The organism is Pseudomonas sp. LBUM1652, assembly GCF_059716105.1.
This window is the reverse complement of sequence record NZ_CP166804.1, coordinates 1,050,243-1,280,928: the sequence shown is the minus strand read 5'-3', so window position 1 is coordinate 1,280,928 and position 230,686 is coordinate 1,050,243. Positions and strand designations below refer to the sequence as shown.

201 protein-coding genes and 2 pseudogenes (2 of these 203 only partly in view) are annotated in these 230,686 nt (G+C 59.1%); 97 read left to right on the top strand and 106 right to left on the bottom strand.

The features are described from left to right. From map to ACA069_RS05645, 4 genes are all read left to right on the top strand, one after another. A protein-coding gene (map, locus tag ACA069_RS05660) for a type I methionyl aminopeptidase (protein WP_187679158.1) crosses the window boundary here: on the top strand, positions 1-185 show its 3' end. The gene continues 598 nt to the left of window position 1, outside the view; the window shows 185 of its 783 coding nt (coding positions 599-783); its start codon lies beyond the left edge, outside the window; the stop codon is at positions 183-185. A gap of 40 nt (positions 186-225) precedes the next feature. Further along, the gene (locus ACA069_RS05655) at positions 226-2,928 is read left to right on the top strand and encodes a [protein-PII] uridylyltransferase (RefSeq protein WP_489880863.1); all 2,703 of its coding nucleotides are present in this window, start codon (positions 226-228) and stop codon (positions 2,926-2,928) included. Positions 2,929-2,972: 44 nt separating this feature from the next. After that, a complete protein-coding gene (gene dapC, locus ACA069_RS05650; protein WP_489880862.1) occupies positions 2,973-4,169 on the top strand; it encodes a succinyldiaminopimelate transaminase in 1,197 nt (398 codons plus the stop codon). Between the two features lie 224 nt (positions 4,170-4,393). Beyond that, complete coding sequence (locus ACA069_RS05645; protein ID WP_401270662.1) at positions 4,394-5,149, top strand: M12 family metallopeptidase; 756 nt, start codon at positions 4,394-4,396, stop codon at positions 5,147-5,149. Between the two features lie 28 nt (positions 5,150-5,177). Here the strand turns inward: ACA069_RS05645 and ACA069_RS05640 are convergent, their stop codons facing one another. Further along, on the bottom strand, positions 5,178-6,809 hold the full coding sequence (locus ACA069_RS05640) for a Na+/H+ antiporter (protein WP_401270660.1): 1,632 nt from the start codon (positions 6,807-6,809) through the stop codon (positions 5,178-5,180). Positions 6,810-6,994: 185 nt separating this feature from the next. On the opposite strand from ACA069_RS05640, the gene ACA069_RS05635 reads away from it, so the two are divergent. The 4 genes from ACA069_RS05635 to ACA069_RS05620 all read left to right on the top strand — a co-directional run bounded on the left by ACA069_RS05635 (position 6,995) and on the right by ACA069_RS05620 (position 10,116). Continuing rightward, entirely contained in the window at positions 6,995-7,357 is a 363-nt protein-coding gene (locus ACA069_RS05635) for an ArsC family reductase (protein WP_401270657.1), read from the top strand. A 32-nt stretch (positions 7,358-7,389) separates the two neighbouring features. Beyond that, positions 7,390-8,424: a 2,3,4,5-tetrahydropyridine-2,6-dicarboxylate N-succinyltransferase gene (gene dapD, locus ACA069_RS05630; RefSeq protein WP_187680854.1), complete on the top strand. Its 1,035-nt coding sequence runs from the start codon at positions 7,390-7,392 to the stop codon at positions 8,422-8,424. An 85-nt stretch (positions 8,425-8,509) separates the two neighbouring features. Then, positions 8,510-9,715, top strand: coding sequence for an aminotransferase class V-fold PLP-dependent enzyme (locus ACA069_RS05625; RefSeq protein ID WP_401270655.1), 1,206 nt, complete (start codon positions 8,510-8,512; stop codon positions 9,713-9,715). Beyond that, positions 9,712-10,116, top strand: a complete 405-nt coding sequence (locus ACA069_RS05620) for a SufE family protein (RefSeq protein WP_187680856.1) — start codon at positions 9,712-9,714, stop codon at positions 10,114-10,116. The genes ACA069_RS05625 and ACA069_RS05620 overlap by 4 nt, the downstream gene beginning before the upstream one ends. 115 nt (positions 10,117-10,231) lie before the next feature. On the opposite strand, the gene tcdA is transcribed toward ACA069_RS05620, so the two are convergent. Next, the gene (tcdA, locus tag ACA069_RS05615) at positions 10,232-11,050 is read right to left on the bottom strand and encodes a tRNA cyclic N6-threonylcarbamoyladenosine(37) synthase TcdA (protein ID WP_187680857.1); all 819 of its coding nucleotides are present in this window, start codon (positions 11,048-11,050) and stop codon (positions 10,232-10,234) included. 214 nt (positions 11,051-11,264) lie between these two features. Between tcdA and ACA069_RS05610 the strand changes: the two genes are divergently transcribed. The 4 genes from ACA069_RS05610 (at position 11,265) to ACA069_RS05595 (ending at position 16,367) form a co-directional block, all read left to right on the top strand. Further along, a complete protein-coding gene (locus ACA069_RS05610; RefSeq protein ID WP_497616657.1) occupies positions 11,265-13,856 on the top strand; it encodes a glycosyltransferase in 2,592 nt (863 codons plus the stop codon). A gap of 97 nt (positions 13,857-13,953) precedes the next feature. Beyond that, entirely contained in the window at positions 13,954-15,105 is a 1,152-nt protein-coding gene (dapE, locus tag ACA069_RS05605) for a succinyl-diaminopimelate desuccinylase (protein WP_187680859.1), read from the top strand. Beyond that, positions 15,105-15,914, top strand: a complete 810-nt coding sequence (locus ACA069_RS05600; RefSeq protein ID WP_497616656.1) for a putative RNA methyltransferase — start codon at positions 15,105-15,107, stop codon at positions 15,912-15,914. Before dapE ends, ACA069_RS05600 begins: the two co-directional genes overlap by 1 nt. A gap of 75 nt (positions 15,915-15,989) precedes the next feature. After that, positions 15,990-16,367: a hypothetical protein gene (locus ACA069_RS05595; RefSeq protein WP_497616654.1), complete on the top strand. Its 378-nt coding sequence runs from the start codon at positions 15,990-15,992 to the stop codon at positions 16,365-16,367. Positions 16,368-16,582: 215 nt separating this feature from the next. Here ACA069_RS05595 and ACA069_RS05590 read toward each other — a convergent pair whose 3' ends face one another. From ACA069_RS05590 to ACA069_RS05580, 3 genes are all read right to left on the bottom strand, one after another. Further along, a complete protein-coding gene (locus ACA069_RS05590) occupies positions 16,583-17,554 on the bottom strand; it encodes an IS110 family RNA-guided transposase (protein WP_497615510.1) in 972 nt (323 codons plus the stop codon). A 310-nt stretch (positions 17,555-17,864) separates the two neighbouring features. Further along, positions 17,865-19,679, bottom strand: coding sequence for a hypothetical protein (locus ACA069_RS05585; RefSeq protein ID WP_497616653.1), 1,815 nt, complete (start codon positions 19,677-19,679; stop codon positions 17,865-17,867). Positions 19,680-20,013: 334 nt separating this feature from the next. Further along, entirely contained in the window at positions 20,014-20,223 is a 210-nt protein-coding gene (locus ACA069_RS05580) for a cold-shock protein (RefSeq protein ID WP_095189383.1), read from the bottom strand. A gap of 238 nt (positions 20,224-20,461) precedes the next feature. Between ACA069_RS05580 and plsB the strand changes: the two genes are divergently transcribed. From plsB to ACA069_RS05565, 3 genes are read left to right on the top strand one after another with little or no spacing between them, the layout of a single operon-like run. Then, on the top strand, positions 20,462-22,963 hold the full coding sequence (gene plsB / locus ACA069_RS05575; RefSeq protein ID WP_401270641.1) for a glycerol-3-phosphate 1-O-acyltransferase PlsB: 2,502 nt from the start codon (positions 20,462-20,464) through the stop codon (positions 22,961-22,963). Between the two features lie 54 nt (positions 22,964-23,017). Beyond that, positions 23,018-23,416: a YbaY family lipoprotein gene (locus tag ACA069_RS05570; RefSeq protein ID WP_497616650.1), complete on the top strand. Its 399-nt coding sequence runs from the start codon at positions 23,018-23,020 to the stop codon at positions 23,414-23,416. A gap of 27 nt (positions 23,417-23,443) precedes the next feature. Next, complete coding sequence (locus tag ACA069_RS05565; RefSeq protein WP_497616649.1) at positions 23,444-24,133, top strand: DUF4197 domain-containing protein; 690 nt, start codon at positions 23,444-23,446, stop codon at positions 24,131-24,133. A 60-nt stretch (positions 24,134-24,193) separates the two neighbouring features. On the opposite strand, the gene ACA069_RS05560 is transcribed toward ACA069_RS05565, so the two are convergent. From ACA069_RS05560 to ACA069_RS05550, 3 genes are all read right to left on the bottom strand, one after another. Continuing rightward, positions 24,194-24,451: a DUF6124 family protein gene (locus tag ACA069_RS05560; protein WP_401270633.1), complete on the bottom strand. Its 258-nt coding sequence runs from the start codon at positions 24,449-24,451 to the stop codon at positions 24,194-24,196. Between the two features lie 847 nt (positions 24,452-25,298). Continuing rightward, a complete protein-coding gene (locus ACA069_RS05555) occupies positions 25,299-28,367 on the bottom strand; it encodes an efflux RND transporter permease subunit (RefSeq protein ID WP_497616647.1) in 3,069 nt (1,022 codons plus the stop codon). Positions 28,368-28,373: 6 nt separating this feature from the next. After that, positions 28,374-29,486 carry an efflux RND transporter periplasmic adaptor subunit gene (locus ACA069_RS05550; protein ID WP_401270628.1) on the bottom strand — a complete coding sequence of 371 codons (1,113 nt, stop codon included), beginning with the start codon at positions 29,484-29,486 and terminating at the stop codon, positions 28,374-28,376. 94 nt (positions 29,487-29,580) lie between these two features. On the opposite strand from ACA069_RS05550, the gene ACA069_RS05545 reads away from it, so the two are divergent. Further along, complete coding sequence (locus ACA069_RS05545; RefSeq protein WP_497616646.1) at positions 29,581-30,216, top strand: TetR/AcrR family transcriptional regulator; 636 nt, start codon at positions 29,581-29,583, stop codon at positions 30,214-30,216. A 46-nt stretch (positions 30,217-30,262) separates the two neighbouring features. Here ACA069_RS05545 and ACA069_RS05540 read toward each other — a convergent pair whose 3' ends face one another. Then, positions 30,263-31,045 carry a class I SAM-dependent methyltransferase gene (locus ACA069_RS05540; protein ID WP_222944280.1) on the bottom strand — a complete coding sequence of 261 codons (783 nt, stop codon included), beginning with the start codon at positions 31,043-31,045 and terminating at the stop codon, positions 30,263-30,265. Positions 31,046-31,138: 93 nt separating this feature from the next. Between ACA069_RS05540 and ACA069_RS05535 the strand changes: the two genes are divergently transcribed. Beyond that, positions 31,139-31,759: an energy transducer TonB gene (locus ACA069_RS05535; protein WP_305443882.1), complete on the top strand. Its 621-nt coding sequence runs from the start codon at positions 31,139-31,141 to the stop codon at positions 31,757-31,759. Between the two features lie 3 nt (positions 31,760-31,762). On the opposite strand, the gene ACA069_RS05530 is transcribed toward ACA069_RS05535, so the two are convergent. From ACA069_RS05530 to ppc, 7 genes are all read right to left on the bottom strand, one after another. Further along, positions 31,763-32,455, bottom strand: coding sequence for an extensin-like domain-containing protein (locus ACA069_RS05530; RefSeq protein ID WP_497616644.1), 693 nt, complete (start codon positions 32,453-32,455; stop codon positions 31,763-31,765). A 2-nt stretch (positions 32,456-32,457) separates the two neighbouring features. After that, on the bottom strand, positions 32,458-33,294 hold the full coding sequence (locus ACA069_RS05525; RefSeq protein ID WP_497616642.1) for an isocitrate lyase/PEP mutase family protein: 837 nt from the start codon (positions 33,292-33,294) through the stop codon (positions 32,458-32,460). Between the two features lie 33 nt (positions 33,295-33,327). Then, a complete protein-coding gene (locus ACA069_RS05520) occupies positions 33,328-34,188 on the bottom strand; it encodes a DUF72 domain-containing protein (RefSeq protein WP_187680872.1) in 861 nt (286 codons plus the stop codon). Next, positions 34,188-34,496, bottom strand: a complete 309-nt coding sequence (locus ACA069_RS05515; RefSeq protein ID WP_007908889.1) for a hypothetical protein — start codon at positions 34,494-34,496, stop codon at positions 34,188-34,190. The genes ACA069_RS05520 and ACA069_RS05515 overlap by 1 nt, the downstream gene beginning before the upstream one ends. A gap of 307 nt (positions 34,497-34,803) precedes the next feature. Continuing rightward, positions 34,804-35,478: a tRNA (adenosine(37)-N6)-threonylcarbamoyltransferase complex dimerization subunit type 1 TsaB gene (gene tsaB, locus ACA069_RS05510; RefSeq protein WP_305441618.1), complete on the bottom strand. Its 675-nt coding sequence runs from the start codon at positions 35,476-35,478 to the stop codon at positions 34,804-34,806. 93 nt (positions 35,479-35,571) lie between these two features. Then, a complete protein-coding gene (adk, locus tag ACA069_RS05505) occupies positions 35,572-36,219 on the bottom strand; it encodes an adenylate kinase (RefSeq protein ID WP_187680874.1) in 648 nt (215 codons plus the stop codon). 301 nt (positions 36,220-36,520) lie between these two features. Beyond that, on the bottom strand, positions 36,521-39,151 hold the full coding sequence (ppc, locus tag ACA069_RS05500) for a phosphoenolpyruvate carboxylase (protein ID WP_401270612.1): 2,631 nt from the start codon (positions 39,149-39,151) through the stop codon (positions 36,521-36,523). A 213-nt stretch (positions 39,152-39,364) separates the two neighbouring features. Between ppc and ACA069_RS05495 the strand changes: the two genes are divergently transcribed. The 3 genes from ACA069_RS05495 to lptF (ACA069_RS05485) all read left to right on the top strand — a co-directional run bounded on the left by ACA069_RS05495 (position 39,365) and on the right by lptF (ACA069_RS05485) (position 41,322). After that, positions 39,365-39,709 (top strand): pilin assembly protein, encoded by a 345-nt coding sequence (locus tag ACA069_RS05495; RefSeq protein WP_187680876.1) that lies wholly within the window; start codon positions 39,365-39,367, stop codon positions 39,707-39,709. 364 nt (positions 39,710-40,073) lie between these two features. Further along, a complete protein-coding gene (locus ACA069_RS05490) occupies positions 40,074-40,478 on the top strand; it encodes a DUF4398 domain-containing protein (protein ID WP_187680877.1) in 405 nt (134 codons plus the stop codon). A gap of 55 nt (positions 40,479-40,533) precedes the next feature. Next, on the top strand, positions 40,534-41,322 hold the full coding sequence (lptF, locus tag ACA069_RS05485) for a lipotoxin F family OmpA-related lipoprotein LptF (RefSeq protein ID WP_497616641.1): 789 nt from the start codon (positions 40,534-40,536) through the stop codon (positions 41,320-41,322). Between the two features lie 138 nt (positions 41,323-41,460). Here the strand turns inward: lptF (ACA069_RS05485) and ACA069_RS05480 are convergent, their stop codons facing one another. From ACA069_RS05480 to ACA069_RS05415, 14 genes are all read right to left on the bottom strand, one after another. After that, on the bottom strand, positions 41,461-41,790 hold the full coding sequence (locus ACA069_RS05480) for a PA3694 family proteiin (RefSeq protein ID WP_401270606.1): 330 nt from the start codon (positions 41,788-41,790) through the stop codon (positions 41,461-41,463). Further along, the gene (locus ACA069_RS05475; protein WP_489880852.1) at positions 41,787-42,692 is read right to left on the bottom strand and encodes an alpha/beta hydrolase; all 906 of its coding nucleotides are present in this window, start codon (positions 42,690-42,692) and stop codon (positions 41,787-41,789) included. Before ACA069_RS05475 ends, ACA069_RS05480 begins: the two co-directional genes overlap by 4 nt. Before the next feature lie 66 nt (positions 42,693-42,758). After that, positions 42,759-44,036: a flavohemoglobin expression-modulating QEGLA motif protein gene (locus ACA069_RS05470; RefSeq protein ID WP_187680881.1), complete on the bottom strand. Its 1,278-nt coding sequence runs from the start codon at positions 44,034-44,036 to the stop codon at positions 42,759-42,761. A 33-nt stretch (positions 44,037-44,069) separates the two neighbouring features. Further along, the gene (locus tag ACA069_RS05465; protein ID WP_489880850.1) at positions 44,070-44,624 is read right to left on the bottom strand and encodes a hypothetical protein; all 555 of its coding nucleotides are present in this window, start codon (positions 44,622-44,624) and stop codon (positions 44,070-44,072) included. 82 nt (positions 44,625-44,706) lie between these two features. Beyond that, a complete protein-coding gene (locus tag ACA069_RS05460) occupies positions 44,707-45,420 on the bottom strand; it encodes a TetR/AcrR family transcriptional regulator (protein ID WP_187680886.1) in 714 nt (237 codons plus the stop codon). Positions 45,421-45,525: 105 nt separating this feature from the next. Further along, positions 45,526-47,028 (bottom strand): lysine--tRNA ligase, encoded by a 1,503-nt coding sequence (gene lysS, locus ACA069_RS05455; protein ID WP_489880849.1) that lies wholly within the window; start codon positions 47,026-47,028, stop codon positions 45,526-45,528. A gap of 71 nt (positions 47,029-47,099) precedes the next feature. Next, positions 47,100-48,195, bottom strand: a protein-coding gene (prfB, locus tag ACA069_RS05450) for a peptide chain release factor 2 (protein WP_099758102.1) whose coding sequence is annotated in 2 segments (ribosomal slippage) — positions 47,100-48,122 and positions 48,124-48,195 — 1,095 coding nt in all. Because the reading frame shifts where the segments join, the coding sequence is not laid out codon by codon here. Between the two features lie 140 nt (positions 48,196-48,335). Beyond that, positions 48,336-49,337, bottom strand: coding sequence for a diguanylate cyclase domain-containing protein (locus ACA069_RS05445; protein ID WP_401272108.1), 1,002 nt, complete (start codon positions 49,335-49,337; stop codon positions 48,336-48,338). A 48-nt stretch (positions 49,338-49,385) separates the two neighbouring features. Further along, positions 49,386-50,396, bottom strand: coding sequence for a chemotaxis response regulator protein-glutamate methylesterase (locus ACA069_RS05440; protein WP_497616638.1), 1,011 nt, complete (start codon positions 50,394-50,396; stop codon positions 49,386-49,388). Then, positions 50,393-52,669: a hybrid sensor histidine kinase/response regulator gene (locus ACA069_RS05435; RefSeq protein WP_497616636.1), complete on the bottom strand. Its 2,277-nt coding sequence runs from the start codon at positions 52,667-52,669 to the stop codon at positions 50,393-50,395. Before ACA069_RS05435 ends, ACA069_RS05440 begins: the two co-directional genes overlap by 4 nt. After that, positions 52,666-53,349: a chemotaxis protein CheW gene (locus tag ACA069_RS05430; protein WP_305441605.1), complete on the bottom strand. Its 684-nt coding sequence runs from the start codon at positions 53,347-53,349 to the stop codon at positions 52,666-52,668. The genes ACA069_RS05435 and ACA069_RS05430 overlap by 4 nt, the downstream gene beginning before the upstream one ends. Further along, positions 53,346-54,617: a CheR family methyltransferase gene (locus ACA069_RS05425; protein WP_497616635.1), complete on the bottom strand. Its 1,272-nt coding sequence runs from the start codon at positions 54,615-54,617 to the stop codon at positions 53,346-53,348. The genes ACA069_RS05430 and ACA069_RS05425 overlap by 4 nt, the downstream gene beginning before the upstream one ends. Continuing rightward, the gene (locus tag ACA069_RS05420) at positions 54,614-55,150 is read right to left on the bottom strand and encodes a chemotaxis protein CheW (protein WP_401272103.1); all 537 of its coding nucleotides are present in this window, start codon (positions 55,148-55,150) and stop codon (positions 54,614-54,616) included. The genes ACA069_RS05425 and ACA069_RS05420 overlap by 4 nt, the downstream gene beginning before the upstream one ends. Continuing rightward, positions 55,150-56,772, bottom strand: a complete 1,623-nt coding sequence (locus ACA069_RS05415; protein ID WP_497616634.1) for a methyl-accepting chemotaxis protein — start codon at positions 56,770-56,772, stop codon at positions 55,150-55,152. Before ACA069_RS05415 ends, ACA069_RS05420 begins: the two co-directional genes overlap by 1 nt. Positions 56,773-57,298: 526 nt before the next feature. Between ACA069_RS05415 and ACA069_RS05410 the strand changes: the two genes are divergently transcribed. The 8 genes and pseudogenes from ACA069_RS05410 (at position 57,299) to ACA069_RS05375 (ending at position 68,591) form a co-directional block, all read left to right on the top strand. Continuing rightward, positions 57,299-57,814: an Hcp family type VI secretion system effector gene (locus tag ACA069_RS05410; protein WP_007919523.1), complete on the top strand. Its 516-nt coding sequence runs from the start codon at positions 57,299-57,301 to the stop codon at positions 57,812-57,814. A 132-nt stretch (positions 57,815-57,946) separates the two neighbouring features. Continuing rightward, positions 57,947-59,989, top strand: coding sequence for a type VI secretion system Vgr family protein (locus ACA069_RS05405; RefSeq protein WP_497616633.1), 2,043 nt, complete (start codon positions 57,947-57,949; stop codon positions 59,987-59,989). Next, positions 59,979-60,722, top strand: coding sequence for a DUF4123 domain-containing protein (locus ACA069_RS05400; protein ID WP_497616631.1), 744 nt, complete (start codon positions 59,979-59,981; stop codon positions 60,720-60,722). The genes ACA069_RS05405 and ACA069_RS05400 overlap by 11 nt, the downstream gene beginning before the upstream one ends. After that, a complete protein-coding gene (locus tag ACA069_RS05395) occupies positions 60,719-65,500 on the top strand; it encodes an RHS repeat-associated core domain-containing protein (RefSeq protein WP_497616630.1) in 4,782 nt (1,593 codons plus the stop codon). The genes ACA069_RS05400 and ACA069_RS05395 overlap by 4 nt, the downstream gene beginning before the upstream one ends. A 2-nt stretch (positions 65,501-65,502) precedes the next feature. Next, positions 65,503-66,144, top strand: coding sequence for a hypothetical protein (locus tag ACA069_RS05390; protein ID WP_401270729.1), 642 nt, complete (start codon positions 65,503-65,505; stop codon positions 66,142-66,144). Positions 66,145-66,155: 11 nt separating this feature from the next. Continuing rightward, a pseudogene (locus ACA069_RS05385) lies at positions 66,156-67,540 on the top strand (RHS repeat-associated core domain-containing protein); the annotation flags it as partial. Continuing rightward, positions 67,537-67,956 carry a hypothetical protein gene (locus ACA069_RS05380; protein ID WP_489879140.1) on the top strand — a complete coding sequence of 140 codons (420 nt, stop codon included), beginning with the start codon at positions 67,537-67,539 and terminating at the stop codon, positions 67,954-67,956. The pseudogene ACA069_RS05385 and the gene ACA069_RS05380, both read left to right, overlap by 4 nt. A 305-nt stretch (positions 67,957-68,261) precedes the next feature. After that, positions 68,262-68,591, top strand: a complete 330-nt coding sequence (locus ACA069_RS05375; RefSeq protein WP_489879141.1) for an Imm50 family immunity protein — start codon at positions 68,262-68,264, stop codon at positions 68,589-68,591. A gap of 183 nt (positions 68,592-68,774) precedes the next feature. Here the strand turns inward: ACA069_RS05375 and ACA069_RS05370 are convergent, their stop codons facing one another. After that, positions 68,775-69,497 carry a tellurite resistance TerB family protein gene (locus ACA069_RS05370; RefSeq protein WP_489879142.1) on the bottom strand — a complete coding sequence of 241 codons (723 nt, stop codon included), beginning with the start codon at positions 69,495-69,497 and terminating at the stop codon, positions 68,775-68,777. A 176-nt stretch (positions 69,498-69,673) separates the two neighbouring features. On the opposite strand from ACA069_RS05370, the gene ACA069_RS05365 reads away from it, so the two are divergent. The 8 genes from ACA069_RS05365 to ACA069_RS05330 all read left to right on the top strand — a co-directional run bounded on the left by ACA069_RS05365 (position 69,674) and on the right by ACA069_RS05330 (position 79,585). After that, positions 69,674-70,588 (top strand): LysR family transcriptional regulator, encoded by a 915-nt coding sequence (locus tag ACA069_RS05365; protein ID WP_497616627.1) that lies wholly within the window; start codon positions 69,674-69,676, stop codon positions 70,586-70,588. 132 nt (positions 70,589-70,720) lie between these two features. Continuing rightward, positions 70,721-72,178, top strand: a complete 1,458-nt coding sequence (locus ACA069_RS05360; protein WP_497618197.1) for a gamma-aminobutyraldehyde dehydrogenase — start codon at positions 70,721-70,723, stop codon at positions 72,176-72,178. Positions 72,179-72,261: 83 nt separating this feature from the next. Beyond that, on the top strand, positions 72,262-73,413 hold the full coding sequence (gene ydcS / locus ACA069_RS05355) for a putative ABC transporter substrate-binding protein YdcS (protein WP_497616625.1): 1,152 nt from the start codon (positions 72,262-72,264) through the stop codon (positions 73,411-73,413). A gap of 168 nt (positions 73,414-73,581) precedes the next feature. After that, positions 73,582-74,619, top strand: coding sequence for an ABC transporter ATP-binding protein (locus tag ACA069_RS05350; protein WP_497616624.1), 1,038 nt, complete (start codon positions 73,582-73,584; stop codon positions 74,617-74,619). A gap of 1 nt (position 74,620) precedes the next feature. After that, positions 74,621-75,556, top strand: coding sequence for an ABC transporter permease (locus tag ACA069_RS05345; protein WP_489879144.1), 936 nt, complete (start codon positions 74,621-74,623; stop codon positions 75,554-75,556). Beyond that, positions 75,546-76,370: an ABC transporter permease gene (locus tag ACA069_RS05340; RefSeq protein ID WP_497616621.1), complete on the top strand. Its 825-nt coding sequence runs from the start codon at positions 75,546-75,548 to the stop codon at positions 76,368-76,370. Before ACA069_RS05345 ends, ACA069_RS05340 begins: the two co-directional genes overlap by 11 nt. 147 nt (positions 76,371-76,517) lie before the next feature. Further along, positions 76,518-77,942, top strand: a complete 1,425-nt coding sequence (locus ACA069_RS05335; protein WP_497616619.1) for a gamma-aminobutyraldehyde dehydrogenase — start codon at positions 76,518-76,520, stop codon at positions 77,940-77,942. Positions 77,943-78,100: 158 nt separating this feature from the next. Then, complete coding sequence (locus ACA069_RS05330) at positions 78,101-79,585, top strand: APC family permease (protein ID WP_497616618.1); 1,485 nt, start codon at positions 78,101-78,103, stop codon at positions 79,583-79,585. Between the two features lie 57 nt (positions 79,586-79,642). Here ACA069_RS05330 and ACA069_RS05325 read toward each other — a convergent pair whose 3' ends face one another. From ACA069_RS05325 to ACA069_RS05310, 4 genes are all read right to left on the bottom strand, one after another. Then, on the bottom strand, positions 79,643-80,200 hold the full coding sequence (locus ACA069_RS05325; protein WP_497616616.1) for a hypothetical protein: 558 nt from the start codon (positions 80,198-80,200) through the stop codon (positions 79,643-79,645). Positions 80,201-80,205: 5 nt separating this feature from the next. Further along, positions 80,206-80,421 carry a hypothetical protein gene (locus ACA069_RS05320; protein ID WP_497616615.1) on the bottom strand — a complete coding sequence of 72 codons (216 nt, stop codon included), beginning with the start codon at positions 80,419-80,421 and terminating at the stop codon, positions 80,206-80,208. 224 nt (positions 80,422-80,645) lie between these two features. After that, positions 80,646-81,284 (bottom strand): RloB family protein, encoded by a 639-nt coding sequence (locus ACA069_RS05315; protein ID WP_497616613.1) that lies wholly within the window; start codon positions 81,282-81,284, stop codon positions 80,646-80,648. Then, positions 81,281-82,534 (bottom strand): AAA family ATPase, encoded by a 1,254-nt coding sequence (locus ACA069_RS05310; RefSeq protein ID WP_497616611.1) that lies wholly within the window; start codon positions 82,532-82,534, stop codon positions 81,281-81,283. Before ACA069_RS05310 ends, ACA069_RS05315 begins: the two co-directional genes overlap by 4 nt. Before the next feature lie 300 nt (positions 82,535-82,834). On the opposite strand from ACA069_RS05310, the gene ACA069_RS05305 reads away from it, so the two are divergent. From ACA069_RS05305 to ACA069_RS05295, 3 genes are all read left to right on the top strand, one after another. Continuing rightward, positions 82,835-83,347 (top strand): BRO-N domain-containing protein, encoded by a 513-nt coding sequence (locus ACA069_RS05305; RefSeq protein WP_497616609.1) that lies wholly within the window; start codon positions 82,835-82,837, stop codon positions 83,345-83,347. 200 nt (positions 83,348-83,547) lie between these two features. Next, positions 83,548-83,796: a CopG family ribbon-helix-helix protein gene (locus ACA069_RS05300; RefSeq protein ID WP_454565083.1), complete on the top strand. Its 249-nt coding sequence runs from the start codon at positions 83,548-83,550 to the stop codon at positions 83,794-83,796. After that, positions 83,774-84,064, top strand: a complete 291-nt coding sequence (locus tag ACA069_RS05295; RefSeq protein ID WP_489879150.1) for a type II toxin-antitoxin system RelE/ParE family toxin — start codon at positions 83,774-83,776, stop codon at positions 84,062-84,064. The genes ACA069_RS05300 and ACA069_RS05295 overlap by 23 nt, the downstream gene beginning before the upstream one ends. Positions 84,065-84,103: 39 nt before the next feature. On the opposite strand, the gene ACA069_RS05290 is transcribed toward ACA069_RS05295, so the two are convergent. After that, positions 84,104-84,289, bottom strand: a complete 186-nt coding sequence (locus tag ACA069_RS05290; protein WP_102357616.1) for a hypothetical protein — start codon at positions 84,287-84,289, stop codon at positions 84,104-84,106. A 403-nt stretch (positions 84,290-84,692) separates the two neighbouring features. Here ACA069_RS05290 and ACA069_RS05285 point away from each other — a divergent pair, with 403 nt between their 5' ends. Further along, the gene (locus ACA069_RS05285; protein WP_401270694.1) at positions 84,693-86,321 is read left to right on the top strand and encodes a glucan biosynthesis protein D; all 1,629 of its coding nucleotides are present in this window, start codon (positions 84,693-84,695) and stop codon (positions 86,319-86,321) included. Between the two features lie 208 nt (positions 86,322-86,529). Here the strand turns inward: ACA069_RS05285 and ACA069_RS05280 are convergent, their stop codons facing one another. From ACA069_RS05280 to ACA069_RS05270, 3 genes are all read right to left on the bottom strand, one after another. After that, positions 86,530-87,636: an NADH:flavin oxidoreductase/NADH oxidase gene (locus ACA069_RS05280; RefSeq protein WP_489879151.1), complete on the bottom strand. Its 1,107-nt coding sequence runs from the start codon at positions 87,634-87,636 to the stop codon at positions 86,530-86,532. 269 nt (positions 87,637-87,905) lie between these two features. Further along, entirely contained in the window at positions 87,906-89,615 is a 1,710-nt protein-coding gene (recJ, locus tag ACA069_RS05275; RefSeq protein ID WP_489879152.1) for a single-stranded-DNA-specific exonuclease RecJ, read from the bottom strand. A 55-nt stretch (positions 89,616-89,670) separates the two neighbouring features. Further along, positions 89,671-90,213 (bottom strand): YaeQ family protein, encoded by a 543-nt coding sequence (locus ACA069_RS05270; RefSeq protein ID WP_007908961.1) that lies wholly within the window; start codon positions 90,211-90,213, stop codon positions 89,671-89,673. Positions 90,214-90,359: 146 nt separating this feature from the next. Here ACA069_RS05270 and ACA069_RS05265 point away from each other — a divergent pair, with 146 nt between their 5' ends. After that, positions 90,360-91,559: a CaiB/BaiF CoA transferase family protein gene (locus ACA069_RS05265; protein WP_497616605.1), complete on the top strand. Its 1,200-nt coding sequence runs from the start codon at positions 90,360-90,362 to the stop codon at positions 91,557-91,559. Further along, complete coding sequence (locus tag ACA069_RS05260; RefSeq protein ID WP_497616603.1) at positions 91,507-92,466, top strand: TIGR02285 family protein; 960 nt, start codon at positions 91,507-91,509, stop codon at positions 92,464-92,466. The genes ACA069_RS05265 and ACA069_RS05260 overlap by 53 nt, the downstream gene beginning before the upstream one ends. A 178-nt stretch (positions 92,467-92,644) precedes the next feature. On the opposite strand, the gene ACA069_RS05255 is transcribed toward ACA069_RS05260, so the two are convergent. The 13 genes from ACA069_RS05255 to ffh all read right to left on the bottom strand — a co-directional run bounded on the left by ACA069_RS05255 (position 92,645) and on the right by ffh (position 104,013). Continuing rightward, a complete protein-coding gene (locus tag ACA069_RS05255; RefSeq protein WP_401270681.1) occupies positions 92,645-92,926 on the bottom strand; it encodes a DUF3509 domain-containing protein in 282 nt (93 codons plus the stop codon). Positions 92,927-93,090: 164 nt separating this feature from the next. Beyond that, positions 93,091-93,498, bottom strand: coding sequence for a response regulator (locus ACA069_RS05250; protein WP_187680000.1), 408 nt, complete (start codon positions 93,496-93,498; stop codon positions 93,091-93,093). 117 nt (positions 93,499-93,615) lie between these two features. Next, entirely contained in the window at positions 93,616-94,989 is a 1,374-nt protein-coding gene (locus tag ACA069_RS05245; RefSeq protein WP_497616600.1) for a transporter substrate-binding domain-containing protein, read from the bottom strand. A 120-nt stretch (positions 94,990-95,109) separates the two neighbouring features. Further along, positions 95,110-96,519, bottom strand: coding sequence for a threonine synthase (gene thrC, locus ACA069_RS05240; RefSeq protein ID WP_187680002.1), 1,410 nt, complete (start codon positions 96,517-96,519; stop codon positions 95,110-95,112). 66 nt (positions 96,520-96,585) lie between these two features. Next, positions 96,586-97,890, bottom strand: coding sequence for a homoserine dehydrogenase (locus tag ACA069_RS05235; protein ID WP_489879156.1), 1,305 nt, complete (start codon positions 97,888-97,890; stop codon positions 96,586-96,588). Positions 97,891-98,021: 131 nt separating this feature from the next. Then, positions 98,022-98,753, bottom strand: coding sequence for a bifunctional protein-disulfide isomerase/oxidoreductase DsbC (gene dsbC / locus ACA069_RS05230; protein ID WP_489879157.1), 732 nt, complete (start codon positions 98,751-98,753; stop codon positions 98,022-98,024). A 163-nt stretch (positions 98,754-98,916) separates the two neighbouring features. After that, entirely contained in the window at positions 98,917-99,813 is an 897-nt protein-coding gene (gene xerD / locus ACA069_RS05225; protein ID WP_187680005.1) for a site-specific tyrosine recombinase XerD, read from the bottom strand. A 67-nt stretch (positions 99,814-99,880) separates the two neighbouring features. Next, positions 99,881-100,294, bottom strand: a complete 414-nt coding sequence (locus ACA069_RS05220) for an acyl-CoA thioesterase (RefSeq protein WP_187680006.1) — start codon at positions 100,292-100,294, stop codon at positions 99,881-99,883. Between the two features lie 148 nt (positions 100,295-100,442). Then, complete coding sequence (gene rplS, locus ACA069_RS05215; RefSeq protein WP_003175895.1) at positions 100,443-100,793, bottom strand: 50S ribosomal protein L19; 351 nt, start codon at positions 100,791-100,793, stop codon at positions 100,443-100,445. A 45-nt stretch (positions 100,794-100,838) separates the two neighbouring features. After that, the gene (gene trmD / locus ACA069_RS05210; protein ID WP_187680007.1) at positions 100,839-101,591 is read right to left on the bottom strand and encodes a tRNA (guanosine(37)-N1)-methyltransferase TrmD; all 753 of its coding nucleotides are present in this window, start codon (positions 101,589-101,591) and stop codon (positions 100,839-100,841) included. A gap of 2 nt (positions 101,592-101,593) precedes the next feature. Further along, entirely contained in the window at positions 101,594-102,130 is a 537-nt protein-coding gene (rimM, locus tag ACA069_RS05205) for a ribosome maturation factor RimM (protein WP_401272261.1), read from the bottom strand. A 5-nt stretch (positions 102,131-102,135) separates the two neighbouring features. Next, positions 102,136-102,387: a 30S ribosomal protein S16 gene (gene rpsP / locus ACA069_RS05200; protein WP_016986371.1), complete on the bottom strand. Its 252-nt coding sequence runs from the start codon at positions 102,385-102,387 to the stop codon at positions 102,136-102,138. A 249-nt stretch (positions 102,388-102,636) separates the two neighbouring features. Continuing rightward, a complete protein-coding gene (ffh, locus tag ACA069_RS05195) occupies positions 102,637-104,013 on the bottom strand; it encodes a signal recognition particle protein (RefSeq protein WP_008081630.1) in 1,377 nt (458 codons plus the stop codon). A gap of 195 nt (positions 104,014-104,208) precedes the next feature. Here ffh and ACA069_RS05190 point away from each other — a divergent pair, with 195 nt between their 5' ends. From ACA069_RS05190 to ACA069_RS05180, 3 genes are all read left to right on the top strand, one after another. Beyond that, the gene (locus ACA069_RS05190) at positions 104,209-105,021 is read left to right on the top strand and encodes a cytochrome C assembly family protein (protein ID WP_187680008.1); all 813 of its coding nucleotides are present in this window, start codon (positions 104,209-104,211) and stop codon (positions 105,019-105,021) included. Positions 105,022-105,034: 13 nt separating this feature from the next. Beyond that, on the top strand, positions 105,035-106,276 hold the full coding sequence (locus ACA069_RS05185; protein ID WP_489879158.1) for a transporter associated domain-containing protein: 1,242 nt from the start codon (positions 105,035-105,037) through the stop codon (positions 106,274-106,276). A gap of 310 nt (positions 106,277-106,586) precedes the next feature. Continuing rightward, a complete protein-coding gene (locus tag ACA069_RS05180; protein WP_401271914.1) occupies positions 106,587-107,903 on the top strand; it encodes an MFS transporter in 1,317 nt (438 codons plus the stop codon). A gap of 94 nt (positions 107,904-107,997) precedes the next feature. Here ACA069_RS05180 and purT read toward each other — a convergent pair whose 3' ends face one another. The 5 genes from purT to ACA069_RS05155 all read right to left on the bottom strand — a co-directional run bounded on the left by purT (position 107,998) and on the right by ACA069_RS05155 (position 111,354). Beyond that, positions 107,998-109,179, bottom strand: coding sequence for a formate-dependent phosphoribosylglycinamide formyltransferase (purT, locus tag ACA069_RS05175; RefSeq protein ID WP_187680011.1), 1,182 nt, complete (start codon positions 109,177-109,179; stop codon positions 107,998-108,000). Positions 109,180-109,279: 100 nt separating this feature from the next. After that, entirely contained in the window at positions 109,280-109,747 is a 468-nt protein-coding gene (locus tag ACA069_RS05170; protein ID WP_187680012.1) for a preQ0 transporter, read from the bottom strand. Positions 109,748-109,975: 228 nt separating this feature from the next. Next, a complete protein-coding gene (locus tag ACA069_RS05165; RefSeq protein WP_401271912.1) occupies positions 109,976-110,185 on the bottom strand; it encodes a DUF1289 domain-containing protein in 210 nt (69 codons plus the stop codon). Beyond that, positions 110,182-110,706, bottom strand: coding sequence for a gamma carbonic anhydrase family protein (locus ACA069_RS05160; RefSeq protein ID WP_497616593.1), 525 nt, complete (start codon positions 110,704-110,706; stop codon positions 110,182-110,184). The genes ACA069_RS05165 and ACA069_RS05160 overlap by 4 nt, the downstream gene beginning before the upstream one ends. 48 nt (positions 110,707-110,754) lie before the next feature. Further along, positions 110,755-111,354, bottom strand: coding sequence for a CoA pyrophosphatase (locus ACA069_RS05155; protein ID WP_187680014.1), 600 nt, complete (start codon positions 111,352-111,354; stop codon positions 110,755-110,757). Between the two features lie 147 nt (positions 111,355-111,501). Here ACA069_RS05155 and ACA069_RS05150 point away from each other — a divergent pair, with 147 nt between their 5' ends. From ACA069_RS05150 to nagE, 7 genes are all read left to right on the top strand, one after another. Further along, positions 111,502-112,053: an NUDIX hydrolase gene (locus tag ACA069_RS05150; RefSeq protein WP_187680015.1), complete on the top strand. Its 552-nt coding sequence runs from the start codon at positions 111,502-111,504 to the stop codon at positions 112,051-112,053. Between the two features lie 49 nt (positions 112,054-112,102). Further along, positions 112,103-112,618 carry a L,D-transpeptidase family protein gene (locus ACA069_RS05145; RefSeq protein WP_489879161.1) on the top strand — a complete coding sequence of 172 codons (516 nt, stop codon included), beginning with the start codon at positions 112,103-112,105 and terminating at the stop codon, positions 112,616-112,618. Positions 112,619-112,901: 283 nt separating this feature from the next. Further along, positions 112,902-113,633, top strand: a complete 732-nt coding sequence (locus tag ACA069_RS05140; protein ID WP_370872606.1) for a GntR family transcriptional regulator — start codon at positions 112,902-112,904, stop codon at positions 113,631-113,633. Between the two features lie 32 nt (positions 113,634-113,665). Further along, positions 113,666-114,772, top strand: coding sequence for an N-acetylglucosamine-6-phosphate deacetylase (gene nagA, locus ACA069_RS05135; RefSeq protein ID WP_497616590.1), 1,107 nt, complete (start codon positions 113,666-113,668; stop codon positions 114,770-114,772). Next, positions 114,753-115,775: an SIS domain-containing protein gene (locus ACA069_RS05130; protein ID WP_187680019.1), complete on the top strand. Its 1,023-nt coding sequence runs from the start codon at positions 114,753-114,755 to the stop codon at positions 115,773-115,775. The genes nagA and ACA069_RS05130 overlap by 20 nt, the downstream gene beginning before the upstream one ends. A 34-nt stretch (positions 115,776-115,809) precedes the next feature. After that, a complete protein-coding gene (ptsP, locus tag ACA069_RS05125; protein ID WP_497616588.1) occupies positions 115,810-118,323 on the top strand; it encodes a phosphoenolpyruvate--protein phosphotransferase in 2,514 nt (837 codons plus the stop codon). Positions 118,324-118,346: 23 nt separating this feature from the next. Next, positions 118,347-120,062 carry an N-acetylglucosamine-specific PTS transporter subunit IIBC gene (gene nagE, locus ACA069_RS05120; protein ID WP_497616586.1) on the top strand — a complete coding sequence of 572 codons (1,716 nt, stop codon included), beginning with the start codon at positions 118,347-118,349 and terminating at the stop codon, positions 120,060-120,062. 106 nt (positions 120,063-120,168) lie between these two features. Here the strand turns inward: nagE and ACA069_RS05115 are convergent, their stop codons facing one another. Further along, the gene (locus ACA069_RS05115; RefSeq protein WP_497616584.1) at positions 120,169-120,528 is read right to left on the bottom strand and encodes a DUF6124 family protein; all 360 of its coding nucleotides are present in this window, start codon (positions 120,526-120,528) and stop codon (positions 120,169-120,171) included. 610 nt (positions 120,529-121,138) lie between these two features. On the opposite strand from ACA069_RS05115, the gene ACA069_RS05110 reads away from it, so the two are divergent. Then, positions 121,139-121,357, top strand: coding sequence for an EF-hand domain-containing protein (locus tag ACA069_RS05110; RefSeq protein WP_489879167.1), 219 nt, complete (start codon positions 121,139-121,141; stop codon positions 121,355-121,357). A 462-nt stretch (positions 121,358-121,819) separates the two neighbouring features. Here ACA069_RS05110 and ACA069_RS05105 read toward each other — a convergent pair whose 3' ends face one another. Then, positions 121,820-122,131, bottom strand: coding sequence for a YqfO family protein (locus ACA069_RS05105; protein ID WP_102356444.1), 312 nt, complete (start codon positions 122,129-122,131; stop codon positions 121,820-121,822). A 5-nt stretch (positions 122,132-122,136) separates the two neighbouring features. Beyond that, positions 122,137-126,033 (bottom strand): phosphoribosylformylglycinamidine synthase, encoded by a 3,897-nt coding sequence (purL, locus tag ACA069_RS05100; protein ID WP_497616582.1) that lies wholly within the window; start codon positions 126,031-126,033, stop codon positions 122,137-122,139. A gap of 285 nt (positions 126,034-126,318) precedes the next feature. Here purL and mltF point away from each other — a divergent pair, with 285 nt between their 5' ends. Then, complete coding sequence (gene mltF, locus ACA069_RS05095; protein ID WP_489879169.1) at positions 126,319-127,779, top strand: membrane-bound lytic murein transglycosylase MltF; 1,461 nt, start codon at positions 126,319-126,321, stop codon at positions 127,777-127,779. Between the two features lie 114 nt (positions 127,780-127,893). Here the strand turns inward: mltF and pdxJ are convergent, their stop codons facing one another. From pdxJ to lptF (ACA069_RS05055), 8 genes are all read right to left on the bottom strand, one after another. Next, positions 127,894-128,640, bottom strand: coding sequence for a pyridoxine 5'-phosphate synthase (gene pdxJ, locus ACA069_RS05090; RefSeq protein WP_497616580.1), 747 nt, complete (start codon positions 128,638-128,640; stop codon positions 127,894-127,896). Positions 128,641-128,687: 47 nt separating this feature from the next. Next, positions 128,688-129,377 (bottom strand): DNA repair protein RecO, encoded by a 690-nt coding sequence (gene recO, locus ACA069_RS05085; protein ID WP_187680030.1) that lies wholly within the window; start codon positions 129,375-129,377, stop codon positions 128,688-128,690. Positions 129,378-129,496: 119 nt separating this feature from the next. Beyond that, positions 129,497-130,399 carry a GTPase Era gene (era, locus tag ACA069_RS05080; RefSeq protein ID WP_489879172.1) on the bottom strand — a complete coding sequence of 301 codons (903 nt, stop codon included), beginning with the start codon at positions 130,397-130,399 and terminating at the stop codon, positions 129,497-129,499. After that, positions 130,392-131,081: a ribonuclease III gene (rnc, locus tag ACA069_RS05075; RefSeq protein ID WP_187680031.1), complete on the bottom strand. Its 690-nt coding sequence runs from the start codon at positions 131,079-131,081 to the stop codon at positions 130,392-130,394. Before rnc ends, era begins: the two co-directional genes overlap by 8 nt. A gap of 181 nt (positions 131,082-131,262) precedes the next feature. Further along, positions 131,263-132,117, bottom strand: a complete 855-nt coding sequence (gene lepB, locus ACA069_RS05070; RefSeq protein ID WP_497616578.1) for a signal peptidase I — start codon at positions 132,115-132,117, stop codon at positions 131,263-131,265. A 5-nt stretch (positions 132,118-132,122) separates the two neighbouring features. Then, on the bottom strand, positions 132,123-133,922 hold the full coding sequence (gene lepA / locus ACA069_RS05065; RefSeq protein ID WP_187680033.1) for a translation elongation factor 4: 1,800 nt from the start codon (positions 133,920-133,922) through the stop codon (positions 132,123-132,125). Positions 133,923-134,094: 172 nt separating this feature from the next. After that, the gene (gene lptG / locus ACA069_RS05060; protein ID WP_187680034.1) at positions 134,095-135,156 is read right to left on the bottom strand and encodes an LPS export ABC transporter permease LptG; all 1,062 of its coding nucleotides are present in this window, start codon (positions 135,154-135,156) and stop codon (positions 134,095-134,097) included. Next, positions 135,149-136,270 carry an LPS export ABC transporter permease LptF gene (gene lptF / locus ACA069_RS05055; RefSeq protein ID WP_401271857.1) on the bottom strand — a complete coding sequence of 374 codons (1,122 nt, stop codon included), beginning with the start codon at positions 136,268-136,270 and terminating at the stop codon, positions 135,149-135,151. The genes lptG and lptF (ACA069_RS05055) overlap by 8 nt, the downstream gene beginning before the upstream one ends. A gap of 577 nt (positions 136,271-136,847) precedes the next feature. Here lptF (ACA069_RS05055) and ACA069_RS05050 point away from each other — a divergent pair. The 5 genes from ACA069_RS05050 (at position 136,848) to rlmF (ending at position 143,432) form a co-directional block, all read left to right on the top strand. Then, entirely contained in the window at positions 136,848-138,338 is a 1,491-nt protein-coding gene (locus ACA069_RS05050; protein WP_187680036.1) for a leucyl aminopeptidase, read from the top strand. Positions 138,339-138,398: 60 nt separating this feature from the next. Further along, positions 138,399-138,827 (top strand): DNA polymerase III subunit chi, encoded by a 429-nt coding sequence (locus ACA069_RS05045; RefSeq protein WP_187680037.1) that lies wholly within the window; start codon positions 138,399-138,401, stop codon positions 138,825-138,827. Positions 138,828-138,835: 8 nt separating this feature from the next. Continuing rightward, positions 138,836-139,231 (top strand): DNA polymerase III subunit chi, encoded by a 396-nt coding sequence (locus ACA069_RS05040; RefSeq protein ID WP_187680038.1) that lies wholly within the window; start codon positions 138,836-138,838, stop codon positions 139,229-139,231. 202 nt (positions 139,232-139,433) lie between these two features. Beyond that, the gene (locus ACA069_RS05035; protein WP_497616574.1) at positions 139,434-142,280 is read left to right on the top strand and encodes a valine--tRNA ligase; all 2,847 of its coding nucleotides are present in this window, start codon (positions 139,434-139,436) and stop codon (positions 142,278-142,280) included. A gap of 132 nt (positions 142,281-142,412) precedes the next feature. Further along, on the top strand, positions 142,413-143,432 hold the full coding sequence (gene rlmF / locus ACA069_RS05030) for a 23S rRNA (adenine(1618)-N(6))-methyltransferase RlmF (protein WP_489879176.1): 1,020 nt from the start codon (positions 142,413-142,415) through the stop codon (positions 143,430-143,432). 129 nt (positions 143,433-143,561) lie between these two features. Here the strand turns inward: rlmF and ACA069_RS05025 are convergent, their stop codons facing one another. Beyond that, a complete protein-coding gene (locus tag ACA069_RS05025) occupies positions 143,562-143,843 on the bottom strand; it encodes an HU family DNA-binding protein (RefSeq protein WP_003221909.1) in 282 nt (93 codons plus the stop codon). A 396-nt stretch (positions 143,844-144,239) separates the two neighbouring features. Between ACA069_RS05025 and yejK the strand changes: the two genes are divergently transcribed. Both yejK and ACA069_RS05015 read left to right on the top strand, forming a co-directional pair. Next, positions 144,240-145,244, top strand: coding sequence for a nucleoid-associated protein YejK (gene yejK / locus ACA069_RS05020; RefSeq protein ID WP_497616572.1), 1,005 nt, complete (start codon positions 144,240-144,242; stop codon positions 145,242-145,244). Next, positions 145,244-145,594, top strand: coding sequence for a glutaredoxin family protein (locus tag ACA069_RS05015; RefSeq protein ID WP_401271394.1), 351 nt, complete (start codon positions 145,244-145,246; stop codon positions 145,592-145,594). The genes yejK and ACA069_RS05015 overlap by 1 nt, the downstream gene beginning before the upstream one ends. Before the next feature lie 51 nt (positions 145,595-145,645). Here the strand turns inward: ACA069_RS05015 and ACA069_RS05010 are convergent, their stop codons facing one another. From ACA069_RS05010 to ACA069_RS04990, 5 genes are all read right to left on the bottom strand, one after another. Next, positions 145,646-146,581: a glutathione S-transferase family protein gene (locus tag ACA069_RS05010; protein ID WP_497616569.1), complete on the bottom strand. Its 936-nt coding sequence runs from the start codon at positions 146,579-146,581 to the stop codon at positions 145,646-145,648. Between the two features lie 84 nt (positions 146,582-146,665). Continuing rightward, positions 146,666-146,968 carry a GIY-YIG nuclease family protein gene (locus ACA069_RS05005; protein ID WP_008083651.1) on the bottom strand — a complete coding sequence of 101 codons (303 nt, stop codon included), beginning with the start codon at positions 146,966-146,968 and terminating at the stop codon, positions 146,666-146,668. A gap of 39 nt (positions 146,969-147,007) precedes the next feature. Beyond that, positions 147,008-147,478, bottom strand: coding sequence for a nuclear transport factor 2 family protein (locus ACA069_RS05000; RefSeq protein ID WP_187680046.1), 471 nt, complete (start codon positions 147,476-147,478; stop codon positions 147,008-147,010). 207 nt (positions 147,479-147,685) lie between these two features. Beyond that, a complete protein-coding gene (locus ACA069_RS04995; protein ID WP_497616566.1) occupies positions 147,686-148,990 on the bottom strand; it encodes a CynX/NimT family MFS transporter in 1,305 nt (434 codons plus the stop codon). Next, a complete protein-coding gene (locus ACA069_RS04990) occupies positions 148,980-149,639 on the bottom strand; it encodes a FadR/GntR family transcriptional regulator (protein WP_401271385.1) in 660 nt (219 codons plus the stop codon). Before ACA069_RS04990 ends, ACA069_RS04995 begins: the two co-directional genes overlap by 11 nt. 166 nt (positions 149,640-149,805) lie before the next feature. Between ACA069_RS04990 and ACA069_RS04985 the strand changes: the two genes are divergently transcribed. Next, a complete protein-coding gene (locus ACA069_RS04985) occupies positions 149,806-150,117 on the top strand; it encodes a type II toxin-antitoxin system MqsR family toxin (protein ID WP_489879179.1) in 312 nt (103 codons plus the stop codon). Next, a complete protein-coding gene (locus ACA069_RS04980) occupies positions 150,114-150,596 on the top strand; it encodes a type II toxin-antitoxin system MqsA family antitoxin (RefSeq protein WP_401271382.1) in 483 nt (160 codons plus the stop codon). Before ACA069_RS04985 ends, ACA069_RS04980 begins: the two co-directional genes overlap by 4 nt. 54 nt (positions 150,597-150,650) lie before the next feature. Here the strand turns inward: ACA069_RS04980 and ACA069_RS04975 are convergent, their stop codons facing one another. From ACA069_RS04975 to ACA069_RS04960, 4 genes are all read right to left on the bottom strand, one after another. Next, on the bottom strand, positions 150,651-151,415 hold the full coding sequence (locus tag ACA069_RS04975) for an amino acid ABC transporter ATP-binding protein (RefSeq protein WP_003221897.1): 765 nt from the start codon (positions 151,413-151,415) through the stop codon (positions 150,651-150,653). A gap of 13 nt (positions 151,416-151,428) precedes the next feature. After that, complete coding sequence (locus tag ACA069_RS04970; protein ID WP_497616564.1) at positions 151,429-152,526, bottom strand: amino acid ABC transporter permease; 1,098 nt, start codon at positions 152,524-152,526, stop codon at positions 151,429-151,431. A gap of 10 nt (positions 152,527-152,536) precedes the next feature. Continuing rightward, positions 152,537-153,718, bottom strand: coding sequence for an amino acid ABC transporter permease (locus ACA069_RS04965; protein WP_187680049.1), 1,182 nt, complete (start codon positions 153,716-153,718; stop codon positions 152,537-152,539). Between the two features lie 66 nt (positions 153,719-153,784). After that, positions 153,785-154,816 (bottom strand): amino acid ABC transporter substrate-binding protein, encoded by a 1,032-nt coding sequence (locus tag ACA069_RS04960; RefSeq protein ID WP_497616561.1) that lies wholly within the window; start codon positions 154,814-154,816, stop codon positions 153,785-153,787. Between the two features lie 468 nt (positions 154,817-155,284). Here ACA069_RS04960 and ACA069_RS04955 point away from each other — a divergent pair, with 468 nt between their 5' ends. The 5 genes from ACA069_RS04955 (at position 155,285) to ACA069_RS04935 (ending at position 160,519) form a co-directional block, all read left to right on the top strand. Beyond that, positions 155,285-155,941 (top strand): alpha/beta hydrolase, encoded by a 657-nt coding sequence (locus ACA069_RS04955; protein WP_187680051.1) that lies wholly within the window; start codon positions 155,285-155,287, stop codon positions 155,939-155,941. Positions 155,942-156,050: 109 nt separating this feature from the next. Then, the gene (gene rhlB / locus ACA069_RS04950) at positions 156,051-157,541 is read left to right on the top strand and encodes an ATP-dependent RNA helicase RhlB (RefSeq protein ID WP_497616559.1); all 1,491 of its coding nucleotides are present in this window, start codon (positions 156,051-156,053) and stop codon (positions 157,539-157,541) included. A 138-nt stretch (positions 157,542-157,679) separates the two neighbouring features. Then, positions 157,680-158,624 carry an ornithine cyclodeaminase family protein gene (locus tag ACA069_RS04945; protein WP_497616557.1) on the top strand — a complete coding sequence of 315 codons (945 nt, stop codon included), beginning with the start codon at positions 157,680-157,682 and terminating at the stop codon, positions 158,622-158,624. Between the two features lie 47 nt (positions 158,625-158,671). Beyond that, the gene (locus ACA069_RS04940; protein WP_497616555.1) at positions 158,672-159,799 is read left to right on the top strand and encodes an NAD(P)/FAD-dependent oxidoreductase; all 1,128 of its coding nucleotides are present in this window, start codon (positions 158,672-158,674) and stop codon (positions 159,797-159,799) included. A 93-nt stretch (positions 159,800-159,892) separates the two neighbouring features. Continuing rightward, entirely contained in the window at positions 159,893-160,519 is a 627-nt protein-coding gene (locus ACA069_RS04935; protein ID WP_401271366.1) for a helix-turn-helix transcriptional regulator, read from the top strand. 123 nt (positions 160,520-160,642) lie between these two features. Here ACA069_RS04935 and ACA069_RS04930 read toward each other — a convergent pair whose 3' ends face one another. The 6 genes from ACA069_RS04930 to ACA069_RS04905 all read right to left on the bottom strand — a co-directional run bounded on the left by ACA069_RS04930 (position 160,643) and on the right by ACA069_RS04905 (position 165,902). After that, complete coding sequence (locus tag ACA069_RS04930; RefSeq protein ID WP_401271364.1) at positions 160,643-161,419, bottom strand: ABC transporter substrate-binding protein; 777 nt, start codon at positions 161,417-161,419, stop codon at positions 160,643-160,645. Between the two features lie 216 nt (positions 161,420-161,635). Further along, entirely contained in the window at positions 161,636-162,088 is a 453-nt protein-coding gene (moaE, locus tag ACA069_RS04925; protein WP_187676873.1) for a molybdopterin synthase catalytic subunit MoaE, read from the bottom strand. A gap of 3 nt (positions 162,089-162,091) precedes the next feature. Beyond that, positions 162,092-162,334 (bottom strand): molybdopterin converting factor subunit 1, encoded by a 243-nt coding sequence (moaD, locus tag ACA069_RS04920; protein ID WP_401271358.1) that lies wholly within the window; start codon positions 162,332-162,334, stop codon positions 162,092-162,094. After that, complete coding sequence (gene moaC, locus ACA069_RS04915) at positions 162,331-162,804, bottom strand: cyclic pyranopterin monophosphate synthase MoaC (protein WP_187676871.1); 474 nt, start codon at positions 162,802-162,804, stop codon at positions 162,331-162,333. The genes moaD and moaC overlap by 4 nt, the downstream gene beginning before the upstream one ends. Before the next feature lie 241 nt (positions 162,805-163,045). Further along, positions 163,046-164,440, bottom strand: a complete 1,395-nt coding sequence (locus tag ACA069_RS04910; protein WP_187676870.1) for a PhoH family protein — start codon at positions 164,438-164,440, stop codon at positions 163,046-163,048. A 337-nt stretch (positions 164,441-164,777) separates the two neighbouring features. Further along, positions 164,778-165,902: a polysaccharide deacetylase family protein gene (locus ACA069_RS04905; RefSeq protein WP_187676869.1), complete on the bottom strand. Its 1,125-nt coding sequence runs from the start codon at positions 165,900-165,902 to the stop codon at positions 164,778-164,780. A gap of 265 nt (positions 165,903-166,167) precedes the next feature. Between ACA069_RS04905 and yaaA the strand changes: the two genes are divergently transcribed. The 13 genes from yaaA (at position 166,168) to ACA069_RS04840 (ending at position 184,316) form a co-directional block, all read left to right on the top strand. Next, on the top strand, positions 166,168-166,947 hold the full coding sequence (gene yaaA / locus ACA069_RS04900) for a peroxide stress protein YaaA (RefSeq protein ID WP_042557757.1): 780 nt from the start codon (positions 166,168-166,170) through the stop codon (positions 166,945-166,947). Between the two features lie 811 nt (positions 166,948-167,758). Further along, positions 167,759-169,075 carry a nucleotide sugar dehydrogenase gene (locus tag ACA069_RS04895; protein ID WP_497616553.1) on the top strand — a complete coding sequence of 439 codons (1,317 nt, stop codon included), beginning with the start codon at positions 167,759-167,761 and terminating at the stop codon, positions 169,073-169,075. A gap of 98 nt (positions 169,076-169,173) precedes the next feature. Continuing rightward, positions 169,174-170,655 (top strand): mannuronan synthase, encoded by a 1,482-nt coding sequence (gene alg8 / locus ACA069_RS04890; protein WP_187676866.1) that lies wholly within the window; start codon positions 169,174-169,176, stop codon positions 170,653-170,655. A 35-nt stretch (positions 170,656-170,690) separates the two neighbouring features. Continuing rightward, positions 170,691-171,860, top strand: coding sequence for a PilZ domain-containing protein (locus ACA069_RS04885; protein ID WP_497616551.1), 1,170 nt, complete (start codon positions 170,691-170,693; stop codon positions 171,858-171,860). Between the two features lie 9 nt (positions 171,861-171,869). Then, positions 171,870-173,276, top strand: coding sequence for an alginate biosynthesis TPR repeat lipoprotein AlgK (gene algK / locus ACA069_RS04880; protein WP_401271345.1), 1,407 nt, complete (start codon positions 171,870-171,872; stop codon positions 173,274-173,276). Continuing rightward, the gene (locus ACA069_RS04875; RefSeq protein WP_497616549.1) at positions 173,273-174,760 is read left to right on the top strand and encodes an alginate export family protein; all 1,488 of its coding nucleotides are present in this window, start codon (positions 173,273-173,275) and stop codon (positions 174,758-174,760) included. The genes algK and ACA069_RS04875 overlap by 4 nt, the downstream gene beginning before the upstream one ends. 26 nt (positions 174,761-174,786) lie before the next feature. After that, the gene (gene algG, locus ACA069_RS04870; RefSeq protein WP_497616547.1) at positions 174,787-176,358 is read left to right on the top strand and encodes a mannuronan 5-epimerase AlgG; all 1,572 of its coding nucleotides are present in this window, start codon (positions 174,787-174,789) and stop codon (positions 176,356-176,358) included. Positions 176,359-176,368: 10 nt separating this feature from the next. After that, a complete protein-coding gene (locus tag ACA069_RS04865; protein WP_497616545.1) occupies positions 176,369-177,829 on the top strand; it encodes an alginate O-acetyltransferase in 1,461 nt (486 codons plus the stop codon). A gap of 8 nt (positions 177,830-177,837) precedes the next feature. Further along, positions 177,838-178,962 carry a mannuronate-specific alginate lyase gene (locus ACA069_RS04860; RefSeq protein WP_489879187.1) on the top strand — a complete coding sequence of 375 codons (1,125 nt, stop codon included), beginning with the start codon at positions 177,838-177,840 and terminating at the stop codon, positions 178,960-178,962. A gap of 284 nt (positions 178,963-179,246) precedes the next feature. Beyond that, positions 179,247-180,812 carry an MBOAT family O-acyltransferase gene (locus ACA069_RS04855; protein ID WP_497616543.1) on the top strand — a complete coding sequence of 522 codons (1,566 nt, stop codon included), beginning with the start codon at positions 179,247-179,249 and terminating at the stop codon, positions 180,810-180,812. Positions 180,813-180,822: 10 nt separating this feature from the next. Then, positions 180,823-181,998, top strand: a complete 1,176-nt coding sequence (locus ACA069_RS04850; protein WP_497616541.1) for an alginate O-acetyltransferase — start codon at positions 180,823-180,825, stop codon at positions 181,996-181,998. 14 nt (positions 181,999-182,012) lie between these two features. Further along, entirely contained in the window at positions 182,013-182,669 is a 657-nt protein-coding gene (locus ACA069_RS04845; protein ID WP_497616539.1) for an alginate O-acetyltransferase AlgF, read from the top strand. Positions 182,670-182,864: 195 nt separating this feature from the next. Then, on the top strand, positions 182,865-184,316 hold the full coding sequence (locus ACA069_RS04840) for a mannose-1-phosphate guanylyltransferase/mannose-6-phosphate isomerase (protein ID WP_100846177.1): 1,452 nt from the start codon (positions 182,865-182,867) through the stop codon (positions 184,314-184,316). Positions 184,317-184,389: 73 nt separating this feature from the next. Here the strand turns inward: ACA069_RS04840 and ACA069_RS04835 are convergent, their stop codons facing one another. Then, a complete protein-coding gene (locus tag ACA069_RS04835; protein WP_497616537.1) occupies positions 184,390-187,248 on the bottom strand; it encodes an RHS repeat domain-containing protein in 2,859 nt (952 codons plus the stop codon). A gap of 163 nt (positions 187,249-187,411) precedes the next feature. Between ACA069_RS04835 and ACA069_RS04830 the strand changes: the two genes are divergently transcribed. From ACA069_RS04830 to ACA069_RS04820, 3 genes are all read left to right on the top strand, one after another. Then, on the top strand, positions 187,412-187,876 hold the full coding sequence (locus ACA069_RS04830) for a multidrug transporter (protein WP_187676855.1): 465 nt from the start codon (positions 187,412-187,414) through the stop codon (positions 187,874-187,876). Positions 187,877-187,911: 35 nt separating this feature from the next. Continuing rightward, positions 187,912-188,736, top strand: a complete 825-nt coding sequence (locus ACA069_RS04825; protein ID WP_497616535.1) for an SDR family oxidoreductase — start codon at positions 187,912-187,914, stop codon at positions 188,734-188,736. A gap of 241 nt (positions 188,737-188,977) precedes the next feature. Next, positions 188,978-189,979, top strand: coding sequence for an SEL1-like repeat protein (locus ACA069_RS04820; RefSeq protein ID WP_497616534.1), 1,002 nt, complete (start codon positions 188,978-188,980; stop codon positions 189,977-189,979). Between the two features lie 112 nt (positions 189,980-190,091). On the opposite strand, the gene ACA069_RS04815 is transcribed toward ACA069_RS04820, so the two are convergent. The 4 genes from ACA069_RS04815 to ACA069_RS04800 form a co-directional block, all read right to left on the bottom strand. Next, positions 190,092-190,964, bottom strand: coding sequence for an efflux RND transporter periplasmic adaptor subunit (locus tag ACA069_RS04815; RefSeq protein WP_497616533.1), 873 nt, complete (start codon positions 190,962-190,964; stop codon positions 190,092-190,094). A 25-nt stretch (positions 190,965-190,989) separates the two neighbouring features. Continuing rightward, complete coding sequence (locus ACA069_RS04810) at positions 190,990-191,190, bottom strand: DUF1656 domain-containing protein (protein WP_007914106.1); 201 nt, start codon at positions 191,188-191,190, stop codon at positions 190,990-190,992. After that, positions 191,180-193,372: an FUSC family protein gene (locus ACA069_RS04805; protein ID WP_497616531.1), complete on the bottom strand. Its 2,193-nt coding sequence runs from the start codon at positions 193,370-193,372 to the stop codon at positions 191,180-191,182. Before ACA069_RS04805 ends, ACA069_RS04810 begins: the two co-directional genes overlap by 11 nt. 208 nt (positions 193,373-193,580) lie before the next feature. Then, a complete protein-coding gene (locus ACA069_RS04800; RefSeq protein WP_497616529.1) occupies positions 193,581-195,080 on the bottom strand; it encodes an efflux transporter outer membrane subunit in 1,500 nt (499 codons plus the stop codon). Between the two features lie 193 nt (positions 195,081-195,273). Between ACA069_RS04800 and ACA069_RS04795 the strand changes: the two genes are divergently transcribed. From ACA069_RS04795 to ACA069_RS04780, 4 genes are all read left to right on the top strand, one after another. Beyond that, positions 195,274-196,242: a LysR family transcriptional regulator gene (locus tag ACA069_RS04795; protein WP_103305180.1), complete on the top strand. Its 969-nt coding sequence runs from the start codon at positions 195,274-195,276 to the stop codon at positions 196,240-196,242. Between the two features lie 412 nt (positions 196,243-196,654). Then, a complete protein-coding gene (locus ACA069_RS04790) occupies positions 196,655-197,029 on the top strand; it encodes a DUF6124 family protein (protein WP_497616526.1) in 375 nt (124 codons plus the stop codon). 667 nt (positions 197,030-197,696) lie between these two features. Beyond that, positions 197,697-198,671 (top strand): 2-hydroxyacid dehydrogenase, encoded by a 975-nt coding sequence (locus tag ACA069_RS04785; protein WP_497616525.1) that lies wholly within the window; start codon positions 197,697-197,699, stop codon positions 198,669-198,671. 148 nt (positions 198,672-198,819) lie between these two features. Beyond that, positions 198,820-199,329 carry a DUF2165 family protein gene (locus ACA069_RS04780; protein ID WP_497616523.1) on the top strand — a complete coding sequence of 170 codons (510 nt, stop codon included), beginning with the start codon at positions 198,820-198,822 and terminating at the stop codon, positions 199,327-199,329. Between the two features lie 19 nt (positions 199,330-199,348). Here the strand turns inward: ACA069_RS04780 and ACA069_RS04775 are convergent, their stop codons facing one another. Continuing rightward, entirely contained in the window at positions 199,349-200,251 is a 903-nt protein-coding gene (locus ACA069_RS04775; protein WP_497616521.1) for a DMT family transporter, read from the bottom strand. A gap of 139 nt (positions 200,252-200,390) precedes the next feature. Between ACA069_RS04775 and ACA069_RS04770 the strand changes: the two genes are divergently transcribed. Further along, on the top strand, positions 200,391-201,266 hold the full coding sequence (locus tag ACA069_RS04770; RefSeq protein ID WP_401267861.1) for a helix-turn-helix domain-containing protein: 876 nt from the start codon (positions 200,391-200,393) through the stop codon (positions 201,264-201,266). A gap of 117 nt (positions 201,267-201,383) precedes the next feature. Here ACA069_RS04770 and ACA069_RS04765 read toward each other — a convergent pair whose 3' ends face one another. The 6 genes from ACA069_RS04765 to ACA069_RS04740 form a co-directional block, all read right to left on the bottom strand. Continuing rightward, the gene (locus ACA069_RS04765) at positions 201,384-203,813 is read right to left on the bottom strand and encodes a TonB-dependent siderophore receptor (protein WP_497616519.1); all 2,430 of its coding nucleotides are present in this window, start codon (positions 203,811-203,813) and stop codon (positions 201,384-201,386) included. A gap of 201 nt (positions 203,814-204,014) precedes the next feature. Then, positions 204,015-205,004 carry a FecR family protein gene (locus ACA069_RS04760; RefSeq protein ID WP_497616517.1) on the bottom strand — a complete coding sequence of 330 codons (990 nt, stop codon included), beginning with the start codon at positions 205,002-205,004 and terminating at the stop codon, positions 204,015-204,017. Continuing rightward, complete coding sequence (locus ACA069_RS04755; protein ID WP_497616515.1) at positions 205,001-205,567, bottom strand: RNA polymerase sigma factor; 567 nt, start codon at positions 205,565-205,567, stop codon at positions 205,001-205,003. Before ACA069_RS04755 ends, ACA069_RS04760 begins: the two co-directional genes overlap by 4 nt. A gap of 1 nt (position 205,568) precedes the next feature. Beyond that, entirely contained in the window at positions 205,569-205,895 is a 327-nt protein-coding gene (locus tag ACA069_RS04750; protein WP_497616513.1) for a DUF3325 domain-containing protein, read from the bottom strand. Further along, positions 205,895-207,481, bottom strand: a complete 1,587-nt coding sequence (locus ACA069_RS04745; RefSeq protein WP_497616511.1) for a PepSY-associated TM helix domain-containing protein — start codon at positions 207,479-207,481, stop codon at positions 205,895-205,897. The genes ACA069_RS04750 and ACA069_RS04745 overlap by 1 nt, the downstream gene beginning before the upstream one ends. Next, positions 207,478-207,783, bottom strand: coding sequence for a DUF3649 domain-containing protein (locus tag ACA069_RS04740; protein ID WP_305441490.1), 306 nt, complete (start codon positions 207,781-207,783; stop codon positions 207,478-207,480). The genes ACA069_RS04745 and ACA069_RS04740 overlap by 4 nt, the downstream gene beginning before the upstream one ends. A 177-nt stretch (positions 207,784-207,960) precedes the next feature. Between ACA069_RS04740 and ACA069_RS04735 the strand changes: the two genes are divergently transcribed. The 3 genes from ACA069_RS04735 to fecA all read left to right on the top strand — a co-directional run bounded on the left by ACA069_RS04735 (position 207,961) and on the right by fecA (position 211,802). Further along, positions 207,961-208,449, top strand: a complete 489-nt coding sequence (locus ACA069_RS04735) for a sigma-70 family RNA polymerase sigma factor (protein ID WP_497616509.1) — start codon at positions 207,961-207,963, stop codon at positions 208,447-208,449. After that, positions 208,446-209,378: a FecR domain-containing protein gene (locus ACA069_RS04730; protein WP_497616508.1), complete on the top strand. Its 933-nt coding sequence runs from the start codon at positions 208,446-208,448 to the stop codon at positions 209,376-209,378. The genes ACA069_RS04735 and ACA069_RS04730 overlap by 4 nt, the downstream gene beginning before the upstream one ends. Before the next feature lie 90 nt (positions 209,379-209,468). Next, the gene (gene fecA, locus ACA069_RS04725; RefSeq protein WP_497616506.1) at positions 209,469-211,802 is read left to right on the top strand and encodes a TonB-dependent Fe(3+) dicitrate receptor FecA; all 2,334 of its coding nucleotides are present in this window, start codon (positions 209,469-209,471) and stop codon (positions 211,800-211,802) included. A 70-nt stretch (positions 211,803-211,872) separates the two neighbouring features. On the opposite strand, the gene ACA069_RS04720 is transcribed toward fecA, so the two are convergent. Both ACA069_RS04720 and ACA069_RS04715 read right to left on the bottom strand, forming a co-directional pair. Continuing rightward, entirely contained in the window at positions 211,873-212,277 is a 405-nt protein-coding gene (locus ACA069_RS04720; RefSeq protein WP_401267877.1) for an HPF/RaiA family ribosome-associated protein, read from the bottom strand. A gap of 200 nt (positions 212,278-212,477) precedes the next feature. After that, complete coding sequence (locus ACA069_RS04715) at positions 212,478-213,425, bottom strand: LysR substrate-binding domain-containing protein (protein ID WP_187676835.1); 948 nt, start codon at positions 213,423-213,425, stop codon at positions 212,478-212,480. Between the two features lie 135 nt (positions 213,426-213,560). On the opposite strand from ACA069_RS04715, the gene ACA069_RS04710 reads away from it, so the two are divergent. Both ACA069_RS04710 and ACA069_RS04705 read left to right on the top strand, forming a co-directional pair. Further along, positions 213,561-214,937, top strand: coding sequence for an L-serine ammonia-lyase (locus ACA069_RS04710; protein WP_401267880.1), 1,377 nt, complete (start codon positions 213,561-213,563; stop codon positions 214,935-214,937). 244 nt (positions 214,938-215,181) lie between these two features. Then, entirely contained in the window at positions 215,182-215,499 is a 318-nt protein-coding gene (locus ACA069_RS04705) for a DUF3509 domain-containing protein (protein WP_497616503.1), read from the top strand. Here the strand turns inward: ACA069_RS04705 and ACA069_RS04700 are convergent. Further along, on the bottom strand, positions 215,496-215,996 hold the full coding sequence (locus ACA069_RS04700) for a phosphate-starvation-inducible protein PsiE (protein WP_187676832.1): 501 nt from the start codon (positions 215,994-215,996) through the stop codon (positions 215,496-215,498). The genes ACA069_RS04705 and ACA069_RS04700 overlap by 4 nt on opposite strands. Before the next feature lie 337 nt (positions 215,997-216,333). Here ACA069_RS04700 and ACA069_RS04695 point away from each other — a divergent pair. Further along, positions 216,334-216,588: pseudogene (locus tag ACA069_RS04695) on the top strand (YebG family protein); the annotation flags it as partial. Between the two features lie 145 nt (positions 216,589-216,733). Here the strand turns inward: ACA069_RS04695 and ACA069_RS04690 are convergent. Beyond that, the gene (locus ACA069_RS04690; protein WP_305441481.1) at positions 216,734-217,753 is read right to left on the bottom strand and encodes a Leu/Phe/Val dehydrogenase; all 1,020 of its coding nucleotides are present in this window, start codon (positions 217,751-217,753) and stop codon (positions 216,734-216,736) included. Positions 217,754-217,938: 185 nt separating this feature from the next. Here ACA069_RS04690 and ACA069_RS04685 point away from each other — a divergent pair, with 185 nt between their 5' ends. Continuing rightward, positions 217,939-218,742 carry a transglutaminase family protein gene (locus ACA069_RS04685; RefSeq protein WP_497616500.1) on the top strand — a complete coding sequence of 268 codons (804 nt, stop codon included), beginning with the start codon at positions 217,939-217,941 and terminating at the stop codon, positions 218,740-218,742. Between the two features lie 51 nt (positions 218,743-218,793). On the opposite strand, the gene ACA069_RS04680 is transcribed toward ACA069_RS04685, so the two are convergent. The 4 genes from ACA069_RS04680 to hmgA form a co-directional block, all read right to left on the bottom strand. Next, entirely contained in the window at positions 218,794-220,164 is a 1,371-nt protein-coding gene (locus tag ACA069_RS04680; RefSeq protein ID WP_489879209.1) for an MFS transporter, read from the bottom strand. Between the two features lie 151 nt (positions 220,165-220,315). After that, a complete protein-coding gene (gene maiA, locus ACA069_RS04675; RefSeq protein ID WP_401267886.1) occupies positions 220,316-220,951 on the bottom strand; it encodes a maleylacetoacetate isomerase in 636 nt (211 codons plus the stop codon). A 12-nt stretch (positions 220,952-220,963) separates the two neighbouring features. Beyond that, positions 220,964-222,268 (bottom strand): fumarylacetoacetase, encoded by a 1,305-nt coding sequence (gene fahA / locus ACA069_RS04670; protein WP_497616497.1) that lies wholly within the window; start codon positions 222,266-222,268, stop codon positions 220,964-220,966. 3 nt (positions 222,269-222,271) lie between these two features. Further along, a complete protein-coding gene (gene hmgA, locus ACA069_RS04665; RefSeq protein ID WP_187676826.1) occupies positions 222,272-223,576 on the bottom strand; it encodes a homogentisate 1,2-dioxygenase in 1,305 nt (434 codons plus the stop codon). A 165-nt stretch (positions 223,577-223,741) separates the two neighbouring features. On the opposite strand from hmgA, the gene ACA069_RS04660 reads away from it, so the two are divergent. Then, positions 223,742-224,530, top strand: coding sequence for an IclR family transcriptional regulator (locus ACA069_RS04660; protein WP_497616495.1), 789 nt, complete (start codon positions 223,742-223,744; stop codon positions 224,528-224,530). 28 nt (positions 224,531-224,558) lie between these two features. On the opposite strand, the gene ACA069_RS04655 is transcribed toward ACA069_RS04660, so the two are convergent. Both ACA069_RS04655 and ACA069_RS04650 read right to left on the bottom strand, forming a co-directional pair. After that, positions 224,559-228,053 carry a dermonecrotic toxin domain-containing protein gene (locus ACA069_RS04655; RefSeq protein ID WP_497616493.1) on the bottom strand — a complete coding sequence of 1,165 codons (3,495 nt, stop codon included), beginning with the start codon at positions 228,051-228,053 and terminating at the stop codon, positions 224,559-224,561. A gap of 288 nt (positions 228,054-228,341) precedes the next feature. After that, positions 228,342-230,686 carry the 3' portion of a LuxR C-terminal-related transcriptional regulator gene (locus ACA069_RS04650; RefSeq protein ID WP_497616491.1) on the bottom strand. The gene runs 211 nt beyond the window's last position, so the window shows 2,345 of its 2,556 coding nt (coding positions 212-2,556); its start codon lies beyond the right edge, outside the window — the gene reads right to left on this strand; its stop codon occupies positions 228,342-228,344.

The window sequence follows — 230,686 nt, the reverse complement described above, 5'->3', positions numbered from 1 at the left end:
TCACCATCGAGCCGATGATCAACCAGGGCAAGGCCGACACCAAAGTATTGGGCGACGGCTGGACCGCGATCACCAAGGACCGCAAGCTCTCGGCCCAGTGGGAACACACTTTGCTGGTCACCGACACCGGCTACGAGATCTTCACCTTGCGCGCCGACGACACCATTCCCCGCGTCTCGGCCTGATCCCAAAAACGCTCCCAGCCTATAGAAGGAAAGCCAATCGATGCCGCAGGTGGATCCCGAACTCTTCGACCGCGGCCAGTTCCAGGCTGAACTGGCCCTGAAAGCGAGCCCCATCGCGGCGTTCAAGAAGGCGATCCGCCAGGCCCGCGAAGTGCTCGATGCGCGCTTTCGCAGCGGCCGCGATATACGCCGGCTGATCGAAGACCGCGCCTGGTTCGTCGACAACATCCTGCAAAAGGCCTGGGAACAGTTCAACTGGAGCGAAGACGCCGACATCGCGCTGGTCGCGGTCGGCGGTTATGGCCGTGGTGAATTGCACCCCTACTCCGACATCGATTTGCTGATCCTGCTGGACAGTGCCGATCACGAAGTTTTCCGCGATTCCATCGAGCGTTTTCTCACCTTGCTGTGGGATATCGGCCTGGAAGTCGGTCAGAGCGTTCGTTCGGTGGATGAGTGTGCCCAAGAGGCGCGCGCCGATCTGACCGTCGTCACCAACCTCATGGAAAGCCGCACCATCTGTGGCCCCGAGCGTTTGCGCCAACGCATGCTCGACGTTACCAGCACCGCCCACATGTGGCCGGCCAAGGAGTTCTTCCTGGCCAAACGCGCCGAGCAGAAGGCTCGCCACCACAAGTACAACGACACCGAATACAACCTGGAGCCCAACGTCAAAGGCTCGCCCGGCGGGCTACGGGATATTCAGACGATTCTGTGGGTTGCCCGTCGTCAATACGGCACCCTGAACCTGCGCGCCCTTGCCGGCGAAGGCTTTTTGGTCGAGAGCGAAAACGCCCTGCTCGCCTCCTCCCAGGAATTCCTCTGGAAAGTGCGCTACGCCCTGCACATGCTCGCCGGCCGCTCCGAAGACCGCTTGTTGTTCGATCATCAACGCACCATTGCCGGGCTACTCGGTTTTGAAGGCGACGACGCCAAGCAGGCTGTCGAAAACTTCATGCAGCAGTACTTTCGCGTGGTGATGAGCATCGCCCAGCTCAGCGACCTGATCATCCAGCATTTCGAGGAAGTCATCCTCGCCCCGGAAGACGAAGCGCCGCCCCATCCGATCAACTCGCGCTTCCAGTTGCACGACGGCTATATCGAAGCACGCAACGACAACGTGTTCCGCCGTACGCCGTTCGCCATGCTGGAGATTTTCGTGCTGATGGCTCAGCAGCCGGAAATCAAAGGCGTGCGCGCCGATACCATTCGTTTGCTGCGCGAGCACCGGCACCTGATCGACGACAACTTCCGCAACGACATCCGCAATACCAGCCTGTTTATCGAGCTGTTCAAGTGCAAGATCGGCATCCACCGCAACCTGCGCCGGATGAACCGTTACGGCATTCTCGGGCGCTATCTGCCGGAGTTCGGCTTTATCGTCGGGCAGATGCAACACGACCTGTTCCACATCTATACGGTCGACGCGCACACCCTGAACCTGATCAAGCACCTGCGTAAGTTGCAGTACACCCAGGTGTCGGAAAAATTCCCGCTGGCCAGCAAGCTTATGGGCAAGTTGCCCAAACCCGAGCTGATCTACCTCGCCGGCCTGTACCACGACATTGGCAAGGGCCGGCATGGCGATCACTCGGAGATCGGCGCGGTCGATGCCGAGGCGTTCTGCCAGCGCCATCAGTTGCCGGTGTGGGACAGCCGCCTGATCGTCTGGCTGGTGCAAAACCATCTGGTGATGTCGACCACCGCCCAGCGCAAGGACTTGTCCGACCCGCAGGTGATCCACGATTTTGCCCAGGCGGTCGGCGATGAAACCCGCCTCGACTACCTGTACGTGCTGACTGTGGCCGACATCAACGCGACGAACCCGACGCTGTGGAATTCCTGGCGCGCCAGCCTCTTGCGCCAGCTCTACACCGAGACCAAACGCGCCTTGCGCCGCGGCCTGGAAAACCCGGTGGATCGCGAAGAGCAGATCCGCCAGACCCAAAGTGCAGCGCTGGACATTCTTGTGCGCGGCGGCACCGATCCAGACGACGTCGAGCAGTTGTGGGGGCAGTTGGGCGATGACTACTTCCTGCGTCACACAGCCGGCGATGTAGCCTGGCACAGCGACGCCATACTCCAGCAGCCAGCCGATGGCGGGCCGTTGGTGTTGATCAAGGAAACCACCCAGCGTGAATTCGAGGGCGGTACGCAGATCTTCATTTATGCACCGGATCAGCACGACTTCTTCGCTGTGACTGTGGCGGCAATGGATCAGCTCAACTTGAACATTCACGATGCTCGGGTCATCACGTCCAGCAGCCAGTTCACCCTCGATACCTACATCGTGCTCGACAACGACGGTGAATCCATCGGCGACAACCCGGCACGGATCAAGCAGATCCGCGAGGGCCTGACCGAAGCCCTGCGCAACCCCGACGACTACCCGACGATCATTCAGCGCCGGGTGCCGCGCCAGCTCAAGCATTTTGCCTTTGCGCCACAAGTGACGATTCACAACGACGCCCAGCGTCCGGTGACGGTTCTGGAACTGACCGCACCCGACCGTCCAGGCCTGTTGGCGCGGATCGGCGGAATTTTCCTGGAGTTCGACCTGTCGCTGCAGAACGCCAAGATTGCGACCCTGGGCGAACGGGTGGAGGACGTGTTCTTCATCACCGACGCGCACAACCAGCCGCTGTCCGATCCCCTGCTGTGCAGCCGTTTGCAGGATGCGATCGTCGAGCAACTGAGCGTCAATCAGGAACCCGATATCAAGCTTTCGCGCATCAGTATCTGACTGCGCGCCCGGATTAACCTGCTTTGCAATGAGACCCCGTACAAATGAACAACGCTCTGAACCAGCTCCAGCCCTACCCGTTCGAGAAACTCCGCGCCCTGCTCGGTACCGTCACGCCGAACCCGGACAAGCGCCCGATCGCCCTGTCGATCGGTGAGCCGAAACACCGCTCCCCAAGCTTTGTCGCCGAGGCGCTGGCAAACAGTCTGGATCAGATGGCGGTATACCCGACCACCCTTGGCATTCCCGCCCTGCGCGAAGCCATCGCTGGCTGGTGCGAGCGCCGCTTTGGCGTACCGAGCGGCTGGATCGACCCGGCCCGTAACGTGCTGCCGGTCAACGGCACACGCGAAGCGTTATTCGCGTTCACCCAGACCGTGGTCAACCGTGGGGACGATGCGCTGGTGGTCAGCCCGAACCCGTTTTATCAGATCTACGAAGGCGCCGCGTTCCTCGCGGGGGCCAAGCCGCATTACCTGCCGTGCCTGGATGAAAACGGCTTCAACCCTGACTTCGATGCAGTTTCGCCAGATATCTGGAAGCGCTGCCAGATCCTGTTTCTGTGCTCGCCGGGTAACCCGACCGGCGCGCTGATCCCGGTCGACACCCTGAAAAAGCTCATCGCCCTGGCAGACGAATACGACTTCGTCATTGCCGCCGACGAGTGCTACAGCGAGTTGTACTTCGACGAACAGACCCCGCCGCCGGGTCTGCTCACTGCCTGCGTTGAACTGGGCCGCAAAGACTTCAAACGCTGCGTGGTTTTCCACAGTCTGTCCAAGCGCTCCAACCTGCCGGGATTGCGTTCTGGTTTCGTTGCCGGTGATGCAGACATTCTCAAGGGCTTCCTGCTGTATCGCACCTACCACGGCTGCGCGATGCCGGTACAAACCCAGTTGGCCAGCGTCGCCGCGTGGAACGACGAAGTACACGTGCGTGCCAACCGCGCGTTGTATCGCGAGAAGTTCGATGCTGTGCTGGAAATCCTCAGCCCGGTGATGGATGTTCAGCGCCCCGACGGCAGCTTCTACTTGTGGCCGAATGTTGAAGGCGACGATGCAGCTTTCTGCCGCGACCTGTTCGCCGAAGAACACGTCACCGTGGTGCCGGGCTCGTACTTGTCCCGCGACGTTGATGGCGTCAATCCGGGTGCTGGTCGCGTGCGGATGGCGTTGGTCGCCCCCTTGGCCGAATGCGTAGAAGCCGCAGAACGAATTCGCGCGTTCGTTACCCGGAAGTAATACTCACACATACCGTGCCAGGCAATCTGGCACGGTAATCAGACAATAAAGAAACGCCAACTTACAACACCACACTTTACCTTCCGCTGCCAAGAAAATAACTTGATCAGCGCAAAAACAACAACTAAACAAAAACCAGTTGCCTGACCAGCAAACTTAAAACCCAAACAACTAAAATCCATGCCCGGACACGGGACAACTACATACATCAAAAGGAATTGAACATGCTCAACTCGAAACCCTGCCTGAAACTTGAAATAACTGATCCAGTTGCCAGTTTCCGAGCAGCCATCAATGAAAACCCCAAGAATACTTCACACGCCTCCAACTCCGGCCTGTCTCCGCGCGCAACTGCAATCCTGGCAAAGTGCTGGAAGCCTGATCGCCACCTGACCATTTCATTCATGGACCAGCCTCCCGCCGCGCTGAAAGAGGCGATAAAAAGACATATTTGGGAGTGGGCTGACTATGTCAGCCTTACCTTTAGTTTCATCGACAGTAAAGATGGAATAATCAGGATAAAAACCGATACTGCTGAAAATGCCTCTCAAATCGGTACCGACGCACTTACCATAGACGCAAACAAACCGACTATGTTCATCGCCGCGCGGCCCGGAGACTTGGATTTTCGCACAGTTGTATTGCACGAGTTCGGCCATGCCCTGGGCTTACATCATGAACACTTACACCCCGACGCAAACATCCCCTGGGACAAACCCAAAGTCTATAAAGAATACGCAGAGAAATGGGGCATGAATAAAAAAAGCGTGGACCTGAACATCTTTACGCCGATTACCGAGCAAGTCGCCATCACCGACTACGATACAACTTCCATCATGCATTATCCGGTCGAAAAGGAACTCACCGATGGAAAATTCGAAGTGGCGATGAATACAGAAATCAGCAGCAAAGACAAAAAAATCGTCGCGTATTACTACCCAATCGATATCCCCGACGGCGGCTCCTGCGAGACCCCATGAATCAACCGTCAGGAACAGTCGTTCACGATTACTTGACCTGCCCCAGATTGGCTTCGCTCAGGTCCAACTCGCCAAGCACCTCTCTGAGTACGTCATCGCCGATCTGGTGATGGCGGCTGAGGCTGTAGAGTTCCAGACGCTGTGCACGTAGTGCCTTCAGGCGCAAACGGCGTTCCAGCAGATCCATCTGGAACGCCAGCGCCTGGGCTTCGGCGGAATCGTTGAACACGTCGAGTTGATGGCGATACTCGGACATGATCCGTGCTTTCAGTTCCGCTGCCAGTGCCGCTTGTGCGGCGTCTTGCGGTGCGAGTTCTTCGGTCTCCAACGAATGAATCGCGGCCTCGGCAGTTTTGCGCCAGGCATCGCGCACTTCCTGACGGCGCTTTTCGTCGGGGCTCTTCTGAATGCCTCGCAGGAGCAATGGCAACGCGATACACGCCGAAATCAGCGACAGCAGAATCACCCCGGCGGCGATAAAAATCAGCAGATCCCGTTCGGGAAACGCTTCGCTTCCCATCAGCATCGGCACTGACATCACACCCGCCAGCGTCACCGCACCGCGCACACCGCCCACCGTCAGCAGCCAGCAGGATCGCGCGGTGGGCACCTGGGTCAGATCACCCTTGCCGCGCAAACGTCGCAGGAGCACTGACAAACGCCAGATACTTTGTACCCAGACAAATCGCAGCACCACCAGCGCTAGAAAAATTGCCACCACGTCGAGGCAGCGATACAGCAGCGTCGGCCAGAGTGTCGGCTCATGACTGACAACGGCCTTGATGATGTCCGGCAATTGCAGACCCAGCAGCAGGAAGATCAGACCATTGAAGGCGAACTCCAGCAATGCCCAGACACTGCGATTGAGCAGGCGAGTGCTGGTCTGACGCGGCAGCAGATCGAGCCAGCTCTGCATCATCCCCGCCGCCACGGCAGACAGAATGCCCGAAGCCCCCAATCGTTCGGCCAGCACATACGCGGCGAACGGTAGCAGCAACATAAACACCACATGGGTAGCCGGATCGTCCCAGCCGCGGGCAATCATCCAGGCGCGCAGGCGACCCACCAGCCAGCTCAAAGCCACCCCGACGGCCAACCCTCCAACCGCCACCAGCACAAACGTCAGGCTCGCATTAGCCAGCGAGAACACCCCGGTCACCGCTGCGACCAAGGCGAACTTGAACGTCACCAGACCCGAAGCGTCGTTCATCAGCGCTTCACCTTGCAGCATGTGCATCAGCGGCGTGGGCAAGCGGTTTTGCGAAATGGCCGAGACCGCTACGGCGTCCGTTGGCGACAACACCGCCGCCAATGCGAAAGCCACGGGCAGCGGAATCGTTGGCAGTAACCAGTGAATGAAATACCCGGCGCCCACCACGGTAAACAGCACCAGCCCGACTGCCAGTGTCAGAATCGGCCCACGCAGGTGCCAGAGCTCACGCTTGGGCATGCGCCATCCGTCGGAGAACAACAGCGGTGGCAGGAACAGAAACAGGAAAAGCTCCGGGTCCAGCGCCACGTGCAGACCAAGTGTTGGCCAGGCCAACAGGGCGCCGGCGGCGATTTGTACCAGAGGAAGCGGCAGCGGAATTACCCGTCCGACCAGACGCGAGACGCTGACCAGCATCAGCAGGATCAGGACGGTGTAAGCAGTTTGCATAAAGCGAAAATCTCAGACGATCGACAGCGTTGAACTGCCATATTAGCCGCTTAGGCTGTGCCTGGCCTTTGCACCTATGTCGCAGCCCTCTGAAACTCGGCTCCCACAGGTTTTGCGTATTAGCTGAAGGGTCATGGCATAATCCGACACCATTTTTTTCCAGCACCTGTAAAGGGGGCGATTCCTTGACCGATTCAAGTAAAACGTTGCACCTTTTCGGCATCAAAGCCTGCGACACCATGAAGAAGGCGCGCACCTGGCTCGATGAACACGCTGTCAGCTACGACTTCCATGATTACAAGACTGCCGGCATCGACCGTGAGCACCTGACTCAATGGTGTGACGAGCACGGCTGGCAAACGGTGTTGAACCGTGCAGGCACGACCTTTCGCAAACTCGACGACGAACGTAAAGCCGATCTCGACCAGTCGAAAGCCATCGAACTGATGCTCGCTCAACCCTCGATGATCAAGCGCCCGGTGCTCGATCTCGGTGACCGAACCCTGATTGGCTTTAAGCCAGACATCTACGCGGCCGCGATCAAATAAGCAGCCCGTCACTTTTTTGTAGAGGTATTCACATGTCCAATTCCCTGTTCAGCATCGCTTTCGGTGTCGGCACCCAGAACCGCCAAGGCGCGTGGCTGGAAGTGTTCTACGCACAGCCACTGCTCAATCCTTCGGCCGAACTGGTCGCTGCCGTTGCACCGATCCTCGGTTACACCGAAGGCAACCAGGCCATCACTTTCACCACCGCACAGGCTGCGCAACTGGCTGAAGCCGTCAAAGGCATCGACGCCGTTCAAGGCAAGCTGCTGACCCGTCTGGCCGAGAGCCACAAGCCGCTGGTTGCCACGCTGCTGGCTGAAGATGCGCAGCTGACCTCGACACCTGAGGCCTACCTCAAGCTGCACCTGCTGTCCCATCGTTTGGTCAAGCCGCACGGCCTGAGCCTTGCCGGTATCTTCCCGCTGCTGCCGAACGTAGCGTGGACCAGCCAGGGCGCAATCGACCTGAGCGAACTGGCCGAACTGCAACTGGAAGCCCGTCTGCGCGGCGAGCTGCTGGAAGTGTTCTCGGTGGACAAGTTCCCGAAAATGACCGACTACGTGGTACCGGCCGGCGTGCGTATCGCTGATGCTGCGCGTCTGCGTCTGGGCGCCTACGTGGGCGAAGGCACCACCGTGATGCACGAAGGTTTCATCAACTTCAACGCCGGCACCGAAGGCCCGGGCATGATCGAAGGCCGCGTCTCCGCAGGCGTCTTCGTCGGCAAGGGTTCGGACCTGGGCGGCGGTTGCTCGACCATGGGCACCCTGTCGGGCGGCGGCAACATCGTGATCAAGGTTGGCGAAGGCTGCCTGATCGGCGCCAACGCCGGTATCGGCATCCCGTTGGGCGACCGCAACACTGTCGAGTCGGGCCTGTACGTGACCGCCGGCACCAAAGTAGCGCTGCTGGACGAGAACAATAATCTGGTCAAAGTCGTGAAGGCGCGTGAACTGGCCGGTCAGACCGACCTGCTGTTCCGTCGCAATTCGGAAACCGGTGCCGTGGAGTGCAAAACCCACAAATCGGCGATCGAACTCAACGAAGCGCTGCACGCTCACAACTAAGTGCTGTAAGCACCTGGGGGAGCGAGCCTGCTCGCTCCCACAAGGTTTGGCGTAATTCCGCCCCTCTTCACCAGGGCTATGAACCGTGATGATTCCCTCCCCCTGGCGCGCCGATTTCCCGGCCATCGCCGCCCTGCAACGGCAAGACCAGACCTATCTGGACAACGCCGCCACCACGCAAAAACCTCAGGCCTTGCTCGACGCGCTGGCGCATTACTACGCCAACGGCGCGGCCAATGTGCATCGCGCGCAGCATCTTCCCGGTGCCCACGCGACACAGGCGTTCGAAGACAGTCGGCTCAAGGTGGCGCAATGGCTGAATGCCGGTGACAGCGGGCAAATCATCTTTACCCACGGCGCCACCAGTGCGCTGAATCTCCTGGCGTATGGCCTGGAGCACCTCTTCCATCCGGGCGATGAAATTGTCATCAGCGCCCTGGAGCATCACGCCAACCTGCTGCCGTGGCAGCAACTGGCACAACGTCGCGATCTGAAACTGGTGATCCTGCCGCTGGATGACGATGGCGTAATCGACCTCGCTGCCGCCGTGCACCTGATCGGCCCGCGCACCCGCTTGCTGGCGGTCAGTCAGTTGTCCAACGTGCTGGGTGCGTGGCAACCGTTGCCGGCGCTGCTGGGCATGGCCAAGGCGCAGAACGCGCTGACCGTGGTCGACGGCGCCCAAGGTGTGGTGCACGGTCGACATGACGTGCAGGCGCTTGGTTGTGACTTTTATGTGTTTTCCAGCCACAAGCTGTACGGCCCCGATGGCCTCGGTGTTCTGTTCGGGCGCAATAAAGCGCTGGAACAGCTGAAGCCGTGGCAGTTCGGCGGTGAAATGGTGCTGGAAGCCAACTACCACGATTCGCGCTTCCGCCCTGCCCCGCTGGGTTTCGAGGCGGGCACGCCGCCGATTGCCAGCGTGATCGGCCTCGGTGCGACCCTCGATTATCTTGCCGGGCTGGATCAGGAAGCCGTGTCCGCTCATGAAGCGGCGCTGCACGACTATCTGCTGCGCGGCCTCGCTGCCCGCAATGGCATTCGTCTACTGGGCAAGCCGCAACTGGCCCTGGCCAGTTTTGTCGTCGAGGGCGTGCACAACGCCGATCTGGCGCATCTGCTGACCGAGCAAGGCATCGCCGTGCGCGCCGGGCACCACTGCGCCATGCCGTTGCTGAAAAGCTTCGAGCTGGCCGGGGCGATTCGGGTGTCGCTGGCGCTGTACAACGATTCCGAGGATCTGGAGCGTTTTTTCGAAGCGCTGGATCAGGCGCTGGAGTTGTTGCGATGAGCCTGCCGACTGATGCCGCCGAGGCGCTGCAAACCTTTCAGAATGCTGCCGGTTGGGAACAGCGGGCGCGATTGCTGATGCAGTTCGGTGATCGTCTGCCGCCGCTGAGCGACGCGGATAAATGCGATGCCAACCGGGTGCATGGCTGTGAAAGCCAAGTGTGGTTGCTGGGCGAGTTGCAGGACGGCCACTGGCAATTCAGCGCCAGCAGTGATGCGCGGATGATTCGCGGGTTGGTGGCATTGCTGTTGTTGCGGGTCAACGGGTTGTCGGCGACTGAATTGCAGCAGGTGGATTTGCCGGACTGGTTCAGCCAGCTGGGGCTTTCGCGGCAGTTGTCGCCGTCGCGCAGCAATGGCCTCAATGCGGTGCTCCAGCGGATGAATGAGTTGGCGAGTTAATCGCCATCGCTGGCAAGCCAGCTCCCACAAGGTTCTATGGTGTTCACAAATGCAGTGAACCTACCAAATACCTGTGGGCGCTGGCTTGCCAGCGATGAGGCCATCAGCCCCGGCATCAAACCTGAGGTTTGACTCGATCCGCCGGCCGCCGAACCCCAGCCACAATCTTATCCACAGCCTTGGTCGCCGCGACCATGCCGAACGTCGCCGTCACCATCATCACCGCACCAAACCCGCCCGCGCAGTCCAGTTTCACGCCATCACCGACAAAACTCTTCTGCAAACAGATGCTGCCATCCGGTTTCGGGTAGCGAAGTTGTTCCGTGGAAAACACACACGGCACGCTGTAGTGACGGGTCACGGTGCGCGAGAAACCGTAGTCACGACGCAGCGTGGATCGCACTTTCGAAGCCAACGGGTCGTTGAACGTGCGGTTCAGATCGCAGACCTGAATCAGCGTCGGATCAATCTGCCCGCCCGCACCGCCAGTCGTGATGATCTGGATCTTGCGGCGTTTGCACCAGGCGATCAGCGCAGCCTTGGCGTTGACGGCGTCGATGCAGTCAATCACGCAGTCGATGTTCGGCGTGATGTATTCGGCCATGGTGTCGCGAGTGACGAAATCCGCCACCGCATGGACGGTGCAGTCCGGGTTGATCCCGCGCAGTCGCTCGGCCATCACCTCGACCTTCGGTTTGCCGACGGTGCTGTCCAGCGCATGCAACTGGCGGTTGGCGTTGCTCACGCAAACGTCATCCAGATCGAACAGGGATATTTCGCCGACGCCGCAACGGGCGATGGCTTCCGCCGCCCAGGAGCCGACGCCACCGACGCCGACGATCGCCACATGGGCCGCGCGCAAGCGCTCCATGCCTTCGATGCCATACAAACGGGCGATGCCTGCAAACCGCGGATCTTCTGTACTCATGACCATTACCCCAAAAACCGGCGCGCATTATAGGGCTACGCAGCGACAAGTTTTAACCTTCGATCTACAAGTGTAAGAACTTAAGTCAAAGCGGATTGCCCAATGTCAGGCAATTCCCTGTCTGTTGTACGACTTGCGAACTACCGGTGTAGGATGCGCGCCCCATTGGCGTATAGCCTACCGATCCTCCGTTCCACAGCCTTTGGAACCCGAAACAGCTATGTCATCGCGTAAATTTGGTCTCAACCTGGTGGTGGTTCTGGCAATCGCCGCCCTGTTCACCGGCTTCTGGGCGCTGATCAATCGCCCGGTCTCCGCGCCCAACTGGCCGGAGCAGATCTCCGGTTTCTCCTATTCGCCGTTCCAGCAGGGCCAATTCCCGCAGAAGGATCAGTACCCTTCCGACGAAGAAATGCGCCGTGACCTGGAGATCATGAGCAAGCTGACGGACAACATCCGCATCTACTCGGTCGATGGCTCGCTGCAAGACATCCCGAAACTGGCGGAAGAATTTGGTTTGCGCGTGACCTTGGGGATCTGGATCAGCCCCGACCAGGAGCGCAACGAGCGGGAAATCACTCGCGCCATCGAACTGGCGAACACCTCGCGCAGCGTGGTTCGCGTGGTAGTCGGCAACGAAGCGATCTTCCGTAAGGAAATCACTGCCGAGCAACTGAGCGTGCTGCTTGATCGCGTACGCGCAGCCGTCAAAGTACCGGTGACCACCTCCGAGCAATGGCACGTCTGGGAAGAACACCCGGAGCTGGCCAAGCACGTCGATCTGATTGCCGCTCACGTTCTGCCGTACTGGGAATTCATCCCGGTCGACAAGGCCGGCCAGTTCGTTTTCGACCGCGCCCGCGACCTGAAAAAGATGTTCCCGAAAAAACCGCTGCTGCTGTCCGAGGTGGGCTGGCCGAGCAACGGCCGAATGCGCGGCGGCGCCGATGCGTCGCCGGCGGATCAGGCGATCTACCTGCGAACTTTGGTCAACAAGCTCAACCGCCAGGGCTTCAACTACTTCGTGATCGAAGCGTTCGACCAGCCGTGGAAAGCCAGTGACGAAGGTTCGGTTGGCGCGTATTGGGGCGTGTTCAACGCCGCGCGTCAGCAGAAATTCAACTTCGAAGGCCCGGTGGTGGCGATCCCGCAATGGCGTGTGCTGGCGGTCGGCTCGGTGGTACTGGCGCTGTTGTCGCTGACCTTGCTGATGATCGACGGCTCGGCCCTGCGCCAGCGTGGCCGGATCTTCCTGACCTTTATCGCCTTCCTTTGCGGATCGGTGCTGGTGTGGATCGGTTACGACTACAGCCTGCAATACAGCACCTGGTTTAGCCTGACAGTGGGCTTCCTCCTGGCGCTGGGTGCGCTCGGGGTATTTATCGTGTTGCTCACAGAGGCCCATGAACTGGCCGAAGCGGTGTGGATTCACAAACGCCGACGGGAATTCCTGCCCGTGGAGGGCGACTCCAGCTACCGGCCAAAAGTGTCGATCCACGTGCCTTGCTACAACGAGCCGCCGGAAATGGTCAAACAGACCCTCGACGCCCTGGCCGCCCTCGATTACCCGGACTACGAAGTCCTGATCATCGACAACAACACCAAGGACCCGGCGGTGTGGGAACCGGTGCGAGACTACTGCGAAATCCTCGGCCCGCGCTTCAAGTTCTTCCACGTCGCGCCATTGGCAGGTTTCAAGGGCGGCGCGTTGAATTATCTGCTTCCGCACACTGCCAAGGATGCCGAAGTGATCGCGGTGATCGACTCCGATTACTGCGTGCATCCGAACTGGCTCAAGCACATGGTGCCGCACTTCGCCGACCCGAAAATTGCCGTGGTGCAGTCGCCGCAGGATTACCGCGACCAGAACGAAAGCACCTTCAAGAAGCTCTGTTACGCCGAGTACAAAGGCTTCTTCCATATCGGCATGGTCACCCGTAACGACCGCGACGCGATCATCCAGCACGGCACCATGACCATGACTCGTCGTTCGGTTCTGGAAGAATTGGGCTGGGCCGACTGGTGCATCTGTGAAGACGCTGAACTGGGTCTGCGCGTGTTCGAAAAAGGCCTGTCGGCGGCGTATTACCACGACAGTTACGGCAAGGGTCTGATGCCGGATACGTTCATCGACTTCAAGAAGCAGCGTTTCCGCTGGGCTTACGGCGCAATCCAGATCATCAAGCGTCACACCGGCAGCCTGCTGCGCGGCAAGGACACCGAACTGACCCGTGGCCAGCGTTACCACTTCCTCGCGGGCTGGTTGCCGTGGGTGGCGGACGGCATGAACATCTTCTTCACCGTCGGCGCACTGTTGTGGTCGGCGGCGATGATCATCGTGCCGCAACGGGTCGATCCGCCACTGTTGATCTTCGCGATCCCGCCATTGGCACTGTTCGTGTTCAAGGTCGGCAAGATCATCTTCCTGTATCGCCGCGCGGTGGGCGTGAACCTGAAAGATGCATTCTGCGCGGCACTGGCGGGTCTGGCGTTGTCTCACACCATCGCCAAAGCGGTGTTGTACGGCTTCTTCACCAGCAGCATTCCGTTCTTCCGCACGCCGAAAAACGCCGACAACCATGGCTTCTGGGTGGCGATTTCCGAAGCGCGGGAAGAGCTGTTCATCATGCTGCTGTTGTGGGGCGCGGCGCTGGGGATCTACCTGGTGCAGGGTATTCCAAGCAACGACATGCGCTTCTGGGTGGTCATGTTGCTGGTGCAATCATTGCCGTACCTGGCGGCATTGATCATGGCGTTCCTGTCGTCGCTGCCAAAACCTTCGGCGGCACCTGAGCCAGCACCGGCCGTCTAAATCCTCATCGATGCACTAAACGGCGGCCAATGGTCGCCGTTTTGCTTTAAGATAACCGCCATTTTGCGCGCCTTGCCCCCAGATTCCGGAGTTCTCCATGACGGCCCACGCCGACCTTTCGCCGACCCTCCAACTCGCCATCGACCTGATCCGCCGTCCGTCCGTGACGCCGGTCGACGCCGATTGCCAGAAGCAGATGATGCAGCGCCTGGGTGATGCCGGTTTCACCCTGGAGCCGATGCGCATCGAGGATGTGGATAACTTCTGGGCCATCCATGGCAACAACGACGGCCCGGTGCTGTGCTTCGCCGGTCACACCGACGTAGTGCCGACCGGCCCGGTGACTGCATGGCAGATCGACCCGTTCAATGCCATCATCGATGAACACGGCATGCTCTGCGGCCGTGGCGCGGCAGACATGAAAGGCAGCCTGGCGTCGATGACTGTCGCCGCCGAGCGCTTCGTCGCCGACTACCCGAACCACAAAGGCAAAGTCGCGTTTCTGATCACCAGTGACGAAGAAGGCCCGGCGCACCACGGCACCAAGGCAGTGGTTGAACGTCTGGTCGCGCGTAATGAGCGTCTGGACTGGTGCATCGTCGGCGAACCGTCGAGCACCACGCTGGTGGGTGACGTGGTCAAAAACGGCCGTCGCGGCTCGCTTGGTGCCAAGCTAACCATCAAGGGTATTCAGGGCCACGTCGCCTACCCGCATCTGGCGAAGAACCCGATCCACCTGGCCGCTCCGGCACTGGCCGAATTGGCCGCCGAGCACTGGGATCACGGCAACGACTTTTTCCCGCCGACCAGTTTCCAGATTTCCAACGTCAACTCCGGCACCGGCGCGACCAACGTGATTCCGGGCGACCTGGTGGCCGTGTTCAACTTCCGTTTCTCCACCGAATCCACCGTTGAAGGCCTGCAGAAACGCGTTGCCGACATCCTCGACAAACATGACCTGGACTGGCACATCGACTGGGCGCTGTCCGGCCTGCCATTCCTCACCGAGCCAGGCGCTCTGCTCGACGCGGTGTCGGCGAGCATCAAGGACATCACCGGCCGCGAGACCAAGGCGTCTACCAGCGGTGGCACTTCCGATGGCCGCTTCATCGCGACCATGGGCACTCAGGTGGTTGAACTGGGCCCGGTCAATGCGACCATTCACCAGGTCAACGAGCGCGTACTGGCGGCCGATCTCGACGTACTGACCGAGATCTACTACCAGACCCTGATCAAGTTGCTTGCCTGATGCTTGCGTGCCCGATCTGCAGTGAGCCGCTGAATCCGGTGGATAACGGCGTGGTCTGCCCCGCCGGGCATCGTTTCGACCGTGCGCGTCAGGGTTACTTGAATCTGTTGCCGGTGCAGCACAAGAACAGCCGCGATCCTGGCGACAATCAGGCAATGGTCGAGGCCCGCCGCGACTTCCTGAACGCTGGGCATTACGCACCGGTGGCCAAGCGTCTGGCCGAGTTGGCGGCGAGTTACGCGCCGGCGCGCTGGGTCGATATCGGTTGTGGCGAGGGTTACTACACCGCGCAGATCGCCGAGGCCCTGCCGGATGCCGATGGCTACGCGCTGGACATCTCCCGTGAAGCGGTCAAACGCGCCTGCAAACGCAATCCGCAACTGACCTGGTTGATCGCCAGCATGGCCCGCGTGCCGTTGGCGTCGGGCAGTTGCCAGTTCCTGGCCAGTGTTTTCAGTCCATTGGATTGGGAAGAAGCCAAGCGTCTGCTCAGCGTAGGCGGCGGGCTGATGAAAGTCGGCCCGACCAGTGGCCATCTGATGGAGTTGCGCGAACGTCTATACGACGAAGTCCGTGAGTACACCGACGACAAGCATCTGGCCTTGGTGCCGGAAGGCATGGCGCTGGCGCACAGTGAGACGCTTGAGTTCAAACTGACGCTGGACAAGCCCGAGGATCGCGCCAACCTGCTGGCGATGACGCCCCACGGCTGGCGTGCCAGCGCCGAGCGTCGCGCGGCGGTGATCGAACAGGCCGAGCCGTTCGAGACCACCGTGTCGATGCGCTACGATTATTTCGTTCTTCAATAACTTTTGGTCTCGGGCAAATGCCCGGGGCCGGCTAAATCCGCGAATGGATTTTTCAGACCCGCAGTGAGGACATCCATGCGCCAACCGGATATCGAGATTTACCTGAAAGACGCCGACGTCGACCACAAGGCCATTTCGGCCTGGCTGGGCGAAGCGCTGGGCCCGTGCAGCGACTGGGTGCAGAAAGGCCAAACCTACAAGTGCATGGCAGGCAAAGTCCCGGTGACCTGGCTGCCGAAAGCCGTGGGCAAGTGGAACAGCCTGTACCTGGAAAGCGATGCGACCCCATGGGATGACGACATCGCCTGCGCCCGGGCCGCGTTTGCTGCGCTGAACGTCGAAGTGCGTTGTGCGCCGGGGACGTGGGTCGAGGAAGAAGGCGAGGAAACGGCGGATCGCTGGATGCGCATCAGCGCCGATGGTGAAGAAGAGATCACCTGGAAGACCGCCTGATTTCAATCCCCTCGAACGGACAGAGCCCTGAAAACTCTGATTTACAGGGGTCTTGTTCCGCGACGGCAGGCCTGAAAAAAAGCCGCATACTGTCATAACTGACAGAGTGATTATTCGTACAGTAATGCTTTCAGGGCATTCTCACTCAAAAAAGACCGCAGCCTCGGGCAGTGCCTACAGGGTGATGTATACACCTGTAGATACCGTCTTGCCCCTCATCGGGCAAGGGCAATTTTCGGGTCAAATGGCTGGCCCGATTTAAGAACGGCGTAGACAAAATGTAGGAGTTTGCGCATCGCTGCACAGATGATTTGCTTGGGGGCCTTGCCGTTGGCCTTCAAGCGGTCCTTCATGGCGATGATTGCCTTGTTGTGCTTCAGTGCAACCAACCCAGGCATGTATAGACCCGCCCGAACGCGAGCCGATCCGATTCTCGAAATCACTGTTCTGCCTTTGAACTTTCCCGAGTCCTGCAGCTTTGGGTTCAACCCGGCGGCAGCGACCAGCTTGCGAGGGTCGTCATATTTACGCAGGTCGCCCAACTCGGCCAGCAGCCGCTCAAGGGTTTTCTGGCCGATACCGTCGATGGTCACGATCAAGTCGCGCATTTGGCGCATGTCTGGATCATCGTCGATGTGTTTTTTGATTGCTTTGTGAGTTTCAACGATCTCTTTCTCGATGTGACGCAGCACAGAGTTGATCGAGTCTTTGACCTTTTCGTCGGATACATCCAGGCGATTGAGCTCCATTTGCTCCATTTCCTGAAGGTCATCCAAGCGACGTACCATCGCCTTTAGCTGACGATATTTCAGCGGCTCTGGAGCCCAAAGCTGAAGCTTTTCAGCCTTTTCCCGAGCAAAGTCAGCGATCAATTTGGCGTCGCTTTTGTCGGTTTTTATCCGGCGCAGCTCGCTGTCGGCGTAAGCGTGGGTCGTAGCCGGATTGACGACGCAGACCTGGTAACCCTTGTTGTAGACGAACTCGGCAAGTTCCAGGTGATAAACGCTGGTGGCTTCCATCACGATCAGGGCTGTAGGCTCGACCTGCTTGTTCAACCAGGCGTCAAACTCTTTGAAACCTTTTGAGTCGTTAGCCAGTTTGGCTTTGGTTTTGTGCTTGCCGTTTGGCAGGTGAGTAGCGATATCAAAGGTGTTTTTAGCGACATCGACGCCGACGAAATTGGACATGACCGTTTCTCCATTAATCCGTTTTCGATCATCACTGCACTCTGTCCAACCTTGCGAATGCGGGCTCTCGCCAGAGACGGGCCCAAGATACCGTTCGAACTATACGAGTGAGTGTGGAGGGCTGGAGCACGATCTACATCACAGGCAAAAAGCCTAAGGAGCTGCACGGCTTCCAAGTCCCTCCCTCGATGATCAGTCGAGAACTATCGCTCCTGACGGAGCGATAGTCGAGATACAAGGAGCTGCCGCAGGCTGAGATCTTTTGATCCTGAAGTTCATAGCTCTGAACCTCGAATCATTGCTCCTCTCCTCAGTTCCAACTACCCACGACCTGATCACCCTTGTTGAATTCGAACCGGGCTGACTCTGCAGTCGTTCTGGGCAATGTCACTTTGATGATCGGCACTGCCTTGCTGGAATACTTGTAAAAGTCCTGCTGGTTGAATCGGGCATCCGCCAAACCGTTACTCGTATAAAAGAACGCCTTGATCGGAATGGTCGTATGGATGTTCTGTGGCCATGTCGCCAGACGGATTTCATTCCACGAGTTGAAAGACTCGGCCCCCATTAAATTCATGGCCAGTATTCCCTGATAAAACGTATTGGCTGCAAGCGTTCCCTGACTGGATCGGACATTGAACCCACACTGACGCTGGTATTTCCATCCTGCGGGCCCCTGGTTGTAATGGTTGAGCCATCCTGCAGCAGTGGTAATTCCCTGCTGTTCGCATGAGCGACTGACCGTTGGATAGTTACGGGATACGCCACAGCCCTGATCAGCCCTTATGTCACTGCCTCCGTCTATGGGAAAAATGCATAGAACCTGAACTTCCACGCTCCCCGCCGGGCGTTGCTGAGATGGAAAAAAAATGAAACCACTGGTGTTTGGATAGCTGGCGGGAAATCCTTTGAAGCGCGCATCTTTACGCAAGTAAAAAAATGAAACGCCACCGTTCTGCTGCGAAAGCGGACTGGGGTTCCAGGCGCGATAGCCGGTGCCATTGATCGTCGCCCGCAATATGACACCTGAACACAACGCCGCAGGTAGAGAAGCACTGCCGCAATTTGGCCGCGTATCGGCGTACTGTGCATTAAGATCATTGGCAACGCGCTGCCCATCGCCTTCCGGCACCGTACCGATTACCCGCACGGGCAGCGATGACGATGTAATCAGACTGCCCGCTCCACCCACCTTGTAGGTGTAAGTGAGGTTGACCGTACGCCCCTTGTTTTCGCTGATCCAGGCTTTGGGCAACTTGAAGGTCAGCGTGCCCACGGTGGACACGGTCTGAATTGGCGCATCACGCAACGCCACACCGGTCAGGCGCACACCGACGGTGTCCTTCGCTGCCAGGCTCGGATAACTGACCTGTACGTTGGCTTCGGTACCGAGCGTATCGGCATTCAACTCGCCCGTCGGGGCTTCGACCACCTTGAACACACTCTGGCCCTGCGCGCTGACCACGCGGATGCTCAGTGGGGACGAGGTAATCAGATTTCCGACACCGCCGACCTTGTAGGTGTAAGTCAGGTTGACCGTACGCCCCTTGTTTTCGCTGATCCAGGCTTTGGGCAACTTGAAGGTCAGCGTGCCCACGGTGGACACGGTCTGGATCGGCGCATCACGCAACGCCACACCGGTCAGGCGCACACCGACGGTGTCCCTAGGCGCCTGACTCGGATAATTCACCTGAACAGTGGCCTCTGTGCCGAGCGTATCGGCATTCAACTCGCCCGTCGGGGCTTCGACCACCTTGAACACACTCTGGCCCTGCGCGCTGACCACGCGGATGCTCAGTGGGGACGAGGTAATCAGATTTCCGACACCGCCGACCTTGTAGGTGTAAGTCAGGTTGACCGTACGCCCCTTGTTTTCGCTGATCCAGGCTTTGGGCAACTTGAAGGTCAGCGTGCCTACGGTGGACACGGTCTGGATCGGCGCATCACGCAACGCCACACCGGTCAGGCGCACACCGACGGTGTCCCTAGGCGCCTGACTCGGATAATTCACCTGAACAGTGGCCTCTGTGCCGAGGGTATCGACATTCAACTCGCCTCCCGGCGCGTCGACCACTTTGAATATCGATGGCTGCGCCGCCGAAATACCTGGTTCTTGTTGTGGCAATGCCAGGCCTGTCATTGCGCGAGCGAGCGGTTCCGGAGAAGCATTTTCGGAGGTCGTCTGACCTGAGCACCCGAAAAGCCCCAAGACCAGCAAAATCGAAATACCCTTCCACATGACCGCTTTCCTCTCGCGTAGGTAGAGCCCTGAAAATACGGGCTCCAGGGCACGTTTTCGCGAAAGTAGCCGTGAGAACAAAAGCTGTCTACTGTCAGATCTGACAGGGTGTTTATTCATACAGCGCAGCGTTGGATGAAATTTCACACCCAAAAAAAGATCGCAGCCTGCGGCAGCTTTTGTAGTAGCTGCAGAAGGCTGCGATCTTTTGATCCTGGATTTACAGGCCTACAACATCCTCAGCCTGCAAACCCTTGTCACCTGTCACCACCGCATACTCGACCTGCTGGCCTTCGGTCAGCGACCGATGCCCTTCGCCGCGAATCGCGCGGTAGTGCACGAACACGTCCACCCCGTCTTCGCGCTGAATGAAGCCGTAGCCCTTGGCGTCGTTGAACCACTTCACGTTGCCGGTTTCACGTGTTGCCATCTGTTCATACTCCTTTTTTATTATTGAACAGGCTTTTCGCAGGAAAGCCTTTGAGGAACGTCAGCCTGCGTCCGACGTCCATAAACGGGCCCCGGCGACAGAGCGCCGAGTATATGACAGGCACGAAAACTCTCAACCGGAGTTTACTTCGCCGCTTTTTTGCCGATTTTCGATGAATCCGTCACACTAGCGCCCACCCGAGCAAACGCTCGGTTTTATCAACTCACGCAGAAGCCGTATGACCCGCTCCCCGTTTCGCCGTCTTGTGTTTGGCACCTTGCGCCGACTGTTGTACCTCTGGGTTCGCTCGGAGACGATCAACCAGTCGTCGTTCACCCTCAACCTCGACCGCAGTCGTCCGGTGTTCTACGTCCTGCAAAACCCATCGCTGACCGATCTGGCCGTGCTCGATACCGAGTGCACCAAGGCCGGTCTGCCGCGCCCGGTGCTGCCGGTGTCGGTGGGTTCGTTGATTGAGCCTGCCGCGTTCTTCTATCTGACACCGGACCCGGACTGGCTCGGCCGTCAGGACAAACGCGGTGCGCCGCCGACCCTGACCCGCCTGGTCAGCGCCCTCACGCAAAACGCCGCCGAAGACGCGCAGATCATTCCAGTCAGTGTGTTCTGGGGTCAGTCACCGGACAGCGAAAACAGTCCGTGGAAGCTGCTGTTCGCCGACAGCTGGGCGGTCACCGGGCGTCTGCGCCGGCTGCTGAGCATCATGATTCTCGGGCGCAAGACTCGTGTGCAGTTCTCCGCGCCGATCCACCTGCGCGAGCTGATCGAACACAACAAGGGCCATGAACGCACCGTGCGTATGGCCCAGCGGATCCTGCGCGTACACTTCCGCAACCTCAAGGCAGCGGTGATCGGCCCGGACATTTCCCACCGCCGCAACCTGGTTAAAGGCCTGCTCAACCAGCCACTGGTCAAGCAAGCGATCCTCGACGAAGCCGAGCGCGAAAACATCTCCCCGGAAAAAGCCAAGGCCCAGGCCCTGCGCTACGGCAACGAGATCGCCTCGGACTACACCTACACCGCGATCCGCTTCCTTGAAGTGGTGCTGAGCTGGTTCTGGAACAAGATCTACGACGGCATCAAGGTCAACCACATCGAAGGTGTGCAAAAGGTCGCCCAGGGTCACGAAGTGATCTACGTGCCGTGCCACCGCAGCCACATCGACTACCTGCTGCTCTCATACTTGCTGTTCCGCAACGGCCTGACCCCGCCGCACATCGCCGCCGGGATCAACCTCAACATGCCGGTAATCGGCAGCCTGCTGCGCCGTGGCGGTGCGTTCTTCATGCGCCGCACGTTCAAGGGCAATCCGCTGTACACCTCGGTGTTCAACGAATACCTGCACACCCTGTTCACCAAAGGTTTCCCGGTCGAGTACTTCGTCGAGGGCGGCCGCTCGCGTACCGGGCGCATGCTGCAACCGAAAACCGGGATGCTCGCAATCACGATGCGCAGCTTCCTGCGTTCGTCGCGCATGCCTATCGTGTTCGTGCCGGTGTACATCGGTTACGAGCGCGTGCTGGAAGGTCGCACCTACCTCGGCGAACTGCGCGGGGCGAGCAAGAAGAAAGAATCGATCTTCGACATCTTCAAAGTCATCGGTGCGCTGAAGCAGCGCTTCGGGCAGGTCGCCGTCAACTTCGGCGAGCCGATCAAACTGGCGGAATTCCTCGACGCCGAGCAACCGGACTGGCGCCAGCAGGAACTCGGCCCGCAGTACAAACCGGCGTGGCTCAACGAAACCACCAATCGCCTCGGCGAGAAAGTCGCGCAGCATCTGAACGAAGCGGCGGCGATCAACCCGGTCAATCTGGTGGCGCTGGCGCTGCTGTCGACCACTCGCCTGGCGCTGGACGATCGCGCCATGGCGCGGGTGCTGGACCTGTATCTGGCGCTGCTGCGCAAGGTGCCGTACTCGCCACACACGACATTGCCGGAAGGCGATGGCCGCGCGCTGATCGAGCATGTGAAGGACATGGATCTACTGGCCGAGCAGAACGACGCACTGGGCAAGATTCTCTATCTGGACGAGCAAAATGCCGTCCTGATGACTTACTACCGCAACAACGTGCTGCACATCTTCGCCCTGCCGGCGCTGCTGGCGAGTTTCTTCCAGAGCACCTCGCGCATGAGCCGCGAACAGATCCTGCGCTACACCCGCGCGTTGTACCCGTACTTGCAGTCGGAGCTGTTCATCCGCTGGAGCCTGGACGAACTCGATGCCGTGGTCGATCAATGGCTGGAAGCCTTCGTCGAACAAGGCCTGCTGCGTTTCGAAAAAGAGGTGTACCTGCGCCCTGCGCCGAGTTCGCGGCATTTCGTGTTGCTGACCCTGCTGTCGAAAAGCATTGCGCAGACCCTGCAACGCTTCTACATGACCGTGTCGCTGCTGCTCAACGCCGGCCAGAACACCGTCAGCGCCGAAGAACTGGAAGACCTCTGCACCGTCATGGCCCAGCGCCTGTCGATCCTGCATGGCCTCAACGCCCCGGAGTTTTTCGACAAGAGCCTGTTCCGCCACTTCATCCAGACCCTGCTCGACCTCGACGTGCTGCGCCGCGACGAAGCCGGCAAGCTGAGCTACCACGAGCTGCTCGGCGAACTGGCCGAAGGCGCGGCGAAACGCGTGTTGCCGGCGGAGATTCGTTTGTCGATCCGTCAGGTGGCGCTGCACCGCAGTGAAGATGCGGCCGATCAGGTCGCCACACCGCCCGAAGCTTGATGAACAACCTGTGGGAGTGAGCCTGCTCACTCCCACATTGAAAGGAGATTTCCCATGAAAAAACTGACCATTCTCGCTGCCGCGACGCTGCTCAGCGCCTGCCAATCGACCACACCCGCCGGCAAGGTCGGCCTCGACGGCGAAGTGTTCTACCTGCAACGCATTGCCCTGCCACCGAGCGCCACCTTGAGCGTGACCCTGCAAGACGTTTCACTGGCCGACGCGCCAGCCGTCGTACTCGACCAACAGAAAGGCCCGGTCAAAGGCCAGGTGCCGCTGCCCTTCCACTTGAGCTACGATCCGGCCCAGGTCAAACCCGGCCACCGCTACTCGGTCAGCGCACGCATCGAAGTCAACGGTGAGTTGATGTTCATCACCACCGAAAACCACGCCGTGCAACTCGACGGCAACGACCCGCAGCCGCTGAAAATCCGCGTCGACGCCGCTCGTTAATTCATTTTCTGGAACAAGGAAGCTGCCATGCTCCGCCCTACCCTTCGCTTGGCCGGCCTGTGTGCGGGCCTGATGATCTCCGCCAGCGCCATGGCACTGTCGCTCAGCGACCTGTCGCAACAGGACGCCACCGGCGGCCTCAAGGATGCCCTGACCCAAGGCGCGCAAATCGCCGTCAAACAACTCGGCACGCCTGGCGGTTTCAGCAATAACCCGGAGGTAAAAATCGAACTGCCGGGCAAACTCGGCAAAGCCGCCAGCAAGATGAAAGCCTTCGGCATGGGCGCCCAGGTCGAAGAACTGGAAACCGCCATGAACAAGGCTGCGGAAAGCGCCGTGACCCAGGCTCAGCCGATCCTCGTTGACGCCGTGAAGAAAATGAGCGTGGCCGACGCCAAAGGCATCCTCAGCGGCGGAAACGACTCGGCCACCCAATACCTGGACAAATCCAGCCGCGAACAGATCCGCGCCAAGTTCCTGCCGATCGTCAAGCAAGCCACCGACAAGGTCGGCGTAGCGCAAAAGTACAACGCCTTCGCCGGCCAGGCCGCGACCTTCGGCGTAGTAGACGCGAAGAGCGCGAACGTCGAGAACTACGTCACCGAGCAAGCGCTCAATGGCCTGTTCGAAATGATCGGCAAACAGGAAGAAACCATCCGCCAGAACCCGGCCGCTGCGGCGACGAGTCTGGCGAAGAAGGTGTTCGGGACCTTGTAATGTTCTGAACAACAAAAAGCCCGCTGAACTTCATACGTTCAGCGGGCTTTTTTGTAGGCGTCAGGTTTGCGGATCGACTTGATCGAGGACGCGGTTCACCGACAGTTCTGCGAGGGAAATCATCTGCTGAATACCCAGAAGATGATTACACGTCGGGCCACTCAGGGTGAACGCCAGCTCCGTGGCCATGATGTTGGCTGAGGCCAGCGTTTCACAGGCGTTAGCGAGTAATGTTTCGGAGTCGACTTCGGGGAGGACGGTGAAGATTGTGCTGGGATGATTGACGAGTTTGGGCGGGTTTGGCGTGGGTTTGAACATGGCGAAATCTCCTGAAGTAGTGGAGCCGCCACCGTTCGCTGCGAAACGAATGTTAGGTGGCAGCTGTACGCAGGTTCGCAGACCGGGACTTCAGGCACCCGGCATACCCGAAGGTATCCCGCGCACAGCCGCCATGACACAGACATAAAAAAAGCGCCCGTTTTCGGATGGTGGACGCTGTGCGTCTGAAGTTTAACCGGGCTGCGAAACCCGGTCGCTGATTTTTGCAGCGACAGCCTTAGGCTAGAAATCGCACGTCCGACGGACAACCTGAAAAACATGTGGGAAGGTTCTGAATTTTCGTCACACCGTCAAACAACTTAGCTTTTCAGATCGTCATTGCCAGCAGGCTGGCTCCCACATTTGGATCGAGTATCTCCAGTTCAGGGCTTGGTCGGCTGTCAGGCCGCCATCGCGAGCAGGCTCGCTCCCACAGAAAAGCAAAAGCAAAAACAGCCCGCGCCCCGCGTCGCCCTTCACCACTCAACAGGATGAGCGTTAGCTCGGCTGCAGCTCTTGATCTTGATCTTGATCTGGAAGCCCGTCGGCAGGCTGAGTGGAGGGATTGATCCGGGGGGTGGGAGCGCAGCGACCGTTTGGCGAAGCCAAACACATCGAGAGGAGGTGCAGCGCAGCAAACCGGAGGCGATGCCCCCGGATCAATCCCGTAACGAAGGGACCCGAGCCACAGCGAGGGCCGAACGTCAGGGCAAAGCCTTTTGGGTTACCTTTTCGGCGTTTGGAAAAGGTGACTCGCTGTAAGAGCGAAACCACCAGCCGCAGCGCCCAAAGAAACGGATATACACCCAAAACCCAAGAGCATGGTCGGCCCAAAGGCCGCCAAGGCTCAACCCTCCCGACGCACCCGGAACCAGGCCGCATACAACGCCGGCAAAAACAAAAGCGTCAACGCCGTAGCCACAATCAACCCCCCCATTATCGCCACCGCCATCGGCCCAAAAAACACACTGCGCGACAAAGGAATCATCGCCAGAACCGCCGCCAAAGCCGTCAACACAATCGGCCGAAAGCGCCGCACCGTCGCCTCGATAATCGCCTGCCAAGGCCTGAGCCCAGAGGCAATATCCTGCTCAATCTGATCCACCAGAATCACCGAATTACGCATGATCATCCCGGAAAGCGCGATCGTCCCCAACATCGCCACAAAGCCGAACGGCTGCCGGAACACCATCAAAAACAGCACCACCCCGATCAACCCCAACGGCGCCGTCAAAAACACCATCGCCGTCCGCGAAAAACTGCGCAACTGCACCATCAGCAACGTCAGCACCACAACAATGAACATCGGCACCCCGGCATTCACCGACTTCTGCCCTCGCTCCGAATCCTCCACCGTCCCACCAATATCCAGCAGATACCCGTCCGGCAATTCAGCGCGAATAGAATCCAGCGTCGGCATGATCTGCTTCACCAGCGTCGCCGGCTGCTCCTTGCCATAAATGTCGGCACGCACCGTCACGTTCGGCAGCCGATTACGATGCCAGATGACGCCTTCCTCAAAGCCATATTCCAACGTGGCGACCTGCGACAGCGCCACACTGCGACCGTTATCCGTCGGCACCGCCAGACTCGGCAACAAAGACAATTCAGTACGTTCATGCACCGTGCCGCGAAGCAGGATCTCGATCAACTCGTTATCTTCGCGATACTGACTGACACTCGACCCGGTCAACGAACTCTGCAGGAATTTCGCCAGATTGGCAGTGCTCACCCCCAGTGCCCGGGCGCGATCCTGATCGATGTTCAAGTACACAACCTTGCTCGGCTCTTCCCAGTCCAGATGCACATTGACCACATGCGGATTCTCGCGAACCTTGGCCGCGACCTTGCGCGCCACAGCGCGGACTTCTTCGATGTGCTCACCGGTAACGCGGAACTGCACCGGATAGCCAACCGGCGGGCCGTTTTCCAAGCGCGTCACCCGCGAACGCAGCGCCGGGAACTGCTCGTTCAGCGTGGAGATCAACCAGGTGCGCAGCGTTTCACGCTCCTCGATGTTCTTCGCCAACACCACAAACTGGGCAAAGCTCGCCGCTGGTAACTGCTGATCCAGCGGCAAGTAGAAACGCGGCGAACCGGTGCCGACATACGCCACATAGTTGTCGATACCCGCATGATCCTTGAGCATCGCTTCCAGGCGTTTGACCTCACCGGTGGTGTTCGCCAGCGAAGCGCCTTCAGCCAGTTTCAGATCGACCATCAGCTCCAGCCGATTGGAGGCCGGGAAAAACTGCTGTGGCACGAAGCGGAACAGCATTACCGACGCGATAAACAGCCCCACGGTCAGCACGATTACGATTTTGCGGTGAACCACACACCACTCCACCAAGCGCCGTACCCGCTGATAGAACGGTGTGGCATACGGGTCCGGCTGACCATCACCCGTGCCGTGTTTGGCCGCGTGAATTTTCGCCAGATCCGGTAGCAGTTTTTCCCCCAGATAGGGCACGAACATCACCGCCGCCACCCACGAGGCGAGCAGCGCGATGGTCACCACCTGAAAGATCGAACGGGTGTATTCGCCCGTGCCGGATTGCGCCGTGGCAATCGGCAGGAAACCGGCGGCAGTGATCAGCGTACCGGTGAGCATCGGGAACGCGGTACTGGTCCAGGCGTAGCTCGCGGCCTTGATGCGGTCGAAGCCCTGCTCCATTTTGATCGCCATCATTTCCACGGCGATGATCGCGTCGTCCACCAGCAAGCCCAACGCAAGCACCAGCGCGCCGAGGGAAATTTTGTGCAGACCAATACCGAAGTAATACATGCAGGCGAAGGTCATCGCCAGCACCAGAGGAATGCTCAGCGCCACCACCATGCCGGTGCGCACGCCGAGAGAAAAGAAGCTCACCAGCAACACAATCGCCAGCGCTTCGACCAATACCTGGACGAACTCGCCCACGCCGGTTTTCACCGCTGCCGGTTGGTCAGAAACCTTGCGTAACTGCATGCCGGCCGGGAGGTTTTTCTGGAGGCGCGAGAATTCGCCTTCCAATGCCTTGCCGAGCACGAGAATGTCGCCGCCGTCCTTCATGGCTACTGCCAGACCAATCGCGTCTTCAGCCATGAAGCGCATGCGCGGCGCCGGCGGATCGTTGAAACCGCGCCGCACATCGGCGACATCGGAGATGCGGAACGTACGATCGCCGACCCGGATCGGGAAGTTCTTTATCTCGTCGACCGTCTGAAAATTCCCCGAGACCCGTAACTGCAAACGCTCAGTGCCGGTCTCAAAGAACCCTGCTGTAGACACCGCATTCTGTTCTTCCAGCGCCTGCTGCACTGCCGCCAGCGGCAAGCCGAGGGTGGCGAGTTTAACGTTGGACAGCTCGACCCAGATCTTCTCGTCCTGCAACCCGAGCAGATCGACCTTGCCGACATCCTTGACCCGTTGCAGCTGGATCTGGATGCGGTCGGCATAATCCTTGAGCACGGCGTAGTCAAAACCGTCGCCGGTCAGCGCGTAGATATTGCCGAAAGTAGTGCCGAATTCATCGTTGAAAAACGGCCCCTGAATCCCCGGCGGCAGGGTCTGGCGGATGTCGCTGACCTTCTTGCGCACCTGATACCAGAGATCGGGGATCTGGTTGGAGTGCATCGAATCGCGGGCGATAAACGTGACCTGGGATTCGCCGGGACGAGAGAACGAAACGATGCGTTCGTACTCGCCGGTTTCCATCAGTTTCTTTTCGATACGCTCGGTAACCTGACGCGAAACTTCCTCCGCCGTCGCGCCCGGCCAGCGGGTCTGGATAACCATGGCCTTGAAGGTAAACGGCGGGTCTTCGCTTTGGCCAAGTTTGGTGTAGGACAGCGCACCGACGATGGCCAGCAAAAGCATCAGGAACAATACGATCTGGCGATTACGCAGCGCCCATTCGGAAAGGTTGAAGCGCATCGGGACTTACTCCTTGTCCGCCAGATTGACTACACGATTGGAGCGATCCACCGGACGCACCTGCTGACCTTCGAGCAGCACATGCACGCCAGCGGCGACAACCCAATCACTGGCGTTCAAGCCTTCGAGCACCGGCACGGTTTTCTCGCCAAACGGGCCGACGCGCACGGGGGTCTTTTTCAGAGTGTTGTTGGCGTTGACGACCCAGACGTAAGTAGCGCCATTTTCTGCGGTCAGCGCCGAAAGCGGCACCGACAGCGACACGACATCGGCGGACTGCACGAACACCCGGGCGCTCTGGCCCAGCTCGGCCGGGACTTTGCCGCTGGCGAAGGAAATCCTTGCAGCGAAGGTACGGGATTTCGGATCGGCCGCCGGCGACAGCTCGCGAATCTGTCCGGCGAAGCGCTGGTTCTGCTGAGTCCAGAGTTCGACGGTCACCGGCTGACCCACCTTGAAGCGGCCGAAGCTCTGCTCCGGCAGGCTGATCAGCACTTCGCGTTCGCCATCGGTGGCGAGGGTGAACACGGTTTGTCCGGCGGCCACCACTTGCCCGACTTCCACCGAACGCTTGGCTACCACACCGTCCTGGGGCGCACGCAACACGGCGTAACTGGCCTGGTTGGTCGAGACGTTGAATTCGGCTTTGATTTGCTTGAGGCGTGCTTCGCCGGAGCGAAAGAGGTTTTCGGCATTGTCATAGGCCGAGCGACTGACCATCTGCCGATCCATCAGGGTCTTGTAGCGGTCGCGCTCGGCACGCACCAGATTGAGATTGGCTTCGGCAGCGGCGACTTGCGCGCGAGTGGCTTCCAGTTGCAGGCGCACGTCTTGCGGATCGAGTTCGGCGAGTGGCTGATCAGCCTTCACCCGCTGGCCTTCATCGACCAGTCGTCGGCTGACTTTGCCGCCGATGCGGAACGCCAGATCAGGCTCATAACGCGCGCGAACTTCACCCGGATAACTTTCCATTGCCTGTGCCGAAGGCTCTGGCTGCACCACCATGGCCGGTCGTACGGTGACTTGCACCGCCGTTTCCTGGCCACACGCAGACAATAAAAAAGCCAGAGTGACTGGCAATGCAAATGGCCACGTGAGGTGCAGTGCATGGCGGAACATGATGACGGACCTTTCGCTAATGGTGCTTGGAATAATTATACTGGCCGGTATGTTATTAATAGCAAACTCACCAGTCCAGTAATAAAAGCGAAGAATGTCGAACAATCTTTCAGCTCCAAACGGCCCGGGCCGCCCCAAGGATCTGGCCAAGCGCCAAGCGATCCTCGACGCGGCGAAAATTCTGTTTCTGAGTCATGGCTATGCCAACACCAGCATGGACGCAGTGGCCGCTGAAGCTGGCGTGTCGAAGCTGACGGTCTACAGCCATTTCAACGACAAGGAGACACTTTTCTCCGCCGCCGTGGTGGCCAAATGCGAGGAACAATTACCGCCGCTGTTCTTCGAATTGCCCGAAGGGATTGCCGTGGAAAATGTGTTGCTGAACATTGCCCGGGGCTTTCATCACCTGATCAACAGCGATGAATCGGTGAATCTGCACCGCCTGATCATGGCGCTGGGCAGCCAGGACCCGAAGCTGTCGCTGATCTTCTTCGAGGCAGGTCCGCAGCGCATGGTGCAGGGGATGGAGCGGCTGCTGACGCGCATCCACGAGAACGGGGTGCTGAGCATCGACCAACCACGCAATGCGGCCGAGCATTTCTTCTGCCTGATCAAGGGCGCGGGGAATTTTCGCTTGTTGTATGGCTGTGGCGAGCCTTTGAGTGAAGAGGCTTCAGAAAGCCATGTGCAGGAAGTGGTGGGGTTGTTTATGCGGGCGTATCGGCCCTGATTCTGTAGTGTTTGGGCTGACATCATCGCGAGCAGGCAACTCAGTCTTACGGCTTGAGCGCTTTCTTCGGGTAAATATCGTATCGGCTGGACTTGCCATCCAGCGCATGACTCGGCTTCGGCCCCTCAATGCACGGCGCCTTGCGCGGCCGCTTGACCACCACACGGTGTGTCGCCAGCGCCAACGCCGCTTCAAGCAAGGCCGGCGCATCCGGATCATCGCCCACCAGCGGCCGAAACAGGCGCATTTCCTTCTTCACCAACGCGGTTTTCTCACGATGGGGAAACATCGGGTCGAGGTAGATCACCTGCGGCGGCTCACCTTCCCAGTTGCGCATGACTTCGATGGAGTTGCCTTTGAGCAATTTCATCCGCGCCACGATCGGCGCCACGTCGAAATCTTCCCCCGCCCGCGCCAGACCATCCTCCAACAATGCGCCGATCAGTGGCTGACGCTCGATCAGGCTCATCTCGCAGCCCAGACTCGCCAGCACGAATGCATCCTTGCCCAACCCCGCCGTGGCATCCAGCACTCGCGGGCGCACGCCTTGGGCGATGCCGACAGCCTTGGCGATCATCTGCCCGCTGCCACCGCCATATAAACGACGATGCGCCGCGCCACCCTCGACGAAGTCCACCCGCACCGGCCCCGGAGCGTCTGGCCCTAGCTGTTGCAGCTGCAAACCCTGCTCGCCGACCTGCAAGGCGAACTCGCCGTCGGCCACCTGCAGTGGCAGGCCCAGGCGTTCGGCCCACTGCTCGGCTTGCGCTTCAAACGTCGGGCCGAGGGCCTGGACATGGATGCGGCAGGCCGCGGGTTGCTCAATCATGAAAACACGCTCAAAAAAGTTAAGGATCGGCAAAAAGTGGCCGATAAACCAATCAACGCGCATTTTGCCAGAGCTGAGCGGCAACCGAAAAAAATGTCAGGCATTCTTCCCACATCGATTGGCTACATCTCGCCCCATGGCGACTTCAGCCGTCAAAACACTCAAGCACTGAGCGGCGTCAGTCACCTGTGGCAGGATTTCTTTGCCCAGGCGATGGCCGAACAGACGAGTGAAGTGGTGCCGGCGTGTGGCACGTTTCCCCCGGTTGACCTCAGCAGCACTGAAGAACCGACTATCGGCAGCGAGTTGCACGCACACATCATCGAGCAGCGTGAATGCAATGTCGTGGAAACCGAAGTACGCCCACCAGAGCCACTGTTCCTGCCGATCGCCGAGTTCGAAACGGAGCTGCTGGACAAGCCGTTCCCACCGTTCCCGCCGGAAGAACTCAAGGCTCAGCAATCGCAGCAAGACTTCGACAGCAGTTGGGTTCGCCCGATCGTGATCAACAACGGTCAGCCGATTCCTGAGCCGGGCGCCGCGCCGCAGAAACGTCCGCTCTACCTGCCGATTGCCGAATTCGACCTGGATCTGCTGCAAAAGCCTTACCCGCCATTCCCGCCGGAAGAAATCGTCGAGCAGCAGAAAGCGCTGGACTTCGATAACGGTTGGGCACGTCCTATCGTTCTGCAGAACCTGCGCATCGCCGCCTGATCCTCAGCGACACACGCTCCAGCGCCCGACATCGACATGAAAGTGATTGCGATGGGCGGCGTTGTAATCCGGACTCAACACCACACTGAACGCCTCGCAGGCGCTATCGCGCACCCTGCGTAAAAACTGCGCGTCCTGATTTTGCTTGGGCCAATCCTTGAGCACGCTGATGCTGCGACCGTCCGCCAGACGAAACCCGGCGATGTCCAGCGCATCGGCACTGGCATGACGGCTGAGCGCGCCGCTTTCGCGGTTGTAGACATTGCGGCAAGCAAAGCTGCCAAGGTGATCAAGACGCGCGACCTGCTGACCGTAAACGGACTGCGCGGCGGGTTGCAGAGTGTGGCGTTCGAACATCGCGTAGGCGACCGCCAACGGGCAACTGGCGAGGAAACTGCTGCTTAGCGCCACCTCGCCGCCCTGTACGCGCAAGGCGCCAATCAACGGGCACTTGGCGTCAGGGCTGTCGGATTGCGGCGTGACGCGCAAAGCGGAGCTGCGCAGAGCCTGAGCGCAAAGTTCAGGATCGCCGCGCAGGCGCATCAGCTTGTAACCGGTCAGCCAGTTGGGCGTCGCTTTCACATCCAGCGGCGCCCACGGATTCCATTCGGGAGGTACGTCCAGCCAACCGCGCCAGACACCGACCAAAGCGCCGCCGATGATCAGCAAGACGGCTAGCGCAAACCAACGCCCCATGCTCAACCTTTGAAAAACTGGTTGGCCTTGGCGTACGGCATCGACTTCGAAGTGAAGCCGAAGGTGCCCGACTGCAGGATCTCTTCAGCGGCGCGGAAGAACTCGCCGTAAGCCGCCAATGCCAAAGCAGACCCGGTACTGATCCGGCGCACGCCCATTTCTTCGAGCTGCTGCACGGTCAGTTTCAAACCGCCGGACATCAACACATTGACCGGTTTCGGCGCTACCGCGCGCACCACCGCCAGGACTTCTTCGGCACTGCGTAAACCCGGCGCATACAACACGTCGGCGCCGGCCTCGGCGAAGGCCTGCAAGCGGCGGATGGTGTCGTTGACGTCGGGATTACCGTGCAGATAGTTTTCCGCACGGGCAGTCAGGGTGAAGGGAAATGGCAGGGTACGCACAGCGGCGACGGCGGCTTCGATCCGCGCCACGGCGTGTTCGAAGCAATAGATCGGCGCGTCTGCACGGCCCGTGGCGTCCTCGATTGAACCGCCCACTGCGCCCGCCTCGGCCGCTCGCAGCAAACTGTTCGCGCATTCCGCCGGATCATCAGCAAAACCATTTTCCAGATCCACCGCCACCGGCAAATCCGTCGCCGCGACAATCGACCGGACATTGGCCAGGGTGTCGTCCAGGCTCAAGGCTCCGTCGGCTTTGCCTTGGGAGAACGCATAACCGGCGCTGGTGGTCGCCAATGCCTGATAGCCCAGACTGGCGAGCATCTTCGCGGAACCTGCATCCCACGGATTGGGGATAACGAAGATTCCCGGACGCTCATGCAGGGCTTTGAAGGCGTGGGCTTTACGGACTTGTTCTGTGCGGGCTTGGGCATCCATTGACAGGCTCCGGTGCAGGAAAACGAGTGCGCCTCAGAGCAAGCCAAGCTGCTCCGCGGCGGGTTCTCTGTATAGCTCAGGCAGAGATGGCAGGCCAGGCAAACGTTGCATCAGTTGTGCATGAAAACGTTGCGCCAGCTTCGCCGCCAGCAGGTTGTCAGCGGTGTGCAAGAAGATATACGGGGTGCGGCCCTCTTCGATCCACTCGGCGATTTTCGCTACCCATGGCACGAGGAACGAATCGTTGGCCTCAAGCTCGGGATGGCCAATGAAGCGCACTTGCGGGAACTGCGTGAACGCCGCCGGACGCGTCGGCACCCGTGGCTTTTTCGATTGCGCGTGAATCACCGAAGACTCGGTCGAAAGACAGCTGAACAGCGCACGCGGGTCGAGACAGATGCGCTCGACACCTCGATCCAGCAACAACCGGTTGAGCAGCCGCTCGCTCTCACCCTTGGCAAAGAACTGTTCGTGGCGCACTTCCACCGCCAGGGGGCAGTCCAGCGCATCGATGAACGCCGCCAGTTCCGGCAACCGATGCGGCGTGAAGCTTTTCGACAGTTGCAGCCACAGCGGCGCGACACGCTCGCCGAGGGGTTTGAGTAACTGGAGGAAAGTTTCGGCGGCGGTCAGTTGCTCGCGCAAGTCACCGCTATGGCTGATGTCACCGGGGAACTTGGCAGTGAAGCGAAAATGCGCAGGCATGATCTCGGCCCAACGCTGCACGGTGGCAGGCGAAGGGCTGGCATAGAAGGTCGTGTTGCCTTCCACGGCGTTGAACACCTGGCAGTAGAGGCCGAGGAAGTCAGAAGTTTTGGCGTCTACCGGATACAGATACTCGCGCCAGGCGTTTTCGCTCCAGGACGGGCAACCGAGGTAGTAAGGCAGAGCCATCAGATATACAGATCGAGGCCCAGCACGTCCGCATCCCAATCAACAAAACCGGCAGTGCTGAGGTAGCTGGCCAGCGCCATCGCCACACTCTTCTTCATCGCACGGTGGTAGATCATGTCTTGCTGACGGGCAGGCAGGTTGCTCAGGCGTTGTGCAGAGGCTTTGGCTGCGCGGGCAGCCAGTTGCTCTTCGGTCGGGAATTCCAGCTCGCCGTCGATATCGTCGACGGATTCATCCAGCGCGACATTGCCTTTGCGAGGCTTGCGCTTGATGGGGTAGGACTGAGAGGAAAGGCCGTCTATACGCATAAATTCATGCTCGGTATCGATGATGGCAATTTAGCGGCACTTGACCGACTTAGCAAACTGCCGAGTGATAACTAGAACACATAAAGCGCAAAAGGTTTAAAGCGGGGGGCTGGAAACTGACGATTGGCAGAGTCTGGAATAAGCCGCTGAGCAGGAGAGGCCTTTGTAGCGAGGGGATTTATCCCCGATTGATTGCGCAGCGCTCCTCTGCATTTTTCCAGTGAAACCGCGCGATCAGGATTTACGGCTGCTGCGCAACCGGTCGGGGATAAATCCCCTCACCACAAAAAGCCCTCCTGATAAAAAGTCAGCGGGCTTTGGGGGTGGCCACTTTGTCACGCAGGTAAACCGGCTGAGCATCATCGGCCGGGATCGACTCACCGCGTTCCCAGGCGAAGCGCGCCAAGGTCAGCAGGTCTTCGGCATGTGGCAGCATGCCGGCGTCGGAACCCGTCAGATTGACCGCGATGCGCTCGCCGTACCCCCAACCGGTGCCTGCACCGAACCAGTCGCCGCTGGCATCGGCCGGCAGCGCCGCGACTTCCGGTGGCAGCACCGCCTCGACACCGGCAAGGCGCATCTCCCCCGCTGTCTCGCGGTAGCAGCCCCAATACACCTCGTCCATCCGCGCATCGATGGCGGCTGCCACCTGGCTCACGCCATGTTCACGAAACGCACGCTGCGCCAACACGGCCAGGTTGGACACCGGCAACACCGGCCGATCCAGCGCGAACGCCAACCCCTGCACCACGCCGATGGCGATCCGCACGCCGGTAAACGCCCCCGGTCCGCGACCGAACGCGATGGCATCCACCGCTTGCAACGTGGTGCCGGCGTCAGCCAGCAATTGCTGGATCATCGGCAGCAGCTTTTGCGCGTGCAGGCGCGGGATCACCTCGTAATGGCTCGTGACCTTGCCGTCATGCAGCAAGGCAACGGAGCAAGCTTCAGTCGCGGTGTCCAGGGCCAGCAAGGTGCTCATCGATGTTTCCAAAACAGGTGGGGGAAAAAGTGCGTCAGTATAAACAACTACGGCCCGCAAGCGGGCCGAGGATGATGCAGCGGATCAGACTTTTCAGCTCAGCGCTTCAAGCACCTTGGCGGTGATTGCTTCTACCGAACCAACGCCTTGGATATGGCTGCACTTCGGCTTGCCGTTGGCAGCCGAGAGCTTCTCGTAGAAAGCCACCAGCGGCTTGGTCTGCGAGTGGTAGACCGACAGGCGATGACGCACGGTTTCTTCAGTGTCGTCTTTGCGCTGTACCAGTTCTTCACCGGTGATGTCGTCTTTACCGGCCAGTTTCGGCGGGTTGTAGACGACGTGGTAAACGCGGCCGCTGGCTTCGTGAACACGGCGACCGGCGATACGCTGAACGATTTCTTCGTCGTCAACGGCGATCTCGACTACAGCGTCCAGTTCGACACCGGCAGTAACCAGCGCTTCAGCCTGCGGGATGGTGCGCGGGAAGCCGTCGAACAGGAAGCCGTTGGCGCAGTCAGGTTGCGCGATACGATCCTTGACCAGCGCGATGATCAGGTCATCCGACACCAGGCCGCCGGCATCCATGATGCTCTTGGCTTGAACGCCCAGCGGAGTGCCGGCCTTGACCGCTGCACGCAGCATGTCGCCGGTGGAGATTTGTGGAATGCCGAATTTTTCGGTGATGAACTTAGCCTGAGTACCTTTACCGGCCCCGGGAGCTCCCAGCAGAATGACGCGCATTAGATGTGCTCCTCAATTTTTTTATAAAAAGCTTTTACAAAACAAAGGATTCGCCACTTTGGACGAATCCTGAAAAATACGGGTCGTGGCCGCAGAAACGGCCAAAGGCTGATCAAGATACACAGCAGGCTGCGCCCACACAAGACGCCCAAAGTCGGAGAAACCCGCGCTAGCGGCGACCTTGCGACGCGGTGCACCAAGTCGCAACCCCATCATTAACTGTCGCCTGCCCACACTTTTCCCCGTCTGGCCGAGCAGCACCCGACACTCACGCCGGATGCCACACACCGCGCAGAAAACTTTAGCCGGTATTGCGCAAACCGGCGGCAATCCCCGCCACAGACACCAGCAGCGCCTGCTCCACCGGGCTGCCCTGCTCGACATTCTGCTGCCGCGAGCGGGCCAACAGTTCCGCCTGCAATAGATGAAGCGGGTCGAGGTAGGTATTGCGCAGGCGAATGAATTCCAGGGTGTCCGGGCTATGTGCCAGCAGTTGCGACTGACCGGTCAAGCCGAGTACCACCGAGCACGCCTGCGACAATAGGTCGCGTAAGTGCGCGCCCAACGGCAGCAGGTCTGGTTCGACCAAACGCTCGTCGTAAGACAAAGCGATGTCAGCGTCAGCTTTGGCCAGGACCATTTCCAGCATGTCGATGCGCGTGCGGAAGAACGGCCATTGCTCGCGCATCTGACCCAGCAACTCGCCTTCGCCACGCTCCAGCGCCTTGCTCAACGCCGATTCCCAACCAAGCCAGGCCGGCAGCATTAACCGGGTTTGCGTCCATCCGAAAATCCACGGGATCGCCCGCAGGCTTTCGATGCCGCCGGCACGGCGCTTGGCCGGGCGGCTACCCAGTGGCAACCGGCCCAACTCCTGCTCCGGCGTTGATTGGCGGAAATACTCGACGAATTGCGGGTTTTCTCGCACCACTTGGCGGTAAGCGCTGACACCGTCAGCGGCCAATTCGTCCATCAGATGACGCCACTCCGGCGTCGGTGGCGGTGGTGGCAATAACGTCGCCTCAAGCACAGCGGCGAGGTACAGATTGAGGTTTTGCTCGGCGATGTCCGGCAGGCCGAATTTGAAACGAATCATTTCCCCTTGCTCGGTAGTACGGAAGCGTCCCGCCACCGATCCCGGTGGTTGCGACAGAATCGCCGCGTGAGCCGGGCCGCCGCCACGCCCTACTGTGCCACCGCGACCATGGAACAACAGCAGTTCGACTTGCTGCTCGCGACAGATTTCCACCAGCCGTTCCTGCGCGCGGTATTGCGCCCAGGCTGCCGCCGTGGTGCCAGCGTCCTTGGCCGAGTCGGAGTAGCCAATCATCACTTCCTGCGGGCCTTGCAGCCTTGCGCGGTAACCCGGCAACAGCAACAGTCGCTCGATCACCGGCCCGGCGTTGTCGAGATCGGCGAGGGTTTCGAACAGCGGCACCACGCGCATCGGTCGCAACACACCGCACTCTTTAAGCAGCAGTTGCACCGCGAGCACGTCGGAAGCGGCGCCCGCCATGGAGATCACGTAGGAACCCAGCGATGCGCCTGGGGCTGCGGCGATTTCCTTGCAGGTGTTGAGCACTTCGGCGGTGTCGGCGGATGGCTTGAAATGCGCCGGCAACAACGGGCGACGATTAGCCAGTTCGCGGGTCAGGAAAGCGATTCGCGCATCCTCATCCCAGTCTTCATAGCGACCGAGGCCCAGGTAATCGGTGATTTCCGTCATCGCCGCGCTGTGCCGCGAAGAATCCTGACGCACATCGAGGCGTACCAGAAACAGGCCGAACGTCACTGCCCGACGCAGACAATCGAGCAACGGACCATCAGCGATCACGCCCATGCCGCATTCGTGCAGCGAGTTGAAGCACAGCTCCAACGGATCGAGCAGATCGCGATTGTTGATGAGTACATCGGCAGGGGCTGGCGTGCTGGCCGTGAGGGAGGCATGCGCCCAATTGCGCGTAGCGCGCAGGCGTTCGCGCAATTGCTTGAGCACCGCACGATAAGGTTCGGCGCTGTCGCCGGCCTTGGCTTTGAGCGCGTCGCTGGCCTGTTGCATCGACAATTCAGCAGCCAGATGATCAACATCGCGCAGGTACAAATCAGCAGCCATCCAGCGCGCCAGCAGCAGGACTTCGCGAGTCACTGCCGCAGTCACGTTGGGGTTGCCGTCACGGTCGCCGCCCATCCATGAGGCGAAGCGAATCGGCGCGGCTTCCAGCGGCAGACGCAGACCAGTCGCGGCGTGTAGCGCCTGATCGGCCTTGCGCATGTGATTGGGAATTGCCTGCCAAAGCGAATGTTCGATCACCGCAAAGCCCCACTTGGCTTCATCGACCGGCGTCGGGCGGGTGCGGCGGATTTCTTCGGTGTGCCAGGCTTCGGCGATCAGGCGTTGCAGGGTGCTCTGGATCTGTTCGCGCTCGGCGCTGGTCAGGTCGCGATGATCTTGCGCCGCGAGTTGCGCAGCGATGGCGTCGTACTTCTGGATCAGCGTGCGCCGGGCCACTTCGGTCGGATGCGCGGTCAGCACCAGTTCGATTTCCAGCCGCGCCAGTTGCCGCGCCAGCGACTCGGCGCTGTGGCCCTCGTTGCGCAGGCGCGCCAGCAGTTCCGGCAACACGCGGGATTCGAACGGCGCGGGCTGCGACGCCTCGCGACGATGGATCAACTGATACTGCTCGGCGATATTCGCCAGGTTGAGAAACTGGTTGAACGCCCGCGCCACCGGAAGCAATTCGTCTTCACTCAATTGATTGAGGCTGGCGCTCAGTTCGGCGTCCATCGAGCCACGGCGGTCGGCCTTGGCGCCCTTGCGGATTTGCTCGATCTTGTCGAGAAACCCTTCGCCGTACTGGTCTCGAATGGTGTTGCCCAACAGCTCTCCGAGCAGGTGAACATCCTCGCGCAAGCGTGCATCAATATCGGTCATCAGCGGTTCTCCAGCGTTCATCCGGGCGGCTTAGAAACGAGTGCATGACCTAGAGAGTGCCGCTCTACGGCGCTTCTTACAAGCAGGCGACGAAGGGACTTTAAACCTTGTGGGCGAAAGCTAGTCTCAACAGTAAGCCGTACAACGGCTTGCCGCCGGCTACGCCGGACACTCACCCAGGCCTGCCACCCGCAGGCGCGAAATGAGGTCATCATGAAAATCCGTGAACTCGCCCAGCATTGGGAAGAAAACGCCAAAGGTCGCCTGACCGACACTGGCTACACGATTCATCTGGACGTCGAGGCCGCCGCGCGCCTGGCGGCGATTGCCGAAATGTACCCCAAGCGGCATGCCGAAGAACTGCTCGGCGAACTGATCGGTGCCGCGCTTGAAGAGTTCGAAGCGAGCCTGCCGTATGTGAAAGGCTCGACCGTGGTGGCCACGGATGAGGAAGGTGATCCGTTGTATGAAGACGTCGGGCCGACACCGCGTTTTCTTGCGCTGTCGCGGCGGCATTTGCATGATTTGTCGTCTGCTGAAGGCAAGCAGAAACACTGAATGAGCACGGAAAAACCTGTGGGAGCGGGCTTGCCCGCGATGGCGTCAGTTCAGTCACAGATGTGTTGAATTTGACGGCCTCATCGCGGGTAAGCCAGCTCCCACGGGGACTGTACTTTTCCTCCAGAACTACGTCGTATTCCCCCGCGCGTACCACTCCAATCCGCCAAAGTTCCCGTCCCAGAGCCTTGTCCATTCGGTCAAAGTTTTTTTTGGCGATAGGCCATCTTTTCTGAACTTTTGAAAAACGCCGCCGGTCGGAACTTGTAACCACGCCTGGAACGAGCGTTTCAAAAACGCGCTTTCATACGACGCTTAAGGCTCCTCGACCAGGATGGATTTAGTTGTTTTCAGGAGATGCCTAATGGAGTTGAAGACCATGAAAAACCAAACCTCGTTTACCCACCTGCGCGGTCTGAAACTGGCCGCCCTGGCAATCGGCACCAGCTTCGTACTGGCCGGTTGCGCCGGTAATCCACCGACCGAGCAGTACGCCGTGACCCAGTCTGCGGTCAACAGCGCGGTCAGCGCCGGCGGTACCGAGTTCGCTGCCGTTGAGATGAAGCAAGCGCAGGACAAGCTGAAAGAAGCCGAAATCGCCATGCACGACAAGAAGTATGACGATGCTCGTCGCCTGTCCGAGCAAGCCGAATGGGACGCTCGTGTAGCGGAACGCAAGGCTCAAGCCGCCAAGGCCGAACTGGCTGTGAAGGATTCCCAGAAAGGTGTTCAGGAACTGCGTCAGGAAAGTCAGCGCCCAGTGCAATAAGCGCGCATCCCGACCGCAAAGCTGAAACTCTTATCGATTGAAAGGACGACAAATTATGCGTAAGCAACTGATGATCCCCGCTCTTCTGGCCGCAAGCGTTGCCCTGGCTGCCTGCTCCACCCCGCCTAACCCGAACCTGGAACAGGCGCGTACCAACTACGCCGGCCTGCAAGCCAACCCGCAGGCCAGCAAAGTCGCAGCGCTGGAAACCAAAGACGCCAGCGATTACCTGGACAAGGCCGACAAGGCTTACCTGGACAAGCAAGACGCGTCCAAGGTTGACCAACTGGCTTACCTGACCAACCAGCGTGTGGAAGTGGCCAAGCAGACCATCGCCTTGCGTACCGCTGAAAACAACCTGAAGAACGCCGCCGCCCAACGTGCCCAGGCGCGTCTGGATGCTCGCGACCAGCAGATCAAACAGCTGCAAGACAGCCTGAATGCCAAGCAAACCGATCGCGGTACGCTGGTGACTTTCGGTGACGTGTTGTTCGCTACCAATAAGGCTGACCTGAAATCCAGCGGTCTGGTAAACATCAACAAACTGGCGCAATTCCTTCAGGAAAACCCTGATCGCAAAGTGATCGTCGAAGGCTATACCGACAGCACTGGCGCAACGAACTACAACCAGTCGCTGTCCGAGCGTCGTGCGACGTCGGTACAGGTAGCACTGATCAAAATGGGCGTAGATCCTGCGCGCATCGTGGTTCAGGGTTACGGCAAGGAATACCCGGTTGCCGATAACGGCAGCGTCTCGGGCCGTGCGATGAACCGTCGTGTGGAAGTGACCATTTCCAACGACAACCAGCCTGTGATGCCACGTTCGGCTGTCAGCTCGAACTAAGCTGTAGGCAGTAACGCAAAAGCCCCGCCTGAGTGATCAGGCGGGGCTTTTTAAGATCAAAAGATCGCAGCCTTCGGCAGTTCCTGCATTGGAATACGTTCCCTGTAGGAGCTGCGGAAGGCTGCGATCTTTTTGCTTTTAAGGTTCCAGTTTCTGCGGCGTCTCTTCGCCCATGCACCGCACAGCCTTCTTCTGTGCGTTGATCAACACACCGGTCAATCCCTTCTGCTCGGTATCAAACAGCACCAGCACGCCATCAATGCACTGCGCCACCTGCGGCGCAGGGTTCAATGAGATTTTGTAATCCTCCCCCGGAACGGTCTTGAGCATGGTGAATTCGTTGAGCAGCAACGCATCCTCGGGTTTGGCGAAGTGCAGGTAGCCGTAGTACCACAGCGCCCCGACGGTGCCGAGGATGCTGCAGATACCGGTGATGATCAGCGGGATGGCGTTACGTTCTTCACTCATTGCGGACTCTCATCTTCAGAATTCGGGGGTTGCGGGTAATTCGGGATTTCGCCGAGGCGGCGCAAGCCGTTGAAATGCTCGGGATCGTCGAGATAGCGCAGCATGACCTGACGCCAAACCGGATCGCCGAAGGTCTGCACATGGCCGCCTCGGGTCAGTTGCAGGACGCGCGGCGGCGGCGCAGCTTGATACAGACGGATGCCGTTGGACATTGGCACCAGCGGGTCGTCGATGCTGTGGAAAATCAGTTTCGGCACGCCGTTGAGCTGCGGCATCGAATTGATCGCGCTGTCGCCATCCGGCACCAGCCACGACAGCGGCACCTGGAAGGGCCAGGTCAGCCACGACGTGCTGAGGGCATATTGGCCGACGCTGCGATAACTGGCGGGCACACCGTCGAGCACCAAGGCTTTGAGTTGTTTCTGCCGCTGCGGATGCTGCGCCAGCCAATGCACGGCCATCGAACCACCGAGGCTCTGACCGAGCACGATCAGCGGCTTGCCTTTGACTTCGGGCGCCTTGTCCAGCCAGGCGAATGCGGCGTCGATGTCCTGATAGATCGCCGGCAGGCTCGGTTCGCCCTCGGACAGGCCATAACCGCGATAGTCCACCAGCAACACTTGATAGCCGTTTTTCGGCAGCCACCAACTCCCGCCCAGGTGCATCGGCAGGTTGCCACCGTTGCCGTGCAGGTGCAGAACCGTGCCTTTGACCTCCACACCCGGTTTGGCCGGGAGCCACCAGGCGTTGAGCTTCAATCCGTCCGCCGTTATCAGCGTGACGGTGCGGTATTCGAGCTTGGCTTTTTCCGGAGTGAAGACCTGGCCCGGCTCGGGGTAGAACAACAGCGAACTGCAACCACCGAGGCTCAGAAGCAGGCAGAAGATGCCGAGGATTCTCATCCGGTGAAACCTCGCAAAAGATTCGGATTGGAACACAGATCAAACCTGTAGGAGATGTTCGCTCGCCTAGAGGATGTTGGAATAATCCGCTTCGATCCGATCCAGGCTCAAATGGTTGAGGAAGTTGGAGAAGCACATCCACGCCGACAACGCGTTCAAGTCGCGGAACTGGTCTGGCAGATATTTGGGCGGCACCACCAATCCTTCATCCACCAACTGGCGCAGCGTTCTCATGTCCTCCAGCGTGGTCTTGCCGCAGAACAACAGCGGAATCTGCTCAAGCTTGCCCTTACGCACGGCCAACTGAATGTAGTTGTAAACCATGATAAAGCCCTTGAGGTAGGACAAGTCTTTGGTGAATGGCAGACCGGTCGGCGTCGAACCTCGGAAAACCCGACTGGCGTTGCCGTAGCTTTCCGCCATTTCGAAGCCCTGCTCGCGGAAGAACTCGAACACCTGCAAGAAGTCCGCACCCTCCTCGACCATGTGAATGGCACGGGTGCGGTTGGTCAATTTGCGCAGACGACTCGGATAGGAGGCAAACGTGATGATTTCCATGAGGATCGCCAGGCCTTCCTGGGTCACCGTCGACGAGGGCGGGCCCTTGGACAGGAAGGTGCAGATCGGCTGGTTCAAACCGTTGAGCGTGGTGCCGACGTGGACCAGCCCTTCGTGAACCTCCAGCGCACGCACGTCGCGGTCGTTGAACATCGCATCGGTGCGGATCTTGATGTAATCGGCGCCCGCCGCCGCGTCGGCGACGATGCCGTCGGACTCGAATACGCGGATGGTTTCCTCGGCCTCGCCAAACACCTTGTTCAGCCGCGTTTGCAGCAGGTGCACGGCGTCCTTGGCGGTGAGGATTTTCGGTTCGTCCTTCAGGTCACCACGGCCATCGATGTTGTTCAGGTAGTCGGACATCATCAGGCCGAGATCAGCCAGGGTCGGGTCACCGGCGTGAAATGCATCGGACGCGGCGCCGTAAAGCTCTTGGGAAATCAGGCCGAAATCCTCGGTGCCGCGCGCTTCAAGCATGCGCACCACCATGCGGTATTCCTTGCACATGCGCCGCATGATCTGACCGACCGGGTTGAACTGGCCGAGCTGACGAGTGATGTCGCGCTCGATGTTCTGAAACTCCAGTTTGACCTTGCTCGAATCGAATGACAGCGGCCGGTTGAGGTAGTAGTCGCGGTCTACCGCCGGCATTTCCTTGCCCTTGGCCTTGAGGAAGCCCTTGCGCACGTTCTCGTCCCACTTGACCGCATCAAGCACGCGGATCGGTGTCTGCGCCAGCACAATGCGATCGGACAATATGCGTATCGACTGCTGGTAATCGTCCACCCGAAACTCCTGTAGAAAATCTGACGTACTGAATTATTTGGCGCTGTTCTGGCGCTGATAGCGCACCGCTTCGACGAAGACATCGGAATTGGCCGGATCGTCGAGGTAAGCAAAGACCTTGTCGAGGTTGCTGTCGACCTGCACGCCGTCGCCATCGTCGGTCTGGAAGGCCTGACCGTCGAGGGCTTTATGCTGGATCGCTTGATTGATCTGTTCGAGATCGAGGTTGTACACCACCAGTTCGCGTTTGTCGGTGAGTTCGAACCCGGCAATGGTGTAGTGGCCGCCGAACCGCCCCGGCACTTTCGCCGACAGATACCAGCGACTGCCATGGTGCGAGACGGTAAACGGGTAAGCCTCACGCTCGCGGGGTTTGGCCTTGAAGTAGGTGACAGCCTGATAGCGGTCGTTGCCGACGCGAGTCAGCTCAAGGCTCATCGGCTCGCCCCAGGCATTGATGCCCGACCATTTGCCGAGCAGGCCTTTGGGCGCAGGGTCACTGGCAGGCAGCGGCTCCTTGAAAGTCACCAGACAGCCACTGAGCAGCAGGAACGACAGGGCGATCAGCACGCCACGCCAGGCTTTCATTCAATACTCCCTATGAACCAATCCCATGAAGACTGCATCGATCATTCCCACGCAGAGCGTGAGGAACGATCAACGCGGCGGATCACACCGACGCCAATACCAAATGCATATACCGCGTCAGAATGCCGAGCATCTCCTCTTCGGCCAAAGGTTCGGCGTCGTTGAGCAGGCCCTGATATTCCATCCGTCCGATAATCGCCGTCAACACCTTGGCATCCTGCTGCGGTTCACGCGAGCCCAGGACCTGAAACAACTGGCAGGTGCCCTGCAGCAAAATCTGCTGATGGGAGCGCACCAGAATCGCCAGTCGCGGGTTGAGCAGCGCTTCCTGACGGAAGGCCTGCTCTGCCATCAAGTGCTCGCGACGGTTGACCAGTTGCCGATGCACGTAGTCGGCCATCAGCCGGGCTATATCGTCGGCCAGTTGCGAGCGCGATTCCGGGCTGCCGTCGCCACTGACCACCATCTCGCGCAACAGGCCTTCATTGTTGATCCACAGCTTGGCCATGTACGCGGCGCTGCGTTCGACATGTTGGGCGAAGGTATCGGTGAGCAGGTCATCGATGTCCTTGAAGTAATACGTGGTGGCCGACAGCGGCACACCGGCCTCCGCAGCTACTGCACGGTGACGTACAGCGCGTACGCCGTCACGCACGACAATACGCATCGCGGCGTCGAGAATGTCCTGGCGACGCTGTTCGCTTCCCTGTCGGCTGGCCTTGCGGCCCTGGTACTGAACACTTTCAGCGACCGCAGTGGCGATACCCGCTGCACCTTCTTGAGCGATTGCAACCATCACGACAGGACTTCCTCTGCTATTTCAAAATTAACCAATTGATACATTTGTACCAGACGGGCAATAAAAAGCCGCCTGTTTTAGGCGGCTTTTTAACTGAAACGATTACGCTTGCGGTCGCATGTGCGGGAACAGGATCACATCGCGGATCGACGGCGAGTTGGTCAGCAACATCACCAGGCGGTCGATGCCGATCCCTTCACCGGCCGTTGGCGGCATGCCGTACTCCAGCGCGCGAACGAAGTCGGCGTCGTAGTGCATGGCTTCGTCGTCGCCGGCGTCCTTGTCGGCCACCTGCGCCATGAAGCGCTCGGCCTGGTCTTCCGCGTCGTTCAACTCGGAGTAGGCGTTGGCGATTTCGCGGCCACCGATGAACAGCTCGAAACGGTCGGTGACGTTCGGGTTGTCATCGTTACGACGGGCCAATGGCGACACTTCAAACGGGTACTGGGTAATGAAGTGCGGCTGTTCCAGCTTGTGCTCGACCAGTTCTTCGAAAATCATCACCTGCAGCTTGCCCAGACCCTCGAAGCCCAGCACCTTGGCGCCAGCCTTCTTGGCGATGGCGCGCGCCTTGTCGATGTCGTTCAGGTCATCGGCCGTCAGCTCAGGGTTGTACTTGAGGATCGAGTCGAACACCGACAGACGCACGAACGGCTCGCCGAAGTGGAACACCTTGTCGCCATAAGGCACGTCGGTGCTGCCCAGAACCAGCTGCGCCAGTTCACGGAACAGTTCTTCGGTCAGGTCCATGTTGTCTTCGTAGTCGGCGTAGGCCTGGTAGAACTCCAACATGGTAAATTCAGGGTTGTGACGAGTCGAAACGCCTTCGTTACGGAAGTTACGGTTGATCTCGAACACTTTTTCGAAGCCGCCAACCACCAGACGCTTGAGGTACAGCTCTGGCGCGATACGCAGGAACATTTCCATGTCCAGCGCGTTGTGGTGGGTTTCAAACGGCTTGGCCGCGGCGCCGCCAGGAATGGTCTGCAGCATCGGCGTTTCGACTTCGAGGAAGTCGCGCTTCATCAGGAAGCTGCGGATGTGTGCGATCACTTGCGAACGCACGCGGAAAGTCTGGCGCACTTCTTCGTTGACGATCAGGTCAACGTAACGCTGACGGTAGCGCTGTTCGGTGTCGGTCAGGCCGTGGTGCTTGTCCGGCAGTGGACGCAGCGACTTGGTCAACAGGCGCACGTCGGTCATTTCAACGTACAGGTCGCCCTTGCCGGAACGGGCCAGGGTGCCAACGGCGGCAATAATGTCGCCCATGTCCCAGGTTTTCACCGCGCCCAGAGTTTCTTCGGACAGGGTTTTACGGTTGACGTAGACCTGAATGCGACCGGTCATGTCCTGAATCACCATGAACGAGCCACGGTTGAGCATGATGCGACCGGCAACCTTGACCGGGATTGCAGCCTCTGCCAGCTCTTCCTTGGTCTTGTCCGCGTATTTCTTCTGCAGTTCTTCGCAGTAGTTTTCACGGCGGAAGTCGTTCGGGAAGGCGTTGCCCTTGGCGCGCTCGGCAGCAAGCTTTTCCTTGCGCAGGGCGATCAGGGAGTTTTCTTCCTGTTGCAGGGCTTGCGGATCGAGTTGTTGGTCGCTCATGTCTTTAAATTTTCCATCACAGGTTCGTTGCCCCCGCCACTGACGGGGGACTTAAGGTCGGGCTGACGGCTTTACAGCCCCGATTTCAGGCTGGCTTCCAGGTATTCATCGATGTCGCCATCGAGCACCTTGTCGCAGTCGCTGCGTTCGATGTTGGTCCGCAAATCCTTGATGCGCGAGGCATCAAGCACGTAGGAACGGATCTGGTGACCCCAGCCGATATCGGACTTGGTGTCTTCCAGCGCCTGGGACGCGGCGTTGCGTTTCTGCATTTCCTGCTCGTACAACTTGGCCCGCAGCATTTTCATGGCGGTGTCTTTGTTGGCGTGCTGGGAACGTTCGTTCTGGCAGCTGACCACGGTGTTGGTCGGTACGTGAGTAATACGTACGGCCGAGTCAGTGGTGTTTACGTGCTGACCACCGGCACCGGAGGAACGATAGGTGTCAATCCGCAGGTCTGCCGGGTTGATTTCGATTTCCACCTTGTCGTCGATCTCTGGGGAGACGAAAACGGCGGAGAACGAGGTGTGGCGACGATTGCCGGAGTCGAACGGGCTCTTGCGCACCAGACGGTGCACGCCGATCTCGGTCCGCAGCCAGCCAAAGGCGTATTCGCCCTTGATGTGCACGGTTGCGCCCTTGATCCCGGCGACTTCACCGGCGGACAGTTCCATGATGGTCGCGTCGAAACCGCGCTTGTCAGCCCAGCGCAGGTACATGCGCAGCAGGATGTTGGCCCAGTCCTGGGCTTCGGTGCCACCGGAACCGGCCTGGATGTCCAGGTACGCGTTGTTCGGGTCCATCTCGTGGCTGAACATGCGACGGAATTCAAGCTTGGCGAGGTTTTCCTCGAGACGGGCCAGCTCGGCGACAACATCGCCCACTGCGCCTTCGTCGTTTTCTTCGACGGCCATGTCCAGCAGGTCACGGCAATCGGCCAGACCGCCGTTCAGTTCGTCGAGGGTATCGACGATCTGCGCCAGCGCAGCGCGCTCGCGGCCCAGTTCCTGGGCGTATTCAGGTTTGTTCCAGACACTCGGATCTTCAAGCTCGCGATTGACCTCGGTCAGACGCTCATGCTTTTGATCGTAGTCAAAGATACCCCCGAATAGTTTCGGAGCGCTCGGACAGGTCCTTGATGGTGTTCAGGATCGGGTTGATTTCCATGACGGGCAGCACTCGTTGGCGAACTTTTGAAAGCCGGCGAGTATAACGTAATCACGCTGTCACGGCAGCCCGTCTGGCGGCTGTTAAGCCGAATCGATTGACATTGGCTCGCTCCCACAGGGATATGCGGTGCCCGGGAGTTATTCGATCCCCACCTGATTACGCCCGTTGTTCTTCGCCAGATACAACCCGCGATCCGCCGCCGAAATCAGCAGCCGGCAATCGCTACCCGACTCGGGCACCATCGTCGCCAAGCCGATGCTGATCGTCAGGCTCGCGCCTTCACCCGGCGTATTGTGCGGAATCTTCAGCGCCGCCACGGTCTGGCGCAGTTTCTCCGCCACCAGCCGCGCACCGCCCGGCGAGGTGTTCGGCAGCACCAGGGCAAATTCCTCACCGCCGTAACGCGCCGGCAAGTCCGACGGCCGCGCACTGGCGTCGCGGATCGCCGTGGCGACCTTGCGCAGCGCTTCATCGCCTTCGACGTGGCCGAAGGTGTCGTTGTACGACTTGAAATAATCGACGTCGATCATCAGCAACGACAGCTGGCTCTGATCACGCAGCGAACGGCGCCATTCCAGTTCGAGGTATTCGTCAAAATGGCGGCGATTGGACAGCCCGGTCAGGCCGTCGGAGTTCATCAGCCGTTGCAGCACCAGGTTGGTGTCGAGCAACTGCTGCTGACTGACCCGCAACGCGCGATATGCGGCGTCACGCTGCAACAAGGTCATGTAGGAGCGCGAGTGATAGCGGATGCGCGCCACCAGTTCGATGGTGTCCGGCAGTTTCACCAGATAGTCGTTGGCGCCAGCGGAGAACGCCGCGCTTTTGATCAGCGGGTCCTCCTTGGTCGACAGGACGATGATCGGGATGTCCTTGGTCGCCGGGTGATTGCGGTATTCACGCACCAGACTAAGGCCATCGAGGCCGGGCATCACCAGATCCTGAAGGATCACTGTCGGCTTGATCCGCACCGCTTGCGCGATGGCCTGATGCGGGTCGGAGCAGAAATGGAAGTCGATGTTCTCTTCGTTCGACAGCCCACGGCGCACGGCTTCGCCGATCATCGCCTGATCGTCCACCAACAACACCATGGCGGCGTTTTCGTCGGTTTTAATGTCGTCGATCTGTAAGTCATTCATGGGCGGTCACCTGAGTACTGCGGGGGCCAGGATTGCGGATAAATCGGTTCATTTGGGGAAAATCTCCAGCAATCGTGGCGCTATCTTTTCCAGTGGACGGATTTCTACGGCGGCATCGATCGCCGCTGCTGCCTTGGGCATGCCGAACACCGCACTGCTTTGCTGGTCCTGCGCGATGGTCAAGTAACCCTGTTGGCGCATGAGCTTAAGCCCTTGCGCTCCGTCGCGTCCCATCCCGGTCAATAAAACCCCGACCGCATCGCCGTTCCAGTAGCTGGCGACACTCTCGAAAAACACGTCGATCGACGGTCGGTAGATCTCGTTGACCGGTTCGGCGGTGTAGGCCAGCGTGCCGTTTTTCAATAATCGAATATGGTGATTGGTGCCGGCCAGGAGCACCGCCCCGGCCTGCGGCGGCTCGCCTTCGCGGGCCAGACGCACGTCCAGGCCGCTGGCGCTGGCCAGCCATTCGGCCATGCCGGCGGCAAACACTTGGTCAACGTGTTGCACCAGCACGATGGCCGCAGAAAAACTGCGCGGCAAACCTTTGAGCAGCACTTCCAGCGCCGCCGGCCCGCCCGCGGACGAACCGATCGCCACCAGCCGCTGGCACGATGCCGAACTGCGCTGGGGGGCCGGGGCCGGACGCGAACGCGTGGGCTTCTCGCCGATCAGCCAGCCAATGTTGAGGATCTTGCGCAGCAGTGGCGCTGCCGCTTCCTGAGCATTGCCGGCGCCGAGTGCGGGTGTGTCGACCACATCCAGCGCGCCGTGGCCCATGGCTTCGAAGACCCGGTGCACGTTCTGCTGACGATCGACCGTGACGATCACGATCGCGCATGGACTTTCCGCCATGATGCGACGCGTAGCCTCGACGCCGTCCATCACCGGCATGATCAGGTCCATCAGAATCAGGTCCGGAGTATTTTCGGCGCACAGACGCACCGCCTCGGCGCCGTTGTAAGCGACCCAGACCACCTGATGCGCCGGCTCGAAGGCCAGCGCGCGGCGCAGGGCCTCCACCGCCATGGGCATGTCGTTGACGATCGCAATCTTCATGCCCGCGCTCCTCCGATCAGCTCGACCACTGCATCGAGCAGGGCGTCGTCATGAAAACTGGCTTTGGCTAAATAATAGTCGGCGCCGGCGTCAAGTCCACGGCGCCGGTCTTCTTCGCGATCCTTGTACGACACGACCATCACCGGCAGCGATTGCAGACGGTTGTCGCGACGCAACAGCGTGACCAGTTCGATGCCATCCATGCGCGGCATGTCGATGTCGGTGATCAGCAAATCGAAATCCTCCGAACGCAGCGCGTTCCAGCCGTCCATGCCATCTACCGCGACGGCCACGTCGTAGCCGCGATTGAGCAGCAGTTTGCGTTGCAGTTCGCGTACGGTCAGCGAGTCATCGACCACCAGAACCCGTTTGCGCGCCACTTCTGCCGCTTGATTGCCATGGCGGGCGATGCGTTCCAGGCGCCCGGTATTGAGCAGTTTGTCCACCGACCGCAGCATGTCCTCGACGTCGACGATCAGCACCACCGAGCCGTCATCGAGCAGGGCGCCGGCGGAGATGTCCTGCACTTTGCCCAGACGCTCGTCCAGCGGCAACACCACCAGCGTGCGTTCGCCAATGAAGCGTTCGACCGCCACACCGTAAATCGCATCACGCTCGCGAATCACCACGACTTTCAGGGTTTCCCCGCTGCTCTGGCTGGCCGGACGGTTGAGTAATTGACTGGCCGCGACCAGCCCGACGTGTCGGCCTTCGTGCCAGAAATGCTGGCGACCTTCGACCTGCACGATGTCTTCGGGAGCCAGATCGCACATGCGTTCTATATGCGCGAGCGGAAAGGCGTAAGCCTCTTCGCCGACTTCTACTACCAGACTGCGCACCACCGACAGCGTCAGCGGCACTTCCAGATGAAACCGACTGCCCTCGCCCGCCGTCTGCTCCAGCACCACCGCACCACGCAATTGGCGCACCATGTGCTGCACTGCATCGAGGCCGACGCCACGTCCGGACACTTCGGTGACCTTGTCGCGCAGGCTGAACCCGGGCAGGAAAAGAAAAGTCAGCAGTTCCTCTTCGCTCAACTGCGCCGCTGTTTCGGCGGGGGATAACTGACGCTCGACGATGCTGCGGCGAACCTTTTCCAGATCGACGCCATTGCCGTCATCGCTCAACTCCAGCACCAGCAACCCCGCCTGATGCGAAGCGCGCAGGCGGATCAAGCCTTCCTCGGGCTTGCCCTTGAGCACACGCTGCTCCGGGGTTTCGATACCGTGATCAACCGCATTGCGCAGCAAATGGGTGAGCGGCGCTTCGAGTTTTTCCAGCACGTCGCGATCGACTTGGGTCTTCTCGCCTTCAATCTCCAGCCGAACCTGCTTACCGAGGCTGCGGCCCAGATCACGGACCATGCGCACCTGTCCGCTAAGCACATCAGCAAAAGGCCGCATGCGACAGGCCAGCGCAGTGTCGTAGAGCACTTGCGCGCGCTGGCTGGCCTGCCAGGCGAATTCGTCGAGTTCGGCGTTCTTTTCCATCAGCAGTTGCTGGGATTCGGCGAGCAAGCGCCGCGCATCCTCCAGCGCTTCCTGCGCCTCAAGGCTCAACGCATGTTCCTTGAGGTGGACGTTGAGGTTTTCCAGGGCGCGCAGACCGTTGTTCTGCATGCGTTTGAGGCGTTGCATGGTCGCCAGATGCGGCTTGAGGCGCTGGGTTTCCACCAGCGATTTGCTCGACAGATCGAGCAGGCTGTTCAGGCGTTCGGCAGTGACGCGCAGCACGCGCTCGCCGCCTTCGGTGGTGCGTTTGTTATTGCGTGGAGCCGGCTCGGGTGACTCGACCGCAACTTCCAAAGAAGACGCGGACACTGACGGCGCTTCGAGTTGCAACTCGGCCATGACTGGCGCGGCGACCGGCGCTGTCGGTGCCGACGGATCGAGCAGTTGCCCCATCAACGCGACATAAGCCTCAATGTCTGCCGGTTGTGGCGCATTCGCTGGCGTGGCGATACGCATCAGCAGGTCGGTGCCCTGCAACAACGCGTCGATGTGTTCCGGGCGCAGCAACAACCGCCCCTCCTGCGCACTGACCAGACAATCTTCCATCACATGGGCGACGCTGACGCCGCTGTCGATACCAACGATCCGCGCCGCGCCTTTGAGCGAGTGCGCCGCGCGCATGCACGATTCGAGGTGATCGGCCTGGGTCGGGTTGCGCTCAAGCGCCAACAGCCCTGTGCTGAGCACCTGGGTCTGGGCTTCGGCCTCGAGGCTGAACAGCTCCAGCAACGAAGCGTCGCGCATTTGCTCGGGGGTCATGTGAGGCTCCGGGTCACGGCGGACAGCAACTGCTCTTCATCCAGCCAACGCAGGCTGCGACCCCGATATTGCAGGACGCCACGGGTGTATTTGGCGCTGGCTTGTGCACCGGATTGCGAGGCGGCATCGAGAATTCGCTCGTCAATCGCATGGATGCCGTCGACTTCATCGACCGGCACCACCACCGGCCCGCCATTGGCGGCGATGATCAGCATGCGTGGCATGATCCGCCCGCCGTTGGCCGGGGCCGCGTTGCCATCCAGATCAAGCAGCTCAACCAGCGACAGGCACGCCACCAGCGCGCCGCGCACATTCGCCACACCAAGCAAGGCCCGCGAGCGCTGGTGCGGCAACGAATGAATCGCCTGCATCGGCGCGACTTCAACCAGACTGCGTGTCGCCAGTCCCAGCCATTCTTCGCCGAGGCGGAACATCAGCAGCGAACGGGTTTTCAGCTCGGTTTCGACTGCGATCGCCACCGGGTCGCGCTCGTCCTGTTGCAAGGCATAACGATCAAGCAGGCGTGTGGCGGCGGCGGAATACACCGAGCAGTTGCGGCAATGGATGTGTTCTTCCAGCAATGGGCACGACTTGTCGCCGTGAATGCCGATGCGGTTCCAGCAATCATCGATGGCCCGGGCGTCTTCGTGGGTGACGTTCAAGGTGTCGGACGGGATCATCGTTTACGCTCACTGTCGGCGGTGCGCCCGCTGCGCGCGGCACGCTCCTGCAATCGTCGGGCACCGGCGCTGTCACCTTGGGCTTGCAGCAAGGCGGCCAGGTGCATCAACGCTTCGGGATGTTGCGGTTCGAGGTACAACGCCTTGCGGTAGAAACCCTGGGCTTCCAGCGTCAGGCCGGCGACATCGCTGAGCAGGCCAAGCCAGTAAAACACCTGCGCCACCGGCTCGTGGCTGCGCAAATACTGTTCGCACGCGGCGCGGGCCTCGGCACTTTTGCCTTCGTTGGCCAACGCGGCGATGTTGGCCAGCAGCGTCGCCGCATCCGGATTTGCGCTTTTGCTGGTGGTCGGCAGCGGTGTCACCGGGGCAAACGGCCGATTACGCACCGGCGGTGGCGGCGCACTGCGCAGCGGTTGGCTGACGGGCAACGGAACGGGTTTGAGAATTGGCAGCGGCTCAGGCACAGGCTCGCTGTGGCGACTGAACGCAAACGACTGCGGGATGCCGATCGAACGCATGCCCAGCCGCCCGAGCAGACTGCCCTCGGCCGGGCCGATAAACAGCACGCCGTCAACATGGGTCAGGCGCTTGAGCACTTCGAAGACTTGCTTCTGAGTCGGCTGATCGAAATAGATAAGCAGGTTGCGGCAAAACACAAAATCAAAGGCTGGCTCGTTGGCCAACAACGCGGGATCAAGCACGTTGCCAACCTGCAAACGCACTTGCTCGCGAACGTTTTCGTTGACCCGATGGCCGTCCTGTTCAGGCGTGAAATGCCGCTCGCGGAAGTCCAGATCCTGGCCGCGAAACGAGTTTTTTCCGTACAGCGCGCGTCGCGCCTTTTCCACCGAGATCGGGCTGACGTCCATGCCGTCGACCTTGAACTGATGCGGTTTGAGACCTGCATCAAGCAACGCCATGGCAATTGAATACGGCTCTTCGCCGGTGGAACACGGCAGGCTGAGGATGCGCAAGGCGCGCATGTTGTTCAGCTCGCCGAGGCGCTTGCGCGCCAGTTTGCCCAGCGTGGCGAAAGATTCCGGGTAACGGAAAAACCAGGTCTCGGGGACGATCACCGCTTCGATCAGTGCCTGTTGCTCATCTCGCGAGCCTTGCAGCAGTTGCCAGTATTCGGCGGCATTGGCGGACTGCGAAAGTGTGGTGCGCTGACGCACCGCCCGTTCGATGATCGCAGGCCCCACCGACGTGACATCGAGGCCGATACGCTCCTTGAGGAAGTCGAAAAAGCGCTGATCGCCGCTCATGACTGCGCCTCAAGCTGCGCCGAATCCCGTGGCGGATTCGGGAACAGCAACCCGCGCACGGAATCATCGAGCAAGTCACTGACAAGCACCCATTGCACCAGCCCTTGCGCATCTTCACGCACCGGGCCGAGGTACGGTGCTTCACGGTTGTCGAGGCCATAGGGCTGAAAATCTTCTGGATCGCAGCGCAAAGTGTCGGTGGCCTGCTCAAGAATCAGCCCGAGCCATTGCGCCGGTTGTGCTTCGTCCGGGCGATAGTGAACCAGCACCAGACGCGTGCTGGTGCGTGCCTCGGCAGGTTGGCCAAACGTCAGCGCGCTGAGATCAATCACCGGCACCACCGCGCCACGATAGGCAAACACTCCGGCAACCCAATGCGGCGCACGGGCAATCGGTTTCAACGGCAGACGCGGCAGCACCTCGGCCACTTCGGTGGCGCGCAACGCGTAGCGCTCGCTGCCGATGCGAAACAGCAGGAACAACGCCTTCTTCGCCACCTGCGCGACGCTGCGTTTGGCGATGATTTCGCTCATCAGACTTTAAATCGCGAAACGCCGCTGCGCAGCCCGACGGCCACCTGGCTCAGTTCGTCAATGGCGAAACTGGCCTGACGCAACGACTCGACAGTCTGGCTGCTGGCGTCGCCCAACTGCACCAGCGCGTGGTTGATCTGCTCGGCGCCGGTGGCCTGGGCCTGCATGCCTTCGTTGACCATCAACACCCGCGGCGCCAGCGCCTGCACTTGATGGATAATCTGCGACAGCTGCTCGCCGACCTGCTGCACTTCGGACATGCCGCGACGCACTTCTTCGGAGAACTTATCCATGCCCATCACGCCCGCCGACACGGCCGACTGGATCTCGCGAACCATTTGTTCGATGTCATAGGTCGCGACGGCCGTCTGATCCGCCAGACGCCGCACTTCGGTGGCGACCACGGCAAAACCGCGACCGTATTCACCGGCCTTCTCGGCCTCGATCGCCGCGTTGAGCGACAGCAGGTTGGTCTGGTCGGCCACTTTAACAATGGTCACCACGACCTGATTGATGTTGCCGGCCTTCTCGTTGAGGATCGCCAGTTTGGCGTTGACCAGATCGGCGGCGCCCATCACCGAGTGCATGGTGTCTTCCATGCGCGCCAGGCCTTGCTGGCCGGAACCGGCGAGCACCGAAGCCTGATCGGCAGCGGTGGACACTTCGGTCATGGTGCGCACCAGATCCCGCGAGGTGGCGGCAATCTCTCGGGAGGTCGCGCCAATCTCGGTGGTGGTGGCGGCGGTTTCAGTCGCGGTGGCTTGCTGTTGCTTGGAAGTCGCGGCGATCTCGGTCACCGAGGTTGTCACTTGCACCGACGAGCGCTGTGCCTGGGACACCAGCGCGGTCAGCTCGGTCATCATGTCGTTGAAGCCGGTTTCCACGGCGCCGAACTCGTCCTTGCGGTCGAGGTTCAAACGGCTGCTCAAGTCGCCGGTGCGCATGATTTCGAGGATTTCCACGATGCGGTTCATCGGCGCCATGATCGCGCGCATCAACAGCAGACCGCAGGCACCAGCCGCCAGAACGGCCACCAGCAACGAGATGAACATACTGACCTTCGCCGCAGCCACCGCATCATCGATGTTGGCCATGGCCTGATCGGCGACTTTCTTGTTCTCACCGATGATGTCGTTGAGTTTCATCCGACCGCTGTACCAGGCCGGAGTCAGTTTCTCGTTGAACAACTTGACCGCATCGGCTTCCAGATTGCGCCCGTGCAGGCTCAGCACCTGATCCTGAATCTGCATATAGACATCGTGGTACTTCTCGAAGGCCGCGAATTCAGTACGGTCCTCATCGGTGGCCATGGTCTTGCGGTAGTTGGCCATCTGCTCTTGCAGGCGGTTTTCGAACGCCTTGTAGTCCGCCGCATCTTCGCTGCTGATGCCCTGCCCTTCCTTCAGCCCGAGCAGTTCCTGGGTCTGCAAGTAACTGTCGACCCATGCACCACGGATCATCGAGCTGTAATAAACGCCGGGAATCGCGTCGTCACGCACGCTGTTTTCGCTGGCTTCGATCTTCAACAGCCGTGAATACGAGACGACCACCATCAGCAACATGATGGCGATAATCACCGCAAAGCTCGCCAAAATGCGTTGGCGCAACGTCCAGTTCTTCACAGTGATTCCTCGTGCCTGATTCGAAATGCGGGGAGTATAGCCGAGGGCGCTGTTTCATTTATAAGACGCTTTTTAACCCATTGGCCTGTCTGAGCTCGGTAACGCAGGCTCTGGCTGGGGACTTTCCCGCAGCCGGGGTGCGGCTGACCAGTGACGGATTGGCAGAAAGGGGCGCTGGATCGGTCATTTGCCAAACCGGTGGCTTTTGCCCAGTCAAGGCAATGCGCCATGATGCGCAAGAAGTTGCGCACATGCTCGTAATATTTCGCCCTTAAAATCGCTACAGCTCACGCCATTCATGGCCTGCAGCCAAGTGCGCAAGAAGTTGCGCAGTACTGCGCAACTTCTTGCGCACTTTTGCCCCCAAACCACGGCCAAACATCCTGCGTTTAGCCTCCAACATCCGCTTAACCCCCACATGCCGGGGACTTCGCAAAACCTGGCACGCTCCTTGATACCAGTCAGGCACCCACCGGGCGATTTCGCCTCCCGGGCACCCTAAATTTATCCGCAAGGAGAGCATCCCATGGCAACACCAGCGTACATGTCGGTTACCGGCGAAAAACAAGGCCTGATCACTGCCGGCGCCTTCACCGCCGACTCCGTTGGCAACACCTACCAGGAAGGCCACGAAGACCAGGTTATGGTTCAGGCTTTCAGCCACGACGTGATCATCCCGCGTGACCCACAATCCGGTCAGCCAACCGGTCAGCGCGTTCACAAGCCAGTTGTGATCACCAAGGTCTACGACAAGGCTTCGCCACTGCTGCAAGCCGCTCTGACCTCCGGCGAGCGCATGAGCGAAATCGTTATCCAGTGGTTCCGTACTTCGGCTCAAGGTACTCAAGAGCACTACTACACCACCAAACTGGAAGACGCGATCATCGTCGCCATCAACAACAAAATGCACAACTGCCAGGATCCAGGCAACTCGCACTTCACCCACCTGGAAGAAGTGCAGTTCACCTACCGCAAAATCACCTGGACCCACGAAGTATCCGGTACTTCGGGTTCCGATGACTGGCGTGCTCCAGTCGTTTAATTACGGCTGATCGTTACAAGCATCGGCCAGCTCTGCTGGTCGATGTTGTTTACGCCCCTCCAGAATTTCGCGTACGTTGACCCGCTTTTGCGGGCGTCGACGAGCGCCGCTGTACAGCACGAGGAACAAGGGATGTTCGCGCCGGCCAATGAAACCCACTTTGCCCTGACCATCGAAGGGCTTTCCGCTGATTTTCAGGTGTTTACCCTGCAAGGTCGGGAAGCCATCAGCCAGCCTTTTGTCTTTGAGGTGGAGCTGGTCAGTGAGCAGCCGTCGCTGGACCTCGAAACCCTGCTGCACAAACCGGCCTTCCTGCAACTGTCGCCCGACGGCAGCGGCATCCACGGCCAGATCTACCGCGCCGCGCAAGGTGACTCAGGCAAACGCCTGACCCGTTATTCGGTGACCCTGCGCCCGCAACTGTCGTACCTGGCGCACCGCGTCAACCAGCGCATCTTCCAGAACCTCACCGTGCCGAAAATCATCGGCATGGTCCTCGAAGAACACGGCATCCAGAGCAACGCTTACGACTTCCAGACCGGTTCGATCTACCCCGAGCGCATTTACTGCGTGCAATACGACGAGTCGGACCTGCATTTCATCCAGCGCCTGTGCGAAGAAGAAGGCATTCACTACCACTTCCAGCACACGGCGACGGCACACAAACTGGTATTCGGCGATGACCAGACGGTGTTCCCGAAACTCAAGCCTGTGGCCTATCAGCAAGACTCCGGCATGGTCGCCAACGACCCGGTGATCAAGCGCTTCGACCTGCGCCTGGAAACCCGCACCAGCCGCACCACCCGCCGCGACTACGACTTCGAAAAACCACGCATCACCCTCGAAAGCGAAAACCGTGGCGACGCCCTGCCCGATCTTGAAGACTACGATTATCCGGGTCGTTTCATCGACCGCGAACGCGGCAAGCACCTGGCCAAACGCGCCCTCGAACGCCACCGCAGCGACTTCCAACTGGCTGAAGGCAAGAGCGATCAGCCGTTGCTGGTCAGCGGCCACTTCCTCGCGCTGACCGCGCACCCGAAAGCCAAATGGAACGACCTCTGGCTGCTGACCGAAGTCCTCCACGAAGGCAAGCAGCCGCAAGTGCTGGAAGAGTCGGTGACCAGCGACACCACCGCGCTCAAAGACGATTTCCACCAGGGCTACCGCAACCGCTTTCAGGCCACCCCGTGGGACGTGCCGAACCGCCCACCGCTGCGCCATCCAAAACCGCGCATCCTCGGCAGCCAGAGCGCCGTGGTCACAGGCCCGAAAGGCGAAGAGATCCACTGCGACCAGTACGGCCGCGTCAAAGTGCAATTCCACTGGGACCGCGAAGGCCAGGCCGACGACAAAACCAGCTGCTGGCTGCGTGTATCCAGCGCCTGGGCCGGCGCCCAATACGGCGGCATCGCCATCCCGCGCATCGGCATGGAAGTGCTCGTCACCTTCCTTGAAGGCGATCCCGACCAACCGCTGATCAGCGGCTGCCTGTACCACAAGGAAAACACCGTCCCGTACGCCCTGCCCGCGAACAAGACCCGCAGCACCTTCAAGACCCTGAGTTCAATGGGTGGCGGCGGTTACAACGAACTGCGCATCGAAGACAAAAAAGGTCAGGAACAGATTTATCTGCACGCCCAGCGCGACTGGGACGAGAACGTCGAGCACGACCAGAAAATCCGCGTCGGCAACGAACGTCACGACACTGTCGAGAAAAACAGCTACAGCGAATTCAAGGCCGAAGAGCACCACACCGTGTACGCCGACCGCAAAGTCGAAGCGCGTGCGAATGATCACCTCACCGTGGGCGTCAATCAGCACATCAAGATCGGCACCGGTCAGTTCATCGATGCCGGCCAGGAAATCCACCTGAGCAGCGGCATGAAAGTGGTGATGGAAGCCGGCGCCGAACTGACGCTGGTCGGTGGCGGCAGCTTCATCAAGATCGATGCCGGCGGTGTCACCATGAGCGGGCCGGTGATCAACATGAACTCCGGCGGCAGCCCGGGTAGCGGCACGGGCGCCGCCCCGCTGATGCCCGGCATCCTGAAACAGGCCGACGCCGACAAGGCCGGACAGATCCTGACCCCGGCCCAGATCAACACCCTCAAACGCAACGCACCATTCTGCGAAGAATGCGAAAAATGCAAGGCAGGTGCCTGTGCCATCTGATCGAATTACGCCCAAGGATTGGCTGGCACAACAGCCGTTGCAGACTGGCGAGCGTTTGTATCTGGTTATCAGCGCGGCGAGCGACAGCGACGCCCTGAAAAACCTGTACCTGACCGAACCCACCGCCCAGCTCCTGCCAATCTGGGGCGGCACGCCCTACTCCACCTGGCAACCGGTGATGCCCTACGTCACCGAACTCAAGTCCAACTCCGCATTCCTGCCGTGGATCACCGAAACCGACGCACTCGACTGGGGCTGGCTGGCGGTGTCGCGCTCGGAGCAGAACGACGTGTTCGAGCATTTGCGCAGCCTGACGCAGGTGAAGATGCCCGGTGGCACCGAGGTATTTTTCCGCTTCTGGGATGGGCGGCATATCTACCCGATCCTGCATGGGCTGGGGGAAAAGGCTGGGGAAGTGATGCCGATTTTTGAGCGGTATTTGATTAATGGTCAGGCGCTGGAGGTTGGACCGAGGGCGGTGCCGAAGGTGAAGGATTGGCCGTGGTGGGAGGTGCCGAAGCCGTTGCTGGATGGACTGACCAAAGAAAATCCGTCGACCGTCATCGGCAACATGATGCAGTGGTTGCTGGATGAACATGCCGACCTGTACTTCTCGTTCCCCGAGTTGAACTTGAAACAAAAAGTGGCGCGATTTGTAAAACGCACGCCGCTCACGGAAGAAAATTTTACCGGGCTGCTGAAAGCCCATCTGGAAAATGAGGTGGTTGTATGAGCGTTTTGATGGGTGGGATTGTTGGCAACCTCACAGCAAAGCAACCTGATGCTCAGGCAATCATCAATGACTTCAAAAAGTGCCTTAAGGACTACCGCGAGCATGCCGAAGCCTGGTATGGCGGCATTCTGGATGCTGAGCAGCAGTTCAAGGTCGGTGACGAAGTCGGTACGGCGGACAAGGACAGCAAAAAGGAAAATACTCTTTATGCCAACTGCCCGGCGAACGGCAAACTTGTGCTGGTACACAGTTTCGAATCCGCTCGCTTTGTGCCGATTGGCAATACGCCGGTGCGTTTGACGCCTGTGGTTGATGGCCGCTTCGTTGGCAAGAACGAGGTCGGCCCTGCAATCAACAAAACCATCGATTCGACCGGAATCCTGGAAGTCTCCGGGCTCACACCCAATCAGCAGTACAAAATTACGTTTTTCCCTAATCCAACTCCTGCCCAGATCGATAGCCTGTTCAACTCCTACCAAGGCGTAATCGGTGAACTCGGTGGCTGGTTGCAAACCGAGTGGAGCACCAGCTTCCTTCCGTTGTGGCAGGCCCACACTGATGCATCGTTCGGCGGTCGCGCGTTGCAAGAACTGGAAGCCGCTTGGGAAGGTTTTCTGAAAGCGATCATGGGTCTGTGGGGCGATATCAAGAGCCTCTACGACCTGGTTGCTCACCCCCGCGAGAACTACGAAAAACTGAAAAAGTTCTTCACCGAAGAACAGATCAAAAAGATCTATGACGCCTCCGCCGAGGCCATTCACACCGCCCTGTTGATTGCCAGCGATGAGCCACTGATGTGGATCTACGTCGCTGCAATTGTGGCATGGGTGCAGATGCTGCCCCCTCAGACCTGCACGGAAGTGTTGGCGCAGATGAGCACAGAATTCCTGCTGAACATTCTTGTCGGTGTCGTCCTCACCGGCGGTCTGGGCCTGGCTGTGCGTGTGGGCACGAAAGCCGTCAAAGGTGTGCAGAGCAGCGGCAAAGTCATAAAACTGATTGAAGACTTCACCGGGATGCTGATGAAGGTCAGCAAATCAAAGGCTACTACGCACACCGAGGCGTCCAAGCCGTTGTTGCTTAATGGCGATGCGACATTTAACCCGGCGCGAAAAGCTGACGTTCAGATTGCCAACCCTAAACCTGCAGAAACGGCAAAGGCTCCAGAGCAGAAACACCCTGTCAGCGGCGGAAAAGTGGAGTCCGATGCGCAGATTCAGGCTCGCAGAAAAAATGAACCAGCCTCACGTGCCGAGCAAGTAGAAAAGGTCGACAACGCGCCTGAACAATCGAAGAACCCCGCCGACGAACCCGCTCAGTGTGTTGACGATACATGTTCTGGTGGCGACCCCGTGTCGATGGTGACCGGTGAAGAATTGCTGACACTGACAGATGGTGAACTGGGCGGTTTGCTGCCTTTCCAGTGGACACGTCTGTATCGCAGCAGCGCGGTTGAAATCGACAGCCGACTCGGACACGGCTGGAGTCATTCGCTGTCCCATCGTTTACAGCTCGACGATGAGGGCGTTCTGTGGACAGACAATGAGAACCGCCAGACCCGCTTCCCGATGCCAACCGAACAGCGTCCGGCTATCACCAATAGTCTGGCGCAGGCAGCGATTTATCTGGGGAGTGCACCCGGCGAACTTATCTTGACCCAAGCCGGGCCAAAAACACGCTTCTACCACTTCCGCGCCGGGCGCCTGACAACGATCAGCGACGCCTATGAAAATCGGTTGCACATCAGTTATGACTTTGTTGGCCGTATTCAGCGTATCGACAATGGCGCAGGTCGAGCTCTGCTACTGCGTTACGACGACCGTCACATTATGGCCGTCGATCAACAGCAACAACGCCCGGAGTACAACGAACGTGGTGAACGCCAGGATCCGTGGCTGACCATTCAGACGCTCGTCACTTACAAATACAATGCATGCAATCAGCTCGTTTCTTCCACAAACGCAGCAGGTGAAACCGAGCATTACCGCTATAACGACCAACACGTCATCCTCGAACGACAAATGGCCGGTGGAGCAAGTTTTTTCTGGGAATGGGAGCGCGAAGGCAAGCTTTCCCGGTGCGTCCGTCACTGGGCTAACTATTCGCAAATGGAAGCTCGTTACGAGTGGGACGACAAAGGTTCGGTGACCGTTTACAACGCCGACGGCAGTGAACTGGTCTATGTGCATGACGAAAACGCCCGTCTGGTCAGCGAGACCGCACCTGATGGCGGTGAAACGCAGAACGCCTATGACGATCAAGGTCGTCTGATCGCCGTAAAAGACCCGATGGGCGCCATCACCGAATACCAATACAGCGAGGCCGGACGCTTAATCGCGGTCATACCGCCGGAAGGTGTTCCGACCCGTTATAACTATTTCAACGGCCAACTCATCGATGTACAGCGGGGCAAGGCGCGCTGGAAGTATGAGCGCAACCGTCAGGGTGACATCACCCAACAAACCGACCCGGACGGCAACGAAACCTACTACAGCTATGACCGTCAGGGCCGACTGCTGGAAATTCGTCACCCCGACGGCAGCCGCCATCAACTGGGTTGGAACAACCTTGGTCAATTGCTCGAAGAACGCCTGCCGGACGGTGGTCAGCGCAAGTACCGCTACGATGCACTCGGCCGGCAAATCACCCGGCAGGACGAATGCGGCGCCATCACTCATTACCAATGGGACGCTGCTGATCGTCTGACCCAAGTCACCCTGCCCGGCGGCGCCACCCGTGCTTTCACCTATAACCCGTATGGCCGGGTCACCGCCGAACGCGACGAACTCGGACGCATCACTCGCTATGAGTACGCCGACAACCTTCACCTGGTCAGCCGCCGCATCAATCCGGACGGCAGCCAACTGCGCTACCGCTACGAGAACTCACAACTCAACCTCACCGAGATTGAGAACGAGCGCGGCGAGCGCTATCAGCTCGACTACTACTCGAACGGACTGATCCAGCAGGAAACCGGTTTCGACGGTCGCCGCACCGCCTACGAGTACGACCTCAACGGTCAACTGCTGAAGAAAACCGAGTTCGGCGACGACGGCAGCGAACTGATCAGCGAGTACCAGCGCGATGCCTCTGGTCGCCTGCTGGTGAAGACCCTGCCCGACGGCGAGGAAATCCACTACAGCTACGACGCCCTAGGTCGCCTGGTCAACGTCGACGACGGTCACTGGCCGCTTGCTTACGAATATGACGTGCAGGACCGGTTGATCACCGAGCACCAAGGCTGGGGTACGACGCGTTATGAATACGATAGCGTCGGCCAATTGAGCCACTGCCGCCTACCGGATGGCAGTACGCTCGATTACCGTCACGTGTCAGGCGGACGTCTGAGTAGCATCGACCTTAACGGTTCACGCCTGACCTCTCACCAGTTCAGCGCCGGTCGCGAACAGCAACGCCAGCAAGGCCTGCTGCTCAGCCAATATCAGTACGACGAACAGGGCCGACTGCAAGCGCACAGCGTAGGCCAGCGGGACAAAAACCTGTTCCATCGCCGCTACAACTACGATGCCAACGGTAACCTGGCCGGCATTGACGACAGTCGTAAAGGCAACCGCAGCTATCACTACGATCCATTGGATCGGCTGATCAGCGTTCGCGGCGCCACACCAGAAAGCTTCGCCCACGACCCAGCGGGCAACCTACTCGGCCAGAACAACGAAGGCACAGCCAACCTCGCCAACGTCAAAGGCAACCGCCTGCTGATGCAGGGTGACCGCCATTACGACTATGACGCTTTTGGCAACCTGATCCGTGAACGTCGCGGCGCCGGCCAAAAACTCGTCACCGAATACCGCTACGACTGCCAGCACCGCCTCATCGGCGTCAGCCTGCCCGGCGGCAGTACCGCCAGCTACAAGTACGACGCCTTCGGCCGCCGAATCGAGAAAACCGTTGACGGCCACACCACCGAGTTTCTGTGGCAAGGCGAACGATTGATCGCGGAAAGCGCCGACAATCGCTATCGCAGCTACATCTACGAGCCCGGCAGCTTCCGCCCGCTTGCGATGCTCGATGGCGAAGGCCCGCGCAAGGCCACGCCGTTTTACTACCAACTCGACCACCTCGGCACGCCGCAGGAACTCACTGATTACAGCGGCGAGATCATGTGGTCGGCGAAATATCGGGCCTACGGAAACCTTGCGGCGTTGGACGTCAGCGAAATCGATAATCCGCTGCGCTTCCAGGGCCAGTATTTCGATGCCGAGACGGGGTTACATTACAACCGGCACCGCTACTACAATCCGGGCACTGGACGGTTTTTGACGCCTGATCCGATTAAGCTTGCGGGTGGATTGAACAACTACCAGTACGTGCCTAACCCTACGGGGTGGGTGGATCCGTTGGGGTTGAGCACTAAGTGTCCCGGAAAATCGAAAAACGGAATCAGAAAAAAGGCAGATGACACAAGCGACTCAAAAGTAGAAACAGGTGAGGTTGAGCCGCCAATAGGCCATGACACCACTCTGACGAGAAGGACAGCATTCAGGCAGGCTAAAAAGGTCGGAGGAGTTCCACTATCGCAGCAGCCATCAAGGTCATATAAAGAAGTACTTACTGACCAGCCCGGCCGCGTTATGAGTCGCGTGTATGAATTCCGCCTGAACAACGGTCAAATTGTCACGATTAGAGAACATTCACTGGGACATGTAAAAGGAAATGAAGGACCTCATTTTAATACCGAGGTAACGAAAACTACCGGCACGAAGGCATCCCTGAAAGAGGGTGAAAATTCACATACATACTTCAAAAAAGAATAACCATGAGCATATTTTACATCTGCGACTCAGGCATCAAGCTTTGCGAGCAACCCGAGCACATATATTCTCCTGATTTTGTGAGCTTCACACTTATTTCGGCGTCTTTGCAGGAGATATGGTCGACTTGGGAAAAAATTAGTCATTCACTGGAATTGGAATGGCCTATAACTATAAAGTGGCGAACTGTTGGCTACTCACTGGAAGATCAAAAGATCCAAGAGATTCGTCTACGCAAGGAGATTGAAGGTACTCTAGGCGACAATGGAATCATCAAGAAAAATATAAAAACAAAAATATACTCTTACTTAGACCCCATCACTACTAACAAAAACAAATTAAAACCAGACGAACTAACACAACACAGAAACACCTTCCTAATTCTAAAAAAGAGCAACACTGACTTAAACACCCTATGGGATCAGTTGAGTGAAGGTGACAAGGCAGTCACTTCAAAAAGCATTCTGAACTTTATCACAACTGATAGAGAAGTAACCATTGTTCGTTTTTTAGAAAGCGATACCCACTCAACCTTGCAACTTATAACACCAGCAGAAAACCTAAACAAAACCACATCGCTACTTGAAACGCTAAAAGTTAAAAAAATTAGATACACCGAACTTCCTGAAACAATAAATAACTTTTAATAAAACTCAAGGTTTATCAGCACCAACGCAATGCCGCTGACCGACTTATTGAGAAAACCCTCGCCGACGGCGAAGAGATCCACTACAGCTACGACGCACTGGGACGCCTGGTTAACGTGGACGACGGCAATTGGCTTCTTGCCTACGAGTACGACGTTCAGGATCGGCTGATCAAGGAGCACCAAAGCTGGGGCACGACGCGTTATGAGTACGACAGCGTCGGCCAATTGAGCCACTGCCACCTGCCGGATGGCAGTACGCTCACTGGATCCTGATCAGCGTACGAGGCGCCACACCGGAAAGTTTCGCCCACGACCCGGCGGGCAACCTACTCGGCCAGAACAACGAAGGCACAGCCAACCTCGCGAACGTCAAAGGCAACCGCCTGCTGATGCAGGGAGACCGCCACTACGACTACGACGCCTATGGCAACCTGATCCGTGAACGTCGCGGCGCCGGCCAAAAACTCGTCACCGAATACCGCTACGACTGCCAGCATCGCCTCATCGGCGTCAGCCTGCCCGGCGGCAGTACCGCCAGCTACAAGTACGACGCCTTCGGCCGCCGAATCGAGAAAACCGTTGACGGCCACACCACCGAGTTTCTGTGGCAAGGCGAACGATTGATCGCGGAAAGCGCCGACAATCGCTATCGCAGCTACATTTACGAGCCCGGCAGCTTCCGCCCGCTTGCGATGCTCGACGGAGAAGGCCCGCGCAAGGCCACGCCGTTTTACTACCAACTCGACCACTTGGGCACGCCGCAGGAACTCACTGATTACAGCGGCGAGATCATGTGGTCGGCGAAATATCGGGCCTACGGAAACCTTGCGGCACTAGACGTCAGCGAAATCGACAATCCGCTGCGCTTCCAGGGACAGTACTTCGATACGGAGACAGGCCTACACTACAACCGCCATCGCTACTACAATCCGAGCACTGGACGTTTTCTAACGTCAGATCCGATTAAGCTTGCGGGTGGGTTGAACAACTACCAGTACGTGCCAAATCCAACTGGCTGGATAGACCCCTTAGGGCTGGTTTGTAAGCAAACAAACGGTTCTACCCCAAAAAAACCTCCGCAGAAAACAACACCTCCTGAGGTGGGAGAAACATTAGAATTCGAACACTTCGAGCAAGCTCGCAATAAAGCACTTGAGTGGCTTGAAAGCAATGGATTCAAGGCAGAGAAGCCAACAATTGGCAAGTTTGGTACAAACGCAGGAAAGAACGTAGGTATGCAAACTGCTGATGGAAAGACTGGCTACCGAATAGAATACGATGAAAGAAGTGGTGCTCACATAAACGTCTGGTCAGGAAAAAAACCTGCCCCACACTACCTCTTCAACGCAAGTGAAAAAACAGTATTAAAACTGCTCAAGGCATTTAAAAAATGAGTTATTTCGACGACGAGCTTGAAAAAGATCTATCAGACTCCAACATTACTTTCGAAAAATTGAAACCCGAAGTACATGATAGCTTTGTATCTAGCATCAATAAAAAATTTCCATTTAGTGGGTCTAAAATAGCTTGGAACTCTCTCCCCAACAGCATGAACTACGTAAAAAAAGAGGCCAGCCAAGCTTTTATTGACGTTTCAAAAAAAATAAGAACCCTCAACACTCCCGAGATTGTATTCATTGGCGACTCTCTTACAGATAACGCATACAGAATAAGCACAGTAAATTTAGAATGCACTCTAGCGATTTTCGCGGACATCCCTCAACATACTTACTTCTTCTCTGAAAGCCTAAGCTTCATCGGCTGCATTAGTAGCGAAGGAGAAATTGATTTTAGCGAATCATCTTCTTAATCATCATTCTTAATGAAGCCGGGGCAGGCTACGCTTCTATTCTGCTGATGTAGCCTGTCTCTGAATAATCTTCATTTTTCGCTCTCTAAACGTAGCTTACTATGAATATCCTCCACCACTGGAAGAGATATAAAAATGCAAGCAAGATGTAGTCCACCCCTGAAAAACTGCCGACCTCTCGATTTCTAAACGTGGTCTACTTCTGAATAAACCCATATTTAAGCAATATAAACAATGTGGACATCTTCAATCTCCAACAAAATTCACTGGACTTCTATTTTTGTTGAAGGCCACCCCCAGCAAACATGAGCCTTTCTTATGCATTACTGGACGGAAACTCAATACATCTAAAACTGCATAGCAAAATAGAGCAGTCAGCCGCACCCAAGAAATGGTTAGAAAAAGAGTACAACGAGTATGAATTTGATCTTTATATAAACCCTGTTAAAAACCTCAAAATAAAAAACTTCAGTTTCACCGTATCCGTGCTCATATCTATCACAAATGAAAACCACACTTACAAGCTAAAACTTAAGATCAATGATCTCATGCGATGTCACATGCAACGCAAAAAGTATTACTACGGCCAACATCAAAGCCTATCGCAACGACGGAGCTGTCTAGGCAAGTGCTGAATAGAAAAGGGCCAAACCAAGCTCCCTTGTTTTCCTGAAACCCATGTCTGAAACCCAGAGACGCAGTCCTAACGGAAAAAGACTGAAAGTGGTAGCTCTCAGAATCGAAATATCTAAGCCTGCAAAACAATCGGGGGGGTTTAACCGACTGCCTGCCCCCCCAAGCCTTGCAGGCTCGAATAATTAAACTGCAGCCAACCGCACCTGCTTCTCCAACTCCACCTTCAACCCCGGCTCCAGCTTCAACTGCCGCGCCAACTCATCCAGATAGCTCTTCTCCATGAAGTTCTCCTCGTCCACCAGCATCACACTGGCGATGTACATCTCTGCCGCCATTTCCGGGGTGCTTGCCGCGCGGGCAACGTCTGTTGGGTCAAGGGGTTTGTTGAGTTCGGCATGCAGCCAGTGCTGGAGCTCCTGGTCGTTGTCGAGTTTGGTGAATTCGCCTTCGATCAGTTGGCGTTCGCGGTCGTCGATATGGCCGTCAGCTTTGGCTGCGGCGACGAGGGCCTTGAGGATCGCCTGGCTGTGCAGCTCGACCTGCGCCGCAGGCAAGCGGTCGAGGGTCTGGGGTTCGCGTTGTGGTGCGGTGCCTTTTTGGGCGTTGTAGTTGCCGTAGGCTTTATATGCCAACACGCCCAGCGCGGCTAGGCCGCCGTAGACAGCGACTTTGCCGCCGACGTTACGCGCCTTTTTACTGCCGAGCAGCAGGCCCATGGCGCCCGCCGCCAGTGCGCCACCGCCGGCACCTGACAGTAGACCGCCGAGGCCACTGCCGCCGGAAGACCCACCAAGCAAGCCGCCCAGCCCGCCGCCAGCCGATTTGTTCTGCGACCCGCCAGCCTTGTTCTGCAACAGATCCTGGCCGGATTTGAGTAGTTGATCGAGCAATCCACGGGTGTTCATGTTCCGCCTCCAAACAGGGGTTATCCGGATGTATAAGGCCCTCAGCCTAGTTCGAAAGTGCCCCTGCCCTGCTCACGAGTGTGCTTCCAGATGTTGCTCGGCATCGGACTGCCCTTCGTGAAAATAGATATACACTCCAGCCAATCTATAAAAACCGCCCACTGGGTACCCTTCTCATGATGACCCTGCGTCAGATCCGTCACTTCATCGCCGTGGCCGAGACCGGCTCGATCTCCGCTGCTGCGCAAACGGCGTTCATTTCCCAATCGACACTGACCCTGGCGATCCAGCAACTGGAAGAAGAAATCGGCGTCAGCCTGTTCAGCCGACACGCCAAAGGCATGACGCTGACGCATCAGGGTCATCAATTCCTACGCCAGGCGCACCTGATTCTGGCGACAGTCGATAACGCCAAACGCAGCCTGCAACAGAGCACCGATCAGGTTGCCGGGCAGTTGATCATCGGCGTGACCAGCCTTGTCGCGGGTTACTACCTCGCAGATTTGGTCACCCGGTTTCAGCGCGCTTATCCCAATGTCGAGATCCGGGTGATGGAGGACGAGCGCCCCTACATCGAGCATCTGCTGGTCAGTGGCGAGATCGATGTCAGCGTATTGATCCTCTCCAACCTCGAAGACCGCCATGCCCTGCAAACTGAGGTTCTGACCCATTCGCCACACCGTTTGTGGCTGCCGGCACAGCATCCGCTGCTGGAGCACGACAGCATCAACCTCGTCGATGTTGCCCGCGAACCGTTGATTCAACTCAACGTCGACGAGATGGATCGCAATGCTCAACGCCTGTGGCGCGGTGCGGGACTGCAACCGAAGATCACGCTGAGAACCGCTTCAACCGAAGCGGTGCGAAGCCTTGTAGCGGCGGGTCTGGGCGTGTCGATCCAGCCGGACATGACGTATCGCCCATGGTCGCTGGAAGGCGACATCATCGAAGCGCGGCCAATTGCTGACCTCAACCAAACCCTCGATGTCGGGCTGGCCTGGCGTCGTGGCACCGCGCGGCCGGCGCTGGTTGATCCATTTCTGACCGTGGCCCGCGAACAACCCCACGGCGGACGCAAGCCATCTATTTAATCGAATGCCACCTTCAGTATTTAGAATTTGTCGCCCCCGGAGCCGCGCACTAGTCTTGCTGCATCTATAAGACGGTCGGCTCCCGGTGCACAGGGAGCACCAATGGCCATACAAGAAAAGAGAACTCGCAAAATGGCTGGCGCGCAGACCCCGATGTGTACCGCGTTGTTGATCGACGGCGAACTGGTCGCCGGCGAAGGCTTTGTCGAGCCGATCCTCAATCCGGCCAACGGTGAAATTCTCACGCACATCGCCGAGGCCAGCACCGAGCAGGTCGAAGCTGCCATCCTCGCCGCCCACCGCGCCTTTGCCGAATGGTCGCGCACCACGCCGCAGCAACGCTCCAACCTGCTGCTGGAGATCGCCAACGCGGTCGAAAAACACGCCGACCACCTCGCCCGCCTCGAATCGCTGAACTGCGGCAAGCCGTTGCATCTGGCCCGTCAGGACGATTTGACTGCGACCGTCGACGTGTTCCGTTTCTTCGCCGGAGCCGTGCGCTGCCAGACCGGCCAGCTCAGCGGCGAATACCTGCCGGGTTACACCAGCATGGTGCGCCGCGATCCGATTGGCGTCGTCGCATCGATTGCACCGTGGAACTACCCGATCATGATGGCCGCGTGGAAAATCGCCCCGGCCCTCGCCGCCGGCAACACGCTGGTGTTCAAGCCGTCCGAGCACACGCCGCTGTCGATCCTCGCGCTGGCTCCTGCGCTCGCCGAAATCCTGCCGCGTGGGGTGATCAACATCATCTGCGGCGGTGGCGAAGGCGTCGGCAGCCATTTGGTCAGTCACCCGAAAATCCGCATGGTCTCGCTGACCGGCGATATCGTCACCGGGCAGAAAATCCTTCAGGCCGCGGCGAAAACCCTGAAACGCACACACCTTGAACTCGGCGGCAAAGCCCCGGTAATCGTCTGCAACGACGCGGATCTGAAAGCCGTGGTCGAAGGCGTGCGCACCTACGGTTATTACAACGCCGGGCAAGACTGCACCGCCGCCTGCCGGATCTACGCCCAGGCCGGCATTCACGACAAATTGGTCGCAGAACTCGGTGCCGCTGTCAGCAGTCTGCGCTTCGCTGGCAAGCGCGATGCCGACAACGAAATCGGCCCGCTGATCAGCACCCGCCAGCGCGATCGCGTGGCCAGTTTCGTTGAACGCGCCCTCGGTCAGCCGCACATCGAGCGGGTGACCGGCGCGGCGGTGCATTCCGGCGCCGGTTTCTACTACCAACCAACGCTGCTAACCGGTTGCAAGCAGAGCGATGAAATCGTCCAGCGCGAAGTGTTCGGCCCGGTGGTGACCGTGACCCGTTTCGATGAACTCGCCCAAGCCGTGGACTGGGCCAACGACTCCGAATACGGCCTCGCCTCGTCGGTGTGGACGCAGAATCTGGACAAGGCGATGCAAGTCGCCGCCCGCCTGCAATACGGCTGCACCTGGATCAACAGCCATTTCATGCTGGTCAGCGAAATGCCCCACGGCGGGCTGAAACGTTCAGGTTATGGCAAAGACTTATCCAGCGATTCGCTTCAGGACTACAGCGTGGTGCGGCACATCATGGCCCGCCACGGCCAGCATCTCTGAATACGCTAATAACAAGCCGCCAACGGCATGCTTCACCGCGTTCACAACTGCCCCGACCATAATTTAAAGAAGAGGGTTCAACCATGTTCGTGCACAAGACCGCACTGCTCAGTGCAATCACCACGGCCTTGCTGGCCAGCGCCAGCCTGCAAGCGGCAGAACCGCTGAAGGCTGTCGGCGCTGGTGAAGGTCAGCTGGATATCGTCGCCTGGCCGGGCTACATCGAACGTGGCGAGAGCGACAAGGCCTACGACTGGGTGAGCGGTTTCGAGAAAGAAACCGGCTGCAAGGTCAACGTGAAAACCGCCGCGACCTCTGACGAAATGGTCAGCCTGATGGCCAAGGGCGGTTACGACCTGGTCACCGCGTCGGGCGATGCGTCGCTGCGTCTGATCGTCGGCAAGCGTGTGCAACCGATCAACACCACGTTGATCCCGAACTGGAAAACCCTCGACCCACGCCTGAAAGATGCGCCTTGGTACGTGGTCAACAATCAGACTTACGGCACCCCGTACCAGTGGGGGCCGAACGTGCTGATGTACAACACCAACGTGTTCAAGACTGCACCGACCAGTTGGAATGTGCTGTTCGACGCGCAGAACCTGCCGGACGGCAAAGCGAACAAGGGCCGTGTGCAGGCGTATGACGGACCGATCTACATCGCCGATGCGGCGCTGTATCTCAAGTCCGCCAAGCCTGAATTAGGTATCAGCGATCCGTATCAACTCAACGAAGCACAGTACAAAGCCGTGCTCGATCTGTTGCGCGCCCAGCAGCCGCTGATCCACCGCTACTGGCACGACACCACGGTGCAGATGAGCGACTTCAAAAACGAAGGCGTGGTCGCCTCCAGCGCCTGGCCATATCAGGTCAACGGCCTGATCAACGAGAAGCAGCCAATCGCGTCGACCATCCCGAAAGAAGGCGCTACCGGCTGGGCCGACACCACCATGCTGCACGCCGAGGCCAAGCACCCGAACTGCGCGTACAAGTGGATGGATTGGTCGCTGCAACCGAAAGTCCAGGGTGACGTGGCGGCGTGGTTCGGCTCGTTACCGGCCGTGCCGGCGGCTTGCCAAGGCAGTGAGTTGCTCGGCGCCGAGGGTTGCAAGACCAACGGTTTCGACCAGTTCGACAAGATCGCCTTCTGGAAAACTCCACAGGCTGAGGGCGGCAAGTTTGTGCCGTACAGCCGCTGGACGCAGGACTACATAGCGATCATGGGCGGTAGGTAAGCCCCTTCAAGATCAAAAGATCGCAGCCTTCGGCAGCTCCTACACCGACCGCGAGCACCGAAAATTCAGCGTCCGGCACACATCCTGTAGGAGCTGCCGAAGGCTGCGATCTTTTCGACGCAACACCTGATCATTCTTTGAAAGCCTGCTTTACCGGAGCACCGCACCATGACGCTTGCAGTCCAGTTCACCAACGTTTCCCGGCAGTTTGGCGAAGTGAAAGCCGTTGACCGGGTTTCCATCGATATCCAGGACGGCGAGTTCTTTTCCATGCTCGGCCCTTCCGGCTCGGGCAAAACCACGTGCCTGCGCCTGATCGCCGGATTCGAACAACCGAGCGCCGGCTCGATCCGCATCCACGGCGCCGAAGCGGCGGGTTTGCCGCCGTATCAACGTGACGTAAACACTGTGTTTCAGGATTACGCGCTGTTCCCGCACATGAACGTGCTCGACAACGTCGCCTACGGCTTGAAAGTCAAAGGCGTGGGCAAAAACGAACGCCACAAACGCGCAGAAGAAGCCTTGGACATGGTCGCCCTCGGCGGCTACGGCGAACGTAAACCGGTGCAATTGTCCGGCGGCCAGCGCCAGCGTGTCGCCCTCGCCCGCGCCTTGGTCAATCGACCCCGCGTGCTGCTGCTCGATGAGCCTTTGGGCGCCCTCGATTTAAAGCTGCGCGAGCAAATGCAAAGCGAGCTGAAGAAACTGCAACGCCAGCTCGGTATCACTTTCATCTTCGTCACCCACGATCAAACCGAAGCGCTGTCGATGTCCGACCGCGTCGCCGTGTTCAACAAGGGCCGCATCGAGCAGGTCGATACCCCGCGCAATCTGTACATGAAACCCACCACCACATTCGTCGCCGAATTCGTCGGCACCTCGAACGTGATTCGTGGCGAAATGGCACGCCAGCTCAGTGGTCATCCGCAGCCGTTTTCAATCCGTCCGGAGCACGTGCGCTTTGCTGAAGGCCCATTGGCCAGCCATGAAATCGAAGTCAGCGGTCTGCTCCACGACATCCAGTATCAGGGCAGCGCCACGCGCTATGAACTGACGCTGGAAAACGGCCAGACCCTGAGCATCAGCCACGCCAACAACCAGTGGCTCGACAGCAGCGCACAGCATCAGACCGGCCAGCGCCTGAGCGCACGCTGGGCGCGGGAGGCGATGATCCCGCTGCACGACACCGTGACGAGTGGGGTCTGAGATGAGCACGCTCGCGATGACTCAATCGCCGCCGCTGCGCAGGTTTTCCAACCTGCTCTACCGCAAGCCGAATTTGTATTTGTCGATGCTGCTGGTGCCGCCACTGCTGTGGTTCGGCGCGATCTATCTTGGCTCGCTGCTGGTGCTGTTGTGGCAAGGTTTCTACACCTTCGACGACTTCACCATGGCGGTCACCCCTGACCTGACCCTGGCGAATTTTGCCGCACTGTTTCAGCCATCTAACTTCGACATCATCCTGCGTACGCTGAGCATGGCCATCGTCGTGTCGATTGCCAGCGCCATTGTGGCGTTCCCGATTGCCTACTACATGGCGCGTTACACCACGGGCAAGACCAAGGCGTTTTTCTACATCGCGGTGATGATGCCAATGTGGGCCAGTTACATCGTCAAGGCTTACGCATGGACGTTGCTCCTGGCCAAGGGCGGCGTGGCGCAGTGGTTCGTTCAGCATCTGGGGCTGGAGCCGGTGTTGCAGTTCATCCTCGGTATTCCCGGCGTCGGGGGCAGCACCTTGTCGACCTCGCATCTCGGCCGTTTCATGGTGTTCGTCTACATCTGGCTGCCGTTCATGATCCTGCCGATTCAGGCCTCGCTTGAGCGCCTGCCGCCGTCGTTGTTACAGGCCTCCGCCGACCTTGGCGCCAAGCCGCGTCAGACATTTATGCAGGTGATTTTGCCGCTGTCGATTCCGGGAATTGCTGCCGGATCGATCTTCACGTTTTCGCTGACATTGGGCGACTTCATCGTGCCGCAACTGGTCGGCCCGCCGGGCTACTTTGTCGGCAGCATGGTTTATGCGCAGCAGGGTGCGATCGGCAACATGCCGATGGCCGCCGCGTTTACGCTGGTGCCGATTGTGTTGATCGCCATCTACCTGTCCATCGTCAAACGACTGGGGGCCTTCGATGCACTCTGACTCTTCATCACAAGGGCATGCGTCTATAGGTCTGCGCATCGCAGCCTGGGGCGGGTTGGTGTTTCTGCACTTCCCGATCCTGATCATCTTCCTCTACGCCTTCAACACCGAAGAGGCCGCGTTCAGCTTTCCGCCGAAGGGCTTTACGTTGCACTGGTTCAGCGTGGCGTTTTCGCGGCCAGACGTTCTGGAATCGATCAAGCTGTCGCTGCAAATCGCGGCCATTGCCACATTGATCGCGATGGTGCTCGGCACGCTCGCCTCGGCGGCTTTGTACCGCCGGGATTTCTTCGGCAAACAGGGTATTTCGTTGATGCTGATCCTGCCGATCGCGCTGCCGGGGATCATCACCGGTATCGCGTTGCTGGCGACGTTCAAGACGCTGGGGATCGAGCCGGGAATGTTCACCATCATCGTCGGCCACGCGACCTTCTGCGTGGTGATCGTCTACAACAACGTCATCGCCCGCCTGCGCCGCACTTCGCACAGTCTGATCGAGGCTTCGATGGACCTGGGCGCCGATGGCTGGCAGACCTTCCGCTACATCATGCTGCCCAATCTCGGCTCGGCGTTGCTGGCCGGCGGCATGCTCGCGTTTGCGCTGTCGTTCGACGAAATCATCGTCACCACATTTACCGCAGGCCATGAACGCACGTTGCCGCTGTGGCTGCTCAACCAGCTCAGCCGCCCACGGGATGTGCCGGTGACCAACGTCGTCGCCATGCTGGTGATGATGGTGACCATGCTGCCGATCCTTGGCGCGTACTACCTGACTCGGGGTGGTGAGAGCGTCGCCGGCAGTGGCGGAAAATAATTGAAATCCCCCTGTAGGAGCTGCCGAAGGCTGCGATCTGTTGATGTTGCTTTTGAAAATCAAGATCAAAAGATCGCAGCCTGCGGCAGCTCCTACACAGGATCCGGTTTCCACAGATAAAACAATGGATTCGAAGAGGACAAAAGCATGCAAACCAAACTCTTGATCAACGGCCAATTGGTCAACGGCGAAGGCCCAGCCCAACCGGTGCTCAACCCGGCGCTCGGCGAAGTGCTGGTGGAAATCAACGAAGCCACAGAAGCCCAGGTCGATGCCGCCGTGCGAGCAGCCGATAGCGCCTTCGCCGAGTGGTCGCAAACCGCGCCGAAAGACCGCTCCCTGCTGCTGCTCAAACTCGCCGACGCTATCGAAGCCCACGGCGAAGAATTAGCCAAACTCGAGTCCGACAATTGCGGTAAACCCTACAGCGCCGCGCTCAACGACGAGATCCCGGCAATTGCTGACGTGTTCCGTTTCTTCGCCGGCGCCAGCCGTTGCATGAGCGGTTCGGCCGGCGGTGAATACCTGCCCGGCCACACCTCGATGATCCGCCGCGACCCGGTCGGCGTGATCGCCTCCATCGCGCCGTGGAATTACCCGTTGATGATGGTCGCCTGGAAAATCGCCCCGGCACTGGCCGCCGGTAATACCGTGGTGCTCAAGCCGTCGGAACAAACCCCACTGACCGCGTTGCGTCTGGCCGAACTGGCATCGGAAATCTTCCCGGCCGGCGTACTCAATCTGGTGTTTGGTCGTGGGCCTACCGTTGGCAGCCCGTTGGTGACTCATCCGAAAGTGCGCATGGTCTCGCTGACCGGCTCAATCGCGACCGGTTCGAACATCATTTCCAGCACCGCCGACAGCGTCAAACGCATGCACATGGAACTGGGCGGCAAGGCGCCGGTGATCATCTTTGACGATGCTGATATTGATGCAGCGGTTGAAGGCATTCGTACATTCGGCTTCTACAACGCCGGGCAGGACTGCACGGCAGCGTGCAGGATCTACGCGCAGCAAGGCATTTACGAAAAATTCGTCGAGAAGCTTGGCGCGGCGGTCAGCAGCATCAAGTGCGGGTTGCAGGATGATCCGTCGACCGAGTTGGGGCCGCTGATTACTGCGCAGCATCGTGATCGTGTCGCAGCGTTCGTCGAACGCGCCGTGGCGCAACCGCACATTCGTTTGATCACGGGCGGCAAGGCTGTGGACGGCAATGGTTTCTTCTTCGAGCCGACCGTGTTGGCTGACGCGCAACAGGACGATGAAATCGTCCGCCGTGAAGTGTTCGGGCCGGTGGTGTCGGTGACCAAGTTCACCGATGAAGCGCAGGCGCTGGAGTGGGCCAACGATTCGGACTACGGCCTGGCGTCCTCCGTTTGGACAGCTGACGTAGGACGCGCGCATCGGATGTCGGCACGGTTGCAATACGGCTGCACCTGGGTGAACACGCACTTCATGCTGGTCAGCGAAATGCCGCATGGCGGTCAGAAACTGTCCGGTTACGGCAAGGACATGTCCATGTATGGGCTGGAGGACTACACCACGGTTCGGCATGTGATGTTCAAGCATTAACAGGCTGCGATCTTTTCTACGACACACGGACGATGTCGGCGACTCACCACCAGGCTTCAACGAAACCAAAACAATAACTACCGAACCGGGCGGCGCTCCCAAAGCCCCGCCACGGCCTCGGCCATCCGAAATCTGCCGATTTCACGGAGCAAACACACATGAGTGCATCACCCGATCTCTCAGCCGCCGTCGCCGACAGCGATGCCGAACAACTGCGCAAACTGGGCTACACCTCCAACTTCAATCGCAGCATGAGCCTGTGGGAAAACTTCGCCCTGGGCTTCACCTATCTGTCACCGGTCGTAGGGGTTTATACCCTGTTCGGCCTGTGCCTCGCCGCTGGCGGCCCGCCGATGTTCTGGGCCTATTTGCTGGTTGGTTGCGGCCAGTTGCTGGTGTGCCTGATCTTCGGCGAGGTGGTTTCGCAATTCCCGATTTCTGGCGGCGTTTACCCATGGGCGCGCCGACTGGTCGGCAAGAAATGGGCGTGGATGGTCGGCTGGATCTACTCCATCGCCCTGTGCGTCACCATCGCGGCCGTCGCAGTCGGCGCTGGCCCGTACCTGGCCGCGATGCTGGGATTTGAGCCGAGCAACAACACCAACATCGTCATCGCCCTGGTGCTGACCTTGTTCGCCACGCTGGTCAACCTCAGCGGCACCAAAGTGCTGGCGCGCATCGCCATGTTCGGCTTCCTTTGCGAACTGGTCGGCGCAGTGATCGTCGGCGTGTACCTGCTGATCTTCGAACGTCACCAGCCGCTGAGCGTGCTGTTCAACACCTTCGACATCAGCGTCGACGGCTCCTACCTGCCGGCATTCCTCACCGCCTCGCTGGCGGGGATGTTCCTCTACTACGGCTTCGAGGCCTGCGGCGACGTCGCCGAAGAAACCCCGAACCCGAGCGCAAAAATCCCGGTGGCCATGCGCATGACCATCTACATCGGCGGCATCGCGGCGATGTTCGCCTGCCTGGCGCTGATCCTCGCCGTACCGGACATGCAAGCGGTGATCAACGGCACCGACAAAGACCCGGTCACCACCATCCTCAACAACGCCTTCGGCCCGGTCGGCTCGAAAGTGGTGATGGGCGTGGTGATGATTTCCTTCATCTCCTGCGTCATCAGCCTACAGGCCGCAGCGAGTCGTCTTCTCTACTCCTACGCCCGCGATGAAATGGTCATCGGCAGCCAACTGCTGAAAAAGATTTCTCCTACGACTCAGGTGCCGGTTGCCGCGCTGTTCGTGTCCGGCGTCCTGCCGGCGCTGATCATCGCCCTCGGATTTTTCCTGCAAGACGCCGTCGCGACCATCGTCAGTTTCGCCGCGATCGGCATCTACCTCGCGTTCCAGATGATCGTGCTGGCGGCACTGTATGCGCGGATGAAAGGCTGGAAACCCAGCGGCAAATTCACCCTCGGCGCGTGGGGTTGGCCGGTGAACATCGGCGCACTGGTGTATGGCGTTGGCGCAATCATCAACATGGCCTGGCCCCGCACGCCGGATGCGGCGTGGTACGTGAACTATGCGATGGTGTTGAGCACCGCGATCGTGATTGGCTTGGGCTTGATTTATATGTGGATTGGCAAGCCGTATGACCATGGGAAGGCGCCGGCTGGGGATGCCTGGAAGGTGAGTCGCTAAGGGTTTTTGACCTCGGCACCGACAAGGTGCCGGGGTTCAGGAAACCGAGAAAAATCATCAGAAAGAAAGCTCTGCCTGATCGTGTTTCAGCAAGGAAATACGATCGAACAATTTGATTTTTTCGTCTGCTTTTTGCTTGGCGTGATCGGACATGAATGCAATCAACTCTTCTAGCTGACTGACGTCTCCGACGACTTTGAATTCCTTTTCCTTGTTGACGAAAACAAGCGACTTCTTCTTTCTCGACAACAGTTCTATGACGTTGCTGAGCGTACCGGTGCTCTTTGCATCCCAGATCATCAAGCCGTAGTCAGCCGCTTCGGCCATGACTACGTCTTTCTCAGTGAAGAAGGCTCTCGATCCCTTGGAATGCTTGGAGTCGACTGTTCTGGCGGGCCACTGCCCAAGGTTATTCCGCGGCGTTGAACCACTGCAGAACACCGTGGTTCTGGATCGCTCAAGGCTCAACAGGTACTCCTGAATAGAGGTATCGGCGCCCCCAGCATCACCCACCACCACCTCAAAATCAGACGCAACGATATTATTGATGCGCTCTTTAACCTTCGGATCAAGGTTCTTGATGTTGATAGAGCCGGCAATAAATACAGTCGTCATTGAGTTCACTTCCAAGTTAGCGCTGCTACGTAAATCTTCCCCACTTTTGGATATTTACGCAAAACAGCGCAGGCCGCGTCCATCGACGCCCCACTATCAAACAAATCATCTACAACCAAAACATTCCAGCGCCCATCAGTGGTGATTTCATCATTGACGCTGAAACTGTCTCCAATCGCAGCAACCTTGTCTGCTGAGCCCGGAAACCAAGGGCCGAGCATCTGTAGCGATGCGCGAGATTCAAACAAATAACGGAAAAATACTGGTTAGGGGTGGTTTCACTGGCGCCAGTGCAAAAATAGGCATTTCCTACAGACGCGACCTTCAAGGAAAAATCTTGTTTCCTACAGTGGATGGCGACTGAATGGCCTTGGTTCAGCCAGCGCCTGCCAGCAACGTCTCCTCTCAGCTACTGAGCCAGGCCAATGGGGGGATCGGAGAGGGCTTATGTGTCAATCGGCTGGGGCTTTGAAAGGGTTTCGAACTCATCCATCAATAAGTGAATTTCAGTGCTTGGGTTGTGTTCGCCACTGAGGGCGACATCGTCAAGAACTTTGGGGGCCAGCGCTCTTGCCTGCTGAAATGGCTTGCCGAGTAGCTGAGCGAAGTAGCTGACGTCTTTGCCTTTCTGATAGTCAGCCATGCTGGGTTTTGCTCTGAGGCTCTTGGTCACCAAATCAGCCGGAGAGTTTTTCCCGGCTGTGCTGAACGGTTTTCGACTGTAGCCAAAGTGCAGTAGTAGCCAAAACTCGAAGCACGGATAAGAGGCGATGACTTGGATTTTTGGATAAGACTTCGCCGCATTCAACGCTCGCTCGAAGCACATGTGGGTGTCTCGGTCCAAAACACAGAACACCTTATCGAAGCTTTTTTGCCTTACGACTGCTCGCTCAACAATGCCGCTTGGATGTGTAACACCGCAGTGGACGATCTCAACCTGGGCCTTGGCCCGAAAATAAAACGCGGCTTCCTCCAGATAACGTTTCCCTGACTTACTGTCTTCACACAACACCAGTACCTTAGGCTGCGGTTTGAAGCGGGAAGCCTTGCGATCAAACGATTTGAACGAACTCACTACCCTCACCCCCGCCTTATCAGCGGCAGCCCGCGATAGCGCCCTTCGAAGTAACGTTTCTCGACATCCTCGCTTTCCCGGCCTCCAAAATCGTGTACGGAAAACAGGCTCGTGGCGCCATGCGCATCACGCTCTGTAATCCAGAACTGGTCACGCCGCAGAATCTTTTCATTCATCAGATGGGTATCGTGTGTCGTGAAAATCAGTTGGGTATCCAACCCACTGTCCAGATGCTTTGCGATCAAGTCAGCGACGATTTCGGGATGAAGACTGCTATTCAGTTCGTCGACGCAGAGGATCCCGCTGCCACCGGCCTGATTCATCATGAACCAGGGCAACCAGAAGCCAATCAGGTTCTTGGTTCCACAAGACTCCTCCGAGAAGTCGAACTGCGCATCGCCTGAAATGCTGGAATGCGTGAGGGTCAGTTTGTCCTTTTGAGCCGCCGCGAAGAACTCCTTCAAGGACAGTTTTCTGTTGCTCAAGTCTGCAGAGGCGTCATCCGGGTCGAGTTGTATCGCAGACACGGGAATATCCAGCGCACTGAGAAAATCGCGCAGGTTGCTCGTATGATTTTTGACCATTTGCAGAAAGCGAATCGAGGCTGTGGATAAGCCAAGCATGTTGTTCTGTTCAATGACTAGCAGACCGGTTTGAAACCAACTAAATGGAGTGCGCAGTTGACTCAACTCTTCGCTGCTATGAGTGACGGCTTGTGCAATAAACAGCATCGTCGGACTGGTCAATCGGCGCCAGGCGCAATGCACTTCCTTGCCGCCCTCAAGGGTTTTACCAAACAGGTAATGCTCACCTTCAGCATCAAACCGGCGGTCATAAAGCAGTGTTTCCTTACCGTTCGGGTAAGCAGTCAGTTGTTCCTGAACAATCCTCTGCGCGGTCAGCCCGAGGACAAACTGATAGCGCAGTCCGCCCTGAATAAAGTCGTACTCAAAGACACTGGGCGCATCGCTCAGAGTGCAATCAAATCGAAAAGGTGAAACGGGCAGCGCTTCGTCATTTGAACCACGTGGTGTCGCTAGCAAGCGTCCGACGATGCCCATTGCGCGGATCAGTGAAGACTTTCCGGAGGCGTTCGGACCGTAAATAGCTGCAACCTTCAACAGCTCCGGAAGCTTTTCTGCGCTCGTGGAGGCTTTGAACGTATTGCGCGTTTTGCTCAGACGAGGGCTCGCCGCCATGGACAGGGTTTGCCTGTCCCGAAATGAGCGGTAATTGGATACCGAGAATTCGATCAACATGGAGAAAACCTGCAGTTCATTGCTTGGGTTTTCATGAATAAACGAAAAAACAGGCTTCAGATGCAGACAGACTGCAGCGAGTGCAAAAACAGGAATTTCCTACAGATGCAGCCTTCTTGAAAAAGTCCCGATTCCTACAGTTAGTGTCGATGGAGCTGACTTTGCGCGGAGAGCATCCCGGAGATAGTCTTCTTTCCGGCTGTGAAGTCAGCAGCCCGGTGTCGAAGCCGGAACAAAATCAACGTGGCGCAACCGCGCTCATTTGAGTGGCGGCTCTATTCTCAATACTGGAGTCGACAAATGCCTAAACACATCAAAAACACCTCTGAAAACTTTCCTTACTTCACCCCCACCGTCTTCACTCGCCATAACCGCTTCCTCCACGCATTCATGCAAGACCACGAAGCCTGGTTCTGCGTCCAGGATCTTGGTCGTCTAATGGGCTATCCGCTGAACGAACGCCTCACCCTGAAACTCGATCCCGATCAGCGTCGCAACGTCCTCATGCGCAAGGACGGCGAAATCGTCGATTGCGCGATGGTCAGCGAGTCCGGTCTGTACGCCCTGCTCGTCCACCACTTCGTCCCGGAAAACCGCAATCTGCGCCAATGGCTGAGCCATGAAGTGATTCCGATGTTGCGCGAAACCAACGCGGTACCTGTGGATAACTGCCCGAGCCTGAGTTCGGTGAACTGGGCTGGGGTCACCGTCCCTCTGCTGCACTGGCAACAGCAGGCGTGGGTCAAATGGCGAGACGTGCCGGAGTTGATGCACGGCCAGCAGCCGTATCCGGTTTTGGGCACGTGTCGCTGAATCTCTTTAGAACTGGTTTCTCTGGCGTCGATCCTGACGCCGGAGCGCTGCGCAAATCATCTCGCAACACATACTGACTTCCTGTTTCGATTAAGCCCGCTAGAGTTTTCTTCAACCTCTGCATGCTCATTGGTTGACGAAGCTCGGGCAGCAGCCTAGGGTGTTTACGTCGTTTACAACGTATACATAGGAATTCTGACATGGCCTCGCCAGTTCTATCTTTTCGCGTCGAAGAATTGTTGGCACAGCAGTTGGATGAACTGGCTGCTGCCACAGACCGAGATCGTCAATACCATCTCAAGCGTGCGCTGGTCCGATATGTGGAGGCCGAATCCTGGCATCTGCAAGCCATAAGCGAAGGTATCGCTGATGCCGATGCTGGAAATCTCACCGATCTGGATGCCGTGAAGGCTAAGTGGGCAAAGCGTGCTGAGCGTAGTACTGACTAAACGGGCTGAAAATGATCTCGATACCATCCATGAGTATTACCAAGAACTTTTAGGTACTGAGTCCTCGTTCAAAATCGTTTCCTCAATTCTGGAAACCTTTGATCAATTGAAACAGTTCCCGGGCTCAGGCAGACCATCGGTCGTACCAGATGTCCGAGAACTTGTTTTGACTCGCTATCCATTCATCGCGCCCTACCGCTTGGTACACGGCCGAATTCAAGTGATTCGGGTTTTGCATCAGCGGGCGAAACGACAACAGGATTGGTAAACCAGCCGTAAATGGACGGCTGGTTTATTCACCCTTCACTCAAAACCGCGAAACACTCCTCATCGCATCCACCAGATACCGCATCGCGATGCGGTCGCTCTCCGAAAGCTCCCGATAACGCTCAACCAGTTTCAGCTCATCGGAGCTAAGCCTACGCCTTCTGCGCCCGCTGCCGAGACAGGGAAAGATGCCCAACATGTCGGTGATACCTTGTATTTTTGCCATGGACGATGTCCTTCTCTAATACGTCAAAGAACTGCTTAACCACCACATCGCCCTGCCCCTTTCAGCAGCGTCGTGTGCCCAGCCGGTCTGAAGGTTCGCGACCGGTCATGTCCATAGAATAGAAATTTAAACGGCGCTGAAAAGGGGTATTTAGAGTAATTAGTCGAAAAAAGCAGATATGCCGTGTAAATCAGAAAGCACTGTCGGAAAAAATACTGACATGTCTTGTTTCATTGCCACACTGAGCCTTGTAATCAATCATTTCTGCACGACAATCGAACGGTTTAAGCTAGCCGGCATCTGTTTATAGTCCGTTGCGTTTGGCCAAGGCATGTCCGAACCGTTATTTCTGATCCAGCACGTGCCAGGAAGGGCGCGGGATTGCACACGACAGGTTGTATTTATGCACCGCAGGAATTTGCTCAAAGCGTCCATGGCCATTGCGGCTTACACCGGTCTTTCGGCTACCGGCCTGCTGGCCAGCCGCGCCTGGGCTGCCAATGGCGGCGCCGCCGATGGCGAGGCTCAGGCCTTCGACTTCGAAGCGCTGAAGCGTCAGGCCAAGCAACTGGCCGGCAGCGCGTATCAGGACACCAAACAGGTGCTGCCGCCGACGCTGGCGACCATGACCCCGCAAAATTTCAACGCGATCCGCTACGACGGCGAACATTCGTTGTGGAAAGAGAACAAGGGTCAGCTGGACGTGCAGTTCTTCCACGTCGGTATGGGTTTCCGCCAGCCGGTGCGCATGTACAGCGTCGACGCCAAGACCCGCACCGCCCGCGAGGTGCATTTCCGCCCGGCGCTGTTCAACTATGAAAACACTTCGGTCGACACCCAGCAGCTCAAGGGCGACTTGGGTTTTGCCGGGTTCAAGCTGTTCAAGGCACCGGAACTGGATCGCCACGACGTGTTGTCGTTCCTCGGCGCCAGCTATTTCCGTGCGGTCGACGCCACTGGCCAATATGGCCTCTCGGCGCGCGGTCTGGCGATCGATACTTACGCGAAGAAACGCGAAGAATTCCCTGACTTCACCAAGTTCTGGTTCGAGACGCCGGACAAGAACGCCACGCGTTTTGTGGTGTACGCCCTGCTCGATTCGCCGAGTGCCACTGGCGCGTATCGCTTCGACATCGATTGCCAGGCCGAGCGCGTGGTGATGGAGGTCGACGCACACATCAACGCGCGCACGGCCATCGAACAACTGGGCATCTCGCCGATGACCAGCATGTTCAGCTGCGGCACCCACGAGCGCCGCATGTGCGACACCATTCACCCGCAGATACACGACTCGGATCGTCTGGCGATGTGGCGCGGCAACGGCGAGTGGATCTGCCGTCCGTTGAACAACCCGGCCACCCTGCAATTCAACGCGTTTGCCGACACCGATCCGAAGGGCTTCGGTCTGGTGCAGACCGATCATGAATTCGCCAACTATCAGGACACTGTCGACTGGTACAGCAAACGCCCAAGCCTGTGGGTAGAACCTACAACCGCGTGGGGCGAAGGCTCTATCGATCTGTTGGAAATTCCTACAACCGGCGAGACCCTCGACAACATCGTGGCGTTCTGGACACCGAAAAAACCGGTCGCGGCCGGGGATTCGCTGAACTACGGCTACAAGTTGTACTGGAGCGCCCTGCCGCCGGTGGGTACACCGCTGGCACGGGTGCATGCCACACGCTCCGGTATGGGCGGCTTCACTGAAGGCTGGGCGCCGGGCGAACATTATCCGCCGGTATGGGCACGCCGTTTTGCCGTGGACTTCAACGGTGGCGGGCTCGATCGCCTGCCGCAGGGCACCGGGATCGAACCGGTGGTGACGTGCTCGAACGGCAAGGTGCAGGACTTCAGCGTGCTGGTGCTGGATGACATCAAGGGTTATCGGATCCTGTTTGACTGGTACCCGACCAATGACAGCGTTGAACCGGTGGAGCTGCGTTTGTTCATCCGCACCAATGACCGCACGCTGAGTGAAACCTGGTTGTACCAGTACTTCCCGCCGGCGCCGGACAAGCGCAAATACCCTTGAGGGTTCTCTAGCGTTTGGGCGGGCCTCTTCGCGAGCAGGCTCGCTCCCACAGTTGATCTCGGCCGACCACAAAAGTCATGACCGGCATTGAACCAATGTGGGAGCGAGCCTGCTCGCGAAGGCGGGCCAGGCAAAACAATATTCAGCAGACAAAAAAACCAAGTCCCGGCCATCACTGACCGGGGCTTTTTGCATTTCAGCGTTTCAATCAATCGCGCAAATCAGACTCATGAATCGGCTGGTCTCGATGGGTCGCACGCTGATACTGCGCCGGCCACACGGCTTGGCGTCCGCCCAGATCATCGTCGGCGTGCAACGGCCAGTACGGATCACGCAGCAGTTCACGGGCGAGGAAGATGATGTCGGCCTGACAGGTTCGCAAAATGTGCTCGGCCTGCGCCGGCTCGGTAATCATTCCGACAGTGCCGGTGGCGATGCCTGACTCCTTGCGTACACGTTCAGCGAAGCGAGTCTGATAGCCCGGCCCAACGGGAATCTCCGCGTTGGCCGCTGTCCCGCCCGATGACACGTCGATCAGATCAACGCCAAGCGTGTGCAGGCGTCGCGCCAGCTCTACGGTTTCATCAGGATTCCAGCCGTCCTCGACCCAGTCAGTGGCCGACACGCGGACAAACACCGGCAACTCTTCCGGCCAGACCGCGCGCACCGCTTCGGTCACTTGCAACACCAGCCGAATCCGGTTTTCAAACGAACCGCCGTATTGATCCCGCCGTTGATTACTCAATGGCGAAAGAAACTGGTGCAGCAGATAACCATGAGCTGCGTGGACTTCAACCACACTGAACCCCGCCGTCAATGCGCGCTTGGCGGCATCGACAAAGGCCTGTATCACGTCGGCGATCTGCCCTTCATCAAGCTGTTTGGGTTGTGTGTGTTGCGGGTCGAAGGCAATCGGTGAAGGCCCGACCGGGGTCCAGCCGCCATCGTCCGGTTTGACGCTGCCATGCTTGCCGATCCACGGCCGATGGGTGCTGGCCTTGCGCCCGGCGTGGGCCAGTTGAATGCCGGCCACCGCTCCATTGGCGGTGATGAAACGAGTGATGCGTTGTAGCGGTTCAATCTGTTCGTCGTTCCACAAACCAAGGTCTTCGGCGGTGATCCGCCCGTCGGCTGTGACCGCCGTGGCTTCGGTGAAGACCAGGCCGGCGCCGCCCACCGCGCGGCTGCCGAGATGCACCAGATGCCAGTCGTTGGCCAGGCCATCGACGCTGGAGTACTGGCACATGGGCGACACGGCGATGCGATTGGGCAGGGTCAGTTGGCGCAGGGTAAAGGGTTCAAGCAGCAGACTCATGGGGCACCTCTCAAATCAGTGGGCAGGCTCCAGGGTTCTGTTTGAAAAGTCGACGAGTGACACGAAAAGGTACAGCACCCGCCCCCGCGGGCAAAAAATTCGACAAGACGTCACAAGGCCAATCAAGCAGTGCTTAGAGCCTAGTCGACAACCGGGGGGGCGGGAGGGTTCAGAGTGATTCTGTGTGTGAAAGTCCGCCTTCGCGAGCAAGCTCGCTCCCACAGTTGGAATGCATCCCCCTGTGGGAGCGAGTCTGCTCGCGAATGGGGTCAACGCGGTTCGATGTGGGCAATCATCAGTTGCACGGTCTCATTGCCGCGGAACTCGTTGACGTCGAGTTTGTAGGCCAGCTCGACCCACTTGATGGTCGGATTCGGCCAGATATCACGGTCGATGCCGAATGCGATGCCGTCGAGTTTCACCGAACCGCACTCGCTTTTCAGCACCACTTTCAAATGACGCTCACCAACCACGCGCTGCTCGACCAACTGGAACACGCCGTGGAACAGCGGTTCCGGAAAGTGCTGCCCCCACGGTCCGGCGTGGCGCAGGGCGCGGGCCAGTTCGAGGTGAAACTCTTCAACCGCCAGCGTACCGTCCGAGAGCAAACGCCCGGTGAGGTCTTCTTCGCGAAGTTGCCTACGCACTTCGGCGTCAAATGCCTCGGCGAATAACGGAAAATTCTCTTGCGGCAAGGTCAGGCCGGCCGCCATCGCGTGGCCACCGTACTTGGCGATCAGGTTCGGATGTTGCGCCGCAACCACGCTCAAGGCATCACGAATATGGAAGCCCTGCACCGATCGCCCCGAGCCTTTGAGCAACCCATCGCCAGCATCGGCGAAGGCAATGGTCGGACGGAAATAACGCTCTTTCATGCGCGAGGCGAGGATGCCGATAACACCCTGGTGCCACTCCGGATCGAACAGGCACAAACCGTATGGCATCGACTCGACGGGCAAATCCTTGAGCTGGGCCAGCGCTTCACGCTGCATGCCCTGCTCGATGGATTTGCGATCCTGGTTCATGCCGTCCAGTTGCGCGGCCATTTCCTGGGCCATATTGGCGTCGGCGGTGAGCAGGCATTCGATACCCAGACTCATGTCATCCAGACGCCCGGCGGCATTGAGCCGCGGGCCGACGATAAAGCCGAGATCCGTGGAGGTTATCCGCGCAGCGTCACGCTTTGCCACTTCAAGAATCGCCTTGATCCCCGGCCGCGCGCGCCCGGCACGAATCCGCTCAAGACCTTGGTGCACCAAAATCCGATTGTTGGCGTCGAGCGGCACTACGTCAGCCACGCTGCCCAATGCCACCAGATCAAGCAGCTCGCCGATGTTCGGCTGCGGTTTGTTTTCGTACCAACCGAGGCTGCGCAGGCGCGCACGCAAGGCCATCAACACATAGAAAATCACCCCGACCCCGGCCAGTGCCTTGCTCGGAAACTCACAGCCAGGCTGGTTCGGATTGACCAGCGCATCGGCCGCCGGCAGTTCGTCGCCAGGCAAGTGGTGATCGGTGATCAGTACTTTGAGCCCATGGCGCTTCGCGGCGGCAACGCCTTCGACGCTGGAGATGCCGTTGTCGACGGTGATCAGCAACTGCGGCTCGCGGGTCATGGCGACTTCGACGATTTCCGGGGTCAGACCGTAGCCGTACTCAAAGCGGTTCGGTACCAGATAGTCGACGTGCGCCGCACCCAACAGACGCAGACCGAGCATGCCGACCGTACTGGCGGTGGCGCCGTCCGCGTCAAAGTCACCGACGATGAGGATGCGCTGACGTTGCTCCAGCGCCGTCACCAGCAGATCTACTGCCGCATCAATGCCCTTGAGTTGCTGGAACGGAATCAAGCGCGCCAGGCTCTTGTCCAACTCCGCCTCGGACTGCACGCCCCGCGCCGCGTACAAACGGGTCAGCAGCGGTGGCAGATCACCGAGAAATGGCAGAGTGGCAGGCAGTTGGCGAGGTTCGATACGCATGGGGTGACGAAGGCTTCTCTTGAATACGTGGGATTAATTCGGTGAAAGCGCAGGATCAGCCGCGCTCACCTTGCAGCCATTGCAACTGGACTTCGTGCTGACCACGGTCGTCGGTGACGAAGATCGTCCCTTCGCTGATCATCACGTCCCACTTGATGACGCGGGGCATGTCCTTGGCCAGGGTTTCCAACACTTCTTGCGGGACCGCAGCGATGTTGACGTTTTTCAGGTTCTTGATCGCCGGGATGACCTTGGTTTCCCAGACGCGCAGGCTGCCGTAGGCCAGCAGGCTGGTGCGTTCGGTGCGGCGTGAGCACCAGGTCAGACGATCGGCGTCTGGCTGGCCGACTTCGATCCAGTGCAGGACACGGTCGTCCAGGCTTTTTTCCCACAGCGCCGGCTCATCCACGTCCGACAGACCACGGCCAAACGACAACTGCTCGTTGTACCAGAGGGCGTAGGCCAACAACCGCACGGTCATGCGCTCTTCGGTCTCCGAAGGGTGACGGGCGATGGTCTGCTTGACGCTCTCGTAGACGCTGCGGTCGAGGTCGGTGAGGTTCAGTTCGAATTTATACGTAGTGGACGGCTGGGCCATGAACGGGCTTCTTGATACGAGGAAAGTCGGCAAGTCTAACCGATGCGGTAGGCAATCATCGAATTGATGGCGATCAACTTTGCGCGCCTGACAGCCGGCTATGTTAAAACGCTGTATCCGCATAACCTTGTCCTACAGGATTCAGTATGCCGTTCGCCAACAAGCCGCTCAGCGGTGTGAAAGTCATTGAATTGGGTACGTTGATTGCCGGACCGTTTGCCTCGCGCATTTGCGGCGAGTTCGGCGCCGAAGTGATCAAGATCGAATCGCCGGACGGCGGTGATCCCTTGCGCAAGTGGCGTAAGTTGTACGAAGGCACTTCGCTTTGGTGGTTCGTTCAGGCGCGCAACAAGAAATCGCTGACGCTGAACCTCAAACACCCCGAGGGTTTGGCAATCCTGAAAAAACTGCTCGCTGAAGCCGATATCCTGATCGAGAACTTCCGACCCGGCGTCCTGGAGAAACTCGGTCTGAGCTGGGAAACCCTGCACGCCTTGAACCCGAAACTGGTGATGGTGCGCCTCTCTGGTTTCGGTCAGACCGGGCCGATGAAGGATCAACCCGGTTTCGGTGCGGTCGGCGAGTCCATGGGCGGCTTGCGCTACATCACCGGTTTCGAGGATCGACCGCCGGTGCGCACCGGAATTTCCATCGGCGATTCGATTGCCGCGCTGTGGGGCGTGATTGGCGCATTGATGGCGCTGCGTCATCGCGAGGTCAACGGCGGCTTGGGCCAAGTGGTCGATGTGGCGTTGTATGAAGCCATCTTCGCCATGATGGAAAGCATGGTGCCGGAGTTCGACGTGTTCGGTTTTATTCGCGAGCGCACCGGCAACATCATGCCCGGCATCACGCCCTCCTCGATCCACACCAGTGCTGACGGCAAGCATGTGCAGATCGGCGCCAATGGCGATGCGATTTTCAAACGTTTCATGCAGGTGATAGGCCGCGACGATCTGGCCAACGACCCGACGCTGGCCAGCAACGACGGGCGCGATAGCCGCCGTGACGAGTTGTATGGCGTAATTGATCGCTGGGTCAATTCGCTGCCGCTGCAAACCGTGCTCGACCTGCTCAATCAGGCCGACGTGCCGGTCAGCCGGATCTTCAGCGCCGAGGACATGCTCACCGATCCGCAATACCTGGCCCGGGAAATGTTCCTGCACGCCAAGTTGCCGGACGGCAAGCCCTTCAAGATGCCGGGCATCGTGCCGAAACTCTCTGAGACACCGGGCTCGTCCGAATGGGTCGGGCCGCAGCTCGGTGAACACAATGCGCAGGTACTCCACGATCTTGGCTACGACGAACAGCAGATCACTCGACTGCGCGAAGACGGAGCCATTTGAACTGAAAAACCGACAGACATCAGCCGCCAACCGCGCCCATCACTGGTGGACGTGGCGCCTGTTCGGCTTGCTGTTTCTGCTGGGTTTGCCGGCTTGGGCACAGGCGAAACCGACGCTGATCTGGTTACTGCGCGACATGCCGCCGCTGACGATTTTCGAAGGTCCTAAAAAGGGCCAGGGCGTCATCGATCACCTGATGCCGATGCTGATCGCCGGCATGCCGCAATACGAACACACACTGATGCGGGTTAATCGCGCCCGCGGCATGCAGATGCTTCACGAATCCTCGTTCACCTGCGACCCATCGTTAATCTGGAGCAAAGAGCGCACGCAATGGATCGCTTTTTCCATTCCTGCGTTTCGCGCTGTCAGCAACGGGCTGGTGGTGCGTCAGAAAGATCGCGACGTATTGGCGCGGTTTCTGGTGGACGGTGAAGTCGATCTGGCGGCGCTTTTGGCCGATGGCAAGGAAAAGGTCGGCGTCGTCGCGGAGCGCAGTTACGGTGAGCTCGTCGACAACCTGCTGCGCCAGGCACCAAAAGACGCACTCACACCGCATTACGGCAACGACGCTCTTAACAGCCTGCTGATGATGCAGCGTCTCGGACGGTTACAGGTAGTTCTGGGTTATTGGCCGGAAATCCGCTACCAGGCTCATCTGGCACAAATTGCCGAAGATGAGCTGCTGTTTTATCCGATTCGGGGCAACGCTAAATACCTGTCGGGGTACATCGGATGTTCCGACACACCACAAGGTCGCCAGGCGATCACCGAGATCAACCAACTGCTGCGTACCCTGCCCCACGATCAGTTGAACCAGCGCTATGCCGACTGGCTCGATCCCGACAGGCGTGAGGGTTACCTCGAACAGGCCCGGACGTTTTTCGAACAGCAGGCGGCGCAGTGAGCAAATTACAGACAAAAGAAACCCCGAGAAGTGGGGAGACGACTCGGGGTTAAACGTGGCCTGTAAAAAAGACCAGTAGCAGCAAGCGACAAGCACCGGAGCACAATGCTTGATCCTGCTGTTACGGGGTCTGACTGACGGGGATGCAGGAAGGTTCCCACAAAAAACACTTCATTTTTCAAAGCGCCGGACGCTTGTCCAGGGCTGCATTGCGCAATGCTGCGATCACGCAGGGCTCCAGGCGCCCTTCGGCAATCAGGATGTCACGGTGCAAACCGTCAACGACATCGGTCAGTTGACGCTTGTCGGTCAACTGCGCCTGATTGAATTGGCGTTCAACCACAATGGCGCCGCTGCTGTTCTTCAAGGTCACCAGGCATTCACCCTGGGCACCACTTGAGGACAACGAAACCTGATACGGGCTCAGAGCCTCACCGAGCAATAGACTGATACTTTCCATCTCGATCTCCACTCAATAGTCCGAAAACATTGTGTCTGGGGCGTGTCCACTGTAAATGACCACCGGCCCGAGAAGAAAGTTCTGCATTTCGGTTGCAAGCACCGCAGCGCCACCGGTCTGTCAGAGCATGCACGGCGAAGATGACAGAAAAATAACCACGCCCCTCAAACGCCGACAGGCTGCGTATGGGCGATCAGGTAGCTGTCCAGCAAACCTCTCATCAGCACCGCCGAGACCGGTGTTTGCAGACGCCCCAGCAGTCGCAACCGATGCTCGCGCAGCAACGAGTCCAGATCGTTCAGCAGACTCGGCGCGACCGCGCCCAAAAGGATCAGCGCACGCGCTTCTTGCTGCTCCGCCAGATGCTGGATCAGCGCCAGGCCATCGCCCCCTTTGAGTTGCGGATCGCAAATAGCGATGTCGACAGCGCCGCGATGCCCCAGTGAACACAGGGCCGATGCCAGCGACGGCGCCGTCAGTACGTCGTAGATGCCAATGGCATTGAGCATTTGATGCAATGCCATCAACTGGAACGGATTGGGTTCAAGAATCAGGACTTTAAGCGAGCGCATGGGCGACCTCTGAGGCGACAATCGCGGACTCTCACCGCAGTTGTCGTTCACTCTAGGGCAGCCGTCTTAAGCCTCCCATCAGAAAAGTAGTCACGTCGTATAGGACATTTCCCAACTTCAATGCGGACATCTGCACCCGCTCTCCGTCCGGCGCTGAGTGATGTCCGTCCAGCCGCCCAGCAGACCACGCAATTGGCCGTCGGCACTGTAAAAAGGCACCGTCCACTGATAGACCTCGCGCGGGCCGTTCTTGAACTGCAATTGCCGCTTGCTGAAACGCGACTTGCGCGTGCGCAGTTGCATCATGAACTCGTCGTGCAACATCAACGCCGTCGCTTCGGGTAACGCACCGACCTCGATCAACTGCCGCCCCTGCACCTGATCCAGTCGAACCGAAAGCGCCTCTTCATAGCTGCGGTTGCACATAATCAGACGCCCTTGCAGATCGCGGACGAACACCGGATCGGGCATGGAATCGATCAGTGCATGCTGAAACGCCAGTTGATCGCCAAGATCCTTTTCCGCCTCGCGCCGCAACTTGATCACCGCCGTCAGTCGCCGATTCCATATCAGCGACAACAAACCGAACACGCCGAGCCCGCCCATCATCCAGCAGCCCCATTCGATCATGCGCTGCCACATGGACGGCACAGGCGCCGGTGAAATGCCTTCAAGCCATTTCAGGCGAATGGCCCGCAACTCGGCGGCCGGAAACGCCTCCAGCGCCTTGTTGAGAATGCTCAGCAGCTCCGGCATGCCCTTGCGCACGGCCAGGTTATCGGCTTCCCACTTGCCTTCCACCAGGCCGCCCACCTTGAGCAACCCCAAAGGATAAAGCTGTGCACCAATCTCGTTTTCAATGGTCGCGTAGGCTTCGCCGCTCTCGACCAGAGCCCGGGCCTCGGCATAGGTCTTGACCGAACGTATCTCGATCGCCGGGAAGTCACGCCGAATCACATCCTCCAGCGCATGGCGGGCCGGCAGCACAACCACGCGCTTGGCCAATTGCTCGAAAGACTCCACCTGCGGCGATCCGGCGCGACCGACAAACACCCATCCGGCGCCACCGAATGCGTGGCTGAAATCGAGAAAAACCTTGCGCTCATCACTCACGGCCAGGGTAGTACTGATGTCCGCCGCCCCGCTCTCAAGGCGCTCCAGCATATGATCGGTGGAAAAAGATTCCTGATGCACAAATTGCAACCCGGTCATCGCGGTGAGGCGCTTGAGCACATCGTTGTTCAAACCGCTCCACTGCCCATGTTCGTCCTTGAACAGATACAACGGGTACTGCACCGACGCCACCGTCACCTTGGGGTTATCGCGAATCCATTGGCGCTCGTGCGCGTTCAGTTCCACGGACTGGACATTGAGCGCCACCCCTTCCTCATGCAGCGCCAGTTGCGCCGCCACACTGCCGCGTATCCATGCCAGCAACCCGAACACAAACAACCAGCCCAGTGCCAGTTTCAAACCTCTATAAAACAGCATTGCCACTTCCTTCGCGATCGACTCACCCGTCCTTCATGGGTGAAAACCCCAGCAGTGTGGCAGCAGAAACAAAAAAGCCCGTCAGGAGACGGGCTTCAAAATGTGACAGCTTTTAGCGGCTTAAAGCGGCTTGCCGCGGTTGCCATGCTGACTGACAAAGGCTTGTACGGCTTTCAGCTCATTTGGCAGAACGGTGCAGCGCTCGTTTCGCTCAAACAAATCAGAAAGATGTGCAGGTAGTGCGAGAGCTTTTCCTACACCGGCCTTTTCCACTGCATCCGGGAATTTCACCGGGTGTGCAGTGCCCAGAATCACCATCGGGATGTCCAGGCTGCGACGGCATTCGCGCGCGGCTCTGACGCCGATAGCCGTGTGCGGGTCGAGTACTTCACCGGTCTGTGCAAAGACGTCGGCGATGGTTTCACAGGTTTGCGCGTCATCCACGGCCAGCGAGTCGAACAGTTTGCGCGCTTCGGTCCAGCGTTCTTGCTCGACGCTGAAGCCGCCGCCCTGTTTGAACGAATCCATCAGACCGGCAATCGCTGCACCATTGCGACCGTGCAGGTCGAAGAGCAGGCGCTCGAAGTTCGACGAGACCATGATGTCCATCGACGGCGACAGCGTGGCGTGCAGGGTTTCCTTGACGTACTGGTTGCCGCTCATGAAGCGGTGCAGGATGTCGTTGCGGTTGGTGGCGACGATCAGCTGATTGATCGGCAGGCCCATGTTGCGCGCCAGGTAACCGGCGAAGATGTCACCGAAGTTGCCGGTAGGCACCGAGAACGACACCGAACGCGCCGGACCGCCCAACTGCAGGGCTGCGTGGAAGTAGTAAACGATCTGGGCCATGATTCGCGCCCAGTTGATCGAGTTCACCGCCACCAGACGCGTGCCTTTGAGGAAGCTCTGGTCGGCGAAGCTGTTCTTGACCATTTCCTGGCAGTCATCGAAGTTGCCTTCGATGGCGATGTTATGGATATTCTCGCCGAAAATCGTGGTCATCTGGCGACGCTGCACTTCGGACACACGGTTGTGCGGGTGCAAGATGAAGATGTCGACGTTTTCGCAATGTTTGCAGCCTTCGATGGCGGCCGAACCGGTATCACCGGAGGTAGCACCGACAATCACCACGCGCTCGCCGCGCTTTTCCAGCACGTAGTCGAGCAGACGACCGAGCAGTTGCAGGGCGAAGTCCTTGAACGCCAGGGTCGGGCCGTGGAACAGCTCCAGCACCCATTCATTGCCGTTCAGTTGACGCAGCGGCGCCACGGCGCTGTGCGAGAACACACCGTAGGTTTCTTCAAGGATCTTCTTGAAATCGGCATCGGGAATGCTGCCGGTTACAAACGGGCGCATCACTCGGAAGGCCAACTCGTGATACGGCAGGCCGGCCCAGGAAGCGATTTCCTCCTGAGTGAAACGTGGCAGCACTTCCGGGACGTACAGACCGCCGTCGGAGGCAAGACCGGCCAGCAGGACATCTTCGAAATTCAGGGCCGGTGCCTGGCCGCGGGTACTGATGTAACGCATGACTGACTCCAATGGAGAGTGTTCGCAAAGCCGGGCCCGCGCACGGGCCCGGTGAACAATAGCGGCTTAGTTCAGGTGCTCGACGCGGATCCGTACAACCGGACCGTTCACGCCGGCCAGAGCTTCGAGGGCGGCGATTGCATCGTTGATGCGCTGTTCCACTACACGGTGGGTCAGCAAGATCATCGGCACCAGACCGTCGTGTTCCTCGACTTCCTTCTGCATGATCGACTCGATGTTGATGCCGCGCTCCGAAAGGATGCTCGCCACCTGAGCCAGTACGCCCGGATGGTCCTTGGCCTGGATGCGCAGGTAGTAAGCGCTTTCGCAGGCTTCGATCGGCAGGATCGGATGGGCCGACAGCGAGTCCGGCTGGAAAGCCAGATGCGGTACGCGGTTTTCCGGATCGGAGGTCATGGCGCGAACCACGTCTACCAGATCGGCGATCACCGACGAAGCTGTCGGCTCCATACCGGCACCGGCGCCGTAGAACAGGGTCGAACCGGCAGCGTCACCGTTGACCATCACCGCGTTCATCACACCGTTGACGTTGGCGATCAAACGATCGGCCGGAATCAGCGTCGGGTGTACGCGCAACTCGATGCCGGCATCAGTGATGCGCGCCACACCGAGGTGCTTGATGCGATAACCGAGCGCTTCGGCGTAGTTGACGTCAGCTGTAGTCAGCTTGGTGATGCCTTCGGTGTAAGCCTTGTCGAATTGCAGCGGAATGCCGAACGCGATCGAAGCCAGAATCGTCAGCTTGTGCGCCGCATCGATGCCTTCGACGTCGAAGGTCGGATCGGCTTCGGCGTAACCCAGAGCCTGAGCCTCGGCCAACACGTCTTCGAAGGTGCGACCCTTCTCGCGCATTTCGGTGAGGATGAAGTTGCCGGTGCCGTTGATGATCCCGGCGACCCAGTTGATGCGGTTGGCGGACAGGCCTTCACGGATCGCCTTGATCACCGGAATGCCACCGGCCACAGCCGCTTCGAACGCCACGATCACGCCTTTCTCGCGTGCCTTGGCGAAAATTTCATTACCGTGAACGGCAATCAGAGCCTTGTTCGCGGTGACCACATGCTTGCCATTCTCGATGGCCTTGAGTACCAGCTCGCGGGCAACGGTATAGCCGCCCACCAGCTCTATGACGATATCGATCTCAGGGTTCGTGGCCACTTCGAAGACATCGTTGGTAATCGCAATACCGGTCGTCTGGAACTGAGGCTTTGGCGTGCGCGTGGCAATTTGTGCCACTTCGATCCCACGCCCGGCACGACGAGCAATTTCCTCGGCGTTGCGCTGAAGTACGTTGAAGGTACCGCCACCGACGGTCCCTAACCCACAGATGCCTACTTTGACCGGATTCACTGTGAACTCCCCATAAAACGGCCGACTCAGGGTCGGCCGGAAAACAACCGCGTGCTCGCGGCTCTCTATTAATGGCCCGGCGATGTTGCTACCGGACCATGATCGTCAAAGCCTGACCGTGACGATGCGAATTACTTGGCGCCCAACGCCAGTTTGGCGACTTGTGGCGCAGGCTGGTAGCCCGGAATGACTTGTCCGTCGGCCAAAACGATGGCCGGTGTACCGTTCACACCAATCGACTGCCCCAGAGCGAATTGTCTGGAAACCGGGTTATCGCACTTGGCGGCCTTGATTTCCTTGCCATCGACCATTTTGTCCATGGCCGCTTTCTTGTCTTTCGAGCACCACACCGCTTGCAGTTGCTCGTCACCCGGCGAGCCGAGGCCCTGGCGCGGAAACGCAACATAACGCACTTCGATGCCACGCTTGTTCAGCTCCGGCACTTCGGCATGCAGCTTGTGGCAGTACGGGCAGGTGGTGTCGGTGAACACGGTGATGTGCGATTTGGTCTCGCCCACGGCCGGGTAAACCACGGTTTCGGCCACCGGGATGGCGTTGACCAGTTTGGAGATGCCCAGACGCTCGGTCTTCTCGGTCAGATTGACCGGTTTGCCGTCCTTGAGCTGGAACAGGTAGCCCTGAACGATGTACTGGCCGTCGGCGCTGGCGTACAGCACGCGGCTGCCCTTGAGCTTGACTTCATACATGCCTGGCAACGGGCTGGCACTGATACTTTCTACCGGAACCTCGAGTTCGAGTTTTTCCAGGCTTTGACGAATCGCTTTGTCGGCCGCGTCATCGGCGACGGCAAAGGTACTGACCAACGCAATGGCTGCGGCGGCGAAAATCTGGGTCAGACGCATGAGAACTCCTGAAGGCGGACAAATGGATCGATCAGAACGCCCGTGCCGGAACACCGGGTCATAACCGTCCATCGTGCAAACCGGCAAAGCCTAACACATAAGGTCACGGTGGCCGAATGCGCCTGTCGCAAGAGACTACACCCTCTTCCTGCTTGATCTTTGTTCAGCCACGCGGGTGATGTTTGGCATGCAGATCCTGCAACCGCGCCCGGGCGACGTGGGTGTAGATCTGCGTGGTCGACAGATCGCTATGCCCGAGCAGCATCTGCACCACGCGCAAGTCAGCGCCATGGTTGAGCAGATGCGTGGCAAATGCATGTCGCAAGGTGTGCGGTGACAGCGACTTGCCGATCCCGGCGACCTTGGCCTGATGCTTGATCCGGTGCCAGAAGGTCTGGCGGGTCATCTGTTCACCACGCTGGCTGGGGAACAGCACATCGCTGGGGCGCCCGCCAAGCAACTCGCCACGGCCGTCACGCATGTAGCGCTCGATCCAGACTATTGCCTCTTCGCCCATCGGCACCAGACGCTCCTTGCTGCCCTTGCCCATCACCCGCAATACGCCCTGGCGCAGGTTGACCTGTTCCAGCGTCAGGCTGACCAGCTCGGTCACGCGCAAACCGCAGGCGTACAAGACTTCCAGCATGGCGCGGTCGCGCTGGCCGATGGCTTCGCTCAGGTCGGGCGCCTTGAGCAGTGCTTCGACATCAGCTTCTGACAGCGATTTGGGCAGCGGCCTACCCAGTTGCGGCATATCGACGCGCAACGTCGGGTCGACGGTGATCAGCTTTTCCCGCAGCAGATACCGATAAAAGCCACGCACACCGGAAAGAAATCTCGCCGTGGAGCGCGGCTTGTAGTTCTGCTCCAGACGCCAGGCCAGGTGATCGAGGATCAGCTCGCGGCCGGCGTTGATCAGCTCAAGGTTCTTCTCCTGCAGCCAGCCGTTGAACAGCGCCAGATCGCTGCGATAGGCGCCACGCGTGTTATCGGACAGGCCTTTCTCCAACCACAAGGCGTCGAGGAATTGGTCAATCAGTGGATGGTCAATGGCGGACATAGAGGCTCAAGTCAGACAGCAACAGCTGGGGGGACAGTTTTTCACAGCGCACCCGATCACGAAACACTCAGGCGGAAAACCCTGGCAACACCGGCACCGGACGCTTGTCATCATCAATCGCGACAAAGCTGAACTGGCCATGAATCGCCTTCTCGCGACCATCGCAGCTCATGCTTTCAACAAACACTTCCACCTCGACCTTGAGGCTGGTGTTACCGACCTTGATCACCCGCCCGACCAGTTCGACGATGGAACCGGCCGGGATCGCGTGGTTGAAGTCGATACGGTCGGTGGACACGGTCACCAGCGGCAAACGGCAGAAACGTGTGGCAGTGATGAACGACACTTCGTCCATCCACGCCAGCGCAGTGCCGCCGAACAGGGTGTTGTGGTGGTTGGTGGTCGGCGGAAAGACGGCTTTGGTTACGCGAGTCACCGAGAGTTCGGTGCGGCGTTCGATTTCCTGGTCACGGATAGACATGTGAGATGACTCGTAAAAAGTAGACTGCAAATCGAAAACAAGATCAAAAGATCGCAGCCTTCGGCAGCTCCTACAGGATGGGGGCAGTTTATTGCAGGCAACAAAAAAGCAGCCCGTAGGCTGCTTTTTTCTGCATCGGAAGCTGGACTTAAGCCAGTTTTTCCTTGATGCGAGCTGCTTTACCCGACAGGTCGCGCAGGTAGTACAGCTTGGCTTTGCGTACGTCACCGCGACGTTTAACAGCCATGCTGTCGATCTGCGGGGAGTAGGTCTGGAAAGTACGCTCTACGCCGACACCGTTGGAGATCTTACGAACGGTGAATGCACTGTTCACGCCGCGGTTACGCTTGGCGATTACAACGCCTTCGAACGCTTGCAGACGGGAACGATCGCCTTCCTTCACTTTCACCTGAACGACAATAGTGTCGCCTGGGGCAAAGGTAGGGATTTCTTTGGTCATCTGCTCTGCTTCGAGTGCAAGGATGATTTTGTTGGTCATGCTGTGCTCCTAAGGTAAATCAACTGATCTACCATCGATACGTTGTTAACTATCGTCCCGCTCGCGGATGTATTCCTCGAGCAGCTTCTTCTCTTCTCCAGAAAGCGAGCGGCTTTCCAGAAGATCGGCGCGTCGTTCATAGGTCCTACCAAGGGACTGCTGTAAACGCCAACGCCGGATATGCGCGTGGTTGCCACTCAGCAACACGTCGGGTACACGCTGATCCGCATACACCTCAGGTCGGGTGTAGTGCGGGCAATCCAGCAGACCATCCGTAAAGGAATCTTCCTCGGCGGAGTCCGCATGCCCTAAAGCTCCAGGCAGCAGTCGTGTAACCGCATCGATCAGGACCATGGCCGGCAGCTCGCCGCCAGACAGTACATAGTCGCCAATCGACCACTCTTCATCGACATGAGCCTCAATAAAGCGCTCGTCAATGCCTTCATAGCGGCCGGCAATCAGGATCAATGCATCCGATTTTGCCAACTCGCGTACCGCCGACTGAGTCAGTTGACGGCCTTGGGGGGACAGGTAAATCACCTTCGCCGCCTCCCCGGCTGCTGCTTTGGCCTGAACCAGAGCATCTTCCAGGGGCTTGATCTTCATCACCATGCCCGGACCACCGCCAAACGGGCGATCGTCCACAGTGTGATGCCGATCCGTTGTGTAGTTCCGCGGATTCCAACAGGTCAGCTGCAAGAGCCCCTGTTTGACCGCACGACTGGTGATGCCGTAGTCGCCGATGGCGGAAAACATCTCGGGAAACAAACTGATCACTTCTACGCGCAAGTTAGCCACGCTTAGAAGTCCGCGTCCCAATCCACCTTCATCTCGCCCGCTGCGAGGTCGACTGCCAACACGCATTGCTCCGTATAGGGCAACAGGCGTTCGCGATCATCCAGGCTGCCAGCGCAAGGCTTGACGACCATTACATCATTGGCGCCGGTTTCCAGAAGATGATCGATTTTCCCGAGCAATTGCCCCAGGTGATCAATGACCTTCAGACCTTCCAGCTGGTACCAGTAGTACTCGCCTTCGGTCAATTCAGCGAACAGGTTGCGCGGCACGCAGATCTCGTAACCGGCCAGAAGACGAGCTTCTTCACGATCATCAAGACCCTTGAGCTTTGCGACCAGGAACTTGTCGCTCCCGCGTCCACTGACCAGCTCGACCTGTTTGACATTGCCTTCACGCTTGAGCGTCCAGGTTTTGTACTGCAACAGGTTTTCAGTCGGATCAGTAAAGGAATAAACCTTCACTTCGCCGCGAACGCCATGAACAGAATAAATTTTGCCAATAACGATCAAATCATCGGCAACAGCAGGCGTCGCGTTCATATTGCTCAGGCCGCAGCCTTGGCAGATTCCTTCAACAACTGAGCAACGCGCTCAGAAGGTTGTGCACCAACGCTCAGCCAGTAGGCAACGCGCTCTTGGTTCACGGACAGACGGGTTTCCTGACCACGGGCAACAGGGTTGAAGAAACCAACCTGTTCTTTGTGGGAACCGTCACGCGGGTTGCGCGAGTCGGTTACGGTCAGGTGGTAAAACGGGCGCTTTTTGGAGCCGCCAAGGGCAAGACGGATTGTTAGCATGTGAACATCGTTCCTGTAGTCGGTGCTGCAAATCTAAATGCACAGCGGGCATGGGTGCCCGAAAGGCCGCATATTCTAAGGAATATCCGGACTTTTGCAAATGACTTTTTCCGGCGCCTATGGCATGCCGTGCAGATTTGCATATAGAGCCGTCGATGAAAACGGCCAGTCAGCTCCCGCCGAGTGCGGGTTTGCTGTTGATCCCGCATCCTTGCGGGGCCTGCGCCGGTGCGACGACCGGCCAGTTATTTACATTTTTGGCATGCCGCCGCCGGGCAACATACCGCCCATGCCGCGCATCATTTTCGCCATTCCGCCTTTGGCGGTGAATTTCTTCATCATCTTCTGCATCTGCTTGTGCTGCTTGATCAAGCGACCGATGTCCTGCACCTGAGTGCCGGAACCCATGGCGATCCGGCGCTTGCGCGAACCGCTGATCAGCTCAGGGTCGCGGCGCTCGGCCGGGGTCATGGAGTTGATGATGGCTTCCATCTGCTTGAACTGCTTCTCTGCGGCGTTCTGGGCATTGCCCATCTGCGACAGGTTGACGCCGCCGATGCTCGGCAGTTTGTCCATGAGGCCGCCGAGGCCGCCCATGTTCTTCATCTGTTGCAACTGATCGCGGAAGTCTTCGAGATCGAAGCCCTTGCCCTTCTTCAGCTTCTTGGCCAGTTTGTCGGCCTTGTCCTTGTCGAGGGTCGCTTCGGCCTGTTCGATCAGGCTGAGCACGTCGCCCATGCCGAGAATCCGCGAAGCGATACGCTCAGGGTGGAACGGATCGAGCGCTTCGCTCTTCTCGCCCATACCGATGAACTTGATCGGCTTGCCGGTGATGGCGCGCACCGACAGTGCGGCACCGCCACGGGCATCGCCGTCGACCTTGGTCAGGATCACACCGGTCAGCGGCAGTGCATCACCGAAGGCCTTGGCCGTGTTGGCCGCGTCCTGACCGGTCATGGCGTCGACCACGAAGAGGGTTTCTACCGGGTTGATCGCGGCGTGCAGCGCCTTGATCTCGCCCATCATCTCTTCGTCGATGTGCAGACGACCGGCGGTGTCGACGATGACCACATCAATAAACTTGAGCTTTGCTTCTTTTATAGCCGCAGTGGCGATGTCGACCGGCTTCTGGCTCAGGTCGGACGGGAAGAACGTCACGCCGATGTCGTTGGCCAGGGTTTCCAGCTGTTTAATAGCCGCGGGACGGTAGACGTCCGCCGACACGACCATGACCGACTTCTTCTTGCGCTCTTTAAGGAAGCGCGCAAGTTTGCCGGCGGTGGTGGTTTTACCGGCGCCCTGCAAACCGGCCATCAGAATCACGGCGGGTGGCACGGCGCTCAGGTTCAAGTCTTCGTTGGCCGCGCCCATCAGGCTTTCGAGTTCGGCCTGGACGATCTTCACGAACGCCTGGCCCGGCGTCAGGCTGCGCGACACCTCGGTGCCGACAGCGCGCTCCTTGACCGAATTGACGAAGTCCTTGACCACCGGCAGGGCGACGTCGGCTTCGAGCAACGCCATGCGCACTTCACGCAGGGTGTCTTTGATATTGTCTTCGGTCAGCTTCGCCTTGCCGGTGACATGGCGCAGCGTCTGCGAGAGACGGTCGGTTAAGTTTTCAAACATTGCGCGATCCTTTCAGGCCCTGTGTAGACCGGGATAATGGCGGCCCAGACCGGAATCAACATGTGCTCGGCGAGCCTGCGGCGTGGGCAGGTCGCGGATTATAGCGAAGACTGCGCCGGGCGGACACCTCGCACTTTCGTGGTGTGGCGGTTCTATGCCAAACTCAGCGCCTTTCGGGCTTGCCTAACAGGATTTATGCTCCCCTTGTCACCCAGTTTGCTGACCACACTCGCCGCCGCCCTTCTATATGCCGCTGCGACCCTTTATCAAGGCACTCGTCTGGCCACCGGCGCCAAGGCGAACAAGCGCCTGCTGGTTTCGCTCGGCGTCCTCGCCGTGCTGGCCCACAGCGCCAGCCTGCTCACCCACCTGCTGACGCCGATCGGTCTGGGCCTGGACTTTTTCAGCGCCGCCAGCCTGATTGCCGCCGCCGTGATTGCCCTGACATTGCTGGCGTGCTCGCGAATTCCGGTGGAAAACCTGCTGGTACTGCTGTTCCCGCTGGGCGCGGCCACCGTGCTGCTGGCGCAGTTTGCCCCGGCCGGCACCGTACAGATCATCGATGAAGAGCCGGGCATCCTCGCCCACATCCTGTTGTCGATCCTCGCCTACGGCATGTTCACCATCGCCGTATTCCAGGCCTTGTTGCTGCTGGTGCAAGACCACCAACTCAAGCACAAGCACCCGTCCGGCCTGATCAAGAACTTCCCGCCGCTGCAAACCATGGAAAGCCTGCTATTCGGTTTCCTCTGGGCCGGCTGGACGCTGTTGTCGCTGTCGTTGATCTCCGGCTGGCTGTTCGTCGAGAACCTGTTCGCCCAGCATCTGGTCCACAAAACCTTGCTGGCGTGCCTGGCCTGGATTGTCTTCAGCGTGCTGCTGTGGGGTCGTAATCGTCTTGGTTGGCGCGGCCACAAGGCGATTCGCTGGACTCTCGCCGGTTTCTGCCTGCTGATGTTGGCGTACTTCGGCAGCAAACTGGTTCGTGAATACATCCTGCATATCTGACGGGCGGCAATAAATGGACGGTTTGCCCATAGGGCCGATGCTCGCGGTATTTGTCCTGCTGATTTTATGGTCGGGGCTGTTTACCGCCGTCGAAATCGCGCAGCAGCATCTGCTCGCGCAACGCACCGCCTCGCGCGCCAGCGATAAACCGCTGGCGAAGCTGAGCTTCCCGCTCGACAGCCTGATCCTGTGCAACACCCTGTGCCGTGCGCTCGCCGTGGTGATTGCGACGCTGCTGGCGATTTTCCTCTGTGAAGAAAACGGTCCTTGGGCGGCGTCCCTGGGTGCCGGCGCAATACTGCTGGTGTTCACCGATTACTTTCCGCGCACCCTCGCCCAGCGTTATCCCGACGCCGTACTGGCATTCGGCAATACCCTGCTGGCCGTGCCGCTCAAGATCATTTATCCGCTTGCCTGGCTGTTCAGCCGGATCAGCGCTTTGCTGATGCGTCCGTTTGCGCGCAAAGCCCAAGTAGTGCAACAAAGCGAAGACGATGTGCAAGCTGATCGACATGACGATCCCGAACACCCGATTCGCCTGCACCCGGTCTCGGGCATTCACGCGCTGGACAACATTACGGTCAACGACATTCTGGTACCGCGCAGTGACGTCGACGGCATCAATCTCGACGACCCGATAGAAGACATCATCGAGCAACTGCGCAACACCAAGCGCACGCGCTTGCCGGTGTTCCACAGCGACATCAACCAGGTCGAAGCGGTGCTCAATACCCGCCAGATCCGCCACCTGTTGAACGACGATAGCCTGACCCGCGAAGCGCTGCTGGCCGCCAGTTACGAGCCTTACTTCGTCCCGGAAAGCACGCCCCTGCAACTGCAACTGCTGAATTTCCATAAGCAGCAGCGGCGTTTGGGCATGGTGGTGGACGAGTACGGCGAAGTGCTCGGCATCGTCACTCTGGAAGACATTCTCGAAGAGATCGTCGGCGAATTCGAAAGCGAGCACAGCCTCGATAATCCGCACATTCATCCGCAGCCCGATGGCCGCATGGTGATTGACGGCACCGCCTCGATTCGCGAATTGAACAAATGCCTGGGTTGGCATTTGCCCAGCGATGGACCGAAAACCCTCAACGGGTTGGTGACCGAGGCACTGGAAACCATTCCGGAGAGTGCGGTTTGCCTGAAGATCGGTCGATATCGCCTGGAGATTCTCGAAACCGAGGAGAACCGAGTTAGCAGGGTATTGATCTGGCATACGAGTTCGGTGCCCGCTCTGGTGCCTGCCAGGTAAAGATCAAAAGATCGTCCGAACGCGGCCGGAACCTTCGGCAGCTCCTACATGTGGAATGCGCCTGCAGGACCTGCCGAAGGCTGGGATCTTTTGCGCTTGTTCAATCGTTAGCCACCTTCCTATAATCGAGGCGCTTACCCAAGCGCCGCCGACCCTGTGCTTACCCAGCACTAAACAGGTCTCGACTGTTTCCGCATCACACCGACGACTGTTCCTACTCGAAACAGCGCTCGCGCCTCATCCCACATCCCTGGGTACTCCACCATAATAATTCGCTCCAACGGAGCATATGACTGTCAGGGATCACCGCATGACGACCAGTACCGCTTACAGCGACACCGCGCCTGCCCAGCCGACCAACTCCGCCACCCGCGTGGCCACGGCGAGCTTCATCGGTACGGCCATCGAGTTCTACGACTTCTACGTTTACGCCACGGCCGCCGCACTGGTGATCGGACCGGTGTTCTTTCCGCAGACCTCCGGCACCGCGCAGATGCTCTCGGCGTTTCTCACCTTCGGCATTGCCTTCCTTGCCCGCCCGCTAGGGTCGGCGCTGTTCGGCCATTTCGGTGATCGCATCGGACGCAAATCGACGCTGGTCGCTTCGCTGCTGTTGATGGGGGTTTGTACAACGCTGATTGGCGTGCTGCCGGGTTACGCCAGCATCGGGGCCTGGGCACCGATTCTGTTGTGCGTGCTGCGTTTCGGTCAGGGCCTGGGATTGGGCGGCGAATGGGGCGGAGCCGCATTGCTGGCCACGGAAAACGCGCCGAAGGGCAAGCGCGCGTGGTTCGGCATGTTCCCGCAGCTCGGCCCTTCGATTGGCTTTCTCGCGGCTAACGGCCTGTTCCTGACATTGGCCATGACGCTGAGCGACGAGCAGTTCCGCAGTTGGGGCTGGCGGATTCCTTTCCTGCTCAGCGCGGCACTGGTGATGGTCGGCCTGTACGTACGCCTGAAACTCCACGAAACCCCGGTATTCGCCAATGCCATCGCCCGTCAGGAGCGAGTGAAAGTGCCGCTGGTCGAGCTGTTCAGCCAGTATTGGGTACCGACGCTGCTGGGCGCGGCGGCGATGGTGGTGTGCTATGCGCTGTTCTATATCTCGACGGTGTTTTCCCTGAGCTACGGCGTGTCCACCCTCGGTTACAGCCGTGAGACGTTCCTTGGCCTGCTGTGCTTTGCCGTGCTGTTCATGGCGGCCGCAACACCGCTGTCGGCCTGGGCCAGTGACCGTTACGGGCGCAAACCGGTGCTGATCATCGGCGGCGTGCTGGCGATTCTGTCCGGATTCCTGATGGAACCGCTGCTGACTCAAGGCTCGACCTGGGGCGTGGCGCTGTTCCTGTGCATCGAGCTGTTCTTGATGGGCGTGACATTCGCCCCGATGGGTGCGCTGTTGCCGGAGCTGTTTCCGACTCACGTGCGTTATACCGGCGCATCGGCGGCGTACAACCTCGGCGGCATTGTCGGAGCCTCAGCGGCGCCGTTCTTTGCGCAGAAACTGGTGGCGATGGGTGGTTTGAGTTATGTCGGCGGGTATGTGTCGGCAGCGGCGGTGCTGAGTGTGATTGCAGTGCTGTGTTTGAAGGAAACGCGCAATAACGATCTGAATCAGATTGCCTGACAGAAGATCAAAAGCTTCGCGAGCAGGCTCGCTCCCACATTTGGAATGCATTTCCCAGTGGGAGCGAGCCTGCTCGCGAATGCCGCGCCTCGGTTTAGAGTTCTACGACAACAGCCTGAGCAGCGCGGGTCGCCTTGGCACGAGCGGCCTCGATCGACTCATCACGCGCCAATGCCACGCCCATGCGGCGCTGACCATTGACCTCAGGCTTGCCGAACAGACGCAGCGCGGTATCCGGCTCGCTCAGCGCAGCGCCAAGGTTGGCGAATGCCGTCTGGGTCGACTGACCTTCCACCAGAATAACCGCCGAAGCCGATGGCCCGAACTGACGGATCAGCGGCACTGGCAGGCCGAGAATGGCCCGAGCGTGCAAGGCGAACTGCGACAGATCCTGGGAAATCAGTGTGACCAGACCAGTGTCGTGCGGGCGCGGCGACACTTCGCTGAACCACACCTGATCACCTTTGATGAACAGCTCGACGCCAAACAGACCACGGCCACCCAACGCCTCGGTCACGGCTTTGGCAACGCGCTCGGATTCCGCCAGCGCAATCGGGCTCATGGCCTGTGGCTGCCAGGATTCCTGGTAATCGCCCTTCTCCTGGCGGTGACCCACTGGCGCGCAAAACGTGGTGCCACCCATATGGCGCACGGTCAGCAGAGTGATTTCGTAGTCGAAATCGATAAAGCCTTCGATGATCACCCGACCTTTGCCCGCGCGGCCGCCCTCTTGGGCGTAGTCCCAGGCCTTCTGCACGTCATCGTTGCTGCGCAGCAGGCTTTGGCCTTTGCCCGACGAACTCATCACCGGTTTCACGACACATGGGAAACCCAAGTCCTGAACGGCTTTGCTGTAGTCCTCGAAGGTGTCGGCAAAGTGGTACGGCGAGGTCGGCAGGTCCAGCTCTTCAGCGGCCAGACGACGGATACCTTCGCGGTTCATGGTCAATTGCGCAGCGCGAGCGGTCGGGATCACAGTGAAGCCTTCAGCTTCCAGCTCGACCAGAGTGGCGGTGGCAATGGCTTCGATTTCCGGCACGATGAAGTGCGGTTTCTCGGCCTCGATGACTGCACGCAGGGCCGCGCCGTCGAGCATGTTGATCACGTGGCTGCGATGGGCGACTTGCATGGCCGGCGCGTTGGCGTAACGGTCGACGGCAATCACTTCAACGCCCAAGCGTTGCAGCTCGATCACCACTTCCTTGCCCAACTCACCACAGCCACACAGCAATACGCGGGTCGCGGTTGGCGACAATGGAGTTCCGATACGGGTCATCTCAGGTCCTCAAAGAAGCGGATCATCGAGGAAAGCAACGCCAGACGCGCTTTCCATGGGGAGAAAGCGCGGCATTTTACATGAACCCGAGGGTTTGGCTTCAGCTGGCGACGGCCTGTTTGCGATCACGCCAGGCCATGATCAGCCAGACGGCGGTGACGCCGGCAAATTTCGAGGCCAGCGCGGTGATGATCACGGGTGGCGTCAGCAGGTCGATCATGCCGAAAAAGATGAAGGTATCGAGGGGAATGCTCAGCGCCGAACTGATCCACAAACGGTCGCGCAACGGCCGCTTGGTGATGCTGAACACCAGCCAGTCGATGCACTCGGAAACCGCGAACGCCGTGGCGCTGGCCAGGGCAATGGACGGATCGGATGTGACGTATGACAACACCAGTGCCGCCAGCATCGCCACGATGGCGCCATGACCAAAGCGGGTTTGCACCATGTCGCGCAGCACGAACACCAAACCACCCCAGGCCGACCAGATGATGTCCAGGTGGGGTGCGGTGGAGAAGGCGAAGTTGATCAGCACGACGCTGCTGATGTAGGCGATGAGGAAAATCATGGGGGCGACCTGTCAGATTGGCGCACAGGTTACTTGACCGGCAGATCAAGAGCCACCCCCTCACCCCAGCCCTCTCCCCCAAGGGGGCGAGGGGGAAAGGGAGCAGATCGGGTGCGTTTCGAAACCTGAGTTCGACTCGGTATGCCAAGTCGGCGTATAGCGAAAGACACCTCGGTCAGTCCCCTCTCCCTTTGGGAGAGGGTTAGGGTGAGGGCATTCTCAAGTCGATCACGACTTCGAAGGGATCATCCACACCAACCCACTCGCCTTCGCCCGCTCATGACACAACCCCAAAACTGCCCGCCGCTCGTCATTGCTCATCCGGCTCCAACGGGTAATCTCCTCGACCGTCCGCTGGCAGCCCGTGCAAATATCATCCTCATCCAGTGCGCAAATGTTCACGCAGGGTGATTTCACAGGTCTTTCAGGCGTGTTCATTCTTCCTGCTCAACCAGATCACGCGCATAACGCTGGGAGTTATGCACATAGTGCGCGGCGCTGGCTTCGAGCATCTTCTTCTGTGGCTCGGTCAGTTCTCGCACGACTTTGCCCGGCGAACCAATGACCAGCGAACCGTCGGGAATTTCCTTGCCTTCACCGATCAGCGAGTTCGCGCCAATGATGCAGTTTTTGCCGATCTTCGCGCCGTTGAGAATCACCGCGTTAATGCCGATCAGGCTGTAATCGCCGACTGTGCAGCCATGCAGCATGGCGTTGTGGCCAATAGTCACGCCGGTGCCGATGGTCAGCGGAAAACCCATGTCGGTGTGCATCACCGTACCGTCCTGGACGTTGCTGTTCTTGCCGATCAGGATCAGTTCGTTGTCGCCGCGCAGCACGGCGTTGAACCAGACGTTGGCGCCCTCTTCCAGCTTGACCTTGCCCACCAGCACGGCGTTGGGGGCGACCCAGCTCTGTGGATGGGTTTCGACACGGGCGTCGCCCAAGCGGTATTTCATCTTGTTTTCCTCAGGGCTCACGATGAAGGGCCATTCGAGCGATGGCTTTCAGGTGTTGATAAAGCTTTTAGGCGGCTGATGCAGGCTGATTTTCGCGTCATAGAGCAGATTGATCAACTCGACGATCATGATCGCTGTCAGCCCCCAGATCTTGAATTCACCGTATCGATAGCTCGGCACATACCAACTGCGCCCCTGATAGTCGATGCGATGGGTGTGTTCGCGAGGGTCTTTGCGGAAAAATTCCAGTGGCACACTGAATACGGCTGCGATTTCCGCATCGTTGGCCAGATATTCGACAAAATCGGGGATCACGCCGACATAAGGCGTGACCTTTATACCGTGCAGGGAGATCAGTGGACTGAGCGGGCCGATCACTTCGACCAGTCCCGGCGGCAGGCCGATCTCTTCTTCGGCTTCGCGCAGGGCAGTGAAAATCAGATCGGGGTCTTCGGGATCGCGGCGTCCACCGGGGAAGGCGACTTCGCCGCCGTGAGTCGAGAGACCGCTGGCGCGCAGGGTCAATACCAGTTCCGGCTCGTCACTGCGGGTGATCGGCACCAGAACGGCGGCCTCGGGGAAACGTGTGTCGGTCTCCAGCGTGCGCGGTGTGTGGTTGCTTACCCGATGCAGTAGCTCGTCCAGCATGAGTGTTCTCGATCTGTGCCTTGCCCTGCATCATGCACCAATCATTGCGACCGCCCAAGCCCCTGAATCTTGCCGTGTCGCGAAACGACAACTTGCCGACCGGCACCGCTGCACGCCAAGATAGGCGCAGCATTCAGGAACCCCAGCATGAAATTTTGCAGCCAGTGCGGTAACCCGGTGACACAGCGCATTCCCGAAGGCGACTCGCGGCTGCGATTTGTCTGCGATAGCTGTCAGACCATTCACTATCAGAACCCCAATATCGTTGCCGGCTGCGTCGCGACCTGGGGCACTCAAGTGTTGCTCTGCCGCCGCGCCATCGAACCGCGCCTTGGTTACTGGACGTTGCCCGCCGGATTCATGGAGAACGGCGAAACGATCGAGCAAGCCGCGACCCGCGAAACCGCCGAGGAAGCCTGCGCCCGGGTGCGTAACCTGAGCATCTATACCCTGATCGATGTGCCGCACATCAGCCAGGTGCATGTGTTCTTCCGCGCCGAACTGGTCGATCTGGATTTTGCCGCCGGCCCCGAAAGCCTGGAAGTACAACTATTCGACGAAGCCGACATCCCCTGGGACGAACTGGCTTTCCGCACGGTGGGCCGTACCCTAGAATGCTTCTTCGCTGACCGGCGCGCCGAGGTCTATCCGGTTCGTTCCGAATCGATTCCGCCGCTGGCCCAGCCTGCCATCACCTAAAAGCCTCTATAAATAAAATATCTGCGTCACTCCTTGGGGAATCGTTTCAATGCGCTGGTTGCTTGCCCTGTTTTGCCTGTCGTTCGTCACGGTCTCGCAAGCGTCATTCGTGACCACCATGACGCCGTCGAATACTCCTCTCATCGAAAAAGTACTGGTGCTTAAATCGGCTCATCAACTGCAGTTGATCGTCGACGGCAAGCCACTCAAGACCTATCGCATCTCTCTGGGCAAGGGAGCAAAAAAAGGTCCGAAACTGATTGAAGGCGACAAGCGCACACCTGAAGGCTTCTATTGGATCGACTGGCGCAAGACCAGCGAAAAATTCAATCTGTCGATGCACATTTCTTACCCGAACATCAGCGATTCGGCGCGTGCCCGGCGTGAAGGCGTCGAGCCTGGCGGCATGATCATGATCCACGGCACGCCGGACTCGGAAGAAACGCCCGAAGATCTGTTCCACACCCTGGACTGGACCGACGGCTGCATCGCCATGCGCAACATGGACATGCGCGAAGTCTGGGGCTTGGTGCCGGACGGCACGATGATCGAGATTCGCCCTTAACGACCGACCTTTGGTCGCTCTCGAAAAAATAAATCAAACGATCGCAGACTGCGTCAGCGCCTACAGGGTTGATACCACTTCCCACTGTAGGAGCTGCCGCAGGCTGCGATCTTTTGCTTTTTAAAGCCACCCGCTAATACCACTTAAAACCACTCCCCCTAAAACCCGCCATTTCATTGGGCCAACTGCCATTTCCCTGCGTTGACATGGTATTCAAGTGGTATTAATTTCCGCCTCACAAGCGCGCCACAACAATCCTATACTCGCGCCGGAAATGACCTACATGAATGACCTCCACGTCCTACGCCCTGACGATTCCCAGCCGACGCCGCTGTACCTGCAACTGGCGCGTAACCTGGAAGCGGCCATTCATGCCGGGCAGTGGAAAGCCGAACAGGCGATGCCATCCGAGCGCAATCTCAGCGAACAGCTGGGCATCTCCCGGGTGACAGCGCGCAAGGCACTGGAAGTTCTGCTCGATCAAGGTTTGATCCGTCGTTTGCAAGGTTCCGGCACCTTCATCACCCCACGTCTGGAGCAACCCCTCTCCCGCCTCTCCGGCTTCAGTGAAATGCTCCGCCTCAAGGGCTTCGTGCCCAGCTCGCAATGGCTGGAGCGGGAAATCACCCTGCCGACCCACGAAGAACTGATTCGCCTGAGCCTCTCGCCGAACGACAAGGTCGCGCGCATGAAACGCCTGCGCAAAGCCGACGACACCGTGATGGCCATCGAGATGAGCACCCTGCCCGCCTCGATCATGCCCAAGCCGCAAGCGGTGGGCGATTCGCTCTACGAATACCTCGACGGCATCGGCAAACCGATCGTCCGCGCCTTGCAACACATCCAGGCGATCAACGCCTCGGACGAGTTCGCCGCGCTGGTCGGCATCGCCCCCGGCACCGCCATGCTGCTGATGACCCGGGTCGGCTATCTGGAAGACAACACGCCGATCGAAGTCACCGACACCTATTGCCGCAACGACTACTACGACTTTGTTGCAGAGCTGCGCCGCTAACCGGGCGCAGCCGTCAAACAGCGAGAACCGAAATGTCTGAAGACAACATCCTCACCGCTCACGGCTGGGTTCGCGGCCGGCTGATTCACGAACACGGCAAAGTCGTGTCGATCGAAGGCGTGCCTTGCGATCCGGCGGACAACGATCTGCCTTATCTGCTGCCGGGCTTCATCGACCTGCACGTTCACGGCGGTGGCGGCAAAGACATCATGGAAGGCGCCAGCGCTTTCGAGACCATCACCAAAACCCACGTGCGCTTCGGCACCACTTCGCTGCTGGCCACCACCATGACCGCACCGAGTGCCGAGATTTCCAGCGTACTCAAGGCAGTCGGCGAATTCTGCGAACAGCGCCCGGCCAACAGTGCCCGAGTCCTGGGCGTGCACCTCGAAGGCCCCTACATCAACCCCGGCAAACTCGGCGCGCAACCAAACTTCGCCCACACCGCGTTGATGGCCGAAGTCGAAGAATATCTGGCGTTGGCACCGATCCGGGTCATCACCATCGCCCCGGAAATCGCCGGCCACGACGCTTTGATCCGTGAACTCAGCCGCCGGGGCATCCGCATGCAGATCGGCCACACCCTCGGCAGTTACGAGGAAGGTGTCGCAGCACTCGATGCCGGCGCCACCAGTTTCACCCATTTGTACAACGCCATGAGCCCGCTGCATCACCGCGAGCCGGGGATCGTCGGCGCGGCACTGGCCCATGCCAAGTACGCCGAGCTGATTCCGGATTTGCTCCACGTACACCCCGGCGCCATCCGCGTGGCCCTGCGCTCGATCCCGTGCCTGTATTGCGTCACCGACTCGACCGCCGCCGCTGGCATGCCCGACGGTGAATACAAGCTCGGCAGCCACACCGTGACCAAATGCCTGGGCGGCGTGCGCCTGCCCGACGGCACGCTGGCCGGCAGCACCCTGACCATGGATCAGGCCCTGCGCAACCTGGTGAAGATCGGTTTGCCCATCGCCGAAGCCTCGCAACGACTTTCGCAATTCCCCGCCGACTACCTCGGCATCACCGAACGCGGGCGCCTTGAACCAGGCGCCTGGGCCGACTGCGTGCGGCTGGATCGCTCACTCACACTGACCGCCGTCATGGTCGAAGGAGAAGACATTGACTTCAAAAATGCTTGAAGAGGCGCTGTCCTCGTTCGAGGCCGTGCAGGCCCAACTGCAACAACTCGACCCGCAACTGATCGAGATCGCCGGGCGCCTGCGCCGTCAGCCGCCGCAAGTGGCGATGACCGTCGCGCGCGGCAGTTCCGACCACGCGGCGAGCTACTTCGCCTACCTGACCATGCAGCAATTGGGCGTGCCGGTGGCGTCGTTGCCGATGTCGGTGGTGACCATGCAGCAGGCGCCGCTGAAGGTCAGCGGTCAGGTCGCCTTCGCGTTCTCGCAGTCCGGTCAGAGCCCGGATCTGGTCAACAGTCTGCGTCTGCTGCGCAAGCGTGGGGCGCTCAGCGTTTCCATGGTCAACGCCGCCGATTCGCCGCTGGAAGCCGCGTGTGAATTCAGCGTGCCGCTGCTCGCCGGTACTGAAAGCAGCGTCGCCGCGACCAAGAGTTTTATCGCCACCCTCAGCGCCAGCGCTCGTTTGATCGCGCACTGGAAAGAGGACAACGAATTGCTGCAAGCCCACAACGCACTGCCCGAAGGCCTGCGCGAAGCGGCGCAACAGGACTGGAGCGTGGCCATTGATGCCCTGCGCGATTGCGAACGCCTGATGGTGATCGGTCGCGGTGCCGGTTTCGCCATCGCTCAGGAAGCGGCGCTGAAGTTCAAGGAAACCTCGGCGATCCAGGCCGAAGCCTTCAGCAGCGCCGAAGTCCGTCACGGCCCGATGGCGCTGATCGACGAACACTACCCGCTGCTGGTCTTCGCACCACGCGGCGCCGAACAGGCCGGGCTGTTGAGTCTGGCGGCAGAAATGCGCCAACGCGGCGCCCGCGTCTTGCTGGCCGCGCCGGACGACGTCAGCGAACGCGACCTGACCCTGAGCCGCGCCGAACACCCGGTCCTCGACCCGATTCTGGCGATCCAGAGTTTCTACGTGATGGCTGCCGGACTCGCCGTAGCCCGAGGCATGGACCCGGATCAGCCGCGCCACCTGAGCAAAGTGACCCGCACGCACTAAGTCCGATTGACTGCACACCTGATGAGACCGAGCCATGCACAACAACAATAAAGAGCTGACCCTCAGCGCCCCGCTCAGCGGCCCGGTGCTCACGCTCGCCAAAGTCCCGGACGCGGTGTTCGCCAGCGGCGCGATGGGCGATGGCATTGCCATCGACCCGTTGAACGACACCCTGTATTCGCCGTGTGCCGGGGTGATCATCCATGTCGCGCGTACCGGTCACGCCCTCACCGTGCGTGCCGACAATGGCGCGGAAATACTCCTGCACCTGGGTCTCGACACCGTTGAATTGAACGGCGAAGGCTTCTCGATGCTGGTCAAGGAAGGTTTGCGCGTCACCCAGGGTCAGCCGCTGTTGCGCTATGACCTGGACAAGGTCGGCCAGCAGTGCAAAAGCCTGGTCAGCTTGTTGATCCTGACCAACAGCCAGGATTTTCAAGTGCGGCCAATCACCCTCAAAGCGGTGAAGGTTGGCGAGCCGTTGTTGCACATCATCGCGCGCCACAGTGCGGCGAACAATGCTGAAGAACTCGGCGGGCCTGAGGTTCACGGGCATGAGCTGGTCGCTCATCGCGGCGGTTTGCATGCCCGCCCCGCCGCGCTGATTCGCCAGACCGCACAAGGCTTCAAGAGCCAGTCGCAGCTGCACTTCGCCGGCAAAACGGCGCCGTGCAACAGCCTGATCGGGTTGATGGGGCTGGCGGTCGGTGAGCAGGACGAAGTGCAAGTCAGTTGTCAGGGTCCGGACGCAGAAGCCGCGCTGCAAGCCTTGCTCACGGCTTTGGCCACCGCCCTGCCGGACGATCATCACGCAAGCGCCCCGGTCAGCGCAGCACCGCGCAAACGCCCGGCCGAGGCTGGCGTGTTGCATGGTGTGTGCGCTGCGCCGGGGTTTGTCGGTGGGCCGCTGTATCGTTTGAACGCAATCAACTTGCCGGCGGATGCGGGCAATCATGCTCCGCTTGAGCAACTGGAAAAACTTGAAGCCGCGCTGAATCGCGTGCGCAGCGAAATCGACGGCACCCTCGCCCAGGCGAAAAAGCACAAAAACACCGACGAAGAAGCAATCTTCGCCGCACACATGGCGCTGCTGGAAGACCCGGCTCTGCTCGACGCTGCGCAACAATCCATCGAGCAAGGCTCTGCCGCGACTCACGCCTGGAGCCAGTCGATTGATGTGCAGTGCGAAGTGCTCCAGCAAACCGGCAGCGCGCTGCTGGCCGAGCGCGCCAATGACCTGCGCGACCTCAAGCAACGCGTGCTGCGTGCCCTGCTCGGCGAAGCCTGGCATTACGACGTGCCGGCCGGCGCCATTGTCGCCGCGCATGAACTGACCCCGTCGGATCTGCTGCAACTCAGCGCCCAAGGTGTCGCCGGGTTGTGCATGGCCGAGGGCGGCGCGACGTCGCACGTGGCGATTCTGGCGCGGGGCAAAGGTTTGCCGTGCATGGTTGCTTTGGGTTCGGCATTGCTTGAACAACCACAAGGCCAAGCGGTGGTGCTCGACGCCGATAACGGTCGCCTTGAACTGACACCCAATGCAGAACGACTGGCCGAAGTTCAACAAGCGCAAATCGATCGCCAGCAACGCCGCGACGCGCAACAAGCCAAGGCGCACCTGCCGGCCGAAACACGCAATGGCGTGGCCATCGAAGTGGTCGCCAACGTCGCCTCCAGCGCTGAAGCAACGGACGCCTTTGCCAACGGTGCCGACGGCGTCGGTCTGCTGCGCACCGAATTCCTGTTCGTCGATCGCCAGACCGCGCCAGACGTCGAAGAACAGCGCGCCGCCTATCAAGCCGTCATCGATGCGATGGGCGACAAGTCAGTGATCATCCGCACCATCGACGTTGGCGGCGACAAACAACTCGACTACCTGCCACTGCCCGCCGAAGCCAACCCGGTGCTCGGCTTGCGCGGTATTCGTCTGGCTCAGGCCCGCCCGGAAATTCTCGATCAGCAACTGCGCGCGCTGCTGCAAGTCAGCCCGTTGCAGCGTTGCCGAATCCTGTTGCCGATGGTCACCGAAGTCGACGAATTGCTGCAGATTCGCGAACGCGTCGATGCGTTGTGCCTGGAACTGAACATCACACAACGCCCGGAAATCGGCGTGATGATCGAAGTCCCGGCCGCCGCACTGCAAGCCGAACAACTGGCTGAGCACGCAGACTTCCTGTCGATCGGCACCAACGATCTCTCCCAATACACCCTCGCCATGGATCGCGACCACGCCGGCCTCGCCGCACGAGTCGACGCTTTGCACCCGGCGCTGCTGCGCCTGATCGCCATGACCTGCGAAGGCGCGGCGGTGCACAAACGGTGGGTCGGCGTGTGCGGTGCGTTGGCCTCTGATCCACTGGCAACGCCGGTATTGATCGGCCTCGGCGTAACCGAACTGTCGGTCAGTCCGGTGCAGATCGGTGAAATCAAAGATCGCGTGCGCCAGTTGCACGAAGCCGAATGCCAACGCCTCGCCCGTGACCTGCTCAAGCTGAGCAGCGCTGCGGCGGTGCGTCACGCCTGCCATCAACAATGGCCTCTGCGCTAATAACAACAAGAAGGAGAACCGCCATGTACCAACTCTTCATCGAAGGCCTGCAACGCCTCGGCCGCGCGCTGATGCTGCCGATCGCGATCCTGCCGATTGCCGGTCTGCTGCTGCGTCTGGGTGACACCGACCTGCTGAACATCGCGATCATCCACGATGCCGGCCAAGTGATCTTCGCCAACCTGGCGATGATCTTCGCCATCGGCATCGCCGTCGGGTTCGCCAAGGACAACAACGGCACCGCAGGCCTGGCCGGGGTGATCGGTTATCTGGTGATGATCTCCACCCTCAAAGTGCTCGACGCGAGCATCAACATGGGCATGCTCGCCGGCATTGTCAGCGGCCTGATGGCCGGCGCGCTGTACAACCGCTTCAAGGACATCAAACTGCCGGAGTATCTGGCGTTCTTCGGTGGCCGGCGGTTTGTGCCGATTGTCACGGGTTTCGCTGCAGTCGGTCTGGGCGTGGTATTCGGCTACATCTGGCCGCCGATCCAGCACGGCATCAACAGCTTCGGCAGCCTGATGATGGAAAGCGGCAGCCTCGGTGCCTTCGTCTTCGGCGTGTTCAACCGCTTGTTGATCGTCACCGGCCTGCACCACATCCTCAACAACATGGCGTGGTTCGTGTTCGGTAACTTCACCGATCCGACTACAGGCGCACTGGTGACCGGCGACCTGTCGCGCTACTTCGCTGGCGATCCGAAAGGCGGCCAGTTCATGACCGGCATGTTCCCGATGATGATCTTCGGCCTGCCTGCCGCATGCCTGGCGATGTACCGCAACGCCCTGCCGGAGCGGCGCAAGGTCATGGGCGGGATCTTCCTGTCGATGGCCCTGACTTCATTCCTGACCGGCGTGACCGAGCCAATCGAATTCGCCTTCATGTTTCTGGCGCCACTGCTGTTCCTGCTGCACGCGCTGCTGACCGGGTTGTCGATGGCGATTACCAATGCGCTGAACATCCATTTGGGCTTTACGTTTTCTGGTGGGTTTATCGACATGGTGCTGGGCTGGGGCAAGTCCACCAATGGCTGGCTGGTGGTCCCTGTCGGGCTGGCGTACGCGGTTATGTATTACGTGGTGTTTGATTTCTGTATTCGTCGCTTCAATCTGAAAACGCCGGGGCGTGAGGATGTGGCGACCGCTGAGAAAGCCGTCCTCACCGAAAACCAACGAGCCGGGGCCTACATCAAAGCCCTCGGTGGTGCGGAGAATCTGCTGACCGTTGGCGCCTGCACTACCCGTCTGCGACTGGAGATGGTCGATCGCAACAAAGCATCCGATGCAGATCTGAAAGCGCTCGGCGCAATGGCAGTCGTGCGCCCGGGCAAGGGTGGCAGTTTGCAGGTGGTGGTCGGGCCGATGGCTGACAGCATTGCAGATGAGATTCGCCTGGCGATGCCGGCGTTGGGGCGTGCGGTTCTTGCCGAGCCTGTGGCGGTTGCCGATGAACCGAAAGCGGTTGTGGTCGCGGGTTCGGAAGCTCAGCAATGGCTGAATGCGCTGGGCGGCGGCGACAACGTGCTGCAACTCGATTGCATCGCCATGAGCCGGATTCGCTTGCTGCTGGCGGATGGCAAGGCGCTGTCCGAGGCGCAGTTGAAAGAGCTGGGTTGTCAGGGTGTCAGCCAGTTGGAAGGTGGGGTTTGGCATTTGCTGGTGGGGGATAAGGCTGCGGGTTTGAGTGGCGCACTTGAGGCGCTGGTCAATCGCAGTGAGGTCAGTGCCAAGGTTTAAAAGTCTGGTGTCTGGGCTGGCCTCATCGCTAGCAGGCTAGCTCCCACAAGGGAGTGCGTTTCAACTGTGGGAGCCAGCCTGCTGGCAATGAACGATGACGCGGTCGTCAGGTTTGTGGGTCGACTCGATCCAGTGCCCGGCTGACAGCCAGTTCGGCGAGCATGACGATTTGCTGGATGCCTAATACCGTGCTGCGCTGAGAACCGCTTAGCTCATTGGCAAAGTTGCTGGCGGCGGTGCTTGCCGAAGCTAGAGATTCGCAGGCGTGGGCGAGCAAGCTTTCGGTGTCGACTTCGGGGCAAACCATGAACATGGTGCTCGATCGGCGCGGCTTTGCGGGTTCGGGGCACAGGTAGAAGTCGAGAGCGCGTTTGATGGCTTCGCGGTTTCGGGCCTGGTCGTCGGCGCGGATAGCTTCTTCGAGTGGGGTTTTGGTTTCGGGTGGGTCGGGTACGAGCTTGGTCATTGCAATGATCTCTAATCAAATGATTGAAGCCATCACTGGTCGTTTCTCACGCGACGAAGAGGTGGCAGCTATGTGCGGAGTGAGAAACCGGTAAGAGATCAACCCGGCCGAACCGAAGTCCGCCCGCACACAGCCGCCATAGAACATTGCCGGCAGCAAATAAGCTGGCGGCGATTATGGTGCTACTGACGTTTGATTAAAACCTCTTACCGGGTTCTCACACCCGATCACCGATTTGCGGTGACAGCCAAAGACTAGAGATCCGACGTCCGACGGACAACCTGAAAACCTTGTGGGAAGGTTCTGGTGATCTCACATCCAGTTAAACAACGCGAATCGCCTCCCTCGTGTAGGAGCTGCCGAAGGCTGCGATCTTTTGACTTTGACGTTTCAACATCAAAAGCAGGATCAACAGATCGCAGCCTTCGGCAGCTCCTACACGTGAGCCGGTGCATTCAGGAGTGAAATCGCCCCCACATTGTCGGCACTGTCAACTGTCAGGTCTGACAGTTGACCGCCTCGACCGACGTTATTACGTTGACTGAATCAGGCAGTTTTTATGTCGTAGCCTCGATAACCCTGCACTTAATTCATAAAGGATGGCTGCGACATGGCAAAGAAAATGACGGACGCAGAACAACTCGAGCATCTGAAAGAAACCTACAAAAATCTGGACGCAAACAAGGACGGAATCCTTACTATCGAAGAGTTCGCCAAAGGCACCGAAGGCTATGCCAAAACGATGAGAGAGTTTGTTTGGAATGAGTACAACAAGGACGGGGACAAAGACTTGACCCTGGAAGAGTACCTGGCCAGCCAAAACCCATAACCTGCTAAATAGTTTCGTCACTAGCAGGCTGCCATCGCTGGCAAGCTCCCACAGTTTTGATTTGCGCACAAACCATGCGGCAAAGCCGCCCCACTCAACAGGATGAGCGTTAGCTCGGCTGCAGCTCTTGATCTTGATCCACGGGCCCCGTCGGCAGGCTGAGTGGATGAAACCCGGAGCGAAGGAACCCCGAGCCTTAGCGAGTGGGCCGAACGTTGGGGCACAGACCTTTGGTTACTTTGGGGCGTTTGCCAAAGTGACTCGCTGTAAGAGCGAAACCGCCAGCGGCAGCACCCGAAGAAATGGATATTCACCCAGTCAGCCAGAACATGGTCGCCTGTCAGGGCGCCATCGCCAGCAGGCTGGCTCCCACATTTGAATGAGCTAACCCCTCAAATCGGGGGCAACAAAAAACCCGCTGAAATCACTCTCAGCGGGTTTTTCATTCCAGCGGCAGAAAGATCAGAAATCTTCCAGCCGCCACACTTCATAAGCCGGCGTCTCATACGGATGACTGAGCTTCAACGCCGCCACAACAGCCACGATCAACTCATCCGCCACCACAAGCTCAACCTTCCATTCCTCAACCCGCTCGACCTGCCCCGCCTCACCAATAAACGGCTGACTGCCATCCAAAGGCCGAAACTGGCCAGACCCAAGCACCTGCCAAGCACAGTGGTCATAGTCACCGATCCGCCCACCACCGGCAGCGAACACGGCCCCTTTGACCACCTCGACATGACTGTCAGGAACAAAAAACCCAAGCTTGTACACGACGCTTAGTTAACCCACACGCGAGCATTACGGAACATACGCATCCAAGGTGCGTCCTCGTTCCAGTCTTCCGAACGCCACGAGTTTTGCACCGCGCGGAACACACGCTCCGGGTGCGGCATCATGATCGTCACACGGCCATCACGGCTGGTGAGACCAGTAATCCCGCGCGGCGAACCGTTCGGGTTGGCCGGATACGATTCAGTGACCTTGCCATGGTTGTCGACAAAACGCATCGCCACACAACCCGACAGATCCGCTTCCAGCAATGCTTCTTCGCTGGAGAACTCGGCATGACCTTCACCGTGAGCGATGGCGATCGGCATACGCGAACCGGCCATGCCCTGCAGGAAGATCGAGTTCGACTCCTGAACCTGAACCATCGCCACACGCGCTTCGAACTGCTCGGAGCGGTTGCGCACGAAGTGCGGCCAGAACTCGCTGCCCGGAATCAGCTCGTGCAGGTTGGACATCATCTGGCAACCGTTGCACACGCCGAGGGTGAAACTGTCGTTACGTTCGAAGAAGCCCTGGAACGCATCGCGGGCGCGGCTGTTGAACAGTGCCGACTTGGCCCAGCCTTCACCGGCGCCGAGTACGTCGCCGTAGGAGAAACCACCGCACGCCACCAGACCTTTGAACTCGTTCAGATCGACACGGCCGGCCAGAATATCGCTCATGTGCACGTCGATCGCGTTGAAACCGGCGCGGTCGAACGCGGCCGCCATTTCCACCTGACCGTTGACGCCCTGCTCACGCAGCACGGCAACCTGTGGGCGGATGCCTTTCTTGATGTAAGGCGCAGCGACGTCCTGGTTGACGTCGTAGCTGAGCTTGACGCTCAGGCCCGGGTTGTCTTCTTCCAGCAACACGTCGAACTCTTGCTCGGCGCAGTCGGCGTTATCGCGCAGACGCTGGATCTGGTAGCTGGTTTCAGCCCACTGACGTTGCAGCAGACGACGCTGGCCTTCGAACACAGTGTCACCGTTGAAGGTGATGTTGATCTGGCCATTGTTCATCGGCTGACCGATCACGGAAACACAGTCGCCCAGACCGGCAGCGCTGAATTGCGCGAGGATGTCTGGCGTGGCGTCCTGACGAACCTGAATCACCGCACCCAGTTCTTCGTTGAACAGGATGGCGGCGATTTCGGCCGAGGATTCGGCAACGCTGTCGAGGTTCAGGCTCAGACCGCAGTGGCCGGCGAAGGCCATTTCCACCACGGAGGTCAGCAGACCACCGTCGGAACGGTCGTGGTAAGCCAGCAGGTGACCGTCGGCGTTGAGGCCCTGGATCACCGCGAAGAAGGCTTTCAAGTCTTCGGCGTCATCGACGTCCGGCGCGTGCTTGCCGAGCTTGCCGTGAACCTGAGCAAGGATAGAGGCGCCCATGCGGTTCTGACCGCGACCGAGATCGATCAGGATCAGGTCGGTGGTGCCCTTGTCCATGCGCAGTTCCGGGGTCAGGGTCTGACGGATGTCAGCCACTGGCGCGAAACCGGTCACGATCAGCGACATCGGCGAGGTCACGGTTTTTTCTTCGCCGTTGTCATTCCAGCGGGTGGCCATGGACATCGAGTCCTTGCCGACCGGAATGGTAATGCCCAGCTCAGGGCACAGTTCCATGCCGACCGCTTTCACGGTGTCGTACAGACGCGCGTCTTCGCCCGGGTGGCCGGCAGCAGACATCCAGTTCGCCGACAGTTTGATGTCGGAGAGCTTGTTGATGCGCGAAGCGGCAATGTTGGTCAGGGTTTCGCCGATGGCCATGCGGCCCGACGCCGGGGCGTCCAGCAGTGCCAGCGGAGTACGCTCGCCCATCGCCATCGCTTCACCGGTGTAAACGTCGAAACTGGTGGCGGTCACGGCAACGTCGGCCACCGGAACCTGCCATGGGCCGACCATTTGGTCACGGGCCACAAGGCCGGTGATGGTGCGGTCGCCGATGGTGATCAGGAAGCTCTTGCTCGCCACGGCCGGGTGATGCAAAACGCGCTCGATGCTCTCAGTGATGTCGAGGTTGGACGGATCGAAGTCATCGCCCAGCTCGGCTTCACGCACCACCGAACGGTGCATGCGTGGCGCCTTGCCCAGCAACACTTCCAGTGGCATGTCCACCGGGTTGTTGCCGAAGTGGCTGTCGGTCACGGTCAGTTGCGGCTCGGCGGTGGCTTCACCGACGACGGCAAACGGGCAACGCTCACGTTCGCAGATCGCCTGGAAGCGCTCGAAGTCTTCCGGGCCAACGGCCAGAACGTAACGCTCCTGGGATTCGTTGGACCAGATTTCGTGCGGGGCCATGCCCGGCTCGTCGTTTGGAATGTTGCGCAGTTCGAAACGACCACCGCGGTCGCCGTCGTTGACCAGTTCCGGGAAGGCGTTGGACAGACCGCCCGCGCCAACGTCGTGGATGAAGCTGATCGGGTTCTTGTCACCCAGTTGCCAGCAACGGTCGATGACTTCCTGGCAACGACGCTCCATTTCAGGGTTTTCACGCTGAACGGAAGCGAAGTCCAGATCCGCCGAGCTGGTGCCGGTGGCCATGGAGGAAGCGGCGCCGCCGCCCAGACCAATCAGCATCGCCGGGCCACCGAGCACGATCAGCTTGGAGCCAACGACGATCTCGCCTTTCTTGACGTGTTCTTCGCGGATGTTGCCCATGCCGCCGGCCAACATGATCGGCTTGTGGTAACCGCGAACTTCGTCACCGTGCGGGGTGGTGATCGATTGTTCGAAGGTACGGAAGTAGCCGGTCAGGGCCGGACGACCGAATTCGTTGTTGAACGCGGCGCCGCCCAGCGGACCTTCGATCATGATGTCCAGCGCAGTGACGATGCGCTCAGGCTTGCCGTACGGCACTTCCCACGGCTGTTCGAAGCCAGGGATTTGCAGGTTGGACACGGTGAAACCGGTCAGGCCAGCCTTTGGCTTGGCGCCACGACCGGTTGCACCTTCGTCGCGGATCTCGCCACCGGAACCGGTGGATGCGCCCGGGAACGGGGCAATCGCGGTCGGGTGGTTGTGGGTTTCAACCTTCATCAGGATGTGCACCGGCTCCTGCACCGCGCCGTACTGGCGGGTTTCAGGGTTCGGGAAGAAACGGCCGGCAACGTTGCCGACGATCACCGAGGCGTTGTCCTTATAAGCCGACAGAACGCCTTCGCTGTGCATCACGTAGGTGTTCTTGATCATGCCGAACAGGCTTTTTTCCTGGTTCTGGCCATCAATATCCCAACTGGCGTTGAAGATCTTGTGGCGGCAGTGCTCGGAGTTGGCCTGAGCGAACATCATCAGTTCGATGTCGTGCGGATTACGCTTGAGGCCATTGAAGGCATCGACCAGATAGTCGGTCTCGTCTTCGGCCAGGGCCAGGCCCAGCTCGGTGTTGGCCTTTTCCAGCGCGGCGCGACCGCCGCCGAGGATGTCGATCGCGGTCAGCGGCTTCGGTTCGGCGTGGCTGAACAGACCGGCAGCCTGTTCGAGGTTGGCCAGAACGATCTGGGTCATGCGGTCATGCAGGACATCGGCAATCTGCTGCGCTTCGGCTTCGCTGAACTGACCGGCCACGTAGAACGCGATGCCGCGCTCCAGACGCTGGATCTTGCTCAGGCCGCAGTTGCGGGCGATGTCGCTGGCCTTGCTCGACCATGGCGAGATGGTGCCGAAACGCGGCAACACCAGGAACAGACGGCCGGTCGGCTCTTGAACCGGAACGCTTGGACCGTACTTCAGAAGGCGCGCAAGCACCTGCTGTTCGTCGCCGGTCAGGACGCCGGTGACTTCGGCGAAGTGAGCGAATTCAGCATACAAGCCACTGACAGCTGGAACCTTCTGGCTCAGTTGCTCAAGGAGTTTGCTGTGGCGAAAGGCAGAAAGGGCAGGAGCGCCGCGCAGGATCAACATCTTCGGGACAGCCTCGGGAAGGGGTGTGCTTTGAGGCCGTGCATTCTAGCCTAAACCGCCTTCAACATCACCCGAAACGCTACGCACGGTTGCACTCGCATGTCGATCTGTGTTTCTGATTCGTGAGTCAAATTTAACCGGCCTGTGAAGACGGCTTATTTTTACTGTAACAAAATGCCCTTCGGCCCCATTTCTACTGGGTTTTGTTCGGTTTTGTGATCTCTAGCAGACCTGCCCTGCGCTGTCGAGATATGGCGCCCGCAGTCCTTTGCGTATACTGCGCAAATGTTTTTCCCAACGGCTTTGCGTCCGCGGTACGCCAAATGGCTGATCGCAACCGGACTCTTCCTGATGCTCGGTGGCTGTGTTGATAAACCCAACACACTCGAGCGCGTAAAGGAGGATGGCGTGCTGCGGGTGATTACCCGAAACAGCCCCGCCACCTACTTTCAGGATCGCAGCGGTGAAACCGGCTTCGAATACGAGCTGGTGAAGCGCTTCGCCGACGATTTGGGCGTCGAACTGAAAATCGAGACCGCCGACAACCTCGACGATCTTTTCAACCAGATCGGCAAGCCGAACGGCCCGGTACTGGCCGCCGCAGGCCTGGTCAGCAGCGAACAACGCAAGACGCAGGTGCGGTTCTCCCATTCCTACCTCGAAGTCACCCCGCAGATCATCTATCGCAATGGCCAGTCACGGCCGACCGACGCCGGTGATCTGGTCGGCAAGAAGATCATGGTGCTCAAGGGCAGCACCCATGCCGAGCAACTGGCCGAGCTGAAAAAGAAAAACCCGGGCATCGAGTACGAAGAATCTGACGCCGTTGAGGTGGTCGACTTGCTGCGCATGGTCGACGAAGGCCAGATCGACCTGACGCTGGTCGACTCCAACGAAGTGGCGATGAACCAGGTGTACTTCACCAACATTCGCGTGGCCTTCGACCTCGGCGATGCGCGCAGCCAGAGCTGGGCGGTGGGCCCGGGCGAAGACAACAGCCTTCTCAACGAGATCAACAGCTATCTCGACAAGGTGCAGAAGAATGGCACCCTGCAACGCCTCAAAGATCGCTATTACGGGCACGTCGACGTTCTCGGCTACATGGGCGCCACCACGTTCGCCCAGCACTTGCAGCAGCGCCTGCCCAAATACGAACAACACTTCAAGAGTTACGCCAAGAAAGAGAAAGTCGACTGGCGTCTACTGGCAGCCATCGGTTATCAGGAATCGTTGTGGCAACCGACAGTCACCTCGAAAACCGGCGTGCGCGGCTTGATGATGCTGACCCAGAACACCGCTCGGGCGATGGGCGTGTCCAATCGCCTCGATCCGAAGCAGAGCATCATGGGCGGCGCCAAGTACCTGGCCTATATGAAGGATCAGCTCGACGATTCGATCAAGGAGCCGGATCGCACCTGGTTTGCTCTGGCCGCCTATAACGTCGGCAGCGGCCATCTGGACGACGCGCGCAAACTGACCGCCAAGGAAGGGTTGAACCCGGACAAGTGGCTGGACGTGAAGAAGATCCTGCCGCGCCTGTCGCAGAAGCAGTGGTACAGCAAGACCCGCTACGGCTACGCCCGGGGCGGCGAGCCGGTGCATTTCGTGGCGAACATCCGTCGTTATTACGACATCCTCACTTGGGTAACCCAACCGCAGCTTGAAGGCGATCAAGTGGCCGAGGGCAATCTGCATGTGCCGGCTATCGACAAGTCCAAGCCGACCCAAGAGCCTGCTCCGCTTTAAAAGCAAAAGATCGCAGCCTTCGGCAGCTCCTACAGGTGATCACATGCGCCGCAAAATTGCGGGGTTAGCATGATCCCCCTGTAGGAGCTGCCGCAGGCTGCGATCTTTTGATCTTCAGCCCTTCAAGGCAGCCGCCAGAATCAGCGCCTTCATCTCAGACACTGCAGACTTGAAACCCACGAACAACGCATGCGCCACCAGCGCATGACCGATGTTCAGTTCGTTGATGCCCTTGATCGCCGCGACGGCTTCGACGTTGTGGTAATGCAGGCCATGACCGGCATTGACGATCAGCCCCTGCGCCAGACCAAACGCCACACCATCAGCGACACGCTTCAATTCCTCAGCGACTTCAGCCGGGGTTTCGGCATCGGCATAGCGCCCGGTGTGCAGTTCGATGGCCGGCGCACCAACACGCTTCGAGGCAGCAATCTGGCGCTCGTCGGCATCGATGAACAGCGACACTTCGCTGCCGATCTTCGACAGACGCTCGACCGCAGCCTTGATCCGCGCTTCCTGCCCCGCGACATCCAGACCGCCTTCGGTGGTCAGTTCCTGACGGGTTTCCGGGACCAGGCAGATGTGCGCCGGACGGATGAGCTCGGCGAACGCCATCATTTCTTCGGTGACGCCCATTTCGAAGTTCATGCGGGTTTGCAGCACATCCTTGAGCAAGAGCACGTCGCGCTCCTGAATGTGTCGACGGTCCTCGCGCAGGTGCACGGTGATGCCGTCGGCGCCCGCCTCTTCCGCGTCCAGCGCCGCCTTGACCGGATCCGGGTAGCGCGTGCCACGGGCCTGACGCAGGGTGGCGACGTGGTCGATGTTCACGCCAAGAAGAATGCGATTGCTGGTGGTCACGGATGCGCTCCTGAATTTAGAGATTCGGCGCACAGCATACGGGGTGATCAGGGCTTGCGAAACAGTTCGCGACTGACGAGGGGACGACCGCCCAGATGAACGGCCAATGCTTGACGCATCAGACGTTTGGCGGCTGAGAGTGCGCCGGGGGCTGACCAGTCGGCTTCGGCCATGGCCAACAATTCAACGCCGTTGAACAGGCCAGGTTGCAGCAGGTAAACGCGCTCAAGGCCAGCGTCCACTTGCAGACGATAGAGACCGTCCGGTGCCACCGCTTCGCCGTGGATGTCGGTGTTCATGGAAAAGCCATAACCGAGATCATCCAGCAGGCGCCATTCGAAGGAGCGCAACAAGGGCTCCAGCGGCCGACCTTCGGCCAAGGCCAGCAAGGTCGCGGCGTAGTGATCGAACACCGCCGGGTGCGGATCTTCGGCGGGTAGCAAACGGATCAACAGCTCATTGAGGTACAGACCGCTGAACAACGCCTCGCCGACCATCCACGTCGCGTTACCGGCACTTTCCATGCGCCCGACATTCTTCAACTCGCCCTTGCCGCGAAACTCGACTTCCAGCGGCACGAATGGCCGCGCCAACGTTCCGGCCTTGCCCCGCGCACTGCGCAACACCGCCCGCAGCCGACCTTGCGGCGTGAGGAAGTCCACCAACGCGCTGGTTTCGCGGTAGGCGCGAGAGTGCAGGACGTAGGCGGGTTGGGCGGGAGGTGGGCTTTGCGACATGAGAGCTGTTTCCCGGTCGGAGATTACAAAAAAGATCGCAGCCTTCGGCAGCTCCTACAGGTATACACAAAACTCTGTAGGAGCTGCCGAAGGCTGCGATCTTTTGATCTTGGTACCGCTTACAGGTCGCCGTAACCCAGCGAACGCAATGCACGCTCGTCGTCGGACCAACCGCCCTTCACCTTGACCCACAGGTTGAGCATGATCTTGGAGTCGAACAGCAGCTCCATGTCCTTGCGCGCTTCGGTGCCGATGCGTTTGATGCGCTCGCCCTTGTCGCCAATGATGATCTTCTTCTGGCCATCACGTTCGACGAGAATCAGCGCATGGATATGCAGGGTTTTGCCCTGCTGCTTGAACTCTTCGATCTCGACGGTGATCTGGTACGGCAGCTCGGCGCCCATCTGGCGCATGATTTTTTCGCGCACCAGTTCAGCGGCGAGGAAACGGCTGCTGCGGTCGGTGATCTGGTCTTCCGGGAAGAAGTGATCGTTTTCCGGCAGGTGATTGGCAATCACCTTTTCCAGCGCCTCAAGGTTGTGCCCGTGCTGCGCGGAGATAGGGATGATCTGCGCGTTCGGCAGCTGTTCCTGCAACCAGCTCAGGTGCGGCATCAGTTCAGCTTTGTCTTCGATGCGGTCGGTCTTGTTCAGTGCGACGATCAGCGGGCCGGTCACGTACTGCACGCGCTCCAGCACCATCTGGTCTTCTTCGGTCCACTTGGTGCGATCGACCACGAAGATCACGACGTCGACGTCTTTCAACGCCGCCGAAGCGGTCTTGTTCATGTAACGGTTGAGAGCCTTTTCGCCACCCTTGTGCATGCCGGGGGTGTCGACGTAGATCGCCTGTACGTCACCCTCGGTCTTGATCCCGAGCATGTTGTGACGGGTGGTCTGCGGCTTGCGCGAGGTGATCGCCAGTTTCTGACCGAGGATATGGTTCAGCAGCGTGGACTTGCCCACGTTGGGACGGCCGACGATGGCAACGTAGCCACAGCGAGTTGCGTTTGTATCAGTCATTGCCATTCTCCACGCCCAGGGCAATCAGTGCTGCGGCGGCCGCTACCTGTTCGGCAATACGACGACTCACACCCTGACCTCGGCTTTTTTCATTCAGTAAGACAACTTCGCACTCGACGAAGAAGGTTCGGCAGTGCGGCTCGCCCTGGATATCTACCACCTCGTAACGAGGCAGCTCGCAACCGCGCGATTGCAGATGTTCCTGCAGACGGGTCTTGGGATCCTTGTTGGTGTCCACCAGCGTCAGGCCTTCGAACTCGCCGGCCAGCCAGGCCAGGACGCGCTCGCGGGCCATGTCCATGCCGGCGTCGAGGTAGATCGCACCGATCAACGCCTCAAGGGCATCGGCCAGAATCGATTCGCGACGGAAACCGCCGCTTTTCAGTTCACCGGAACCCAGACGCAGGTAATCACCCAGGTCGAAACCACGCGCCAGTACGGCCAGGGTCTCACCTTTCACCAGGCGTGCGCGCAAACGCGACAACTGGCCTTCGCGAGCCAGCGGGAAGCGATCGAACAACGCCTCGCCAGCGACGAAGTTGAGGATGGCATCGCCGAGAAATTCCAGGCGTTCGTTGTTGCGCCCGGCAAAACTGCGGTGCGTGAGGGCCAGGACCATGAGTTCCTGATCCTTGAAGGTGTAACCGAGCTGACGCTCGAGACGGCTTAAAGAGGCGCTCACGGTTTACCCACGCTGAGATCAAAGCTGGATTCCACCGCCATCGCCGGGATACGGCGCAGGCCTGGGACAATTAACGCTGTGTTCAAAAATTACGTCCTGAATATCGTGGCTTCATGCCCTGGAGTCGATTGTAGCGACTCCAGAAATGCATTCGGCGCTGTGTTCAACAGCGCCGTGGTGATTACTTGATCAGGCCAACCCGCGAGAAATTCGGCAGGTGGCTGAGTTTCGGTTCCGGCCAGCTCATCCAGACCGCGAAGGCCTTGCCGACGATATTCCGGTCGGGAACCATGCCCAGCAGATCCTTGGGAATGTTGGGATCATCCCAGTAGCGACTGTCGTTCGAGTTGTCGCGGTTGTCGCCCATCATGAAGAAATGCCCGGCCGGCACGGTCCAGGAATGGTCCGGCGTGGCGCGGTAACGGCTCATTTCCTTGCGGATCAGGTGCTCGGCAGCGCCGAGTTTTTCCTTGTAGAGCTCTGCGCTGCCCAGCGTGCCCGGCTCGGAACCGACCATTTGCTCGGCAATCGACTCACCGTTGACGAACAGACGCTTGTCAGCGGTGTAACGCACCGTGTCGCCCGGCAGGCCGACCACACGCTTGATGTAGTTGACGTTCGGGTCGCTCGGGTAGCGGAACACCATCACATCGCCGCGCTGCGGATCACCGACTTCGATGATTTTCTTGTCGATCACCGGCAGGCGGATCCCGTAAGAAAACTTGTTCACCAGAATGAAGTCGCCGACGTCCAGGGTCGGTTTCATCGAGCCGGACGGAATCTGGAACGGCTCCACCAGGAACGAACGCAGCACCAGCACGATGAACAACACCGGGAAGAACGACTTGCCGTATTCGACCAGCAGCGGCTCTTTGTTCAGCTTCTCGACCACCACGACGTCGGGCTGGCTGACACTGCCTTGATAAGAGGCAATGGCAGCACGCCGGCGGGGCGCCAGAATCAGCAGATCGAGCAACGCCAACAGGCCGCAGACGAACACGGCGATGACCAGCAACAGCGGGAAATTTAGCGACATAGGACCTAACTATCCAACCTGAGCACTGCAAGGAAGGCTTCTTGTGGAATTTCCACGTTGCCGACCTGCTTCATGCGTTTCTTACCGGCCTTTTGCTTCTCGAGCAGTTTCTTCTTACGGCTGACGTCACCACCGTAGCATTTGGCCAATACGTTCTTTCTGAGAGCCTTGACGGTTGTCCGGGCGACAATCTGACCGCCAATGGCGGCCTGGATGGCCACGTCGAACATCTGACGAGGAATCAGTTCTTTCATCTTCTCGGTCAACTGGCGACCTTTGAAGTGCGAGTTGTCACGGTGCACGATCAACGCCAGGGCATCGACCTTGTCGCCGTTGATCAGCACGTCCAGTTTCACCAGATTAGCCGATTGGTAACGATCGAAATGGTAGTCCAGCGAAGCATAGCCGCGGCTGGTGGATTTGAGACGGTCGAAGAAGTCCAGAACCACTTCGTTCATCGGCAAGTCGTAAGTGACTTGCACCTGATTGCCGAGGAACAGCATGTCGACTTGAACGCCGCGTTTCTCGATGCACAGGGTGATGACGTTGCCCAAGTGTTCTTGCGGCACCAGGATATTGGCGCGCACGATCGGCTCGCGCATGTCTTCGACGGCCGACACATCCGGAAGCTTGGACGGGTTATCGACGTAAATCGTTTCACCGGTTTTCAGCACCAGTTCGAAGATTACCGTCGGCGCCGTGGTGATCAGGTCCAGGTCGTACTCGCGCTCGAGGCGCTCCTGGATGATTTCCATATGCAGCATGCCGAGGAAGCCACAACGGAAGCCGAAGCCCAAGGCGTCGGAACTTTCCGGGGTGTACTGCAGCGACGAGTCGTTCAGGGTCAGCTTCTGCAGCGCTTCGCGGAAATCTTCGAAGTCGTCGGAGCTGACCGGGAACAGACCGGCGTAAACCTGTGGCTGGATGCGTTTGAAACCCGGCAGTACCGGAACATCCGGGGTCGAGCTCAGGGTCAGGGTGTCACCGACCGGCGCACCGTGAATGTCCTTGATGCTGGCGATGATGAAGCCCACTTCGCCGGCCTTGAGGTCTACGGTGGCGGTGTGTTTCGGATTGAAAACACCGACGCTGTCGACCAGATGGATCTTGCCGGTGGATTTCACCAGGATCTTGTCACCCTTCTTCACGCGGCCGTGACGCACGCGCACCAGGGAGACAACGCCCAGGTAGTTGTCGAACCAGGAGTCGATGATCAACGCTTGCAGCGGATCTTCGATGTTGCCGGTTGGCGCAGGAATGGTGTGCACCAGACGCTCAAGCACTTCGTCGACACCCAGGCCGGTCTTGGCACTGCAGGTGACGGCGTCAGTGGCGTCGATGCCGATGATCTTTTCGATTTCGTCTTTGACGCGATCAGGATCAGCCTGTGGCAGGTCGATCTTGTTCAGGACCGGCATGACCTCAAGGCCCTGCTCAATCGCGGTGTAGCAGTTGGCCACGGACTGGGCTTCGACGCCCTGACCGGCATCGACCACCAGCAAGGCACCTTCACACGCGGCCAGGGAACGGCTGACTTCATAGGTAAAGTCTACGTGGCCCGGGGTGTCAATGAAGTTCAGCTGGTAGGTGACGCCATCTTTGGCTTTGTAATAAAGGGTAACGCTGTGGGCCTTGATGGTGATCCCGCGCTCACGCTCAAGATCCATGGAATCCAGTACCTGGGCTTCCATTTCACGCTCGGCCAGGCCGCCGCACATCTGGATGAAGCGATCGGCCAGCGTCGACTTGCCATGGTCAATGTGGGCGATGATGGAGAAATTGCGGATATGACTCAAATCACTCACGGATCAACACTCAAAAAGGCTGCAGGCATGGCCCGCCGAAAAATAGCCGGGAATTGTACCTGATACACGGCGCAAGCGTCACGTTCGCCTGTCACCCGGATTGCATGCAAAAACGCCCCGATCGGTTGATCGAGGCGTTTCCGGGGCTAAGCAGAGGATGAAAGCTTGTTCATCAACCGGCTCGTCTAAGCAGCCAGACACCTGCCAGCGCGCAGACACCGGCCGGCACCAGCACCGCAAACAGCGGCGAGAAACCGAACACCAGGCTCGACGGACCGAGCAAATCCTGGACGATGCGGAAGGTGAAGCCGACCAGCACACCGGTGAACACACGCTGGCCGAGGGTTACCGAACGCAGCGGGCCGAAGATGAAGGAAATCGCCATCAACACCAGCGCGGCTGTCACCAACGGCTGCAACACCTTGACCCAAAATGCCAGCCAGTAACGGCCGTTGCTCAGGCCCTGCTCCGACAGATAGTGGATGTAGCCCCAAAGTCCGCTGATCGACAGCGATTCCGGGGCCATCACCACAGTGCTCAGCAGTTGCGGGCTCAAGGCCACGTCCCAACGCTCGCTCGGCGTGTTTACGACTTCGGTGCTGCGCTCATGGAACAAGGTGGTGGCCACGTCGGTGAGCTGCCATTGAGTGCCATCGAACTCGGCCTTCTTGGCGAAGCTGGAGCTCAGCAGATGGCGCTCCTTGTCGAAGTGATAGCGAGTCACGCCATACAACAGGCCGTTGGGTTGCACGGCGTTGATGTGGATGAATTCTTCACCCTGACGGTGCCACATACCGTGCTTGGCGCTTTGCGCGTCGCCGCTGCCCTGGGCCAGCGAGCGATTGGCCTGGGCCATGCTTTCGGTGGCCGGGGCGACGTATTCGCCAATCAACACGCCTGCGAGCATCAGCACCAGCATCGGCTTCATCACCGCCCAGACGATCCGGCCGATCGACACGCCAGCGGCACGCATTACGGTCAGTTCGCTGCTGCTGGCCAGACTGCCGAGGCCGATCAGGCAGCCAATCAACGCGGCCATCGGCAACATTTCGTAGAGCCGGCGCGGCGCGGTCAGCAGGACGAAACTCAGCACGTCTACCAATGTGTAGGTTTCGCTGACGTCACCCATCTCATCGATAAAGGCGAACAGGGTCGCCAGACCGAGAATGATTGCCAGCACGGCAATGATAGCCATGAACACGCTGCTGCCGATGTAGCGGTCGAGCTTAACCACGGGCCACCTCCAGCGCAGCAGCGCGACGGCTGGCCATCTTCAGACGCAGCGGCTCCCAATACAGCAGGCCGAGGCCGATGACCAGGAAGATCGCATGCACCCACCATAAGCCGAGCGCCGGTGGAATCTTGCCTTTTTCAAGGGCGCCGCGGGCGGCAATCAGGATGGTCAGGTAAGCCATATAAAGAAGAATCGCCGGCAGCAGCTTGAGGAAACGCCCTTGACGCGGATTGACTCGCGACAGCGGCACCGCCATCAGGGTCACGATAAACACCAGCAACGGCAGGGAAAGACGCCATTGCAGTTCGGTTTTGGAGCGGATGTCGTCACTGCCCAGCAGAGACGAAGTCGGCATGGCGTCACGATCGGTGACTTCTTCGCTGACGTCCGGTTTGGGCAGCAGCACACCATAATTTTCGTAGTGAATGGCGCGGTAATCCGCCTGACCCGGACTGCCGTCATAGCGATAACCATTGTCGAGAATCAGGTAGCGATTGCCGTCGGGGCGGACTTCCTGACGGCCCTTTTCGGCCACAAGCACGGAAATCCCGCGATCCTTCTGATCGGCGCCGAGGTTCTTCTGCGAGATGAACACGCCGCCCAGGTTGACGCGATCGTCGCTCAACGTTTCGGTGTAGGTCACTCGGGTGCCGTCACGCAGGGCCTGGAAGCGACCCGGTTCGAGGGTATCGAACTCGGTCAGGGCGTCTTGCTTGTTCAGCAGCAACTGGAACTGATTGGCACCCTGCGGGGCCAGGCCCAGGCTCAGCCATGCCACGACCAGTGCCACCAGCGTTGCCGGAAACAGGGTCATGCGAAACAGCTTCTGCTGACTCATGCCGGTGGCCGAGAGCACGGTCATTTCGCTTTCCAGGTACAGGCGACCGTAGGCCAGCAGGATCCCGAGGAACAGACCCAGCGGCAGAATCAGTTGCAGGAAGCCCGGCAGACGAAAGCCCATGATCAGGAACAGCGAACCCGGATCGAGCTGGCCGGCAGCGGCCTGAGCGAGGTATTTGATGAAGCGACCGCTCATGATGATGACCAGCAACACCGCACTCACGGCGCTGAGGGTCAACAGGACTTCGCGGGACAGATAACGGAAGACGATCAAACCAGACACTCCAGGGTTGTCAGGCTAAGGCGGCCAAACAAGCAAACACATCGACCGGCCCGCAACGCAGAGCCGTCGAAAAAAGATGCGGCATTATCCTGTGATTGAGGGCGCCTGTCACTGCGCACACTCATCCTCGCACGCAATCCGTTGAAGATCGTACAACCTAGGGGGCGTTCTCAATTAGTTTTCACACCGCTCCGGGTCTGCTGTTGTGCAGGGCAAGGCGCGAGAAGCGTGGTTTGGTCATTCCAAATAAGCTTCGAGCAACGCAGCCCTGCACAAACAGCAGGCCCGGCCCTTCGGGTTGTGCCTTAAAGCCGGCCAGTCTGCGTTGCAGGCCTTGGAAAGGGAACAACCATTCCCAGCGGCCTGCGCCTTGCCTGGCTGGCTTTAAGGCGATAACGCTGTGTGAAAACTAATTGAGAATGCTCCCTAGGGTTGTCAGGCGCGGGGAGCGAGGTTCAAACTGCGGCCCTTGTCGCAGGCTTTGGCCTGCGCCTCTTCTATCTATAAGCAGGCGACTGCGGACACCGTCGAACGCCTGCGTGTTGACCATTCATTCAGGGATCCGGACATGGAACTGGTTGTAAAAAGCGTTAGCCCAGAAACGTTGAAAACCGCCACCCTGGTGGTTGCCGTCGGCGAAGGCCGCAAACTCGGTGTCGCCGCCAAACAGGTCGACGAGCTGAGCGGTGGCGCGATCAGCGCCGTACTCAAGCGTGGCGATCTGGCCGGCAAGGTTGGTCAAAGCCTGCTGCTGCACAGCCTGCCAAACCTCAAAGCCGAGCGCGTGCTGCTGGTCGGCGTAGGCAAGGACGAGGAACTGGGCGACCGTCCGTTCCGCAAAATCGTTGCCGGCATCCTCAACACCCTCAAAGGCCTGGGCGGCAGCGATGCCGTGCTGGCGCTGGACGAAGTCATCGTCAAGGGCCGCGACAGTTACGGCAAGACCCGCCTGCTGGCAGAAACCCTGGTGGACGGCGAATACACCTTCGACCAGTTCAAGAGCCAGAAGGCCGAACCGCGCGCCCTGAAGAAAATCACCCTGCTGACCATCAAGGCTGCACAAGCCGAAGTTCAGCGCGCCGTGAATCACGCTACCGCGATTGCCAATGGCATGGCCTTCACCCGTGATCTGGGCAACCTGCCGCCGAACATCTGCCACCCGACTTTCCTTGGCGAACAAGCCAAGAACCTCGGTAAAGAGTTCAAGGACCTGAAAGTCGAAGTGCTCGACGAGAAGAAGATCAAGTCGCTGGGCATGGGCTCGTTCTATGCCGTTGGCCAGGGCAGCGAACAACCGCCGCGCCTGATCGTCATGCAATACAACGGTGGCAAGAAATCCGAGAAGCCATACGCACTGGTTGGCAAAGGCATCACCTTCGACACCGGCGGCATCAGCCTGAAGCCGGGCGCCGGCATGGACGAAATGAAGTACGACATGGGCGGCGCTGCCAGTGTGTTCGGCACCCTGCGTGCGGTCCTCGAACTGAAGCTGCCGATCAATCTGGTGTGCATCCTCGCCTGCGCCGAAAACATGCCGAGCGGCAATGCGACCCGTCCGGGCGACATCGTCACCACCATGAGTGGCCAGACCGTGGAAATCCTCAACACCGACGCCGAAGGCCGTCTGGTGCTGTGCGATGCCCTGACCTACTCCGAGCGCTTCAAGCCACAAGCGGTGATCGACATCGCCACCCTGACCGGCGCTTGCGTCGTAGCACTGGGTGCCCACACCTCGGGCCTGCTGGGTAACAACGACGAACTGATCGGCCAACTGCTCAGCGCCGGCAAGGCTGCTGATGACCGCGCCTGGCAACTGCCGCTGTTCGATGAGTACCAGGAACAGCTGGACAGCCCGTTCGCCGATATCGCCAACATTGGCGGGCCGAAGGCCGGCACCATCACCGCCGCATGCTTCCTGTCGCGCTTCACCAAGAACCTCAACTGGGCACACCTGGACATCGCGGGCACCGCGTGGACCAGCGGCGGCAAGGACAAGGGCGCCACTGGCCGTCCGGTGCCACTGCTGACCCAGTACCTGCTGGATCGCGCCAAAGCCTGAAACCGATGACTGCGGGCGGCGCTTCTTTTTTGAGGCGCCGCTTTCAGCTCAGGAACCGCAATGACCAAAGTCGACTTCTATATCCTGCCCAGCGCCGATCCCTCGGCACGCCTGGACTTTGCCTGCAAGCTCACCGAGAAAGCCTGGCGCATGGGCCACCGCATCTACCTGCATTGCAGCGATGCCGCTCAGCGCGAAGATCTCGATGCTCGGCTGTGGGCGTTCAAGGGCGAAAGCTTCGTGCCCCACGGCCCCGCCGACAGTGAACCCGAGGGGTTGATTGTGTTGGGGGTAGGCGATGACTGCGGTCAGCATCAGGACTTACTGGTCAATCTCGACCTGAAAGTCCCGGCCTTCGCCAACAAATTCGCCCGCGTGGCGGAAGTGGTGGTGGAAGATCCGACCATTCGCGCGGCTGCGCGGGAGAGTTTCCGTTTCTACCGCGAACAGGGCTATCCTCTGCAAGATCACCGTTTACAGCGACTCTGAGCACTCCAATGGACACTCCGAAACCGCAGCAAAAGTCCGCACACCTGCTGGACGATCTCGAATCGATCCGCCAGTTGCTCGGCGATGACAACCTGCAACCGCCACTGCTGACCGACACGGTCGATGACGGTGAACAGGAACAGATTCCGATGTTGTTCGATTCGGTCGGCGCCGAGGCGCCCGCCGTCGAGCCGCCACCGGCTCCGCCCCCGACGCCTGCCGCGCAACCTGCTGCGACCGTCGATAAAGGCCCGGACGCCCTGCTGCACCTGGACAGCGAACTGCGCGCCGCCGCGCAATTGATCATGCAAGACGTGATCGACGACTTCGCGCCGCACATCGAAACTGAAATCAAACGCCGCCTCGATGCGCGGATGGAACGGTTGCTCAGCCAGTACGAATAATCCCCACGATCCCCTGCAGGAGCTGCCGCAGGCTGCGATCTTTTGATCTTGACCTTAAAAAACAAAGTCAAAAGATCGCAGCCTTCGGCAGCTCCTACAGAAAGCTTGCGTCCACCCGCCCCTCCCCCGCTCGCCCTCGGCCCCATGCCCCGCTATACTTCCCGGCTTTTCCTGAATAAATGCCAATAGGGTCCCGCCGCGCATGGATAAGACCTACCAGCCGCACGCCATTGAAACTTCCTGGTACAACACCTGGGAGTCCGAGAACTATTTCGCACCGCAAGGCGCGGGCGATTCCTACACCATCATGATCCCGCCGCCGAACGTCACCGGCAGCCTGCACATGGGTCACGGTTTCAACAACGCGATCATGGACGCCCTGATCCGTTTCCGCCGCATGCAGGGTCGCAACACCCTGTGGCAGCCGGGCACCGACCACGCCGGTATCGCTACGCAGATGCTGGTGGAGCGTCAACTTGAAGCCCAGGGCCAGAACCGTCACGATCTGGGCCGCGAAAAATTCCTCGAAAAAGTCTGGGAATGGAAGGATCAGTCCGGTGGCAACATCAGCCGTCAGATTCGCCGCCTCGGCTCGTCCGTAGACTGGAGCCGCGAGCGCTTCACCATGGACGACGGCCTCTCGGAAGCCGTTAAAGAAGCCTTCGTGCGTCTGCACGAGGACGGCCTGATCTATCGCGGCAAGCGTCTGGTCAACTGGGACACCAAGCTGCACACGGCGATTTCCGACCTCGAAGTGGAAAACCACGACGAGAAAGGTTTCCTGTGGAACCTGAAGTACCCGCTGGCTGACGGCGCAAAAACCGCTGAAGGCAACGATTTCCTGATCGTCGCGACCACCCGTCCGGAAACCATGCTCGGCGACTCCGCCGTCGCGGTAAACCCGAACGACGAGCGCTACAAAGCCCTGATCGGCAAGTTTGTCGAACTGCCACTGGTTGGCCGTCGCATCCCGATCATCGCCGACGATTACTGCGATCCTGAATTCGGCACCGGTTGCGTGAAAATCACCCCGGCCCACGATTTCAACGACTACGAAGTCGGCAAGCGCCACAACCTGCCGCTGCTGAACATCTTCGACAAGAACGCCAACGTGCTGCCTGCCGCTCAGGTGTTCAACCTCGACGGCACGCTGAACGACAGCATCGACGGCAAGATCCCGGCCGAGTACGCCGGCCTTGAGCGCTTCGAAGCGCGCAAGCAGATCGTCGCTGCGTTCGACGCTGCCGGCCTGCTGGTCAGCGTTGACGATCACAACCTGAAAGTGCCGAAAGGCGATCGCTCCGGCACCATCATCGAGCCGTGGCTGACCGACCAGTGGTACGTCTCCACCAAGCCGTTGGCTGAACCTGCGATTGCTGCCGTTGAAGATGGCCGCATCCAGTTCGTGCCGAAACAGTACGAAAACATGTACTTCTCGTGGATGCGCGACATCCAGGATTGGTGCATCAGCCGTCAACTCTGGTGGGGCCACCGGATTCCGGCCTGGTACGACGAGTCGGGCAAGGTCTATGTCGGCCGTGATGAAGCCGAAGTACGTGCCAAGCACAACCTCGGCCCGGACGTTGCACTGCAACAGGACAACGACGTACTCGACACCTGGTTCAGTTCCGGTCTGTGGACGTTCTCCACCCTCGGCTGGCCTGAGCAGACCGAGTTCCTGAAGAAATTCCACTCCACCGACGTGCTGGTGACCGGTTTCGACATCATCTTCTTCTGGGTTGCCCGGATGATCATGCTGACGATGCACCTGATCAAGAACGAGGACGGCACGCCGCAGGTTCCGTTCAAGACTGTTTATGTGCACGGTCTGGTACGTGATGGCCAGGGCCAGAAGATGTCCAAGTCCAAGGGCAACGTCCTTGACCCGTTGGACATCATCGACGGCATCGAGCTGGAAGAACTGGTGCAAAAACGCACCTCCGGCATGATGCAGCCGAAACTGGCGAAGAAGATCGAGAAGCAGACCCGCGACGAGTTCGCCGAGGGCATCGCCAGTTACGGCACCGACGCCCTGCGCTTCACCTTCTGCTCGCTGGCGTCCACCGGTCGCGACATCAAGTTCGACATGGGCCGCGTCGAAGGCTATCGCAACTTCTGCAACAAGATCTGGAACGCTGCGCGTTATGTTCTGGACAAGGGTGAAGACTGCGGCCAGAACGGCGAAGCCTACGAGCTGTCGCTGGCGGATCGCTGGATCATCTCGCAACTGCAACGCACCGAAGCCGAAGTGACCCGTCAACTGGATCAGTTCCGTTTCGACCTCGCCGCGCAAGCGCTGTACGAGTTCATCTGGAACCAGTACTGCGACTGGTACCTGGAGCTGTCCAAGCCTGTGCTGTGGGACGAAAACGCCCCGGTTGAGCGTCAGCGTGGCACCCGCCGCACGCTGGTTCGCGTACTGGAAGTGGCGCTGCGCCTGGCGCATCCGTTCATGCCGTTCATCACTGAAGAAATCTGGCAGCGCATCGCGCCGCTGGCCGGCATTCAGGGCAAGACGATCATGCTGCAACCTTGGCCGGTGGCCAACGAAGAGCGCATCGATCCGGCCGCCGAAGACGACATCGAATGGCTCAAAGAGCTGATGCTCGGCACGCGTAACATCCGTGGCGAAATGAACATTGGCCCAGGCAAGCCCCTGCCGATCTACCTGAAGAACGTCAGCGCTGAAGACCAGCGTCGCCTGACCGAGAACGAAGCACTGCTGAAGAAGCTGGCGCGTCTGGAATCGATCACCGTGCTGGCTGCTGGCGAAGAAGCACCGCTGTCCGCCACCGCGCTGGTTGGCGAGATGGAAGTGCTGGTGCCGATGGCCGGTCTGATCGACAAGGGCGCCGAACTGGCGCGTCTGGACAAGGAAATCCTGCGTCTGCAAGGCGAAGTCCAGCGTGTTGGCGGCAAGCTGTCCAACGCCGGTTTCGTTGACAAGGCCCCGGCCGAAGTCATCGAGAAGGAACGCGCCAAACTGGCCGAGGCTGAACAGGCCCTGGGCAAACTGGCCGAGCAGCACGCGCGGATTTCCAGCCTGTAAGGGCAATCCGCAATGAAAAAGGGAGGCCCGCAACGGCTTCCCTTTTTTGTGCCTGAAACACCATCCGGCGTATACGTCGCCAATGTGGGACAATACCCGCCACTTTCAGCCATACCCGAATCGACCACGCCCATGAACGCCCCCCGCACACCCAAACCTGCGCGCAAGAAGCCCGACTCCGCGACCCCGGCCAAAGCCGTTGAGCCGCGTGAAAAGGCCAGCCTGCACCCGCGCAATCGCCATCAGGGTCGCTACGACTTCCCGGCGCTGATCAAAACCACGCCGGAACTGGCGAAGTTTGTGATCACCAACCCGTACGGCAAGGAAAGCATCGACTTCGCCAGTCCCGATGCGGTGCGCGTGTTCAACCGGGCGCTGCTCAAGGCGTTCTATGGCATCCAACACTGGGATATTCCGGCGGACTACCTCTGCCCGCCGGTACCGGGCCGTGCCGATTACGTGCACTTTCTCGCGGATCTGCTGGCAAGCATGAACGACGGCAAGGTTCCGCGCGGCGCGATCGTCAACGTGCTGGACATCGGCATGGGCGCCAATTGCGTTTATCCGCTGATCGGCAACAGCGAATACCGCTGGCACTTCCTCGGCTCGGAGATCGACCCGACCGCCGTGGCTGCCGCCAGAGCCATCGTTCAATCCAACGATCTGAGCAAAGTTATACAGCTGCGCCAGCAAGAAAATCGCAAGCACATCCTGATTGGTCTGCTGGAGCCGGGTGAACGCTTTGACCTGACCATGTGCAACCCGCCGTTCCACGCCTCGATGGATGAAGCGACCAAGGGCAGCGAGCGCAAATGGCGCGCGCTGGGCCGCGCCGACCCGAAACGCAAACTGCCGGTGCTGAACTTCGGTGGCCAGTCGGCCGAGCTGTGGTGTGAAGGTGGCGAAGCACGTTTCGTGACGCAACTGATCGCCGAGAGCGCGAACTTCCAGCACAAGGTGCTGTGGTTCAGCACGCTGGTGTCGAAAGCCTCGAACCTGCCCGCCATTGAGATCGCGCTGAAAAAGGCCGGCGTGCTGGAAAGTCAGGTGGTTGAGATGTCTCAGGGACAGAAACAAAGCCGCTTCGTCGCCTGGACCTTCCAGACCAAGTCCGAGCAGCAGATCTGGCGTCGCGAGCGCTGGGTTCGCTAACACACAGCAGATCCCCTGTAGGAGTGAGCCTGCTCGCTCCTACAAAGGTTCAGGGTGTACAGCCAAATCGCAGACACAAAAAAACCGTGCCCGGATCACTCCGGAGCACGGTTTTTTTATCGCTGCGTCTTACTTGTTCACAGCGTCGGTCAGGCCTTTGGCCACAACCAGCTTGATCACTTTCTTTGCAGGGATTTCGATGGCAGCGCCAGTCGAAGGGTTACGGCCAGTGCGGGCAGGACGCTCGGTCACTTTCAGCTTGCCGATACCTGGCAAGGTGATTTCGCCGCCGTTTTCCAGCTGATCGGCAACGATTTGGCCCAGTTGGTCCAGAGCGTTACGCGCGGTGGTTTTCGGCGCGTCGATAGCTTCAGCGATGTCGGCGATCAGTTGGTCTTTAGTAAGAGCCATGTAGTGTTCCTTCCCTATCAAATTCATATGGATTGCAGAGTGCAGTGTCAGCCATCGAGCCCGATCTTCTGGATCTGGCACCCTCGGCGATAACCACGACGAGTCGGGGTTATAGATACCGAAATCAGGGTTTGGTTCGACCTGACAAATGCTGATTGCACGCTTAACGCAGTGACTTCGCGTAAGACCGGGCAAAACTAGCACAGAGACGGGGAAATATCCGCCTCTAGCTACCCATTTGGTCAGCTTTATTGCTCTAAATCGCTAAAAAACTGCATAAGGGCGATCACCTGCCCCGGATTTGCCCTCCACCCCGCGCCAAAACCAATGGTTGCGGTACACTGGGCGCTTTTTCGGGGGAGCCCGCCCTCCTCCCTTCCAACAGCCGAGAAGCCTATGCCGATCCGTCATTGCATCGTCCATTTGATCGACAAAAAACCCGACGGCACGCCCGCAGTTCTGCACGCCCGTGATTCCGAACTGGCTGAGTCCGCGGCCATCGAGAACATGCTCGCCGAACTCAATGAGAGCTACAACGCCAAACAGGGTAAAGCCTGGGGGTTGTTCCATCCTGAGTCCGGTGCATTCCCGTTCAGCGGCTGGCTGAAGGAATACATGGAGGGCGCACAGGACTTCACCGCGTTCAGCAAAGTCGCGGTCGAGCATCTGCAAAAATTGATGGAAGAGTCGAACCTGTCGGTCGGTGGCCACGTATTGTTCGCCCACTATCAACAAGGCATGACCGATTACCTCGCGATCGCCCTGCTGCACCACAGCGAAGGCGTGGCCGTGACCGACTCGCTGGACGTGACGCCGTCGCGCCACCTCGACCTCGGCCAACTGCACCTGGCGGCGCGGATCAACGTCTCCGAGTGGCAGAACAACAAGCAGTCCAAGCAGTACATCTCGTTCATCAAAGGCAAGAACGGCAAGAAGGTCTCCGAATACTTCCGCGACTTTATTGGTTGCCAGGAAGGCGTCGACGGCCCGGGCGAAACCCGCACGCTGCTCAAGGCCTTCAGCGACTTCGTCGAAAGCGAAGACCTGCCGGAAGACTCGGCCCGCGAGAAAACCAAGACGCTGGTCGATTACGCCAGCAGCCAGGCCAAACTCGGCGAGCCAATGGGCCTGGAAGAGCTCTCGGAGCTGATCGACGAAGAACGCCCGAAAGCCTTCTACGATCACATCCGCAACAAGGACTACGGCCTGTCGCCAGAGATACCGGCGGACAAACGCACATTGAATCAATTCCGCCGCTTCACCGGTCGCGCCGAAGGCCTGTCGATCAGCTTTGAGGCCCACCTGTTGGGCTCGAAGATCGAGTACGACGAAGAGAATGGCACCCTGATGATCAAGGGCCTGCCGACGTCACTCACCGATCAGTTGAAGCGCCGTAACTGATGCTCGGCAATGTGCTGAAGAAGGTTGCGCTGGTTCTGCTGGTGGTCGTGGTCTATCAGAACTGGGGAAAGATCGAGCGCGTGTTCAATCCGTCGCAGATGGTTTCCGAGCAGACCCGCGCTCAGGCCAGTGTCGTGTTGTACGCCACCGAATGGTGCGGCTACTGCAAGCAGACCAAGCGTTTTCTCGACAGCAAAGGGATTCCGTTCAAGGAATTCGATATCGAGAAGGATGCCGATGCACGCAAGGCGTATGAGGCATTGGGGGGACGCGGAATTCCGCTGATTGACGTGAATGGCACGTTGATTCGCGGGTTTGATCCGGATGAGATTCTCGCTGCCTTGAAATAACACACACCTGTGGCGAGGGAGCTTGCTCCCTCGCCACAGGGTTAGTCGCTGTTACTTGGCTTCGATACGGAAACCGAAGCGTGGAAAGTGCACATGCATCACGCCGCCACGCTCGTCCTCACGACACACGATCAGCTCTTCACTGCCTGCAAACAACAACTCTCCCACTACCGGATCAACCCCGTAATCCGTCGCGGCAATTGCTACTTGCTGCCCAGCCTTGAATCCGTTCGGGTCAACGAACTGCTCATCCGGCAATGCCGCCGGTGTCGTGTTGCGCGCAACCTCCAGCGCCTCTTCGGAGGTCATTTCGCTCGCAGCACCATGACCGAAACCCAACACTCGGCCCAACCACGCCGCAACGGCCGGATATTCGTCCACCAATGGGGCGGTTACGTGAGTCGCCTTCAGGAACCACATCGGATGCGCCAACGCGAAGTCGGCAATCGACGGCTCACCGAACAGGAAGTCGCCCTGCTCACGCTGCAACTGCTGCTCCAGACGCGCCATGATCGTCGGCCATTGATGCTTGGCCTGCTCGGTGGATAAACGCGTCGCGCTACCACCGCTGAACAGCCCGGCACGGTCGGCCAGAAACGCCTTGATCGCTTCCGGCGGCAACTTGCCGAAACGCACCGCCACCGATTCCGGCTGGAACACCAGGCTGACGGCGTGCTGAAACACCACCGAATCGGCCCAGGTCGCGAAACTGGCGGTAGTCATTTCCTGCCCTTCGGGGAAGAACGACGGCTGAGCCTTCTCCCGCTCCAGCCGGCGAGCGATCAACGAAGTGTCGCAATAGATATCTGCGCCGATTTGCAGCACCGGGGTTTTGCGATAGCCGCCGGTCAGAGCCGTCAGGTCAGGCTTGGGCATCACCGGCGAGATATGCACGGAGCGCCAGGACAAGCCTTTGAACCCCAGCAGCAGGCGGGCCTTTTCGGCAAATGGAGAAGTCGGGTAATGATGGAGGATCAACTCGGACATGCTCGGCTCCGCCGCTCAAATAGTGAGTCGGCAGCTTAGCGCGCATTTGCTTAGCAGCCTACAGATCTGCCTGATGGGAACCCATCAGTCAGATTGATAAGACGCCACCAGGCATTCCTTGGCGCTCTTGCGCAATTTTTTGATCAGCCGTTCCTGGCGCAACGCATCGCTTTTGTCGCGACAAAGCTCGGTGTAGACCAGCGCCATGGCCGGGCTGGAGAGGAAGAAACGCGCACCTTTGCCGCTCTGGTGCTTGGCGAAACGGCGGACGGGATCGTCGCTGATCCCGCAATACAACGAACCGTTGGCGGCGCGAACGAGGTAGACGAACCAGGACTTGCTCACCGGTTCGGCAACATCGACGGATTTTTCGCTAAGGCTGGTCACTTTGGGATCAAGGCGTGTAGGAAACAGGCCGCGATCTTATCAGCGACCGGCCTGAAATGCCTTCAGTCCCTTGAGTGCCTGCGCACGTACGGCATTGCGTACCAGCGGCGTCCACCCCAGCAGCAGACCTTTGAAACCCAAGGCCTGACGCGACCATCGCCACAGATCAAAGTGATCGTGGTGCTCGCAGATCTTGCCGTCACGGAACACGAAGCGCGCCTGGATATCGTTGACAACCACATTGCCGGTCTGGCTGAACAGATAAGTCGCCACCCAATGCGCGCCGCCGCTGCGCTCGTCGGCGCGGACATTGTCGAAGGTCAGTGAGAAGTCCTTGGCCCGGGTGGTGAGCATGCGCCACATGTCGCCGGCATCGCGCCCGCGCAGTTCGCCGAAGGCCGGGTCGCTGAACACCACGTCATCGGTGTAGCAGGCGGCCATGGCCTCGGCATCGAGGCGCTGGAAAGCTTCGTAGAAACGGGTGATCAACGCAACGTGGGCTTCACTCATGGGCAATCTCCAGAATATGTACAGATTGCCAGCACGATAAGCTGCAAAGTGCGGAAACACTATCGGCATTCGCATACCGAATACCGCAGCACACAAATCCTATGTGGGAGCGAGCCTGCTCGCGAAAGCGGTGTGTCAGCAGAACTTCCACCAACTGACACTCCGCCTTCGCGAGCAAACTCGCTCCCACATTTGAAATCAGCGCACTCAGATCTTTTCGCTTTGCACTTGCACGTACAACGCACGCCCGGCACCAAGACCGGCGAGGATCGCGCCACAGCCAATGATGCCGAAGATCCACCCGACCGCATTCCAGCCGCCGGTCCAGTCATGCACGATGCCGACCGCAAACGGCCCCATCGAAGCCAGCGTGTAACCGAAGCCTTGAGCCATGCTCGACAAATTTGCTGCGACATGAGCGTCACGCGAGCGCAGTACGATCAACGTCAGCGCCAGACTGAATGCACCGCCCTGCCCCAGACCCAGCAGAATCGCCCAGCCCCACAGCCCTTCAATCGGTGCGTAGAGGCAGCCGAACAGACCGCCAAGGGTAAGCGCCATAACCACCATGATCGCCAAACGCTGATCCTTGCCACGGGTCGCCAGCCAGGGTGCCGCCAGCGAACTGGCGAGCTGGACGATCACTGAACCGGACAGCACCAGACCCGCCTGGGTCGGCGTCAGACCGCGACCGATCAGGATCGACGGCAACCAGCCAAACACGATGTAGGCCAGCGACGATTGCAGGCCCATGTACAAAGTCACTTGCCAGGCCAGCGGATCTCGCAGCAGCCCGCGCACCCGATAAGCGACGTTGTGCGCACCGTGTTTCTGCCCGACCTGCGGCAGCCAGAACACAGCCGCCACCAGCGCCGGAATCACCCAGAAGCCGAGTCCCATGGTCCAGTTGTGATCGAAATGCTCACTTAACGGCACGCTCGAACCCGCTGCCATCGCCGCGCCGAGACACAGGGCCATGGTGTAAACGCCGGTCATGATGCCGGCGTGTTTGGCGAAATCGCGCTTGACGATGCCCGGCAGCAATACGCCGATGATGCCGATGCTGGCGCCGCCCAATACGCTGCCAGCGAACAGACCGATCTCCCCGAAATTGCTGCGCAAGATAATGCCGCCAGCAAGTGTCAGCAGAATGCCAAGGACTACGCGCTCGGCACCGAAACGCCGCGCCAGAATCGGCGCCAGCGGTGCGAACAAGCCAAGGCAGAGCACCGGCAGTGTGGTCAGCAAACCGGCCTGAGCCGCCGACAGGCCAAGGCTTTTCGACACATCACTGAGCAGCGGCGCCATGCTCGACAGCGCCGGACGCAGGTTCAGCGCCACCAGAATCAGCCCCAACAACAAGAGCCACGGACGCCGAACCAGCGGGTGACTTTGCTGCACTTGTTCGTCATCGGCCTCGGCATCGATCAACAGCTCTTCAAGCTCTGCCGTGCGTTTGGGGGTTGTGGATAAATCACTGCGGGACATGGGTTTCTCGGTTTCAAGGTTCATTAATCAACTGTCTCGACAAAGCTTTGGCCCGTTCCGGGTCACGTTGTTCGACGGCATCAAGCAACTCGATGTGCAGGTCGAACACTTCCTGACGGCGCGGGACGATGTTCAGGGTCTGACGCAATTGCGCGCCGACGATGCTGGAGAAATAGCGATACAGCTCGCTAAGGGTCGGGTTGTGCGCGGCGTCGACCAAACGGCGGTGAAACACCAGATCGCAGGCGATGTAGGTGTCGAGATCGCCGTGGTAATGGCTGCCGCTAGTGCCGAGCGCTTCACGCAACGCGGCGAGGTCTTCATCGGTACGGCGTAATGCCGCCAGGCCGATGGCCTCGACTTCAAGGATGTGCCGGGTTTCCCGGGCCTGCTCCGGCGAGCAACGGGACAGCGCCTTGAGCGTGTCCAGCGGGTCCACCACCGCACGCAGGTAACTGCCGTCGCCCTGACGGATTTCGATCAACCCGGAAAACGCCAGCACCCGCATGGCTTCACGCACGGTGTTGCGGCTGATGCCCAACTCGGCGCACAGCTCGGGTTCGGTCGGCAGACGCTCGCCGACCTGCCAGACGCCGCTGTTGATGCGCTGGCGCAACTGATCCAAGGCCTGATCGACCAGGGATCGCTTAATAAGTGGAGAAATTTCTGACATAGGATTCGCCCTTTCATCCAATCATAGGATGAATTTTCTGACATGTTAGTCAGACTCGTGTAGGACGGCAACCGCCTAGGGTCAATCGGAGACGCATGGAGCGGGATTTTCGATTGGTCAAAATTACCCTTTAAGGGTAATTTCAGGGAGAGGTTCAAGATTTCTTATGGAGAAGAACACACCCCACTACAACCTGGTGGTGATCAAGGAGGATGTCAGAAGGCTTGGGATAAACGCATTTACAGGGACTGCGCGCAAAAGCGGTCGAGACATGGGCCTGAGCCTCAGGGAAATGCTGGACGTCGTTTTCGAACTGCAAAACAGGATGTTGTACAAATCGATGACGACTTATAGCGACCATCGGGTTTGGCAAGACGTGTATCACATCACTTCGCATGATCTGGAGATCTACATCAAGGTCACTTATTGCTCAGGCGGTGAGCCTCCGGTGATCTCCTTCAAGGAGAAAAAACCATGAACACAAAACAATGCTTCAGTTGCGGAGCACCTGAAGGAATGCGGCACTTCGAGGGTCGCGCTGAAACCATGAGCGTAAAAGGCATGGAGCGTCGGCTTGATGATTTGTCTGGATGGGAATGTCAGGCATGCGGGGAGGTCATACTCGACCCCAATAGCGCGCAGCGTTATTCAGATGCGAGCGACGAGCTAGTCATTGCTGGCCGACAAATGATCGGTAACGAGATGAAGCGCATCCGCCGCAAGCTGCATCTGTCACAAAAGGAAGCGGTGCTGTTGTTGTCGGGTGGTGGACATAACGCATTTTCACGATACGAACGCGGCGACTCGCTCCCACCGAAAGCTTTGATAGTGCTGATGCGCTTGCTTGATCGTCACCCACACCTGCTCACCGATGCGCGCGCCTTGGGCGAAGGGGCAGATTTGAGAGGGTTCAAGGATACAGTGCACAAAGAAGACGAAACCCTGACCTTTTCCTGACCCCACAAAAAACAAACCCGGCACAAGGCCGGGTTCGTTTTCAAGCATCAACCATCAATGCAAGATCTGACTCAAGAACAGCTTCGTCCGATCATTCTGCGGATTATCGAAGAAGTCATTCGGCGCCGCTTGCTCAACGATCTCGCCCTTGTCCATGAAGATCACGCGATTCGCCACGGTGCGGGCGAAGCCCATTTCGTGGGTCACGCAGAGCATGGTCATGCCGTCTTCGGCCAGGCCGATCATGGTGTCCAGAACCTCTTTCACCATTTCCGGATCGAGTGCCGAGGTTGGTTCGTCGAACAGCATGATTTTCGGTTTCATGCACAGCGCGCGAGCGATCGCCACACGCTGCTGCTGACCACCGGACAGTTGCCCCGGGAATTTATGCGCCTGCTCCGGAATGCGTACGCGTTCCAGGTAATGCATGGCGATTTCCTCGGCCTTGCGCTTGGGCATCTTGCGCACCCACATCGGGGCCAGGGTGCAGTTCTGCAAAATGGTCAGGTGCGGGAACAGATTGAAGTGCTGGAACACCATGCCGACTTCACGGCGGATCGCTTCGATCTGCTTCAGATCGTTGGTCAGTTCCACGCCATCCACGACGATGCGGCCCTGCTGGTGTTCTTCCAGACGATTGAGGCAGCGGATGGTGGTCGACTTGCCGGAACCCGACGGGCCGCACAGCACAATGCGCTCGCCCTGCTTGACGTTGAGGTTGATGTCTTTCAGCACGTGGAACTGGCCGTACCACTTGTTGACGCCCTGCATCTGAATGATGCCTTCAGGACCCACAGGCTTTTTGATTGCTTCGCTCATTTACAGAGAACTCCTAACGCTTGTGGCCAGTGTCGAGCTTGCGTTCCAGATGCATGGAATAGCGCGACATACCAAAACAGAAAATCCAGAACACCAGGGCGGCGAACACGTAGCCTTCGGTGGCCATGCCCAGCCATTTCGGATCGGCAGCGGCTTGCTTGACGCTGTTGAGCAGGTCAAAGAGGCCGATGATGATCACCAGACTGGTGTCCTTGAACAGCGCAATGAAGGTGTTGACGATGCCGGGGATCACCAGCTTCAGGGCTTGCGGCAGAATCACCAGGCCCATCGAACGCCAGTAGCCCAGGCCCATCGCAGCGGCCGCTTCGTACTGACCTTTAGGGATCGCTTGCAGACCGCCGCGCACCACTTCAGCCACGTAGGCCGACTGGAACAGGATCACGCCGATCAGCGCCCGCAGCAGCTTGTCGAAGTTCATGCCTTCGGGCAGGAACAGCGGCAGCATTACCGAAGACATGAACAGCACCGTGATCAACGGCACGCCGCGCCAGAACTCGATGAAGGTCACGCAAACCACACGAATCGCCGGCATGTTCGAACGTCGACCCAGCGCCAGCACGATGCCAAGCGGCAACGCTCCAGCGATACCGACGGTGGCGATCACCAGCGTCAGCATCAAGCCGCCCCATTGGCTGGTCGCTACGGTTTGCAGGCCGAATACGCCGCCGTGCAGCAGGCACCAGGCGACAATCGGATAGATCACCAGAAAGCTCAGCCCGTACACCGCTTTACGCGGGAAGCGCGAGATGAACAGTGGCGCCACGCCGATCACTGCCAGCCACACGGTCAGGTCCACGCGCCAGCGCAGGCCGGTCGGGTAGTAGCCATACATGAACTGACCGAAGCGTTGCTGGATGAACACCCAGCAGGCGCCCTCCTTGGTGCAATCGGCCTGGGTGGTGCCGATCCAGTTGGCGTCGATGATCGCCCACCCCAGAATCGGCGGAACGATCAGGTAGATCAGGTAGAACGCGAACAGCGTCAGCAAGGTGTTGAGCCAACTGGAGAACATGTTCGCGCGCATCCATGCCACTACGCCGATGCTACTGCTCGGAGGGGGCATGTCGGGTTTGAAAGTATGAGTACTCATGCGCTTTTCCTTACCGCTCGATCAGCGCAATGCGCTTGTTGTACCAGTTCATCAGCAGGGAAATGCTGATACTGATCGCCAGGTACACGCTCATAGTGATCGCAATCACTTCGATCGCCTGACCGGTCTGGTTCAGCACGGTGCCGGCGAACAGCGAAACCATTTCCGGATAACCGATACCGGCGGCCAGCGAGGAGTTCTTCGCCAGGTTCAGGTATTGGCTGGTCAGCGGCGGGATGATCACCCGCAGCGCCTGGGGAATGATCACCTTGCGCAGGGTCGGGCCTTCACGCAAACCGAGCGAACGGGCCGCTTCGGTTTGGCCGTGGCTGACCGACTTGATCCCCGAACGCACGATCTCGGCGATAAAAGCCGCGGTGTAAACGGTCAAGGCCAGGGTCAAGGCCAGCAGTTCCGGGATAAGCACCCAGCCGCCAACGAAGTTGAAGCCCTTGAGCTCGGGCATTTCCCAGTGCAGCGGAGCGCCGAAGATCAGCGCGCACAAACTCGGGATCACCAGCAATATCGCCAGACCCACCCAGAACTTGTGGAATGGCACACCGGTCGCTTCGAAGCGCTTGTTGGCCCAGCGGCACATCAGCACGACGCCGACGATGGCCACCACAACACTGATCGCGAATGCCCCGAAGCCGTCAGCCGCCAGCGCGGCCGGCATGTTCAGGCCACGGCTGCTGACAAAGAAAGTGTCGCCGAAGTTGTGGCTGTTGCGCGGTCCCGGCATGGTCAGGAACACCGCGAAGTACCAGAACAGGATTTGCAGCAGGGGCGGAATGTTGCGGAAGACTTCCACATACACGGTCGCCAGCTTGCTGATGATCCAGTTCGGCGAAAGACGCGCGACACCAATGATGAAACCCAGCAGAGTCGCCAGGATCACGCCGATGAAGGTCACCAGTAATGTATTGAGCAGACCGATCACAAACACGCGGGCATAGCTGTCCGCTTCGGTGTAGTCGATCAGGGTTTGAGCGATGCCGAACCCGGCACTGCGCTCCAGAAAGCTGAAGCCGGAGGTGATGCCCCGGTGTTCAAGGTTGGTTTGTGTGTTATCGAACAGGAACCAGCCCAGGGAGACGACGGCCACGATAGTGACGATCTGAAATACCCAGGCGCGCACTCGCGGATCGCTGAGGCTAAGCCTCTGCTTTGGTGCGCCGATTGAATTTTGCATGAAGTGCCCCGGAAAAAATGGAACAAGAACATCACCCGGCGGTTGGCCCGCCGGGTGATAGAACCATTAGCGCACTGGTGGTGCGTACTGAATGCCGCCGTTGTTCCACAGGGCGTTCAGGCCACGGTCGATTTCCAGCGGAGTGTTCTTGCCGAGGTTTTTCTCGAACACTTCACCGTAGTTGCCGACCTGCTTGACGACCTGCACGACCCAGTCCTTCGGCAGTTTCAGGTCTTTGCCGTATTCACCGTCAGCACCGAGCATACGAGCGACGTCCGGATTCTTGGTCGATTTGGCTTCGGCTTCGACATTCTTCGAAGTGATGCCGGCCTCTTCAGCGTTGAGCATGGCGTAGCCAGTCCAGCGCACCACGGCCAGCCACTCGTCGTCGCCGTTACGCACGACTGGACCCAGTGGTTCCTTGGAAATGGTTTCCGGCAGAACCACGTAGTCCTTCGGCGAAGCCAGTTTGCTGCGCTGGGCGAACAGCTGGGATTTATCCGAGGTCAGTACGTCGCAACGACCGGATTCCAGCGACTTGGCGCTTTCATCGGAGGTGTCGAACGTGATCGGGGTGTATTTCAGACCGTTGCCGCGGAAGTAGTCGGAAACGTTGAGCTCGGTGGTAGTACCGGCCTGGATGCAGATGGTTGCGCCGTCCAGCTCTTTGGCACTCTTCACGCCCAGCTTGTTGTTCACCAGGAAGCCGATGCCATCGTAGTAGGTAATGAAGCCCGGGAATTTCAGGCCCATGCCCGCATCACGGGAGCTGGTCATGGTGGTGTTGCGCGACAGGATGTCGATCTCGCCGGACTGCAGCGCGGTGAAGCGCTCCTTGGCGTTCAACTGACTGAATTTGACCTTGGTCGCGTCGCCGAATACGGCAGCGGCCACTGCGCGGCAGAAGTCAGCGTCGATGCCGAGGATCTTGCCGGTAGCGTCCGGTACCGAGAAGCCCGGCAGACCGTCGCTCACGCCACATTGCACGAAACCTTTCTTCTGCACGGCATCCAGGGTTGCACCCGCCTGAGCGAACCCGCTGGCGCCGAGAACTGTTGCTGCAGTCACGATCGCCAGAGTGGATTTCAACATCTTCATTCAAACCTCCAGTTTTGCTCTTGTTGTGTCGGAGCTTGAGTCCAGTCGCACCCTTTTGAGGCATTGCTGACCCGTGTTGGCTTTTTTTAGGGTCAACCGACGTAGGACCTTCGCTATGAGTCTAGTAGGAGAAAATCCACATCATGGACAACTCACTTCTCACCAATCGGCCGAACGGGCTGTAGCCCTTTCACGTTCGCTAAGCCCGTAGCGGCCATTGGCGAACATCCATCACCGGATTCGTTGCTATCCCGTCGCGAGTCGTACACTGATAGTGTTACCGACACCCGTAGGACGCTTCGTACAATGTCCTCCATAGCAAAGCCCGTACCACACCGGCCCCGGAAGCGGTTCAGCGACAGGTCAATAGCAAAACTTGTACCCTTGCGACATCTAATTAACGGATCACCCGGACGCGCACTCGAATCACGCACTCAATGAGAGCGCCCGCACATATTTGGAGCAACCATGACCGAGCCCTTGATTCTTCAGCCTGTTAAGCCCGCAGATGCCTGCGTGATCTGGCTGCACGGCCTCGGCGCCGATCGTTACGATTTCCTGCCGGTGGCTGAAGCGTTGCAGGAAAGCCTGCTCAGCACGCGCTTTGTCCTGCCGCAGGCGCCGACCCGTCCAGTGACTATTAATGGCGGATATGCCATGCCGAGCTGGTACGACATCAAGGCCATGAGCCCGGCGCGGGCGATCGACCGCGATGAGCTGGAAGCGTCCGCCGACCGCATCATCGAATTGATCGAAGAGCAACGGGCCAGCGGAATAGACGCCTCGCGGATTTTCCTGGCAGGTTTTTCCCAGGGCGGCGCTGTGGTGTTCCACACTGCGTTTTTGAAATGGCAGGGGCCATTGGGTGGTGTGTTGGCGCTGTCGACGTACGCGCCGACTTTCAGCGATGAACTGGAATTGTCCGCCAGCCAGCAGCGCATTCCGGTGCTGTCGCTGCACGGTCAGTTCGACAACGTGGTGCAGAACTCGATGGGGCGTACCGCCTATGAGTATCTGAAGGCCCATGGTGTCACCGTGACATGGCAGGAATACCCAATGGAGCACGAAGTGTTACCCGAAGAAATTCGCGACATCGGCGTGTGGCTGAGCGAACGCCTGCGCTGATCACGCGGGCTGTTTTCTCCCTCGGCAATCCCCTTTGATCCCTCCCCCTACGCCGCGCCCGTTTCTTGCATTACACTGGCCGGCGTACATTCCTTAACCAATTGATGAGATGACCGTGCTCAAAGCACTCAAGAAGATGTTCGGTAAAAGCGAGGCTGAGCAGCTCGCGCCAGTTCCCAGTGCGCCGTCGCACGCCCCCGGCCATCGCAGCGATGCCCGCCAGGCCGACCGCCCCGCTACCGTAGCGGCACCGAAACAAGAGTCACAACCGGCCGCCGTCGCCCCTACATCTGCTGCTCCTGTTGCAGAAAGCGTGCACAGCGAAGCACCGAAACCGGCCAGGCCTCGCCGCGAACCGAAGCCAAAGGCACCGGTCATCCCGTGGAAACTCGAAGACTTCGCCGTCGAGCCGCAGGAAGGCAAAACCCGCTTTCACGATTTCAAACTGTCTCCGGAACTGATGCACGCCATCCAGGACCTGGGCTTCCCGTATTGCACGCCGATCCAGGCGCAGGTGCTGGGTTTCACCCTCGCCGGCAAAGATGCCATCGGTCGCGCCCAGACCGGCACCGGCAAGACCGCCGCGTTCCTGATCTCGATCATCACCCAATTGCTGCAGACGCCGCCGCCGAAAGAGCGCTACATGGGCGAACCCCGCGCCCTGATTATCGCGCCGACCCGTGAGCTGGTGGTGCAGATCGCCAAAGACGCCGCCGACCTGACCAAGTACACCGGCCTGAACGTGATGACGTTCGTGGGCGGCATGGACTTCGACAAGCAGCTCAAGCACCTAGAAGCGCGCCACTGCGACATCCTCGTCGCGACGCCGGGCCGCTTGCTCGATTTCAACCAGCGCGGCGACGTGCACCTGGACATGGTCGAAGTGATGGTGCTGGACGAAGCCGACCGCATGCTCGACATGGGTTTCATCCCGCAAGTACGCCAGATCATTCGCCAGACCCCGCCGAAAAGCGAACGTCAGACATTGCTGTTCTCCGCGACCTTCACCGAAGACGTGATGAACCTGGCCAAGCAATGGACCACCGACCCGTCGATCGTCGAGATCGAGTCGCAGAACGTCGCCAACGAAAACGTCGAACAGCACATCTATGCCGTGGCCGGTGCCGACAAGTACAAACTGCTCTTTAACCTGGTCAACGATAACGGCTGGGAACGGGTGATCGTGTTTGCCAACCGCAAGGACGAAGTGCGGCGCATCGAAGAACGCCTGGTGCGTGATGGCATCAACGCCGCGCAACTGTCCGGCGACGTCCCGCAGCACAAACGCATCAAAACCCTGGAAGGCTTCCGCGAAGGCAAGATTCGCGTGCTGGTCGCTACCGATGTTGCCGGTCGCGGCATCCACATCGACGGCATCAGCCACGTGATCAACTTCACCCTGCCGGAAGTCCCGGACGACTACGTGCACCGCATCGGCCGTACCGGTCGTGCCGGCGCCGATGGCGTGTCGATCAGCTTCGCCGGTGAGGACGACTCCTACCAGTTGCCGTCCATCGAAGAAAAGCTGGGCCGCAAGATCAGCTGTGAAACGCCGCCAACGCATTTGTTGCGCGCGGTTGAGCGCGCGCGTCCGCAGTAAACGACGTCATAAAAGAGAAGCGCAGCCGGATACGGACTGCGCTTTTTTTTCGTCCGGATTTTTCAACAGGTGCTTGCCCGATAAAACTAAAAGTCCATAATGGACAAATTAGTTTAGATTTCACTTCCGGAGCCTGACATGTCCAGTACGCCCTACGTGATCGACCAAACCCAGGCCCATGAGCTGCTGACACGGATTGACGTGCCGCAAATCCTGCGCAAGCTGTTCCGCGACCTCGCTGCCGACAACGCGGTGCAGCCGGCGCAGCAACGGGTGGAATTCCCGAAGGGCGCCGGTGACTTCATCAATTACCTGGGGGTGTTGGCCGAGGACGGCGTGTATGGCGTGAAGACTTCGCCGTATATCGTTCGCGAGCAAGGCGCACTCGTCACCGCGTGGACGCTGCTGATGTCGATGCAGACCGGCCAGCCGCTACTGCTCTGCGACGCGGGCGAGCTGACCACCGCGCGCACCGCCGCCACCACGGCTGTGGCCGTCGACGCCCTCGCCCCGAGCGATGCCAAGCGACTGGCAATCATCGGCAGCGGCAAGGTCGCCCAAGCACACCTGCACTACGTGAAATCACTGCGCGACTGGCAGAGCATCAGCTTGTACTCGCCTTCGCTGACCGAAGACCGTGACACTCAGGCTCTGCTGAAAACCATTGCTCCAGACCTGAAGATCGCCGACAGCCGTGAAGCGGCGATCGCCGATGCCGACGTGATCATGCTCTGCACCTCGTCCGCAGGCCCCGTGCTCGACCCGGCCACCCTGAGCAAACCGGCATTGATCACCTCGATCAGCACCAACGCCCCACGCGCCCATGAAGTGCCACCGCAGAGCCTCAGCGACATGCAGGTGTTCTGCGACTATCGTCTGACCACGCCGGGTTCGGCGGGTGAGATGTTGATTGCCGCCGAGCAGCACGGCTGGGACAAGGATTCGATTGTCGGCGACCTCGCGGATCTGCTCAGCGAGAAAGTGCAGCGGCCCGGTTACGACCGTCACGTGTTTTTCCGCTCCATTGGTCTGGGTCTTGAAGACATTGCCCTGGCGAATGCGGTTTACCAATTACAGCGTTAACACCTCGACAGCTCCTACACGAGTTCTCGTAACCCTTGGAGATTTTCATGAGCCAGGCAGATTTCATCATCATCGGCGGCGGGATTGCTGGCGCTTCCACCGGCTTCTGGCTGTCACCGCACGCCAAAGTCATCGTGCTGGAACGTGAATCCCATCCGGCCTATCACTCCACCGGACGCTCCGCCGCACTGTTCACCGCCGCATATGGCACACCGCAAGTACGCGCGCTGACCCAGGCCAGCCGTGAGTTCTTCGACAATCCACCGCCCGGCTTCTGCGAGCACCCGCTGCTGACCCCGCGCGGCGAAATGACCGTGGACTTCACCGGTGACGCCGCCGAACTGAATAACCAGTACCTCAGCGCCAAAGCCACGGTGCCACAGATGCAAATGCTCAGCGCCGACGAAGCCTGCGCGCGCCTGCCGATCCTGCGCCGGGAAAAAGTCCACGGCGCGATTTACGACCCGACGGCTTGCGACATCGATACCGACGCCCTGCATCAGGGCTACCTGCGCGGTATCCGTCGCAATAGAGGCGAAGTGCATACCGATTGCCAGGTGGTGAGCCTTGATCGCGACGCCAACGGTATTTGGCATGTGCAGACCAACGGCCAGACGTTCAGCGCTCCGGTGATCATCAACGCCGCCGGCGCCTGGGCCGACAAGGTCGGTGAAATGGCCGGCGCCCGATCGCTGGGCCTGCAACCAAAACGCCGTGCCGCATTCATTTTTGCCGGACCCGAAGGCGTGGATATTCACCATTGGCCGATGCTGGTCAGCCTCGACGAATCGTTCTACATGAAACCCGATGCGGGCATGTTTCTCGGCTCGCCGGCCAACGCCGACCCGGTCGAACCCCACGATGTGCAGCCGGAAGAACTGGATATTGCCATGGGCATCTACCAGATCGAGGAGGCCACGACCCTGACCATCCGCCGCCCGACCCGCACCTGGGCCGGCCTGCGCAATTTTGTCGCCGACGGCGACTTGCTCAGCGGTTTCGATCAGCAGGTGCCGGGGCTGTTCTGGGTAGCGGCGCAGGGCGGCTACGGCATACAGACTTCACCGGCAATGGGCCAGGCCAGTGCGGCATTGGTGCGCGGTGAACCGCTACCCGAGCACCTGCACCAGTTCGGGCTGGACAGCAGCATGCTATCCCCTGCCCGCCTCGCCTGATCCGCCGTCCGGATGACGCGCCCAACGGATTGCGGCACACTCGCAGCGCCTCCTGTTCACGGAGGCGTTGACGCTGCCTGGAGCTCCACTGTCATGACCGCCCCCGAATTCGACCCGGCAATGGATAACTTCCGTGCCATCGCCGACGCCATCGCCACGCTGTTCTTTCCTCACGCCGAAGTGGTGCTGCACGATTTGCGCACGCAGAAGGTCGACTACATCGCCAACAACTTGTCCAAACGCGAGATCGGCGACGAGTCATCGCTGGAAGACATGCTCAGCGAAGACGTCAGCGAGCGAAATATCGGCCCGTACGAAAAACTCAATTGGGATGGCCAGAAAATTCGCAGTCTGAGCACAGTCTTGCGCGACAGCGAAGACCATCCGCTGGCGGTGCTGTGCATCAATCTGAATATTTCGCTGTTCGAAAATGCCAAGGCTGCGCTGGATCTGTTTCTCTCGCCCAGCAAACTGATTCCACAACCGGATTCACTGTTTCGCGATGACTGGCAGGAGCGCATCAACACCTTCCTGCATGCGTGGCTGCGCGAACGACAACTGAGCCTTAATCTGCTGACCCGCGATCACAAACGCGAACTGGTGCTGGCGCTGCACGCCGAGGGCGCGTTCAAGGGCAAGAGCGCCTCGAACTATGTGGCCAACGTGCTGAACATGGGGCGGGCGACGGTGTACAAGCATTTGAAGGAATTGAAGGGCTGAAAATCTGCGGTGATTTTTCTGGCCCCATCGCTGGCAAGCCAGCTCCCACAGGTTCTGCGGTGATCACATATTTGTGCTCGACGCAGACAATGTGGGCGCTGGCTTGCCAGCGATGGCGGACTATCAGTCGCCGTAGATATCGGACTTGAAGTACTTCTCGGAAATCTTCTGATATTCGCCACTGGCGCGAATGCCATCAATCGCGCCATTTAACTGGCTGACCAACTCGGAATTGCCCTTGCGCACCGCAATCCCCGCCCCTTCGCCGACGTATTTCGGATCTTTCAACTCCGGCCCGACAAACGCATAGCCCTTGCCGCGCGGCATCGACAGGAAGTCGCTCAGTGGAATGGTGTCGGCAAAAATCGCGTCAAGACGACCGGCCGCCAGGTCCATGTAGATTTCTTCGTTGTTGCTGTAGCGCTTGACGTTGACGCCCTTGGGTTCGAACACCTCGGTGGCATAACGGTCGGTGGTGGTCGCACGCTGTACGCCGACGTTCTTGCCCTTGAGGCTGGCGTACTGGTCATCGACCGTGGCGCCGTCCTTCATCACCAGTCGCGACGAAGTGAAGTAGTACTTGTGGGTGAAATCCACTGACTTCTTGCGGTCTTCGTTGATCGTCATGGACGACAGCGCCATGTCGATTTTCTTCACTTTCAGGGAAGGAATCAGACCGTCGAATTCACCCTCGACCCACACGCATTTGACCTTCATCTGCGCGCACAGGGCATTGCCGATGTCGTAGTCGAAACCGACGATTTCACCTTTGTCGGTTTTCGAGGCGAAGGGTGGGTAAGCGGCTTCGATGCCGATGCGCAGGGTTTTCTCGGCGGCAAACGAGCTGGTGCACGCCAGCAGGCTCAGGGCCAGACCGGTGATGAGGGGGAGTTTCTTCATGTTCGTTCTCTCGCGGGTTGTTGTTGGTTTGGCAAGACAGAAGAAAGAGCTGAACGGTGATTTTGTACTTGTAAATCCATACTGGACTTTAATGTATGGATCGTCAATCAGCAGAAAAAGCAAAAGATCGCAGCCTTCGGCAGCTCCTACATTGGGATGTCGTACACCCTGTAGGAGCTGCCGAAGGCTGCGATCTTTTTGGTGAAACAACAGGACTTACTTGTTCCAGCGATCCGCCGCCGCATGATCACTGTCGCGCCCTTCCACCCAGCGCGGGCCGTCGCTGGTGTTTTCTTTCTTCCAGAACGGCGCACGGGTTTTCAGGTAGTCCATGACGAAAGCGCAGGCATCGAATGCGGCCTGGCGATGGGCACTGGCGGCGCCGACAAAGACAATCGGCTCGCCCGGTTCCAGCGCGCCGATGCGGTGCAGCACTTCCAACTTCAACAACGGCCAACGCTGCTCGGCTTCGACGGCAATTTTGCCCAGGGCCTTTTCGGTCATGCCCGGGTAGTGTTCAAGGAACATGCCGGCCACATCGAGGCCATCGTTGAAGTCGCGCACGTAGCCGACAAAACTCACCACCGCGCCGACGCCGACATTGGCCGCATGCATCGCGTTGACTTCAGCACCCGGGTCGAACGGCTTGGCCTGCACGCGAATTGCCATGGCTCAGCCTCCGGTCACGGTCGGGAAGAACGCCACTTCGTCGCCATCGGTAACAGGCTCATCGAGTTGGCAGAGGTCTTCGTTGCGCGCGCACATCAGGTTCTGTTCGCACAACACCTCGGCGCCATCACGCTTGGCCAACAAAGCGCGCACGTCATCAACAGTGGCGAAATCGCCTTCGACCTTTACCGAATCAACACCCAGTGCTTCACGGTAACGGGCAAAAAACCTCACGGTCACGTTCATGGTTGCTCCGCCTGGAAGTGACCGCTCTTGCCACCGACCTTCTCCAGCAGCTTCACGCTTTCGATGGTCATGCCGCGATCCACGGCTTTGCACATGTCATAGATAGTCAGCGCAGCGACGCTGGCAGCGGTCAGCGCTTCCATCTCGACGCCGGTCTGCCCGGACAGTTTGCAACGGGCGACGATGCGCACGGCGTCTTCGCCTTCAGCGCTGAGTTCGACTTTGACGCCGGTGAGCATCAGCGGATGGCACAGGGGAATCAGATCGCTGGTTTTCTTCGCCGCCTGAATGCCGGCAATGCGCGCTACGGCAAACACGTCGCCTTTGGGATGGCCGCCACTGACGATCATCTGCAGAGTTTCGGGGAGCATGCGCACCAGCGCTTGGGCCGTCGCTTCACGGAACGTCACGGCTTTTTCGGTGACGTCGACCATGTTGGCGCGACCTTGGGAATCGAGATGAGTCAGCACGGGATTACTCCTGATCAGGAGCGGGGATTGTAAACCTGCGGGTCAAATTTCCGCACGCTTGATTACGGCTACGGCGCAAATCCCTTGTGGGAGCGAGCCTGCTCGCGAAAGCGGTGTGCCAGGCAGTATTGATAGTGACTGATACAGCGCATTCGCGAGCAGGCTCGCTCCCACATTTGGTTTTGTGTTCAGGCGTAAAAAAACCGGGCGGCTCTTGGGCCGCCCGGTTTTTGCTGAAGGGTTAAAGATGCGATTCGGCGTATTCGGCCAGGATTGAGCGAGGCACCCCTTGCAGGGTGATGTGCACACCGTTGGGGAAATCCTTGAAGCGTTCGGTCAGGTAGGTCAGCCCGGAGCTGGTCGCGGACAGGTAAGGGGTGTCGATCTGCGCCAGGTTGCCCAGGCACACCACTTTGGAACCGGCGCCGGCACGGGTGATGATGGTTTTCATCTGGTGCGGCGTGAGGTTCTGGCATTCGTCGATCAGGATCAGGCTCTGCTGGAAGCTGCGACCGCGAATGTAGTTGAGCGATTTGAACTGCAACGGCACTTTGCTGAGGATGTAGTCGACGCTGCCATGGGTGTTTTCGTCATCCATGTGCAAGGCTTCGAGGTTGTCGGTGATGGCGCCGAGCCAAGGCTCCATTTTTTCCGCTTCGGTGCCCGGCAGGAAGCCGATCTCCTGATCCAGACCCTGCACACTGCGGGTGGCGATGATGCGGCGATAACGCTTGCTGACCATGGTCTGCTCGATCGCAGCGGCCAGCGCCAGAATGGTTTTACCGGAACCGGCAGCGCCGGACAGGTTGACCAGATGGATGTCCGGATCAAGCAGTGCGTACAGCGCCAGGCTCTGATAGATGTCGCGCGGCTTGAGGCCCCAGGCTTCCTGGTGCAGCAGCGGTTCCTGATGCAGGTCGAGGATCAGCAGTTTGTCTTCCTGGATTTCCTTGATCCAGCCGACAAAGCCCTGTTCGTCAATGATGAACTCGTTGATGTGTACCGCCGGCAGGTTGTCGATCAGTTGCACCTGATGCCAGGTGCGGCCGTGGTCCTGACGGGTTTCGACCTTGCTCACGCGGTCCCAGAAAGAACCGGTCATGTTGTGGTAGCCGTTGGGTAGCAGGGACACGTCATCGACCAGTTGGTCGGTGCTGTAGTCCTCGGCCGCGATCCCGCAGGCGCGCGCCTTGAGGCGCATGTTGATGTCTTTGGTGACCAGCACCACAGCTTTCTGCGGATCACGGGTGTGCAGGTCGATCAACTGGTTGATGATTTTGTTGTCGTTCAGGTGCTCGGGCAGAATCAGGTTCGACTCGGCCTTTTTGCTCATCAGAATTGACAGCAAGCCCTTCGGCCCGCTCTTGCCGCGCTGGATCGGCACACCCAGTTCGACGTCCTCGGGGGAGGCGTCACCCAGGGTCTTGTCGATCAGCCGGATGGCCTGACGGCATTCGGCGGCAACGCTATGATGCCCGCTCTTGAGCTTGTCCAACTCCTCAAGCACGGTCATCGGGATCGCGACGTGGTGTTCTTCGAAATTAAGCAGGGCGTTTGGATCGTGAATCAATACGTTGGTATCGAGTACATAAAGGATTGGCTGGTTGGAGGAAGGGCTACGTCCGTGATCATCCATACTCGGTCACCTATGTCAGAGCCAGTAGACGCAATACCTTGGCGGTGCTGCGCCTCGAAGTGACTGCCGAAATCTCACCTGCGGAGATTCAAGTGACTGCAAACAAACGGGTCTTGGAAGACGCCACCTGTGTTGCAGGTTTCGGCGGTCTGTCTTCGTAATACTCCAAAACCCATGACATAAAAAAGCACTTTGACGGTTTTTTTAAGTTTATTTTGCAAAGTGACGAAAAGCCCTTGGCGGACCGCCCTGCCCCCGTTAGAGTCGGAAGTCCACCTGCACTGAAACCTCTGAAAAAATCACCCCAAGCCCAATGTTTCCGGGCTTTTGTCGTTTCTCAGCGAAACGCGTCCTGACAATCCTCCCAGCCGATGCCACTTTGCGCAGTTTGTGTGATCAGCCACGGCATCGCGGTCTTCACCGCATCCTGCTTCATGTTGAAATTGATCACTCCATGGCGCCACAACAGCATCAGGGTCAGCACCCGCTGCGCGCTCTGGGGCCCCTTGAGTTTGCCCGCGCCATCCTGGGCGTCGATGTCCCACAACGCCACTTGCAGACCCTGGCTATTGAAGAAACCTTGTGCGTCACTGCGGCGCTGGCCATCCGGCGGGCGGAACAGCGGCACGTAGTTTTCCGGCAATTTGTTCCTGACCAGATCAGCGCTGCGCCGCACCGAGTCCTGCCAGTCCTGCCAATGGCTGTGGGAACGGAACTCCCAACCCTGCACGCCGACGCATTGTTGCGAAAACGCCGCTTGCAGGTTGCTCACCGAACGGTCACCCAGCCGCGCCTGAATATCCTTGCCAAGCATGAAGAACGTGCCGCTCATGTTCGCCTTGCGCAGGTACTCGGTGAGCCAGTCGGTGTTGTCCGGTTGCACGTTGGCGGCGCTGTCGAAGGTCAGCAGAAACAGCCGGTCATGCATTTCCTCGCCGTTGCGCTCGTAGTCGCCAAAACGATCGAATTCGTTGCTGTTCTGAGGCGAAAGCGCAGCCTTGCGCATCAACTCGTCCAGATAGAGCAAATGGAAGATCCGGCTTGGCTCGGCCCACTTGGTGTAATAGCTGTCATCGCTGACCACGAACTTGGCGGCTTGCTCGCGCAGAGTCGGCAAGTCTTCGACGAGGAAGCAGAACGAGGCGTCCTGATCGCAGCTCTGCTGAGCGAAGTTGTAGTTGGCCAGCAGACGCTGCCACAGCCGTTGGCGCAGGCTATTAACCGCGTCGATATTGACCGTGCGCAGCCCCAGGCGCTGGGCCAGGGCGGCTTCGTCCATCGACTCGGTGCCCAGCAGACCGCGGGCGAACATGAGGATTTCCGCCCGCGATGCCACGTCGAACAGCGTAGGGCTGCTCAGTTGCTCCGGCCAGGTACTGCGATCCAGCGTCGCCACATCGCCCGGCGCCGCAACGGCACCGAAGCTCAATAGCCACGCGGTGAATAAAAGAACAATGCGCAATGGGATGTCTCCGTAACAAAACCCGGGCGGCACTATAGCTGATCCAGCACAGTTCCCTCAGCAACACAGATCCCATGTGGGAGCGAGCCTGCTCGCGAATACGGATTCAGATCCGCCATAGAAGTCGACTGATGCACTGCTTTCGCGAGCAGGCTCGCTCCCCACGGGGGATTGGGGCCAGCCGTCGATCACCTATGAGCCTGATAGCTGGAGTCCACCGCCCCAACCCCCTAGAATCGCCCCCACGATTAAAGGAGACGACTTCATGCTGATGGTGATTTCCCCCGCCAAGACCCTCGATTACGAAACACCGCCGGCGACCCAGCGCTTCACCCAGCCGCAATACCTCGACCACTCTCAGGAGCTGATTCAGCAATTGCGTGAGCTGTCACCAGCGCAGATCAGCGAATTGATGCACGTCTCAGACAAGATCGGCGGGCTCAACGCCGCACGTTTCGGCAGCTGGACGCCAGCCTTCACCCCGGAAAACGCCAAGCAGGCCCTGCTCGCATTCAAGGGTGACGTCTACACCGGTCTCGACGCCCAGTCCTTCAGTGAAGCGAATTTCGATTACGCACAAAAACACCTGCGCATGCTCTCGGGCCTTTATGGCCTGCTGCGCCCGCTGGATCTGATGCAACCCTATCGCCTGGAAATGGGCACCAAACTGGCCAACGCGCGCGGCAAGGATTTGTACGCGTTCTGGGGCACGCGCATCAGTGAATGGCTGAATGAAGCATTGGCCGAGCAAGGCGATGATTTGCTGCTCAACCTGGCGTCCAACGAGTACTTCTCTGCTGTCAAACGCACCGCGTTGAATGCGCGAATCATCAATGCCGACTTCAAGGATCTGAAAAACGGCCAGTACAAGATCATCAGCTTCTACGCAAAAAAGGCCCGTGGCCTGATGAGCCGTTTCGTGATCCAGGAAGGCATCAACGATCCAGCCCAGCTCAAGCAGTTCGATGTTCAGGGTTATCGCTACAGTGCTGAACAGTCGAAACCGGACAATCTGGTGTTTTTGCGCGATCACGCCCCCGAATAAAGCATGCCCGTTGCACGACTCTTTCTATAAAGAGTCGTGCAGGTCGCACGATGTCAAAAATCCCCCGCCTGTTTTTGCCATTTTTATGGCGCCAAAAAAATATCCCCATCTTTTCTAATATTAGTTTCACTCGACACTGATCTTTTTTTTCAGTAGTGGCACCTAAATTTTTTCACCGTAGTGGCACAAAACTATCTAATGTGATTATTCGCCTGTTAATAAAGGTCGAAAACGAAAGTGCTATCAAATTGAGACTAGTGCCATCTAGGACAATATTTCAAGAAATTTCAGATTTCGCGATGAGCGGGCAGGAACTTCGTCCAAATGCATAGCTCATACCACCGGTAACGATTCTCGCCGAGTTTGTACGAGATAACTTACGCAGGGTCGATAGTCATGTAACCAAGTTGTCACAGCAACTTGCCTAGATGACTAACCAGTCTGAAAACAACTTGATGGACAGGATATACGCACCATTAATATCCCCTGCAAGGCCATGACCGCGCCCCTATAAACGTGCTCGCCTGAGCACCCAACCGCTTGATTTTAAAGGCTTCTACCTGACATCAAGCGCGTAAAAACGACTGCACCAAGATCTTCAAACATGAAGATTGGCTGCAAAACAGGGCAAGTCATAACAACAAAGCCTGGTTGCGCACATCTTGAGTGCACTTATTTAGACACTCGAAACTTAGTATGCCTGCACACGGCATTGTGGCGCCTGTATTCCGCACTTTCGAGTGCACTAATGAACGCTGAACACCATTAACTCCGGCCCTCTAACGGCCTGATATATACAGAGGTAATTGCGATGCGCATCAGCATATTTGGTTTGGGTTACGTTGGCGCAGTGTGTGCCGGCTGCCTGTCTGCACGGGGCCATGACGTGGTTGGCGTCGACGTTGCCAAAGACAAGATCGACATGATCAACGCCGGTAAATCGCCGATAGTTGAACCGGGCCTGGGCGAACTTCTGCAACAGGGTATTCAGACCGGTCGCCTGCGTGGCACGACCAACTTCGCCGAGGCGATTCGTGACACCGATCTGTCGATGATCTGCGTCGGTACGCCGAGCAAGAAGAACGGCGACCTGGAACTGAACTACATCGAAGCGGTATGCCGCGAGATCGGTTTTGTCCTGCGTGAAAAATCCACCCGCCACACCATCGTCGTGCGCAGCACCGTACTGCCGGGCACTGTCGCAAACGTTGTCATCCCGATCCTCGAAGATTGCTCCGGCAAGAAGGCTGGCGTTGATTTCGGCGTTGCGGTCAACCCTGAGTTCCTGCGTGAATCCACCGCCATCGCCGACTACGACCTGCCACCGATGACCGTCATCGGCGAGTTCGACAAGGCTTCGGGCGACGTTCTGCAATCGCTGTACGAAGAACTCGACGCGCCGATCATCCGCAAGGACATCGCTGTCGCCGAGATGATCAAGTACACCTGCAACGTCTGGCACGCGACCAAAGTGACCTTCGCCAACGAGATCGGCAACATCGCCAAAGCGGTCGGCGTCGATGGCCGTGAAGTGATGGACGTGGTCTGCCAGGACAAGACCCTCAATCTGTCCCAGTACTACATGCGTCCGGGCTTCGCGTTTGGCGGCTCGTGCCTGCCAAAAGACGTGCGTGCCCTAACCTACCGCGCCGGTTCCCTGGACGTCGAGGCACCGCTGCTCAACTCGCTGATGCGCAGCAACGAATCGCAAGTGCAGAACGCCTTCGACATCGTTGAAAGCCACGACAAACGCAAAGTCGCCCTGCTCGGCCTGAGCTTCAAGGCCGGCACCGACGACCTGCGCGAAAGCCCGCTGGTAGAGCTGGCAGAAATGCTGATCGGCAAGGGTTACGACCTGAGCATCTACGACAGCAACGTCGAGTACGCCCGTGTTCACGGCGCGAACAAGGACTACATCGAGTCGAAAATCCCGCACGTGTCGTCCCTGCTCAACGCGGACTTCGATTCGGTGGTCAACAACTCCGACGTGATCATCCTCGGCAACCGCGACGAGAAATTCCGCGCGCTGGCTCAGCAAGCACCGCACGGCAAACAGGTCATCGACCTGGTCGGCTTCATGGCTAAAGCCACCGACGCCGGTACGCGCACCGAAGGCATTTGCTGGTAACGCAGCCCTAAGCGACAAGCCTCGAGCTGCCAGCCAAAGCGTTTCGCTTGCAGCTCGAAGCTTGCGGCTTGAAGCCTTCTCACCTTCGGATGACGTTGATGACCAAGCTCAAACATTTTTTTCTGCAATCCGCCGGCTGGCTTTTTTATCTCAGTCTGCTGATGGGCCTGGCCTTGATGCTGCCCACGTCCACATTCGACTCCGAGTCGAAGGACTTCATTTTCCTGATTGGCGCCGTGGGTATCTGGCGCTATTCGATGGGTGCAACGCACTTTGTGCGCGGCATGATTTTCCTCTACATCGTTTACCCGCACCTGCGCCGTAAAGTGCGCAAGCTGGGTAAAGCGGCAGATCCGTCGCATGTGTTTCTGATGGTCACCAGTTTCCGTATCGACGCGCTGACCACTGCGCAGGTCTACAGCTCGGTGATCCGCGAAGCCATCGACTGCGAACTGCCGACCACCGTGGTCTGCTCGATCGTGGAAATGTCCGATGAGCTGCTGGTCAAGGCGTTGTGGGCACGGATGAATCCGCCTGAGCGAGTCAAACTCGACTTCGTGCGCATTCCCGGCACCGGCAAGCGTGATGGCCTGGCCTACGGTTTCCGCGCGATCTCCCGTCACCTGCCAGACGACCGCGCCGTAGTGGCCGTGATCGATGGCGACACCGTGCTCGGCGAAGGCACCGTGCGCAAGACCGTGCCGTGGTTCCAGTTGTTCGGCAATGTCGGCGGCCTGACCACCAACGAGTTCTGCGAAGTACGCGGCGGCTACATCATGAGCGAATGGCACAAGCTGCGTTTCGCCCAGCGTCACATCAACATGTGCTCGATGGCCCTGTCCAAGCGCGTGCTGACCATGACCGGGCGCATGTCGGTGTTCCGTGCCACCGTGGTGACCGACCCGGAATTCATCGCCGATGTGGAGAGCGACTCGCTGCAACACTGGCGTCTAGGCCGATTCAAGTTTTTGACCGGCGACGACAAGTCGAGCTGGTTCAGCCTGATGCGTCTCGGTTACGACACCTTTTACGTGCCTGACGCGGCGATCAACACCGTTGAACACCCGCCGGAAAAGAGCTTCATCAAGGCCAGTCGCAAACTGATGTTCCGCTGGTACGGCAACAACCTGCGACAGAACTCCCGCGCCTTGGGCCTGGGTGTGAAACGCCTCGGTGCCTTCACCTCGGTGGTGCTTTTCGATCAGCGCGTGTCGATGTGGACGTCGCTGCTCGGTCTGACCGTGGCGATCATCGCCAGCTTCAAGTACGGCACCGCGTTCATCCTGGTTTACCTGCTGTGGATCGGCATCACCCGCCTGATTCTGACCCTGCTGTTGTCCTGCTCCGGTCACCGGATCGGCCCGGCCTACCCGGCGATTCTTTATTACAACCAGATCGTCGGTGCGCTGGTGAAGATCTACGTGTTCTTCCGCCTCGACCAACAATCCTGGACTCGCCAACCCACTTCCCTGACCCGTGATCTCGCCAGCTTTCAACGTTGGTTCAACACCTGGTCGTCTCGGACCATGACCTTCTCCGCCGGCAGCATTTTCGTCGCCGTGCTGCTGATGATGGTCTGACCCGCCCCTATTGAATTAACAAGGAAATCGCCCCTATGAATACCGCCGTCAACGCCAACGTAGTGCATGAATCCGAAGCCCAGCGCCAACACGCCCGAGTGAAAATCCCGGCCAAGCTGCGTTTCTTCGGCCCCGACCGGACGCCAATGGAAGCACGGGTCCTCGACCTGTCCGCCGGTGGTCTGGCGTTCAACGCCGGGCAAATGCCGCTGACCATCGGCGAGGTGTACAAGGCCCGCCTGCAATTCGTCATCGACAACCTCGGCCTGGCCATGGACGTTGAACTGCAGGTGCGCTCCTTCGACCGCCAGACCGGCCGTGCCGGTTGCCAGTTCCAGAACCTTGAGCCGCAGGACATTTCCACCCTGCGCCACTTGATCACTTCGCACTTGGCCGGCGACATCGTCAGCATGGGTGAAGTACTGGCGACCCTGCAGCGCGACAACTTCACCAAGGCGCGCAAGGTCAAGGATGGCGGCAGCGGCATGACCCCGTTCGGGCGTCTGAAAGCAGTGACGTTCAGTGCCGGTATTTTTGCGGTCGGCCTGGTTGCGGCGGGTTTCATTTTCAAATCGGTGTACGGCATGTACTTCGTCAGCCATGCACAGGCGGGCCTTGTCAGCGTACCGGGCATGAACATCACCATGCCGCGCGACGGCACCGTGCAGAGTCTGGTCAAGTCCGACGGCGTCGCCGCCAAAGGCGCACCGCTGGCGACCTTCAGCACCAGCATGCTCGACGTGCTCAAAGGGCATCTGGAAGAAGACCAACTGTCCCCGGCCAAGGTTGAAGAACTGTTCGGCAAGCAAATGACCGGCACCCTGACCTCGCCGTGCGATTGCACCGTGGCCCAGCAACTGGTGGCCGACGGTCAATACGCGAGCAAGGGCAATGTGATCTTCCAACTGGTACCGCGCAATACCGAGGCGAATGTGGAAGCACGCTTCTCCTATCGCCAGTTCGGCGACGTGCGTCCGGGCACCCCGGTGAGCTTCCAGATCGCCGGCGAAGACAAGATCCGCACCGGCAAGATCGTCAGCAGCACCAGCCTGAAAAGCGCCGACCTGTCCTCCGATATCCGCGTACAGATCAAGCCTGACGAGTCGCTCGACAGCAGCCTCGCCGGCCGTCCGGTGGAAGTGAACAGCGACCGTGGCCCGAACCTGAACTGGTTGATCGACAAAGCCATGGCTGCCGGTCTTTAAGTCGAGGACATGCCTGTGACTAGCCCAATCAGAATCCTGCCGGTTCCGCTGACCCTGGCCATGGCAATTGCCCTGGCCGGTTGCGCCGGCCTGCCCGATCAGCGTCTGGCCAACGAAGCGCTCAAGCGTGGCGACACCGCCACCGCCGCGCAGAACTACCAGCAACTGGCCGATCTGGGTTACAGCGAAGCGCAAGTGGGCCTCGCCGATATTCAGGTCGACAGCCGCGATCCTGCGCAAATGAAACAGGCCGAAGCGACTTATCGCGCAGCGGCCAGCGTTTCGCCTCGTGCTCAGGCTCGTCTCGGTCGCTTGCTGGTGGCCAAACCCGGTTCCACCGAAGCCGAGCACCACGAAGCCGAGACCCTGCTGAAAAAAGCCGCCGCCAATGGCGAAGGCAATACGTTGATCCCGCTGGCGATGCTGTACCTGCAATACCCGCACAGCTTCCCGAACATCAACGCCCAGCAGCAGATCGACCAGTGGCGCAAATCCGGCTACCCCGAAGCAGGTCTGGCGCAAGTGCTGCTGTATCGCACTCAAGGCACCTACGACCAGCATCTGGATGACGTGGAAAAGATCTGCAAAGCCGCGCTCAACACCACCGACATTTGCTATGTCGAACTGGCCACGGTCTATCAGAAACGTGCCCAGCCTGAGCAACAGGCTGAGCTGATCAAGCAGATGCAGGCCGGTTACAGCCGTGGCACCGTCACCGCTCAACGCGTCGATTCGGTTGCCCGTGTACTGGCCGATTCGACCCTGGGCAAGACCGACGAAAAAACCGCGCAGTCTTTGCTTGAGCCGATTGCTCCAGGCTACCCGGCGTCGTGGGTGACCCTCGCGCAACTGCTTTACGACTACCCGGAACTGGGCGACGTCGACCAGATGATGAAGTACCTGGACAACGGCCGCGCCGCCGACCAGCCGCGCGCCGAGCTGTTGCTGGGCAAGCTTTACTACGAAGGCAAAATGGTTCCGGCTGACGCCAAAGTCGCCGAAGAACATTTCCAGAAAGCCGTGGGCCGTGAAGTCGCTGCCGATTACTACCTCGGCCAGATCTACCGCCGTGGTTACCTGGGCAAGGTCTATCCGCAGAAGGCTCTCGACCATTTGCTGACCGCTGCGCGCAACGGCCAGAACAGCGCCGACTTCGCCATCGCCCAGCTGTTTTCCCAAGGCAAGGGCACCAAGCCCGACCCGCTCAACGCCTATGTATTCAGCCAGTTGGCCAAGGCGCAAAACACCCCGCAAGCCGATGAACTGGCGACGACTATCGCTGCCCAGTTGCCGCCCGAGCGTCTGGCCGAAGCCCAGCGCCTGCTGCGACAGGAACAGGCCAGCCGTGGCGCCCTGAATCAGAACACGCTGCAACTGCACGCCCTGCAAGAAGAAGACGGCGAGGAAAAACTATGAAGCTCAATCCATTCGTGAAGGCCGGCATTGGCCTCACTTTCGCGCTGATCTGGTCTTGCCCGACACTGGCTGCGATGACTGAAAGCAAAAACTTCGGCCTCGAAGTGAAAATCACCGGCCAGTCCGAAGACGACCGCGACCTCGGCACCGCCAGTGGCGGCGACGTCAACGGTGTCGGCCTCGATCTGCGTCCGTGGGTCTACGGCGAAAGCGGCGCGTGGAGCGCCTACGCCATGGGCCAGGCCGTGACCTCGACCGACATCATCGAGACCGACACCCTGCAGCAGTCCGACAGCGACGGCACCCAGACCACCGACAACGGTGATCGCAAGACCAAGAAAAACTACCTGGCGATGCGTGAGTTCTGGGTCGGCTATAGCGGCCTCACCCCTTACCCGGGCGAGATGCTCAAGTTCGGTCGCCAACGCCTGCGCAATGACGACGGCCAATGGCGCGACACCAACATCGAAGCGCTGAACTGGACTTTCGACACCACCCTGTTGCGCGCCAACGTCGGTGTTGCCGAACGCTTCAGCGAATACCGCACCGACCTCAAAGAGCTGGCACCGAAAGACAAGGATCGCCTGCACGCCTACGCCGATGCCGCTTACCAGTGGACACCGGGTAACTGGGTCGGCATTCGCGGTCACCACACCCACGATGACGGCAAACTGGATTATCCGGAGCCGGGTGTTGCCGCTGATTCGCTGGACAAGAAAGAGAACGGAGACATCAGCTGGCTCGGTCTGACCGCCGACAGCGACGCCTACAACTGGCGCAACACCAACACCGTCAACTACTGGGGCAGCATCACCGGCATGAGCGGCGACCGCGACACGGTCAACGCGCTGAACGCCGATGGTTCGCGCCCGGCGCAAGCCAAGCGCAGCGATGACGTCGACGGCTGGGCCACCGACACCGGTGTGCGTCTGCGCCTCGACCCGCAATGGCAAGTCGGTGCCGCCTATGCCCGCGCCAGCGCCGATTACGAACAGACCGGTCTGGAAAGCAATCGCTCGAACTACACCGGTACCCGTTCGCGCGTACACCGTTTCGGCGAAGCCTTCCGTGGCGAAATGAACAACATGCAGACCGCCACCCTGTTCGGTTCGTGGATGCTCAACGACGAGTACGACGCCAGCCTGATCTACCACAAGTTCTGGCGCGTCGACGGCAGCAAACCGGTGGGCAGCAATGGCATCAACGCCGTGGAGAACAACACCGACGACGTGACCGGCGCCATCCTCTCCAGCACTTCGCTGCCACTTCAGGACGGCAACAAGGATCTGGGTCAGGAGATGGACCTGGTCGTCACCAAGTACTTCAAGCAAGGCCTGTTGCCGGCGGCGTTGAGCCAGTCGATCGACGAGCCTTCGGCACTGGTGCGATTCCGTGGCGGCGTGTTCAAGCCGGGCGACGCCTATGGCAGCCAGGTTGATTCGTACATGCACCGCGCGTTCATCGACGTGATCTGGCGCTTCTGATGCAAACCGCGAAGGGAGTGCCCGACATGAATCATGCAAGGAAAGGCTCGCTCAGCCTGTTGGCCGGCGCAATGCTGCTGGCCTCGGCTGGTGCCTTCGCCACGGTGGAACCGGCCAAGCCTGTGACCACCGCCAAAGAGTTGCAGCAAGCCAAGACCTACACCGTCAGCAGCGCACCCACCGAGGCGCTGAACCTGGCCGCGCCAAAACTGCCGGACATCTCCGGCTACACCGCCGAAGCCGCCGCCGCGAAAATCGTGCGCAGCAAAGCGGGCAAGGTCAGCGTGCGCCGGATGATGCAGGAAGACGCCCTGAAGGACTTCATCGGCGGCGACAACAAGATGGCCGAATGGGTGGTGCGTCAGCATGGCATCCCGCAGGCGATCTTCGTCGACGACGGTTACATCAACCTCAAGGAGCTGGCGCAGAAACTGCCCAAGCAGTATTTCAGCGAGACCTCGCCGGGCGTGTACCTGTCGAAGTTGCCGATCGTGGTTGGCCGTAAAGGCATCCTCGAAATCGACGGCCAGACCCAGGAATTACGTCTGTCCCAAGAGGCCGGTTCGTTCCTGGTCAACGATGGTCAGTTGTTTGTGCGTGACACCAAAGTCACTGGCTGGCGCGAGAAGGAAAACGGCCCGGCGACGTTCCGTTCGCCGAAAGAATTCCGTCCGTTCCTGCTCGCCTGGGGCGGCACCGAGACCTACATCGTCAACAGCAAGATGGCCAGTTTCGGTTACGCCAACAGTAAGTCGTACGGGGTGAGTATTTCCCAGTACACGCCGAACATGGCCAAGGTGCTCAAGCGTTCCGAGCCGACCGGCTGGATCGTCGGCTCCGAGTTCTCGGACATGTGGTACGGCTTCTACTGCTACGAGACCCGCGACTTTGTGGTCAAGGGCAACACCTACAAAGACAACATCGTCTACGGCATCGACCCGCACGACCGTTCCCACGGCCTGATCATTGCCGAGAACACTGTGCACGGCACGAAGAAGAAGCACGGGATCATTATTTCCCGGGAAGTGAACGACAGCTTCATCTTCAACAACAAAAGCTACGACAACAAACTCTCGGGCCTGGTGATCGACCGTAACAGCGTCAACAACATCATTGCCTACAACGAGATCTACAAGAACCACACCGACGGCATCACCCTCTACGAGTCTGCCGACAATCTGCTGTGGGGCAACAAGGTCATCAGCAACAAGCGCCACGGCATCCGCATTCGTAACAGCGTGAACATTCGCCTCTACGAAAACATCGCCATGGCCAACGGTCTGACCGGCGTCTACGGCCACATCAAAGACCTGACCGACACCGACCGCGACATCAAGCTCGACCCGTTCGACGCGCAAGTGTCGCTGATCGTGGTCGGCGGTGAACTGGCGGCCAACGGCAGCGGCCCGCTGTCGATCGACTCGCCTTTGAGCGTCGAGCTGTACCGCGTATCGATGCTGGCGCCGACCAAATCCAGCGGCATCAGCTTCAACGGCATCCTCGGCGAGCGCCAGGATGAAATTCTCGACTTGCTGGTGCGCCAGCAGAAAGCCGTGCTGATCGACCCTGTCGAACGCCAGACAGAAATGCAGGACTGAGGATAATTTTATGCACCCACACTTGATCAAATTACTCAGCCTGTCGGCCCTGACCGTGGGCATTCTGGCGGCCAGCAATGGCGCCCGTGCCGATGTGGCTGCCGGTGCTACCCCGCCGAAGTTCACCGCCGATCCGTGCTGCAACCTGTGCCCTGAAGCACACGACGCGAAGAATTACACCACGCGTTATCAGCAGAACTTCACCACGCTGGTGCAGGCCCAAGGCGACTGGCTGTTCCGTACCCAGGAAGACCTGCGCACCGAATTCAACACCACCCCGGCCGGCTACAAGCGCATGCAGCAACTGCACGATGCGTTCAAGAGCAAAGGCGTCGAGCTGGTGATCGTCTATCAGCCGACCCGTGGCCTGGTGAACCGCAACAAGCTCAACCCGCAGGAAAAAGCCGCATTCGATTACGAGAAGGCGTTGGGTAACTACAAGACCATGCTCGGCCGTTTCGCCAAGATGGGTTACGTGGTGCCGGACCTGTCGCCACTGACCAACGAATCGCTGCCGGACACCCTGCCCGCCCACGACTTCTACTTCCGCGGCGACCAGCACTGGACGCCATACGGCGCCCAGCGCACAGCGAAAATCGTCGCCGAGAAGGTCAAGCAGATCCCGGCCTTCGCCGACATTCCCAAGCGTGAGTTCGAGACCAAGAAGTCCGGGCGCATGGGCAAGACCGGCACCCTGCACAACATGGCCGGGCAACTGTGCGGCACCAGTTATGCGATCCAGTACATGGACCAGTTCACCACCGAGCCTAAGGGCGAAGCCGGTGACGGCGATCTGTTCGGTGATTCCGGCAACCCGCAAATCACCCTCGTGGGTACCTCGCACAGCGGCAAGAACTACAACTTCGCCGGCTTCCTAGAAGAGGCCATCGGCGCCGACATTCTCAACGTCGCCTTCCCCGGCGGTGGTCTGGAAGGTTCGATGTTGCAGTACCTGGGCAGCGACGAATTCCAGAAGACTCCACCGAAGATTCTCATCTGGGAATTCTCGCCGCTGTATCGCCTTGATCAGGAAACCATCTATCGCCAGATGATGGCCCTGCTCGACAACGGCTGCGAAGGCAAAGATGCACAGATGACCGGCAGCGCCACGCTGAAGCCGGGCAGCAAACAAGAACTGATGGTCAACAGCAAGAACCTGAACCTGCAGAACAGCAGCCATCAGGTCGACATCCGCTTCGCCGACACCTCGGTGAAAACCCTGCAAGCCACCCTCTGGTACATGAACGGTCGCCACGAGGACATCAAGATCGAGAAACCGGAAACCTCCGACACCGACGGTCGTTTCGCCTTTGAGCTGCGCACGGACGAAGACTGGGCCTCGCAAAACCTGCTGGCGGTCGAAGTCCAAGGGCCAGAAGCCGGCGCCGCGCCACAGAAAGTCGAAGCGAAAATCTGCAAACGCAACGTATTCCCGGGCGCTGGGCAACAAACCGCTCAGGTCGGGCAATGAGGTCTGCTATGCGAAACTCGAAACTGAAAACTCTTTTAGCGCCGACGCTGCTCGGGCTGGCGATCTTCGCCGGCACCGCGCAGGCCGCCGCACCACTGCGTCCACCTCAGGGCTACTTCGCGCCTGTGGATAAATTCAAGACCGGCGACAAAAGCGAAGGCTGCGATGCAATGCCGACGCCGTACACCGGCGCGTTGCAATTTCGCAGCAAATACGAAGGCTCGGACAAGGCCCGTTCGACATTGAACGTGCAGTCGGAAAAAGCCTTCCGCGACACCACCAAAGACATCACCACGCTGGAACGCGGCACCGCCAAACGCGTCATGCAGTTCATGCGTGACGGTCGCCCGGAGCAGCTCGATTGCACGCTGAACTGGCTGACCGCGTGGGCCAAGGCGGATGCGCTGATGTCGAAAGACTTCAACCACACCGGCAAATCGATGCGCAAATGGGCGCTGGGCAGCATGGCCTCTTCGTACATACGCCTGAAGTTCTCCGACTCGCATCCGCTGGCTCAACACCAGCAGGAGGCGCAGGAGATCGAAGCGTGGTTCAGCAAAATGGCCGATCAGGTGGTCAGCGACTGGGACAACCTGCCGCTGGAAAAAACCAACAACCACTCGTACTGGGCAGCCTGGTCGGTGATGGCGACGTCCATCGCGACCAACCGCCGTGACCTGTTTGATTGGGCGGTGAAGGAATACAAGGTCGGCGTGAATCAAATCGATGCTGACGGTTTCCTGCCGAACGAACTCAAGCGCCAGCAACGCGCCCTCGCCTATCACAACTACGCCCTGCCGCCGCTGGCAATGATCGCCAGTTTCGCCCAGGTCAACGGGGTGGATTTGCGTCAGGAAAACAACGGCGCGCTGAAGCGTCTGGGTGATCGCGTATTGGCCGGGGTGAAAGACCCGGACGAATTCGAAGAGAAGAACGGCAAGAAGCAGGACATGACCGACTTGAAAGAGGACATGAAATTCGCCTGGCTCGAACCGTTCTGCACGCTCTACACCTGCCCGGCCGATGTGATCGAGAAGAAGCGCGGCATGCAGCCGTTCAAGACCTTCCGCCTGGGCGGGGATTTGACCAAGGTCTACGACCCGTCCCATGAAAAGGGCAACAAGGGTTCTTGAAAGGCGAAGAGCAAAAGCCCCTCACCCTAACCCTCTCCCGGAGGGAGAGGGACTGAACGAGGTGCTTTTCAGAAATTCGCCGACCTGAAATATCGAGCCGATCTCCTTTTCTGAAGACCATGGAGATCTGGCTCCCTCTCCCTCCGGGAGAGGGCGGGGGGTGAGGGGCGCGGTCTGACGGCCAGCTCCGACCTCAAGCAAGCACTGTGTCACCCCTCCACTACCACGGGGGGTTTGGGGGGGCTTTGGCCCTTGACTGTTGGTTCAAACATGGAGAGATCGGGATGGTATTTTCATCCAACGTGTTCCTGTTTCTGTTCTTGCCGATCTTTCTCGGCATGTACTACCTGAGCGGGATTCGTTATCGCAATCTGCTGCTGCTACTCGCCAGCTACGTGTTCTATGCGTGGTGGCGGGTGGACTTCCTGGCGCTGTTCGCTGCCGTCACGTTGTGGAACTACTGGATCGGCCTGAAAGTCGGTGCTGCCGGCGTGCGGACCAAACCGGCGCAACGCTGGCTGTTGCTCGGCGTGGCGGTGGATCTGTGCATCCTCGGCTACTTCAAGTACGCCAACTTCGGTGTCGACAGCATCAACGCGATGATGACCTCGGTCGGTCTGTCGCCGTTCATCCTGACCCACGTGCTATTGCCGATCGGTATCTCGTTCTACATTTTCGAGTCGATCAGCTACATCATCGACGTGTATCGCGGTGACACCCCGGCGACGCGCAACCTGATCGACTTCGCGGCCTTCGTGGCGATCTTCCCGCACCTGATTGCCGGCCCGGTTCTGCGTTTCCGCGACCTCGCCGACCAGTTCAACAACCGCACGCACACCCTCGACAAATTCTCCGAGGGCTGCACACGGTTCATGCAGGGTTTCATCAAGAAAGTCTTCATCGCAGACACCCTCGCCGTCGTGGCCGACCATTGCTTCGCCCTGCAAAACCCGACCACGGGTGATGCCTGGCTCGGCGCACTGGCCTACACCGCGCAACTGTATTTCGACTTCTCCGGTTACAGCGACATGGCCATCGGCCTGGGCTTGATGATGGGTTTCCGCTTCATGGAAAACTTCAAACAGCCGTACATCAGCCAGTCGATCACCGAGTTCTGGCGCCGCTGGCACATCAGCCTGTCGACCTGGCTGCGTGACTACCTGTACATCACCCTCGGCGGTAACCGTAAAGGCACGCTGATGACCTATCGCAACCTGTTCCTGACCATGCTCCTCGGTGGTCTGTGGCACGGCGCGAACATCACTTACATCGTCTGGGGTGCGTGGCACGGCATGTGGCTGGCGATTGAAAAAGCGCTGGGGCTGAACACCTCGCCGCGCAGCCTCAACCCGATCCGCTGGGCGCTGACCTTCCTGCTGGTGGTCATGGGCTGGGTGATCTTCCGTGCCGAGAACCTGCACGTTGCCGGGCGCATGTACGGCGCGATGTTCAGCTTGGGTGACTGGTCGCTGTCGGAACTCAATCAGGCCAGCCTCACCGGTCTGCAAGTGGCAACGCTGGTGGTGGCTTACGTGACGCTGGCGTTCTTCGGCTTGCGTGATCTGTACACCCATCAGCCACAGGTCAAAACCAAGCCAGTGGTCAACGTCGAAACCGACGGCCCGGCCGCTGCAACCCCAGGAATGATCAAGGCAGCCCCCGGCGAAAACCCGGCGAGCATCCACGAGCCTGGCTACACCGTCGGCGTCGACGCCCAGGTGCAACCGGCCTACTGGACGGCTGACTGGTCGCGCTACGCAATGCGCGCCGCGATTCTGCTGCTGTTCATCGCCTCGATTCTCAAACTCTCGGCGCAAAGCTTCTCGCCGTTCCTTTACTTCCAGTTCTGAGGGATCTGACATGACCCGCTCATTACGCATCTTCTACATCGCCCTGTTCCTGGTGACCCTGCTGGTCTTGGGTCTGTGGTCGGTACGCAGCTTCTTCGGCTTCAGCACCAACGCCGACGCCACGGTGCTCAACGGCCGATGGACCAAAGCCGTGGAAACCCACTATGACGAAGAGTTTCCAATCAAGCGCCTGGGCACAAACCTTTGGGCTGCGCTGGATTTCAAACTGTTCAACGAAGGTCGTCCGGGCGTCGTGCTCGGTCGCGATCAGTGGTTGTACAGCGATGAGGAATTCAACCCGATCGTCAACGAAGAGCTGAACCTGCAAGGTAACTACGCGCTGGTCGAAGGCGTGCGCCAGACCCTGAAGGAGAAAGGCGTGAAACTGGTGATGGCGATTGTGCCGGCCAAGGTTCGCCTGTACCCGGAACACCTGGGTGAAGTGAAACCGGCGAGCATCCACGCCAACCTCTATGAGGATTTCCACAAGCGCGTTGCGGCGGACAAGATCCTCGCCCCTGACCTGCTCAAGCCATTGCAACAGGCCAAGCAGAATGGTCAGCAAGTGTTCCTGCGCACCGACACGCACTGGACGCCTGAGGGCGCCGAGGTTGCGGCCAACACCCTGGCGAAAACCATCACTGACAAGTTCCCGCTCAGCGGCGAGCCGCAGCGCTTTGTCACCACGCCTGCCGAGAAGGTCACGCACAAGGGCGACCTGCGCCTGTTCCTGCCGCTGGACCCGCTGTTCGAAAACCTGATGCCGGCGCAAGAACCGCTGCAAAAGCGCAACACCGTGGCCGCTGGCGAACAGCCTGCCGGTGACGACGCGCTGTTCGCCAACAGCGAAGTACCGGTCGCACTGATCGGTACCAGCTACAGCGCCAACCCCAACTGGAACTTCGTCGGTGCGCTGAAACAAGCGCTGCACAGCGACGTGGTCAATTACGCCGAAGACGGCCACGGCCCGATCCTGCCGATGCTCAGCTACCTGAAAAGCGATGACTTCAAGAACAGCCCGCCACAGGTGCTGATCTGGGAGTTTCCTGAAGGATATCTGCCTGTGAACAACGAAATCGGTGACGCCGACCCGCAGTGGGTCGCAGAGCTCAAACAAGCCGGCGCACGCCAACAAAACGTAGCTGCAAACACTAAATCCGAGACGCCCGACCGGGCGCAAAACTGAAAGAGAGGTACACCATGACTTTCACTACTACGCATCAAAGTCTCGTGAAAAGCTTCGCACTGGTTGCTGGCCTCAGCGTGCTTTCCGTACCTGCCTTCGCCGGTGGCGACGCCGCCCTCTACGGCCCGACCGCACCGAAAGGCTCGAGCTTCGTGCGCATCTATAACGCCAGCAACGCTGAAGTCAGCGCCACCGTCGGCAGCACCAACCTGAGCGACGTTGCGCCTCTGGCCAGCAGCGACTTCAGCTTCATGCCGGGCGGCGACTACAGCGCCAAGGTCGGCAGCCAGACCCTGCCGGTAAAACTCGCCGGTGATCACTATTACACCCTGGTCAACAACGCTTCCGGCGCGCCGCAACTGATCGAAGAGCCGCCGTTCAAGAACAAGCAGAAATCCCTGGTGCGTGTGCAGAACCTCAGCGACAAGCCGCTGACCCTGAAGACCGCCGACGGCAAGACCGACGTGGTGCCGAACGTGGCAGCCAAAGGCCGTGGCGAACGTGAAATCAACCCGGTGAAAGTCAGCCTGGCGCTGTACGAAGGCGACAAGAAAGTCGGCGACGTGAAGCCGGTTGCCCTGGAGCGCGGTGAAGCAGCAGTGCTGTACGTCACCGGCACCGGCAGCAGCCTGTCGCCAGTCTGGGTGAAACGCCCGGTGTCGACGCGCTAATCAATTTTCCGATGAGACGCTGATCCCTGTAGGAGCTGCGGCACGCTGCGATCTTTTGACTTTGCTTTTAAAGATCGCAGCCTTCGGCAGCTCCTACAGGGGGAATGCGGTGGCCTCTCGGTACGAGACAAAAACAAGAGTGAAACGACACAACGTTCGTGCCTCTAACCAAATCGATTTTATGGAGTAAACAATATGATTCCGGTGATCTTGTCAGGTGGTAGCGGTTCACGTCTTTGGCCGCTTTCGCGCAAGCAATTCCCTAAACAGTTCCTGGCCCTGACCGGCGAACACACCCTGTTCCAGCAAACCCTGGAACGCCTGGTGTTCGAAGGCATGGACACGCCGATCGTGGTCTGCAACAAGGATCACCGTTTTATCGTCAACGAGCAGTTGGCCAACCGCAAGCTGGAATGCCAGCGCATCCTGATGGAACCGTTCGGCCGCAACACTGCGCCGGCCGTGGCCCTGACCGCGATGATGCTGGTCAATGAAGGTCGTGACGAACTGATGTTGGTGCTGCCGGCCGACCACGTTCTCGAAGATCAGAAAGCCCTGCAACGCGCCCTGGCCCTGGCCACCGTCGCCGCCGAAAACGGCGAAATGGTGCTGTTCGGCGTGCCGGCGACCAAACCGGAAACCGGTTACGGCTACATCAAGTCCACCGCTGATTCGCTGCTGCCCGAAGGCGTCAGCCGCGTGTCGCACTTCGTCGAAAAACCGGATGTGAAACGCGCCACCGAATACGTCGAGTCCGGCGGTTACTACTGGAACAGCGGCATGTTCCTGTTCCGCGCCAGCCGCTTCCTCGAAGAGCTGAAAAAGCATGATCCGGACATCTACGACACCTGCCTGCTGACCCTTGAGCGCAGCGAACAGGACGCCGACACCGTCACACTGGACGAAGCCACCTTCGCCTGCTGCCCGGACAACTCCATCGACTATTCCGTGATGGAAAAAACCCAGCGCGCCTGCGTCGTGCCGCTGACTGCCGGCTGGAGCGATGTCGGTTGCTGGTCGTCGTTGTGGGAAGTCAACGAGAAAGACGCCAACGGCAACGTCACCAAAGGCGACGTGGTGATCCAGGACAGCAAGAACTGCATGATCCACGGCAACGGCAAACTGGTGTCGGTGATCGGTCTGGAAAATATTGTGGTGGTCGAAACCAAGGACGCCATGATGATCGCCCACAAGGACAAGGTTCAGGGCGTCAAGCAGATGGTCAACACCCTCAACGAACAGGGCCGCAGCGAAACCCAGAACCACTGTGAGGTCTACCGTCCGTGGGGCTCGTACGACTCGGTGGACATGGGCGGACGCTTCCAGGTCAAGCACATCTCGGTCAAACCGGGCGCATGCCTGTCGTTGCAGATGCACCACCACCGCGCCGAACACTGGATCGTGGTCAGCGGCACCGCCGAAGTGACCTGCGACGACAACGTGTTCCTGCTCTGCGAAAACCAGTCGACCTACATCCCGATCGCCTCGGTGCATCGCCTGCGCAACCCGGGCAAGATCCCGCTGGAAATCATCGAAGTGCAATCGGGTTCGTATCTGGGTGAAGACGATATCGAACGCTTCGAAGATATCTACGGCCGCTCCACCCCGATCGAACGCGGCGTGTCGGTGAAGACCATCGCGCAGTAAACGATCCGCAAGACAGAAGCCCTCGCCCAGCCCACTGCGTCCCCTATCCGCAGCGGGTTGGGCGGGGGCTTTTTTAGCCCTGCGAATGTTGTCGGGTCAGTTTGGGCCGGGTGCTCCCCCCCAGCGATTGCTGTCTGCCGGCGTAGGGTGTGGGCGAGATCAGCCCAATGAAATCCTGGGTTCGATTGAGCGTTTGAACGGTACTGAAGGTCTGCATTGACAATTCGGAGACCGCTTCCAGCAGTTCAGTGTCTGAGCCGCCGACCGTCGCCAGCTCGGTCAATATCGCTTGCGTCCTGAACGACACCATGTCGATGTTTGCCGAAATATGTTCGTAGGTGTCACTCAACGTCCCTGCATTCAAGCCTTGCGATGCATGGATGAACTCCCTTCCTGTCCGGATCAGTCCCGGGGTCTGCGATCCCAACGTGTCGGCGACTACCGAGATCACTTTGTCCTCAACCTTGGCGCGCGCCATTTTCACCAGTCGTGATCGACCGTCGGAAGTGCGCGGATCATGTGCTGCCAGTTCCAGTTTCACTGTGGCAAGACCGAGCGATTTTTTCGGCTCGACGCTTTCAACGAAAGCCTTGGGATTCAGTTCGCTACCCTTGAAATTGATAGGGCGGTTCAACTGATAGGTGTCCACGACCTTGTCGATTGCTGCATCCGCTGCCTTGCCGGCGAGCTTCGTACCCAGTTTCCCTCCAAGCACGGCCGCTCCCGGCCCCAATGCCCCGCCCAATGCAGTGCCGGCCGCGCCGCCCAAGGCTTGCGCCCCCGTGCTGACCGCGCTGCTGATCAGTTGCGTACCGACTCGCCTGGCCAACGCCTGAAACCGGTGTCGTGCCTGGGTGTGGTTGAGCAACGAATTTCTGACATCCGCCGCTGCCGAGGTGACCGAGTCCAGCAGTGCCTTCTGCTTTTGCGCGCTGTCAGCCAGCGCTGACGTAGACGTATCGCTCTTCCCGCCGCCATCGCTGTCAACATGCCTCATGGGAGAGTTACCGACCATCTGGTACAGGTTCGGCCCGTCAATAAAGCCTTTCGGGTCAGGGTTGAGCCATCGCTGCAACCAAGGCATGTAATAGCGATAACCGTAGTAATAACACCCGGTCGCATCACGCTCCTTGCCCGAATAGTGGAGGGTTTTGTAGCTGACTTCGGTGTCCTTGCTCCACGCCGTCTCGCCGAACGGGTGGAAGGTTTCCTGGCTGATGACGCGGGCATCCTCACCCAACTCCAGGCTGGTCGAGCCCAAATGATCAGTGAAGGTGTACCGATAGTGGTCGTTGGAACCGGTTGGCGGTGCGCTTTGCCAGTGCAAGACCCGCACGCTGTTGAGCGCCCCCTCGACGGTGATCACTTGCAGTTGTTCTACGTTGCCTGTGTCACTGCGCAACTCCAGTCCAGGCAAATAGCGCACCTGGGCAACGACACCACGGGCATTTGTCTGCAATAAACGCGTCTTGCGCACACGCTGACCGGCGCCGTCGTAACAATAGTGTTCAAGGTCATTGCGTCCGCCGGCACGTTCGACCGGCGTGACCGATTGCAACTGATTGCGCAAATTCCACGTCAGTGATCGCACGGCCTCGAGCGCTCGCAGATTGCCACGCAGATCAAACGCCGCAGCGATTTCCTCTTCCGTGGGCGGTACATCGGCGCGGTAAGGCAAACAGCGATTGCTGAATCGCGCGGCGCGCAGCTTGCGACCATTACGCGCGCCAACATGCGTCAGCTCCAGCAAATTGCCGGACTCGTCGTAACGATAACTCTGGCGGTAATTGCTCACGGCGCCCGGATCGGCTCGTCCGGGCGTCGCGGGTCCCTGGCTCGCAGCACCCGCCTCCCAGCCAGTTGCCTCGCGCAACTGGTAACGACTGTCGTAGATAAAGAGACTGATCGGATCGATGCGCTGATTGGCGAAATAGCGGATCGGCAGTGCCTTGTCCTCGATGCTCAGCACATTGCCCGTCAGGTCATAGTCGTAGATCAGATGCTGCAAGATTTCGCCGTCGCTGTTCTCGGCCTGACGCACTTGCAAACGGCCGTCTTCAGCTCGATAGCGCAATGTCGTCAATACGCGGTTTCCCGCCCGTTCCTGCGTGACTTTCCCGTCAGCGTTGTAACGGATATCGCTGACCAGTGTTTGAGGTTCGGACTGATGCTTCAACTGCAGGTAACTGGCCCGCAAACGTCCATCGAGCGTCAACTCGATCCCCTGATGATTATCTCGCGCATCCACCTGTCGGAGTACCTGACCCAGCGGCCCGAAATGCCATTGGCTCGTCGCGCCCTCGCCGGGTTCTAGCAACTTCATGCGTTCATCAATCGGCTCAGGCCAATCAGGGGTCACGAGGTTCTGCATGAAGTGCCGGGTGTTCTCTGTGCATTGGCCGCTGATCGCAAAGTGTTCGAACAACACACTGCCTGCCGGGTCATCGTGGCGGATCAACTGGCCGAGCTGGTTGCGGCTCGGTTCACCAGCACCGGGCTGACCGTAAACAAAGCGCTCGACGCACCGTTGCGGCTGCGATTCGCCTTCTTCGAACACGGCCACCGGGCGCAGCAACGAATCGTGCCGGATTTCGCGACGGGCTCCACGACTGTCGCACTCGAGCAGCACTTGCGCGCCGAGACCGTGCAACGCAACCTGCGTACCGGCATCGACGCTGTCCGAGCGCAGCACTTGGCCGTTCAACAGATAAACCATGGCCAGACTGGCCGGCGTCAGAGGATCGCTCATTTGCAGCGCCCACAAACGTGGATCCCACTGGTCGACAGCACGCCCCGCCGCGTCATGAAAGGTGCGGTGCACGAGAGTCTGAGCGGCGCCAGGATACTCGGCGCGCCAGTAGTCGACTGTACGGATCGGCAGCCCACGCGGGTCGCTCACTGAAAGCGTCGGTGTTTTGCTGTGCATGCCCATATTTTTGCTCCGTTGCGTGGGGGTATCTCAGCAGCGACTGGGCATTGATGCCTACTGTCAGAAATTACAGTTCCGACCAATGGCACAATGGCCTGATACGCGAATGTCCATTCCGGCAACCCTTCGGTAGGATGTGGGTCACGAGTTCAAGGAGCGTTCACACATGTTCATCGGCGTTTTGCTGGTCTTCACCTGGCTGATCCTGTTGTTGCGCTATCCGGCCAAGGCCTTGCCCGTCTCGGTGGCAGCCGCCATCGGCCTCGGCCTGGTTGCCATGTGGGTGGTGTGGCTGGACAACCGCGAGATCAAACAACTGGCGCGCCTTGAACTGCGTATCAGCTATGCGCCCGAGCAGTGTCCGGCGGATCGTCCGCTGCAATTGAAGATGAACAACGGCAACAGCGTGCCGCTGACCGAACTGCGCTGGCGCATTGCAGCCTATGCACCGGGCGACACCGTCAATCTGGCCGACAATCAATACAGCGCCCCGCGCTACCGCGGCCCCGGCGAATTGCAGGCTGGCGGCAATTGGGAAGACTGCTTGCCGATGCCACCGCTGCGTCCCGGTTATCGCCCGCAAACCCTGGAGTTTCGCGCCGAGCGATTGCAGGGCAGCTTCTCCGACTGATCCCCTTCCCCACTCTTTTGCACAAGGAATGCGCCATGCCCGTTGCGTTGATTACCGGATGTTCCAGCGGCATCGGCCGCGCCCTCGCCGATGCGTTCAAAACCGCCGGTTATGAAGTCTGGGCCAGTGCGCGCAAGGCTGAAGATGTCGCATTGCTGGCGACAGCCGGGTTCACCGCCGTGCAACTCGACGTCAATGACAACGCGGCGCTGGAACAACTCGGCGAACGTATCAACCAGCAACACGGCGGCCTCGACGTGCTGATCAACAACGCCGGTTATGGCGCCATGGGCCCGCTGCTCGACGGCGGCGTGCTGGCCATGCAGCGCCAGTTCGAAACCAATGTGTTCTCGATTGTCGGCGTCACACGCGCACTGTTCCCGGTGCTGCGCCGTGGCAAGGGGTTGGTGGTGAATATCGGCAGCGTGTCCGGTGTTTTGGTCACACCGTTCGCCGGTGCCTATTGCGCCTCGAAAGCAGCAGTGCATGCCTTGAGCGATGCATTGCGCATGGAACTGGCGCCGTTCGGCATTCGCGTGATGGAAGTGCAGCCCGGCGCGATTCAATCGAGCTTCGCCAAAAATGCCGGGCATGAGGCTGAGCAGTTGATCAATGAACAATCGCCGTGGTTTCCATTGCGAGAAGGGATCCGCGCGCGGGCCAAGGCGTCGCAGGACAAACCAACGCCGGCCCTTGAGTTTGCTGCTGTGCTGCTGAAGGCTGTGCAGCAGAGCAAACCGCCACGGCTGATTCGCATCGGCAATGGTAGCCGGGCATTGCCGCTGTTAGCGACGCTGCTGCCCAAAGGCTTGCTGGAATCGACGTTGATGAAGCGGTTTGGCTTGCACGGCCAGCTCTGATTTACCTCGGTGAAATTGCCAAACCAGCCGTTCCACGTAGAATGCGCCGCACTTGAAGCGCCCGCCGCTTCAAGTGAACCCGATAGCGCATGGAATCGCTGGCGCACGCATCGAAGCAAGGGAATTGCTGAACACTGATACAACCCTCCCCCGGCTGTTCCTTCCTGGAACAGCCGCTGCTTTGTTGGCCTGTCTGACGCGAGACCTGCTCTCACGCTTCAACTAAGCTCAGGAACAACTTTTGAAAGTTTCCAACGTACTGCCTTTGGTATTGCTCACCTTGCTGGCGGGCTGCGCCACTCAAGAAGTGCCCCTCAACGACACCCTGCCGAAATTGACCGCGCGAGACCTGTTGCCGACCGTCACCGCGAACGAATACTGCAATGCGCAGATGGACAGCGACATTGTGTTCGGGACCGGTTTGCTGATGTACGAAGACGGCGCGCGCGATATCGCCAAAACCTGCCTGGCCATGGCGGCGCCGAAACACCCTCGCGCGTTTTGCTACCTCTCCTCAATGATTCGCCAGAATGGTGACCTGGCCAACGAGCAAACACGCACCTTAGCCTTCAACTACACGGCCTACGCGGCCATGCAAAATGACTGGTGTGCGGAGTACGGCATGTACGAATCGTACAAGTACGGCATCGCCGGGGCGAAGGAAGATGCCGCACTTGCCACGCGCTGGCTGGTGCGCTCCTCACAGCACGGTTATCCCGATGCCCAGGAGAAACTGGTCAAGCAGTACGAAGAACAAGGCAACCTGATCGAAGCGTACGCGTGGAGCAAAGTCATGGCCGATGCAGATGACACCCACGCCGATGCAACCGTCAAAACCCGGATGACCCCGGAGCAAATTACCAAGGGTGAGAAACGCTACAGCGAACTCGTCCCCCAGGTCGCCAGCAAGGCAACCAAAGCCGCCGAAGAGCGGGAAGAGGACGTCGCCCGCTACTCCGCCCAGATCTATCAGGACTATCCGGATACCTTCAAGGGGCTGACGTCCGCCGAACGTTATGCCTACATGAAGCAGTCGATCGGCGATGCCATGGACCTGCCATTCATCAGGAACCGTGATCACGTGCTGATCTACATCGTGATCGATCGCGCTGCCAAGTTGAAAATGCCTGGCGCAAATATCGCCAATGACCCGCGCATCGTCAGCCTCATCAAGGACAAACAGTTAACGGTCGACGAAACCATCGAGTCCGGACTGCGGGTGGTCGACAAGTTCTACCGATAAACCCACACCTGTGGCGAGGGAACTCGCTCCCGCTTGAGTGCGCAGCGCTCACGTTGTTTGGCGCCGCTTCGCGGCCCGGCGGGAGAAAGCTCCCTCGCCACAAAAGCCTTCTTCAGTCTGATGACTTGATGTCGTCCTGCCTTACCACCACCGTACAAGTAATCCCCGCCGCCAACAAAACACCTTCCGGCACTTCATCAATGTGAATCCGCACCGGCACTCGCTGTGCCAAGCGCACCCAGTTAAACGTCGGGTTGACGTCGGCGATCAGCTCGCGGCTTTCCGGGTTGTCGCGGTCGTAGATGCCGCGTGAAATGCTTTCCACGTGGCCCTTCAGGACTTCGCCGCTCATCAACTGCATGTCGGCCTTATCCCCAACGCGAACGTGCGGCAGTTTGGTTTCTTCGAAGAAGCCATAGACCCAGAACGAGTTCATGTCGACCACGGCCATTTTCGCTTCGCCGATGCGCGCGTAGTCGCCGCGATGCACGTTGAGGTTGGTCACGTAGCCGTCCACCGCCGCGCGCACTTCGGTGCGTTTGAGGTTGAGTTCGGCGGCTTCCAGTTGCGCCTGCGCATGCTGATAGTCGGCCAGCGCGGCGTCGGCGATGTTGCTGGCGTCGTCGCGGTTTTCCTTGGAGATCACCAGATTGTCCAGATCGGCGCGGCGATGGGCGTTGACCTTGCGCATCTCCCACGTCGACTTGCGTGAAGCGACCAGCGACTGCGCCTGTTTCACTGCGATGCGGTAATGCTCGGGGTCGATCTGCATCAGCAAATCGCCCTTCTTCACCAATTGGTTGTCACGCACCGGCACGTCGATCACTTCACCGGTGACGTCGGCGGCGACGTTGATGATGTCCGCGCGCACCCGACCGTCGCGGGTCCACGGCGTGTTCATGTAATGCACCCACAAAGTCCGGCCGATCCACAGCGCAAGGGCCAGCACCAGCAAGGTCGCGAGCAGGCTGAAAAACTTTTTCATCAGAGCCTTCTTCAGAGATAGAGAGTCAACGGTAAACAGTCAGCGCCATCGCGCCGAACAGACAGGTAAACAGGCTCAGGCGCAGCAGCGCCGGGTGCCAGAAGAAGCGGTACAGATCGAAGCCCGACAAGAACCGATCCACCGCCCAGGCCAATGCCGCAGCGATGAAAAACATCAGGGTCATGGTCGGCATGTACACACCGTGGAAAGCGATTTCACGAGGCATGGGCAAGTCCTTCAGGCTTGGCGTGTGCGAAAGCGCCAAGCGGTGATTGCGGGTCGAGCAACGAGGTGCGAATGAAGTGCAGATAGCTCTTCACCCGGCGCAGGGCCGAGGTATCGAAGTGCGGCGCGAACGGTTCGTCAGTGGCGGCGACACGGCTGATCGCGTGATCGACCGCCACCAGCGCGCGCTCCAGATTGCTTGAGTTCGGTTGCAGAAAAAGCCGCACCAACGCCCGGCCCATCACACGGATTGCCTGACGCCACGGTTGCGATTCGGCATAGGCCGGGTGCACCGGCAGAATCGCCTGCTCCTTGCGCAATTCAATGATCGCGTGGCCGACTTCCAGCACCACGAACATCCAGCGCAAAAGACTCTTTTGCACCTTCGGCTCACCGGCCGCCAGACCATAAGCCTGATGCAACAAGTCGCGGGTGCGGCTCTCGAAACTCGACGCAAGCCCCTTGAGTTTGCCGCTGATCGCATAGACCACTTGGCCACGCAGATCCTGCTCCAGCCGTCGCCACAACCAACGGCTGTTGGGCGGCAAAATAATCGCGCCCGCCGCCGCGCACACCAGCATGCCCATGACCATGGCGATGTAGTCGTTGATGAAGGTGTAGGGGTTGTAGATGGTCAGGTTGTCCGGCACCGAACCGGTGCTGAAGAAGATCAGCAAACCGAGACCGACACCGGCATATTGCGGCCGCGACGTGAGGAAAGAACCCAGTACGATTACCGGCGCGAGCATCACGCACAGCAGCGGAAAACCGTCGATCCACGGGAAGATGAAAAACATCTCGACGAAGCCGATCAACGCGCCAAGAAACGTCCCGCAAGCCATCTGAAAGGCCATGCGTTTCGGGTTCGGCGTGGCAGCGGAAAGGCCCACGGTGGCGGCGGCGATCAGGGTCATTGTCGCGCCACTCGGCCACGCCGTCGCGACCCAATAACTGCCCAGCACGATCAGGATGAACGACGCACGAATCCCCGAAGCGGCCGCCGCCCACCAGTTGGTTTGCGGGGTGAACGGCTCGTCCCAGCGCTCGCGTTCGTGGCGGTGATCGGCCAGGGAGGCGTGGGTCTGCGCGTAACCGTGCAGATCATCGACAAAGCGATAGAGCAACTCATACGCGGTGTGGAAATCCAGTTGCTCGGCGTCACTCGGCTCGCTCTCCTGAAAGGTTGCGCGCAGGCTGCGCACCCGCGCCGGCAAGCCTTCCTTGTAGGTCGCCAGCGCCATCGCCAGCCGCGCCGCATCGGGGCTGGTCAGTGCCCGGCCGCTGAAACCGTCGAGCACTTCGGCCAGATCCTGCAAGCCCGGTCTGATCGCCGCCACAACGTGTTCTTCATCATTGCCGCGCAGGCGTTCGAGCAACTGATGCAAGGCATTGAAGCGCGTGGTGATGCCCATGAACTCGCTGTTCAAACGGCTCAGGCGACCATTGCGCCGACGCATGTGCGGGTCTTCGAACACGGTCACGCTGCGCAGCCCTTCCAGCCCCACAGCCTCGGCGATGAAACGCACGTTGCTCGCTTCAAAGGATTCGGTTTTGCTGCGCCCGCGCAAGCCATCGGTGACGAACAAAGCGAACACCCCGAAGCGCTGGTACAAGGCGTTGCGCATCGCCGCACTGGCGGTTTGCGGCAGGATCGCGGCGCTGACCACCGTGGCGCAGATAATCCCCAGCGAGATCTCCAGCACCCGCCACACCGCTGCCATGAACGCACCGTCCGGGTGCGCCAGCGCCGGCAAACCGACCATCGCTGCGGTGTAGCCCGCGAGGACAAAACCATAGGCGCGGAAGTTACGGCAACGCGCCGCACCGGCCGAGCAGATACCGACCCAGATCGCCAGCGAGCCGAGGAACAGTTCAGTGTTTTGCGCGAACAGCGCAATCAGCGTGACCATCATCGCTGACCCCGCCAGGGTGCCGAGGAAGCGATAGAAACTCTTGGCGAACACCTGACCGCTTTGCGGCTGCATGACGATGAACACGGTGATCATCGCCGTACGCGGTTGCGGCAATTCCAGACGCATCGCCAGCCACAGGGTGAGGAACGCGGCGAGCAACACCTTGAAGATGTAGACCCAGGTCACGCCATCACTGCGCGCCCAGTCAAAGAAACCGCGGCGCCATTCCAGGGAGTAGAGCCAGCGCAGTGGTGCGGGCAAGGGAGTCATTAAATCTTGCTCAATGAATGAAGAAAAAATCTGTGAATCACACAATTCCTGTGGCGAGGGGATTTATCCCCGATGGGCTGCAAAGCGGCCCCAAGAAAAGCGAATGCGGTGTGCCAGGCAGAACCGGTTTGCAGGTGTTAGGGCTGCTGCGCAGCCCATCGGGGATAAATCCCCTCGCCACAGGAGTTCACCATCCTCGGGTTCAGGTTCACCGCAGGAGAGCCGGGGTTTTCGGGGCTTGGGTTTGTTCGGCAGTTGGCACATCGTTGCCGGCACCAAGTCCACCACCCAGCGCTGTCACCAACTGCGCATGCGCCGTCAACCGCGCCGCCTGCACCTGCTGCTGCACTTGCTGCTGCTTGAACAACAACGTCTGCGCATTGAGCACGTTGAGGTAATCGGTGAGGCCGCGTTGATAGGCGATCATCGCGATGTCGTAGGTCTTCTGCGCCGTGGCCACGGACTCGGCGGCGAAGCCTTGCTGCTTGTCCATCGACTCGCGGCGGATCAACTGGTCGGAGATGTTCTTCAGCGCATTGACCAGCGTCTGGTTGTAATGCGCCACGGCAATGTCATAACCGGCCGACGCTTCACCCAGTTCGGCCCGCAGTCGCCCGCCGTCGAAGATCGGCAACGAGATCGCCGGCCCGACGTTGTAGTTGAGTTTCTTGCCGGTCAAAAACTCCAGCGCGCCGCCGCCGGTGGCCATGTAGCCGAGGCTGCCGACCAGATCAACGTTGGGATAGAAACCGGCATGCGCCACCTCGATCCCGCGCGCCTGCGCCGCCACTTGCCAGCGGCTGGCGACGATGTCCGGACGCTGACCGAGCAGTTCAGCGGGCAGTGCCGACGGCAACTTCAGCGCCGCGCCAAGCGACAGCGTCGGACGCTGCAACTGCGCGCCTGCACCCGGACCTTTACCGGCCAGTGCAGCGAGTTGGTTGCGGCTCAGGGCGATCTCTTCGTCCAGCGCATCGAGTTGCCGATGAGTTTCCGGCAACGGCGTTTCAGCCTGGCTGACTTCAAAGTGCGTGCCGATCCCGCCGTCCAGACGCTTCTGCGCCAGCTCAAGAATCTGCTGTTGCTGTTTGAGCGTCGCGGCGACGATGTCGCGCTGGGCGTAATGCAGCGACAACTCGATGTAGGCGCGCACGATGTTGTTCTGCAATTCCAACTGCGCCAATCGCGCTTCGGCGGCGCTCATGTGCGCCAGATCCACCGCCCGTTCGCTGGCATTGCTTTCGCGGCCCCAGAGGTCGAGGGCGTAGCTGAAACCCAGCGCCGCGTTGTTGTCCCAGGTGGTGGTGTTGGCCAGTTCGCCCGGGCCGTAGAACTGATCGGTCGGCCAGTTGTGACGCTTGAGGGTCGACTCGCCATTGATCTGCAACGACTCGGCCGCTTCAGCGACACCGGCCAGGGCTTTGGCCTGACGCACTCGCGCGGCGGCCATGGCCATGCTCGGGCTGCCTTGTACGGCGAGGTCGATCCAGCGGTTCAGTTGCGGGTCGCCGTAGGCTTGCCACCATTGCGCGGTGGGCCAGTTGGCGTCACGGGCAGCGTGGGCGATGGCGTCGTCGGTGGCCAAATCATTGGCCTCCAGCGCGTTGCCCTGCGGAGCAATACCTTCGGTTGAAATGCAGCCGCCAAGAGCCAGGGAAAAAGCCAGAACACTGAGCGGCAAAAGCGCTCTGTTGATGCGACGCGGCACAGCTGCGAATTCCTGAAAGAAGGGATATGGCGAGGAGTGGTGTGGATCGGCGCAATTCTAGTGGGCGCCCTGAACGGCGATAAGCTGGGAATCCTGTGAATCTTTGTTACCGTTAACGAGATAATCCCTTGGTCGGGGGTCTCAGCCCCTGAAACTTCGTGTCACAATTTGCCATCTCCCTTGAGAGCACCCCATGGACACTTTGCAAAACATGCGCGCCTTCAGTTGCGTGGCCGAAGCCGGCAGCTTCACCGCCGCCGCCGTGCAGCTCGACACCACCACCGCCAACGTCTCGCGCGCGGTCTCCAATCTGGAAGCCCACCTGCAAACCCGACTGCTTAACCGCACGACTCGACGCATTGCCCTGACCGAAGCCGGCAAACGCTACCTGCTGCGCTGCGAGCAGATCCTGGCCTACGTCGAAGAAGCCGAAGCCGAGGCCAGCGAAGCCCACGCCCGCCCCGCCGGCCAGTTGAAAGTCCACACCATGACCGGCATCGGCCAGCACTTCGTCATCGACGCCATCGCCCGCTATCGCAAGACCCACCCGGACGTGACCTTCGACCTGACCATGGCCAACCGCGTACCGGACCTGCTCGATGAAGGCTACGACGTCTCCATCGTGCTGGCCCGCGAACTGCCGGACTCCGGTTTCGTCTCGCAACGCTTGGGCATCACCTACAGCATCGTCTGCGCCTCACCGGCCTACGTGAAAGCCAACGGCTGCGCGCAAAAGCCCAGCGACCTGCTCAACCACGCCTGCCTGCGCCTCGTCAGCCCGGTGATCCCGCTGGAAAAATGGGCCTTCGACGGCCCGGAAGGCCAGGAAATGGTCACCATCAACAGCTCGCCGTTTTTGGTGAACTCCGCCGACGCCATGAAAACCGCGATCACCAGCGGCATGGGCGTTGGCGTGTTGCCGGTGTACGCGGCAATCGAAGGGCTGCGCAATGGCACGCTGGTACGGGTAATGCCCAACTACCGCTCGCAGGAACTGAACCTGTACGCGATCTACCCATCGCGGCAATACCTTGATGCAAAGATCAAGACGTGGGTCGAATACCTGCGCGGCTCACTGCCGGAAATCCTCGCGGCACATCAGGCAGAACTGGCCGCCTACGAACTCAGCGGCAGCCTCGCCGGAGCACGCGTCGCCAACTGATTTTCAACACACCGTGAAACCTGCAGGAGCTGCCGCAGGCTGCGATCTTTTGACCTTGATGTTTAAAAATCAAAAGATCGCAGCCTACGGCAGCTCCTACATTTTGGGCTTTTCGCGGAAGTTTCCGACGTGTTTTGCAGGTTGTCCGTCGGAAGTGCGGTGGATAGGCTTTGGGTGTCGCTGACGAATCAGCGACCGGGTCTGGAAAACCCGATTTCAACTACCAAAGCTCATGGCATACTGCGGCGCTTTTTCTGCTCGCAATGTTATGGCGGCTGTGCGCGGGAGGCCCTTGGGCCTGCCGGTTTTGGTGAGTTGGGCCGGTTTTTCCAGTCCGCGCACGGCTGCCACCCTTACGTCTGGAAAACGAAAAGTGGCGGCTTCAAGTCAACTTGCCATGAGTATGTTCCCCATGAAAAAGCCAACACCAAACCCACCAGAAGCCGACAACACCTCCCCCTACGAATCTTCCGGCTCGAAGAAATTCCACGAAGCCGCCGAGCGAGCGCTCGACCACTACCTCAAACCCAACGCCCTGACCCTGCGCTTCCACAAACCCAGCACCATGTTTCAGGTCGCGCCGGGCCAAGACAACGAAAGCCTCCTCGTCCACGCCTGCGAATCACTGGCCCAAGCCAACATCATGAGCAGCGACATCGCCGCCTACGTCGACTTGCCACAGCGCCGTGTCATTCTGGCGATCCAGCAAATCATCATGCTCGCGGAACTGGCCGTGAATCGCGTACTGGATAACGTCGACATCCCCCAACCCGCGCCACGCAATTGAAGTTTGCTGGGACAGTCCGGGGATGCTGCTGAAACTCAAACAGCCTCTGGAACTGCCCTCACCCTAACCCTCTCCCAGAGGGAGAGGGGACTGACCGAGGTGTCTGGATGAGCTACGCCGACTTGGAATACCGAGTCGAATCAACATTCCGAAAAGCCCAAAAATCAGCTCCCTCTCCCTCGGGAGAGGGCTGGGGTGAGGGGCGAATCCAACACAAACCAAAAGCCAACCACCCGCTCCTTACCACTCAACAGGATGAGCGTTAGCTCGGCTGCAGCTCTTGATCTTGATCCACGGGCGACATCGGAAGGCTGAGCGGAGGGATTGATCCGGGGGTGGGAGCGCAGCGACCGTTTGGCGAAGCCAAACACAGCGAGAGGAGGTGCAGCGAAGCAAACCGTAGACGCTGCGCCCGGATCGATCCCGGAGCGAAGGAACCCCGAGCCCCAGCGAGCGGGCCGTACGTAGGAGCAAGCCTTTTTGGTTACTTTTTCGGCGTTTGGAAAAAGTGACCCGCCGTAAGGGCGGAACCCTAATCAGCAACACCCCAAGCAACGGATATACACCCAAAACCCCCAAGAACATGGTCGGCCCAGAGGCCGCCAAGACAACCCAAAACAGAAATGTTAGCTTGCTTGGCATCAAGCCCGAACAAGAGCCAAAAACGATGAAAAAAACTGTCCTGGCCTTCAGCCGCATCACCCCCCCAATGATCGAACGCCTGCAACAAGAGTTCGACGTCATCGTCCCCAACCCAAAAAACGGCGACATCAACGCCCAATTCAACGAAGCCCTGCCCCACGCCCACGGCCTGATCGGCGTCGGCCGCAAACTCGGCAAAGCCCAACTCGAAACCGCCGCCAAACTCGAAGTGGTCTCCAGCGTCTCCGTCGGCTACGACAACTACGACCTCGACTACTTCAACGAACGCGGGATCATGCTCACCAACACCCCGGACGTGCTCACCGAAAGCACCGCCGACCTCGCCTTCACCCTGATCATGAGCAGCGCCCGCCGCGTCGCCGAACTCGACGCCTGGACCAAGGCCGGCCAATGGCAAGCCAGCGTCGGCGCCCCACTGTTCGGCTGTGACGTGCACGGCAAAACCCTCGGCATCGTCGGCATGGGCAACATCGGTGCCGCCGTCGCCCGCCGCGGCCGGTTCGGCTTCAACATGCCGATCATCTACAGCGGCAACAGCCGCAAGAGCGACCTCGAACAAGAACTCGGCGCGCAATTTCGCAGCCTCGACCAACTGCTCGCCGAAGCCGATTTCGTTTGCCTCGTGGTGCCCCTCAGCGACAAGACCCGCCACCTCATCAGCCATCGCGAACTGGCCTTGATGAAACCGAGCGCGATTCTGGTCAACATCTCCCGCGGCCCGGTGGTCGATGAACCCGCGCTGATCGAAGCACTGCAAAACAATCAGATTCGCGGTGCCGGCCTGGACGTCTACGAGAAAGAACCGCTGGCCGAGTCGCCACTGTTCCAACTGAAAAACGCTGTGACCTTGCCGCATATCGGTTCCGCCACCCATGAAACCCGCGAAGCCATGGCCAATCGCGCACTCGCCAACCTGCGCAGCGCGCTGCTCGGCGAACGCCCGCAGGACTTGGTCAACCCGCAAGTCTGGCGCGGATAAAAAAATACGGGCAAGTGCAACATCGCACTTGCCCGTTAGTTATCGCCATACACAACTTGAAATTGAACAACAAACCAAATTAAACAACAGCGTTATAAGCTCCTCCCGGCTGTCGAATGATCGGCAAGCGCTATGGAGAGCCCAAACCTTGAACGCCCTGACAACCGACAAACTTATCCGCTACAGCAAAGTTATATTGATGGCTTACATCAGTTTCTTTGGTCTGCTGGTGATGATCCACAACTTCACCGACTATGACTCAAACTACACTTACGTGGCCCATATCCTAAGCATGGACACCACCACTGCCAGTGAAACCATCAAGTACCGAGCCATCGAATCGCCGATGATTCATCACCGGATCTACTGGTTCATCATCACACTGGAAGTCACGTATACGGTGTTGTGCCTGATAGGCACCTATCAGCTCTATCGCAACATCAACGCCTCCGCCGAAATATTCCACGAGGCAAAAAAGTTCTCGATCATGGGCATACTGGCGGCAATCTTTATTTATTACGTTTGCCTGCAAACCGTGGGGGTGGAATGGTTTGACATGGACACCTCACAATCATGGAATGCCAAGGACTGGGCACGCCACATCGTTGATTTCATATTCCCGGTAATGATTTACATCACATTAAAAGTCGAGCGCTGAAGTTCAGCGCTCGTTTATTTCAAGCCAACTTCCCCTGCACCGGCGGCACCACCGCTTTCGGTTTACGAAACACCAGCACGTTACCCAGCATCACCAATACCAGACCGACCAGCGCCGGAGCTGTCCACTGGTAACCCTCGGCAAACGCCGAGACGTTCAGCGCCACCACTGGGAACAGCACTGTGCAGTAAGCCGCACGTTCCGGCCCCATGCGCCCGACCAGCGTCAGGTACGCGGTGAAACCGATCACCGAGCCCGGAATCACCAGATACAGCAACGCACCGACGTAACGCGGCGACCAGTCCATGTCGAACGAAATGCCTTTGACCAGGCACCACACCGTCAGCATTGCCGCGCCATAAGCCATGCCCCAGGCATTGGTGGTCAGCGGCTTGAGACCGGCCTTCTGTTGCAGGCTCGACAGCATGTTGCCCGCCGAAAAACACAAGGTGCCGCACAGGGCCAAGCCAAGGCCAAGCAAGGTTTGCGGGCTGGCCTGATGACCGGCCAGCTCCGGCCAAAACAACATGCCCAGACCGAACAAGCCTAGCGCCCCACCCATCAGCACATTGCGGGCAATTCGCTGGCCGAAGAACACCCGCGCATTGAGCGCGTTCCACAAGGTTGCGGTGGAGAACACCACCGCCACCAGACCGCTGGGAATCCACTGACTGGCGGTGAGAAAGCACATGAAGTTGACGCAAAAAAGGCACAAGCCCTGAGCCACGCAGATCAAATGGCCGCGCCGGGTCATCGGTTGCAAGCGACGGCTGAGCAACAGTAAAACGAACAGCACCAGCGCCGCGAGGCCGAAGCGATAGACGATCGACACCGGAATCGCCACCACGCCCAGTTGCCATTTCAGGGCAATCCAGGTGGTGCCCCAGATCAGCACGGTCAACAGATACAACGACAGATTCATGACGAACACTCCTTGATAGGCCTTGAGTGTCTGCTTCGGCAGGCGGCAAGCGCTTGCATAAACTTGCGCTTTTGTCGCCCGGCAGGCTGGCAGCGCCGGGGCTACGGAGTAGGATGCAAGGCGTTGAAGAGAACTGATCATGGCCGCCATCGATACGCTGCAAGTCTTTCAAGCACTTAACCGCTCGCCGAACGCACGCCTTGTGCACAGCGCCGAGCTCGGTGACGGCTTGTCTGCGGCTCTGTGGACCAATCATCACGATGCTCAGGAATACGAAGCGCCGAGCCATCACACCCTGTCCTGCTACATCGCTGGCGGGACCGGTACGTTTCGTCGCGGTCAGCCGGGCCAAAAGGGCGGGCCGGACAAGCTGTGCATCCTGCCGGCCGATCACGAATCGGGTTGGGTGATCAATGGCGATATTCGCCTGGCGCATTTGTATTTCAGCGCCGAACAGTTTGCCCTCGGTTGCGTCACGCTGCTCGATCGCGAGCCGCGAGAGATGCAGTTGCGTGAGCAGACCTTTCTCGAAGACCCGCAACAGGCACAACGCTTTCGTCAGTTGCTGACGCTGAATTGGGACGAACCCGCCGAGCGTTTGCTGACCAGTAGCCTTGCCCATGAACTGATCAGCCATACCCTGCTCAGTCAGGTCGGTGCCCGGCAGGGTTTACGTTTGAAAGGCGGACTGGCGCCGCACCAGCGTCGGCAATTGGTGGAATTCATCGACGCACAGTTGGCCGAGCCGATCAGCCTCGGGCAATTGGCCGGGTTGTGTGCGTTGTCGGAATACCACTTTGCGCGGATGTTTCGCGTGAGCTTCGGCCTGCCGCCGCATCAGTATGTGCTGGCACGACGTTTGAGCCGGGCGCGGGAGTTGTTGCGCGCAACCGCGTTGCCGCTGGGGGAGATTGCACTGGCGTGCGGGTTTGCCAGTGCGAGTCATTTCACCAATCGGTTCAAGCAGGTTTTAGGCGGGACGCCCGGCGAGTATCGGCAGGCGTTCTTGCGTTAGGCCTGAAATCTTAAGTGCCTTTCAGGGCCTCTTCGCGAGCAGGCTCGCTCCCACATTTGGAATGCAGCTCCCTGTGGGAGCGAGCCTGCTCGCGATGAACGATGACGCGGTTGCGGATCAGAACTCCAGGGTGCTGGAAAGCGAAACCTGCCGCGAATCCCCCATCGACACAAAGAACCGACTCGCCGCCGAGGTGTAATACGTGCGATCAAAAAGGTTCTTCACGTTGAGCTGAAACTTGACCTTCTGCCCTTCGACTTTGGTGTCGTAAGTAGCGAAGGCATCGGCCACGGTGTAGCTCGGCAGGTCGAAATCATTCACCGCATTACCCGCTCGCTCACCGACATAGCGTGCTCCGGCACCGATGCGCAGTTGATCGCCGCCGATCACGCTGCCGAAGTCATACACCGCCGACAATGAGCCGCTGTTCTTCGCCACGTTTTGCAGGCGTTTGCCCTTGTAAGTTGGGTCTTCGGTGACTTCGGCATCGGTGTAGGCGTAGCTGCCGATCATGCTCCAGCGGTCGCTCAACTGACCGGTCATGTCCACTTCCAGACCGCGCGAACGCACTTCACCGGCAGCGCTGTAAATCGTCGTCGGGCCTTCGGAGTTGGCCACCAGCACGTTGCGTTTTTTGATATCGAACAGCGCGATGTTGCCGGTGATGCGCCCCGGCATATCCAGCCGTGCGCCCAGCTCCCACGACTTGGCTTCTTCCGGCGCAATACTCCCGTCGAGCACGGTGCTGCTGCCGCTCAGCGGGGCAATGGTCGAGTTGGGCTTGAACGATTCGGTGTAGCTGCCATAGAACGACAGCTCGTCGGTGTAGCGATACACCAGGCCTGCGCGCGGCACCCATTTCTGGCCATTGCTGTCGGTGTTGGCCTTGAACGGTACGCCTTTGCCGGCGTACTGGTCGTACTCCTGAAAGCGTCCGCCAGCGACCAGAATCCACTGGTCGTTGAGGTGGATCGAGTCCTGCAGAAATATCGAATCGCTGCGCAGCAAATCGGTCTGCGCACTGTCCGCCGGGCTGACTGTGGTGCCCTCCACTTCGCGGCCGTACACCGGGTTGGTGTAGCTGAAGGTCGTCAGGCTTTTTTGGCGGATCAGGTCGGCGCGGTAGATCTTGCGGTACTCGTCGTCGACGCCGAACACCAGGTCATGCTGCATGCCCAACACGTTGACTTTGCCTTCGAGGCTGGCGGTGGTGAAACGGTCGGTGCTGATCGCGCCGTGAGTGCCGTCCATGCTGCGGGTCAGCGTGCCTTTATTGGTGTCGATGGCCGTGATGCGTACCTGGCTGGCGTCGTAGGTTTCGCGGTTCCAGCTGTAGCCGAAGTGGGCTTTCCAGTCATCGTTGAGTTCGTGATCGGCCTCGAAGTGATACAAATCCGAACGCCCTTCCATGTCGTTGAACGGCTCGTCGAGACGTTCCTTGCGTGAGATGTTCAGCGGATGGTTGGTGCGCGGATCGATCACCGTGCCGCGATCGAACGGCGTGAGGAATTCGCGATGCTCGTAGCCGAACGACAGCTTCGTGCGCTCGCCGAACCAAGCCAGAGAAGGGGCGATCAGGGTTTCGCGATGGGTGCCGTAGTTGCGCCAGTAATCCTCGTCTTCGTGATCCAGTACCAGGCGATAAGCGAACCCGGATTCACCCAGCGCACCGGTGCTGTCGAAGGTGCCGCCGCTGCCATTCTTGCCTTCGCCATAGGTCGAGCCGCGCAGGGTCAGCGCGTTGTATTGCTCAAGTTCGGGCTTCTTGCTGACGAGGTTGACCACCCCGCCCGGGTCCTGAATTCCATAGAGCAAAGACGCCGGGCCTTTGAGCACTTCGACGCGATCAACCGTGGCGTTCATGCCTCGGCCCTGCACGATCGGCATGCCGTCGCGCATGATCGAGCCGTTGCGGTTATCGCCGAAGCCGCGGGTCATCACCGAATCCTGCGTGCTGCCCAAGGTGTTGCCCTGGGTGATGCCACTGACGTTGGCCAGCGCGTCATCAAGGTTGCGCGGCGCCTGATCGCGGATCACTTGTGCGGGAATGACATTGACGGTCTGCGGGATTTCCTGAAGCGAGGCCGATGAGCGCATCACCGAGCTGGTTTGCGGCGGCTGGTAACTCATGGACTCGTCACGCATCGAGGTGATGGTGGTCGCGCCAAGATTCAGCGCACCGGCAGTGGGTTGTGGCTCCAGCGCCAGCGTGTGGCTGTCGGTACGGCGGAAGCTCAGGCCGGAACCGCTGAGCAGACGTTGCAGCGCTTGCTCGGCACTCATCTGACCGTTGACGGCCGGCGCGGTGAGGCCGTACGGCGCTTCATCGGTGTAGACCACGCTTTGCCCGGTAACGCGGCTGAAGTCGCTCAGGGCCTGGGGCAGCGGTTTGGCGGCCAGGGAGAAACTGAACTGCTTTTGCGCCTGGCTGCTGACGGATTCAGCGGCGAGCGCCACGCTCATCGGCAGCAACGCCAATGCGGAAAAACTCAACGCTTGAGCGCCCAACCACTGTTTGACCAAACCCGATTTTGCCCTGGACTTCATTGCTCAATGACCTGTGTAGAACCGCAACGGATGCGAATGACTCGCAGTTTCAGTCACTACACGGATGGGGCTCGGGTTTACCTCACCACAATTTTGGAAATATTTTCCAGGAGCAAAAGATCGCAGCCTTCGGCAGCTCCTACAGGGGTACACCCATCCCATGTAGGAGCTGCCGAAGGCTGCGATCTTTTGACTTTAATGTCAGCGCAAAATAATCAACTGCCCTAAAATCCGATGCTGCTCAAACCCCATCACCCCTTGCAACGAACTCAGCACAGCCTGCGGATCCTTGCTCGGAAAACTGCCGCTGACCTTGCGCGCCGCTAACTCGTCGTTGAGCAACACAATTCGTCCCGGGTAATACCGACGAAGATCTTGCACCACATCCGCCAGCGTCGACTTGTAGTAAGTCAGCCAACCCTGACGCCAGGCCAGTTGCGCTTCGCTGTCCACCGCGTGCAGTTTTTCCGCCTCGCCATCGCCGTAAGCCACTTGCTGGCCGGCCGTAAGAATCTGCTGCGCTGCACCGCGATCCGCCGTCACACCAACCCGCCCGGACAACACCGTGACCTGCGCGCCATGGTCTTGCAGACGCACTTCAAATTGCGTCCCGAGCACCCGCGCCTGGCCCTTTTCGGCCTCGACTACGAAAGGCTCGCCAGTGTGGGTGACACTGAAAAAACCGGCGCCGCGACGCAACTGCACATGACGCTCGCCATGGCTGAAATTCACCGCAATGGCGCTGTCGGCGTCCAGTGTCACCTGCGTTTTATCGGCCAATGTCACGGTGCGGATCTCGCCAGGTGCCGACACATAATCTGCGCCCAGATCATCGATCCAGCGCTGCGGCTGCCAACCCGTGCCAAGACTGATCATCAACAGCAGACACGCGGCCATCGCCAGCGCGCCGGACCAGCGCAAGAGCTGTGGACGACGCGGACGATCCATCGCATTGAGATAACCCTGCAACGCCAAGGCCTCCTCATCGGCCAGGGTCCGCGCCGGCCCTTCGCTCAACTCCCAGACCACTTGCGCCTGTGCGTAAGCCTCAGCGTGGGCCGGGTCGGCGCGCAGCCAGTGGCTGAAGGTGAGTTGATCGCCAGCACTCGGCCGGTCATGCAACAGGCTCAGCCAGGCAAAAGCGGCCTGTTCCTGAGCGGGCGTCGGGTTGACGCGGTCGATGTGCTTCACGGTGCTTTCCATGGCGTGCGTGGCGCGGGTTCGCGCAGGCTGGCCTTGCAGGCCTCGAGGGCGCGCATCATATGTTTTTCCACGGCGCTTTGGGACAGGCCCATGGCTTTGGCGATTTCCGCGTACTTGCGGCCGTGGATACGATTGAGCAAAAAGATCTGCCGGGTGCGCTCGGGCAAGGCACGCAAGGCCGCTTCGACATGGCGCAGATCATTGCCGGCTTCGAGCGCGGCTTGCGGCTCGCTGCAGTGGCTGTCCGGTGCGTCGGGTTGCCAGCCTTCGTTGACGCGCACCCGCGTGCCTTCGCTGCGCAGATGGTCGATGGCGATGTTGCCGGCGCAGCGCAACAGGTAGGTGCTGAGCTCCTCGACTTGCACCAAGGGCCGACGCCAGAAACGCAGAAACAGATCCTGCACCAGATCCGCCGCCGTCGCCCGGCAACCGACGCGCCGGTTCACCAGCGCTTCCATCTGCGAACGTTGGGACAGGAACACCTGCAGAAAATGCGCACGCGCCCCGCGCGGCTCGTCTTCGCGGGATTCCGGAGGCAGACCGATCAGCACTTCAGCACTGCGCCCATGCCGCGACCGGGCTGGCCAACAGACTGACCCCGGCCAGCGCCAAGGCCAGACGCGGGCGATACGGCAGCAACAGCACCAGCGCCAATGCGCTGAGCATCAGCACGGCAAACCAGTCGACCAGCCCGAAACTCCAGCCATTGGCCGTCACGGCCGCCAAAATCGATAAGCCCAGCAGCAACCAACCCGCCAGCGTCAGGCCGTGACGGCGTCGCGGCGAAGGTTTGTGGCCAAGCAATTCATCGTGGTGCCGAGGCATCGACAGGCACAGCGCCGTGAACCCGGCGTAGCAAAGCAAAAGCGCCAGCAGCATCAGTTTGTCCCTTGCTCAAGCGTGATCGGCCGGTGCGTTTCGCGGGGCGTTTTTTTGACCCTGACCGTGGTGGCGGCACGCTGCATCTTCCACGCGGCCCAGGCCAGGAAAACACCGGTAGCCAGACACGTCAGATCGAAACCGGCGAGTACCCAATCACCCTGCGCCAGCGTTACGCCGAGATTCCACGGCGTGGTCAGTGCATTGATCAGTGGCACCGCGATAAATAGCGCGGCACCCAGCACAAGCTGCTCGATCCACGCCTTGCGCCCGGTACGCAATAACGCATGCACCACGCTCAAACCCCAGGCAATAAAGAACGCATTCACTTCCCAATCTGCGCGTCCAGCCAGATCCACTGGCAGCAGCCGATTGGCGAGGAAGAACACCGCCACCGCCGACACAAGCCCGGCCATGCTGGTGATGTTCAGCACTTCCACCAGCCGCAACTCGAACGGCATCACACCGCTCTTGGCGTGTTTGAGCTGACGCTTGCCGAGCCAGATCACCAGCCCGGTGCCGATCATGGCTGTGCCCGCCAAGCCACAAATGAAGTACAACCAACGCAACACCGGCCCGGCAAAGTGGCCCATGTGCAGACCATAGAAAGCGCCGCCCACCGCCATCGCCGCCGGTTGATCCGGCGTGCTGCTGAGCATCTGCCCAGTGACACCGTTAAAAGTCACTGCGCTGCCAAAATCGTGAACCACACGATCGCCGGCGCGCGACAGCACCACCGAGGCATTTTCATCCCCGGGATTGCTCACCGAGAGCCGCGCGGTGTGGCCACCGATCCATTGCTCGCTGGCCTTGGCCAACAAGGGCGCCATGGGTGCCAGTGGAGCAGCAACATTCGCTCGCTCCGGCGTCTTCGAGGCCGGGAAAACCTCATCGTAAAACTTGCGCGCGTCGCCGCCGTAGGACGCCAGAATGCTTGCCGGCATGACCATCGACATGAAGATCACCAGGCTGCTGTAGGTGATCATCAAGTGAAACGGCAGCACCAAAACGCCCACGGCGTTATGCCCATCGAGCCACGAACGCTGACCTTTGCGCGGGCGGAAGGTGAAGAAGTCCTTGAAGATTTTCTTGTGGGTGATGATCCCGGTGATGAGCGCGACGAACATCACCATCGCGGCGATCGTCGCCAGCCAGCGGCCCCACGGATAAGGCATTTGCAGCTGGAAGTGGAACCGGTAGAAGAACTCGCCGCCCATGCTTTCGCGGCCCTGCACTTCGGTGCCGGTTTGAGCGTCGAGGGTTCTGGATTCGAAGCGGCCACGCTCGCCGGGTTTCGCCGGGGCTTGTTGCCAGCGAACGGTCAGGCCGGGGTCGCGGGCGTCGGGCAGGTCGATCAGCCACCGCGAGGCGCCCGCCGCGTGTTGTTGCAGATAATCCTGGGCCAGCGTCAGGCTCGCCTCGGCATTGATCGGCCGCGCGGGGATTTCAGGCTGCATCCAGTGACTGGTTTCATCCTTGAAATAGGCCAGGGTTCCCGTCAGGAAAATCGCGAACAACAACCAGCCGAACACCAGTCCGGCCCAGGTGTGCAACCAGGCCATCGCCTGACGGAAACCCTCTTTCATGCGTAACCCAATCCGCGCGCTGCGCCGGAGACGGTCGCCAGAATCACACTCGGCACCAGCAAACCGACCCACGCCGACCAGGCGGTGCGGCAGGCGAAACACCAAAGCACCGCGACCAGATAGACCAAAAAGGAAATAGTCATGCCGGTCACCACCGCTTCGGCACGGTTCAAGGGCAACCACATCGTCAGCGTGACACTGGCCAGCGCAGCAACCAGATAGCCGCCAAATACCGCCGCCAGCACCCGCGAGGTGACGGCAAGACGATAGGACATGGGGAGCGTGGCGAGTTTGGCTTTCATGTTTCGACCCTGAAACGGAAAACGTCCGGCCGACAAGCCGAACCAACAGGCGAGCAATATTAATGATAAATATTCTCATACGCAAAAGCATCTGATTGCCGGCCAACCTCCGACGCCCCTACAATGCGAACAGTTCTTGTTCTCTAACGTACAAACAGTGCGCCCGGAGTAATACCGTTGCCGTCCGCCCATCCCGTCGAATCGCTCTATCAAGCCCACCACAGCTGGCTGACCGGCTGGTTGCGGCTCAAACTCGGCTGCCCGGACAGCGCGGCGGATCTGGCGCAAGACACGTTCATCAAAGTGCTGACCGCCCGCGAAGCACCGGTGATCATCGAGCCGCGCGCCTTTCTCACCACCCTTGCCAAGCGCGTGCTGTGCAATCACTACCGCCGGCAGGATCTGGAGCGCGCCTACCTCGACACCCTGGCGCAGATGCCGGAATTAGTGGCGCCGTCGGAAGAAGACAAAGCGATCATCCTGCAAACCCTGATGGAGCTGGATCAACTGCTCGACGGTTTGCCACGGCTGGTCAAACGCGCCTTTCTATTGGCGCAAGTCGATGGCCTGACCTATCCGCAGATCGCCGCTGAACTGGGCATTTCTGTGGCCACGGTCAAACGCCATCTGAACAAAGCGGCGATGCGCTGCTATTTCGCCCTGTGAACCGCGCCCCGGATTTCTCCGCACAAGTGGCCGAACAGGCTGTGAGCTGGCTGCTGGAAATGCAGCAAGGCGCGTTCAGCGCGCGCCAGCAACAGGCGTTGCAACAGTGGCTGGACGCGCACAGCGAACACCGCCGCGCCTGGGAGCACATCGCGCGAGTCAACCAGCGCTTGCGCGGCGTGTCCTCGCCGCTGGCGCACGCGGCGTTGAACGGGCCAAAGTCCGGCGGCCGCCGTCAGGCACTGAAACTGTTGCTGATTCTTGGCGCCGGCTCCGCCGTTACCTGGGGCATGCGCGAGCACAATCCGCTGCCGCCGCTGCTCGCCGATTACCGCAGCCCGGTGGGTCAGCGACGCAAAATTGCATTGGGTGCGGGCGACCAGTTGCACCTCAACACGGCCAGTTCAGTGGATTTAGATGGCGGGCAGCGGCTGATTCGTTTACTGGAAGGCGAAATGCTCCTGAGCGCCTCGCAATCATTCGAGATACGCACCGCGCAGGGTGTTCTGAAAAGCCAGGGCGCGCGCCTCAACGTACGTCAGTTTGCCGATCGCACGCACGTCGCGCTGTTCGAAGGTCGAGTCGAACTGACCAGCAACGCACGCGCGCCAATGCTGCTGCCTGGCGCCCGACAACTGAGTTTTACCGCGACCGCTGTCAGTGAACCCAAATCACTGGACGCCAACAGCGGCGCTTGGGTCGACGGCATGCTGGTCGCCGCGCACATGCGCCTCGGTGATTTCCTCGATGAGCTGGGACGCTACCGTCGCGGGCAGCTCAATTGCGACAGGAAGGTCGCCGATCTGCTGGTCTCCGGGACTTATCCACTTGACGACAGCGAGCGGATTCTCGACCTGCTGGAAATCAGCTTGCCGGTGAACGTGAAGCGATTTACCCGCTACTGGGTCAGTGTCGAAGCACGGGTTTGAAAATACTTAAAAACAAATGAGCCGTTTTTCAGATCTGGCGTGACAGAGAAGGAAAGCCCCCTTGATTCAACCTTCTCAGGATCATCCGACATGCACCCCACCCGCCTCACGCCGCTGGCCCGCAGTCTGCGCAACCTTGTCCTCGGCGCCAGCCTGAGTTTCAGCGCCCTGCCCGTCGCGCTGGCTGCCGACGCCAAGGCTTATCACATTGCGCCGTCGTCGCTGGAAAACGCCCTCAATCAATTTGGCCGCGAAGCCGGGTTGCTGATTTCTTTCGGCTCACAAGTCACCAGTGGCGTGCAAAGCCGCGGCCTGGAAGGCAGTTACACGCCAGAGCAAGGTCTTGACGCATTGCTCGAAGGTACCGGCCTGCAAGCGCGCGCCGAGGGCGACAACGCTTTCAGCCTGCAACCGGCAGGTAACGCAGCGCTGGAGCTGGACACCTCCAAAGTGGTCGGCGACTGGCTCGGTGATGCGCAGCAAATCAACGTCTTCGAACATCCTGGCGCTCGCGACGTGATCCGCCGCGAAGATTTCGAACGCCAGGGCGCCACCCGGGCGCGCGATGTGCTCAACCGCATTCCCGGCGTCAACGCCCCGGAAAACAACGGCACCGGCAGCCATGATATGGCGCTGAACTTCGGCATTCGCGGTCTCAATCCACGTCTCGCCGCACGCTCGACGGTGTTGATGGATGGCATCCCGGTGCCCTTCGCGCCGTATGGTCAACCACAGTTGTCATTCGCACCGATCAGTATGGGCAACATGGATGCCGTGGACGTGGTGCGCGGCGGCGGCGCGGTACGTTACGGCCCGCAGAACGTCGGTGGCGTGGTCAACTTCGTGACCCGGGCGATTCCCGACGAGCCGACGGTCAAGGGCGGCTTCCAGACGGAAACCAGTCCGTCGTCGAGCCACGACGGCTTCAAGACCAGCGCCAATCTGCTGGCCGGCGGCACCAACGAGAACGGTCTGGGCGGGGCTTTGTTGTACTCCGGCACTCGCGGCGGCGACTGGCGTGAGCACAGCGATACCGAGATCGACGACCTGATCCTCAAGGGCAAATACCAGCTCGACGAGGCCAACAGTTTCAACGCCATGGCTCAGTATTACGAAGGCAAGGCTGACATGCCCGGAGGCCTGAACGTGGCTGATTACGATGCCGATCCGTACCAATCAACGCGGCCGAAAGATCAGTTCTGGGGCCGGCGCACGATGTTCAATTTCGGTTACCGCTATCAGGAAGATCGCCGCGAATTCACCGCCAACACCTTCTTCACCAAAACCCTGCGCAGCGGTTATCTGGATCAGGGCAGCTTCCTGTCGCTGTCGCCACGCGAGTATTGGGTGCGCGGCTTTGAAACGCGTTTCGCCCAGGGTTTCGACCTCGGCCCGACCAGCCATGAAGTCGGCGTCGGCTATCGCTACATCAACGAGGCCGGCCACGAATTGCGCTACCGCACGCCGATTGCCAGCAATCAATACCCGACCACCGACAGCCGCAACGACCGCGATACGCGCGGCGGCACCGAAGCCAATGCGTTCTTCGTCGACGACCGTATCGACATCGGCAAGTGGACGATCACCCCGGGCGTGCGCTACGAAATGATCGAGTCGCAGCAGACCAACAACCTCACCAACGTCAAATACAAGGGCGACTACAACACCGCGCTGCCAGCACTGAACGTGCTTTATCACCTGACTGACAGCTGGAACCTGTACGCCAACACCGAAGGTTCGTTCGGCAGCGTGCAGTACAGCCAGATGCCCAACCGCGTGAGCAGCGGCGAAGTGAAACCGGAGAAGGCGCGTACCTGGGAACTCGGCACCCGTTACGACAACGGCGCGTTGCGCGCAGAGATTGGCGCGTTTCTGATCAACTTCGACAACCAATACGAAAGTAACCAGACCAATGATTCGGTGATCGCTCGTGGCGAAACCCGCCATCAAGGCATCGAAACCAGCGTCAACTATGCGCTGGACGACTTGAGCCCGGCGCTGGCCGGCTTCGATGTCTACGCCTCTTACGCCTACGTCGATGCGACCATCCGCGAAGACGGGCCGAACAAAGGTAATCGCGTGCCGTTCTCTTCGAAACACAAAGGCACGCTTGGCGTCGGTTACACCGAGGGGCCGTGGAAGTTGAATCTGGACAGCAGCTTCCAGAGCGATCAGTTTGCCGACAACGCCAACACCTCAAAAGAAAGCGCCGACGGCAGCACCGGTAAGATCCCGGGCTACATGCTGTTCAGCAGTCGCGCGGGCTATGACTTCGGCCCGCAATTGTCGGATCTGAATGTGGCGGTGGGGGTGAAGAACATCTTCAACACGCAATACTTCACGCGTTCGTTCGATGACAACAACAAGGGTAAATACGTGGGGGAACCGCGGACGGTGTATGTGCAGACTTCTGTGGCGTTTTGACCACCACTGAAAACAAAACGGGCCTGCATCAGCAGGCCCGTTCTCATTGGGTGATTAAATAATCAGCGCATCAACTGTTGATCGCTGCCTGTTCATTCTCGAGAAACTCTTGCTCCAGCAGTGCGTCATTCGCCTTGCTAAATGGCACCACAGCGGCGCGTGGTTTGCCGCGCAATTTGCCAAACAGGTGCTCCAGCGCGTGTTCCAGTTTTTCGGCTGCACCATCGATCGCCTGTTCCAGCGAATCGGCTTTGTGGGTGACGGAAATCGGTTGATGGCCTTTTGGCCGCGCTTCCAGTTGGCAGCGCAAGTCATGGGGACCTGGTTTGTCACCGTTCTCGTCGCTCAGGTGGACTTCGACACGGGTCAGGTCTTCTTCATAACGTTCGAGCGTGCTCTCAATGGTTGTACGTACCCACTCCTCCAGTCGTTGACTACTTTGAATATGGTTATCGCTGTTGACTTGGATTTGCATAGTTCATCCCTTATTTCAGCTAGCTCGCAAGAGGCCTTGAACAGGATTTCGTGACCCCTTGATTACAACAATCGGCCCGACTGCCAAACATTTCAACCCCTGAAAAAAGAAAAATTTTCATTCGCAAAAAAAGCCGGACAACCGGGCAAAGCGCTGGTAAGGTCGGGAGTTGGGTCGCCTCGTCACTCTGCAAAATTCGCTCACAATTGCCCGTCGTTCAGCGGGTGCAAACTGCGAAAAATCCCCGCCTCTTCCACCAGCCAATCGTGCACCGCACGCACGCCCGGATGGCTCAACGCCCCTGGCGCATACAGCAATACATAACGTTTATGATTGGGCACCGACAGCCCGAACGGCACGATCAATGCGCCCCGCTCCAGCTCATCATTGAGTAGCGTGCGCCGGGCAATCGCCACGCCCATGCCGGCGATGGCCGCTTCGATGGTCAGGTGATTGCGATTGAACGTGTGCCCCCGCCGCACGTCGGCGCCTTCGAAGCCAATCGCGTTCAAATAGAATTCCCACTCTGCATATTCATAACTGCCACGCCAGGCGGTGATGTCGTGCAACAACGGGAAATGCACCAGATCCGCCGGGCCATGCAGCGGTGGACGTCCACGTAGCAGGCTCGGCGCGCACACCGGAAAAATCTGCTCGTCGAGCAAGGCTGTGGATAACAGCCCCGGATAGCTGCCGTCGTTCAGGTCGATCGCCAGATCAAAGTCGCCCTCATGTAACGGCACGCTGCTGTCCTCGGCCACCAGCCGCAACTGGATATCCGGAAAACGCTGTTGCAGGCGAGGCAGGCGTGGAGTCAGCCATTTGCTCAGGAATGACGGAATCGAACGCACCCGCAAAATCCCGCTGATCATCCCGGCATCGAGTCGGCGCAGCTCGGCGTCGATGCTGCCGTAAGCTTCGTTGACTGTTATCGCCAGTCGCTGCCCTTGCGCGCTTAATTCCACGCCACGCGCACGGCGATGAAACAGACGGAAACCGAGGCGCTCTTCCAATTGGCGGATTTGCTGACTGACCGCACCCGGCGTGATGTGCAGTTCTTCTGCACAACGGGTGAACGACAGGTGCCGCGCGGCACAGGAAAACACCTGCAGCCAGACGTAGGTCTGGGCATGCAATTGACGACTCATTGTTTAGTCCTGCTAAAGGCTGTCTTAGGAAGTTTCGTTGGTCACGGCAGACCGAGGCAGGCAGTATCGCCGACATTGCGCTTGTCCGACAAAAAATGGCAGCGATTCCTACTCCATTGCTTGTAAGGGTTTAGCATGGCTATCAGTGTTTTCGATCTATTCAAAGTCGGCATCGGTCCGTCCAGTTCCCACACCGTCGGCCCGATGCGCGCCGCTGCAACCTTCGCTCAGGCGCTGACCGATCAACGCTTGTTGAACGACGTAGGTCGTGTGGAAATCCGTTTGTACGGGTCGCTGTCGGCCACTGGCGTCGGCCATGCCACAGACCGCGCCACGGTCATGGGCCTGATGGGAGAATGGCCAGACAGCATCGATCCGTCGACCATCGAGCCACGTATCCAGCAACTGCGCGAAACCGGCCAACTGCCCCTCGCGGGTGGACGCTCGATCGCCTTCAACTGGCAACGCGATCTGCTGTTGCTGGACGAGAACCTGCCCTACCACCCCAACGCCATGTCTCTGACAGCCTTTGGCGAAACCGCCGAACTGTTCACGCAGACGTACTACTCGGTAGGCGGCGGTTTCATTATCGAAGCGGCAGAAGCCGAGTCCGGTGTATCACCGGCCGGTGACGTGGTGTTGCCGTACGACTTTTCCAGCGCCGCCGAACTCCTGTCGCTGTGCAAACAGCACAATTTGCGTGTTTCCGAATTGATGATGGCCAACGAACGCGCCTGGCGCTCCGACGCTGAGATCCGTCAAGGTCTGTTGCACATCTGGTCGGTGATGCGAGAGTGCGTCGAACAAGGCCTGCGCCACGAAGGCATTCTGCCCGGCGGTCTGAATGTCCCGCGCCGTGCAGCGAAATTGCATCGCAGTCTTTTGGAAATCGGCAAGCCGAATGTCATCAGCTCGACGCTGTCGGCAATGGAGTGGGTCAACCTCTTCGCCCTTGCCGTCAACGAAGAAAACGCCGCTGGCGGACGCATGGTGACCGCGCCGACCAACGGTGCCGCCGGGATCATTCCGGCGGTGTTGCACTACTACATGAAATTCAACCCGGATGCGTCTGACGACGACGTCGTCAATTTCTTCCTGGGCGCGGCCGCCGTCGGCATTTTATGCAAGAAAAATGCGTCCATCTCCGGCGCCGAAGTCGGCTGTCAGGGTGAGGTCGGTTCGGCCTGCGCCATGGCCGCTGCCGGCCTGGCCGACGTGCTCGGAGCAACCCCGGAACAACTGGAAAACGCCGCTGAAATCGGCCTGGAACACAACCTCGGCCTGACCTGCGACCCGGTGGGCGGCCTGGTGCAAGTGCCGTGTATCGAGCGCAATGCCATCGCGGCGGTCAAGGCGATCAACGCCACGCAAATGGCTCTGCGCGGCGACGGCAACCACTTCATTTCCCTCGACCGGGTGATCCGCACCATGCGTGATACCGGCGCCGACATGCACGACAAATACAAAGAGACTTCAAGGGGCGGCTTGGCGGTGAACTGGGTGGAATGCTGACCGGCTGATTGCACTGTGAGCGGTCACGCGCCCTGAAACGGGCCACAAATAAACAAGGCGAGCCATGGGCTCGCCTTTTTTGTGCCGTATCCATTGTCCGACAAGAATCCCGGCATAGCCCTTGCTACACCTGATCAACACGATAATGGCGATATGGCCACGGAATGGCCGGTGGTCTGGAGGGGCGAACCAACCAGATCACGGCCGGTCAACAACTGCACGTTCAATCAGGCGGTGACGCATCATGGACAACCCTTTTCAGATCATTACCGATGCCTTCGCGCCGGACTATCAGATCAACCTGAGCATTCAGGGCCTGGACGGCAGCATCATGCTGACTCTGTCCAACAGCGGCCGCATCGTGGCCAAACGGATGATCAGCGCCGAACAGCGCAACGACCCCACACGCTTGACGCGTCTGGTGCAAAGCATTCAGTTCGGCATCGCCATCGAACAAGGCCACAGCGCCATGGCGATCCTCGAAGCCATGACCAGCGGCGACGGGCTGACCCCGCCACCGCCAAAAGTCATCGGCCAGCCCCGGCAAGCCGCCGGACTTTAAAGCTCGCCCTTCTCGACTTCGGGATGCTCACCGGACCCCGTACCAATCTTGCGTTGCGGGTGTTCAATCTTCACCGAAGGGAATTGCGACGAGGCGTAACGCACCACCAGAATCGCGAACGCAAGCAGCAGAATCCCGCCGCACAGATAAATGATGCCCATGTCTGGCGGATTGTGGTGCGAGACGTTGGAGATCAGCAGCCGCGTCAGCGCAGTGATCGCCACGTAGATCAGGAAACGCACCGGCATGTGGTTGGTCTTGAAGTAAATCCCGACCATTGCTCCCAATTCCAGATAGATAAACAGCAGCAGAATGTCATCGATCTTGATATGCCCGACTTCGAGCATCCCGAGAAACTCCATCACCGCCGCCCACGCCGTGACCGCACCGATGGCGAACAGCGCCAGGTAGTGGAAGGTCTCGACGAACAGATTGCCTAGAGACTCGGCCAGTTGATGCACGTTTTGCCGCAGTTTCTCGGCCCAGTTGATTTTCACGATGATGTTTCCTTAGCTCGATGCGAGCGGATGATGCGTGTTGGACGTGACGGTTTTTCTTCACGCGCCTGATTTCATGCAGAAACAGGGCCACGCATCATGGCGAGACGCCGCAAAACCCGCGCCGTGGCGTTTGGTCGCACTCTCGGTCTCGCACCCGCCCCTGTGAGAGCGAGCTTGCTCGCGAATGAAGGCGACACGGTCGATCTGACAAACTCCAAATCCGGTCTACATTGAAAAGCCACTACCCAAAGCGCAGGGATTCGCTTATCCTTTTCGCTGTATATAAATACAGTAGTCGCAAAGACAACTAATGTGAAGGCATGTGAGGTGGTGAATGGCCGTCGAAGTGGTATACCGCAGCAGCCGAGATCTGGAGCGCTTGTTCATGGATAAAGCCGAAGCTGACCGTCATGACAAAATGCTCGAACTGGCCGAATACTTGGCCGATGTGCTGCAAAAAGCCGTTCCGTCGCTGACTGAACAGCAAGTGGAAGAAGCCGGGATTTACATGGCGAAGAACCGCGATGTGTTCGCCCGGGCGTTCAAGAGCCAGCCTGATGCATTGTCGGAGCTGATCAATGCGCCGGCTGAGCCGGTCGAAAAAGCCGAGGTCGAGGAATCTGCTGAAGCGCCGGTGAAACCAGCCAAAGCAGCGAAAGCGGCGAAGTAATTTATGCCCGAATTGAATAGGCCCTGAGTCGTACGACTCAGGGCCTTTTTCATGCCTTCGAAACCTACCGATACAAAACCCTTTCCGCCAACTCATCCGCCACCCGCGCTGGCGAGCGTTTTTCCGCCTGCGCATGAGCGAACACTTCGGTCAGCCGTGAACTGATTTTCGACAAGTGCGCGGTAATGGTGGTCAGTTCCTCGCCACGATGTTTCAGCGAGACATAAATCAGGCCACCGGCATTGATCACATAGTCCGGCGCATAAAGAATTCCGCGCCGCTCCAATTGATCAGCCACATCCAGATGCGTCAGTTGGTTATTCGCCGAGCCCGCCACCGCCGAGCAGCGCAATTGCGTGACCGAGTGGCTGTTGAGCACCCCGCCCAAGCCACACGGCGCAAGTATGTCGCAGGGCGTACTGAGCAACGCATCGTTGGCGATCGGGTGAGCGTTGAGCTGCTCCATCGCCAGTTGCACCTTGCCGTGGTCAATGTCGCTGACCAGCAGTTCGGCCCCGGCGGCATGCAGTTGCTCGGCCAGCGCAAAACCGACATTGCCCAAACCCTGAATGGCGATACGCAAACCTTCGAGATTGTCGCTGCCCAACCGTGCCATGGCGGTTGCACGAATCCCGGCAAACACGCCCATCGCTGCGTGCGGCGCAGGATCGCCCGCCGACGTGGTGCTGGTGACATGCTGGGTCTGCTGGGCTATGCAATCCATGTCCGCCACCGAGGTGCCACTGTCGATAGCGGTGATGTAGCGGCCGTCGAGCTGATCGATGCACCGACCAAAGGCTTCGAACAGTGCGCCACGGTTTTCCACGTGCACCGGTCTTACGATCACCGCAACGCCACCGCCCTGAGGCAATCCGGCCAACGCGGCTTTGTAGCTCATGCCCTGGGCGAGACGAATAGCGTCTTCGACGGCCGACTCGTCATTGGGATAGGCAAGGTAACGGCACCCGCCCAGGGCCGGCCCCAGACGACTGTTATGAATGGCTATGACCGCCTTCAACCCGGAAACCGGGTCAACGCTCAGGTGCAGCGATTCCAGGCGAGTGCTTTGCATGAGCGCAAACATCGTTGGGCTCCCGAATCACTTCTTGTAGAACGCCAGTATAGGCTTGCGCCCGAAAATTGCTGGAGCGCACCGGAATAAGCATCGATGGTGATGATGGCTTTGCGGCATAACCCCGGGCCCGAGTTGCCAGACACTGGACGAATGGCACGGACGGGGCTAAAACGAGGCATTCCCCGGAGATTTCAATGAGTCCGCGCCAACGTTTTTTCGAGTGTCTGCACCGCTCCCCGCCCGCGCTGTTCGAAGCCGCGCTGTGGATGGCGGCCGAGCACGAAAAAGCTATCGATCCCCAAACGCTGCTGCAAGACTTCAAGGATCTGCAGCAGCGGGTCAGTTTCGGCTTGCCGATGCTGCCGGTGAGTGAACTGGCGCAGCCGTTGTTGCGGCGCATGACTGATCTGGGCTTCGCCCAGGATGACTTCCTGCCGCTGCGCCCGCAGGCTGCAATGCTGCATAAAGTCTTGCAAACCCGCCGCGGACAACCGTTGGCACTGGCCTTGATTGCCCTGGAGTTGGCGCGCGCCCTGGAGATTCCACTGGTCGGGGTCAATTTCCCCGGGCACTTCCTGCTAAGGGTGCCCGGCGCCGATCACTTGCTTGATCCGTGCGGTGGTCGACGCCTGTATCCCAATGACTGTCGCGAACTGTTGCAGCGCCAATATGGGGCGCACATGAAAATCAATGCCGAGCATCTACTGACCGCCACACCGGTGCAGATGCTCCAGCGCCTGTCGCGTAACCTTCGTCAGTTGCACTCGAGTCACGACGACTTTATTGCTGCGCTGATCGATGCCGAACGTGTGCTGGAACTGGGTGATGCCGGTGCCGCCGATTACCTCGCTCGGGCCAGTCTGTATCAAAAACTGGATTGCCCGAATGCCGAGCGTTTCGATCTGGAACATGCCTTGTTGCTCAGCGACGATCCAATCCAGCGTCTGCGCCTGACCGAAAGACTGGGACACTTGCCGCCCAATTCCGTCGTCCACTGATCCCTTTGTGGGAGCGAGCCTGCTCGCGAATCAGGCGCCTCGGTCCATGAGTCAAACCGCGTTATCGTTCTTCGCGAGCAAGCTCGCTCCCACAGTGATCGCTGTGATTTCAGCAGGCGAGCGCACCTGAATGATCAACAGCGCGGCAATAACGGCCGGAATCGCGCAGAAGAAGAAAATCTGCTCCACCGGAATATGCATCGCCAACAGCAAACTGCCGAACAGCGGCCCAAGAATCGAACCGAAACGCCCTACCCCCAACGCCCAACCGGTGCCAGTGGCGCGTACATGCGCGGGATAGAAGTTACTGGCGAACGCATTCAGGGTCAGTTGCCCGCCGATGATGCAGAAGCCTGCGGCAAACACGCAGGCCACCAGATAACGCGGGTTGTCGTGATTGAGTCCCAGCAGGATTGTGCACAACGCTGCGCACGCGAGCACGGCGGATAACAGACGCACCTTGCGTTTCAAGCGGTCGGCGAACCAGGCCATGCAGATCGCGCCCAGGGTCCCGGCGAACAGGAACATCGACGTCACCAGGTTGGCTTCGTTGAGTTTCAGGCCGCTTTCCAGCAACAGTGACGGCAGCCAACTGATCATGAAGTACAGCAAAATCAGGCTGACGAAAAACGTCGCCCAGATCAGCAAGGTCGGCCGCGCGTAGCCGTTACGGAACAACTCGACCACGGTCAGTTTGCTGCCCTGCTCCTGCTCGTTCTGTTCAACGGAGGCGGCTGGCGGTTGCCAGTCGGGCAGCATCCGCGCGGTGACTTTGCGCAGCCGCGCATACGGCGGGGCATCACGCAGCAGACGCGGCAAGGATTCCGGCAGCATCCACCAGAGGAACGGGAACAGCAGCAACGGCGTCACACCGCCGGCGAGAAACACCGCTTGCCAGCCGAATTGATCGATAAACCCCGCCGCAACAAAACCACCCGCCGCACCGCCGAACGAGAAGCCGCACGCGGCCAGCGTGACCATCAGTGTGCGCAGGCGCGGTGGCGAATATTCCGACATCAATGCCATGGCGCTGGGCATTGCGCCGCCCATGCCGATCCCGCAGATGAAGCGCGCGATCATCAGCGAATTCAGAGAATCGGCGAACACCATCAGCACCGTCAGGCTCGCGTAAATCAGTACGCAGGCGAGCAGGATGCGGCGCACGCCGAAGCGGTCGGCCAGTGGCGTGACGACGAGAGAGCCAATGGTGAGGCCCAGCAGGTTGGCGCTGAACACAGGGCCGAACGCTGACTTTTCCAACCCCCAGTCCTGCGCCAGTGCCGGCACCACATAACCGAGCACTTGGGCGTCATAGCCGTCGGTGACTAGCAACAACGCGAGCAGGATCAAGAGCAACCACTGATAGCGGGACACAGGACGGGCGTCGAGTGCCGCCCGGAAGCTGGCAATCTGGTTGTGCATCGCAAGGTTCCTGTTTTGTTTTTATGGTTTTTTTGCGTGGATCAACGCCGAACCTTGTGGGAGCGAGCCTGCTCGCGAATGCGGTGTGTCAGGTAAATGAATGGTGGCTGACACTCAGCATTCGCGAGCAGGCTCGCTCCCACAGGGGGTATTACGGTGTATCTGGCTGGTTAGCGGGATGCGCCTTGATAAACGCCGGATGCTCGGCAGCCAACGCCGCAACGCGACGAATACGCGGGTAAGCCTCCAGCGAAACATTGAACCGCTCTGCCGCATACAACTGCGGGATCAGGTAAACGTCCGCCACGCACGGCCACTCGCCGAAACAGAAGCCGCTGTCGCCGATCAACGGCTCAACCGCCGCCAGGCCCTGGCTGATCCAGTGACTGATCCACTCCACCACCTGCGGTTCATCGTGCCCCAGCTGACGCAGCCGATTGAGCACGCTGACGTTGTGCAGCGGATGCACATCGCAACCGATCACCGCCGCCACTCCACGCACATGGGCGCGGGCAGCAAGGTCTTCGGGCAACAGCGGCATCTGTGGATAACGTTCTTCCAGATACTCGATGATCGCCGGCGACTGGATCAGCAACTCGCCATCATCGGTACGCAAGGCCGGCACCCGCCCCTGCGGATTGATCGACAGATACGCCGCTTGCCGATGCTCGCCACCGGACGGCGCGATCAGATTGACCGGCAACGCCTGATAGTCGAGGCCCTTGAGCGCCAGCGCGATCCGCACCCGATACGACGAGGTCGAACGGTAATAGGTATAAAGATCCATGAGCCGCTCCTGTCAGCGCGCCGCCAGCACTTTGCCGCGGCATTCGCCGAAGCCGATGGAGGCAAAACCGTCGCGGGCGCAGCGTGCGCGCAGGATGATTTCGTCACCGTCCTCAAGGAATTTACGCACCTCGCCGGACGCCAGTTCGATCGGCTTTTTGCCGCCCTCGGTGATTTCCAGCAGGCTGCCGAACTGACCGTTTTCAGGGCCGGACAAAGTGCCCGAACCGAACAGATCGCCGGCCTGCAACTGGCAGCCGTTGACGCTGTGGTGCGCGACCATTTGCGCCACGGTCCAGTACATGTAACGGGTGTTGCTCAGGGTCAGGCGATGCGCCGGCAGATTCTGCTCGCGCATGGCTTCGGTGAGCAGCAGTACTTCCAGTTCGATGTCGAAGGCGCCGCCATCCTGATCGCGCTTGTCGAACAGATACGGCAGCGGCTGCGGATCACCTTCAGGACGCGCCGGTTGTGCGGTGCGGAACGGCTGCAGCGCTTCGGCGGTGACCACCCACGGCGAGACGCTGGTGAGGAAACTCTTGGACAGGAAAGGCCCCAGCGGCTGGTATTCCCAGGCCTGGATATCGCGGGCCGACCAGTCATTGAGCAGGCAGAAACCGGCGATGTGTTCGGCGGCATCACCGATGGCAATCGACTCGCCCATCTCGTTGCCCTGCCCGATCCAGATCCCCAACTCCAGCTCGTAGTCCAGACGCGCGCAAGGGCCGAAGGTCGGCTCGCTCGCACCCGCCGGCAAGGTTTGGCCTTTCGGGCGACGCACGTCGGTGCCGGACGCGCGCACGGTGGAGGCGCGACCGTGATAACCGATCGGCACATGCTTGTAATTAGGCAGCAACGGGTTGTCGGGGCGGAACAGTTTGCCGACGTTCTGCGCATGCTCAATGCCGACGTAGAAGTCGGTGTAGTCGCTGATGCGCGCCGGCAAATGCAACTGGCAATCGGCGGCCAACGGCAGCAGTTTTGCGCCTTGAGCCTCGATGTTGCCGCGCAGGGTGCTGCCTTCGCTGAACAGTTCCAGCAGACGTTCGCGCAAGGCCACACGCGCCTCACGACCGAGCTCGAAGAACGCGTTCAGTTGTCCGCCGTGCATGGCTTCAACCGCCGTGCGAGCGACGCCGTCGAACAGACCGGCCTCAAGTGCAACTTGCAGATCGAAGATGTGTTCGCCAATCGCCACGCCACTGCGCGGCTCGGAGCCCTCAACGCTGAACACGCCCAACGGCAGGTTCTGCAACGGAAAATCGGCGTGGCCGTTGGCCGAAGCGACCCAACTGCGGGTGATGGAATTCTGAGTCATGGGTTATCTCCGGGTCGGGTCGAACGTGGCGGGCAGCGTGGCCCAGCAGGCGTCGTAAGTGGATTGCAGTTGCGGGCAGTCGAGGGCAAAACGGCTTGGGCGCAGCACCTGACTGGTCTCGAACATGAAGGCCATGGTGTTGTCGATTTTCGCCGGTTTGAGATCGGCGTTGATCGCTTTGGTGCAGGTCTCGCCATCCGGGCCGTGGGCGCTCATGCAGCTGTGCAGCGAGGCGCCGCCGGGCACGAAACCTTCGGCCTTGGCGTCGTATTCGCCCTGGATCAGGCCCATGAATTCGTTCATCAGGTTGCGGTGGAACCACGGCGGACGGAAGGTGTTCTCGGCCACCATCCAGCGCGGCGGGAAGATCACAAAGTCGAGGTTGGCCAGACCGTGCACGCTGGTCGGCGAGGTCAACACGGTGAAGATCGACGGGTCCGGGTGATCGAAACTGACCGTGCCGATGGTGTTGAAGCGGCGCAGATCATATTTGTAGGGCACGTTGTTGCCGTGCCAGGCGACCACGTTCAGCGGCGAGTGATTGAGTTCGGTGGCCCACAATTGGCCGAGGAATTTCTGCACCAGCGTGGTGGGTTGTTGCAGGTTTTCGTAAGCGGCGACCGGTGTCAGGAAGTCGCGCGGATTGGCCAGACCGTTGCTGCCGATCGGTCCCAGATCCGGCAGGCGCAGCGGTGCGCCATGGTTCTCGGCGATGTAGCCGCGCGCCTGCGGATCGAGCAGTTCGACGCGGAATTTCAAACCGCGCGGCAGCACGACGATCTCCAGCGGCGCCACTTCCAGCACACCCAGTTCAGTAGCGATGCGCAGACGCCCGAGTTGCGGCACCAGCAGCAGTTCGCCGTCGGCGTTGAAAAATACACGCTCCATCGAGCGGTTGGCGGCGTAGTTGTAGATGCTGATCCCGGCGGGTTTTTCAGCACCGGCGTTGGCCGCCATGCTCACCAGGCCGTCGATGAAATCGGTCGGCTCGCTCGGGATGTCCAAAGGGTTCCAACGCAGGCGATTGGGGGTCACTTCACCCAACGGGCCGCCCGCCAGTTGCCGCTCCAGTTTGACGAACGCCGGGTGATTGGCCGACGGCTGAATCCGGTACATCCAGGTGCGTCGCGCTTCACTGCGAGTCATGGTGAACGCAGTGCCGGAGAACAATTCGGTATAGAGGCCGTACGGGGCTTTTTGCGGGGAATTCTGACCAACAGGCAGCGCGCCGGGCAACGCTTCAGAGCTGAATTCGTTGCCGAAGCCGGACTGATAAGCCAGCGTCGACGCGGTTGAATCGAGGTTCATGGAGCCTCCTGAACAGGGAGTCGGCAGTGGCCCATCGCTCTGGCTCAGAGGTTTCGGCACGCCGGGGTTGTTATTATCGTAATTCGATTACGCATAACGTAATTTGCTCGCTATCCAGCGTCAAGCTATAAAGACGCCCATTCGTTTTCGGATCCCGGCAGCACCATGGAAAAAACCAGCGACAGCAACGGCAAACAGAAAGTCCGCTCCGCCGAAGTCGGCACCGACATCCTCAAGGCCCTGGCCGAGTTGTCGCCAGCCACGTCGCTGTCGCGTCTGGCCGAACATGTGCAGATGCCGGCGAGCAAAGTGCATCGTTATCTGCAGGCGTTGATCGCCTCGGGTTTTGCCGAGCAGAACCCCGCCACCAACCATTACGGTCTCGGCCGTGAAGCGCTGCGTGTGGGCCTGGCCGCACTCAACAGTATGGACGTGCTGAAAGTCGCCGCCCTGCCGCTGGCCGAATTGCGCGACGAACTCAACGAAACCTGCTTCCTGGCGGTGTGGGGCAATCAGGGTGCGACCGTGGTGCACATCGAACCGGCCGTGCGTGCGGTGACGGTGGTGACGCAATTGGGCTCGGTACTGCCGCTGCTCAGTTCCTCGACCGGACTGGTGTTCAGCGCCTATCTGCCACATCGGGAAACAGACGAATTGCGCGAGCAGGAAATCGCCGTCGCCGACCATCCGCTGGCCGATGAAAAGGTTTACACAACCTTGTGTGAACAGATCCGCGAACGCGGTCTGCATCATGTGCATGGTTTGTTGATGCCGGGCGTGGATGCCTTGTCGGCGCCGGTGTTCAACGCCGTTGGACAAGTCGCTGCGGTGCTGACCATCGTCGGCCCGACCTCGTTGTTCCACGCAGACGAAAACGGCCCGGCGGCGCAGCGGTTGTTGGCTGCGACGCGGGCCGTGAGTTGGCGGATGGGATTCGAGACGCCAGCGTCCTGAAAGAGTAGCCGGCGCTTCGATTACTGGATCAACCGATCAGTCGGGTGGTGCTTTCCACTCTGTGAGGCGCTACGGCGACTGCGGTCACATAGCTGATGCCGACGGGGACACCGGTTACATCCGAGAGCAGGTCTGCATAATCCTTGATCTGAGACAGTAGTCCGTACGCGCTGACAGAGTTGCCGATGCCAGAGATCTTGCCGATATAAAACATGATGGCCGCCCTCCAGGCACTGGCAAAGTAAGCATTGGCTGCTTCCTTATCGCCGTCCAGTGAGGCCGAAATCCCCTCAACGATCGTATAGGCGATTCGCAGTACACTCACCACCGCGCCTACTGGAGGCACGAACAACGAGACAACATCCAAAGCGACACCAATCAAAATCTTGGCATCGACCCAGACCGCCTCCCAAGTGCTGGTGGTTTGATAATCCACGTCAGCCATGAAACGCTTTACCAGGGCGACGTACTCGTGTTTGAACTCGTTGCCAACCCCATACGCGTTGTACAGCACGGGCGGCCGTTCGCGTGTGCCGCCGCTTTTGTACTTATCTGTGAGTTGTTTGACAGCCTTTTGATCTTCAAGACTGACCATTCGTAAAACATGGCCTTTAAAGGCGGAATCTTCAAGCCGCGCCGACAACTGTTCGACAGGGAAGAAATCATTCCCGTCATGGGTACCCGGCGTATAAACAACAGACTGCAGCCGCCCGTTAAACTGGCGACTAAAGATATAAGCGCCGTGAATTTTCCTGCCTTCCAAGGTGAAATGATAAACGCCCACGTCCGGCACGGATTGAGCGCCTACTGTGTATAAATCAGTGCCGGGACTATTTCTATCAAGACCATCGATAAGCGCTTTCAACCAATTGAAATCCTCATTGGATATCGTGCGCCTGATTTTCTGGGCCAGGGCTGCAGTGAGCATTTCGTTCTGTTTCAGCTCTCGGTAAAAAACTTCTTTCAGAGCACGACGTGGGGTCGAGATGAATTGTTTTTCAAGATACGCCTCATAAAGTTCACCGGGCTTAAGATCAATAAGATCATTGATGACCTGTACATTTAATGCTCGTGGAACCGAACCGCTGAATTTGGCAGTTCGAAGGTAATCTCTTAACTCACCTATTGCTATGGAGACTCCAGGAACGACGGCACTCAGAATTTTCTCAAAAATCGAAACATCACTACGCCAGGTCTGCCACTGGATGAACAGATTGGTGAGCGTCATTTCTGGAACATTATTAATTTTGACCCTTACATTTTCCGGATCGAAGACAGGAACTTTAAGTCCCTTTCGATCCCAGTACTGGGCGAATGTCTTCATCACCAGATCACGAGCAAACTCCTTGAAAGGCACGATTTTCAGATCGTCTTTTGCAATGCTCTGAATAGCCTTGAGTTCTGTATGCAGTCGAACGGATAACCCTTGTTCCTCCACCGAGGCTTTCCTGAACCACTGAGGTGTGAAGGCTTCAATTTGCTTCGCTTCCCAACTGAGGATATTTTTTACCGCATTTTCCAACGGGTAGTCTTCAGTAGTGAACGGGAATTCAAAGCTCGATTGGCCAATCCACCGTAGAGTCCAACTATCCCCTGTGACTTCAGCCACCATTCTGTTTACATCAGACAGAACGGCCTGACCCTTCAAATACTCCCAAATTTCATCGTCCTGGACCCATGCTAATAATTCATTCCTTAACTGTCTTGAATTGGGAAACTCAAACCACTCTTGTCCGGATGGAAAACCCGGCGCATACAACACGATGAAGTCTTCGCGATTAAGCTTTTGTGCAAAATACCTCAAGTCTTTGAACGCTTCATATTTCGCACCGAGCTTGATCTCCCCGGACATAAAAGACAGATCACCAAAGTTATAGCGATTGACCATGTCATTGGCACGCGAGCTCACATGCTTTTGCAGAACCGCGCTAAATATCGACAGCGCCGTCCTCTTGCCTTGAACTTCTCGAAGAGCGTCGAAAACTTCACGCTTGGAGTAGACCGCTTGCCGCGCGTCGTTATACCGGTTACGCACATTCAGCGAAATGATCGAATTGATCAGATTGGAAGGCGTAAATTTTGGGTTAAACGGCTGATTTTCTACAGCAATCTCATATTGACCGCCTCGATCATGCACGCCGTACATGAACGCCTGAGTGAGCGTCTTGCGCTCCTTTGTCTCAATCTGTTGGCCATTCGTTACTTTCAACACATTTCGGATATTGACGAAGATGCTATCGGGGTCAATCCGAACGTCCTTACCCGGCGAAATGAATGCTTCCACTTCATTTTTTGCAAAGTCCTTGAGCGATGCGAACCCCTTGGTTACTTCATGGTATTGAACCTCGCTTTCAAGCAGGCGCTGTTGCAATGCCTCATAAACTTCCTGATTCGTCGAACCGGCATTTTTTAACCAGACCGGCCACCGGTTTCTTTGCGCTTGGCGCAGAAGTACCGCCTGGCGAGCCTTCGCCAGACGAGGAATGTCTGGTAGAGACTGTGCAGACGTCACCGACGCAACAACCGAAACAAAATCCGAATCCGGATCTGTGAACCGAGCCAGCTGTTTCACAACATCAGCGCAAGATTTCTCAATCCCGTTATCGCTGATGCGTGCAAACAGATCGGCCTCAACTTTCAAATAACGAAATTCAGGCGCGGTCGGGAATGTTTCTCGCTCATTGATCGCGAGCGACTGCAAGAACACCTCACGACTGTCACCTGACATCAAGCGTTGCTCCAGCGTCTGATGCAACTGAGCAGAGGAAGAGAATTTTTCGACGCCATGGGTCGGGGAGTAGAGCACTATCGCCGTATCGGCCCGAGGAACAAGTTCATCGTTGACGGGCGCTTCGAGCGGGATGGCGAACATTGAACGTTGCTCGCTATAAGCGTCCCCTCGGCTGCCGATAAATACGCCATACCATGAGCCGCGCGAACCCGGTTGAACCCTATAGCGGATGCGTTGAAGCTCCTCACGGCTGATAGCGCCCTCATCAGCAAGAACTTCAAGTTCATTTAGAAAGAGATTGGCCTGAAGCTCGCCCAAGGTCATTTTTCTAGGAAGGGAAAACTGCCCCTTACTTTCGTCTTTTCCTGCCCAGTACTCTTGTAGCGCAGCAACATAGTAGTCTGGCAAGTTTCGAAACAGGTGCGTCAGCAGTTTCTCCACAGAGGCCAGAGAGACCGCAGGGTATATATTTCGAGTATCGGTTGAAAGCGGGCGATCATAAATCGCGTAATACTGCGCATCGTACGTCGGTGCCCTGCCACGCTGTAGGCAGTCATTCAAAACATGAAACAAACCTCCTACCGGCTCCATTTGCTTCGGTTTGACATTGCCACGAACATTGATGTGAACAAGACGTTCATCGATCCCTGGCGCGAACTCTCCAAGTGCACGCTTCAAACAGGCACGTAAAATAAAATCAAATGCAGGCACGTCCTTCAAGTGATCCGACAGTGCGGCCAGTGCCTCACCCAATCTGCCAAATCCAGACTCATCAAGACTACGAACTTCCATTTCGAAACACCCTATCAGTTTGATACTTACAAATATCCGAATGACATTTGCTTCGCTAATTCAAACTAAACCGGGCACTTATCGAAAAGATACTCAGAATACTTTTCCAATCTTGTATACGACCAAAACCAAACATTCAGAATAAATAATACAAATTAATTATTTCTTCATACCGACACCGCCAACAACTAAAATCCGCCTACCACCAGACCTTGACGCTTACATTCAGTCTTCTTTATTACAAAGAGCAAACCCATCCCTTTCTAAAAATTACATGTAACAAAAACACTACAACACCATACCCATTGACTTGGCACACGCCACCGCCTGAGTTCGTCGTGCGACACCTAACTTTCCATGTATGCGTCTGGCGTGGGTCTTTACCGTATGTAGAGAAATAAACAACTGATCCGCAATTTGTTGATTTGAATATCCCTTGGCGATCAGACCTAAAACTTCCAACTCGCGGAGACTGAGCAGACCGCTATCAATCAGTTTCCTGGCACTGGGCGAATCTACGACCTTGTTATTCAATTCTTTCAACAAATCAGGTTGACGCAGTTTCAGTTCACGTAACGCCTGATGCAAACCATGGTGACTGGCCATTTCCAGCCCCTTCTGTAAGTGACGCCGCGCCGAAGGCTGATCGCCTAGAATAAAGGCAGCCTCGGCCAACACCAGATGAAGGTCGGTTTCCAGCCAAAGCATTTTGCGTTGATGTGCCGCCTCCAGCAAAAGCTGGAGACGACCGATCGGATTGAGCGCCGTACGCAGCCCAACTTGTGCAAGGATCAGCAAATACTCAACCCGCGGAATCAGCTCAAGTGTCGCCGGCGGTGCCTGCAAGGCATCCGATCCTTGATAGTGTCGCAGCAGACGTGTCATGGCCTCGCATGCCAGCTCGGGACGTCCTTGCTGTAACCAGAACAGGCTGCTGACCTGCAACAGCACACCCCGATAAACCGTTTCCGGAATCTGCCTCTGCTGCATCAAACGCTCCGCATCACGCAGCCATACGAACGCCTTTTGATAATCTGCCTCGTTGGCAGCCAGTTGCGCCAGTCCCAGATAACCATACAAAACCCGCTTGTCTTGATTGCGCTTGCAATCGTCCAGCCCCGACTGGAAAAACGCAGCCGCCGAGGCATCCAGCCCCTGACTCAGCGCAAGGCGCCCGCGACGCAAGGCAATCCGTCCCAGCAAAGGGCTCAGCCGGTTCGGCTGCCGGGCGAGCAAATCATGCACGCCCGCCAGCAGACTTTCAGCCCGAGGTGCAGCGCCGCGCTGCTCGAGCAATTGTCCGTGATCGAGTTCAAGCAGTGCTTCGAAAACCAGCGAGCCTTGCGCCCGCGCCAGACATAGCGCCTGGCGATTCAGCGCGTGGGCCAGATCCAGCTCCCCGCGCAACAGAGCCTGCTGGGTCAACCCTGACAAACACATCACCCGAGCGATCCAGTTCTCGAGATCGAGTACCTCCAGCGCTTGCGAAAAGTGTTCATGAGCGGACTCCATCCGCCCTTCCAAATGCAATAACCAGCCTTGCGACGTTTGCCAACGCGCAATCAACTGCCGCTCAAGCGCTGGCGAAGGCTGCGGCATGAACCGCCCCAGGTGCCCGATGCATTTCGCTGCCTGTTCGAAACGACCGGCAAAGAGCAACGCAGCGGTAATCAGCCCGACCAGTTGCGGGGTGCTCAGGGTCAACTCCACACCTTGTTGCTCGTGCAACTGCACCAATAACACGACAGTTTGCTCTTCAAACAACTGCTCGAAGCTGAAGTGCTGCAGCAGGCTGACTGCGGCTTCATATTCTTCTGCCAATAACGCCTGTTCAAATGCCGAGCGCCAATCCCGTGCGGCACTGAACCACTGACAGGCACGTCGATGCCATGTACGGCGCGATGGCCAATGTTCCTCGCGCACGACGCGAGACAGCGGCGGAAAAATGTGCGACCAGTCCGCAGAATCATTCCAGGGTTCAATAAAGCAGCCAAGCATTTGCAATGTTCGCAGGTGTACAGCCCCCTCCCCGGCGCCGAACAAGTGCTCGCACAGTTGAGCATTGAAGCGCGGCATTTGTGCGAGCACGCGCCAGACTTCGGTCAGTTCCGGCGTGAGGCCACTGAAGAGTTCATGTTGCAGGTAGTCGAGCAGCGTATCGACGCGTTGCTGTGGTTCAGTTGTCTGCGACCAATCGCATTTGCGCAACAGCGCCATGCGGACCCCGGCGCACCAGCCTGCGGTTCGCTGGTAGATTCGCGCGGACAGGTCGCTTGCCTGCTCGGCGGGCAAGTGCTTCAGCGCATGGGCAATTTCTGCTTGCGTGAGCGCCAGCGTCGGGCTTTCGCACTCGTACAGTTCATCATCGAGCAGCAGGCGTGGCCAGTTGCATTGCGGGCGTCTACGCGTGCCGATCCACCAGACGCACGCGGAACTGCTGACCGTCAATAACCGATCAAGCAACGCGTCCAGCGCTGGATCCGGCAGGCGGCAGTAGTCATCGATAAACAGCCAGGTCGGCCTCGACCAGCGACTCAGCGCAGCGACCAGAGCAGACTCCGTTGTTTCGGCCAGCCCCAACGCCTGCGCCAGTCGCAGACAAAATTCACTGGTACTCAATGCCGCGCCTGCCA

Excerpts from the sequence above, each read along its gene's own strand:
- ppc (WP_401270612.1), bottom strand. The coding sequence starts at position 39,151 with ATGACCGATATTGATGCACGCTTGCGCGAGGATGTTCACCTGCTCGGA.
- yejK (WP_497616572.1), top strand. The coding sequence starts at position 144,240 with ATGCCGATCCGTCATTGCATCGTCCATTTGATCGACAAAAAACCCGAC.
- era (WP_489879172.1), bottom strand. The coding sequence starts at position 130,399 with ATGACTGATACAAACGCAACTCGCTGTGGCTACGTTGCCATCGTCGGC.
- rimM (WP_401272261.1), bottom strand. The coding sequence starts at position 102,130 with ATGAACGCGACGCCTGCTGTTGCCGATGATTTGATCGTTATTGGCAAA.
- ACA069_RS05490 (WP_187680877.1), top strand. The coding sequence starts at position 40,074 with ATGGAGTTGAAGACCATGAAAAACCAAACCTCGTTTACCCACCTGCGC.
- ACA069_RS05035 (WP_497616574.1), top strand. The coding sequence starts at position 139,434 with ATGGATAAGACCTACCAGCCGCACGCCATTGAAACTTCCTGGTACAAC.
- ACA069_RS05170 (WP_187680012.1), bottom strand. The coding sequence starts at position 109,747 with ATGATTTTCCTCATCGCCTACATCAGCAGCGTCGTGCTGATCAACTTC.
- ACA069_RS05165 (WP_401271912.1), bottom strand. The coding sequence starts at position 110,185 with ATGAACACGCCTGAAAGACCTGTGAAATCACCCTGCGTGAACATTTGC.
- ACA069_RS05580 (WP_095189383.1), bottom strand. The coding sequence starts at position 20,223 with ATGGCAACACGTGAAACCGGCAACGTGAAGTGGTTCAACGACGCCAAG.
- rpsP (WP_016986371.1), bottom strand. The coding sequence starts at position 102,387 with ATGCTAACAATCCGTCTTGCCCTTGGCGGCTCCAAAAAGCGCCCGTTT.
- ACA069_RS05280 (WP_489879151.1), bottom strand. The coding sequence starts at position 87,636 with ATGAGTCTGCTGCTTGAACCCTTTACCCTGCGCCAACTGACCCTGCCC.
- ACA069_RS04705 (WP_497616503.1), top strand. The coding sequence starts at position 215,182 with ATGGACAACCCTTTTCAGATCATTACCGATGCCTTCGCGCCGGACTAT.
- ACA069_RS05550 (WP_401270628.1), bottom strand. The coding sequence starts at position 29,486 with ATGTTCCGCCATGCACTGCACCTCACGTGGCCATTTGCATTGCCAGTC.
- ACA069_RS05305 (WP_497616609.1), top strand. The coding sequence starts at position 82,835 with ATGCCTAAACACATCAAAAACACCTCTGAAAACTTTCCTTACTTCACC.
- ACA069_RS05595 (WP_497616654.1), top strand. The coding sequence starts at position 15,990 with ATGCGCCAACCGGATATCGAGATTTACCTGAAAGACGCCGACGTCGAC.
- ACA069_RS05590 (WP_497615510.1), bottom strand. The coding sequence starts at position 17,554 with ATGTCCAATTTCGTCGGCGTCGATGTCGCTAAAAACACCTTTGATATC.
- ACA069_RS05540 (WP_222944280.1), bottom strand. The coding sequence starts at position 31,045 with ATGATTGAGCAACCCGCGGCCTGCCGCATCCATGTCCAGGCCCTCGGC.
- ACA069_RS05255 (WP_401270681.1), bottom strand. The coding sequence starts at position 92,926 with ATGGAAAGTATCAGTCTATTGCTCGGTGAGGCTCTGAGCCCGTATCAG.
- ACA069_RS05050 (WP_187680036.1), top strand. The coding sequence starts at position 136,848 with ATGGAACTGGTTGTAAAAAGCGTTAGCCCAGAAACGTTGAAAACCGCC.
- ACA069_RS04960 (WP_497616561.1), bottom strand. The coding sequence starts at position 154,816 with ATGAAGATGTTGAAATCCACTCTGGCGATCGTGACTGCAGCAACAGTT.
- algG (WP_497616547.1), top strand. The coding sequence starts at position 174,787 with ATGAATCATGCAAGGAAAGGCTCGCTCAGCCTGTTGGCCGGCGCAATG.
- ACA069_RS05160 (WP_497616593.1), bottom strand. The coding sequence starts at position 110,706 with ATGAAATACCGCTTGGGCGACGCCCGTGTCGAAACCCATCCACAGAGC.
- recO (WP_187680030.1), bottom strand. The coding sequence starts at position 129,377 with ATGTCGCAAAGCCCACCTCCCGCCCAACCCGCCTACGTCCTGCACTCT.
- ACA069_RS05325 (WP_497616616.1), bottom strand. The coding sequence starts at position 80,200 with ATGACGACTGTATTTATTGCCGGCTCTATCAACATCAAGAACCTTGAT.
- ACA069_RS05535 (WP_305443882.1), top strand. The coding sequence starts at position 31,139 with ATGTCAGGCATTCTTCCCACATCGATTGGCTACATCTCGCCCCATGGC.
- ACA069_RS04980 (WP_401271382.1), top strand. The coding sequence starts at position 150,114 with ATGAACACAAAACAATGCTTCAGTTGCGGAGCACCTGAAGGAATGCGG.
- fecA (WP_497616506.1), top strand. The coding sequence starts at position 209,469 with ATGCACCCCACCCGCCTCACGCCGCTGGCCCGCAGTCTGCGCAACCTT.
- ACA069_RS04770 (WP_401267861.1), top strand. The coding sequence starts at position 200,391 with ATGGCCGCCATCGATACGCTGCAAGTCTTTCAAGCACTTAACCGCTCG.
- recJ (WP_489879152.1), bottom strand. The coding sequence starts at position 89,615 with ATGCGTATCGAACCTCGCCAACTGCCTGCCACTCTGCCATTTCTCGGT.
- ACA069_RS05190 (WP_187680008.1), top strand. The coding sequence starts at position 104,209 with ATGCTCCCCTTGTCACCCAGTTTGCTGACCACACTCGCCGCCGCCCTT.
- fahA (WP_497616497.1), bottom strand. The coding sequence starts at position 222,268 with ATGACTCAGAATTCCATCACCCGCAGTTGGGTCGCTTCGGCCAACGGC.
- ACA069_RS05040 (WP_187680038.1), top strand. The coding sequence starts at position 138,836 with ATGGACACTCCGAAACCGCAGCAAAAGTCCGCACACCTGCTGGACGAT.
- ACA069_RS04810 (WP_007914106.1), bottom strand. The coding sequence starts at position 191,190 with ATGCCTCGTGAAATCGCTTTCCACGGTGTGTACATGCCGACCATGACC.
- ACA069_RS05435 (WP_497616636.1), bottom strand. The coding sequence starts at position 52,669 with ATGACCCCCGAGCAAATGCGCGACGCTTCGTTGCTGGAGCTGTTCAGC.
- ACA069_RS05180 (WP_401271914.1), top strand. The coding sequence starts at position 106,587 with ATGACGACCAGTACCGCTTACAGCGACACCGCGCCTGCCCAGCCGACC.
- ACA069_RS05610 (WP_497616657.1), top strand. The coding sequence starts at position 11,265 with ATGTCATCGCGTAAATTTGGTCTCAACCTGGTGGTGGTTCTGGCAATC.
- ACA069_RS04680 (WP_489879209.1), bottom strand. The coding sequence starts at position 220,164 with ATGCACAACCAGATTGCCAGCTTCCGGGCGGCACTCGACGCCCGTCCT.
- ffh (WP_008081630.1), bottom strand. The coding sequence starts at position 104,013 with ATGTTTGAAAACTTAACCGACCGTCTCTCGCAGACGCTGCGCCATGTC.
- dapD (WP_187680854.1), top strand. The coding sequence starts at position 7,390 with ATGTCCAATTCCCTGTTCAGCATCGCTTTCGGTGTCGGCACCCAGAAC.
- mltF (WP_489879169.1), top strand. The coding sequence starts at position 126,319 with ATGTTTTTCCCAACGGCTTTGCGTCCGCGGTACGCCAAATGGCTGATC.
- ACA069_RS04855 (WP_497616543.1), top strand. The coding sequence starts at position 179,247 with ATGGTATTTTCATCCAACGTGTTCCTGTTTCTGTTCTTGCCGATCTTT.
- ACA069_RS04690 (WP_305441481.1), bottom strand. The coding sequence starts at position 217,753 with ATGTTTGCGCTCATGCAAAGCACTCGCCTGGAATCGCTGCACCTGAGC.
- ACA069_RS05025 (WP_003221909.1), bottom strand. The coding sequence starts at position 143,843 with ATGGCTCTTACTAAAGACCAACTGATCGCCGACATCGCTGAAGCTATC.
- ACA069_RS05290 (WP_102357616.1), bottom strand. The coding sequence starts at position 84,289 with ATGGCAAAAATACAAGGTATCACCGACATGTTGGGCATCTTTCCCTGT.
- ACA069_RS05380 (WP_489879140.1), top strand. The coding sequence starts at position 67,537 with ATGAGTTATTTCGACGACGAGCTTGAAAAAGATCTATCAGACTCCAAC.
- ACA069_RS05480 (WP_401270606.1), bottom strand. The coding sequence starts at position 41,790 with ATGAGTGAAGAACGTAACGCCATCCCGCTGATCATCACCGGTATCTGC.
- moaD (WP_401271358.1), bottom strand. The coding sequence starts at position 162,334 with ATGAACGTGACCGTGAGGTTTTTTGCCCGTTACCGTGAAGCACTGGGT.
- tcdA (WP_187680857.1), bottom strand. The coding sequence starts at position 11,050 with ATGGTCATGAGTACAGAAGATCCGCGGTTTGCAGGCATCGCCCGTTTG.
- ACA069_RS05320 (WP_497616615.1), bottom strand. The coding sequence starts at position 80,421 with ATGCTCGGCCCTTGGTTTCCGGGCTCAGCAGACAAGGTTGCTGCGATT.
- ACA069_RS05245 (WP_497616600.1), bottom strand. The coding sequence starts at position 94,989 with ATGCTGTTTTATAGAGGTTTGAAACTGGCACTGGGCTGGTTGTTTGTG.
- ACA069_RS04975 (WP_003221897.1), bottom strand. The coding sequence starts at position 151,415 with ATGAGCGAAGCAATCAAAAAGCCTGTGGGTCCTGAAGGCATCATTCAG.
- ACA069_RS05010 (WP_497616569.1), bottom strand. The coding sequence starts at position 146,581 with ATGTCCGAGTTGATCCTCCATCATTACCCGACTTCTCCATTTGCCGAA.
- lysS (WP_489880849.1), bottom strand. The coding sequence starts at position 47,028 with ATGAGCGACCAACAACTCGATCCGCAAGCCCTGCAACAGGAAGAAAAC.
- dsbC (WP_489879157.1), bottom strand. The coding sequence starts at position 98,753 with ATGCGTCTGACCCAGATTTTCGCCGCCGCAGCCATTGCGTTGGTCAGT.
- yaaA (WP_042557757.1), top strand. The coding sequence starts at position 166,168 with ATGCTGATGGTGATTTCCCCCGCCAAGACCCTCGATTACGAAACACCG.
- ACA069_RS05155 (WP_187680014.1), bottom strand. The coding sequence starts at position 111,354 with ATGCTGGACGAGCTACTGCATCGGGTAAGCAACCACACACCGCGCACG.
- ACA069_RS05640 (WP_401270660.1), bottom strand. The coding sequence starts at position 6,809 with ATGCAAACTGCTTACACCGTCCTGATCCTGCTGATGCTGGTCAGCGTC.
- ACA069_RS04655 (WP_497616493.1), bottom strand. The coding sequence starts at position 228,053 with ATGGAAGTTCGTAGTCTTGATGAGTCTGGATTTGGCAGATTGGGTGAG.
- ACA069_RS05430 (WP_305441605.1), bottom strand. The coding sequence starts at position 53,349 with ATGATCCCGTCCGACACCTTGAACGTCACCCACGAAGACGCCCGGGCC.
- ACA069_RS05440 (WP_497616638.1), bottom strand. The coding sequence starts at position 50,396 with ATGAAGATTGCGATCGTCAACGACATGCCCATGGCGGTGGAGGCCCTG.
- ACA069_RS04785 (WP_497616525.1), top strand. The coding sequence starts at position 197,697 with ATGAAAAAAACTGTCCTGGCCTTCAGCCGCATCACCCCCCCAATGATC.
- ACA069_RS05565 (WP_497616649.1), top strand. The coding sequence starts at position 23,444 with ATGCTCCGCCCTACCCTTCGCTTGGCCGGCCTGTGTGCGGGCCTGATG.
- algK (WP_401271345.1), top strand. The coding sequence starts at position 171,870 with ATGCCTGTGACTAGCCCAATCAGAATCCTGCCGGTTCCGCTGACCCTG.
- ACA069_RS05015 (WP_401271394.1), top strand. The coding sequence starts at position 145,244 with ATGCTCGGCAATGTGCTGAAGAAGGTTGCGCTGGTTCTGCTGGTGGTC.
- ACA069_RS05475 (WP_489880852.1), bottom strand. The coding sequence starts at position 42,692 with ATGAGAATCCTCGGCATCTTCTGCCTGCTTCTGAGCCTCGGTGGTTGC.
- rlmF (WP_489879176.1), top strand. The coding sequence starts at position 142,413 with ATGAACGCCCCCCGCACACCCAAACCTGCGCGCAAGAAGCCCGACTCC.
- ACA069_RS04955 (WP_187680051.1), top strand. The coding sequence starts at position 155,285 with ATGACCGAGCCCTTGATTCTTCAGCCTGTTAAGCCCGCAGATGCCTGC.
- ACA069_RS05645 (WP_401270662.1), top strand. The coding sequence starts at position 4,394 with ATGCTCAACTCGAAACCCTGCCTGAAACTTGAAATAACTGATCCAGTT.
- ACA069_RS05525 (WP_497616642.1), bottom strand. The coding sequence starts at position 33,294 with ATGGATGCCCAAGCCCGCACAGAACAAGTCCGTAAAGCCCACGCCTTC.
- purT (WP_187680011.1), bottom strand. The coding sequence starts at position 109,179 with ATGACCCGTATCGGAACTCCATTGTCGCCAACCGCGACCCGCGTATTG.
- ACA069_RS05300 (WP_454565083.1), top strand. The coding sequence starts at position 83,548 with ATGGCCTCGCCAGTTCTATCTTTTCGCGTCGAAGAATTGTTGGCACAG.
- ACA069_RS04660 (WP_497616495.1), top strand. The coding sequence starts at position 223,742 with ATGGAAAAAACCAGCGACAGCAACGGCAAACAGAAAGTCCGCTCCGCC.
- dapC (WP_489880862.1), top strand. The coding sequence starts at position 2,973 with ATGAACAACGCTCTGAACCAGCTCCAGCCCTACCCGTTCGAGAAACTC.
- ACA069_RS04775 (WP_497616521.1), bottom strand. The coding sequence starts at position 200,251 with ATGAATCTGTCGTTGTATCTGTTGACCGTGCTGATCTGGGGCACCACC.
- ACA069_RS04825 (WP_497616535.1), top strand. The coding sequence starts at position 187,912 with ATGCCCGTTGCGTTGATTACCGGATGTTCCAGCGGCATCGGCCGCGCC.
- ACA069_RS04985 (WP_489879179.1), top strand. The coding sequence starts at position 149,806 with ATGGAGAAGAACACACCCCACTACAACCTGGTGGTGATCAAGGAGGAT.
- ACA069_RS04710 (WP_401267880.1), top strand. The coding sequence starts at position 213,561 with ATGGCTATCAGTGTTTTCGATCTATTCAAAGTCGGCATCGGTCCGTCC.
- ACA069_RS04835 (WP_497616537.1), bottom strand. The coding sequence starts at position 187,248 with ATGGGCATGCACAGCAAAACACCGACGCTTTCAGTGAGCGACCCGCGT.
- plsB (WP_401270641.1), top strand. The coding sequence starts at position 20,462 with ATGACCCGCTCCCCGTTTCGCCGTCTTGTGTTTGGCACCTTGCGCCGA.
- ACA069_RS04945 (WP_497616557.1), top strand. The coding sequence starts at position 157,680 with ATGTCCAGTACGCCCTACGTGATCGACCAAACCCAGGCCCATGAGCTG.
- ACA069_RS05310 (WP_497616611.1), bottom strand. The coding sequence starts at position 82,534 with ATGTTGATCGAATTCTCGGTATCCAATTACCGCTCATTTCGGGACAGG.
- ACA069_RS05520 (WP_187680872.1), bottom strand. The coding sequence starts at position 34,188 with ATGGCTCTGCCTTACTACCTCGGTTGCCCGTCCTGGAGCGAAAACGCC.
- ACA069_RS04845 (WP_497616539.1), top strand. The coding sequence starts at position 182,013 with ATGACTTTCACTACTACGCATCAAAGTCTCGTGAAAAGCTTCGCACTG.
- ACA069_RS05375 (WP_489879141.1), top strand. The coding sequence starts at position 68,262 with ATGAGCCTTTCTTATGCATTACTGGACGGAAACTCAATACATCTAAAA.
- ACA069_RS05600 (WP_497616656.1), top strand. The coding sequence starts at position 15,105 with ATGCTTGCGTGCCCGATCTGCAGTGAGCCGCTGAATCCGGTGGATAAC.
- ACA069_RS04860 (WP_489879187.1), top strand. The coding sequence starts at position 177,838 with ATGCGAAACTCGAAACTGAAAACTCTTTTAGCGCCGACGCTGCTCGGG.
- ACA069_RS04750 (WP_497616513.1), bottom strand. The coding sequence starts at position 205,895 with ATGCTGCTGGCGCTTTTGCTTTGCTACGCCGGGTTCACGGCGCTGTGC.
- ACA069_RS04850 (WP_497616541.1), top strand. The coding sequence starts at position 180,823 with ATGACCCGCTCATTACGCATCTTCTACATCGCCCTGTTCCTGGTGACC.
- ACA069_RS05140 (WP_370872606.1), top strand. The coding sequence starts at position 112,902 with ATGAATGACCTCCACGTCCTACGCCCTGACGATTCCCAGCCGACGCCG.
- ACA069_RS04965 (WP_187680049.1), bottom strand. The coding sequence starts at position 153,718 with ATGCAAAATTCAATCGGCGCACCAAAGCAGAGGCTTAGCCTCAGCGAT.
- adk (WP_187680874.1), bottom strand. The coding sequence starts at position 36,219 with ATGCGCGTCATTCTGCTGGGAGCTCCCGGGGCCGGTAAAGGTACTCAG.
- ACA069_RS04830 (WP_187676855.1), top strand. The coding sequence starts at position 187,412 with ATGTTCATCGGCGTTTTGCTGGTCTTCACCTGGCTGATCCTGTTGTTG.
- ACA069_RS04790 (WP_497616526.1), top strand. The coding sequence starts at position 196,655 with ATGAAAAAGCCAACACCAAACCCACCAGAAGCCGACAACACCTCCCCC.
- ptsP (WP_497616588.1), top strand. The coding sequence starts at position 115,810 with ATGCACAACAACAATAAAGAGCTGACCCTCAGCGCCCCGCTCAGCGGC.
- ACA069_RS04940 (WP_497616555.1), top strand. The coding sequence starts at position 158,672 with ATGAGCCAGGCAGATTTCATCATCATCGGCGGCGGGATTGCTGGCGCT.
- ACA069_RS05515 (WP_007908889.1), bottom strand. The coding sequence starts at position 34,496 with ATGCGTATAGACGGCCTTTCCTCTCAGTCCTACCCCATCAAGCGCAAG.
- thrC (WP_187680002.1), bottom strand. The coding sequence starts at position 96,519 with ATGCGTTACATCAGTACCCGCGGCCAGGCACCGGCCCTGAATTTCGAA.
- ACA069_RS05495 (WP_187680876.1), top strand. The coding sequence starts at position 39,365 with ATGAAAATCCGTGAACTCGCCCAGCATTGGGAAGAAAACGCCAAAGGT.
- ACA069_RS04895 (WP_497616553.1), top strand. The coding sequence starts at position 167,759 with ATGCGCATCAGCATATTTGGTTTGGGTTACGTTGGCGCAGTGTGTGCC.
- ACA069_RS05000 (WP_187680046.1), bottom strand. The coding sequence starts at position 147,478 with ATGAGTGAAGCCCACGTTGCGTTGATCACCCGTTTCTACGAAGCTTTC.
- ACA069_RS05335 (WP_497616619.1), top strand. The coding sequence starts at position 76,518 with ATGCAAACCAAACTCTTGATCAACGGCCAATTGGTCAACGGCGAAGGC.
- ACA069_RS04715 (WP_187676835.1), bottom strand. The coding sequence starts at position 213,425 with ATGAGTCGTCAATTGCATGCCCAGACCTACGTCTGGCTGCAGGTGTTT.
- ACA069_RS05350 (WP_497616624.1), top strand. The coding sequence starts at position 73,582 with ATGACGCTTGCAGTCCAGTTCACCAACGTTTCCCGGCAGTTTGGCGAA.
- ACA069_RS04885 (WP_497616551.1), top strand. The coding sequence starts at position 170,691 with ATGAATACCGCCGTCAACGCCAACGTAGTGCATGAATCCGAAGCCCAG.
- tsaB (WP_305441618.1), bottom strand. The coding sequence starts at position 35,478 with ATGAGCACCTTGCTGGCCCTGGACACCGCGACTGAAGCTTGCTCCGTT.
- ACA069_RS05425 (WP_497616635.1), bottom strand. The coding sequence starts at position 54,617 with ATGAGCGGCGATCAGCGCTTTTTCGACTTCCTCAAGGAGCGTATCGGC.
- ACA069_RS05145 (WP_489879161.1), top strand. The coding sequence starts at position 112,103 with ATGCGCTGGTTGCTTGCCCTGTTTTGCCTGTCGTTCGTCACGGTCTCG.
- ACA069_RS04865 (WP_497616545.1), top strand. The coding sequence starts at position 176,369 with ATGCACCCACACTTGATCAAATTACTCAGCCTGTCGGCCCTGACCGTG.
- hmgA (WP_187676826.1), bottom strand. The coding sequence starts at position 223,576 with ATGAACCTCGATTCAACCGCGTCGACGCTGGCTTATCAGTCCGGCTTC.
- ACA069_RS05330 (WP_497616618.1), top strand. The coding sequence starts at position 78,101 with ATGAGTGCATCACCCGATCTCTCAGCCGCCGTCGCCGACAGCGATGCC.
- ACA069_RS05250 (WP_187680000.1), bottom strand. The coding sequence starts at position 93,498 with ATGCGCTCGCTTAAAGTCCTGATTCTTGAACCCAATCCGTTCCAGTTG.
- ACA069_RS05420 (WP_401272103.1), bottom strand. The coding sequence starts at position 55,150 with ATGAGCGAAATCATCGCCAAACGCAGCGTCGCGCAGGTGGCGAAGAAG.
- ACA069_RS05150 (WP_187680015.1), top strand. The coding sequence starts at position 111,502 with ATGAAATTTTGCAGCCAGTGCGGTAACCCGGTGACACAGCGCATTCCC.
- ACA069_RS05345 (WP_489879144.1), top strand. The coding sequence starts at position 74,621 with ATGAGCACGCTCGCGATGACTCAATCGCCGCCGCTGCGCAGGTTTTCC.
- xerD (WP_187680005.1), bottom strand. The coding sequence starts at position 99,813 with ATGTCCGCCATTGACCATCCACTGATTGACCAATTCCTCGACGCCTTG.
- ydcS (WP_497616625.1), top strand. The coding sequence starts at position 72,262 with ATGTTCGTGCACAAGACCGCACTGCTCAGTGCAATCACCACGGCCTTG.
- ACA069_RS05370 (WP_489879142.1), bottom strand. The coding sequence starts at position 69,497 with ATGAACACCCGTGGATTGCTCGATCAACTACTCAAATCCGGCCAGGAT.
- ACA069_RS04840 (WP_100846177.1), top strand. The coding sequence starts at position 182,865 with ATGATTCCGGTGATCTTGTCAGGTGGTAGCGGTTCACGTCTTTGGCCG.
- ACA069_RS05545 (WP_497616646.1), top strand. The coding sequence starts at position 29,581 with ATGTCGAACAATCTTTCAGCTCCAAACGGCCCGGGCCGCCCCAAGGAT.
- ACA069_RS04910 (WP_187676870.1), bottom strand. The coding sequence starts at position 164,440 with ATGGATGATCACGGACGTAGCCCTTCCTCCAACCAGCCAATCCTTTAT.
- ACA069_RS05570 (WP_497616650.1), top strand. The coding sequence starts at position 23,018 with ATGAAAAAACTGACCATTCTCGCTGCCGCGACGCTGCTCAGCGCCTGC.
- ACA069_RS05560 (WP_401270633.1), bottom strand. The coding sequence starts at position 24,451 with ATGTTCAAACCCACGCCAAACCCGCCCAAACTCGTCAATCATCCCAGC.
- ACA069_RS05110 (WP_489879167.1), top strand. The coding sequence starts at position 121,139 with ATGGCAAAGAAAATGACGGACGCAGAACAACTCGAGCATCTGAAAGAA.
- ACA069_RS04815 (WP_497616533.1), bottom strand. The coding sequence starts at position 190,964 with ATGAAAAAGTTTTTCAGCCTGCTCGCGACCTTGCTGGTGCTGGCCCTT.
- ACA069_RS05265 (WP_497616605.1), top strand. The coding sequence starts at position 90,360 with ATGCCGTTCGCCAACAAGCCGCTCAGCGGTGTGAAAGTCATTGAATTG.
- ACA069_RS04805 (WP_497616531.1), bottom strand. The coding sequence starts at position 193,372 with ATGACTCCCTTGCCCGCACCACTGCGCTGGCTCTACTCCCTGGAATGG.
- ACA069_RS05340 (WP_497616621.1), top strand. The coding sequence starts at position 75,546 with ATGCACTCTGACTCTTCATCACAAGGGCATGCGTCTATAGGTCTGCGC.
- ACA069_RS05655 (WP_489880863.1), top strand. The coding sequence starts at position 226 with ATGCCGCAGGTGGATCCCGAACTCTTCGACCGCGGCCAGTTCCAGGCT.
- ACA069_RS05530 (WP_497616644.1), bottom strand. The coding sequence starts at position 32,455 with ATGGGGCGTTGGTTTGCGCTAGCCGTCTTGCTGATCATCGGCGGCGCT.
- ACA069_RS05270 (WP_007908961.1), bottom strand. The coding sequence starts at position 90,213 with ATGGCCCAGCCGTCCACTACGTATAAATTCGAACTGAACCTCACCGAC.
- dapE (WP_187680859.1), top strand. The coding sequence starts at position 13,954 with ATGACGGCCCACGCCGACCTTTCGCCGACCCTCCAACTCGCCATCGAC.
- alg8 (WP_187676866.1), top strand. The coding sequence starts at position 169,174 with ATGACCAAGCTCAAACATTTTTTTCTGCAATCCGCCGGCTGGCTTTTT.
- ACA069_RS05405 (WP_497616633.1), top strand. The coding sequence starts at position 57,947 with ATGTTCGCGCCGGCCAATGAAACCCACTTTGCCCTGACCATCGAAGGG.
- ACA069_RS04745 (WP_497616511.1), bottom strand. The coding sequence starts at position 207,481 with ATGAAAGAGGGTTTCCGTCAGGCGATGGCCTGGTTGCACACCTGGGCC.
- ACA069_RS05445 (WP_401272108.1), bottom strand. The coding sequence starts at position 49,337 with ATGAATGACTTACAGATCGACGACATTAAAACCGACGAAAACGCCGCC.
- ACA069_RS04935 (WP_401271366.1), top strand. The coding sequence starts at position 159,893 with ATGACCGCCCCCGAATTCGACCCGGCAATGGATAACTTCCGTGCCATC.
- ACA069_RS05395 (WP_497616630.1), top strand. The coding sequence starts at position 60,719 with ATGAGCGTTTTGATGGGTGGGATTGTTGGCAACCTCACAGCAAAGCAA.
- ACA069_RS05360 (WP_497618197.1), top strand. The coding sequence starts at position 70,721 with ATGGCTGGCGCGCAGACCCCGATGTGTACCGCGTTGTTGATCGACGGC.
- ACA069_RS05045 (WP_187680037.1), top strand. The coding sequence starts at position 138,399 with ATGACCAAAGTCGACTTCTATATCCTGCCCAGCGCCGATCCCTCGGCA.
- ACA069_RS04685 (WP_497616500.1), top strand. The coding sequence starts at position 217,939 with ATGAGTCCGCGCCAACGTTTTTTCGAGTGTCTGCACCGCTCCCCGCCC.
- ACA069_RS04720 (WP_401267877.1), bottom strand. The coding sequence starts at position 212,277 with ATGCAAATCCAAGTCAACAGCGATAACCATATTCAAAGTAGTCAACGA.
- lepB (WP_497616578.1), bottom strand. The coding sequence starts at position 132,117 with ATGTCGCTAAATTTCCCGCTGTTGCTGGTCATCGCCGTGTTCGTCTGC.
- ACA069_RS05220 (WP_187680006.1), bottom strand. The coding sequence starts at position 100,294 with ATGTCTATCCGTGACCAGGAAATCGAACGCCGCACCGAACTCTCGGTG.
- moaE (WP_187676873.1), bottom strand. The coding sequence starts at position 162,088 with ATGGCAATTCGCGTGCAGGCCAAGCCGTTCGACCCGGGTGCTGAAGTC.
- maiA (WP_401267886.1), bottom strand. The coding sequence starts at position 220,951 with ATGGATCTTTATACCTATTACCGTTCGACCTCGTCGTATCGGGTGCGG.
- ACA069_RS05465 (WP_489880850.1), bottom strand. The coding sequence starts at position 44,624 with ATGAAAGCCTGGCGTGGCGTGCTGATCGCCCTGTCGTTCCTGCTGCTC.
- ACA069_RS05115 (WP_497616584.1), bottom strand. The coding sequence starts at position 120,528 with ATGACCAAGCTCGTACCCGACCCACCCGAAACCAAAACCCCACTCGAA.
- ACA069_RS05555 (WP_497616647.1), bottom strand. The coding sequence starts at position 28,367 with ATGCGCTTCAACCTTTCCGAATGGGCGCTGCGTAATCGCCAGATCGTA.
- ACA069_RS05365 (WP_497616627.1), top strand. The coding sequence starts at position 69,674 with ATGATGACCCTGCGTCAGATCCGTCACTTCATCGCCGTGGCCGAGACC.
- ACA069_RS05285 (WP_401270694.1), top strand. The coding sequence starts at position 84,693 with ATGCACCGCAGGAATTTGCTCAAAGCGTCCATGGCCATTGCGGCTTAC.
- ACA069_RS04995 (WP_497616566.1), bottom strand. The coding sequence starts at position 148,990 with ATGAACCTTGAAACCGAGAAACCCATGTCCCGCAGTGATTTATCCACA.
- ACA069_RS05185 (WP_489879158.1), top strand. The coding sequence starts at position 105,035 with ATGGACGGTTTGCCCATAGGGCCGATGCTCGCGGTATTTGTCCTGCTG.
- rhlB (WP_497616559.1), top strand. The coding sequence starts at position 156,051 with ATGACCGTGCTCAAAGCACTCAAGAAGATGTTCGGTAAAAGCGAGGCT.
- ACA069_RS04990 (WP_401271385.1), bottom strand. The coding sequence starts at position 149,639 with ATGTCAGAAATTTCTCCACTTATTAAGCGATCCCTGGTCGATCAGGCC.
- ACA069_RS05390 (WP_401270729.1), top strand. The coding sequence starts at position 65,503 with ATGAGCATATTTTACATCTGCGACTCAGGCATCAAGCTTTGCGAGCAA.
- ACA069_RS04740 (WP_305441490.1), bottom strand. The coding sequence starts at position 207,783 with ATGAAAGCCAAACTCGCCACGCTCCCCATGTCCTATCGTCTTGCCGTC.
- ACA069_RS04970 (WP_497616564.1), bottom strand. The coding sequence starts at position 152,526 with ATGAGTACTCATACTTTCAAACCCGACATGCCCCCTCCGAGCAGTAGC.
- ACA069_RS04765 (WP_497616519.1), bottom strand. The coding sequence starts at position 203,813 with ATGAAGTCCAGGGCAAAATCGGGTTTGGTCAAACAGTGGTTGGGCGCT.
- rplS (WP_003175895.1), bottom strand. The coding sequence starts at position 100,793 with ATGACCAACAAAATCATCCTTGCACTCGAAGCAGAGCAGATGACCAAA.
- lptF (WP_497616641.1), top strand. The coding sequence starts at position 40,534 with ATGCGTAAGCAACTGATGATCCCCGCTCTTCTGGCCGCAAGCGTTGCC.
- nagA (WP_497616590.1), top strand. The coding sequence starts at position 113,666 with ATGTCTGAAGACAACATCCTCACCGCTCACGGCTGGGTTCGCGGCCGG.
- ACA069_RS05410 (WP_007919523.1), top strand. The coding sequence starts at position 57,299 with ATGGCAACACCAGCGTACATGTCGGTTACCGGCGAAAAACAAGGCCTG.
- ACA069_RS05460 (WP_187680886.1), bottom strand. The coding sequence starts at position 45,420 with ATGGTTGCAATCGCTCAAGAAGGTGCAGCGGGTATCGCCACTGCGGTC.
- nagE (WP_497616586.1), top strand. The coding sequence starts at position 118,347 with ATGTACCAACTCTTCATCGAAGGCCTGCAACGCCTCGGCCGCGCGCTG.
- ACA069_RS05620 (WP_187680856.1), top strand. The coding sequence starts at position 9,712 with ATGAGCCTGCCGACTGATGCCGCCGAGGCGCTGCAAACCTTTCAGAAT.
- ACA069_RS04795 (WP_103305180.1), top strand. The coding sequence starts at position 195,274 with ATGGACACTTTGCAAAACATGCGCGCCTTCAGTTGCGTGGCCGAAGCC.
- ACA069_RS04930 (WP_401271364.1), bottom strand. The coding sequence starts at position 161,419 with ATGAAGAAACTCCCCCTCATCACCGGTCTGGCCCTGAGCCTGCTGGCG.
- ACA069_RS04875 (WP_497616549.1), top strand. The coding sequence starts at position 173,273 with ATGAAGCTCAATCCATTCGTGAAGGCCGGCATTGGCCTCACTTTCGCG.
- purL (WP_497616582.1), bottom strand. The coding sequence starts at position 126,033 with ATGTTGATCCTGCGCGGCGCTCCTGCCCTTTCTGCCTTTCGCCACAGC.